The sequence below is a fragment of the Leisingera sp. ANG49 genome (assembly GCF_059694505.1).
The window spans coordinates 332,602-560,358 of the sequence record NZ_JCATZN010000002.1 but is presented as its reverse complement, the minus strand read 5'-3'; the positions used below and the strand labels follow the sequence as shown (position 1 = coordinate 560,358).

The following is a 227,757-nucleotide window of genomic DNA, read 5'->3' as shown; positions in this document are numbered from 1 at the left end:
CGCGTCCAGATCCACATACCCGCCGCGGGCGCGCCGCTTGCGGTCGATGCACAGGTTCATCGCCACCCGGTACAGCCAGGTCGACACCTGCGCCTCGCCCGGCCGCCAGTCCGGCGCCATCTTCCACAGGCGAAGCATCGCCTCCTGGGTCACATCCTCGGCCTCGGCACGGATCCCCATCACCCGCATCGCAACGCCAAAGACCCGCGGCCCCAGCCGCGCGGTCAGCTCTGCCGCGGCCCGCCCGTCTCCATTCGCATAGAGCACGAGCAAGGCATCGTCGGAGGCCTCCTCCGCCGATGCGCTCATGGCCGCCGGACCCGCAGCAGGGGCCCGGCGCCGCGATATTTCCGCGTTATGCAGCACGCTTCAGCGATCAGTTCTGCTCCGTTTCTTCCCCGTGCCAGCCTTTGCCGCCGTGCCGCGACCGGGCCTCTTCAAACTCTTCCTTCGAGATCCCGCCGCTGCCATCGGCATCCATGCGGTCGAACATCCTGCCCGCGCGGCGCGGCTGCGGCATCTCGTCCTTACTCAACGCGCCATCGCCGTCCCTGTCAAAGCGTTCCAGCATCCGGGCGGCCCGGTCATTGGCATGCTCCTGCGCCCGCGCCTGCATTTCCTCCAGCGTCAGCTTGCCGTCGCCATTGGTATCCGCCTTGGCAAAATGCGCGTCCTTCATCGCCTGGATCTCAGCCTTGGTGACCTCGCCGTTGCCGTCCGCGTCGATCTCCTCAAAGGACATCTTCGGCCCGTGATGCCCGAACCCTTTGGCCAATGCCGCGCTGCCTGCCGTCATGCCTGCTGCGGCCACGATCAGGGCGATGAACTTGACGTGTTTCATATCGTCTTTCCTTTGTCCTGCGGCAGCCTCTTGCTGCCCGATGCACAGGAAAAACGCGCCGCCCCCGCGCTTCCGTCGCAGAAATCCAAATAAATTTTTCACCCGGCACGTTGCGGCAAACCGGCACAGAAACCGGGCTTTCCCCTTCCCCCCCCTCCTGAAGCGCGCAAAGATGTGCCCAGCACACAGGAAATTGCCATGACCGAGTCCCCCGCCGCGACGGCCCCCGGAACCGAGCCCGACCGCCCCACCATGCCCGCCCTGGCCAAGGGCTGGCGCTGCAGATGCCCGGAATGCGGGGAAGGAAAGCTGCTGCATTCCTATCTCAAGGTGAACGACCGCTGCAGCCACTGCGGCCTCGACCTGACCCATGCCCGCGCCGATGACGGGCCCGCTTACCTGACGATTCTGATCGTCGGCCACATCATGGCGCCCATGATGCATGTGGTCTATTTCTCCTGGCGGCCGGAGCCCTTGGTGATGTTCACGGTTTTCACGATTGGCTGCCTCGCCTCTTCCCTCTATCTTCTGCCGCGGATGAAGGGGATCGTCATCGCCTACCAGTGGGCGCGGCGGATGCACGGCTTCGGCAAGGCCACCCCGGCAGGACAAGGGCAGTAACACCATGAGCGAGACGTATCTCAGCGGCGAGACCACCACCGACAAGACCGCGATCCGCAATGCGGCAACGGTGATCGCGATGCGCGGCCGGATGTCGGCAGACCCGCAGGTGCTGATGGGCCAGCGCGGCGCCAAGGCGGCATTTATGCCCAACAAGTTCGTCTTTCCCGGAGGCGCAGTGGATTTGGCGGATGCAGACATTCCGCTGGCTTCGCCGATTTCCCCGGTCTGCCAGGACCGCCTCGCCGACAAAGCTCCGGATGGCCTTCACCACGCCCTCGCCGTCGCCGCGGTGCGCGAGCTGTGGGAGGAAACCGGTCTGATCCTGGGCGAGCCGGGCAATTGGCAAGGGGATGTCCCCGAAGACTGGCAGAGCTTTGCTGCCACCGGCCATGTCCCCTCTGCCCGCGCCATGCAGTTCGTGTTCCGCGCGCTGACCCCGCCGGGCCGCCCGCGCCGGTTCGATGCGCGCTTCTTCCTGGTGGATGCAGATCAGATCACCGGCAATCTGGATGATTTCTCCCGCGCCGCGGATGAGCTGTCGCATCTGCAATGGATCCCGCTCAGCCAGGTGCGCAGCTTTGATCTGCCCTTCATCACCGAGGTGGTGCTGGCCGAAGTCACCGCCCGCGTCCGCGATGCCGAGCCGCCGCAAAGCGTGCCCTATTTCCATAACAACGACGAGGCCAGCCTGTTCCTGCGCCTCAAGGGCTACCCGATGCCCGCCGACGGGTAACGTTTCCCGGCGCGGCAATTCCGGCCGCCCAGCCGCAGGCGTCGCGCTTTAAAGGGCCAGAACCAGCACCAGAATCGACACCACCAGCAGGCCCATGCCTGCCAGCTCGCGCGCCGTGACTTTCTCCTTGAAGAACAGCACCGAGGCCAGCAGCGACAACAGCAGCTCCACCTGCCCCACTGCCTTCACATAGGCCGCGTTCTGCAGGGTGAAGGCCCAGAACCAGCAGAACGAGCCGCCCATACTCGTGAGCCCCACCCAGACTGCCACTTTGCGCGCCTGCCAGACCCGGGCGATCTCGCCCGTGTCGCGCAGGCCGAGCCAGACCAGCATGAACAGGGTTTGCAGGCTCACCACCGCCGCCAGCGTCACCGCAGCGCGGAATGCGGGCTCCAGCTCGCTGAGCTGCAGCGAGGCACCGCGGTAGCTGACCGCCGAGAAGGCAAACAGCACCCCCGACCCCAGCCCCAGCTGCGAGGCCCGGTTGGTCAGATGCCGCCACCAGGCACCCGTCGCGTCCGGCGTCTTGGACAGGACCAGCACCGCCGTCAGCCCGATCAGGATCGCCGCCCAGCCGCCAAGGCTGACCGGATCGCCCAGCACCGCCAGCCCGACGATGGCGGTCTGGATCACTTCGGTCTTCTTGAAGGTGATCCCGACCGCAAAATTGCGCTGCTTGAACAGGGCGACCACGCAGACGGTGGCCAGAATCTGCGCCGTGCCGCCAATCGCAGCGAACATCCAGAATTTCGGCCCCAGTTCCGGCAGGCTCCGCCCGGACACCGCCAGATAGGCCGCAAGCCCGGCTAGGATGAACGGTGCGGAATAGAAAAACCGGGCGAAGGTGGCTCCGCCCGGCGACAGCGTCACGCTGCTCAGGACCTTCTGCAGCATGAAGCGCACGGTCTGAAAGCTGGCAGCGGCTATGGAAACGGGGATCCAGGCAAACATGCCCCTGCTTATGCGGGTTTATTCCCCCTGCTGCCAGAGCGGATGCGGCACCGGGTCCTTGGCGCGCAGCAGGTAGTTGCGGAAAATCTGCAGGTAGTTGCGGTAGAAATACCCGTCATTGGCGGCCAGGAACTCCGCCCGGCGCGTCTGGTACAGCCGCGGCAGCGCATACCAGGGCACGCCCGGATGCATGTGATGCACGATATGCAGGTTGTTGTTGAGGAACAGGAAGGCCAGCGGCCCCTTGTCCTCGATCACCACGGTGCGGCCGCGGGCGGTCTCATGCGCGCGGTGCTCCAGGAAGGTGCGGATCTTCAACAGGCCAAGCCCCAGGTAGGCCCCGGCAACCGCCGCCCACAGCGGCGCCGGCGACTGCAGCACCACCCAGATCACAACCGCCAGGCCAACGGCATGCAGCGCCCAGTCGCGGACAATCCCCGGCTCGCCCCGGCGCGCCAGCCGCCAGTCGCCTGCCATGAAGCAGAGCTGCCCCATTAGCGGCCCCAGCACCACCCGGCCCAGCAGCGTGTTGTTGACCCGCAAGAGCATCTTGCGCCAGCCGGGCAGCCGGGCCCAGACCGCCGGATCCTGGAAATTGCTCTCCGGATCGTCATAGGGGTCGGTCAGCGCCTCATCCTCGTGATGCGCCAGATGGGTGTCGCGGAACCGGCCATAGGGAATCGCCAGGCTGAGCGGAAAGAACATCAGCGCCTCATTGAGCCAGCGGCTGCGGAACGGGTGCCCGTGCAGCGCCTCGTGGGTCAGCGAGGAATGCAGCGCCGCCATCAGGCCCAGCGCCAGAACCGTCAGAAACAGGCTGGCCTGCGGCAGCAGCCACAGCGCCGCCAGCCAGCCGCCGTGGCAGGCAATGATCAGCGCCAGGGTGCCCCATTCGACGCCGCGCGGCAGGTAGTCCCGGCCCCCCTCAGACATGGCTGCGCCCCCAGCTGATTTTTGCCCAGACGCGCTCGTAGAACAGATACACGGTGAACCCGATGCCGGTGTTGACCAGCGCCATCATGCCGCCCGCCTTGACCGAACCGGTGGCGATCAGCCCCACCAGCGTCATCGAGACCAGTCCGAGAACGTTCCAAATCACCGCCTTTACAATGGAGCGCCTGCGCGTTTCCATCTTACCTCCTGAAATTCTTCGATAAGTGCTTGTTTCCAAACTACCGCGGCAGGCACCTGTGCAGAATTCCGAATGCAGTTAACAAAATCCATCAATCATGATAATTCTAAACGCATGATGGAAAATATCGACAAACGGGTGCGGGCAGAGCAGTTCCGGCAAAGATTGAACCGGGCGCTGCGCGACAGCGGCCTCAGCCAAAGCGCCCTGGCCCGCGCTGTCGGCGTCGACCGCTCCACCATCTCGCAGCTCTTGACGGATGAGGGCGCCCGGCTGCCGAACGCCCATGTGGTCGGCGCCTGCGCCGGCGCCCTGGGGGTGTCCGCCGACTGGCTCCTCAGCCTCTCCGACCGGCCCGAAAGCGCCGCCGAACTGCTGGCCTCCAGCCTCTCCCTCACGGAGGCCCCCCGCGCGCTGGTCGATGAACGGATCTTCGACTGGCACCAGGAGGCCGAGGGCTACAAGATCCGTCACGTGCCCGCCGCGCTGCCCGACATGCTGAAAACCCGCGCGCTGCTGGAGTGGGAGTACTCCCCTCATCTGGGCCGCACTGCCGGCCAGGCCATCGGCGCGTCGGAGGACCGCCTGACCTGGATGCGCCAGTCGCCGTCCGATTACGAAATCGCCCTGCCGCTTTATGAGCTCGACAGCTTTGCCCATGCGGTTGGCTATTACGAAGGCCTGCCGCTGGAGATCCGGCTGGAACAGCTTCAGCAGTTCGAACGCCTCTGCGAGCAGCTCTACCCCCGCCTGCGCATCTATCTGTTCGATGCCAAGCGGCTCTACTCCTCACCGATCACCATTTTCGGCCCGCTTCTGTGCGTGTTCTACGCCGGCACCCATTACCTCGCCTTCCGCGACAAGGAGCGGATCGCCACCTTCACCAATCATTTCGACAATCTGGTGCGCGAGGCCGACATCACCGCGCGGCAATTGCCGGGACGGCTGCGGGCTCTGCGGGCAGCGATTTCCTGATACGCCCGGCCAGTAGGCAGATTGTCCACCCGACGCAGCACTTTCACTAAGGGCAGCGCCCGGCCCGGCGGGGTGGGAAGCGAAGCGCCCGCCCCGAGGGGGGCGGGACGGGCGCTGCCCGGCCTATCGGCCAGGCGGAACACTTAACCGTAGGGTGGGCGATTCCGCCCACCACCCAGACCTCACACCTTGGGGTCCGGATTCACCGTATGGCCGTCGACGGCAATCACCTGCCCCGACACCAGCCTTGCCGCGTCCGAGCCCAGGAACACCGCCATATTGGCAATGTCACGGGCCTCGACAAAGCTGCCCATCGAGGTGCCAGCAGCATATCCCGCATAGACCTCGTCCCGGGTCATGCCCTTGGCTGCCGCCTCGCGCTCCAGCACGCCTTCCATCCGCGGGCCTTCGACCGCACCGGGGCAGATCGCATTGGCACGGATGCCAAAGGGGCCAAGCTCCATCGCCAGCGTCTTCATCAGCCCGATGACGGCCCATTTCGCCGACGCATAGGGCGCCCGGTTCGGATAGCCGTACTGCCCCGCGGTCGAGGACGTCACGATGATTGACCCGGCCTTCGCTGCCTTCATCATCGGCGCTGCGTATTTGGCGGCCAGAAAGCAGCCCTCCAGGTTGACGCTCACGCATTTGCGCCAGTCCTCCAGCGCAATGTCCTCGATCAGCGCGGTCGGCCCGGCACTGCCAGCATTGGCGCAGAGCACGTCCAGCCCGCCCCAGACCTCGGCGATCTCAGCAAACAGCGCTTTCATGCCCGCCTCGTCGGTGACGTCCACCGCCGTGGCCCGCCAGCCCTCCGGCACGTCTGCCAGCGCCACCGCGCTCACATCCGTGACCCAGACCTGATGGCCGGCGGCGGCAAAGCCCTCGGCCATCGCCCGTCCGATGCCGGAACCGCCGGCGGTGATCAGAACCCGGCTCATCGCGGCGCTCCAATCGCACGGCCCAGCCCATCCGGCGCCTTCAGCGCCGCATGGGCCTCAGCGAGCTTGACCAGATTGGCCTCGATATGCGGTGCCGGCGGCGCCGAACGGCGGGTCGCAAGGTCCACATGCAGCAGCATATGCTCGCCGGTCGCCAGCAGACGCTCGCCCGAATACATCTCATGCCACAGGTGCATCTTCTTGCCCGCGCCCATGATCACCCGGGTTTTCACCTGGATCGGGTCGCCCGCATGTACTTCGTCGATGTGGCGGATATGGGTCTCGGCGGTGAAGTAGCTGCCGCCATTGGCGATATAGTCCGCATCGCAGCCGATGATCATCATCAGCCGGTCAGTGGATTGCGCAAAAGCATCCAGATAGCGGCTCTCGGTCATATGGCCGTTGTAATCGGTCCAATCCAGCGGCACCACGCGGCTCTGGGTCAGCACCGGCTGGCTCAGGTCCTCCAGGTCCTCAATCGCGCGCACCAGCCCGGCCTCGCCCTCGCGCCCCTTGTCATGGGCATTCTGCAGCGCACCCGCGCCCCAGTCGTTGTTGCCCAGCGCCCGCATCATACCGACCAGGTTGTCGTCGCGGATCCGTTCCATCTCGCGGATGTCCAGATGGCCCGACTGTGCGTCCGACTGGCCTGCGATCAGGTCAACCAGATCGTCGGTGAATTCCGGCACATCCATCAGCTTGGTCCAGGGCCAGGACAGGCACGGCCCGAACTGTGCCATGAAGTGGCGCATCCCGGCCTCACCGCCCGCCACCCGGTAGGTGTCGAACAGCCCCATCTGCGCCCAGCGGATGCCAAAGCCGTAGCGGATCGCGTTGTCGATCTCCTCGGTGGTGGCGATGCCGTCCTTGACCAGCCACAGCGCCTCGCGCCAGACCGCCTCCAGGAACCGGTCGGCCACATGGGCATCGATCTCTTTCTTCAGGTGCAGGGGATACATGCCGATGGCACTGATGATCTCCTTGGCGCGGTCGATGACGCCGGCCGGGTTGGCCTCTGTCGTGACCAGCTCTGCCAGCGGCAGCAGGTAGACCGGGTTGAACGGATGCGCTACCACGATCTGACCGGGATTTTCACGTCCGTCCTGCAGCTGCGACGGTTTGAAGCCGGAGGTGGACGAGCCGATCACCGCATCCGGCGCACAATGGGCCTGCAGTTCGGCATAAACCTTCTGCTTCAGGTCCAGCCGCTCCGGCACGCTCTCCTGCACCCATTCGGCGCCGTCCACGGCCTCCGCAATGGTCTCATGGAACGTGAGCTGCCCTTCCGCAGGCAGCGCCACATTGCCCAGACCGGGCAAGCTGCGGCGCGCGTTGCCCAGCACTTCGCTGATCTTGCGTTCCGCTTCAGGGTCCGGGTCGAACACCCGCACGTTCCAGCCGTTCAGGAGGAACCGCGCGGCCCAGCCGCCGCCGATAACCCCGCCGCCGATGATTGCTGCTGTTTTCATGATCTATCCTTTGAAAATGCCAAACGGTCCTGAATGGGCCGTCCCCGTGCGCCGCCCGCTGCACAGGTGGTGTACAGGGGGTGCACGCATGTCACCCCCCGCATTTCCGCTTACTTCGCCACCGGCGCGCGTTTGGTCAGGCCCAGCTTTTCGCGCACTTCCTGCGGCCCGATCACCCGCGCGCCCATGTTCGACACGATGGTATTGGCCCGCTCGACCAGCTGCCAGTTTTCCGCCAGCACGCCCTTGTCGAGCCACAGGTTGTCTTCCAGCCCGACCCGGACGTTGCCGCCCGCCAGCACCGAGGCCGAGGCATAGGCCATCTGGTTGCGGCCCAGCGAGAACGCCGAGAAGGTCCAGTCGTCCGGCACGTTGTTGACCATCGCCATGAAGGTATTGAGGTCATCCGGCGCACCCCACGGCACCCCCATGCAGAGCTGCACCAGCGCGTTCGGCTCCAGAATCCCCTCTTTTACCAGTTGCTTGGCGAACCACAGATGGCCGGTATCAAAGGCCTCGATCTCCGGCTTCACGCCCAGATTGGTCATCATCTGCCCCATCGCCCGCAGCATGCCGGGCGTGTTGGTCATGACGTAATCGGCCTCGGCAAAGTTCATGGTGCCGCAATCGAGGGTGCAGATCTCGGGCAGGCATTCCGCCACATGCGCCACCCGCTCGGTAGCGCCCACCATGTCGGTGCCGGCTTCCTTCAGCGGCAGCGGGTTTTCGGTGTCGCCGAACACCATATCGCCGCCCATGCCCGCGGTCAGGTTCAGCACCACATCCACCTCCGCGTCGCGGATCCGGTCGGTGACCTCGCGGTAAAGATCCAGCCGGCGCGACGGCACGCCGGTCTCCGGATCGCGCACATGGCAATGCACGACAGCCGCGCCGGCCTTGGCCGCGGCGATGGCGCTGTCGGCGATTTGCTTCGGCGAGCGCGGCACATGCGGGCTGCGGTCCTGGGTGCCGCCGGAGCCGGTCACGGCACAGGTGATGAAGACTTCCCGGTTCATTTCCAGAGGCATTTTTGTTTTCCCTTCGATGTACAGGGTTTTGCCTGCGGTTATCCCCAGGCTCCTCCCCAGATTCTGATTTGCGCTGACAGCGACTCTGCCGCAGCCTTTTACGGCACAGTTTACACCAGGCGAATCGAAGTTGATGAAATCCGCAAAAAACATCCTGCAGCCCGAAAACCGGCCGCTGAAAACGGCGGTGCTGGTTCTGGACGAATGCAACACGCTGTCCTTTGCGGCCGCGGTTGACCCGATGCGCGCCGCCAACCGGCTGGCCGGGCGGGCGGCGTTCGACTGGGACTACGTCAGTGCGACGGCAGAGCCGCCGATGCTGACCAGCGGCCTCACCGTGCCCAGTTTCCCGCTGGCCCGGCTGCAGGGCTGCGAGCTGCTGATCGTCGTCGCAGGCTTCCAGCTTGCGCGCCATGCCACCCCCAGCCTGCTGGCAGGCCTGCGCCGCATCGCGGCCACCGGCGCCACGATTGCCGGCATCGACGGCGGCCCCTGGCTGATGGCCGAGGCCGGGCTTCTGGACGGCCATCCCGCCACCACCCATTGGGAAGACCTGGAGAACTTCTCTGCCCGTTTCCCGGAGGTGGATGCCCGCAATGACCGCTTCACCGTGTCCGACGCCCGCCTCACCTCCGGCGGCGCCACCCCGGCGATCGAAATGATGCTGCACATCATCGGCGCCCGCCACGGCGCGGGCTTCGCCTCCCGCGTGGCCGGGCTGTTCCTGTTCGACGGGCCTGCCGCCCTGCCGCGCCCGCAAAGCCGCCTTGGCGGCCGCGCCCACAGTGCGCTCACGGCCAAGGCCAATGCGCTGATGGAGGCCTCGCTGGATGAGCCGCTGCCGCTGGCACAGATTGCCGAGACCCTCGGCACCAGCCCGCGCAGCCTGCAGCAGCAGTTCCGGCTCAAGCTCAACACCACGCCGCAGGACCACTACTTGCAGCTGCGCCTGGCCGAGGCCCGCCGCCTGGTCACCGATACCGCGATGCCGCTGATGGAGGTGGCACTGGCCACCGGCTTCACCTCGCAGTCGAGCTTTGCCCGCGCCTTCCGCACCGCGCACGGCACCTCTGCCCGCGACCTGCGCCAGGAGCAGGCCCGCCCGACCGCGCATTGACCGGCAGCCCGGCCCCGCGGGTCAAGGGCCGCGCAGCGGCGGTGCGCAGCACCGTTCACCCTTGACGCGCAATCCTTGAATACACTCGCGAAGGCGCTTCAGGGCAAACCTGCCCCTGAAGCGCCTCTCAGCCAAATCTTCCGCGCTGCGCCAGCAGCGCCCGGCCCAACTGGCACAGGGCATGTCTATGCCCGCAGGCCGGGCGGGAGCACTTCCGCCCTTAGGCACAGGACGTCAGTTCAATACGGCATCGGATGCGCCCGGTGCGCAGCATTGATCTCATCCAGCACCTGCTGGCTCAGCTCCAGCTCCACCGACTTGAGCAGATGGTCCAGCTGCGGCAGATGGGTGGCGCCAAAGATCGCTGTAGCCATGAACGGCCGGGTCCGGCACCAGGCCAGCGCCATATGCACCGGGTCCAGTCCGTGCCGCTTGGCAATCTCCAGATAAGCCGCCACCGCATCATAGACCCGCGGGCTGTGGCGCCCGCCCAGTTCCGGATTGATGGCCTTGCGCGAGCCTTCCGGCACTGCCCCGTCCTGGTATTTGCCGGTCAGAAGCCCGGTGCCCAGCGGCGAAAACGCCATCAGCCCCACGTCCTCATTCACACTCAGTTCCGCCAGGTCGGTGTCATACATCCGGCAGACCAGCGAGTACTCATTCTGGATGGAGGCCACCCGCGGCCAGCCTTTCTCCTCCGCCAGCCGCAGCCATTGCGCCGTTCCCCAGGCGCTTTCGTTCGACAGGCCAAAGGCCCGGATGGTGCCGCGCTCCACCTCGCGCTGCAGCGCCTCCAGGCAATCCTCCATATTGGCCAATGTCTCCTCGCGGTTCTGGCGGGAGGGGTCATAGGTCCAGTTCTGCCGGAACATGTAGCTGCCCCGGTTCGGCCAGTGAAACTGGTAGAGGTCGATGTAATCCGTCTTCAGCCGCTTCAGCGACGCCTCGATGGTGGGCGCGATGGTCTTCGACGAGATCGGCGCCCCGTCCCGCACATGGCGCATCCCCTCGCCGGAATGCTTGGTCGCCAGGATGTAGTCGCCGCGCCGCCCGGTCCTTGCGTTCCAGCCGCCGATGATGCGCTCGCTGTTGCCCAGGGTCTCTGCACTGACCGGATTCACCGGGTACATCTCGGCGGTATCGACAAAGTTCACGCCCGCCGCCAGCGCCATGTCGATCTGCGCATGCGCCTCGTCCTCCGGCGTCTGGGTGCCAAAGGTCATCGTGCCCAGGCACAGTTCGGACACCATCATGCCGGTGCGGCCCAACGGGTTCATTTTCATCTCGCGCTCCCCTGTTCCGGATTTGCCCGCGACCCTAGCCGGCAGCACGGCAAGTGCAAGCCGCTGCGGCCTGCCGGCAGGCAGGCGTTAACCATTCGGAAACAACCTGAAAATGATTCGTCTCAAATGTGATACACTCAAATTTGCCGCAAATTGAAAAACAAGGGGTGGCCGATGACGATTACGATGTTTGAAAACGGCGGTGGTTCCGCCATTGAAGCTGAAGCGCCTCTGCCGCGGTTGTCACCCGCAGAAGCACGCAGGGTCCATGCCCGCGGCGGCGCTGTCTTTGTTGACCTGCGCATGACATGGGAAATGAAAAGAACGGGTCTCATTCCCGGGGCTTTTCCCTGCCCCCATGGGCTCATGGATCTTTGGATCGATCCCGATAGCCCCATCAGCGGCACCGCCCCTGCCAATAGGAAGGTTTTTGTTTTCTGCTGCGGCAATGGCTTGCACGCATCTCAGGCTGCCCAAAGCGCAAAGCATATGGGGTTGCGGCAGGTTTTCTTTCTGGATGGCGGAATGGATGCCTGGCTCGCCGGCGGCGGCAGTGTCGCAGCGTTTGATCAGCACCAGGTTCATTGAGCCCCGCCCGGCCGCTTGCACCCGGGCGTAAAACTCTGCAGCCTGTCTCCCGTATTACTCCGGGAGAGCACAGAATGCCGCAACAGATCACCAAAGGCGTCAAGGCGCTGCTGGCAGAGGCAAACAGCCTTGTCGAAACCATGTCCGTCGAGGAAGCCAAGCAGAAAGTGCTGGACGACAGTTACGTCTTCATCGACCTGCGCGACATCCGCGAGCTGCAGCGCAGCGGCATGATCCCCGGCGCGTTTTCCTGTCCGCGCGGGATGCTGGAATTCTGGATCGACCCGGACAGCCCCTATCACAAGCCGGTGTTCAACCAGGACAAGACCTATGTGTTCTACTGCGCCAGCGCCTGGCGCTCGGCGCTCAGCGCCAGGGCGGCGATGGAGATGGGGCTGAAGCCGGTTGTGCATCTGGAGGGCGGCTTCACCGAATGGGCCAAGCAGGGCGGCCCGGTGGTGCCGCGCGAGGGCTGAGGCCCGCCGCGCAGCGCGGGGACAAAGGGCAGTACCAGCGGCTTTACCCGATTGAGAACAAATAGGTAACATGCTAGCTTGACGGCATGCCGACTCACCTGCTCGCCCGCCGCAGCCACAAGCCCCGTCCGGCGCTGCCCCTGACAGAGGGGGTCGCGCTGGAGCTGGCCCGCGTGCATGAGGCCTGCGGCCCCGCCCGCCACAGTTTTGCGCTGTGGCTGGCAGCCGCCGCCCAGGGCCCCGTGCTGTGGCTGTCCCCGCCCCAGGCCGGCAAGCCGCTGAACCCGGACGGGATGGCGGGATACGCCAGCCCTGCCCGGTTCCTGTTTGTGCGCACCGCCCGGACGGAGGATCTGCTCTGGGCGATGGAGGAGGCCCTGCGCAGCGGCGCGGCGCCGCTGGTGGTGGCGGAACTGGCAGAGCCGCCCGCCATGACCCCGGTGCGGCGGCTGCATCTGGCGGCAGAGGGGGGCGGCCGCTTCGGCCCGGCGCCGCTGGGCCTGCTGCTGACCCCCGGCACCGGCGGCGCCCAAGGCATCGAAAGCCGCTGGCACCTGGCCCATGCGCCCCGCCCCGCCAGCAGCCTGCCCGACAGCAGTCCGGCCGGCCGCGCCCCCGCGGGCAGAGGCTGCTGGACATTGCAGCGCCTGCGCGCCCGCACCCTGCCGCCCCGCAGCTGGCAGGTCACCCGGGCCTGCGCAGGGGGGCCGCTGCGGGCCGCCCCGGCCGCTGACAGCGCCCTTCCTGCCGCGGCCGCTGCTGCCCCCGCTGCCGGAAGGCTCCCGCTGCCGCAGGCTCCCCTGCCGGCGCCGGCGCTGCCCTAGCGGTTTTGGGGCCGGCACCGGGCCCAACAGGCAGAAAATTTGCCAGGAGCCGGCGCCTGGCGGGGGTCCTCCGCGGTCTCACAGGCGCGCAAGCAAAAGTGAGCGCCCGCTGCGGCAAATCCGGTTAAACTCGTCCGGCAGCACAGAAAACACGGGCCAGCAAACACAGAAGGAAACGCACGCATGGGCAAATCCCGGATGCCGCGCCGCCCCCTGCTGGCCGGTCTCGGTGCCGCCCTGCTGGCGCCGCAGGCACTGCTGGCCGCCCCCCTGCCCTACCGCCTGATCCCCGAAGCCACCGAGGTGCGCTTCACCTTCCTGCTCAGCGGCCAGCCGCAGCACGGCCGGGTTCCCGTCTCTGCCGCCCGTATCCGCATCGACCCGCAGAACCTGGCCCGCAGCCAGGCCGATATCACCCTGGACGCGCGCCGCGCCCGCACCGGGCTGATCTTTGCCACCGACGCGCTGAAAGGCCCCGGTGTTCTGGACACCGCGCGCTTCCCGCAGATCCGCTTCCGCTCCACCCGCGTCCGCCTCGGACCGGACGGGCGGCTCTCAGGCGGCGCCGAAATCACCGGCAATCTGACCCTGCGCGGCACCACCCGGCCGATCACCCTGCAGGCCGCGCTCTACCGCCGCCCCGGCACCGCTCCGGACGACCTGCACGAACTGGACGTGCATCTCTCCGGCCAGCTCAGCCGCGCCGCCTTCGGCGCCACCGGATACACGGACCTCGTCGCCGACCGCATCGCCCTCGCCGTCAAGGCCCGCATCCGTCGCAGCATCTGAGCCTCCCGCCGGCCCCGGTGCGGAAAAGCACCGCCCCGCAGAAATACGACACGCCGGTGGCGGAAACCGGCTGGCAATGAAGCGCCAGCCTGTCATGGTCGGACCGTTATGCGCCTGATCGTCTCCTTTGCCGCCCTGTTCCTCTCCGTCATTCTGCTGCAGCTGTCCACGGGGGGCGTCGGCCCGCTCGATGCCATCTCCGGCCTGACGCTCAACTTCACCAAGGAACAGATCGGCCTCCTCGGCTCGGCCCACTTCTTCGGCTTCTTCATCGGTTGCTGGTGGGCGCCGCGGCTGATGGGCAATGTCGGCCATTCCCGCGCCTTTGCGGTCTGCACCGCACTGGGGGCAATGGGCCTGCTGGGCCACACGCTGACCGAGAACCCCTATGCCTGGGCGGCGATGCGGATCGCCTCTGGCCTCTGCGTGGCCGGTGCCTATACGGTGATCGAGGCCTGGCTGAACGCCAAGGTCACCAATGAAAACCGCGGCCGTGCCATGGGCACCTACCGGATTGCTGACATGAGCGCTTCGCTGGCGGCGCAGCTGATCATCGCGGTGCTGCCGCCTGCGGTCTATATCTCGTATAACCTGCTCGCCGTGGTGTGCTGTGCGGCACTGCTGCCGCTGACCCTGACCAGGGCAAGCCAGCCCGAAACCCCCGACGCCCCCCGGCTTCGCCCCAAGCTGGCGTGGCGCTGTTCGCCGCTGGCAGTGGCGGGCGTGATCGTCTCGGCGCTCAGCTCCGCCTCCTTCCGGATGGTCGGGCCGGTCTATGGCCAGGAAGTAGGGCTGGAGATCGGCCAGATTGCCTTCTTCCTTGCCTCCTTCGTATTGGGCGGCGCGCTGGCGCAGTATCCGATGGGCTGGCTGGCCGACAAATACGACCGCCGCTGGGTGCTGATCTGGCTGTCCGGTATCGCCATCCTCAGCTGCGGCATCACCATGGCAGCCAGCGGCACCGGCACTCTCGGCGTGATGCTGGCCGCCGGGTTCTTCGGCTTCACCACTTTCCCGATCTTCTCGGTCTCCGCCGCCCATGCCAACGACTTCGCCACCTCTGCCGAACGGGTCGAGCTGTCGGCGGCGCTGATGTTCTGGTACGCGCTTGGCGCCATCGCCTCGCCCTATGTTTCCTCCGCCCTGATCGACAGCTTCGGGCCGCCGGCGCTGTTTGCCTATGTCGCCTGCGGCCATCTGCTGCTGATCGTCTTCGGCCTCAGCCGGATGCGCGCCCGCCCGGTGCCGGAGGAACGCACGCATTATGTCTATGCACCGCGCACCTCCTTCACCATCGGCCGCCTGCTGAAGCGCTCGCGCGAAGGGCGGTAGCGCCGCCGCCGCCCAATTTTCAGCGAAATACGCACGCGGGGTTTCCGCCGCCCGCTGCATAGGCTAGACGGGCCTCTGACGCATTACCTGGATGGATGGCATGGCACGCATTCTGATTACTTCGGCGCTTCCCTACATCAACGGGATCAAGCATCTGGGCAACCTGGTGGGCAGCCAGCTGCCTGCTGATCTTTACGCCCGCTACAACCGCGGCCGCGGGCATGAAGTCATGTTCCTTTGCGCCACCGATGAACACGGCACTCCGGCGGAACTGGCTGCGGCCAAAGCCGGCAAGCCGGTTGCGGAATACTGCGCCGAAATGCACGAAGTGCAGACAGACATCGCGCGCCGCTTCGGCCTGTCGTTCGACCATTACGGCCGATCCTCCAGCCCGCAGAACCACGCGCTGACCCAGCATTTCGCCGGCAAGCTGGCCGAAGCCGGGCTGATTTCGGAAGTCAGCGAAAAGCAGGTCTACTCCAATGCTGACGGCCGCTTCCTGCCCGACCGCTATATCGAGGGCACCTGCCCCAATTGCGGTTACGAGCGGGCCCGCGGCGACCAGTGCGAAGAATGCACCAAGCAGCTGGACCCCACAGACCTGATCAATCCGCGTTCGGCCATCTCCGGCTCCACCGACCTGGAAGTGCGCGAGACCAAGCACCTGTTCCTGCGCCAGTCCGCGATGCGGGATCAGCTCGACGCCTGGATCGACACAAAGAAAGACTGGCCGGTGCTAACCACCTCCATCGCCAAGAAATGGCTGCATGACGGCGACGGCCTGCAGGACCGCGGCATCACCCGCGACCTGGACTGGGGCGTGCCGGTCAAAAATGGCACCGACGACTGGCCGGGCATGGAGGGCAAGGTCTTCTACGTCTGGTTCGACGCGCCCATCGAGTACATTGCCGCCGCCGGCGAGTGGGCCGAAAAGCATGGGCTTGCGGACGCTGACTGGCAGCGCTGGTGGCGCACCGACAAGGGCGCAGAAGATGTGAAATACGTCCAGTTCATGGGCAAGGACAACGTGCCGTTCCACACCCTGTCTTTCCCGGCCACCATCCTTGGCTCCGGCGAGCCGTGGAAGATGGTCGACCACCTCAAGTCCTTCAACTACCTGAACTATGACGGCGGCCAGTTCTCCACCTCGCAGGGGCGCGGCGTCTTCATGGACCAGGCGCTGGAAATCCTGCCCGCCGATTACTGGCGCTGGTGGCTGCTGAGCCACGCGCCGGAAAGCTCTGACTCCGAATTCACCTGGGAGAACTTCCAGCAGTCGGTGAACAAGGACCTGGCGGACGTTCTGGGCAACTTCGTCAGCCGCATCACCAAGTTCTGCCGCTCCAAGTTCGGCGAGGAGGTTCCCGCCGGCGGCGAATACGGGCCGCAGGAGCAGGCGCTGACAGACGAGCTGACTACCCGCATCCGCGCCTGTGAGGGCCATATGGAAGCAATGGAGGTCCGCAAGTCGGCGCAGGAGCTGCGGGCGATCTGGGTGGCCGGCAACGAATACCTGCAATCCGCTGCCCCCTGGTCGGTTTTCAAGGAAGACCCCGAGCGCGCCGCCGCGCAGGTGCGCCTGGGCCTGAACCTGATCCGCCTCTACGCAGTGCTGTCGGCGCCCTTCATCCCGCATGCATCGGACACGCTGATGGCGGCGCTGAACTCGGACGACCGCAGCTGGCCGGAAGACGTGGCGGCTGCCCTCTCTGCCCTGCCCGCAGGCCATGGCTTCACCGTGCCTGAGGTGCTGTTCGCCAAGATCACCGACGAGCAGCGCGAAGAGTGGCAGGAACGCTTCTCCGGGATCCGCGCCTGAAGCATCAGACATTGACTAACGTGAAGGCCGCCCCCTGGGCGGCCTTTTCTTTTGCCAATCCCTCGTCTTTGCGCAAAATTTATTTCCGACTAAAAAACTCGGATTGACATAGGTGAGTAAATAAATCAGGTATACGGCATTCCAGCCAGCCTGACTCGGATCGGGCGAGCCCGAGTGACATTCAATCAACCGAGATCGCCCCCATGCCGACCAGTGCGCGCCGCCTTAGCGGTCCTGAGATCAAGGAACCGGAGTCCGACGACATGCGCCACCTGTGGCCGCAGGTCTTCGCCCCGTCCGGCGCACTGTCCGGTTTTTGTCTGGAATGGCTTCTGGACAGGGCGGAATTCAGCAATGGGCGCAAGTCATGAACCAGATTACTTCCAAACCTGTCCCCACTGAGGCCACAACCGAGGTGTTTCCCACCTACCACGCGGAGGATCTGACCCGCGGCGGCGCACAGGCCCGCATCCTCCTGAACGGCCAGATCTACTCGCTGCGCATCACCCGCGCAGGCAAGCTGATCCTGACCAAATGAGCGGCGGCGCCTCCCATCCCCGCGGTGGCGTGACCGTCGGCACCCTGTCGGAACTGCCGCCGCTGGAGGCCGGCGCGGTGATCTACCTGCGCCACTGGTTCTCCGGCGAAGAGACCCGCGAACAGATGCGCCGTGATTTTGAGGTGAACTTCGGCCCGGAACTTGCCGATGCCGCCTTTGAGGCCTTCGGGTCCTTATGCAATTTCTGTGCCGCCCACGGCCGCCGCCCGCTGGTGCGCCACGGCATGACCTGCAAATGCCTGGGCGCAGATGAAAATTGCTTTGCCAACCTTCTAGCCTCCGCTGCTGAAGGCCAGGACGACGATGCCAACATCCTCGCCTCGCTGATCGTGACCCCGCGCAAGGCGCAGGAGTTGACACAGCTGGCCTCCGACTGCGGTCTGCTGCTGCAGCAGATCATGAACCCTCACCTGCCGCAGCAACCCGCGCGGCCTGCAACCGCCACCCTACACTGAACTCTAAAGCAATCAAGGACTTAGCTGATGAAATCTCTGTTTCTCACGGGCACTGCCCTCGCCGGTCTCGCCTTTGGCGCCACCACTGCCTTTGCCGCCGACAAGGCTGCGGTGCTGACCAACTACGCAAATATCGCCGAGGCCAAATACCAGGACAGCCTGGCCACCGCACAGGTGCTCAAGGCCGCCGTCGAAGCGCTGGTCGCAGATCCGTCCGCAGAGAACCTGGAAGCCGCCCGCGCCGCCTGGATCGCGGCCCGCGTGCCCTATCAGCAATCCGAGGTGTTCCGCTTCGGCAACGCCATCGTCGACGATTGGGAAGGCAAGGTGAACGCCTGGCCGCTGGACGAGGGCTTGATTGACTATGTCGATGCCTCCTATGGCGGCCCGACCGACGAAAACACCTTGGCGGCGCTGAACGTGATCGCCAACCCCAGCTTTGAGCTGTCAGGCAAGGCGGTCGACGCCGCCAAGATCACCCCGGAGCTGCTGGAAGGCGCCCTGCATGAAGCCGACGGGGTCGAAGCGAACGTCGCCACCGGTTACCACGCCATCGAATTTCTGCTGTGGGGCCAGGACCTGAAGGGCACCGAGCACGGCGCAGGCGACCGTCCCTGGACCGACTATGCCCAGGGCGACGCATGCACCGGCGGCAACTGCGACCGCCGCGGCGAGTACCTGCTGGCGGCGACCGATCTGCTGATCTCCGACCTGGAGTGGATCACCGCCCAGTGGGCCACCGAAGGCGAAGCCCGCACCGCGCTGCTGGCGGATGAGGATGCCGGCATCACCACCATGCTGACCGGCATGGGGTCGCTGTCTTATGGTGAGCAGGCAGGTGAGCGGATGCGCCTGGGCCTGATGCTGAACGATCCGGAAGAAGAGCACGACTGCTTCTCCGATAACACCCACAACAGCCACTATTACGACGGTCTGGGCGTGCAGAACGTCTATCTGGGCGAATACGTCCGGGTGAATGGCGAACTGGTCTCCGGCCCGTCGCTGTCGGATCTGGTGGCGGAAAAAGACGCGAACCTCGACGCCGAGATGCGCGGCAAGCTGTCGACCACCATGTTGGCGCTCGGCCGCATTAAGACTGCGGCTGAGGCAGGCCTCTCCTATGACCAGATGCTGGCGCAGGGCAACACAGCCGGCGAGGCGCTGGTGATGGGCGGCGTCAACGGGCTGATTGACCAGACCCGCTCGATCGAGCGCGTGGTCTCTGCCCTGAAGCTGGACGGCGTGGCCATCGAAGGCTCCGACAGCCTCGACAACCCCTCGGCCGTCTTCAATTAAGCCATTCCGGCGAATGGCAACACATCTGAAAAGGGCCGCTATTCCCGTGGCCCTTTTCTGCGTGCAGCGAACACCCGCCAATACCCTAGTGTTTCACTCTGGATACCCCTTGAATCCTCAGTAATTTTGTCGGATATGTTTCCCAACGGAATCACTTGGCCATTTGCGCCACCGGGCTAGGACGCGAGCAGCATGATCGTTTGCCACTGCACACAGATCTCGGACCACGACATCCGCGCAGCCATCGACTGGATGCGAAGTGCCGATCCTGAAACGATAATCACTCCCGGCAAGATCTATCACGCGCTGGGAAAATCTGCCGATTGCGGCGGCTGCATGCCCCTTTTCCTCGACACGATGCGTTCCAGCAGTAAGCTGGAAGTACCTGCGCAGCTTGCGAATTTACGCGCAGGATCAATTCGGGAGGAAAACAATGAAGGGCGACGCCAAGGTTATAGACTATCTCAACAAAGCGCTGCGCCATGAGCTGACGGCCGTCAGCCAGTATTGGCTGCACTACCGGATGCAGGAAGATTGGGGCCTGGGCAGCATGGCCAAGAAAAGCCGCGAAGAATCCATCGAGGAGATGGAGCACGCGGACAAATTGATTGAAAGGATTTTGTTCCTCGGCGGCCACCCGAACCTGCAGAAGCTTGACCCGCTGCGGATCGGCCAGACCCCGAAAGAAACCCTCGAATGCGACCTTGCCGCCGAAGTGGACGCCCGCGCGCTCTACAAGGAAGCCCGCGACGCCTGCAACAAGGCGGGCGATTACGTTTCCCAAAAGCTGTTTGAAGAGCTGATGGCGGACGAAGAAGGCCATATCGACTTCCTCGAAACGCAGCTTGAACTGCACGACCGGATCGGTGCCGAAAACTATGCCCAGCTCAACGCCACCAAAATGGCAGAGGTTGAAGACTAACATTGCCCTGGCTGCCGCGCTTGCGGCGGCCACCCCCCTTGCGGCGCTGGACCTGGCCAGCCGGTACCAGGCAGAGCCGCATCTCTCCCCCCTTCCCCGCATCGATGCAGAACGCGCCCGGATCGAGGCCGTGACAGCCCCTGCCACGGATTTCTCGGCGCCTGAACCATACGAGGATCTGCCTGCAGGCGCCGCCACCGTGCGCGCGCGGACAGATGATGAGGCGTTTTCCCAGCATTCCGCCAATCTCTCTTTCGAACAGGAGCTGGAATTCAAGCTCGGCAACGGGCTGTTCAAGAAGATCTGGGTGTTTTCACCCGCCTCAACCAAGGCCTCCGACGGGCTTGGCCCGCTTTATAACGCGCGCTCTTGCCAGCGCTGCCACCTGAAGGACGGCCGCGGCCATGTGCCGGAACAGCCGGATTATGCCTCCGCCTCCATGTTCCTGCGGGTCTCCGTTCCCGGCCCGGTGCCGCCACAGATGCAAGCAGTCAGCGATTACATCGGCACCGCGCCCGATCCGAACTATGGCAGCCAATTGCAGGATTTCTCTGCCCCCGGCATCGCACCGGAATACAAGCTTCAGGTCGAGTACGAGGAATTCGAAGTCGCCCTGAACGGCGGCGGGACCGCCTCTCTGCGCCGCCCCCGCTACACCGCCGCGAACCTCGGCTACGGCCCACTGGCAGACGGCGCCATGCTGTCCCCCCGCGCCGCGCCGCCGATGATTGGCCTTGGACTGCTGGAGGCGATCCCTGCCGCCGACATTCTTGCCCGCGTGGATGAGGGTGACGCTGACGGCGACGGCATTTCCGGCCGCGCCAATCTGGTCTGGTCGCGGGAGTTCAACCAAATCATGCTGGGCCGTTTCGGGCTGAAGGCCGGCTCCCCGACGGTGCATGAGCAATCCGCAGGCGCCTTTGCCGGCGACATCGGCATCTCCACCCCGCTGTTCCCGGCCCATGCCGGCGAATGCACGGATCTGCAATCAGCGTGCCACGCCGCGCCGCACGGCGGCGGTGATTCCCGTGAAACCGAAGTCGACCAGCCCAACATGGATCTGGTCACCTTCTACAGCCGCAACCTCGGCGTGCCCGCGCGCCGGGGCAGTGGCGACAGCCAAGTGCTGCGCGGCAAGCAGGTGTTCTACGACAGCGGCTGCGCCTCCTGCCATGTGCCGAAATATGTGACACACCGGCTGGCAGACCGTCCGGAGCAGAGCTTCCAGCTGATCTGGCCCTACAGCGACCTCCTGCTGCACGACATGGGCGAGGGCCTGGCAGACCACCGCCCCGAGGGCCGCGCCACGGGCCGTGAATGGCGCACTGCGCCGCTCTGGGGCATTGGCCTGACGCAGCAGGTCTCGCCACGCGCCACTTTCCTGCACGACGGCCGCGCCCGCACCCTGCTGGAGGCCATCCTGTGGCACGGCGGCGAGGCAGAGACCGCGAAGAACCGCGTCGTGAAGCTGCCTCCGAAGGACCGCGCCGCCCTGATTTCTTTCCTGGAGAGCCTCTGATGCGCGCCCTTGCCCTGACCCTCACTCTTGCTGCGGCGCCTGCCGCGGCGTCGGATCTGTCCAGCGCCATCACCGATCAGTTGATTCTCCCGGCGTTTGAGGAACTGGCAGCAGAAGCATCAGGGCTGGCCGCTGCAGCGCAAGCCGATTGCACACTGCAGTCCGAAGCCCTTCGGTCCGCTTACGGCGAGGCCTTTGACGCCTGGATTGCCGCCAGCCACTACCGCTTCGGACCGACGGAAACCGGCAGCCGTGCCTTTGCGCTGGCTTTCTGGCCCGACAGCCGCGGCAAGACGCCCAAGGCGCTTGGCAATCTGATCCGCAGTGAGGATGCTGGCGTCAGCGATCCGGCCGAATTCGCCAGCTATTCCATCGCCGCCCGCGGGTTCTACGCGCTGGAATACCTCCTGTATGACCCCGAACTCTCCTCCGCTGGCAGCGCGGACTACCGCTGCACCCTGACCCGCGCCATCAGCGCGGATATTGCCGCCACATCGCAGGTCATCGCCGCGGATTGGGAGGAAAACTACGCCGCCGAAATGCGCGCGCCCGCCGCCCGCTACCGCAGTGAAGAAGAAATCACCCAGGAACTGCTGAAGGCGCTGACCACCGGGCTGCAAGTGCTGGACGACATGCGGCTGGGCCGCCCTCTTGGCACATTTGACAAGCCCCGCCCCAACCGCGCCGAGGCCCGCCGCTCAGGGCGCAGCCTGCGCCATGTGCTGGTGTCGCTGAACGCGATGGAACCGCTGGCGCTGGCCCTGGCGCAGGATGAGGCCGGGTTGAAGGCAGACCTTGCACAGGGTTTCGGCAAGGTCCTCAGCCGCGCCGAAGCCCTGAACGATCCGGTCTTTGCCGGGGTTGCCGACCCCGCTGCCCGCATCCGGATCGAGGCGCTGCGCCAGCAGGTGAAGGATTTGCGCGCGCTTGTTTCTGAACGCCTTGGCCCGGCCCTCGGCGTGGCGGCAGGTTTCAATTCGCTCGACGGCGACTGACGGAAAGGATCCCGCATGACCTCCCGCCGCGGATTTCTGGCCGGGCTGATAGCCACTGCTCTCGCCCCGCAAGCCACCTGGGCCAGCGCTGGCAGCCCGGCTTTCCTGTCGGCGGGCAAAGATGCTGGCGGCGGCTTCTTCCTTGCGGGCCTCAAAAGTGAAGGCGAAATCCTCTTCCGCCACCCGCTGCCCGGCCGCGGCCATGCTGCTGCCGCGCACCCGGTCCGGCCTGAGGCAGTTGCCTTTGCCCGCCGCCCAGGCCGCTTTGCCGATGTAATCGACTGCCGCAGCGGTGCCGCCATCGCGCGGTTGCAGCCGCCCGCTGGCCATCACTTCTATGGCCATGGCATCTTTTCCCCGGACGGCAGCCGCCTTTTCACCACTGAAAACGACTATGAGAACGCCCGCGGCGTGATCGGTGTGTGGGATGCTGCAGACGGCTACCGCCGCATTGCCGCGTTCTCCGCCGGCGGCATTGGCCCGCATGACATGGCTTTGCGCCGCGATGCGCCCGGACTGGTCGTGGCCAACGGCGGCATCGAGACTCACCCCGACAGCGGCCGCTCCAAGCTGAACCTGCCTGATATGCGCCCCAACCTCAGCTACCTGAGTTTTGACGGCGTGCTGCAGGAGCAGTTGGAACTGCCGCAGGAGCTCCACCTGAATTCGATCCGCCACATTGCCATGCGCGGCGACGGCACCGTTGGCTTCGCCATGCAATGGCAGGGCGATCTGGGCGAACAAGTCCCCACAGCAGGCCTGCACCGTCCCGGCAAAGCGCCCCGGCTGATGGCCGAGGATGATGCGCGGGTGCTGAACATGCAGGGCTACGGCGGCTCGACCGCCTTCTGCACCGATGGCAGCCGGCTCGGTGTCACTTCCCCGCGAGGCGGGATGCTGCAGGTTATGGACACGGTCAGCGGCGTCTTGCTGCAGGAACACAGGATGGGCGACGTCTGCGGCCTGGCGCCCTCTGCTGACGGCTTCACCGCCAGCACCGGCACCGGCCAGTTCTATGCGGTTTCGGACACCGCCCAGCATCTTCTGCACCACGCGAATCTGGCCTGGGACAATCACCTGATCCCGCTCTTCTGAAGCAAAACAGCCGGGCTTTTCACAAGGCGCGCCCGCCACGGCGCGCCTTTTCGTTTTCAAGCACCGCGAAAGCAATACGAAAACGAATAGTGACTCTTCACGCGCGATACGCTACAGAATCGCAGCGAAAGGAAAGCAAATGGATGCCACAAGCCGTCAGAACGAAATCATATCCCTCCTGAACCGTCAGGACCGGGTCGAGGTTGAGGATCTCTCACAGCGCTTTGGCGTGTCCTTGCAGACCGTGCGCGCAGACCTGCGCGACCTGTCGGCGCGGGGCGCGCTGTCTCGCGTGCACGGCGGTGCCGTCCGCGTGAGCTCCGCCGCCAGCCAGGGTTACGTGGACCGGCGCAAGCTGAACGCCGGCAACAAGCTGGCGATGGCCTCTCTCGCCGCGGAACTGATCCCCGACAACTGCTCGCTCAGCCTCAACATCGGCACATCAACAGAACAGGTTGCCCGGGCGCTGTCCGGCCACAGCGGCCTGACCGTGATGTCCAACAACATCAACATTATCAACATGATGATGGGCGGACAGGCCAAGGAACTGGTCCTGGCCGGCGGCACTGTGCGGCAAAGCGACGGCGCCATCGTTGGCGAGGACGCGGTGGAGTTCTTCTCCCGCTACAAGGTGGACTTTGCCGTCATCGGCGCCTCTGCGCTGGATGCCGACGGCGCAGTGATGGACCACGACGCCCGCGAGGTTTCGGTCGCCCGCGCGATCCTGAAGAACGCCCGGCAGAGGGTACTGGTCTGCGACGGCAGCAAGTTCGACCGCTCCGCTCCGGTTCGGATCTGCGATGTCTCCGACCTGGACGTGGTGATCACCGACCGCCCGGCTCCCGCAGAATTCGCCGAGGCCGCGCTGGCCGCCGGCACCCGCATCCTGACCGCAGGACAAAACGAAAGCAGCGAAAATGATTGACACGCCTGTAACGGACCTTTTCATCATCGGCGGCGGCATCAACGGCTGCGGCATCGCCCGCGACGCCGCCGGCCGCGGATTGTCGGTGACGCTGGCAGAGATGAACGATCTCGCCTCGGCCACCTCCTCCGCATCCACCAAGCTGTTCCACGGCGGCTTGCGCTATCTCGAATATTTTGAGTTCCGCCTGGTGCGCGAGGCGCTGATCGAGCGCGAAGTGCTGCTGAAAGCGATGCCGCATATCTCCTGGCCGATGCGCTTTGTGCTGCCGTTTCACAAGGACATGCGGTTCGACAGCGAGACGCCCACGTCGAAACTGCTCACCACCTTCATGCCCTGGATGAAGGGCCGCCGACCGGCCTGGCTGATCCGGCTGGGGCTGTTCCTGTACGACTCGCTTGGAAAGCGCGGCATTCTGCCCGGCACGGCGAAACTGGATCTGGAGGCCGACCCGGCGGGCAGGCCCCTGAAGGACAAGTTCAAGACCGCCTTTGAATATTCCGACTGCTGGATCGAGGACGCCCGCCTGGTCGTCCTGAACGCCCGCGACGCACAGGCCCGCGGCGCCGAGATCCTGACCCGGACCAAGGTGCTGTCAGCCGAGCGCCATGCGGACCACTGGGTGATCACCCTGCAGGACCAGGCCACCGGCGACACCCATCAGCGCCGCGCGAAAATGCTCGTCAACGCGGGCGGGCCATGGGTCGCAGACGTGCTGCACCAAAAGCTGGGCCAGAACAGCCGCGAAAACATCCGCCTGGTGCGCGGCAGCCATATCGTGGTGCCGAAGCTGTTCGATCACGGGCGCTGCTACTTCTTCCAGGGAACCGACGGGCGGATCATCTTTGCCATTCCCTATGAGGAAGATTTCACCCTGATCGGCACAACGGACAGCGACCACTCCGATCCGGACACCGCGCCGGAATGCACCGCAGAGGAGCAGGACTATCTGATTGATTTTGCATCAGGATATTTCAATCAGCCGCTCAAGCGCGAGGATATCGTCTGGACCTATTCCGGCGTGCGCCCGCTTTTTGACGACGGCGCCAGCTCTGCCACCGCGGCGACCCGCGAATATGTGCTGACACTGGATCAGGCACAGGCGCCGCTCTTGAATGTCTTCGGCGGCAAGATCACCACCTACCGCAAGCTGGCAGAGGCGGCGCTGGCAAAGATCGGCGAGGTTTTCCCGCAGCTGCCCGCGGACTGGACCGCAGGCGTGGCCCTGCCCGGAGGCGATTTCGCGGTGGCGCATGTGGAAAAGCTGCAAAGTAAACTCGCAGCGGACTATCCGTTCCTTTCGCCCTACGGGACCCGCCGCCTGATCCGCGCCTATGGCACCGAGGCCTGGGAGCTTCTGGGCGAGGCCAAATCCGCGGCTGATATGGGGCAGGACTTCGGGGCGACGATCACCGCGCAGGAACTGGACTGGGCAATTGCCCGCGAATGGGTACGAACTGGAGACGACTACCTGTGGCGGCGCACCAAGCTGGGGCTGCGGCTGGATGAAGCCCAGCGCGCCGCGGTGAATGACTACATCCAAGGCAAAGCGGCGCAGTTGGCGGCATAACTCAAAGGGCGGTGCTCGGCCCGGCAGGGTGGAAGCGAAGCGCCCGCCCCGTGGGGGGGGACGGGCGCTGCCCGGCCTGGCGGCCGGGCGGGACATTCTGAAAGGGTCTTAAAACTCCACGCCCTTCTGTGCCTTCACGCCGGCGCGGAACGGGTGTTTGATCTGGCCCATCTCGCTCACCAGATCGGCGATCTCGATCAGCTCCTCCTTGGCGTTGCGGCCCGTCAGCACCACATGGGTCATCGGCGGCTTCTGCTCGACCAGGAATTCCAGCACCTCCTCCAGATCCAGATACTCATAGCGCAGCGCAATGTTGATCTCATCCAAGAGCACCATGGTATTGCGCTCATCCAAGATCATCTCCTTGGCCTTTTCCCAGCCCTTTTGCGCGGCGGCAATGTCGCGCGCCTTGTCCTGGGTTTCCCAGGTAAAGCCCTCGCCCATCGCATAGAATTGGCAGAGATCGCTGAAGTTCTCCTCGATCAGGGTGCGCTCGCCGGTCTGCCAGGCGCCCTTGATGAACTGCACCACGGCGGACGGCATCCCATGGGCAATGCAGCGCATGATCATGCCGAAGCCGGAGGAGGATTTGCCCTTGCCCGGCCCGGTGTGGACGATGATTAGGCCCTTCTCGCCTTCCTTGGTCTTCATCATCCGGTCGCGCGCGGCCTTCTTCTTGGCCATCTTGGAGGCGTGACGGGCGGCTTCTTCTTCTGAGATGCCGGTTTCAGACTTTTCGCTCATGGGGGCTCTCCAGCTGTTTGACCCCATGTCTTGACAAAGAAGCCCGCCATAGCGCAAGGGGGTTCCGCTGGTTCCTGTGAAAACAGGCGAAGAGGGAATGTGAAGGCCGTTCGAGGCCGAAGCACAGCCGCCCCCGCGACCGTGACCGGATGAGGCCGCCATGCCACTGGGGAAAACTCCCGGGAAGGCAGGATGGCCGGCAAGGCAAGCGCCTTGGCATCCGCAAGCCGGGAGACCTGCCAGCGAGAGAGAGATCAACGGGCAGACGGGGTGTTCTGCGACCGGGCGAGGGACTGGCACGACACAGTTCCTTTCTGGCCATCCCGCACGCCCTGCCGCGACAGGAGACGCGCTGATGGCTGACGAAATGGCAGGCAAAACTGCCAGCACCCAGGGACCGGTCACGCTGACCGTTTGCCTCACCTGCCGTCGCGAGGGCGCCGACCCCGAGGCCGCCCGCCCCGGCGCCATCCTTCACGCAGCCCTGGAAGAAGCCGGGATGCCCGAAGGCGTCCGCCTGCGCGGTGTCGAATGCCTGTCCTCCTGCAAGCGCGGCTGCGCTGTTGCCTTGGTCGGCGGCGCGGAGCGCTGGACCTATGTCTACGGCGACCTTGACCCGGACCAGCACGTTCCCGAGATCCTGGAAGGCGCCGCCGCCTATGCCGCCACCGCCGACGGCGTCGTGCCCTGGCGCGAGCGCCCGCAGACCTTCCGCAAGCAATCCATTGCCCGCATCCCGCCGGCCAAGTTCTTCTCCGAGGAGTAATCATGAGCGACCTCAACAAGATCCCCGTCACCGTCATCACCGGCTTCCTCGGTGCGGGCAAGACCACCCTGATCCGCCACCTGATGCAGAACCCGCAGGGCAAGCGCCTGGCGGTTGTGGTGAACGAATTCGGCACCGCCGGTGTGGACGGCGACATCCTGAAGTCCTGCGCCGATGAAAACTGCCCGGCGGAGAACATCATGGAACTGGCCAACGGCTGCATCTGCTGCACCGTAGCCGATGACTTCATCCCCACTATCGAGCAGCTGATGAACCTGCCGGAAAAACCCGATCACATCGTGATCGAAACCTCCGGCCTGGCGCTGCCCAAGCCGCTGCTCAAGGCCTTCGACTGGCCCGCGATACGCTCCCGCATCACCGTTGACGGCGTGATTGCGCTGGCCGATGCCGAGGCCGTTGCCAAGGGCCAGTTCGCCCCCGACCTGGACGCCGTGCAGGCCCAGCGCGAGGCGGACGACAGCATCGACCACGAAACCCCGCTCAGCGAAGTGTTCGAGGACCAGATCTCCTGTGCCGACATCGTGCTTCTGTCCAAGGCCGACCTGGCCGGCGACGCAGGTGTCGAGAAGGCCCGCGCGGTGATCGAGGCCGAGGCGCCCCGCAAGCTGCCGATCCTGCCGATGAGCGAAGGCGTCATCGACCCGCGCATCATCCTGGGTCTGGGCGCGGCTGCCGAGGATGATCTGGACGCCCGCCCCAGCCACCACGACGGCCACCACGACCACGAGCATGACGATTTTGAAAGCATCGTTGTCGAAATGGGCGAAGTCTCCGACCCCGAAGCGCTGCAGAATGCCATCGTGAAACTCGCCCGCGAGCGCAACATCCTGCGCGTCAAAGGCTATGTCGCGGTGGAGGGAAAACCGATGCGGATGCTGGTGCAGGCCGTGGGCGAGCGCCTGCGCGCCCAGTATGATCAGCCCTGGGGCGCGCAGCCGCGCAAGACCGCCCTGGTGGTCATCGCCGAGCATGACGACATCGACGAACAGGCCATCCGCGCCGAGCTGGGGGCCTGAAGCTGATGCCCCAAGGCGAAACTTCAAACGTTTCGCCCGGCGGCAACGCCGGGCAGCGCCCGACCTCCCCGTTTTGCCGGAGGCAAACCTTTGGTTTGACGGGAGGGCGCTTCGCTTCCTCCCGAGGCCGGACACTGCCCTCTGCTCTTCTTTCCGAAAGGGCCTGACCCATGCACGTCGTCTTCCGCGAAAGCCACGGCCTTGACGAGACCGATACCCCGCAGGACCTCGGGCAGACGCCCGCGGACCTGGTGGTGCTGTCGTTTTCCGACAGCGACCTCGGCGCCTTCGCCGCGGGCTGGCACCGGGCAGACGGCAAGCTGCCCAGCCTAAGGGTTGCCAACCTGGTGGCGCTGAAACACCCGCTCTCGGTCGACGTCTACGCGGAACAAACACTCGAGGGCGCCAAGGGCGTCCTGGTCCGCCTGATCGGCGGCGAAAGCTACTGGTCTTACGGCCTTGCCACCCTGCAGGACCTTGCCCGCCGCAAGGGCATCGCGCTGGCAATCCTGCCGGCCGACGGGCGCGAGGATGCGCGGCTGGATGAGCTCTCCACCCTGCCCGTCTCCACCCTGCGCCGCCTGCAATCCCTGTGCGACGCCGGCGGCGCTGTCGCAGCCCAGGCTGCGCTTGCGCAGCTGTCGCTGGCAGCAGGCCTCTATGCTGGCCCCGTCCTCGGCCTCAAGTCCATGCCCGTGCACGGCTTCTATGACCCAGCCAAGGGCGTGCTCGCGGACCTGCCGCCGCAGGACCTGCCGCTGGTGCTGGTGAGCTTCTACCGCTCCTACCTTACCGCCGCCGACACCGCGCCGGTGGATGCACTGATCGAAGAGCTGCGCGCCCGCGGCTACGCGGCCTTTGGCGTCTTTGCCGCCAGCCTCAAGGCGCCTGCCGCCGCGGATTGGCTGCGCGAAAAGCTGCCCGGGCTGAACCCTGCCGCGATCATCAACGCCACCGCCTTCTCCGCGCAAGGCACCGACGGCAGCGCCTCGCCGCTTAGCACAACCGGCTGCCCGGTGTTCCAGGTCGCCCTCTCGACAGCCCGCAAGAAAGACTGGCGTGAGGCCGACCGCGGGCTGTCGCCCGCCGACCTCGCCATGCACGTCGTCCTGCCGGAGGTTGACGGCCGCATCTTCGCCGGTGTCGTCAGCTTCAAATCGCCAGGCAAGAAAGACCCGGATCTGCAGTACTCCCGCTTTGCCCACCGCGCCGATGCGGACCGCATCAAGGCTGCTGTGGACCGCGTGGAGGGCTGGCTGCGCCTCGCCAAACTGCCGAATGCAGACAAGCGCCTTGCCCTGATCCTCTCCACCTACCCCGGCCGCGACCACAACCTGGCCCATGCCGTCGGCCTCGACGCGCTGGTCTCCTGCGACGAGATCCTGTGCGAACTCTCCGCCCAAGGCTACGCCGTCGAAGCGCTCGAAAACACCGGCCTGCGGCTGATGGAAGAGACCCTCAGCGCCCCGCTGGAGGACTACCGCCAGACCCTCGCCACCCTGCCGCAAAACCTGCAGGACACCCTGGCCGAGGCCTGGGGCAGCCCGGAAGAAGACGCAGACTGCCGCGACGGCGCCTTTCATTTCAAGGCTTTGCGTGCTGGCAACGCCCTGGTCGCGCTGCAGCCCGAACGCGGCGAAGTGAAAACCCGCGTCGATGACTACCACGATCTCGACCGCACGCCGCGCCACGCCTATGTGGCCTTTTACCTGTGGCTGCGCAGCCAAACCGACGCCCTCATCCACATCGGCGCCCACGGCACCCTGGAATGGCTGCCGGGCAAGGCGGTGGCGCTCTCCGGCACCTGCTGGCCCGAGGTGCTGACCGGCCCGCTGCCGGTCGCCTATCCGTTCATCGTCAACGACCCCGGCGAGGCCGCCCAGGCCAAGCGCCGTATCGGTGCCGTCACCATCGGCCACCTGCCACCGCCGCTGGCGCAGACAAACCTGCCCGAGGGCATGGCCCGGCTCGAAAGCCTGCTGGACGAATACTCCACTGCGGATGGTCTGGATCCCGCCCGCCGCGACCGGCTGATCGGCGACATCCGCGCCGAAGCGCAGGGAACCGGGGTAGAGGCCGACCTGGGCCTCACTCCCGACACCTCCCCCGCCGAGGCCATCACCCGCATCGACGCCTTTGTCTGCGACATCAAGGAAAGCCAGTACGGCGAGGGTCTGCATATCTTCGGCTCCGGCCAATGCGGGGCAGAGGAACGCGCCGGGCTGATTGCCGCGCTGGACGGCAAGATCGTCACCCCCGGCCCCTCTGGCTCGCCGTTCCGCGGCCGCGCCGATGTGATCCCGACGGGCCGCAATCTCTTTACCACCGACCCGCGGGCGGTGCCGTCGCGGGCGGCGCATGCGCAAGGGGTCAAGCTGGCGGAAGAGTTGCTGCGCCGCCACCTTCAGGACCACGGCGACTGGCCCAAGGGGCTGGTGATCGACCTCTGGGGTTCCGCCACCATGCGCACCGCGGGCGAGGAATTTGCCATGGCGCTGCATCTGGCAGGGCTGGCACCCAAGTGGGACGAAGGCTCTGAGCGCGTCTCTGGTTTCGAGGTGCTGCCGCTCTCGATGCTGAACCGCCCGCGCATCGACGTGACCCTGCGGGTGTCCGGCCTGTTCCGCGATGTTTTCCCCGGCCTTGCCCAGATGTTCGAAACCGCCGCCGCCGCGCTGGCTGCACGCGAAGAAACCCAGGCAGACAACCCCTATCTCACCGAGACCCCGCGCGTCTTCGGTCCCAAGCCGGGCCAGTACGGGTTGTCGATGAACCCGCATCTGGACGACTACACCGACGCCGCACGCCAGGCGGCCGGAGAGGCCTGGCTGAATGCCTCCTCCTACGCCATCGACGCCAAGGGCGCGATCACCGACGCCCGCGAGGCGCTGGAAACCCGCCTGCAGGGCGCTGACAGCTTCGTGCACCTGCAGGACCTGCCGGAAACCGACCTGCTGATCGCGTCTGATTACGCCGCGCATGAGGCCGGCTTTGCCGCTGCCATGGCTCGCATCGGCCAGACGGCGCCGGCGCTCTACCACCTCGACGCGACCCGCCCCGACAAGCCGCAGGCGCGCAGCTTGGGCGAGGAAATCGCCCGCGTCACCCGCGCCCGCGCCGCCAACCCGGACTGGGCCACCTCGATGATGTCCCACGGCTTCCGCGGCGCGGCTGAGATCGCCGCCACGCTCGATCACATGGCCGCCTTTGCGCATCTGGCGCAGGTGGTGCAGCCGCATCTCTTCGACCTCTATTTTGAGGCCACCCTGGGCCGCGACGATCTGGTGGAGTTCATGGAGCGCGAAAACCCGGAGGCGCTCGCCGCCATGCGCGACCGCTTCCGCGCCCTGTTCGATGCAGGTCTCTGGAGCACGCGGCGCAACTCGATCATGGCAGAGCTGGAGGGCGCGGCATGAGCAGCGCCGCTGAACCCAAAGTCTATGGCTGGTGCCCCGGTGCCTTGCGTCCGATGATGTCCGGTGACGGGCTGGTGGTGCGGGTGCGCGCGCCTTTGGGTAAACTGTCCGCTGCCCAGGCGCACGGTGTTGCAAGACTTTCTGAAGAGCTTGGCAATGGCCTGCTGGATATCTCCGCCCGCGCCAACCTGCAGATGCGCGGTATCCGCGAAGAGGCGCATGGAGAGCTGATCGAAGCCTTGCGCGGCATTGGCCTGATCGACAAGGACGCCAGCGCCGAAGCCCGCCGCAATGTCTTGCTCGCCCCGTTCTGGGCCGAGGGCGACGATACCCACGCCATAGCCACCGGTCTCAGCGCTGCTCTGACAGCCGCAGCGGACCTCCCACTGCCCGGGAAGTTCGGCTTTGCCGTCGACTGCGGCGAAACGCCGGTGCTGCAGGGCACCGCCGCCGACATCCGCATCGAACGCGCCGGCGAAACCCTAATCCTGCGCGCCGACGGCGCCGAAACCGGCCAAACCGTCACACGTGAATCCGCCGTTTCCGAAGCCCTCGCCCTGGCCCGCTGGTTCCTCGACCAGGGCGGCGCGCCCGAAGGCCGTGGCAGGATGCACCGCCTCATCGCGCGCCGCGGCCCGCCTGCAGCGCATGCCGCCCCGGTGGAAACGGCCGGTTTCACCGCAAAACCGGGCACTGTGCCCGCAGGGACGCTTGCTGCTCTGGAGTTCGGCCAGATGCCTGCCGCAACCCTTGCGCAGCTGGCAGATCACGGCAGAATCCGCCTAACACCCTGGCGGATGCTGCTGGTGGAAGGCGCCGGAACCCTCCCGCCACTGCCCGGCCTGATCCTGGACGCCACGGATCCGCGCCTGCAGGTGGTTGCGTGCACTGGAGCACCCGGCTGCCTGCAGGCGCTTTCCTCCACCCGCGATCTGGCGCGGGACTTGGCGGCCCATGTCCCGGCGGGGACAAAGCTGCATATCTCCGGCTGCGCCAAGGGCTGCGCCTGCCCGGGTCCCGCGCCGTTGACACTGACCGCGACCGGCGAAAACGAATTCTCCCTGATCCGCCATGGCACTGCCGCGGATCAGCCGCTAAAGACCAACCTGAGTGCCGCCGACCTGCGCGCCGCTCCCGAACTTCTGACAGAGGGCAGCTGACATGCTCCACACCTATGAAACCAACGGCGCCGCTATCTACGCCGAAAGCTTTGCCACCATCCGCCGCGAAGCCGATCTGGCGCGCTTCAACAAGGACGAGGAGAGCGTCGTCGTCCGCATGATCCACGCCGCCGGCATGGTGGGGCTGGAAGAGCACGTGTGCTTCTCCGAGGGCATGGCCGAGACCGCCCGCGCAGCACTTGCAAACGGTGCGCCGATCCTGTGCGACGCCTATATGGTCTCCGAGGGCATCACCCGCCCGCGCCTGCCTGCGGACAACGAAGTGATCTGCACCCTGCGCGACCCCAAGGTGCCGGAGCTGGCCAAGGAAATGTCCAACACCCGCTCCGCCGCCGCGCTGGAGCTGTGGCGCCCGAAACTGGAAGGCGCCGTGGTTGCCATCGGCAATGCGCCCACTGCGCTGTTCCACCTGCTGAACATGCTGAAGGACCCGTCCTGCCCGCGCCCCGCCACCATCATCGGCTGCCCTGTGGGTTTTGTCGGCGCGATGGAGTCCAAAGACGCGCTAATGGAAGACCTGCCGGTGCCGTCGATGATCGTGAAGGGCCGTCTGGGCGGCTCCGCCATCACCGTCGCCGCGGTTAACGCGCTGGCGAGCTGGAAAGAGTAAGACCCATGGGAAAAGTCATCTGCGCAGGGCTTGGCCCCGGAGATCCCGACCTGATGAGCGTCCGCTCGCACCAGCTGATCTCTGGTGCGCGCCACATCGCCTATTTCCGCAAGGCCGGCCGCCAGGGCCAGGCCCGCGCCATTGTCGAGGGGATGCTCGCCGAGGGCGTCACCGAACACGCAATGGAATATCCGGTGACGACCGAGATCCATTTCTCGGATCCCGAATACAACCGGGTGCTGGCGGAATTCTACGACCAGTGGGCCGACACCCTTGCCGAGATTGCCAAGGGTGAGGACGTGGTGGTGCTGTGCGAGGGCGACCCGTTCCTCTATGGCTCCTACATGCACCTCTACACCCGCCTGCAAGGCCGCGCCGAGCAGGAGATCGTGCCCGGCATCACCGGCATGTCCGGCTGCTGGACCGCCTCCGGCCAGCCGATTACCTGGGGGGACGATGTGCTGACCGTGGCGATGGCCACCCTCAGCGAGGATGAGCTGGCCAAGCGTGCGGCGGAAACGGATGCGCTGGTGGTGATGAAGATCGGCCGCAATCTGCCCAAGCTGCGCCGCGCGCTGGAACGTGCAGGCCGCGCGGATGACGCTTGGCTGGTCGAGCGTGGCACCATGCCGGAGCAGACCGTGCAGAAGCTCTCGGAGATCGACGGCGAGGTGCCCTATTTCTCCATCGTATTGGTTCACGGACAGGGGCGTCGGCCATGAAACTATCGCAAAACGGCTGGGTGGTGATTGCCGGGCTAGGCCCGGGCAACGAAGCGCTGGTGACACAGGAAGTCCGCGAGGCAATCGGGGAAGCCACTGATATCGTTGGCTATATCCCTTACGTCAAACGCATCGATCCGCGCGAGGGGCTGACCCTGCATGCCACCGACAACCGCGTCGAGGTCGACCGCGCCACCCATGCGCTGGAGATGGCCGCAGAGGGCAAGCGCGTGGTCGTGGTCTCCTCCGGTGATCCGGGTGTCTTTGCCATGGCCTCCGCCGTGTTCGAGGCGCTGGAGAACAACGCGGAAAGCCGCCCGGACTGGCTGGACCTGGACATCAAGGTGCTGCCCGGCATCACCGCCATGCTGGCCGCTGCTGCCGCCATCGGCGCGCCGTTGGGGCATGATTTCGCGGCCATCAACCTCAGCGACAACCTGAAGCCCTGGAGCCTGATCGAAAAGCGCCTGCAGCTGGTCGGCGAGGCCGGTCTGGCGATGGCGTTTTACAATCCGCGTTCAAAATCGCGGCCGCATCAGTTTGCCCGGGCGCTGGACATCCTGCGGGAGGCCTGCGGGCAGGACACGCTGATCACCTTTGCCCGCGATGTGACCAAACCCGGGCAGGAACTGCTGACCGTGCCGCTGAAGGAGGCCACGCCCGAAATGGCCGACATGCGCACCGTGGTGATTGTCGGCAACCGCGACACGCGCCGGGTCGGCAACTACGTCTACACGCCCCGCTACGCAGCCGAGGCCTAAGCCGGGGAATGGGACAGCCAGGCCATAACCTCTGCCACGCTGCCCAGGACGGGCCGTTCGGGCACCTGCGGCCTGCCGATCATGATGACCGGCAGGCTCAGCTCACGTGCGGCAGAGAGTTTGGCCGCGGCACCCGCGCCGCCTGCGTTCTTGGCCACCACATGGGTAATGCCATGGCGCTGCATCAGCGCGTTGTCGCCCGCGGCGTCAAACGGGCCCCGGGCGATCTCGACCGTGGTGTGCGGCAGCGGCAAGTCCGCCTCCGGCGCGTCCACCAGCCGCAGCAGGTAATGGTGCTGGGGTTTGGCCGCAAACTGTGCAAGGTTCTGCTTGCCGATCGCCAGGAACACCCGTGCGGGAGTTTCGGGCAGAGCGCTTACCGCGCCCTCGATACTGTCCGCGTAAACCCATTGGTCGCCCTCCCCCTCCTGCCAGGCCGGGCGTTCAAAGGCGCAAAGCTTCACGCCCGCCGCTTCGCAGGCATACACCGCGTTGGTGCTCATCTGGGCGGCAAACGGGTGAGTGGCATCGACCACATGGGTGATGCCTTCGGTGCTCAGGTAAGCCGCCAGCCCTTCCGCGCCGCCAAAACCGCCAACACGGGTGGTCAGCGGCTGGCTGACGGGCTTGGCCGTGCGGCCCGCGTAGGAAAACACCGCATCCGCTCCCGTCTCGGCCAGGGTCTTGGCCAGCGACGAGGCTTCGGTGGTGCCGCCCAGGAGAAGGATGCGTGTCATGTCTGATCCGTGGCTTACGATAATCGGTCTGGGCGAAAATGGACTGGATTCCTTAAGCGATGCAAGCCGGAAGGCGCTGGCGGAGGCCGAGGTCGTATTCGGCGGCCCGCGGCATCTGGAGTTGACCGGCGCAGGCAGCAAGGGCCATCCTTGGCCGGTGCCGTTCTCCATCGAGCCGGTGCTGGCAGCGCGCGGGCGCAAGGTCGCCGTTCTGGCCTCCGGTGATCCCTTCTGGCATGGCGCCGGAGGCTCGCTGGCGCGCCATCTGGAGACGGGCGAGTGGGTGTCGCATCCGGTGCCGTCCACCTTTGCGCTGGCGGCCAACCATCTGGCCTGGAAGCTGGAAGAGGTTCTGTGCCTTGGCCTGCACGCGGCGCCTTATGCGCGGCTGCGGCCCTTGCTCGGGGGCGGGACGCGCGTGATTTGCACCATGCGGGACGGAGCCGCACCTGCGGAGCTGGCGGAATGGCTGGCCGCGGATGGCTTTGGCGCTTCCGCTTTGACCGTGATGGAATGCCTGGGCGGGCCGCGCCAGAAAGTGCGTTCTGCCACTGCCGAAGGGTTTGATCTGCAGGACATTCAGGCGCCTGTTGCCGTGGCCGTTGAGGCCGCGGGCAGCAAAGGCCTGCCGCAGGCGGCCGGGCTGGCGGATGATCTTTTTGCCAGCGACGGGCAGATCACAAAGCGTCCGATCCGGGCGCTGACCTTGTCTGCTTTGGCACCGCGCGCAAGCGAGCTGCTGTGGGACATCGGCGGCGGCTCCGGCTCGGTCTCGGTGGAGTGGTGCCTGGCCGCCCCCGGCGCGCGGGCGATCACGTTCGAGCCGCGCGAGACCCGGCTGGAGAACATCCGCGACAACGCGGCAGCATTCGGGCTGGATCACCGGATGACGCCGGTTCTGGGCAAGGCACCGCAAGTGCTGGAGGGCCAGCCCTTGCCCGACTGTGTCTTCATCGGCGGCGGCGGCTCGCAAGAGCTGCTGGACCACTTGTGGGAGATCCTGCCCGAGGGCACCCGGCTGGTGGCCAATGGTGTCACGCTGGAGACCGAAACCCTGCTGATGCAGGCTCATGCCGCGCGCGGCGGGCACCTGTTGAAAGCCGAGATTGCCGAGGCTGGGCCCTTGGGCTCCATGCGTGACTGGCGCCGGGCCCGACCCGTTATCCAGTGGAGCGTAACGCGATGAAGGTGGCGGGCATCGGATTTCGCAGCGCTGCAACGGCGGCAGATTTGCAAGCCGCGCTGACGCTGACAGGCGAGCATGTGGACGCGCTGGCGTCTATCGCCGAAAAGGCCGCAGCCTCTGCCATGCAGGAATTTGCGCGCGCCGCCGGGCTGCCGGTGATTGCACTGCAGGAACAGGATATTGCCGGGGAGCAGACCCTCACTTGCTCGCCCCGGATCAAGGCGCGGTTCGGCACCGGGTCGCTGGCGGAAGCCGCGGCGCTGGCCGGGGCGCGCCATGGGGTTGCGGGTGTGCGTGCGCGCCTTCTCACCCCCAGAGTTGTCACCGCGGATGGGCTTGCCACCGCGGCCATAGCAGAAAGACTTGAGCCATGACCGTTCACTTCATTGGCGCCGGACCGGGCGCTGCCGATCTTCTGACCCTGCGCGGGCGCGACATCATCGCGTCCTGCCCGGTGTGCCTCTATGCAGGCTCGCTGGTGCCAGAGGAAATCCTGAGCCACTGCCCGGCAGACGCGAAGATCGTGAACACTGCGGCGATGGACCTGGACGCCATCGTGGCAGAGATCAAGGCCGCGCATGAGGCGGGCCAGGACGTGGCGCGTCTGCATTCGGGCGACCTGTCGGTGTGGTCCGCGATTGGTGAACAGATCCGCCGCCTGAAGGCAGAAGGCATCCCGGTCAGCGTCACCCCGGGTGTGCCCTCCTTCGCTGCCGCCGCCGCCGCGCTTGGCACTGAGCTGACACTGCCGGGCCTTGGCCAGTCGGTGGTGCTGACGCGGACCCCGGGCCGCGCGTCCTCGATGCCTGCAGGCGAGTCGCTGGAGAATTTCGCCCGTACCGGCACCACGCTGGCGATCCACCTGTCGATTGGCAATCTGGACCACGTGGTGGACAGCCTGACGCCGCATTACGGCGGCGATTGCCCGGTGGCCGTGGTCTACCGCGCCAGCTGGCCGGACCAGCAAATCATCCGCGCGACGCTGGAGACCCTGAAGGACTCGCTGGATGAGAAGATCTCCCGCACCGCGCTGATCCTGGTGGGTCCGGTGCTGAAGGGCGAAGGCTTTGACGAAAGCTGCCTCTATTCCACCGACTACGACCGCCGCTACCGGCCGCAAAGCGCGGACAGCCCGTGGTCGAGCTGGAGCCATGGGGACGACTAAGGCCATGACAGACATGAACCCTCCCGGACTGATGATTTCGGCGCCCTCCTCGGGCACCGGCAAGACCACCGTGATGCTGGGCCTTTTGCGGGCGCTGGCCGAGGACGGGTTGACCGTTCAGCCCTACAAGAGCGGGCCGGACTATATCGACCCGGCCTTCCACCTGGCAGCGGCCAAGCGGCCCAGCTTCAACCTCGACACCTGGGCGATGGACGGCGGGCTGCTGGATGCTGTCACAAGCCAGTCCGCAGGCGCAGAAATCTGCGTCGGCGAAGGCTCGATGGGCCTGTACGATGGTGTGGCGACACGCGGCCAGTCTGGCTTCGGCTCCTCCGCCGAAACCGCCAAGCGGATGGGCTGGCCGGTGGTGCTGGTTGTCGATGTGGGCGGCCAGGCGCAATCGGCGGCGGCCACCGCACTGGGGTTCAAGAATTACGATCCGGAGCTGCCCTTTGCCGGGGTGATCCTGAACCGCGTCGCCAGCCCGCGGCATGAACGGCTGACCCGGCTGGGGATGGAGAAGGCAGGCATCAAGGTGCTGGGCTCTCTGCCCCGGCGCGGCGACCTGACCCTGCCGGAACGGCACCTGGGCCTCATTCAAGCGGTGGAGCATCCCGACCTGGAAGCCGCCATTGCGGGTTATGCAGCGTTTCTGCGCGAGCATGTGGACCTGAAAGCAATCAAGACGGCAGCGCTGGCCGGTCAGGCGCCGGCAGCAGCAAGCCTGCCCAAACCGCCCGCGCAGCGGATTGCGCTGGCCCGGGATGCGGCGTTTTCCTTTACCTACCCGCATCTGCTGACCGGCTGGCGCGCAGCGGGCGCAGAAATCCTGCCGTTCTCGCCGCTGGCCGATGAAGCCCCGGCGGCTGATGCCAATCTGGTCTGGCTGCCCGGCGGCTACCCGGAGCTGCATGGCGGGACGCTGGCAGCGGCGGAGACCTTCCGCGCCGGTGTCCGCAAGCACGCCGAGACCAAACCGGTGCATGGCGAATGCGGCGGCTACATGGCCCTGGGTGAGGCGCTGATCGACAAGGAAGGCAACCGCCACCAGATGCTGGGCCTTCTGGGCCTTGTGACCTCCTACGAGAAGCGCAAGTTCCACCTCGGCTACCGCCGCGCCATTCTGCAGGCCGGGATGCCCGGTTTTGAGGCTGGCACCGCTCTGCGCGGGCATGAGTTCCACTACTCCACCATTCTGGAAGAGCCCGACGCGCCGCTGGCCAATGTGATGGATGCCGACGGCAACCCGGTGCCGGAGACCGGCTCCATCAAGAGCAACGTCACAGGCACCTTCTTCCACCTGATCACGGGAGAACAAGCATGAGCGGTTTTGTGAGCTTTGTCTCCTCCGGACCGGGCGACCCGGAGCTGCTGACCGTCAAGGCGGTAAAGCGGCTGGAGGCGGCGGATGCGATCCTGTTCGACGACCTCTCGTCCGGACCGATCCTGAGCCACGCCCGCGCCGATGCTGATCTGGTGGGCGTCGGCAAACGCGCTGGCCGCCCCTCCCCCAAGCAGGACCATGTCAGCCAGTTGCTGGTCGACTACGCGTCCTCCGGCCTCAATGTGGTGCGGCTGAAGTCCGGCGATTCCGGCGTCTTCGGACGGCTGGAGGAAGAGATGACCGCCCTGCGCGAAGCGGGCATCGGGTTCGAGATCGTGCCGGGTGTCACCGCGGCCTCGGCGGCGGCGGCGGCAGCAAATATTCCGCTGACCCGCCGGCTGACCGCGCGTCGGCTGCAGTTCATCACCGGCCATGACGTGACCGGCGGGCTGCCGGATGACCTGAACATGGCGGCGCTGGCAGACCCACATGCCACCACCGTGGTCTATATGGGCAAGAGCACCTTTGCCGCGCTGGCGGAAAAGCTGATGGAGGCTGGGCTGCCTGCGGACACCCATGCGCTGGTGGCACTGGGTGTTTCAACGCCCGAACAGAAACTGTTCTGCCATAACGTGGGCGAGCTGCCATCAGTGCTGCGTGCGATGGAGACCAAGGCCCCGGTGCTGATTCTGTACGGACCGCTGGCGGACCAGGGCTTGCCGGGCAGTTTAGCCGGCAATTGAGAAAGACACTGTCATGATTGAGCTTTCCCTGATCGGCATCGGTACCGGCAACCCTCAGCACATGACGCTGCAGGCGATCGACGCGCTGAACGCGCAGGACCTGATTCTGATCCCCAACAAGGGGGCGGGCAAGGACGACCTGGCGGGGCTGCGGCGTGAGATTTGCAACCGGGCCATCAAGGGCGATGGCCCGAAAGTTGTCGAGTTTTCCCTGCCGGTGCGGGATGAGGCTACCAAGAGCTATCGCAAGCGTGTGGACGACTGGCACGATGCCATCGCGGAGATCTGGTGGCAGAACATCATCACCAACCTGCCCGGGGGCGGCAAGGCCGGGTTCCTGGTCTGGGGTGATCCGTCGCTTTACGACAGCACCATGCGGATTGCCGAACGGCTGAAGATCCTGGCAGAGATCAAGCTGACGGTCATTCCCGGCATCACTTCGATCCAGGCGCTGACCGCAGCCCATGCCATCCCGGTCAATGAAATCGGCGCGCCCTTCACCATCACCACCGGCCGCCAGCTGCGTGAAAACGGCTGGCCGGACAGTGCCGACACGCTGGTGATCATGCTGGACGGAGAGTGTTCCTTCCAGTCCATCGAGCCGCGAGGAGTGGAGATCTTCTGGACCGCCTATGCCGGGATGGAAAATCAGATTTCCATTGCCGGGCCTTTGCCAGAGGTCACGGAAGAAATCATCGCAACCCGTGCCAAGGCGCGCGCAGAGCATGGCTGGATCATGGATATCTATCTGCTGCGCAAGGGCTGAGGGTATAGCCTCCCTGCGAGGCCGCCGGGCCCCGTAGGCTGCGGGAGGTTCGAGTGGCGGTCGAGTGGGAAAAGTGAGAACTACTTTACCCCTGAGATAAAATCATTTTCCTGTGGAGCCGTTCGATCACCGAAACTTTGGCTGCAGAGAGTTGAGGCTGAGAGGCCGACCGGCATGTAAGGGGGCGAAAGAGTATTCGCCACCAGGAAGAACGTAGAAACAGCAGTTTAAAGAATGCGGCCAGCGTAATCAGAACGCAGGCAAGGAAGCCTGTAGGTAAAACAGTTCGAAGCAAAAGCAATCCGCATTCGGATGACCGGTTTCAATCATGCCGGCTTTTCCTTGCCGCGCGTGACTATACCTCTGCTGCGGCCGGAGGCGGCCCCCTTCGGCAGGACTGGCTTTCCAACTTTAATCATTACGCCAGCAATGAAGTGCTTCTGCAATACAGCGCCCTGAAAGCGCTCGGACAGTCTCCCCCTTAGTGCTTCCAGATGATGATAATTTTGTGGGAATGATTTTCAAACATGTTCTTGAGTGGTTGAACACACCATGCCGGCCGGCGCTATGGCACATAAGTGCCGACAGCGGGTGGTCTCATCATTAAAGCCGATTTCCGGATAACTGGCAGGTTCTCCATTTTATTAACCCTTGACGGTTATGAAGTGTCCAGCTCAACCGGGAGACAAGTACCGTGCGGGATTCCAAAGAATTCAATGCAAATAGCTCAGAAACCAGCCCGGAACGCCTTTATGCTCCCCAAGAGCACCAAACCTCAGATGCCGACCGGCGGCAGGAAGACACAGCCGCCGATACACCTCTTCTGACAGGAGGCGAAGCAGCAGCTTCGGCCTTTTCTTCAAAACTTTCGGCACTTGGAATGTATTTCCAGGATCTGGCGGGCTCGGGCTGGCAGGCACTCCGTTCTGCATCCGGCCCGTTTCAAAAAAACCATGTGGAGACCTCTCCGGAGTCGACCGGAGCCACAGGCTCCTTCCCGCAGCGCACCGCCGCTCCCGTGCAAGACGGCAACACCTCTCCGGTAGCCTCTGATACCGTGCCGGCAAACGAGGCGGCCAGCCTCGGCGCGGGACGCGACCCGGCCCCGACACCCGAGCCAGTGCAAGAGGAAGTCTCCAGCACCGGGACCGAACGTCCTTCAGAACCAGAGGCCAGACCGGCACCGGCGGACGGCGCAGGTACAGATCCGGAGACGGTAGATGGCCCGGCACCCGTTGGCGTGTCCGGGACAGATCCGGAAACCGATCCGGCACCGGAAGAGGACCCGGCACCCGGAGACGAACCCGACACAGATCCGGAAACCGACCCGGAGACGGCAGAGGACCCGGCACCCGGTGGCGAACCCGGTACAGATCCGGAAACCGACCCGGAGACGGAAGAGGACCCGGCATCCGGTGACGGACCTGACACAGATCCGGAAACCGACCCGGAGACGGAAGAGGACCCGGCGCCCGGAGAAGAACCCGGTACAGATCCGGAAACCGACCCGGAGACGGAAGAGGACCCGGCGCCCGGAGACGAACCCGACACAGATCCGGAAACCGACCCGGAGACGGCAGAGGACCCGGCACCCGGTGGCGAACCCGGTACAGATCCGGAAACCGACCCGGAGACGGAAGAGGACCCGGCATCCGGTGACGGACCTGACACAGATCCGGAAACCGACCCGGAGACGGAAGAGGACCCGGCGCCCGGAGAAGAACCCGGTACAGATCCGGAAACCGACCCGGAGACGGAAGAGGACCCGGCGCCCGGAGACGAACCCGACACAGATCCGGAAACCGACCCGGTGCCGGAAGAGGGCCCGGCGCCCGGTGACGAACCCGGTACAGATCCGGAAACCGACCCGGAGACGGCAGAGGACCCGGCGCCCGGTGACGAACCCGACACAGATCCGGAAACCGATCCGGAGACGGAAGAGGACCCGGCATCCGGTGACGAACCCGATACAGATCCGGAAACCGACCCGGAGACGGAAGAGGACCCGGCGCCCGGAGACGAACCCGACACAGATCCGGAAACCGACCCGGAGACGGCAGAGGACCCGGCACCCGGTGGCGAACCCGGTACAGATCCGGAAACCGACCCGGAGACGGAAGAGGACCCGGCATCCGGTGACGGACCTGACACAGATCCGGAAACCGACCCGGAGACGGAAGAGGACCCGGCGCCCGGAGAAGAACCCGGTACAGATCCGGGATCCAATACGGAGCCGGAGGTCGAAGTCGAGCCCGAACCCGAGCCTGATGGCATGTATCTAAGGGGCACTGATGAAGCAGATCACTTGGTCGGCAGCGGCGGAGCCGACACCATCGAAGGCAACCGCGGCGACGACCACCTTTCGGGCGGCGCGGGCGACGATACCTTCCTGGTCCACGGCTCCTCCGCGGGCACCGACCAGGTCGACGGCGGCGCGGGCCATGACGCGCTGCAGGGCAGCCGCTACGGCGACACCTTCCGGGTGACCGACAACCTCGGCAACCTCACCTCCATCGAGGAGATCCGCGGCGGCGAGGGCTATGACGTCATCGCGGGCACCGCCGGGGGTGAGACGCTGGACTTCTCCAGCGGCATCCAGCTCACCGGGATCGAGGAGATCGACGCGGGCTACGGCGACGACACCGTCACCGGTACTGATCAGGCCGACACCATCGAAGGCAACCGCGGCGACGACCACCTCGCGGGCGGCGCGGGCGATGATACCTTCCTGGTCCACGGCTCCTCCGCGGGCACCGACCAGGTCGACGGCGGCGCGGGCCATGACGCGCTGCAGGGCAGCCGCTACGGCGACACCTTCCGGGTGACCGACAACCTCGGCAACCTCACCTCCATCGAGGAGATCCGCGGCGGCGAGGGCTATGACGTCATCGCGGGCACCGCCGGGGATGAGACGCTGGACTTCTCCAGCGGCATCCAGCTCACCGGGGTCGAGGAGATCGACGCGGGCTACGGCGACGACACCGTCACCGGCACCGGCCAGGCCGACACCATCGAAGGCAACCGCGGCGACGACCACCTCTCGGGCGGCGCGGGCGACGACACCTTCCTGGTCCACGGCTCCTCCGCGGGCACCGACCAGGTCGACGGCGGCGCGGGCCATGACGCGCTGCAGGGCAGCCGCTACGGCGACACCTTCCGGGTGACCGACAACCTCGGCAACCTCACCTCCATCGAGGAGATCCGCGGCGGCGAGGGCTATGACGTCATCGCGGGCACCGCCGGGGGTGAGACGCTGGACTTCTCCAGCGGCATCCAGCTCACCGGGATCGAGGAGATCGACGCGGGCTACGGCGACGACACCGTCACCGGTACTGATCAGGCCGACACCATCGAAGGCAACCGCGGCGACGACCACCTCGCGGGCGGCGCGGGCGATGATACCTTCCTGGTCCACGGCTCCTCCGCGGGCACCGACCAGGTCGACGGCGGCGCGGGCCATGACGCGCTGCAGGGCAGCCGCTACGGCGACACCTTCCGGGTGACCGACAACCTCGGCAACCTCACCTCCATCGAGGAGATCCGCGGCGGCGAGGGCTATGACGTCATCGCGGGCACCGCCGGGGATGAGACGCTGGACTTCTCCAGCGGCATCCAGCTCACCGGGATCGAGGAGATCGACGCGGGCTACGGCGACGACACCGTCACCGGCACCGGCCAGGCCGACACCATCGAAGGCAACCGCGGCGACGACCACCTCTCGGGCGGCGCGGGCGACGACACCTTCCTGGTCCACGGCTCCTCCGCGGGCACCGACCAGGTCGACGGCGGCGCGGGCCATGACGCGCTGCAGGGCAGCCGCTACGGCGACACCTTCCGGGTGACCGACAACCTCGGCAACCTCACCTCCATCGAGGAGATCCGCGGCGGCGAGGGCTATGACGTCATCGCGGGCACCGCCGGGGATGAGACGCTGGACTTCTCCAGCGGCATCCAGCTCACCGGGATCGAGGAGATCGACGCGGGCTACGGCGACGACACCGTCACCGGCACCGGCCAGGCCGACACCATCGAAGGCAACCGCGGCGACGACCACCTCTCGGGCGGCGCGGGCGACGACACCTTCCTGGTCCACGGCTCCTCCGCGGGCACCGACCAGGTCGACGGCGGCGCGGGCCATGACGCGCTGCAGGGCAGCCGCTACGGCGACACCTTCCGGGTGACCGACAACCTCGGCAACCTCACCTCCATCGAGGAGATCCGCGGCGGCGAGGGCTATGACGTCATCGCGGGCACCGCCGGGGATGAGACGCTGGACTTCTCCAGCGGCATCCAGCTCACCGGGATCGAGGAGATCGACGCGGGCTACGGCGACGACACCGTCACCGGCACCGGCCAGGCCGACACCATCGAAGGCAACCGCGGCGACGACCACCTCTCGGGCGGCGCGGGCGACGACACCTTCCTGGTCCACGGCTCCTCCGCGGGCACCGACCAGGTCGACGGCGGCGCGGGCCATGACGCGCTGCAGGGCAGCCGCTACGGCGACACCTTCCGGGTGACCGACAACCTCGGCAACCTCACCTCCATCGAGGAGATCCGCGGCGGCGAGGGCTATGACGTCATCGCGGGCACCGCCGGGGATGAGACGCTGGACTTCTCCAGCGGCATCCAGCTCACCGGGATCGAGGAGATCGACGCGGGCTACGGCGACGACACCGTCACCGGCACCGGCCAGGCCGATCGGATTGATGGCAACCACGGTGACGACCTGCTCTCCGGCGGCGGCGGCGATGACACCCTGACCGGTGGCGCGGGAGACGATCTGTTCCTGTACGCGACAGGGGACGGGTCTGACCACATCGACGGCGGCAGCGGCTGGGACGATACAATCCGCTTGGAGACGGGGGACGGCGGCGTTGCGGCTGATGGCAACACAGTGGAAGGCCAGGGTTGGGTGCTTCAGGTTGAATCCGGTTCTGTTGAGAACGTAGGCGATGAAAGCCTGAACCTGTCGGAGGGAGCTTCAGGGAGGATCACATTCGATGACGGTGAGGAAATAGACTTCGACGGCATCGAGAGCATCACTTGGTAGCGTCTGCACTGAACCTGACTTCTCAATTTTTCCATATAGTTAACCTCTCACTGCTATGTTTCTTCGGAAACTTGGAGAAGGGCTGTGCCTTGGCCGGAAAGATTAGAAAGTTGTTTCGACAACACCAGGTGCAGACCACTGCGTCAGCGGAACTGGGGGCGGCGCTGGCAAACACGCTTGGGCTGGTCCTGCCGCTGATCACCATTCAGGTTTTTGACCGGGTGATCCCCAACAACGCGATCGAAACGCTGGTTGTGCTGGCCGTGATCCTTATTGGCGCAGTCCTGGCGGAAGCAGCGGTCCGGATCGCACTTGCCGGTCTCCATTCGGCGTTCGGGATGCGGTATGAGCTTAAGACCAAGCTCCGGCTATACGAAAACGTGCTCTACCAGCCCGCAGAAGCCAGGCAACCGGGAACCGTACAGGCCGGGCAGGAGGCGCTGGAAACCATCGGCAAAGTACAGCAGCTGAATGCCGGCAGCCAGAGGCTGTCGCTGGTCGACCTGCCTTTTGCAGCCGTGTTTCTGGCCGTTTTCTGGGTGATCGAGCCCTGGCTGGCCGTTGCGATTCTGGGCATCCTGGCCGCGGTTCTGTTTCTGCGAACGCATGGCCGCAAGGCAATGCAGGACCTGAACGAGAACCGCCGTGACATCTCCGCGCGTTCCGGCAGTTTTGTGTTCGAGGTGCTTTCCGGCATCGAGCATCTCAAAGGGCTGGGCGCGGAGGAGTTCATGATGCGCCGGCACGAAAGGCTGGTGGCCCGGGGGGCGGAGGGAACCCAAGCACTGGTATTTCACCAAACCTCCAGCCGTGCCACTGCAGAAGCAATCTCGCAAGCGGCACCAATGCTCATTGCCATGTTCGGTGCGCCCTTTGTGATCAACAGGACGCTGACCCCCGGGGAACTGGCTGCAACCATCCTGCTGTCCGGCCGCGTCATCGCCCCCTTCGTGAAACTGCAGTCGGCGTTTGCCGGAAACCTGGCTATCCGTCCGGCACTCGACAACCTGGACAGCGCCCTGGCGGCGCCGACCGCTGTCGGGACGCTGTGTCCGGCGGCCCCGGTCGAGACCCTCGAACTCGTGGACCTGGAGGTGCATTCGGCCGCTGGAAACCTGGTGTGCGAGGGGCTGAACCTGACGCTGCAGCGGGGAGAGACGATTTCAATCAGCGGCGCCAGCGGGACCGGCAAGTCGACCCTCCTGAAAACAATGCTGGGACAGCACCGCCCGAGTTCCGGCAAGGTGCTGGTCAACGGCTGTGAAATTTCACTCTACGACCCGGACCATATCGCAAGCCGCTTTGCATTCATGCAATCCGCGCCGGTGCATTCCTCGGGCAGCGTGATGGATGCCCTGACCGGGATGCGCGGGCCGGAACTTCTGCCCGAAGCGCTTGAAACCGCCCGGGAACTGGGACTGGCTGATTATTTCGCCCGCCAGCCTGACGATTTCGTGTTCAAACCCTTGAACACAGCCGGCGCCGGCATCCCCGCGGCCGTGCGGTCGCAGTTGGCGATGGTGGCGGCCTTGGTGAAATCCCCGCAGGTCATTCTGTTTGACGAGGCCAATGCCCTGCTGGATCTGCGCTCCGACCGGCTGCTGCTGGAAGCGCTGAAACGGCGCCGGCAGCACGCGATGACGGTCCTTGTGACCCAGCGGCCGTCGTTTGCCGCCATTGCAGACCGTCAATTCCATCTTGAGGACGGCAGACTGAAAGACCCCCACAAATTGCCACCCGCTCCGCTCCATGCCACTGCGGCTGCCCTTGGCGCATCAGGTGCAGCATGAACGCCCATATCCCCGCCGCCGTTGAAGACGGCTCCACGCTCAGTTCCTTCGGGCTGGATGCGATTGCCGACAGCATTGACACAAGCCAGTGCTGGGGCGTGACATCCAAGGACCCGGTGCTTGCTGCAACCTTCCGGATACTTGGCACGTTCGGCTGGACAGGCTCACGCGACAGCTTCGTGCGCGCGCTTCCGCATTTGCCAAACCGGCTTACGGCCGCGGACCTGAGGTCGATCCTGTCGCGGCTCGGTATCTCCAGCACGGAAAGCTGCCTCGGCAGACGCCGGATTGAAGATCTCGCACCAGGTACAGCACTGGTCACCGGCACTGGCCACATTCTCGTTGTTCAGGCATGCCCGGATGGCGGTTCCTGCCTTCTCGACCCGGTAACGGGTGAACGCTGCAGTGAAGGAGTGAACTCCCGGACTCTAACGCTCAGTTTCAACAAACCATCGCAAACTGAGCAAAGCGGTTTTGTAAGACAGCTCATCACTCGCTTTCATCAGAACTGGATGCAGGCCCTTGCCGCTAAAACCGCCAGCAACCTCGCGGCGCTGGCCACCGCCTTTGGGGTGATTGCCGTCTATGACGCGGTAATCCCGGCAAGAGCCCATGACACGCTCGCCTGGCTTGGAGTTGGCCTGGCCATGCTCCTGCTGCTCGAAATGGGGATCCGAAGGCTCAAAGCCCGAAGCCTGGCCCGCATTGCGGCGCGGATGGAGTTTCTCGTCTCGACCACAGTGCTGCGCAAGATAATCTCCCTGCCCCTGCAGCACATAATTGCAAGCCCCGTCAGCACACAGGTTGTTCGGATCCAGCAGTTCAGCCGCATGGCCACCTTGCTTGTCGGCAATGTGGCTGATGCTGCGGCCGACCTGCCGTTTGCCTTGCTCACGATTGCGGCAATCTTTGCGATTGCGGGTCCGCTTGGCTTCGTTCCCGTTGTTCTGATGCTGTGCTTCGGATTGTTTGCGGCCTTCTTGGTGCCGCGTCTTCGCCGTGCGGAAAGCGCTGCCAGGACTGCGGCAGAGGAGGAAAACCGGATTACCGCCGACTTGTTCCGGAATGCCGTCGCAATCCGCTGCGCAGGTGAGCAGCGGGCATGGAGAGAGCGTCTGGAGACCGTCTCTCGCCGCAAGGCGATCGCGGGGCGGCGTGCGGAGATGGCGCAAAGCGCAATTGACGCAGTGTGCAAATCGGCGACACCGGTGTCCGGAGGTCTAACTGCTCTGTTCGGCGCCTTTCTGGTCATGCAAGGCACCCTGTCCTCTGGCGCATTGCTGGGAGCGGTGATGCTGACATGGCGCGCCATTGCCCCTGTGCAATCCGCTTTGCTGCTGGCAACAAAATGGACTGAGATTGCTGGCGTGGCATCGCAGCTCGACCGGCTTGCAACCTTGCGCCAGGAACACGATCCCAAGCGCCTGCACCACAGCTATTCCGCCAAAGGGGACGTTGTTCTGAACGCCGTCGGTTTTCGCTACAACAACAAGAGCGCCCCTGCCCTGCGCGGGCTCAGCGCGCGGATCCCGGAAGGGGCGCTGGTTGCCGTCACCGGACCTTCAGCGGCAGGGAAATCGACGTTTCTGCGGCTGGTCGCGGGCATGCTGCAGCCTCAGACCGGCGTGCTGACAATAAACGGGGTCAACGTCAGCCAAATCCCGGTGTCACAGTTGCGGCAGTTCATAAGTTATGTGCCTGCACGGCCGGTGCTTGTGCACGGTTCTGTGGCTCAGAACCTGCGTCTTGCATGTCCCTTTGCCACAGAACAGCAGATGTTCGAAATACTCGATGAACTCTGCTTGAGCGACGCTGTCGGGCAACTGCCGGAGGGCATTCACACGGTACTGACGGACCAGGTCCAGGCCACGCTGCCCAGCGGCTTCCGCCAGTCCCTCGCGGTCGCGCAGGCGCTGCTGCGCAACCCGCAGGTCCTGCTGCTTGACGACCCGGCCCAGTCACTGGACCGGACCCTTGAAGCAGCAATGATCAAAGCAATCCTGCACCGCAAAGGCCGTGTCACCACGCTGATGGTGACACACCGCCCAAGTCACATCCGCCTCGCGGATCTCGAACTGCCCCTGCTTGACGGCATGCCCAGGCCGGCCAAGCGCAAGAAGGAAAAAGCCGCATGACAGTTCACAGCAATCCAGCGGCTCCGGCCGCCACCGGAACACCGGCCGGCAATGGGGTTCAGAGGCGCGCGCTGTTGCTGGAAGCTGACCTCTCCGAACCGGCCGACACCAAGGGCTATACCCGGCTGATCTGGCTGATCGCAATCGCCGCTGCAGGTCTTATAGCATGGGCTGCGCTGACACCGGTCTATGAGACGGTGACAGGAGAGGGCCGCCTTATGCCCCTGGATGGCGTGCGCACCTTGCAGAGCGAGCACGGAGGCCGCGTGACGGCGGTCCATGTCCGGCAAGGCTCGGAGGTGAAGGCCGGAGATCCGCTGGTGACCTTTGACCGTTCGCGCGACCTGCTGCAGCTGGAGCAGCTCAGGGTGCGGGAAGCGGCCCTTAGACTGGAACTGGACCTGCAGTCCGCGGTCTTGAACGGCACGGAGTTCACCCCCTCCAGTGGCTGGAAGACTGTCCTGAGCCAAAGCCAGCAGGTTTCTTTCCTGGCCGAGGCTGCTGCGGTCCGGTCCAAGCTCGACCTGATCTCGGCGGATCTGGAACTTGCAAGTGCCCGCAAGGCCGAAGCTTCCGCGCGTCTGGTGGAGCTGGAACAGCGGCGGGTGATTCTGGCAGAGCGCCTCGCCTCGTTTGACCGCTCCTTCCGGGACGGCGGCTTCATCAGCCGCCGGGACAGAGACCAGGCTGAACTGAACCTGATTGAAGTCCGGGAACGGATTGCTGTTGTGACCGCCGAAAAGGTGACTGCGGAGATAAGCTTGCAAAAGGCCCGGCGCGAGAAGGACGAATATCTTGCCAACCGCACCAGTTCAGCAGCCCGCGCCGTGGTCGAAACAGAAGCCAAGCTGGCCGAACTCACCGAGGAAATCGCCCGCCACCAGCTGCGCGCCGGCAGCGGTGTAGTGGTCGGCCCGTTTGACGGCGTGGTCCAGACTGTCGAAGTCGACACCGAAGGACAGGTCGTCAACCCGGGCGGACTTGTGGCTGAAATTGTGCCTGAGGGGGCGGAATTGTTTGCTGAAGTCCAGATACCTGCCAGCCGGATCGGCGAAATCGAACCCGGTTTTGAAGGCGCATTGACTCTGCTGACTTTCGACGCCGCTCAGTTCGGGACCCTTGCAGGTAAAGTTGTATCTGTTTCGCCCAGTTCGGACACTCTGGAGAGCAGCGAAGCTGTGTATCTGGTGCGGCTGCGCATCGGGCCGGAACTGGGCACCAGACAGCAAGAACTGAAACTGCGTCCCGGATTGTCGGTCTCCGCAGACATCCGCCTCGGCAGCAAGACGGTGCTCGAGTACTTTCTCAAACCTTTGCGAGCGATACGAAACGCAGCCTTCTCGGAACAATGAACCGGCACGGCCCTCCAAACGAGGGGGCAGCAGCGGTGCTGAAACAAACCTTGCGGCGGCTATTTCCGCAATCTGGATGAGGCCCCCATCAAGCCGTGCTTTGAGGAGTGCAGCCTCCGAAGCGCCTGTGACTGTCGCGCAAGGGCTGGTCGATCTGAGCGAAGAAGGCTTCAGGAAACGTTTCTTGAAGGCGAAGGAGGATCATCGGCGTGCACCACGGGGACGTGACCAGGCGGCCGCCGGATTTACTACTGGAGCACGGGTCAGTCACCAAAAAGTGGAGAAGTTCTTTTGCGGTGTGAGTGCCGGATTAGAGCAGCCGGCGAATGCCGCAAAACGGGCCTTCCTTCGCGTGATCACAGTCGAAACCAAGGCGGGTGAAGATCAGCTGGCCACAGTTGGACGCAGCTCTTTGCTGGAGTAAAAACTCCTGAATGGCGATGCTATCGCTTCACCAGTTCCATCTATGGTTCGTGAATGGCGGGGAGACAGGGATTCGAACCCTGGGAACGCTCTCACGTTCAACGGTTTTCAAGACCGCCGCATTCGACCACTCTGCCACCTCCCCGGTCCGTCTGCGGTTTAGGGTGCAACGCCGGGCGAGGCAAGGGGAAATCCTTGGCCAGCGGACAGCGCGCAAGGGAAATTTCCGAACCGCGCCGGCGCGCGCGGATTCATGCCGCCGCCGCGGCTTTCCCTTGTGCCGCGGCCCGGCAGGGTTTTCATGGCCGGACGCGCAGGCTATCATGCCGCCAAATCAAGAAGACCGGGCATTCCGGCAGGGGCGCAGAAGCGCCGCGGGCACAGGCAAGGATGAGAGCATGACAGACACCGTGTCGAGAGCAAAACACGCCCCGCGGATTGCCGCGGCGGCCTTGGGCCTCTTGGTCCTCGCAGCCTGCGAAGACGGGCCAAAGCTGGGGTTCCTGGAACCCAAACCCAAGACAGAAGGCGAAGTCCGCGCCTCCAGCAGCACCAAGCTGGTGGAACGCGACGTGGAAGCGCCGGACGTGTTCCAGGTGACCGAAGCGGGCTTGTGGGACGGCCGCCCCTCGATCGGCGGCGTCTGGGTGGCGCATCCGGATACCAAGGACCCGGAACGGGTGATCATCCGCAACAATGCCAACGGCCAGTTCGTAATCGGCGCCCTGTTCCGGCGCGAGCGCGAAATCCCGGGCCCGCGGCTGCAAGTGTCCTCTGACGCGGCCGCTGCGCTCGGACTGCTGGCAGGCGCCCCGGCGGAGCTGAACGTGACCGCCCTGCGGCGCGAGGAAGTTGACCCCGATCCGCTGCCGGAAGACGCTGCAAACGAAGATGCTGCCCTGCCGGAAGGTGCGGCAGTGACCGAGGCTGCGCTGACCGGCAGCGAAATCTCTGAAACCCCGCTGGATCCGATTGCCGGTGCCGCCGCGGCGATTGAGGCCTCGGCGCCGGCTGCGCCTGCCGCCGCTGCCACACCGGCCAAAGCGGAACCAGCCGCGGCATCGGCGCCCAAGCCGCAGAAATCCTCGCTGGGCAAGCCCTTCATCCAGATCGGCATCTTCAGCGTAAAGGCCAATGCGGAACGCACCGCCAACATGATGCGCAGCGCCGGCATGGTGCCGGAAGTGCGCGAGCAGTCCGCCAGCGGCAAGACCTTCTGGCGGGTGCTGGTCGGCCCGGCACAGAACAAATCCGAACGCAGCCAGCTGCTGCAAAGCGTGAAGGAAACCGGATTCGCGGATGCCTATGCAGTCTCAAACTGACCCCCGAACCGCGCGCCTGGCGCGTGTCCTGAAAACCTCGCTGCGCATGGGCCTGGCCGCCGGGCTGGCGGTCAGCCTGTCGGCCCTGTCCGCCGCCGCCTTTGATACCAAGGCGCGCGCGGCCTATGTGCTGGATTCGGGCACCGACACCGTGCTGTTGTCCAAGAACGCCGATGTGCCGCTGCCGCCGGCCTCGATGTCCAAGCTGATGACGCTGTATGTGGCCTTTGAGGCCCTGCGCGACGGGCGGCTGACGCTGGACGAGGAACTGCCGGTCAGCGAGCACGCGATGAGCTACAAGGGCTCGACCATGTTCCTGGACACGCTGGACCGGGTCCGGGTCGAGGATCTCTTGCGCGGCATCATCGTGCTGTCCGGCAACGACGCCTGCGTGGTGATCGCCGAGGCGCTGAGCCCGGACGGGACCGAGGCAGGCTTCGCCCGCTACATGACCAAGCGCGGCCAGGAGCTGGGCATGACCGCCTCGACATTTGCAAACTCCAACGGCTGGCCCGCCGCCGGTCACCGAATGTCTGTGCATGACCTGGCGGTCCTGGCCGAACGGCTGATCGAGGATTTCCCGGAATACTACCCGCTGTTTGCCGAGACCACATTCGAGTTCGACGGCCGCGCGCCGTCCAATGTCCGCAACCGCAACCCGCTGCTGAAGCTGGGCATCGGTGCCGACGGGCTGAAGACCGGCCACACCGAGGAAGCAGGCTATGGCCTGGTCGGCTCTGCCAAGCAGGGCGACCGGCGGGTGATCTTCGTGGTTTCCGGGCTCGATACCGAGCGCGGGCGCGCAGAGGAGGCAGAAGCCCTCGTTAACTGGTCGTTTCGCCAATTTGCCAAGAAAACCGTTGCCAAGGAGGGCGTCGCCATCGCCGAAGCCGAGATCTGGCGGGGGGCCGAGCGATCGGTAGGGCTGGTGGCTGCGCAGGATCTGGAAATCCTGCTGCCGTCGCTGGCGGGCGGCACCATCGAGGGCGAAGTAGTCTACAGCGGCCCGATCGAGGCGCCGGTGGCCAAGGGCCAGCGCCTGGCCGAGCTGGTATTGCAGCCGGAAGAGCTGCCCGAGGTGCGGCTGCCGCTGGTGGCGGAAAGCGATGTGCCCGCAGGCGGCTTTGTGGTGCGCGTGAAAACCGCCGCGCAGGTGCTCATCAAGCAATTTCTGACCGGTCCCGAGGGGGCACTGTGACAGCTGGCACGAGGCGCGGCCTGTTCATCACCTTTGAAGGCATTGACGGGTCCGGCAAGTCCACCCAATGCCGCCTGCTGGCCGAGGCGCTTCAGGCAGAGGGCCGCGATGTGGTGCTGACGCGGGAGCCGGGCGGCTCCCCCGGTGCAGAGGAGATCCGCCGGCTGGTGCTGGAGGGCGATCCCGACCGCTGGTCGGCAGAGACCGAGCTGCTGCTGTTCATGGCGGCGCGGCGCGACCACCTGGAACGCACCATCGAGCCCGCCCTTGCCGCAGGCAAGGTGGTGATTTGCGACCGTTTTGCCGACAGCACGCGGATGTACCAGGGGCTGTCGCGCGGCGATCTGCGCGCAGCCGTCGACCAGATGCACAAGCTGATGATCGGGCGCGAGCCGGATCTGACCCTGCTCATCGACATGGACCCGGGGGAAGGGCTGGCGCGTGCCAAGGGGCGGCAGGGCAAGGAAGAACGGTTCGAGGATTTCGGGGTAGAGCTGCAGGAGAAGATGCGCGCGGGCTTCCTGGCGCTGGCGCAGGAGTTTGCGGACCGCTTCCGGGTGGTCGATGGCGCCCGCCCGGTGGAAGAGGTCGCTGCCGATGTGCGCAAGCTGGCGGATAAAGCGCTGCAAGGAACCGGCGCATGAGTTCTGACGACGAGCTTCCCCGCGCCGACCAGGCCGAGGGCGCGCCGCATCCGCGCGAGACCCTGCGCCTCATTGGACAGGAAGCGGCAGAGCAGGATTTCCTGACCGCCTACAACTCCGACCGGCTGCACCACGGCTGGCTGCTGACGGGCCCGCAGGGTGTGGGCAAGGCAACGCTGGCCTGGCGGATCGCCCGCTTCCTGCTGGCCACGCCCCCGGCTGAGGACGGCCTGTTCGGCGCCCCGCCCCCTCCGCAGACGCTGGACATTGATCCGGAGCACCCGGTTTCGCACCGCATTCAGGCGCTGGCAGAACCCGGCCTGGCGCCGATCACCCGCTCCTATGACGACAAGGGCAAGCTGCGCAGCCAGATCGTGGTTGACGACATCCGCAAGCTCAACCGTTTCTTTGGCCTGTCGGCCACCGACGGCGGGCGGCGGGTGGTGATCGTAGACGCAGCCGACGACATGAATGTGAGCGCCGCCAATGCGCTGCTGAAGATGCTGGAGGAACCGCCGGCACGCACCACGATCCTGCTGATTTCGCACCAGCCGTCGCGGCTGCTGCCAACGATCCGGTCGCGCTGCCGTACCCTGCGGCTGGGGCCGCTGTCTGCCCCGGACATGGAGGCGGCGCTGGCGCAATCGGGTGTCGAGCTGCCCCAGAACATGGACAATCTCGCCGCCCTCGCGGGTGGGTCCGTCGGGGCGGCGTTGCGGCTGATCAATCTGGGCGGGCTCAAGATCTACGCCGAGCTGGTGCAGATCCTCGATTCCCTGCCGCGGCTGGACCGGCAGCGGGCGATGGCGCTGGCCGAAGCCGCCGCCCAGCGCGGTGCGGCTGAGAAATTCGAGCTGCTCTTGTCGCTGACCGAAATGGCGCTGGCCCGGCTGGCGCGCACCGGCGCAGCCGGCGCTCCGCCAGCGCCGGAGGCGGCACCGCAGGAGGCGGCGATGCTCAGCCGCCTGTCGCCCGATCCGCGCAAGGCGCGCGCCTGGGCCGACCTTGCCGCAGAAGTGACAGCGCGTGCCCGCCACGGGCAGGCGGTGAACCTTGACCCCGCGGCGCTTGTCCTAGATACGGTTTTCAAGATGCAGGAAACCGCGTCGCGCTAGGGTTTTGGCGCGGCGCAAGCGGCACCAGAGGATTCATGACCGAAACGCCCCCCCAGATTACGGACAGCCATTGCCACCTGGACTTTCCGGACTTCGAAGGCCGCCTGGATGAGGTGATTGCCAGCGCGGCGGAGGCCGGCGTGACCCGGATGGTGACGATCTGCACCAAGATGAAAAACGAGCCTGCCGTGCGCGCCATTGCAGAAGCCCATGCGCCGGTATTCTACGCCGCGGGCACCCACCCGATGAGCGCCGCGGACGAGCCTCTGGTCACGGTGGACGAACTGGTGGCGCTAGCGAAACACCCGAAGTTTGTCGGCATCGGCGAGACCGGGCTGGACTACCACTACACCGCCGACAGTGCCGCCGTGCAGCAGGAGTCGCTGCGCATCCACATCGCTGCCGCCCGCGAGACCGGCCTGCCGCTGATCATTCACGCCCGCGCTGCCGACGGCGACATGGCGCGCATCCTGGGCGAAGAGATGAAGAATGGCGCATACTCCTGCGTGATGCACTGTTTCTCCTCTTCCGCTGAGCTGGCCAAGGCAGCGCTGGACCTGGGGTTCTACCTGTCAATGTCTGGCATCGCCGCCTTCCCCAAGAGCCAGGAACTGCGCGATATCTTTGCCGCGGCGCCTGTGGAGCGCATCCTGGTCGAGACCGACGCCCCCTACCTGGCGCCGCCGCCCTACCGCGGCAAGCGCAACGAGCCCGCTTACACTGCTTTTACCGCCAAGGTCGGCGCGGAGGTGTTCGGCATGGACTACGCCGGTTTTGCGGCCCAGACCCAGGCAAATTTCGACCGGCTGTTCTGGAAAGCCGCACAGTATGAGGCTGCCGCCTGATGGCTGAAATGCGCTTTACCATTCTCGGCTCGGGCTCGTCCGGCGGGGTGCCGCGGATCGGCGGCCATTGGGGCGACTGCGACCCGGCAAACCCGAAGAACCGCCGCGGCCGCTGCTCCATGCTGGTGGAGCGCGACGGGCCGGATGGAACAACCTCGGTGCTGATCGACACCCCGCCGGACATGCGCAACCAGCTGCTGGACGCCGAAGTTGAGCGGCTGGACGCAGTGGTCTACACCCATTCCCACGCCGATCACCTGCACGGGATCGACGATCTGCGCATGGTCTATTTCAACATGCGCCAGCGCATCCAGGTCTTTGCCGACGGGCCGACGCAGGATGCCCTCCTGAACCGGTTCGGCTATGCCTTTGCACAGCCTGAGGGATCTCCCTATCCGCCCATTCTGGACCTGAAGACTATCGGCGGCCCGTTTTCCATTGATGGCCCTGGCGGCGCGATCCCTTTCCGCCCGTTCGAGGTGAACCACGGCTCTATCGACGCCTTGGGTTTCCGCATCGGCGGGCTGGTCTATCTGCCGGATGTGAAAGAAATTCCGGAGGCCGCCCTGCCGGAGCTGGAAAACCTGGATATCTGGATTCTGGATGCCCTGCGCCGCACCCCGCATCCGACCCATTTCAGCTACAGCGACGCGCTGGAGTGGTTTGCAAAGATGGCGCCCAGGCGCGGTATTCTTACCAACATGCATATCGACATGGACTATGCCACGGTGGAGGCTGAGACGCCGGACCATATCACCCCCGCCTTTGACGGGATGGTGATCCGGATGGAAATCTGAGGGGCGCACAGTAGCGCCCTTTTTCATTTGCGCGGTTTGAGGACGTAAATTGTTTCAAAGCCTGATTGACGTCATCCTGCCGGTGTTTCTGGTTGTCGGCGCGGGCTATGCCGCCACGGCGCGCGGCGTGCTGGGCCAGGACCATATCGAAGGCGTGATGAAATTCGCACAGGGATTCGCCATTCCCTGCCTGCTGTTCAAGGCGATGGCTGAACTTGACCTGTCCGCCAGTTTCGATCCCCGCTTGCTGGCAAGTTTCTATACCGGCGCTTTCACCTGCTTCCTGATCGGTGTCTTCGGGGCCCGGATCCTGTTCAAGCGGGACTGGGAAGATTGTATTGCAATCGGCTTCTGCTGCCTGTTCTCAAACTCTGTCCTGCTGGGCCTTCCCATCACCGAGCGCGCCTTCGGACCTGAAAATCTGACCGGAAATTATGCGATCATCGCGTTCCATTCACCCTTCTGCTATGGTGTCGGGATCACCGCGATGGAGATCGTGCGCAACCGCGGCGCGGGCGGGATCAAGACCGTGGTTTCGGTTCTGAACGCGATGTTCCGGAATGTTCTGATCCTGGGCATTGCGCTGGGATTCGCGGTGAACCTCTCCGGCTTTTCCATTCCTCTGGTGGTGGATGAAGCACTGTCCCTGCTGATCCGCGCGGCCCTGCCAGGCGCCCTGTTTGCGTTGGGTGGCGTACTGGTGAAGTACCGCCCCGAGGGCGACATGCGGGCAATCCTGTTCGTCTGCATCACCTCGCTGATGATCCACCCCGCGATCGTCTGGACCCTGGGGTCGGCACTGGCGCTGCCGCAGGACCTGTTCCGCTCCGGTGTCTTGAACGCGGCAATGGCGACCGGGTTCAACGGCTATATCTTCGCCAATATGTACGGGCGGGCCAAGCGGGTGGCGGCGTCCTCGGTGCTGATTGCCACCGGGGCGAGCATCCTGACTGTGTGGTTCTGGCTGCTGGTTTTGAGCTGAAGAAAAAGGTCAGTAGTTCTGCCCGAATGTTTCGCGCGCGAAACATTTAGACAACATGACTGACCTTATCCTTCAGGTTTCATTAACAAATTTCCTCCAAGGGGTTACCGCCGTCAAAGCCGGGGGTCGTCCAGTTCCAGCGGAAATCCCTTGGGCAGCAGTCCGGCCTGAAACCAGTTGATGAAGGAGTGGATCGAGAACACCGGAAGCCCAGTCGCTTTGCGCACATCGCGGGCGTAAGGGACCATATTGGTGCACTCCAGCACGATGGCGCCGAGGTCCGGGATATCCGCCACCATCGCGCGGGCGGCGTCGATCATGTCCAGGCGGCAAGCCTCGAAGTCGATCGAAGGTGCGTCACCCAGAATGTCGCGGGTAAAGGCGCGCAGGCCGTCGGTGCCGGCAATGGGCGTATCCGGCGCAACACCTGCGGCAACAAGGTGGGCGGGCGTCAGCGTCGCCTTGGAGATGGTCAGAATGCCGCAACGCTTGCCCGCGGGCAGCAGATTCTGCACCATCGGCACCTGCATCAGCGAAGACGTCGCCACCGGCACGCCCAGCGCCTGTTTCACCTCGTCCTGGATCAGCGCCAGGAAACCGCAGTTGGTGGTGATGCCATCCGCCCCCATGGCAACCAGATCGCGGCCGGCCTCTACAAACAGGTCGATCAACTCCTTGGGATTGCCGCGCACCACGTTTTCCGGATTGGCACCGCGCACCACTTTGTAGTGAACGGGGAAGTCCCAGGTCATCGCGTTGCCCATGTCGCCATAAATGCGGGGAAAGCGGGTTTCCAGCATCAGGATGCCAACCGCCGCGCCAAAAACAGTCTTGCCGCCGTGTTCCATGTGACTCCCCTACTCGTCCGGGACATAAAGCTGGGAAAAGGCGATGCGGACAGCCTCCGTCGCCTCCTCCCGGCGTTTCTCGATATGGCTGCGCATGGCCGCTACCGCGGCCTCCGTGTTGCGGACAGCGAGGCCTTCGACGATCTGGCGGTGGGCCGAGATATCACCAGGAGCCTTGCCCCCTGCCCGGTCACGCATGCGTTTGAGGTCAATGAGGCGGATATAACGGATCCGGCCATTGAGGTTGTTCAGGATGCGCTGCAGTTCGCTGTTCCCGGAGAGCTGCGCCAGCCGGGCATGGAAGCTTTCGTCCATTGCCAGCAGCGCCTCCGGGTCGGTGGCGCTTTCGTATTCCGGCTCCATCCGGTTCAGGTAATCCGCCAGTGCCGCGATATCCTCATCCGAGGCGCGGGTGCAGGCCAGCCGCGTGGCCTCGCATTCCACCGCCACCCGGGCCTCGTACAGGTCCATGATGTAGCTTGGCGTCAGCGGGCGGCAGAAGAATCCGCGATTGTTCTGGAAGGTCAGGAACCCCTCGGCCACCAGCCGGTTCAGCGCCTCGCGCAGCGGGGTTCGGCTGGCGCCCAGCACTTCGGACAAGGCGCTTTCGTTGATCCGCTGGTCGGGCTTGAAGGCAAAATCCGCCGCCATCCGGCGCAGCGCCTCATAGACCCGGTCCACATTGCTTTCGCGTTTGGCCATGTTCCCGCCGCTTGTTCAATCCGCGGAGCAAGGTACGGCGGCGCCCGGCCCTTGGCAAGATTGAATTCGAAGTTGCATACAATTTCAGAAGGAGATCAGGAATCGCTTGCCGAATAAGGGGCCAGCTCATGTTTCAGCAGCGCGAGAAACTCCTGCCCTACCGCTGACAGCGGCCGCGACTTGGACGTGATCACCGCCATATCCATCATGATGCGTGGCCGGAACGGGCGGGAAACAAACCCGCCGCCGCTCTCGAAACCCAGTACGAAGGGGTCGAGGAGCGAAACCCCCATCCCCTCCTGCACAAAACTCAGGAGGTTCTTGAACATATGCGAATGAACGCGGGTTTTCAGCGGGATCCCTGCCTGCTGAAAGACTTCGCGAGTGCGGCGGTGGGTCATGTGGTCCGGCCCCATGACAATGAAGGGCACACCCTCCAGCAGCTCCGGTGTCAGCACCTCGTGATCTGCCAGCGGGCTGTCCGCAGGCATCGCCAGCCGGGTTTCAACGCTGACCGGGTGCACCTCCAGCCCGTCGTGGACCAGCGGCATCTCGCAGACGCCGATCTCAAACAGGCCAGCGATCACCCACTCCTGGATCTTCAGCGAATACTGCGCCTGGAAGGAGATCGACATATCCGGGCGGGTGCGGGCAAAGCGGGCGATCAGCGCGGGCATGAAGCCAAAGGACATGGAGTGCTGAGACGCAACTTGCAACTGGCCCGCCTGCTTGTTCTGCAGGTCGGTGACCGCCTGCGCCACATGGTCCAGCCCGCGCACCACTGTGTCGACCTCCTGAAACAGCACGCCCGCCTCCGGCGTAGGGATCAGCCGGCCCTTGCTGCGTTCGAACAATTTCAGGCGGGTCTGGCGTTCCAGCTGGTACAGCAGATTGGAAATGCCGGGCTGGGAGATCCCCAGCTGCTCCGCCGCGCCGGTGACGGTGCCGGTTTCGACAATGGCGTGGAAGGCCTGCAGCTGGCGGAAACGGAGAGACATGTCAGCTCATCACTTTTCATGATACCTTGTCCAATTCTTTGTATTGGTAATGATGCTCCCGTCAAGGCAGGCTTTTCCCGCACCTGGGAGGAAGATCGAAGTGCTGGAACAAAAGATTGCCGGGATGGACCTGTGGCATCTCGCGCTGCCCGTGATGTCGCGCCGCGACCACGGGATCGGGTCTGTTGAGGGCTCCTGCGAAGTTGTGATTGTCCGGCTGCGCAGCGAAGGCGGCGCCGAAGGGTTTGGCGAAGCCTCGACCTGGTCGGTGTTCACCGGCACACCGGAAGCAAGCCTTGCGGCATTGGACCGCTACATCCGCCCGCTGGTGGAGGGCCGCCGGGTGGCCGACCGCGCAGCAATCATGGAGGATGCGGCCAAGGCGGTGGCCCATTGCACCGAGGCCAAGGCAGCGCTGGAAACCGCATTGCTGGATCTGACCGGCCGGATCACCGGAGTTCCTGTCTGGGCGCTGCTGGGCGGCAAGTGCCGCGATACCATTCCGCTCAGCTGTTCGATTGCCGATCCGGATTTCGGGAAGGACGTGGATCTTCTGCACCGGCTGCGGGCCGACAAGGTGGGGCTGATCAAGCTGAAGACCGGGTTCAAGGATCACGCCTTTGACATCATGCGGCTGGAGCGGATCGCGCAGGACTTCCCCGAATTCCGGGTGCGGGTGGACTATAACCAGGGCCTCAGCATCGAGGACGCGCCTACGCAGGTTCGCGACGCGGCCGAGTTCAAACCGGACTTTATCGAGCAGCCCGTGCGGTTCCATCACTTCGGCATGATGGCCAAGCTGCGCGGGATGATCGATGTGCCGCTGCTGGCCGACGAAAGCGTCTTTGGCCCGGAGGACATGGTGCGGGCCGCGCGCGAAGGCATCTGCGACGGCGTTTCGGTCAAGATCATGAAATCAGGCGGCCTCAGCCGCGGGCAGACGGTGGCGCGCATTGCCGCTGCGAACGGGCTGTCGGCCTATGGCGGCGACATGTTCGAGGCTGGACTGGCGCATCTGGCGGGCACCCACATGATTGCGGCAACGCCCGAGATCCGGCTGGGCTGCGAGTTCTATCAAGCAAGCTACTTCCTGAAGGAGGACATTCTGGAGACGCCGTTCCAGGTCAGAGAAGGCCAGGTGGTGGTGCCGGACGGGCCGGGGCTGGGCCTCAGGCCGGATGTGGAAAAGCTGGACCGTTATGCGGTCTCCAAGAAGGTCGCGGCATGAGCCAGCCTAAGAAAACCGTTGCCATCATCGGCGCCGGCATTGTCGGCGTCTCGGCAGCGATTGAGCTGCAGCGCGACGGGCATCAGGTGATCCTGATCGACGGCAAGGGGCCGGGCGAAGGCACCAGCCACGGCAATGGCGGCATTCTGGCCTCCTGCTCTATCGTGCCGGTCACCGGGCCGGGGCTGTGGAAGAAGGCGCCGAAGATGCTGCTGGATGCGAACCAGCCCTTGTTCATGCGCTGGGGCTACCTGCCCAAGCTGGCGCCCTGGCTGATGAAATACATGAGCCATGCCAATGCCGTGGACACCGCGCGCATCGCCGCGGCCCTGGCGCCGGTGGTCGGGGATTCGCTGGCGGATCACCAGGCGTTGGCGGCGGGCACCGCGGCGGAGCGGCATCTGAAACCCTCGGACTATCTGTTCATCTACAACGACCGGGCGCATTTCGGCGATGACGCCTTTGGCTGGGGGCTGCGCAAGAAGCACGGCTTCCGCTGGGATGAGCTGGAGGGGGCCGATTTCCGCGATTATGACGGGATCTACGCCGAAGAATTCGGCTTTGCCGCCCGGCTGAAGGATCACGGGATCATTTCCGACCCGGGCCAGTATGTGAAGGATCTGGCGGCCCATGTCACTGCAAACGGCGGCCAGATGATCCAGGCCTTTGTGACCGATGTTGCGCGCGAGAACGGCAAGGTAACCGGCGTACGGGCGGGCGGCGAGACCATCGCTTGCGACGCGGTGGTGGTGGCCACGGGTGTCTGGTCTAAACCGCTGGCCGATAAACTGGGAATTTCCGTACCACTGGAAGCAGAACGCGGCTATCATCTTGAATTGTGGGAGCCTTCGGCAATGCCCAAGGCCCCCGTCATGGTGGCAGCAGCCAAATGCGTGGTGACCCCGATGGAGGGACGGATCCGGATTGCGGGCATTGTGGAATTCGGCGGGCTGGAGGCCGGGCCGTCGAAGGGGCCGCTAGAGCTGTTGCGCAGGAACGCGCGGCGAATCCTGCCCGGTGTCACCTGGAAGCACGAAGAGGAATGGCTGGGGTTCCGCCCCGCGCCTGCGGACTCGATCCCGGTTATCGGCGAGGTGCCGGGGCTGTCAGGTGCCTTTGTCGGATTTGGCCACCACCACATCGGCCTCACCGGCGGGCCGAAGACCGGGCGCCTGCTGGCGCAGATGATTTCGGGCCGCACCCCGAACATGGATATGAGCGCCTATGACCCGGCGCGCTATGCGATTTGAACTTGAACCAGTGCCTCATAAGGGGCCGTGACTAAACACAGGGAGAAGACCATGAAGAAACTGACCAAACTGCTGGCCGCCACCGCGCTGACCGCGGCTGCCGCCCTGCCCGCCGCGGCCGAGGTCTGGGACATGCCGATGGCCTATTCGGCCTCCAACTTCCACTCGGCCACCGGCGCCGAGTTTGCCGAATGCGTGACCACCGGCACCGGCGGCGAGATCGAAATCAAGACCCATCCGTCGGGTTCACTGTTCAAGGGCGCCGACATCAAGCGCGCCATCCAGACCGGCCAGGCGCCGATCGGCGAGCGGCTGCTGTCCGGCCACCAGAACGAGAACGCACTGTTCGGATTTGACTCGATCCCGTTTCTGGCAACCTCCTTTGATGACAGCGACAAGCTGTGGAAAGCCGCCAAGCCGGCGCTGGAAAAACTGCTGGCTGAGCAGAACCTGACCCTGCTTTATGCCGTGCCGTGGCCGCCGCAGGGCCTCTATTTCAAAAATGAAGTGAACTCTGTCGCCGAGATGAAGGGCATCAAGTTCCGCTCCTACAACAATGCCACCTCGCGCCTGGCCGAGCTGACCGGCATGCTGCCGGTGACCATCGAGGCGGCAGAGATCAGCCAGGCCTTTGCCACCGGCGTGGCGGACTCGATGGTGTCGTCCGGCTCCACCGGCTATGACCGCAAGGTCTGGGAAAGCCTGAACTATTTCTACGAAGTGGACGCCTGGCTGCCGCGCAACTACGTGATGGTGAACTCCGACGTCTGGAGCGGCACCTCGGACGCCAACAAGAACGTGATCCAGGGCTGCGCCAAGCTGGCGGAATATGCGGGCAACTGGCGTGCCAAGGAATACACCGGCTTTACCCTGCAGGGCCTGCGTGACGGCGGCATGACCGTGGGGCCGGCATCTGAACAGATGACAAATGAGCTGAAGGAAATCGGCGTCACCATGACCAATGAATGGCTGGAAGCGGCCGGTGACGAGGGCAAGGCCATCGTCGAAGCCTTCCACGCCGATTGATCACTCTCAAATGATGCGGGCGGTGCGGCAGGTGCCGCCCGTATTCTCATAAAAATATGCCGATGGGGATGCTATGACTGTGCTCAGGGGGCTGCGCTCCGGACTGGATTTTCTCTACCTTGCGGCGGGGGTGCTGGCCGCCCTCTGCCTGATTGCCATTCTGGGGCTGATCGTGGTCCAGATGCTGGCCCGCTGGACCGGAGAGGTCTTTCCCGGCGCGCCGGATTACGCAGGTTACGCGATGGCGGCGGCCTCGTTCCTGGCCTTTGCCAATGCGCTGAACCGCGGCAGCCATATCCGGGTGTCGATCCTGCTGAATGCGGTGCCTGAGCGCTTTCGCCGGGTGCTGGAGATCTGGTGCTTTGGAATCGGCACCGCGGTGATGTGGTACTTCTGCTTCTACGCCTACCGCTTTGTCTACTGGAGCTGGAAGTTCAACGACGTGAGCCAGGGGCAGGACCGCACGCCGCTGTGGATCCCGCAAAGCGCCATGCTGATTGGAGCGGTCATCCTGGCCATCGCCCTCACCGACCACCTGATCCACGTGATTTTCCGCGGCGACCACCGCATCAACCGGGATCTCGAAGATCAGAGCCACGCGGAGTAAGGGCCTATGGAAAACATCTCAGTCATCATCCTCTTCCTCTTCGTGCTGTTCACCCTTCTGGGCACCGGCGTCTGGGTCGGTCTGGCGCTGATGGGCGTGGCCTGGGTCGGCATGGAGCTGTTCACCACCCGCCCCGTCGGCGACGTCATGCTGACCACGGTTTGGTCGGCCTCCTCCAGCTGGACCCTGACGGCACTGCCGATGTTCATCTGGATGGGCGAAATCCTCTACCGGACGCGATTATCGGAGGACATGTTCAAGGGCCTCTCCCCTTGGATGGCGCCCCTGCCCGGCGGGCTGGTGCATACTAACATCGTCGGCTGCACAGTGTTTGCCGCGGTCTCCGGCTCCTCTGCCGCGACGCTGACCACGGTTGGCAAGATGTCGATCCCGGAACTGCGCAAGCGCAACTACCCGGAGCGCATGGTGATCGGCACCCTGACCGGCGCGGCCACCCTGGGCCTGATGATCCCGCCGTCGCTGACACTGATCGTCTATGGCGTCACCATCAATGAATCGATCACCAAGCTGTTCTTTGCGGGCATCCTGCCGGGCCTGGTGCTGGCGGCAATGTTCATGGGCTACGTGGCGATCTACTCCAAGGTGGGCAAGGACTGGAACCCGGACCAGGAAAGCAAGCTGAGCTTTGCCGAGAAGGTGAAGAACTCCCGCTTTCTGGCGCCGGTAATTGCGCTGATTATGGTGGTAATCGGGTCGATGTACCTGGGCTTTGCCACAGCGACCGAAGCCGCCGCCTTCGGGGTCATCGGCTCGCTGCTGCTGGCGCTGTCGCAGGGCTCGCTGAACTGGAAGACCTTTACCGAAAGCCTGATGGGCGCCACCCGCACCAGCGCGATGATTGCGCTGATCCTGGCGGGCGCAGCCTTCCTGTCGCTGTCGATGGGCTTCACCGGCCTGCCGCGCGGGCTGGCCGATCTGATCGCGGGCTGGGAGCTGACCCGGTTCGAGCTCCTGATGGTGCTGCTGGTGTTCTACATCGTGCTGGGCTGCTTCCTGGACGGCATCTCCTCGGTGGTGCTGACAATGGCGGTGGTGGAGCCGATGATCCGCCAGGCTGGCATCGACCTGATCTGGTTCGGCATCTTCATCGTGGTGGTGGTCGAGATGGCGCAGATCACCCCGCCGATCGGCTTCAACCTGTTTGTGATGCAGGGCATGACCCACCACGAGATGAGCTATATCGCCCGCGCTGCAATCCCGATGTTCCTGATCATGGTGCTGATGGTGTTTGTTCTGATCGCCTTCCCGGAACTGGCGACCTACCTGCCCAACAACCTCAGGCCTGGACCGGTCTAGACCTATGATGAAAGCGCTCGCCTTTGCCGCCCGGCACGGGCGGGCCGCTCTGGTCCTGGGGCTTTTGGCCGGGCTGCTGCTGCCAGGCCTCGCCGCGGCCCTCCAGCCCTGGCTGCCGGAGATGGTGGCCGGGCTTTTGTTCCTGAACGCCTACCGGATCGGGTTGCGCAGGGCAGCAGGCGGGCTGGCGGACGGCATCGGCACGCTCAAGGCCATTGCCCTGCTGCAGATGGGCCTGCCGCTGCTGGCACTGGGAGCGGCCTCTCTGCTCGGCGTCGCGCAAACCCCCGCCGCCGTGGCGCTGATCCTGATGCTGAGCGCGCCTTCGGTGACCGGCAGCCCCAATATCACCGTACTGATGGGGCATGCGCCGGAGCCGGCCTTCCGCCTGCTGATCACCGGGACGGCGTTGATGCCGCTGACCGTAATCCCGGTGTTCCTGCTGGCGCCCGGCCTTGGCGATCTGGGCGAGGTGATGCACGCTGCCGGTCGGCTGATAGGAGCAATTGGCCTGACGGTAACGGCGGCCTTCTTGCTGCGCCGCCTGACGCTGCCGCAGATGCGCCAGGACCAGGCCAGAGCCATCGACGGTTTGACCGTGATTGCGCTGGCGGTGATTGTGGTGGGGCTGATGGCTGCGCTGGGACCGGCGCTGCGGACGGACCCGCTGCTGGTTTTGCAATGGCTGGGCTTTGCCCTGGCTGCCAACCTGGGCCTGCAGGTACTGGTGTTTGCCGTCTTGCGCCGCCGTGCGGGCAGTGGCGCGGTGCCAGTTTCCGTCGTCGCCGGCAACCGGAACTTCGCCCTTTTTCTGATCGCCCTGCCCGCAGCCACCACCGATCCTTTGCTGATCTTCCTCGGCTGTTACCAGATCCCGATGTATCTGACCGCCATCCTGATGAAGCCGCTTTACGGCCGGGCGGCGCTCAGGACAGGAAAGTGACCCCCGGCATCTGCCGGATCAGCTCAGCATCCGCCGTGTATGTCTCGCTCATGTCGTCCACCAGCGCCTGCGACCAGCCGGGAAGGTCGATTTCTTCCTCAATCTCCGCCTCGTCGTGGAAGTAACTCAGAAACAGGGCGCGCACCCGCTCCCGCTGGTCTTCTGACAGCCCGGGGCGGCTCGCCAGATAGGTCTCCAGCCGCTCATATCCCGTCTCTGAGATGATGCCGCGGGTGATGTCCAGCTCGCCGCTGAAGCGGAAGTCCTCCCCCAGGCCGGTTACATGGCCCAGAATGCTGGGCCAGATCACGGGGGTTTCCTCGTTGCACCAGACAGTGACGCGGCAGCCCGGGTTGCGGTCCTGAATATCCTCTACCACCTCCGACCAGCGCAGGCTCAGGAAATCCGTGCCGGCCGCGAACTGTTGCCAGGTTCTGCCGGATTGGGATTTGAACACCGGGCCGATCAAGGTGGCCGGGTTGCGCAGGCCCAGGAAGAATTCGCACGGGTTGCCGGGAAACAGGCTGCGCAAGGCCGCGGTGTTCTTGCCCGCATTGCGGTACAGCCGCCCGCCGTTCAGCATCCAGCCCGGCACGCCCAGAAAGCCGGAATTGATCAGGATGATCCGGGAGACATCCTGGCCCTTGACCAGCCCTGCCAGCAGCGCCTCCCGTTCCTGTTCGGTGACAAACTCATGATCCTGCTTCCGCAGCAGCTTGTTCAGCGCCGCCATATAGGTGCCCGGGCGGCGGATCATGACGCCGCGCTCCAGCAGCGGCTGCGCATCCTTGCGCAGCGACCAGATCAGCTGACCGTTATCGGTGTTAGGCGCCCCGACATGGAAGGCGAGGGAAATGTCGCGCATTTCGGTTTCTGCCTGGCTCATCGCTCCGTCCAGCCTCTGCCCGTTTTGTGCTCAGCAGCGCAACGGCGGCTTGCCGCAGGGCCATATGCGCAGGTCATAGCCGCTCCTTCATCCGGCGGAAGAACCGGTCGTCCCGCTGGCGCAAAATATACGCGCAGACCTGTTTCGCAAGGTCTGGATGACCGCGATCCAGCGCCAGGTTGGCCAGCTCCCGCTGGAACCGGGGAAAGCTATGCCGCTTGCGCAGCAGGCTGTGGAACCGGTGCGGGGTCAGCTCCCCGGAAATGGCGCCGCGGGCAACTTCCTGCAAAACGCCCATCTGCTGCAGCGACGAGCCCAGCCGGTGCCCCAGCAGCGGGCAGCGCCAGAACGTGACATTGGCACCGGTGAACCGGGCCGCATGGGCGGCATCCGGCGCCACATAGGGATCGAACATGATATGCACATCGCCTGCGTCCTGGCTGGCCAGCGCCGCATCGCCGAAGGGGCCGGAGAAATCGCGGCCCCACACTTTCTTGTAGCGCATTTCCCAAGGGACAACTGCCTTGTCGAGCGTGGATTGCGGGCTGATTGCAAACACCGTGGAGCCCGGCGCCGCCGCGGCAAACGCCGCCGCCGCATAGCCGCCCATCGAGGCGCCGTAGAACACCACGCGGGAAAACTGCGCAAAGAACCCGCTGTCCCGCAGCTCCTCGAACCTGCGGGTTACCTCCTGATGGCGGAACCAGGTCCAGCCGTTGGCCATCACCCCCAGCATCGACCAGCCCTGCGCCTCGATGAAGCTGAAGCCCCAGGGCCGCCGGTCGTCCCGCTTGGTCATCGCAATGTCGAGATTATCAAAAGTGACAACCAGCGTGCTGCCGCGCGGCATGAACAGGAAGGAATGCTCCTCCATCTCATCAAAAAAGCCCTCTTTGCCTGCCAGTTGGCGGGCCACATTGGACCATTCCCCTGAGGGTGGAAGCACCTCCTGCGGTTCAGCCGACAGGACTGCTAAGCCGTTGCGGTCCGCCTCCGGCGGCAGCAGCGTATTGCAGCTGCCGTAGGCCTTGAGGAACGGATAGCTGCCGGACCCTTTGCGGATTTCGATCACCAACCGGCTCAGCGGATGCAGCCCGCTGTCCAGCATCGGCTTGATGTTCTGGATCTTGTGGCGGACACCGAAACTGTTCAGCGCAAGGATCACGTCATACTGCCGGTTTTCACCTGTGCCTTCTGCGATCCGGATCGCGTCCCTATCCACCCCGCCCTGTTCGAGCCGGGTCAGCCAGACCTGCAGTTGCGCCTCATCCACTGGCTTGGGACGCCCCTTGCGGTCGAGGCTGACCAGATCGACGCTGCAGCCGTAGCGCTGGTGCAGCAGGATGCACAGCTCCGGCGCCTGGCCGTTGATATCGGCAACCGTAACGACTTCGTCCGCATCCAGCGCAGGCAACACGGTTCCGAAGTCGAGAATGTCACTCAGCATTGGTATTCAACTGCCTTTCAGAGGCCGGACGGCCCGCAGGCCCCGCAAGCTGGAATTGGCAAGCGCTTAACCTCAGAGGCGCTGCTCCGCCATACAATACATGCAAAAGGTTAATAGCCCGGTTAACTGTCAATGCACCGGCCCGTTGCGGGTCAGCACGGTGGAGTATTTGCCATGCTTGGCCAGCACGTCGACGGTACCGAAGCTTTTCAATTCGGCAATACCGCCGGAGCCCTTGCGAATGTCCAGCACAATGCCGCCGCCGCTGCTGACCTGATTGCGGAACAAGTCTTCGTAGGTTGACACGGGATAATGAAACCCGCAGGACGCCAGGCTGATTACCAGGTCAAACGTGCCAAGCGCGGCAGTGTCCCCGGTTTTTGGATTGCAGGCCGCGATCTTCGCCGGCGGCACACCGTTCTTTTCCAGAAATGCCCGGGCGGTTTCCAGACTTGCGTAACCCGCGGCGTCCCCCTGGAAGCCGAAGTGCCGGCCGCTGCTTTCTTCGATTTCAACCAGTGCAATGCTGCAGCCGTAGCGGCGGTGCATCAGCAGGCTGGAAAACGCATAGCCGCAGCCGATGTCGGCAACCCGCTTGGGTGCGATGCCATCGGCGGCTTGCCGGAAATGAGCGCATTCACGCTCGGCAATACGCAGCGCGCCATGCAGGATGTGCTTCCGGTGCTCCCGGGCTTCGTCCAGCAGCAGTTGCTCACCGCCCGCCAGCCAGTCCCTGATTGTCTGGCCTGATCTTGCCAGCTCGGTGCGTTGCAACAGGATATTTGCAACGTCCCTGTCGCTGAACATCGAAAAATCAAGCGTGGCCGGATCAATCGGCTCTGCCTTTGGCGGTTCCGCTCCGGGGGCGGGCAGCAGCAGGTGGCGGGTTTCCTCTGCGCTGATGCCGTGCTTGGCCAGCAGCTCGTGCACATAGCAGCCCTCGGCGGGGGCACCGCCGTATTTTGCCGCGATATTGCGGAACCGGCGCCCCCAGAAATGAATCGAAAGCGTATCGCTGCGGATATGCTTGCTGGCCTGGTTGCGGCGGTTCGGGTTCAGCACCACCCCGGCCTGTTTGAACGGCACCGGATAGATCACATGGCCGGGGCGAGAATGCGAAATCTCGCCTGTTTCCTGCAGGAACCAGGTCAGCGCGTCCGGTCCCCAGACGCCCCATGGCAGAAGCGAGACATGCACCCCCTTCCCGGCATCCTTCAGCGCCTGCAGTTCCGCCTGTTTCTCCGCGCTGTACCAGGGCGGGACAGGGTATTCGTCGCTGGTGAACCGCAGCATCGCCTTCAGCGTCTTGGAGGTTTTCGGCAGCCGCAGCACGCCATTGTTGACCATCGGCTTCTTGTCGGAGATCCAGCCGTGGAAATGCTTGCCGCTGATGTCCCACGGCTGGCAGCAGTAGGCATCGGTGTCCGCCCAGACATATTCAGTCTGGCGCAGCATGTGCAGGCGGAAGACGTCTGCGTGATAGGCCGGACTGCCGGTCTTGGCATGGCGGATGATGCGGTCCGCGGGAAGAATGCTGTTGGCGTCAGCAATCTGCACCCCATCCGGCACGCCCCTGACCTCATCATATGTGAACAGGATCACCTCATGACCGTTGTCGAGAAAGGACTTCAGGCAAAGCTGTTCCAGCCAGCTGAGCTCAGGGCCGACCCATAATGACGCAATGGCCGGAAGTGCCATGATAGCTGCCCCTTTTCTACCCGATACATTGGCTGCCTAACCGCGCCTTTTTGTTAACGAAAATTACCCTGCCGCTGGAAGGCCTGTCAATCTGCCGGGCGCCAGAAAACTCAATGTGTGGTTTCGCCGCGCTCAACCGTGAACCAGAAATCGCTGCCCGGTTCCTTTTCGGCAATTTCATCCGGAATCACGCCGGGGCCGCTGAGGAAAACATTGGCGCCGAAATGCGCGTGCATCCGGGACAGCTTGCACAGCTTGCCGCTGGTCAGCTCGCGGAAAAGTTCCAGCATGTCGTCCCGGGTCTTCAGTTCCTCGATCTTATCGCGGTGTTTGCGGCAGGAATATTCATGCGCGGCAGCGATATCCGGGTCCGCCAAGAGCCGCGCCATCTCCACCTCCAGCGCCGGGATCATCCGCTGGATCGAGCGCTCCTCCTCCGCGTTGTTGTTCATGCGGAACCAGTAAGACAGCCCCTGGTCGCGGTCGACGTGGTTCACCCGCCCCCGGTCGCGCTTGACCAGGAAGCTCTCAGCACTGCGCACCGCGTAATGGTTGAGCTGCACCAGATCGTAGCCATAGGTGCTCATCGAGGAGCGCCAGCCGTTGCGGAACATCTCGCGCGGCATCTCCTGCCCGGACCCGTTGACCCAGCGGATATCCTCCCACAGCTGCGGCTTCAGCCCCTTGGGCCGGTGCACGCCCAGTTTCTTGAAGATGCCGGTGTTCCGGAACAGCGTTTTGAAACCCCAGGCCTGATGCGGCTTGCGGGTAACCTCGAAGGCGCAGCGGGTGAACTCCCGCGTGATCAGACCGCCGGTGAAATCGCGCACGTCGTTGTTGCCGAACAGCCGCCAAGTCATCGAGATCATGTTGGCATCGCCAGCCGCCTCGAACAGATCCGCCAGCCGCCCCTCACCGCATTTGATGTTGATGAATTCATCCACATCCATGCAGACCAGCCAGTCGGCGTTCCGGATGACCGGTTCCTCGTCCGCCGCCTGCAGCGCTGCGTGCTGCGGCTTCAGATCAGTGCCCCGGAACGGGTTTTCACGGTGCTGCACAATGCCCTTTTCCTGCAGCATCTGCAGCATGGTGTCAGTGCCGTCAGTGCAGTCATTAGTGTAGACGAGGAAGTCATCCACACCGATCATCCGATGATAAGCCAGCCACTCCAGGATGAACGGCCCCTCGTTCTTCATAGTGGTAACGATGGTTGTCTTGGGTTTGCCGCCAGAGCGCTTGATCGCATGCTCCTCAGGAATGCGGACAGGTTTGGCGTTGAAATACCCGGTGGCCAGCTCCAGCAGTTCCGGGGTTTCGACCAGGCTGGTTTTCGGAACGATCTTCGAGACGGTGTCTGCAGGGTGGCGGAGGGCCATACAGCGGTAAAACCGTGCTTCCTGTTCAGGATCGGGATCCGCCCCCACCACACGGATCAGCCGCCAGATGCAGTTTTTCCCCGCCTTGGCCGGCGCCAGGCACCAGCGCGGCCGCAGCCCGGAGGCGTCGAACTGGGTGCAGATGTGATCGGCAAAGGCGGGTTCATCCCCCTTGCGCACTCGCCAGGGATAGGCCTGCACCCCGCCCAGCCGCAGGCAGCCCGTGGGCGCGGCCTCCGCGCGGTCAAACACGCTCGGCCCATCGCCGGGGGGCAGCAGATCGAACAGGTCGATGTTGGCCACCGCACGGGCCCGCGCCAGGAAACGCGCACGCAGGATCTCATAAATTAGGAACTCCCCCAGCGGTGCTTGCCAGGGATCCGCGGGCGGAACTTCCATCCGGTCCTTGCCCGGTGCGCCCGGCACATTGAAGGGGTGCGCTTCTGGCGGCAGCCCTGCCTTGCCCAAGGGCAGTTTGGAATGCACAACCACAACCTGGTCCAGCCCCGGAATGCTGCTGGCAAGCTCCTGCAGTTCCCGGACAAAGCACTGGCTGTCCTTTGGCTGCGCCCGGTCGAAAATGACGGCCCCTTGCATTCCATGCTGTGAAACATGGAACCGCAGCCATGCCGCTGCCGTTGCAGCGGTTTCACCGTTTCGGACCGCAGCCAGAACGTTTTGCCCGGCAAACAAGCCGGTCTCGTCAGGGTGCAGCGGGATCTGCTGCTGACCGCCGCCAGCCGGAACACTTGCGATACTTCGGATGCTGCCAGTCGGGAGATCCAAAACCGGTGCGCCGCCGAAGTTGTGCAGGACCGTTTCCCCCTGCGAGAACATGGCAGCGGCAGTGTCGCGCGGTGTTCCCGATCTGAAGAACAACCTGGCGAACCGGCCTGCCGGACCAGCCATTTCCACCGCATCCAGCAGATCCGCCCCGGCAAGCGTCAGCGCGCTGAGTTCACGTTCAAGGACTTTGCCGCCGCATTTTCCGGCATCTGGACTGGACATACTGCTGCATCACGTTGTGGCATTCTTGGCCCCGCGCACTGAGGCTTGGGGCGGCTTTCTTATAGCCGGCAGTCAGAAGTGCAGGAACCGGTAAACGCCGCAGGCCGCCCGCCAGAGGTCAAGCCGTTGATATAAGGGCAACAGGCATTCCGGCGTCCGCGGGATACCGGTGCTTACAGCTATACTGTTCAGGAAGATGATGGTGCGGTCGAGAAGACTCGAACTTCCACTCCGGTTAAGGAACAGCGACCTCAACGCTGCGCGTCTACCAATTCCGCCACGACCGCACTGTCTTAGGCTTGGTGTAGCGGCGTATAGACCAGCGCGGATGCGATGTGAAGCCGAAAATCATCTTTTTTGAGCAGAATATCCCAGCTGCCGCCCGCCCTCTCCTAAGCGCAGGAAAACAGCGGGGTATTCGGGCTGGAGCAGCTGCGTGACGGCTTGGACCAGCGACAGAATTCGGATTGAAAAGCGGCCGGCAAAACTGCCGGCCGCTGGTTTCCTGCTGGTTCAGCGAATGCCTTACTCAGAGCCGAAGGTCGGCAGCGAAGCCCCGCCGCCGGAAGCCTGCACCGGCTGCACCCGACCGCCTGCCAGCTCGCTCGAAGCCGCCTTGATCAGCTCCGCGCGTCCGGACTGGCCTGGCGCGAACACCGGCTCGGCGCCGCTTTCAAGCGCAATCACCGCCATGCTGTACCATTCCTGCGCCTTTTTCACCGCATTCGGAGCGCCAAAGCCCAGCGCCAGATGATGGCCGATGAGCTCCGCATAGGGACGCTGGCCGGTGCCTGTGAGGATCAGCGCCGCACCCAGCGCCACATCCATGTCGTCGCGCCGGTAGCCGGAGAACAGGCAGATCCCTGCAGTGTTGGACAGCTGCTCCAGCGACATGCCGGATTGCAGCACGAACTTCTGCACCTCCCCCATCACTTCGCCGCTGCCGGAGGTGCCCAGTTTGGCCAGATAGGGTTGCAGCGCAGGGCCGAAGGCATCGCACTGGCTGTCGATCTGCGCCTGCGAGGCGCTTGCGACCTTGCTCGCCCGGGCTTCGCCCGCGTTGATGGCATAGGTGCGGGCCAGGCAGAACTGCTCTCCCAGCGCCAGCTCCGGGTCGTTCATGCTGTCAGCTGTCATGAAGCCGCCGTTGGAACTGGTCAGCAGGCTCACCTTGCTGCAGTAGCTGGTGAGCGAGGCGCTTTGCTCCGGCTGATCGAACAGGGTGATGCCGCCAAGGGCCGCATTTTCCTGCCCCGAGAAAGCCATCACTGTGCTGCGGGTCTGCGCGGCCTGAACCGGCGCGTCCGAGCCGGTATCCGCCATCCGGCAAGTGCCCTGATGGCAGGCGAAGCTGGCCGGGGTCACCCCACGGGCCAGGAAATCGTTGCGCTGATACCCTTGCGGGGTCGAGGCAAAGACCATCACCGAACAATTCGACGCGCCGCACCAGAAGGAACTGCCGGAAACAGAGGTATCCAGCACGTAGTCGTTGCGGCCGTCGCCATTCAGGTCTGCCAGTTGCATGAAGCCGGTACGCTGCAACAGCTGCTCGCCGGTCGGTTCGGAGCTGGCAGCGATTTCGTCCACCGCGTGGCTGACCTCTGGCGGCAATCCGCCATAGCCGCCGCCGGCATAGCTGCTGCCGGCAGTACGGATTCCTGCGGCCTCATCCCGCCAGGTGTGCAGCACGCCGCGCACGCCCTGCGGGCCTTGCATCGCCTTGATGACCTGCGGCCCGCCGATCTGTGCCCGGTTATAGGAACTGACCAGGAAATTGCGCTCATAAGGCGCCAGATTGCCAGTGGCCGGATATCCCATGTGGACCTGGTACTGGGTGATCGCAGCGCGGGAGCGCCGCCCCAGCACTCCGTCCGGTGAGCCTGCATTGAAGCCGAAATAGTTAAGCGCGACCTGGGTTTCGCGGTTTTCGGCCCGGGTCGCGGAATAGGCCGGTGCCCGCCGGTAGGTGGTGGCGGCACGCTGGCGCTGCTTGTTCTTATGGACTTCGTTGACAATGACGCCGCCGATCACGGCGCCGGCAATGGCGGCCCCCAATTCGTCCGCAGCTGCGGGTCCGGTTACGGACGCCGCCAGGAATGCGGCTGTCAGGGCCGGTTTGAGCGGCTTGGAAAACATGATACTCGCCCTCTATGGATACTCGCTACGGAATCAGGATACTGCACAGGCAGCGCTGGCACCTAAGGGTTTTCCGGCCAATTTTACCTGCACCGCTCAGAAGCGATGGAATAGGACGGAAAAGGGCATGGTTGAGTGGATCACTTCGGACGGTTTAGTCGATTATGATCAAGCGGTTGCCTTCATGGAAGAACGAGCCGCAGCAATCGCTGCCGGATCGGCGGAAGAATGCATCTGGCTGGTCGAGCATCCGCCGCTTTACACCGCTGGCACGTCTGCCAAGCGTGAAGACCTGACCGATCCGGAGCGTTTCCCGGTCTATGAGAGCAAGCGCGGCGGCCAGTATACCTATCACGGGCCTGGCCAGCGGGTCGTCTACGTAATGCTGAACGTGGGCCAGCGCGGCCATGACGTGCGCCGCTTCGTGCAGCAGCTGGAAACCTGGGTGATCGCGGCCTTGGACGAATTCAACATCAAGGGCCATATCCGCGAAGGCCGCGTCGGTGTCTGGGTTGAACGCCCGGAAAAGCCCCGCACCATCTCGGGCGGCATCGCCGAGGACAAGATCGCAGCCATCGGCATCCGCCTTCGCAAATGGGTGAGCTTTCACGGCATCTCGATCAACGTCGAGCCGGAGCTGGAGCATTTCACAGGTATTGTGCCTTGCGGGATCACCGATCACGGCGTGACCAGCCTGGTCGACCTGGGCCTGCCTGTGACCATGGCAGATGTGGATGTCGCCCTGCAGCGCAGCTTCGCCCAAGTCTTCGGGAGCTGACCTCAGCCGTCTGAAACAGACGTGAGGTCCTGAAGCGCTGTCAGCACCAGCTCCGGGAAACAGTAAAACAGGAGCGCACCTGCATCCTGGCTGATGCAAAGCCGGGCATCCGGCAGCCCGCCCAGCATCTCGCGAACAGCAGAGAGCGGCGCAACATGGTCTTCTCCGCCATGCACAAACACCGACCGGGTATTCCTGGCTGGCACCACAGCCTGAACCCCTTGCCGCAGGATCTGCACATCCGCCAGGAATCCCGCGCCGCCCTGCTCCCGGAACAGCAGCTGGCTCTGCTGCAGCAGCCGCAGAATATCCAGCTGCGCAAGCATCGCGCGCTCCTTGCTGCCGCGGCGGGTTTGTATCCGCAGCAGCATCTTGTGCCCGTACCAGTGCAGCGCTGCCGCCCAGCCTTTCATCAGCGCGGGCAGCATCCAATTGGCCCGCGCAGCGCCAAGGGCAACCAGCCATGCATAGCCGCTGAGGCCAGAGAACTGCCTCGGCGAACTGATGGTGCAATTCGACGCCACTGCCACCAGTCCGGCAACCCGTTTGTGCAGACGGCCCGCCGCCAGGCAGCCGTAAAGCGCTCCGCCGCGGTGACTGAGCAGCACTGGCCGCTGCAGGTTCTCGCAGGTGATCAGCGCATCCAGCTGTTTGACAAAAGCGTCCGACGGGTCCTCGCCGCGACGAAGCGGTGCCGACCCTCCGTAACCCCGGCGCATCGGCGCGTATACCCTGAACCCCAGTGTCCTCAGCTGCGGCTGCAGGCGCTGCAAAGGGGCAATCCCATCCAGCATGCCATGCACGAAAATCACCGGCTGGCCGGTTTCCGCACCAAGACGGAAAAACTGCGAACGCTGGCCGGTATTGTCTTCAAAGGTTCCTGACGGCGGCAGTTGCTCTCCCCTGGAGATAGCCAGGTCCCGGCTGTGTTCATTCATCAGAAAAGCCGCCAGCCGGATCAGCTCTGCCGGACCCGGCGCTCCTGCCTTTTCCGCGGCCAGCTCCATCCTGCAATCAACTTTGCTGCCGGCACCTCTTACTGCGTCCATCAACGGCTCGAAATCCGCCTCCTGCAGGCCCAATGCTGCTGCAACCGGCCCCGCAGCCTCCGAGGTCCAATCCCCCTCCAGCCGCTCTGCCATGACCGCAACGGCGGTTCCGCCGCCTCCACTCAGACGCACCGGGCGGCACAGGAACTGTTCTCCGGGGCCACGAGCGGCCAGCAGCAGAATATCCTGCCAGGAAAAGCTGCCGCGGCGCACGCCCTCAAGGTAATCCTGCCAGAAATCCGCCGCTGCCTGCGTCAACCCCAGCGCCTCAGGCAGTGCAAAGCCGCCGGTCAGCTGGCGCGCTGCCCGCTGCGAGGCATTCAGAACGCCGCCATCCGCAGTTGCATCAACAAGCAGCCAGAAACGGCTGCAATTGCCGGAATACGCTCCCGGCTGCGGCCGCCCCGCACGCTGCCATTGCTGTTCCTGGATCTCCGCCGCCCGCGCAAAATGCGCCTGAAGCAGTGGTGCCGGTCTGAGCCGCCCCTGCCGCCGCCGCCCTCCGGGCGCTGCAGCTCCGTCCGGACCGCCCTGCGGGCCGGGTGCGAACCGGTCGAATTGTTCCGGCCGGATCATCGTCTCGTAAATTGCGGCGACAACCTGGTCCTGCGACAAGGTCGGCGCGCGGCACAAGAGAGTCACCCCTGCCCCTCCAATACTGCATTTACGTCAAAGAGACCCCGCGCCCGGCAAGCATGCAGCACACACACGGGCAGATGCAGACCTTCTGGCCCGCATGTTTCAGGCAGTCTGCCTGTAAACTGAAAATGCCCGGCTGATGCCGCCTGCTTCCGGGCTGGCATGCTGTGCCGGTCTCCCCCAATTCTTGGGTTCCCATACGCTTGGGCGCGCGCGCCCTCTCTGACTTACAACCAATTTGCGAAACAGCTATGATCAAATTCAACTAAAATTCAACATTTATTTCAGATGCACAAATTCGCATTGAAAAACACCGCAGACTGCAGCTGCGGTGTTTTCAGATTCCAAAAGCTAGAAACCAGCCTGGCAGATCAGCTCTCTGCGAGCACCGCACGGATCTTATCTGCCTGCGCCTGGATCAGTTCCATGTCGCCCATGGTCCCCGGCGGGCGCAGCCGGTCGCCCTCATGGCGGGGCAGCACATGCATGTGCAGGTGAAACACTTCCTGCCCTCCGGCCGCTTCGTTGAACTGCTGCACGGTGACGCCATCAGCGCCAAAAGCCTTGAGCACCGCCTGCGACAGTTTCTGCACCGTCTGCATCACCGCCGCCAGCTGTGCCGGGCTGGCATCCATGATATTGCGGCAGGGGGTCTTGGGGATCACCAGCAAATGCCCGTCGGCGCGCGGCATGATATCCATGAAGGCCAGCGTATCGTCATCCTCGTAGACGCGGGTGGAGGGGATTTCGCCGCGCAGGAGCTTGGCAAAAATGTTGTCGGGGTCATAAGCGGGCATGCGTCCGGCCTCCTTGTTCTGGCTGTCACCCGGTTGTGCGCCCGCCCCGCAGTCAGGTCAAGCGGTCTGGACCGGGCATTTCCTTGGGCATTCAAGTCCCTGCGGCAATAAATCTTGATCCAGATCAAACTCCGCCATTGAAGGCCCCGGCAGCCCACACTAAAACTCGCAAGGAATCCAGGCCGCCCGGCGTCCGTCTCCGGGGGCCTTTCGTTATGCAGCAGGAGGCACCTAAATGGCAGACGCAGCCATTCATGGTCACGGCCACGAGGACGAGCGGAGCTTTTTCACCCGCTGGTTCATGAGCACGAACCATAAGGATATCGGCATTCTTTACCTGATCGTCTCGGCGATTGCAGGTCTCATCTCCGTCATCTTCACCGTCTATATGCGGCTGGAGCTGATGGATCCCGGCGTTCAGTACATGTGCCTGGAGGGTGCGCGCATGTTCGCAGACGCCTCTGCGGAATGTACCCCGAACGGCCACCTCTGGAACGTGATGATCACCGCCCACGGCATCCTGATGATGTTCTTCGTGGTGATTCCGGCCCTGTTCGGCGGTTTCGGCAACTACTTCATGCCGCTGCAGATCGGCGCGCCGGACATGGCGTTCCCGCGGATGAACAACCTGTCGTTCTGGATGTATGTCGCAGGCACCTCGCTGGCGGTCCTCTCGGTTGTCTCCCCGGGCGGCAATGACCAGCTGGGCTCCGGCGTGGGCTGGGTTCTGTACCCGCCGCTGTCCGTGAACGAAGGCGGCTACTCGATGGACCTGGCGATCTTCGCCGTGCACGTCTCCGGCGCTTCCTCGATCCTGGGTGCGATCAACATGATCACCACCTTCCTGAACATGCGCGCCCCGGGCATGACACTGTTCAAGGTGCCGCTGTTCTCCTGGTCGATCTTCGTCACCTCCTGGCTGATCCTGCTGTCGCTGCCGGTTCTGGCCGGCGCCATCACCATGCTGCTGATGGACCGCAACTTCGGCTTCACCTTCTTTGACGCGGCAGGCGGCGGCGACCCGATCCTCTACCAGCACATCCTGTGGTTCTTTGGCCACCCGGAAGTGTACATCGTGATCCTGCCCGGCTTCGGCATCATCTCCCACGTCATCGCCACCTTCGCGCGCAAGCCGGTCTTCGGCTACCTGCCGATGGTCTGGGCGATCATCGCCATCGGCGTGCTGGGCTTTGTCGTCTGGGCGCACCACATGTACACCGTCGGCATGTCGCTGAACCAGCAGGCCTACTTCATGCTGGCCACCATGGTGATCGCGGTTCCGACTGGGGTGAAGGTATTCTCCTGGATCGCCACCATGTGGGGCGGCTCCATCGAGTTCAAAGCACCGATGATGTTCGCCTTCGGCTTCCTGTTCCTGTTCACCGTCGGCGGTGTGACCGGCGTGGTGCTGTCGCAGGCTTCCGTGGACCGCGCCTATCACGACACCTACTACGTGGTTGCGCACTTCCACTATGTGATGTCGCTGGGTGCCGTGTTCGCGATCTTTGCAGGCATCTACTTCTACTTCGGTAAGATGACCGGCCGCCAGTACAACGAGCTGGGCGCCCAGATCCACTTCTGGCTGTTCTTCATCGGTGCCAACCTGACCTTCTTCCCGCAGCACTTCCTGGGCCGCCAGGGCATGCCGCGCCGGTACATCGACTACCCGGAAGGTTTCGCCTACTGGAACAAGATCTCGTCCTACGGCGCGTTCCTGTCCTTCGCTTCGTTCATCCTGTTCTTCGGCGTGGTGATCTATTCGCTGCTGCGCGGCGCCCGCGTCACCCAGAACAACTACTGGAACGAATACGCGGACACCCTGGAGTGGACCCTGCCCTCCCCGCCGCCGGAGCACACCTTCGAAATCCTGCCCAAGCAGGAGGAATGGGACCGCTCGCATTCGCACTAAGCGGCTGAGACCCTGACATTCGAAAGGCTCTGGAGCTTATGCTCCGGGGCCTTTTTCTTGGCGCCCGGCCGCGGTAGAAACCCGCAGTGGAAATTCCGCCTTTCAGGCACATCATTTAAAGAGATCTCTCCTCCCCGGCAGGCCCGAACCGATGCCTTACAACTGGACCCGACCGCACGCTGACGCCGAGCGCGAGTTGCACCTCTGGCCGCATCAATCGCTGCCGCCCAAGGGCTACGCGCGCTTCATCGGCCTCACCGCGGTGCTGATCTGCGTGCCGCTGATCCCGGTGCTGGGCTCCGTCCTGCTGTGGGGGCTGCTGCCATTCCTGCTGATTACGTTGTTCGGCATGAAATGGGCGCTGGACCGCAGCCGCCGCGACCACCAGATTCTCGAGGTGCTGACCATCACCCCGGACGAAGCCCGGCTTGAGCGGACCAATCCGGACGGCGGCCGCCAAAGCTGGCACTGCAACCGCTACTGGACCAGGGTCGAGATGCACGACGATAATGGCCCGGTGCCCCACTACGTCACCCTGCAGGGCTGCGGCCGCGAGGTAGAGATCGGCGCCTTCCTGTCGGAAGAGGAACGGGTGGCCTTATACGGCGACCTTAAAACTGCCCTGTCCCGCTGAGCAGAAAGGACAAAGGCCCGCAACGCGGGCCTTTCAACTACTTCTTTGCAAAATTCTCGCGCCGCGGGCACCGCGTGCCTGCGTGGTATCAGCCCCGGCAGCGGAAAATCAGCAGTCGCCCTTGCTGCAGAGCTGCTCCTTGACCATCGGCCCGGCTTTGCCGAAATCCATCTGGCCGGTGTATTTCGCCTTCAGCGCGGCCATCACCTTGCCCATGTCCCGAATCGATTCGGCGCCGGTTTCAGCGACTGCGGCCTTCACCGCCTCTGCAGCCTCATCATCGCTCAGCTGCTGCGGGAGGAATTCCTCGATGACAGCGATTTCACCCAGTTCCCGCTCCGCCAGGTCCAGCCGCCCGCCTTCCTCATAGGCGCGGGCGCTTTCCTTGCGCTGCTTGGTCATCTTGCCCAGGATGGCAAGGATTTCGCCGTCGCCGATGCTGCTTTCCTCACCATCTGCGCGGGCTGCAATCTCGCGGTCCTTGATGGCGGCATTGATCAGCCGCAGCGTGGCCAGCCGGTCGGCGGCCTTGTCTTTCATCGCCTGCTTCAGGGCCTGATTGACCCGTGTGCGCGTATCCATATTCAAAAGCATCCCCATGGTTGCCGGACACCGATGGTTATCCATTCTTATGCAGCTGTGCAAGTTTACAGTAAACTTTCCATTCCGGCCCCGACGTCAGCTTCAGCGCCCCGTGCAGGCTTGACCCGCATTGGCGCTCCCCTTACAAGCCCATGAATTTCACCCGCATGGAGACTCGCGCAATGGCCGCTTCCGCCCCGACCAAGCCCACCGCATGCCTGGCGCTCGCTGATGGCACCGTCTTTTACGGCACCGGTTTCGGCGCCACCGGCGAAACCGTGGCCGAGCTCTGCTTCAACACCGCGATGACCGGCTACCAGGAGATCATGACCGACCCCTCCTATGCCGGGCAGATCGTCACCTTCACCTTCCCCCACATCGGCAACACCGGCGTCACACCGGAAGACGACGAAACCGGTGATCCGGTTGCCGCCGGCATGGTGGTGAAATGGGACCCGACGCTGGCGTCGAACTGGCGCGCGACGGAAGAACTGAAGGACTGGCTCACCCGCACCGGCCGCATCGCCATCGGCGGCGTCGACACCCGCCGTCTGACCCGTGCGATCCGCCAGCAAGGCGCGCCGCACGTCGCGCTGGCCCACGACCCGGACGGCAACTTCGACATTGAGGCGCTGGTCGCCAAGGCACGCGAATGGTCGGGCCTGGTCGGCCTTGACCTCGCCAAGGACGTCACCTGCGCGCAGAGCTACCGCTGGGACGAAATGCGCTGGGCCTGGCCCGACGGCTATGCCCGCCAGGAAGCCCCCAAGCACAAGGTTGTGGCTGTCGACTATGGCGCCAAACGCAATATCCTGCGCTGCCTGGCCTCTGCCGGCTGCGACGTGACCGTGCTGCCCGCCACCGCCTCGGCTGAGGAAGTGCTGGCACACAACCCCGATGGCGTGTTCCTGTCCAACGGCCCCGGCGACCCGGCCGCCACCGGCGAATATGCCGTTCCGATGATTCAGGAAGTGCTGAAGGCCGACTTGCCGGTGTTCGGCATCTGCCTGGGCCACCAGATGCTGGCGCTGGCTCTGGGCGCCCAGACTGTCAAGATGAACCACGGCCACCATGGCGCGAACCACCCGGTCAAGGAGCATTCCACCGGCAAGGTGGAGATCACCTCCATGAACCACGGCTTCGCGGTGGATGCGCAGACCCTGCCGGAAGGCGTCGAAGAGACTCATGTGTCGCTGTTTGACGGCTCCAACTGCGGCATCCGGATATCCGGCCGCCCGGTCTATTCGGTGCAGCACCACCCCGAGGCCAGCCCCGGCCCGCAGGACAGCTTTTACCTGTTCGAACGCTTCGCCGAGGCGATGGCCGAACGTAAATCCGCGTAAAAAAACCGATTACCATGGCGCCCGGGCGCCATGGTTAATAACGTGTTTACCAATTTTAAACCTGCCCCGCCAGCCTGAAGACCTCTGGTTCTCAGTGTTGCGGACAAGTGATGGGTATTGTTTCACAACCGCTGCGGCAGCTCAGGCCGCCGCCCGTATCGCCCCCTCAGCGCGGCCGGCCCGAAGATACGCAGCCGCCGCTGGACAACGGCAGCATGATGAAGGCGCTGGTGCTGCGCCAGCATCAGAAAGCGGCGCTTGGACGGGTGCTGGTGGCCGAAGGTCTGGCCAGCGAAGACCAGGTTCAGGACACCTTGGCGCGGCAATACCGGATGCCCCGCGCCGACCTGTCCGGACAGGTGGCCAATTCCCGGCTGCTGGCGTGCAAACCTGCCCGGTTCTGGCTGCGCCATTGCGCCATGCCCTGGATGCAATTGGGGCAGACCGTCACCATCGCCCTTGCCCACCCTGACCGTTTCGAGGCCCTGCAACAGGAGCTGCAAGGCAACTACGAAAACACCGTCCCTGTGCTTGCCAGCGAAGCGCAGATCACTGCATTGCTGACCACCCATTTCCGCACGGAACTAGCACAACAGGCCAGTTGCAGCGTTGTCCCGCGGCTGAGCTGCCGCACCCTGCAGCCCGCCCGCGGCCGGGCCCTGCTAGCGGCCTCCGCTTTCCCCCTGCTCTACCTGTTCTGGCGCGCGCCCGCGGCGGTTTTCACCGCCCTCAGCACCCTGGCGCTGCTTTCTGTGCTGATGTTCACGGCTCTCAAGCTCTGCAGCCTTGCCTCCTTCTGGCACACACGCGCACGCCGCGCGCGTTTGGCGCCCGCAGCCGCCCCACCCGTTCCAGCTGTTCAGCCCGTCATTTCCGTCCTGGTGCCGCTCTACAAGGAAGCTGAAATCAGCCGTGCGCTGCTCGCTCGCATCCGTAAACTCAGCTACCCCAAGGCGCTCACCGATGTTCTCCTGGTGCTGGAGGAGCATGACTGCGTCACCCGTGCCGCTGTTGCCAGGACCCGTCTGCCGCCTTGGATCCGGGTGGTGGAGGTTCCTGCCTTCGGCGGGCTGACGACCAAGCCGCGGGCGATGAATTATGCGCTGAACCTATGCCGCGGAGACATCATCGGTGTCTGGGACGCAGAGGATGCCCCTCAGCCGGACCAGCTGAATCAGGTGGCGCATGCCTTTGCTTGTGCCGGTGACCGCACCGCCTGCTTTCAGGGGGTGCTCGACTACTACAACCCCGGCACCAACTGGATTTCACGGTGCTTCACTCTGGAATATGCCAGCTGGTTCCGCATCGTCCTGCACGGGATCGCCCGGCTTGGCCTGGTGGTGCCTCTCGGCGGAACCACCATGTTTGTCCGCCGGAAAGTGCTGGAGGAACTAGGCGGATGGGATGCCCATAATGTCACTGAGGACGCTGATCTGGGCGTCCGGCTGTACCGGGCAGGCTACCGCACCGAAATGCTGCCCAGCACCACTTACGAGGAGGCCAATTGGCGCCCCTGGCCCTGGATCAAGCAGCGTTCCCGCTGGCTCAAAGGGTTCATGGTGACCTACCTGGTGCACATGCGCCAGCCGCTGCAGTTGCTGGCAGATCTGGGCTGGAAACGTTTCCTGGGCCTTCAGGCGTTCTTTCTGGGCACCATCGGGCAATTCCTGTTTGCCCCGGTTCTCTGGTCGTTCTGGCTGTTCACCCTGGGCGTGCCGCATCCCAGCGCCGGTAGTCTGCCGCCGCTTCTGCTGACCCTGGCCGCCGCAGCGCTGGTGTTCTTTGAAGGGCTGGGGCTGGTGATCAGCATCACTGCTGCATTTGCCATGGGGCGGCCCTGGCTGGCAGCCTGGGCGCCTGCAATGATCTTCTACTTTCCGATGGGCGCCATCGCAGTCGTCAAAGCCGTGCACGAACTGCTCGTGCGGCCGTTTTTCTGGGACAAGACGGCCCATGGCATCAAGCCCGCCGCCAAGCGCCGGTGCTGGCGGATCATCCCCGCCCGCTGGCGTCCTGCTTCAGCCGGGTCATGAAGGCAATGGAGATGTGCTCCTTCAGCGCCTCGCCCGCTGCCGCCTCGTCGCGGCGGCTGATGGCGTCGACAATGCCCTTGTGCTCTGACTGGGCAATCTCGCTGCGCCCTTCGGCCGCCAGCGACGTGGTTGCCATCAGCGCCATCGTCCGGTGCACCAGGTCCAGCTGCTGCACCAGATAGCGGTTGTGCGAGGCGAGGTGGATCTGCTCATGAAAACGGCGGTTGGCTTTGGAGAGCGCAGCCGGATCGCCGACCAGCTTGTCGTCGGCTTCGACCATCTCCTTCAGAACCTTGATTTCTTCCTCGGTGGCATGACGCGCTGCCAGCTGTGCCGCCAGCCCCTCCAGTTCGCGCCGCACAACGTACAGCTCCGCCATCTGGTTGTGATCCAGCGACGCCACGATCAGCGACCGGCCGTCGCGCTCCAGCAGCGACTGCGTTTCCAGCCGTTGCAGCGCTTCGCGGATCGGGGTGCGCGACACGCCAAAGCGTTCTGCCAGGTCACTTTCCACCAGCCGGTCGCCCGGTTTGTAGATCCCGGAGTCGATCGCCTCGAGGATCAGCGCATAGGCATCTTTCTGGTTGCTGCGGCTCTGGCTCATGGTCGTTCCTGTCTGTTCCGATCCGACAATCTCTACAGCGCATCGGTCAGCAATCAACCCTGATGGCGCTAATGTGCTGAAAACCCGCAGGCAAAATGCGCTTTTGATTGCAAATCCGGCCAAGGCCGCCTACTTCAGCGTCATGCCCAAACAAGCCTTCTCCCATGTCAGCCAATGGGTGTTCGATCTGGACAACACCCTCTACCACCCGTCCGCGCGCCTGTTCGACCAGATCGAGGTCAAGATGACGGCTTATGTCATGGACGCGCTCAAGGTGGATAAGGCAGAGGCCGACCGCCTGCGCAGCCATTACTGGCGCGAGCATGGCACCACCCTGGCCGGTCTGATGCGCGAGCATGATCTGGACCCGGAGCCCTACCTGGTGGCGGTTCATGACATCTCGATGGACCATCTGGAGGAGGACGCGCCGCTGGCCGCTGCGATCCGCAACCTGCCGGGAAAGAAGATCGTCTACACCAACGGCTCCGCCCCCTATGCAGAACGGGTTCTGGCTGCGCGCGGGCTTTCGGGCCTGTTCGATGATGTCTACGGCGTCGAGCATGCCGACTACCACCCCAAGCCGGAACGGCGCGCCTTTGACCGGGTGTTTGCCCGCGCCGGCGTGATCCCCGCCCAGGCCGCAATGTTCGAGGATGACGCGCGCAACCTGGCGGCCCCGCATGAGATGGGGATGCGCACCGTGCATGTGGCGCCGGAACAGGTTCAGGCCTCGCACATCCATCATCACTCTGATGATCTGGCCGGTTTTCTGGCCAAGCTGATCTGATTTTACTCCGCAGCCGGCGGCGCATTCGGGCGTCATTTGCCGCATTGCAGAATGTGTACAACGGCACTCCGGCAAATCTTTGCAACTGCGGCAAAATATACCTGTTTGCCGCATCTTTTACTGCCTATATGCGCCGCGACACGAACCTGACGGAGCCTGACCGATGAGCGCATATGCCCTTCCCGCCCAACTGACCCTGTGGCAGCGAATCCTGTTTGCCGTGCCGCTGCTGGGACGGATGATCAAGGAGGTCGCCTACGGCCCGGAAGAGAACATCTGGTACGCCCTTGCCACCTTTGTCAGCCTCTGGGGCTGCTCGATCATGCTGTTTGGCATTCCGGGCCTCTACATCCCTGCGCTGTGCATGGTGCCGGTGATGTTCCTGGTTCTGCTCTCCATCACCCGCGGCTAATTCCCCGCGCAGCAGGTTGCCGCTTGTCTTCCCCCTCCGTCAGGGCCTATTTCAGGGCAACAACGGAGGGCTGAGACCATGGCCGAGACCTGCGACATCCTGATTTCCGGCGGCGGCATTGCGGGACTGACCGCAGCCGCCGCTTTTGCGTCCAGCGGTTTTTCCGTCATCTGCGCCGACCCGGCCCCGCCGGTGACCGAACGCGACGCCGAAGGCGCTGACCTGCGCACCACCGCTTTCCTGCAGCCCGCGCAGGGACTGCTGGCACAATGCGGGATCTGGGCGCGGCTGGAAGAGCACGCTGCGCCGTTGCAGATCATGCGCATCGTCGACGCCGGCGGCGCCCGGCCGGAACCGCGGGTGGTCAAGGACTTCAACGCCGCCGATATCTCAGACCAGCCGTTCGGCTGGAACCTGCCCAACTGGCTCCTGCGGCGTGAAATGATTGCCCGGCTTGCGGAGCTGCCGAACGTGGATCTGCGCTTTGGCACCGGCACCACGGGCCTGTTCACCCGCACGGATGAGGCGCGAGTCAGCCTCAGTGACAGCAGTCAAGTGACCGCAAAACTGGTGGTGGCCTGTGACGGCCGCAATTCTCCGATGCGGGAGGCCGCGAATATTCCGGTCAAAACCACCCGCTACGGGCAAAAGGCGCTGGCATTTGCCGTCACCCACCCGGTGCCGCATGAAAACGTCTCCACCGAGATCCACCGCTCCGGCGGCCCGTTCACGCTGGTGCCGTTGCCCGACTACCAGGGTCAGCCGTCCTCCGCGATTGTCTGGATGGAACGCGGCCCCAAGGCGCAGGAACTGCTGAACCTCGAACCCGCCGCCTTTGAGGCCGCGATGACCAAACGCAGCTGCGGATTGTTCGGCGATCTGAAACTGGCGTCCCGCCGCACCATCTGGCCGATCATCAGCCAGTCGGCAGAGCGGCTGAACGGCGAGCGTCTGGCGCTGATGGCCGAAGCCGCCCATGTGGTGCCGCCGATCGGCGCGCAGGGATTGAACATGTCGCTCGGCGACCTGCGCAGCCTCCTGGAGCTGGCCCAGGCCCGCCCCGAAGGTCTGGGAGACGCCCCGATGCTGGCCGCCTACCACAAGGCCCGCCACAGTGAGATCCTGCTGCGGGTGAAGGGCATTGACCTCCTTAACCGCACCTCCATGCTGGCACCGCGCCCGCTGCGCGACCTGCGCGCCTTCGGCCTCAACGCGCTCTATTCCCTGGCCCCGGTGCGCAAGACGCTGATGCAGATGGGGCTGGGCGTCAAATAGCATGCAGGCTGCCGGACGCTTTATGAAAGGCCACTGGCAGCTCCTCTGCCTGACCCTAGCCATTGCCGCCCTCTGGCAAAACCCGGCACTGCTGCCTCTGCGCATCCTGACCGTGTTCCTGCATGAGGTCTCCCATGCGGCCATGACATTGCTGACCGGCGGCGATGTGGTCAGCCTGACCATCGACCCCTACGAGGGCGGCATGGTGGTTTCCCGCGGCGGCAGCCGTTTCCTGGGGCTGTCCGCAGGCTACACCGGATCACTGCTGATCGGTTCTGCCCTGTTCGTGATTGCCCTGCGCACCGATTGGGACCGCAGGGTTCTGGCCGCCTTCGGCGCAATCACCCTCGCTGTTGCCGCCTTCTATATCCGCGACCTCTTTGCGCTTTGCTTCACCCTTGCCACCGGCGCGCTGATGCTCGCCGCATCGCGCTACCTCAGCCTGAACATCAACGACATGATCCTTCGGGTGATCGGGGTCAGCAGCATGATCTACGCCCCGCTCGACATCTGGGACGACACCATTGCCCGTTCCCACCTGCGCTCGGACGCGCGGATGATGGCCGAGGAGTTCGGCGGTGCAACCATGCTGTGGGGAGGGATCTGGCTGGCGATCAGCCTCGGGGTGATCTGGCTCACCCTGCGCCACGGGCTGGGCCGCACAAGCAATATCCCCTTGCGCAGCCCAATCCGGATTTTGCGTTAAAGCACCTGATCCACGACGGTTTTCAGCCGCGCAATGGTGGCATCCACGTCATACAGCTTGTCGAGGCCGAAGAGGCCCAGGCGGAAGGTGCGGAAATCGGCGGGCTCATCGCACTGCAGCGGCACGCCTGCCGCGATCTGGGTGCCCAGCGCCAGGAACTTCTTGCCGTTCTGCACGTCCGGATCAGAGGTATAGCTCACCACCACACCCGGCGCGCCAAAACCATCGGCGGCCACCGAGGTGATGCCCTTTTCCTTCAGCAGTGCCCGCACGCCGTTGCCCAGCGCCCATTGCGCATCGCGCAGCTTATCGAAGCCGTATTCCTTGGTCTCCAGCATGGTGTCGCGGAACGCCTTCAGCGCATCTGTAGGCATGGTCGCGTGATAGGCGTGGCCGCCGTCCTCATAGGCCTTCATGATGGTGCGCCATTGCTTCAGATTGATGGCAAAGCTGTCCGAGGCGGTCTCTTCCAGCCGCGCCAGCGCGCGGTCCGAGAACATAACCAGACCGGCGGACGGAGACGCGCTCCAGCCTTTCTGCGGCGCGGAGATCAGCACATCGACACCGGTCGCCTTCATGTCGATCCAGGCGCAGCCCGACGCGATGCAGTCCAGCACCATCAGCGCGCCCACTTCATGCGCAGCTGCGGCCATGGCGGTCACATAATCGTCCGGCAGGATCACACCGGCAGCGGTTTCCACATGCGGGGCAAAGACGATATCCGGCTTCTGTTCCTTGATCCCAGCGACCACATCCGCAATCGGCGCGGGCTCAAACGGCGACGCGCTTTCGTTGCCGGTGCGGCGCGCCTTCATCACGGTCGAGGACGCGGTGAAGCCGCCCGCCTCAAAAATCTGGCTCCAGCGGTAGGAGAACCAGCCATTGCGCACGACCAGCGCATTGGCGCCGCGGGCAAACTGGCGCGCCACCGCCTCCATCGCATAGGTGCCGCCGCCCGGCACCAGCGCCACGGCCTCGGCGTTATAAACCTCTTTCAGCATCGCGTTGATGTCCAGCATCACCTGCTGGAAGGTCTTGGACATGTGATTGAGCGAGCGGTCGGTGAAAACCACCGAGAATTCATCCAGACCCTGCGGGTCCACGGTATCGAGCAATGCCATTGCGGCCTCCCTGAAATGTCTCACAAAACGGCTAGCCGGTGCTTCGGGTTTTGGCAAACCCTGACTTGGCATACATCGGAACTGCCGTTCTCCGAAGGCTGATATTGACGCCGGCCCGGCAAAAGGACAGCCCAGTCGCGACAGAAACCACCTGCATTTGCGCCAAGCCGGTTTCACATCGGCAACAAAAGTGCAGCTTCAGCCCAGCGGTCCCGGCCGCCGCTCCTCGCTCAGCAGCACATTGGCCTCGACATTGCCCACCCCCGGCAGGGTCATCACCCGGCGCCGCAGCACGCGCTCAAAATCTGAGATATCGCGCGCCGTCACCCGCAGGCGGTAATCATACATGCCCAGCACATGCTCCACCGTCTGCACCTCGGGGATTGCAGACACCGCGCGTTCAAAGTCCTCCAAGGACACCCGCCCCTTGGTCGCCAGTTTCACCCCCAGAAAGACGGTAACCCCGAACCCCAGCTTCTCCTTGTCCAGATCCAGCCTGCGGCCTGCGATGATCCCCGCCTCCTGCAGCCGCTTGATCCGCCGCCATGTGGCAGGCTGGCTGAGACCCAATTGCCGCCCCAGCGCCCCTGCCGACAAGGTCGCATCTTCGGACAGCGCCCGCAGGATAGCAAAATCCAGATCATCCAGCGCACTCATACCGGCAGCACCTCATCCGACTTGATCCGCGCCACATGCATCAGCGCCTCGATGTCCGTAATATGCGGCAGGTTCAGAATGGCGGCGCGGTAGATCTGCTGGTAGTGCGGCATGTCCCTCGCAATCACTGAAAGCCGCACATCCACCTGGCCCAGGAAGGTCTGGATCTCGATCACCTCGGCAATGCCGCGGGCGGCCTCGATGAACTCGTCAAAAGCCCGCGGATTGGTCTTGTCGAGCGTCACCCGCAGCGAGACCTCGACCTCATACCCCAAGGCCCGCCAGTCGATCACCGCGCGCTCGCCGAGTATGACGCGCGCCTCGCGCAGCTTCTCCAGCCGCCGCGACAGGCGCGAGGCCGTAAGCCCCAGCCGTTCGGCCAGATCCGGAATCGACTGCTCCGGGTCGCTTTGCATATAGCGCAGAATGCGCCGGTCGAGGTCATCAAGCATGATTTTATCACTATCAGTCAAAATGACGAATGACTACCGCAAAAAAACTGCGAAAATCATGCACAACAGCAATCGCCTTCCCCGCCCGCATGCCTATGATGCCCTCAAACACCAAACGAAAGGACGTGGATCATGCGCGTTTATTACGACCGCGATTGCGATGTGAACCTGATCAAGGACAAGAAAGTGGCCATCCTGGGCTATGGCTCCCAGGGCCACGCCCACGCGTTGAACCTGCGCGACTCCGGCGCCAAGAACCTTGTCGTTGCCCTGCGCGAAGGCTCCCCCTCCGCCAAGAAAGCCGAAGGCGAAGGCCTGAAGGTCATGGGCATCGCAGAAGCGGCGGCCTGGTGCGACGTGATCATGTTCACCATGCCCGACGAATTGCAGGCAGAGACCTACAAGAAATACGTCCACGACAACATCCGTCCGGGCGCAGCCATTGCATTCGCGCACGGCCTGAACGTGCACTTCGGCCTGATTGAGCCGAAAGAAGGCGTCGACGTCATCATGATGGCGCCCAAGGGCCCGGGCCACACCGTGCGCGGCGAATACACCAAAGGCGGCGGCGTGCCCTGCCTGGTTGCGGTCCACACCGACGCCACCGGCAAAGCGCTGGAAACCGGCCTGTCCTACTGCTCCGCCATCGGCGGCGGCCGCTCCGGCATCATCGAAACCAACTTCCGCGAAGAATGCGAAACCGACCTGTTCGGCGAGCAGGCAGTTCTCTGCGGCGGCCTGGTTGAGCTGATCCGCTGCGGTTTTGAGACCCTGGTCGAAGCCGGCTATGCACCGGAAATGGCCTACTTCGAGTGCCTGCACGAAGTGAAGCTGATCGTTGACCTGATCTATGAAGGCGGCATCGCCAACATGGATTACTCGATCTCCAACACCGCCGAGTACGGCCAGTACGTGACCGGCCCGCGCATCCTGAAGTACGACGAAACCAAAGCCCGCATGAAAGCGGTTCTGGAAGACATCCAGCAGGGCAAATTCGTCCGCGACTTCATGCTGGAAAACCAGGTTGGCCAGCCGACCCTGAAAGCCTCCCGCCGTGCCAACGACGAGCACCTGATCGAAGAGACCGGCGCCAAGCTGCGCGGCATGATGCCGTGGATCTCGGCCGGCAAGATGGTCGACAAAGAGAAGAACTAAGGCGCCCGCGGAACCCTCCGCTGACCTTACCTCTGCAGGGCGCTCCATTTTGGGGCGCCCTTTTTCATTTATTTCATTGAGGTTATCCGATGCCAGACTCCCCCGGCGCCGCCAATTGGGCCAAGCTTCTGTTCCTCGGCGTGATTTGGGGCGCCTCCTTCATGGCGGTGTCGCTGGCGCTGCGGGGCTTTCCGCCGATGACCATCGCCGCGCTCAGAATTTCGATCGGCGCGGTTTGCCTGCTGGCCGTCGTCTACGCGATGGGCATCGGCCTGCCCTCCCTCCGCACGCGTGACGGCCGCGTCATCTGGGCCTGCGCCATTGGCATGGGGTTCTTTACCAACGCCCTGCCCTTCACTCTTCTCAGCTGGGGTCAGACTTACGTGGCCAGCGGCTTTGCCGGGGTCTGCATGGCGGTGGTGCCGCTGTTTGTGCTGCCGCTGGCGCATGTGCTGGTCCCGGGCGAGCATATGACCCTGCGCCGCACCATCAGCTTCCTCATTGGCTTTGCGGGCGTTGTGGTGCTGATCGGGCTCGACGCCTTCCGCTCCGCCGGAACTGACTTTGAATCGCTTGCCCGCCTTGCCTGCCTCGGCGCCTCGCTTTGCTACGCCATCGGCTCGATCATCACCCGGCTCTGCCCGCAGGTGAACATGCTGTCGCTCTCCGCCGCGGCCCTTCTGTGCGGCGCTGCCATGATGACCCCCGCCGCGCTCTGGGCCGAAGGGGTGCCGGACCTGCCCGCCGCCCTGCCGCTTGGCGCCGTGATCTACCTCGGCCTGCTGCCAACGGCGCTGGCCCAAGTGCTGCTGGTGCAGGTTGCCCGCAGCGCCGGCCCTGCGTTCCTCTCCACGGTGAACTACCAGGTGCCGGTCTGGTCGGTGATCTTCGGCGCCGCACTTCTGGGAGAGACCCTGCCGCCGCAGCTGTTTGCCGCCCTGGCGCTGATCCTCGGCGGCCTCCTCCTCAGCCGCAGCCGACGCCCGCGCGCGGCGTGAAGCGCAAACTGTTCGATAGATAACAAAGCAATTGCCATTGACCCCGCCCGCCCGGCGGGGTCTTGTCGCGCGGTGAACGGCAAGAGGGACCCATGCCCGATATCGCACCGCGCTACTGGCTGATGATCGCCACCCTGGGCTTTGTCTGGGGCGCGACCTTTCTGCTGATCAAGCTGGCGCTGGACGGGATCACCCCGTTCTGGCTGGCGGCCGGGCGGATCGGCTTTGCCGCGCTGCTGCTGTGCGCGGTGTGGGGCTGGCGCGGGTTCAAGCTGTTCCGGGGCGAGGCCAACTGGCCCTCGCTGGTGATCATCGGCATCCTCAGCACCGCCCTGCCCTTCATGCTGATCTCCTGGGGCCAGCAGCATGTGTCCTCCGGCTTTACCGGCGTCAGCATGGCGGCGATCCCGTTGATGGTGCTGCCTCTGGCGCATTTCTTTGTGCCGGGCGAGCAGATGACCCTGCGCCGCCTGATCGGCTTTGCGATCGGCTTTGCCGGCGTCGCGCTGCTGATCGGCGGCAAGGCATTCAAAAGCAGCGGCGCGGAACTGGAGGCCTATGGCCGCGCCGCCTGCCTGTCGGCCGCGGCCTGCTACTCGGTCAGTTCGATCCTGACCCGCCGCCTGCCGCCGGTGGACCCGGTGGGGCTGGCCGCCGTCCTGCTGGTGATCGGCTGCTTCATCATCTTTCCGGCAGCCTGGGCCACCGAAGGCCCGCCGGTGATGCCGGATACCCGCACCCTGCTGATTGCCGCCATCCTCGGGCTGATCCCCACCGCCGCCGCCAACTTGCTGCGGGTGATCGTGGTGCGCGAAGCAGGCCCCACATTCATGACCCTCACCAATTACCAGGTGCCGGTCTGGGCGGTGGTGCTGGGCGCGGCGTTCCTGGGCGAGGAGCTGCCGCCCTCGATGCTGCTGGCTATGGTGATGATCCTGGGCGGCCTTGGCCTCAGCCAGTTCGGCAGGCTGAGCCGCCTGTTCCGCAAAGGGGGCTGACCGCCCTCTTGCCGGATCACTCCGCGACGGCAGCCTCCACTGCGGCGACCACGCTGTCCACCGCCAGCGTCATAAGTTCGGCGTCCTCGCTTTCCGCCATCACCCGCACCAGCGGCTCGGTGCCGGACTTGCGGATCAGCAGCCGGCCCTGACCATTCAGCATCTTCTCTGCCGCTGCAATGGCTTCCTGCACCCGGGCTTCCTCCAGCGGCATCTGTCCAGCCTGGAAGCGCACATTACGCAGCCGCTGCGGCACCGTTTCGAACTGATGCGCCAGCGCGGAGGCCTTCTTGTCCGTTTGCACCATCTCGGCCAGGAAATGCAGCCCCGCCATCAGCCCGTCGCCGGTGGTCGCATAATCGGTCATCACGATGTGGCCCGACTGCTCGCCGCCCAGGTTGAAGCCGCCCTCGCGCATACGCTCCACCACATAGCGGTCGCCGACGGCGGTGCGTTCCAGGCCCAGGCCCTTGCCGTTCAGATAGCGCTCGAGCCCCAGGTTCGACATCACAGTTGCCACCAGCGCGCCGCCTGCCAGCTGGTCCTGCTCGGCCCAGCGGGTCGCCAGCAGCGCCATCAGCTGGTCGCCATCGGCGACCGTGCCGGTCTCGTCGATCAGGATCACACGGTCGGCGTCCCCGTCCAGGCAGATGCCGACATGGGCGCCATGCGCCACCACTGCCTCTGCTGCGGTCTGCGGATGGGTGGACCCGCAGCCGCGGTTGATGTTCAGGCCATCCGGGGACACGCCCACCGGGATCACCTCAGCGCCCAGTTCCCACAGAACCTCAGGCGCGGTCCGGTGCGCTGCGCCATTGGCGCAGTCAATCACTACTTTCAGACCGTTCAGGCCCAGATTGCGCGGCAGGGAGCTTTTGACCCGCTCGCCATAGCGGAAGCGGGCGTCGTCGATCCGCTTGGCGCGGCCGATGTTGGCCGCCTGGGCCGGCTCGACGCCGGCCTCGACCAGCGCCTCGATTTCAATCTCGGCGCTGTCCGACAGCTTGAAGCCGTCAGGGCCAAAGAACTTGATGCCGTTGTCCTCGGACGGGTTGTGGCTGGCAGAGATCATCACCCCCAGATCCGCCCGCATCGAGCGTGTCATCAGCCCCACCGCGGGCGTCGGCACCGGCCCCAGCAGCAGCACATTCATGCCGGTCGAGGTCAGCCCCGCCGTCAGCGCATTTTCAAACATGTAGCCGGACAGCCGGGTATCCTTACCGATCACCACCCGGTGCACCCCGGTGCCATCGCGCCGGAAATAACGCCCGACGGCGGCGCCGATGCGCAGCGCCATCTCGGCAGTCATGGGATGGGTGTTGGCAGTGCCGCGCACGCCATCGGTACCAAAGAGTTTCCGCATTATGCTTTCCTGCCTAAAAGGCCTTACCGGACTGCCTGCCAAAGCCGCAGCGCCTGAACCGTCTCGGCCACGTCATGCACCCGCAGGAATTGCACGCCTTGCGCCAGGGCCGCAAGCCCCACGGCAATCGAGCCCGGGGCGCGGGCATCAGCGCGCGGCTCCCCGCCGATGGTGCCGATGAGTTTTTTACGGGACACGCCCAGCAAGATCGGACAGCCCAGCCCGTGGAACAGGCTGAGATTGCGCAAGAGAATAAGATTATGCTCCTGCGTCTTGCCGAAACCGATACCTGGATCGATCACGATCTGCTCACGCACCACACCGATGGCCTCCAGCCGGTCGATCTGCGCGCTCAGGAAGTCATAGACATCCAGCAGTACGTTTGCGTATTGCGGATTCTCCTGCATGGTGGCGGGGTCGCCCTGGGCATGCATGATGCAGACCGGAACGCTGGCCTGCGCCGCCAGGGGCGCCAGCGCCGGATCAAAGGTGAAGCCGGAGACATCGTTCAGCAGGTTTGCGCCCGCCTCCAGTGCTTCCATGCCCACCGTGGCCTTGCGGGTGTCGATGGAGACAGGCACCGGGCTTTCGGCGCGGATCGCGGCGATCACAGGGGCGGTGCGTTCGATTTCCTCGGCTTCGTCGACCTCTTCGGCGCCAGGACGCGTGGATTCGCCACCGACGTCGATAATGGTGGCTCCGTCAGCGGCCATCTGCAGCGCCGCGGCCTTGCCGGCTTCAACTCCGGCATGCTTGCCGCCATCCGAGAAACTGTCCGGCGTCACGTTCAGGATGCCCATGATCTGCGGCTGGGTCATGTCCAGCCCCGCGATCGACGCGCGCCGCGCGCTCAGGCGGCGGCGCTCAGCCTCGGGCACCAGGCCGGCAGGCACGATCCGCGGCGGCGCCTCGCGGCTGAGAATCTCAACCTCGGTGAACCACAGGGCACTGCCCGCCAGCGGGACCGCGCCTTCGGGGCGCGCCTCGCCGTGCTGAACCAACGGCCGGTAATATGTCACAGTTGTGCTTGCTCCACGCTGACGGCCCGCAAGGGGACGCCGGGATTATCAGGCAAATCCCCGCCAAGCACAATCATTTCACCTGCCTCGAAGGTGGCAGCGAACCAGGCCGCCAGCGCCACCGAGTTCGAGGGCGGTGCCGAGGGCCCTTCCACCGCGTCCAGCACGATCTTGGAGGGGGCCCAGACGCAGATCTGGCCGTTCTTCATTGCCCAGTCCAGCTCTGTCCGGGTCGAGACCACCACGCAGCGGTCATCCTTGGCCGCCAGCCGCCAGGCGTTCTGTTCGATCGCCAAGAGATCGATCCGCCGCTGCGTCCATTTGTGGCCGGTCGTGGGAACCGCCAGCGGATGGGTGCCGACACAAAGGATCAGCGGCCGCTTGCGGCATTCCATCTGGTCGATCCAACCGGTCAGGTTTTCGCTGTCTATGGCATCGTTGGACAGGTACATCAGCCGCGGATGCGGGCGGTCCAGTTCGCCGGCCAGATGGCTGATCTGATCCTTGGAGCGCACCACCTCGACGCCCAGCGCACCGGGGCCGCGGTCCAGCTTCTCGATCCGCACGAATGCGCGCACCGCCTGATGCTCCAGCAGGATCCGTTCGGCCACGCGTTCCGCCAGTGTCTCCAGCAGGTTCAGCCGCTCCGCCGCCAGCTCATGGGCGATTGCCTCCGTCACCTTGTCATAGGACAGGATCCGGTCGACGTCGTCATCCAGATCCTTGGGCAGCGGCGATACTTCCACCACCACATTGAAGCAGATCCGCTGGGTGGTGCCCCTCTCGGCCTGAAACGCGCCGATCTCCACCTCGACGGTATGATCGCGCAGCGAAATCCGGTCCAAAGGCCCGGGAGCAGCAGTGGCCATGGAACGCTCGGACGGATGCGCAAAGGCAAGGCGGATTTCAGAGGGCATGGCAGAACGGGCCTTTGGCTGGCTGTGTCGGGTGATGGGTCCCAACAATAGACTTTCGGCGCCTTCTTAACAGTCCCGCATACGCCATGCCAGTAGCAGAAAGCGGCACATGCATGCCGCCTTCAAGCCATCAGTTGCTCATCGCGGTCTGATAGCGATCGTCGCGGTAGAACACATGCACGCCGATGCGCGTGGTGTTTGTGAAGACCCGGCTCCAGCGCGGCCGCACTGCGGTGGTGTGATAGTAGGTTGCACCTTCCGTCAGCTCGGACTTTAGCCCGTCCAGCGCCACGCGCGCCACCTTGGCAACCCGCTGGTACGCCTTCTTCTCGCGGATCACTTCCTTGTGGCCGTCGCAGGTATAGGTGAACTGGCACTGGTACTTGCGCCCGGTCCCCTGATTGATCACTGCACAAGGCGTGTCCGGGAACTGCTCGCTCTTGACCCGGTTCAGGATCACCTCGGCCACCGCGAACTGGCCCTTTACGGACTCGCCGCGCGCCTCGAAGTACAGCGCCTCGGTCAGGCAGGCGAACTGTTCGCCGCCTGTCGCTTTCGGCTGGTCGTCCAGCCACGCCTTGGAGTACTCCACCTGTTGCGTGCCGGTCTTGCGGCTCTTGAACGGATTGGAGCGAAATCCGAAAAATCCGCTGAACTTCCGCGCAGGCACCGCGTTCAGACTGGCCTGCTCACGCTCGATCAGCGTATCCAGGCCGGTTTCGGCAGCAACACTCTTACCCATCGCGATGGTGGCAGCCATCACGGCAATCATAGTCAACAATTTCATTCAGGGTTCCCCCGTCCTAGCAGCTTGCAGCCGGTTGCCCCGGCCACATGCGGTCGCATCCCTTAATGGAAATGGCCCGAAACGTCCAGCTTGCCAGCCAAGGCTGCGACAGCATGGTTAACGCATACGCTGAGCCACCCCCCGTTCCGGAGGCTGGATGACCTGATTTTTCTTAATATTTAGTGTAAGTTGGCGCGACCTGCCCGGTTTTGCTGCCGATCGCCAGCTGGGCGGCGGCTAACCGCGCAACCGGCACACGAAAAGGCGAACACGAAACGTAGTCAAAGCCCGCGTCACGGCAAAATGCAATCGATTCGGGGTTGCCGCCATGCTCGCCGCAGATCGACAGCGTGATGCCGCCGTTCTCCGCCCGGCCGCGCTGAACCCCCAGTTTCAGCAGCTCGCCGACCCCGTCGGTGTCCAGAACATGGAACGGATCCTCCGGAAACACCCCCTGATTCACATACTCCGACATGAACCGCCCGGCGTCATCGCGCGACAGGCCATAGGCCATCTGCGTGAGGTCATTGGTGCCGAAGCTGAGGAAGGCCGTATGCGGCGAAATCTCCCCTGCCCGGAGAGCGGCCCGCGGCGTTTCCACCATCACCCCCAGCCGGTAGGTGAAATCCTCACCGCGCTCCAATTTGACCGCCGAGGCCACCGCGTCGATGCGGGCCTTGACCAGCTCCACCTCGCGTTTGGCCGAAACCAGCGGGATCATGATCTCCGGCACCACCGGCTCGCCCCATTTCGAGGCCTCCAGGGTGGCTTCGAAGATGGCGCGCGCCTGCATGTCATAGATTTCCGGCACCGTGACCCCCAGCCGCACCCCGCGCAGGCCCAGCATCGGGTTGTATTCGTCCATCTCCTCAACCCGGCGGGTCACATCGCTGACCGGAATGCCCAAGGCCTCCGACAGCTCGCGCTGGCCGGTCTTGGTGGCAGGCAGGAACTCGTGCAGCGGCGGGTCGAACAGGCGGATGCAGACCGGCATTCCCTCCATGATCCGGAACAGCTCGCGGAAATCGTCGCGCTGCATCGGCAGCAGACGCTCCAGCACCGCCTCCCGGCCCGAAGGCGTCTCGGCAAAAATCATCTCCCGCATCACGGTCAGCCGCCCGGGTTCAAAGAACATGTGCTCCGTCCGGCAGAGGCCAATGCCCTGCGCGTTGAATTTACGTGCCATTTCAGCATCTTCCGGCGTATCCGCATTGGCCCGGATACCGATATCCCGGGCCTCGTCCGCCCAGGTCAGCAGGGTCAGCAGCGCGCCGTCTTCTGCGGCCTCCAGCATCCGCGGCTGCCCGGCCAGCACCTGGCCGGTGCTGCCATCAATGGTTATGGTATCGCCCGGCTTGAACACCCGGCCGTCCGCAGCCTCCAGCATCTTGCGCTTGCTGTGGAATTTCATGTTGGAGGCGCCGACGATGCACGGCAGCCCCAGGCCGCGGCCGATCACCGCCGCGTGGCTGGTCATGCCGCCCTTCTCGGTCAGCACGCCGGCAGCGGCATGCATGCCGCGCACGTCCTCCGGCGAGGTCTCCCGCCGCACCAGAATGCAAGGCTCACCGCGGGCCGCGCTGGCCTGCGCGCCGGCCGCGGTAAACACAAGCTTGCCGGTTGCCGCACCGGGGCTTGCGGCAATGCCGCGGCCGATCACATCGCGCTCGGCATCCGGTGCCACCTGGCGGTGCAAAAGCTCGTTCAGGATGTGCGCGTCGACCCGCATCAGGGCTTCTTCCTTGGGGATCACCCCATCCTCGGCCAGCGCCACCGCAATCCGCACCGCCGCCTGCGCCGTGCGCGTCACCCGCACCCCGTCCAGGATATGCACCCGGCCATTTTCGACGACAAACTCCAGCTGCATCTCCTCGCGCAGCTTCTCCCGCATCAGCGCCGCATGGGCTTTCAGATCGGCAAAGGCCTCCGGCGCCAGTTCCTCCAGCGACAGCCCGCGGGCATCCTTGGCCAGATACAGCGCCTTGGCTCCGGCGCCCAGCGCGTCGCGCCCCTGGCTCTGGCTCAGGTATCGGCCGGTCAGCAGCGGCATGCCGGTGGTGGAATTCACCAGCTGCAGCACGCCCGATCCGCATTCGCCCTGGCCCACGCCCGGAATCATTTCCTGCACCACCAAGCCCAGGCCCGCATCGGCCGGCGCGCCCTTGGCCTGGCGCAGCAGCCGCGCCGAGGTGCCCTCCCAGGCCCGCGCCATCGAGCGCAGGACAGCCGCCAGCTGCTCGCCCGGGTCCTGCGGGAACGGCTCGTCGGTCTCCGCCTCGTAGGCATGCAGAATCTCGCTCAGCGCATCCGGGCCGCCATCCTCGACATCGTCGAACACATCCGGGTCCAGCCGCGCCACATGCACCGCATAAGACTGCACAAACCGCAGATACAACGCCGCCGCAGCCCCCCGCCCCAGGGTGTCGCACAGGTCGACATAGCGCGCATCGTTCATGCCGATGTTCAGGATCGCCCCCGGTCCGCCCCAATCGGGGTCTTCCGAGGACGGGCGCACGCACAGCAGCGCCTCCGGATCGAATTCAGCCAGCACCAGGTTCAGGTCCGGCATCTGCCCTTCGGCAATAGCGTGCACCGCATCAAAGGACAGCGCCACCGTGCGCGGCACCGGCAGGTCCAGCCGCACCAGCCGCTGCAGGCATTTCGCCCGGCCGCCATGGGTGGCCGTGGCCACCGGCGCGGTGGCGGTGATGAGGCAGGCCGGCGGGGTCTGTTCGAAATCTTTCTGCACTGCAGCACGTCTCCTTTGCAAGTCACCATAAGGCGATGACGCGACGGCGCAAGAGTCTTGTAACAGGGCAGCGACGGATAAAGCCGGCGCGGATACGGAAAACCGGCCTTCCCTTGCGGAAAGGCCGGTCCCTGCGGGGCAAGTATTTTTGGGAAGATGAAAGAGCGGGCGGCTCTCTCAGCCTTCAACTTTGGTAAGGTCGGCAACCTGGCCGCAGACCTGGCGGATCTGGCCCAGCAGGTTCAGGCGGTTGCGGCGGATAATGTCATTCTCCGCATTCACCTGCACCGCTTCAAAGAACGCATCGACCGGTGCGCGCAGGGCGGCCATGCCCCGCATGGCAGCCGCGAAATCTTCGGCCTCGATGGCCGGAGAGATCGCCGCCCCGCCTGCCTCCAGCGCATCGAACAGCGCGGTTTCGGTTTCGTCCTCGGCAAATTTGCGGTCGGCGCCGAACGAGTACTCAACCCCGTCCTTTTCCTCGGCCTGGCTGAGGATGTTGTTGGCGCGCTTGAAGCCCTGCAGCAGGTTGGTGCCGTCCTCGGTCTTCAGGAAATCCTCCAGCGCCCGGGCCCGTTTCACCAGCAGGGTCAGATCGTCATTGCCGTCCATTGCAATGCAGGCGTCGATCACATCATGGCGGATGCCCTGGTCGCGCAGGAACACCTTGAGGCGGTCATGGAAGAACGAGAGGAGGTCGTCCGAAGTGTCCGGAACTTTCCTCTCCAGGTTCAGGAAGGCTTCCGCAGGGGAGGCGCCAAGGCTGTCTTTCACGGCCTCGAAGGCCGAACCGAATACCCCATGTTCTGCAATTTCGTTCAGCAGGTCATTCACATTCTCCTCAGGCAGCGCACCGTTGGCGGCACTTTCGGCCCGCAGAAGCTGACTGTCGAAGAACCGGTCCAGCGGCATCCGCACATCATTCTCCAGCACCAGCCGGATCACCCCCAGCGCGGCGCGGCGCAGGGCAAAGGGGTCTTTCGAGCCGGTGGGCTTTTCATCAATCGCCCAGAAGCCGGTCAGCGTGTCCAGCTTGTCGGCCAGCGCCACGGCAACCGAAACCGGCTCCGACGGCACATCATCGCCCGGCCCCAGCGGCGAGTAATGCTGCTGGCAGGCGTTTGCCACGTCCTGCGGCAGCCCCGCAGCCTCGGCATAGTAGCGGCCCATCAGGCCCTGAAGCTCGGGGAACTCATAGACCATCTCAGACGACAGGTCGGCCTTGGCCACCCGCGCCGCCTGCCTTGCCAGATCCGCATCGGCGCCCACCACCGGCGCGATCTCCCGCGCCAGCGCGGCGATGCGGTCGATGCGCGCCGCCTGGGTCCCGAGCTTGTTGTGGAAGGTCACGTTGCCCAGGTTTTCCACCCAGGCGCTCATGCCTGCCTCGGATTTCGCGGTGCGCAGGTCGTTCTCCCAGAAGAACTTGGCATCCGCCAGACGCGCCGACAGCACCTTCTGGTTGCCCGCCAGGATGGTCGCGCCATTGTCCGCGGTCTCGCGGTTGGCGACGGTGATGAACTTCTCGATCCGCCCGGTCTTGGGGTTCTTCACCGAGAAGAACTTCTGATGCTCCTTCATCGAGGTCTGCAGCACCTCCGGCGGCAGCGCCAGGAACTCTTCGTCGATGGCGCCCATCAGCACCACCGGCCATTCGACCAGCCCGGCAACCTCAGCCAGCAGACCGTTGTCTTCGACCACATCCAAACCGTTGGCAAAGGCCTGATTGGTGGCTTCCTGCCAGATCGCCTCGGCGCGCTCGCGGGCATCCAGCACCACATGGGCGCGCTTCAGCTTGGCGGCGTAGTCGTCAAAGCCGGTAACGCTGATCTCCTCCGGCGCCATGAAGCGGTGGCCGCAGGTGGTGCTGCCGGACTTGATGCCGTCAATGTCCAGATCCACGACGGAGGCGCCTGCCTCATCCGACAGGATGCACAGGATCGAATGCAATGGCCGCACCCAGCGCAACGCACCTGCGCCCCAGCGCATCGACTTCGGCCAGGGGAAGTTGCGGATGGTGTCTTCCAGCACTTCGGCAATGATCTCCGCCGCCGGGCGGCCCGGCTTTTCGATCATCGCGAAATAGACCGCACCCTTGGGGGTCTCGCGTTCCTCCAGCTGATCACGGGTCAGCCCCGCGCCGCGCAGGAAGCCCTCGATCGCCTTTTCCGGCGCGCCGACCTTGGGGCCCTTGCGCTCTTCCCGAACCGTGGGGCTTTCGGCCAGCAGGCCATCGACCGCCAGGGTCAGGCGGCGCGGCGTCGACAGCGCTGCGGCACCGGCATAGGTGAGGCCCGCCTCGACCAGGCCATCGGTCACGCGCTTCTTCAGGTCCTCGGCCGCACGCGTCTGCATGCGGGCCGGGATTTCCTCGGAAAAGAGTTCAATGAGCAGGTCGGGCATCTGGATGTCCTCAGAAGTTCACAATCGCCTGGATGACGATCGCATTGGCGATATCAACAAAGAAGGCGGATACAAGGGGGAGCACGACGAAGGCAATAGGCGAAGGCCCATACCGTTTCGTGACAGCGGTCATATTGGCAATAGCGGTCGGGGTGGCGCCCAGCGCAAAGCCGCCAAAGCCGGCGGCCAGCACCGCAGCGCGGTAGTTGCTTCCCATGACCGGGAACAGAACCCAGATCACGAAGGCCACAGTCAGCAGCGTTTGGGCGGCCATGATCACGGCAATCACGATCCCCAGCTCAGCAATCGTCCACAGCTGCAGGCTCATCAGCGACATCGCCAGGAACGCGCCCAGGGCAAACTCCGAAATCAGCGCCAGCGACCGCGTGCGCGAGACCGGCTGCGCGGCAGGCACCAGAGTGCTGCGCAGGTTCGAAATCACAATGCCCATGATCAGGCACGGCACGAACAGCGGCAGCTTCAATCCGGCCGCTGCAATTGCGCCATGCAGGAAAAAGCCCAAGATGATCGCAAGGTTCAGATACAGCAGAACCCGCATCACGGTCTGGTGATCAATCCGGGAGACCGCCGCCCCGCCCTCGTCGGGCAGTCCGACCGTGTGCTGCTCATCCGGGCGGTCAGGGGCAAGGCTGCGGCCCTCGACCAGCAGCCGCGCAATCGGCCCGCCGATCAGGGCAGCCAGCACCAGCCCCAGGGTGGCAACCGCCACCCCCAGCTCGGCTGCCCCCTCAATTCCCGCAGCCTGTGCGACTTCGGGGGCCCAGGCGATGGCAGTGCCATGCCCGCCGATCAGCGCCGCCGAGCCGAACAAAACCCCCGTCTGTAACGGGTAGCCGAACAGCACCGCCCCGGCGGCACCAATCACATTCTGTGCAACAATGGTCACCAGCGTCAGGACGAGCAGCAGCAGCAGCGGCCGCCCGCCTGCAATCAGGTCCGAAAGCCGCGCATTGAGGCCGATGCAGGCAAAGAACAGAACCAGCAGAAAGTCGCGCGGCGCCAAGTCAAAGGACAGCTCAAGACCGAACAGCAAGAACATGCCCAGAACCGCCAGCGAGCCCAGCAGCCCGCCCGTCACCGGTTCGGGAATGTTGAAACGCCGCAGCGCATCAACGCGCGCGTTGATCTCCGCCCCTAGCAGATAGATGGCAAATCCCAGCGTAAGCGTGAGAAATCCGGGTATCTGGTAGGTTTCACCCACAGGAACCCCTGTCAGTTCTCAGGCCGCGGCGGGCATTCCTCGCCCACCACGGTGCCGTCATAGGCTTTCTGGCCGCAGTCATTTAGCTCATGCCAGACATAGCCGCGGCCCTCATTGGTGACAGCAACAATCCGGTCGACGCCATAAGAGATGTTCTTGACCGACAGGAACGACTTGGCAGAGCCATCGGCCAGCTTGGCGCCGATGGCAGCGGCATCGAAGCACTCGAACCAGTCCGGCGCGTTGCGCGGCTCGGTCTTGTCCGACAGGGTAAAGACCTGCGCCAGTTCATCCGGCGACACCTTGGTGGTGAAACAGGCCCGGTAACGGATGGGGGAGCTGTCGGCGTCAATCGCCTCGAAATCCGCATAGGCAATCGGCTGCCCCTCGCCGCCGTCCAGCGGCACCAGCACCACGTCGCGGCCCGGCTGCAGCGCGACCTCGTCATAGAAGCCATAGACCTGCAGGTAATACATCGCCCCCCCGGCGGCGAGGCCGGAGACGATCAGGATCAGGGCCAGAAGTTTCCCCATAACGTGCTGCCTCCTGCTCAGGCCGCGCTCTCAGCCGAATACCCGCCGGCTTCGGTCTGCACAAAGGCATCGGCGCATTGCTTGGCCAGCGCCCGGACGCGGCCGATATAGGCTTGGCGTTCGGTGACGGAAATCACCCCGCGGGCATCCAGCAGGTTGAAGATGTGCGAGGCCTTGATGCACTGGTCATAGGCCGGATGCGCCATGACGATCCGCTTGCCGGTCTTGGGATCCTCGTGCTCCTGCGCCAGGATCGTGGCGCATTCGGCCTCGGCCTCCTCAAACTGGCGCAGCAGAACCTCGGTGTTGGCCACGTCAAAGTTCCAGCGCGCGTATTCTTCCTCGGTCTGCTTGAACACGTCGCCATAGGTCAGCGGGATCATCGCATCCGGGTCGTTGAAGGGCATGTCCATCACGTGATCGACACCCAGCACATACATCGCCAGACGCTCCAGGCCATAGGTCAGCTCACCCGACACCGGGTGGCAGTCATGGCCGCCGACCTGCTGGAAATAGGTGAACTGGCTGACTTCCATACCGTCGCACCAGACTTCCCAGCCCAGGCCCCAGGCGCCCAGCGTCGGGCTTTCCCAGTCATCCTCGACAAAGCGGATATCGTGCATCGCCATATCGACGCCGATCGCCTCAAGGCTGCCCAGGTACAGCTCCTGCAGATCCGGCGGGCTCGGTTTGATCAGCACCTGATACTGGTAATAATGCTGCAGCCGGTTCGGGTTCTCGCCGTAGCGCCCGTCGGTCGGGCGGCGCGAGGGCTGCACATAGGCCGCGGCCCAGGCCTTGGTCCCCAGCGAGCGCAGCGTGGTCGCCGGGTGGAAGGTGCCGGCGCCGACTTCCATGTCATAAGGCTGCATCACCGCGCAGCCTTTGGCGGCCCAGTAATTCTGGAGCCTCAGGATAATCTCTTGGAAGGAGCGCGGCGCGCCGTTGGTCTGGGTCATCTCTCATCCCTTTGGGGGCAGCTAAGGCAGCAATTGCGGGGATCTTCCTATGCAAGGCTTATGGCAGGGTCAACGCCCTCCGGGTGCATAGACCGCAGCTGCGCCCCCAAGCCCGCAGCGCATCGGCAACAAAAGTGCGGGAATGCGGCAACGGGCCGGGAATTCCCCCTGCCGTGAGGAGTTCCCTTTGCCGCCGCAAAATGCTTAATCTCCGCGGCAAGAATAAGAGCACTTCCGGGATACGAGGCCCACACATGAAAAAACTGTTTGCCGCTCTGGCCCTGCCGCTGATTGCGCTGGCCATTGCGTTCACGGCGCCGGTTTCGGCGCAAAGCAGCCGCGATGCGGTCTGGATCCAGATCGCCGCCCGCCCTTCCTTGCGCGAGGCTGAAAACGAGGCCCGCAGCTATGCCGCCCGTCTGCCCGATGTTTCCGGCTATGCGCTAGGCGGCGGCTGGTACGGCGTGGTCCTGGGCCCCTATGCCCGCGAGGACGCAGAGCGCGTGCTGCAGGTCTACCGCGCCGAAGGCCAGATTCCGCGCGACAGCTTCATCGCGTTCCAGCGCAACCTGCGCAGCCAGTTCTACCCGGTGGCCGCGGATGCCACCCTGCCTGCGGAACCGGCGCCTGCTCCGGCACCGGCTCAACCTGCGGTGCAGGAACCCCAGCAGCAGGCTGCCCTGCCTTCCACCCTGCCCGATGAAACTCCGGCCCAGGCGCGCCGCAGCGAAAGCGCGCTCAGCCGCGAACAGCGGATGGACTTGCAGGTCGCGCTGAAAGCAGCAGGGTTCTACAATTCCGGCATCGACGGCGCCTTCGGCCGCGGCACCCGCGCCTCGATGAGCGACTGGCAGGCCGCCCGCGGCTTTGAGCCGACCGGCGTGCTGACCACCGCCCAGCGCCAGGTGCTGATGGACGAATACAATGCGCCGCTGATCTCCGTCGGCATGGCCCGTGTTGAAGACGCCAAGGCAGGCATCGCGCTGCAGATTCCGGCGGATGAGGTTGCCTTTGATCGCTATGAATCGCCCTTTGCCCATTACACCAGCAAAGGGGATCTGGGCGCCCAGGTTCTGCTGATCAGCCAGCCCGGCGACAAGCGCACCCTGTTCGGCCTCTATGACATCCTGCAGACGCTGGAAATCGTGCCGCTGGAAGGCCCGCGCCAGCGCAGCTCTGACAGCTTCACCATCGAAGGCCGCAACGGCAAGATCGTCTCCTTCACCCAGGCCAGCCTGAAGAACGGCGAGATCAAGGGCTTCACCCTGATCTGGCCGGCCGGCGACGAAGAGCACCGCGCCCGCGTGCTGGCGGCGATGCAGCAAAGCTTCACCCGCCTCGACGGGGTGCTGGACCCGGCGGCCGGCGGCGACGCGGTGCAGAGCATCGACCTGGTCTCCGGCCTGGAAGTCCGCAAGCCGAAACTGTCGCGCACCGGTTTCTTCGTGGACGAGGGCGGCAGCGTACTGACCACCTCCGATGTGGTGGCGGGTTGCACCCGGATCACTCTGGATCACGGCTACAAGGCTGAGGTGGCGGCCAATAACACCGCCGACGGCATTGCGATCCTGAAGCCCGCGCAGGCGCTGGCACCTGCCGCCGTGGCCGGCCTCAGCACCGCCTCGCCGCGGCTGCAGTCCGAGGTCGCGGTCTCCGGCTTCTCCTACGAAGGCGTGCTTGGCGCTCCCAGCCTCACCTGGGGCAAGATCGCCGATGTGAAAAGCCTCGACGGCAACACCAATGTCGCCCGTCTGGATCTGACCGCACAGCCCGGCGATGCCGGCGGCCCGGTTCTGGATGCAACCGGCGCGGTGCTGGGGATGCTGCTGCCGCAGCGGACCGGCAGCCAGCAGCTGCCCGAAGGTGTGAGCTTTGCGGTCAACGCCGAGGCGATCCGCAGCGCCTTGAACGCCGCCGGCGTGACCCCCGCCGCACAGCCCGCTTCCGGCGGCAGCCTGCCCAATGCGGCAATGACCCGGCTCGCCTCCGGCATGACCGTTCTGGTCAGCTGCTGGGAGTAGCGGCGCAAGCCTCTGCTACGGGCCTGTATGTCCAAAACAACAAAGCCGGCGCGGATTTCGCGCCGGCTTTTCAGTTTCAGACGCTCCCGGCGGCTTGCCGTCTTCGGAAAATCAGTCCCGCGCGGCGCCCGGCCCAAGGCCGCCAGCAAGGCTGGTGCAGCCAGGCCCCTGCGGGCGCGGGAGAGGACCCCGCGGCCTGCCGGCGGCGGCTCAGTAAGGGTGGATGCGGCCGTCCCAGGTGTGAAAGCAGCCGGAGGTCTCCAGGGTCAGGACATCGAACTCATTGATCAGCCCCGCCACCGACTCCTGCACCGTGATTTCTCCGTCATACCCGCCCATGTCGGTCTGCACCCAGCCCGGGTGGTAGATGCCCACGGCAATCCCCTCCGGTTTCAGATCGGTGGCCAGGTTGCGCCCGATGTTGAGCGCGGCCGCCTTCGACGCGCGATAGGCATAGCTGCCGCCCGGCGCCCGGCTGTGGCTCGCCATCTGCGACGACAGAATGGCGATCTTGGGGCTGTCCGCCAGCCGCAGGTTGGGCAGCATCGCCTGCACCGTCAGGAACACGCCGGTCACATTGGCGGCCAGGGTCTTGGTCCAGACCTCGGCCGAGTAATCCTCCAGCCCCATCGCCTTGTCGATATAGACCCCGGCATTGCAGACCAGCAAATCCACCGGGCGCCCCTTGATCTGGGCGGCAAAGCGCGCCTGCTGGCCCGGGTCGGAGACATCCAGTTTGACACCCGAGGAATGGTCCCGCGAGGTGCCCGTCACCTCATGGCCCGCGTCCCGCAGCTGCTTCACCAGCTCCTTGCCGATCCCGCGGCTGGTTCCCGTTACAACTGCATGCATTCTGCCCTGCCCTTCAGCTTGATATTCGTCAGTTTGATTTCCGGCCCGGGCGGAACGGCAGCGGCATCACCGGCACCCCTTCCTCGATCAGCTCCCGCGCATCTTCCAGCTTGGCCTCGCCGTGGATCGCCCGCTCCGGCGCCTCGCCCAGGTGCATCGCCCGCGCCTCGCGCACGAAATTGCCGCCGACATAGTCGGAGTTTTCCTCAACCTTCTTGCGCAGCTCTGCCAGCGCCTTTTCCACCTCGCCTGAGGGGCGGCTCAGCATGCCCGGTCTTGACGGAGCAGGCGCAGGCGCAGGGACTGGCGCAGCTGCCGGCGCGGCCTGCGGTTCCGGCTCGCCGACACCGGACACGGCCTTGCGGCCCGGGCGCACCCGCGGCGCCATGATGGCCTTCTGCACCTGAGTGCCGCCGCAGACCGCACAGGACACCATCCCGGCTGCCGCCAGCTTGTCAAAAGCCGCCGCCGACTGGAACCAGCTGTCGAACGCATGCCCGTCCGCACATTTGAGGCTGTATTGAATCATGCTTTCTCTCTTAGCAGGAAAGGCTGATTAAATCTGCCTTTCCGGCAAGCGCAAGAGGTCTCTGTGTCCGCCGCGCAGCTACCGCGCGCCATTCTGGTTCTGCAGCCGCTGCCGCAGCCGTCCCGTCAGCTCCTCCGGCGCCACATCCGCCTCCACCGCCAGCCTTCTCAGGCCAAAGTGCACATGCGCCATCTCCCGGTAATAGCCGGAAAACACATAGTTCACCGCCGCCCCCGCCACGGCGCCGGCAACCGGCACCGCCTGTGCCGCCAGTTTCTGCCCCAGCACCGCACCCAGCTTGGGCGCCACCTGCGCAATCAGCTTGTGCAAGGCCCCGGGCAGCCCTAGCCGGACAGACACAAACCCCAGGTCGGCCCCGTCATCCTCCGCCAGCGGTCCCGCCGCGGCAAACACCTGGATACAGTCAAAGGTCACGCTTTCGGCCTCGGGATCAAACCCTTCCTCCGCCGCCGCGCTCTGGATGGTGCGCAGCAGAAAGGCGGTGGTGGCCGGCAGCTCCACCAGAGCGCCCGGCAGCCCCGCAGCGCCGCCCGCGGCCCCCATCGCCGCGCTCACCATCCGGTCAACGCCGGGCTTCTGGTCCGGCACCAGGCGGCGCGACTGGCTGGCCCCCTTCATGGCCACCCGCAACGCGGTCTCCGTTGCGCCGGTCAGCCCTGCCCGCACCGGTTCCGGCAGCCGCTCCAGCAGGCTCTCGCCGCTGCCGCCCAGCCGGTTCAAAAGGTCGACGCCAAAGCCGCCCGCCGCCCGGTAACGCTGTGCCAGCGCGTCCAGCTCGGCCTCGATTTCCTGCGGGGTATAGGCCCGCGCGTTTGTCAGAACATCTGCCACATGTGCCTCCTCTGCCCTCCTAAAGATCGGCAGCTGAAGGCACAATTTCAAGCCTGCCAGCGGGTCACCAGCCCCTGCACGCCGCCCCAGGCACCCTCCTGCAGCGCCAGTCCCAGAACCCGTTCCGGGTTGGTCGGCGGCGGCATCTCGACACCGGTCAGCTTGGTAAAACCAAACCGCTGGTAATAGGGCGCATCCCCCACCAGCATCACCCTGGCCCAGCCGGTTTCCTCCGCCTTTGCCAGACTGTCGCGAATCAACGACCCGCCCAGGCCTTCGCCCTGCCGCGTCGGATGCACCGCCACCGGCCCCAGCAGCAGCGCTGAGGCACCGCCGATCAGAACCGGCCAGTACCGGATTGCTGCGGCCAGAATGCCATCGCTGTCGCGCGCCACTTCGCTCAGGCCCTCAACCGGCGGCACCCCGTCGCGCAGGCGGTAAGACGACAGCGCCTCGCGCCCGGGCGCAAAGCACAAGTCGTACAGCGCCTCGACCTCCCACCGGTCGTCCGGCTGCTCTGCCCTCAATTCGATCACGCCGCCCCTGCCTCCGCATTCTTCCCTGCAGGCTGGCGTTTGGCCTAGCATGAGCGTAAGCCTTGGGCAAACATCTATGACCAGAGCAGGAAACAGAAATGTTCTACCGGCCCGAGGACGGCCACGGCCTCCCTCACAATCCGTTCAACGCCATTGTCACGCCGCGCCCGATCGGCTGGATCTCCAGCCGTTCCGCCGACGGCGTCAACAACCTGGCCCCCTATTCCTTCTTCAACGCGGTGGCCTATACCCCGCCGCAGGTGATGTTTGCCTCCACCAGCAGCAAGCCGGACCAGCAGGGCACCAAGGATTCTGTGGCCAATATCGAGGCCACCGGCGTCTTTTGCGTCAACGTGGTGTCCTACGCGCTGCGCGAGGCAATGAACGCCAGCTCCGGCGCGCTGCCCAAGGACGTGGACGAATTCGACCATGCCGGTCTTGAGGCCGCGGAGTGCGAAACCATCGCCTGTTCCCGTGTCGCCGCAGCCCCGGCAGCGCTGGAGTGCAAGCTCACCCAAATCGTCACCCTGCCGGGCGAGGCCAACAAGGTGGTGTTCGGCGAAGTGACCGGCGTGCACATGCGCGACGACTGCCTGCGCGACGGCGCCTTCGACGTCACCGCGTTCCAGCCACTGGCCCGCCTCGGCTACCGTGACTATTCGGTGGTTCGCGACCTGTTTTCCCTGTCCCGCCCCGGAGAATAAGGCCTGCCATGCCCCTGCCCGATCCCAGAAAACGCAACCCGATCATCCTGCCGGACGGCACGCCCCACGCGGGCACGGTGATGCTGAGCCGGGTGCTGGAGCATCCGAACATCAAGGCAGGAGATTACTCCTATGCCTCGGATTTCGACCCGCCGCAGGACTGGGCGCAGCATCTGGCGCCCTACCTGTTCCCCGGCGCCCGTGAGCGGCTGGTGATCGGCCGTTTCTGCCAGATCGCCCACGGCGCGCGTTTCATCACCGCCTCTGCCAACCACGCCCAGGACGGCCTTAGCTGCTACCCCTTCCCGGTGTTCGACCCGGATCAGATGCCAGGCTTCCAGCCCGACACCCGCGACACCATCGTGGGCAATGACGTCTGGATCGGCTACGGCGCGCTGATCCTGCCCGGCGCCCGCATCGGTGACGGCGCCATCATCGGCGCCGGCGCCGTGGTGCGCGGCACGGTGCCGCCTTATGCCATCGTCACCGGCAACCCCGGCGCGGTGCACAGCTTCCGCTTCTCCAAACCGCAGATCGCCCGGCTGCTGGCGCTCAAATGGTGGGACTGGCCCGCGGAGCTCATCACCCGCGCCGAACCGGCGCTGCTGTCCGGCGATCTCGACATGCTGGAATCCCTCGCCCCGGATTAACGCCCCTGCCCCTGCACTTGCTGGTCCGGAGCCGCCGTCGACTGAGGCCGGACGGGCATCGCCCGCAGCGGCGGGCCAGCAGAATTGCCGAGGCTCCGCGCCGCCAGGCGTGGATACGGCCATTGTGCTGGCGCGGCGCGAGGACCGGTGGCAGGCACGGATCAGGGGATGGAGGATGCGGACCAGCCTTTGCTGGTATGGTGAGCCAGAAGCCCCTCTTCAAATCAGAAAACCCGCGGTTCACCAGAACCGCGAGCCTCATTGTTCAATATGACAAAGCTCAGTGGCCGCCCAGGATCCCGGTCCTGACCGAGTAATCCACCGCGACCTCGTATTCCGGGTCATCGTCGCTATCGACCATCAGGTGGCCCGCCTTGGTCAGCAGCTGGTGGCAGTCCCGGCTCAGGTGCCGCAGCACCAGCTTCTTGCCTTCCGCCTCATACTTGCCGGCCACCGCCTCGATCGCCTGCAGCGCAGACTGGTCCACCACCCGGCTGCGGGCAAAGTCCACGATCACATGGTCCGGGTCGCCCGCCACGTCAAACAGCTCAATGAACCCGTCGGTGGAGCCGAAGAACAGCGGCCCTTCGATCTCATAGACCTTGGCACCCTTGTCGCTTTCGGACTCGCGGGTGTAGGCGTGGATGCGGCGCGCGTTGTTCCAGGCATAGGCCAGCGCCGAGACGATAACGCCCACAACCACCGCAACTGCCAGGTCCGACATCACCGTGACAACCGTCACCAGCACAATCACAAAGGCATCCATCAGCGGCACCTTTGTCATGATCTTGAGGCTGTTCCAGGCGAAGGTGCCGATCACCACCATGAACATCACACCCACAAGGGCTGCCAACGGGATCTGCTCGATCAGCGGCGAGGCGGCGACGATGAACAAGAGCAGGAACAGCGCCGCTGCAATGCCCGCAATCCGCGTCCGCCCGCCCGATTTCACGTTGATCATCGACTGGCCGATCATCGCGCAGCCGCCCATGCCGCCGAAGAAGCCGGTCACCACGTTGGACGCGCCCTGCGCAATACACTCCTGCGAAGCTCCGCCGCGCTTGCCCGTGATCTCCCCCACCAGGTTCAGCGTCAGCAGGCTCTCGATCAACCCGATCGCAGCCAGGATCACCGCATAGGGCAGGATGATCCACAGCGTCTCCAGCGTGAACGGTGCCAGCGCGGTCCCGTACAGCCCCTCGCCAGTTCCGAACGGATTGTGGAACGCCGGGAAGCCGCCTTCGATTGAGGCCATGTCACCAACCCGCGGCACATCCAGGCCCATTGCGATCACCAGAACCGCGACGATGCCGATCCCCGCCAGCGGCGCCGGGATGATGCTGGTGATCTTAGGCATCCCCCAGATGATCACCATGGTCAGCGCCACCAGCCCCAGCATCATGTAAAGCGAGGCACCGCTCAGCCATTCCGCACCATCGGTGCCCGGCACTTTGAACTGTGTGAGCTGCGCCAGGAAGATCACGATCGCCAGCCCGTTCACAAAGCCCAGCATCACCGGATGCGGCACCAGGCGGATGAACTTGCCCCAGTGCATCACCCCGGCAATGATCTGCAAAATCCCCATCAGCACCACGGTGGCAAACAGGTACTCTACCCCGTGCTGCGCCACCAGAGCCACCATCACCACCGCCAGCGCGCCCGTGGCACCCGAGATCATCCCCGGCCGGCCGCCGAACACCGCAGTGATCAGCCCGACCATGAAGGCCGCATAGAGACCCACCAGCGGGTGCACCCCGGCGACAAAGGCAAAGGCAACGGCCTCCGGCACCAGCGCCAGCGCCACTGTCAGGCCCGACAAAAGCTCAGTGCGCACGCGGCCCACGGTAAAGCCCTCGTCCTGCATGATGGAGAGGTTGGGCGGGGATATCTGCTTGGCCAGCAAAGCCATGGCTGCGCGTCTCATGTCAGGTACCTGTGCTCGGGAGGAGGAGTGTTCGCTGCCCGCCCCTAGCGGAAAACCGCCAACGGGGCAAGGGCGGCATCCCCCGGCGCACTGGCGCAATGCGCAGACCGCAGCGGATCCGAAGGCGCAGGCCCGGCGCCGGCTGGCTCGCGGAAATCTGCGCGCAGAATCCAACTTCCCGGGAACCGAACCCCGCGCAGGGCGTTTGTTCGGTGAGTACTCACGCACAAGCCACCACCAAACCGAGGAGTGAACGCTATGAAAAAGCTGCTACTTTCCACGGCGCTTGCTGCTGTGACCGCCTTCCCCGCCTATGCCACCGACACCACCGTCGAGGAAGCTGCAGAGGCAACCGCCGAACAGGGCGCTGAACTGGCGTCTGACGCCGCAAACGCGGCTGAACAAGCCGGCGAGACAATTGCCGAAGAAACCAGCGAAGCAGCGGCTGAGGCTGAAGCTGCGGCTGAAGAAGTGACGGAAGAAGCCGCAGCCGAAGCAGAAGCTGCCGAAACCGAAACCATGAGCGACAGCGAAACCACCGCCGCCATGCAGCCCCGCGCCCCGGTTGAGCGCGACGGCTACATGACCGCGGAGGAAACCGACCTGACCGCCAAAAAACTGACCGGCGCCGCCGCCTATGACGCCAACGACGAATGGATCGGCGAGGTCTCCGAACTGCTGCTGACCGAAGAAGGCAAGGTCAAAGCCGCTGTCATCGACGTCGGCGGTTTCCTGGGCCTTGGCGAAAAGCCGGTTGAGCTGGAACTCTCCAAGCTCGACATCCTGCGCGCCGACGACGGCTCCGACCTGCGCGTCTACATCCCGATGACCGAGGAGGAGCTGAAGGCGATGCCCGACTACGAGGGTTGAGCCCGCACAGTGCGCAACCAAAGAACCCGCCGCTTGGCGGGTTCTTCATTTTCGCCCAGGGTCTGTCAGGCAGTGCTGCCCGGGTTCATCCGGCGCGAATAGCCCCGCTCTTTCATCTTGCCCCAAATACTCGCGCCGCAGGCAAACCCCGCTTCCGGCACCCATCCGCTGTACAGGGGGTGCACAGGGGGTGCACGCATGTCACCCCCTGTTTACCGCCGCGCTCTTGCCAAATCCGCCCCCGCTTGCGCATATCCAAATCAGCAGCAACAGGAGGGCAGGATTTGACACAGGAAACCATGATCGCCGTGATCGGCGGCTCCGGCATTTATGAGATCGACGGGCTGGAAGACGCCCAGTGGACCTCGGTCGAAACGCCCTGGGGGGCGCCGTCGGACCAGATCCTCACCGGCACGCTGGACGGCGTGAAAATGGCCTTCCTGCCCCGCCACGGCCGCGGCCATGTGCATTCCCCCACCGAGGTGCCCTACCGCGCCAATATCGACGCGCTGAAGCGGCTGGGGGTGACCGACGTGTTCTCCGTCTCTGCCTGCGGCTCCTTCCGCGAGGAAATGGCGCCGGGCGATTTTGTTGTTGTATATCAGTTCATTGACCGTACTTTCGCGCGCGAGAAAAGCTTTTTCGGCACCGGCTGCGTCGCCCATGTCAGCGTCGCGCATCCGACCTGCGAACGGCTCTCGGACGCGGCAGAGGCGGCGGCGCGCGATGCCGGCGTCAAGGTCCACCGCGGCGGCACCTACCTGTGCATGGAGGGGCCGCAATTCTCCTCCATGGCCGAAAGCAAGATGTACCGGGAGCACTGGGGCTGCGACGTCATCGGTATGACCAACATGCCCGAAGCCAAGCTCGCCCGCGAAGCGGAACTGTGCTACGCCTCGGTGGCCATGGTCACCGATTACGACAGCTGGCACCCGGAGCACGGCGCGGTGAAAATCACTGATATCATTGCCACTTTGCAGGGCAACTCCGCCAATGCCCGCGAACTGGTGCGCCGCCTGCCGGGGCTGCTGGGGAAAGAACGGCAGGACTGCCCGCACGGCTGCGACAAGGCGCTGGAATACGCCATCATGACCGCGCCGGACAAGCGCGACCCGGCGCTGCTGGCGAAGCTTGGCGCCGTGGCGGGCCGGGTTCTGAGCTGACCCGCAGCTGAGGTATCCAAACGCTGCCGGGGCGGTCTTTTCGGGCCGCCCCTTTTCTTTGCCGCCAGCAGTGCCTTTATTCTAGCGGGACAAGGTCTTTTCACTTGCCTGATTTCAAGAGGCTTTCATGCGTCTGCACGGATTGGACATTGCCCGTTTCCTGGCCTTTTGCGGCATGGTGCTGGTGAACTTCCGTATTGCCGCCCAGGTGACGCCGGGCACTGACACCGCATCGCTGCTCACCAACGCGCTGGAAGGGCGGGCCGCGGCGCTGTTTGTGGTGCTGGCGGGCATCGGCCTGTCGCTGGGCAGGCCGGACCGGGCAACGACATTCCGCCGTGCGGTGTTCCTGTTCGTTATCGGGCTGCTGAACCTGACCATCTTCGAGGCCGACATCCTGCATTTCTATGCGCTCTACTTCCTGGTGGCGCTGCCATTCCTGACTGCCTCCAGCAGGGCGCTCCTGCAAGCCGCGGCGGGCACCCTGCTGATCGGGCTGATCAGTCTGCTGGCCCTGGATTACGAGGCGCATTGGAACTGGGAAACCCTTGTATATGCGGATTTCTGGACCCTTGAGGGCTTCCTGCGGCATTCCTTCTTCAATGGCTGGCACCCGGTGTTTCCCTGGGCCGCCTTCCTGCTTTTTGGCATGTGGGCGGGCCGCCTTCAGCTCTCCAGCCGCCGCGTGCAGGCGCATCTGGTCCTTTGGGGAACTGCCGCGGCTGTTCTGGGCGCCGTTCCCGGCAATCTGCTCCAGGACCCGGAGCTGGCGGAGGTGTTTGGAACCAGCGCCATCCCGCCCGGCCCCTTTTACATCCTGTCGGCCTCCGGCAGCGCGCTGGCGGTCACCGGTCTGGTGCTGGCCGTCACCCCGGCGCTCGACAAGGCCGGGCTGGCAGAATGGCTGGCCGCGCCAGGGCGGCAGGCGCTCAGCCTTTATGCGGCGCATATCCTCTTGGGCATGGGCACGCTTGAGGCAATGGGACAGCTGGACGGATCGCTCGGCCCTACGCAGATCTTCGGCTACTCCTTTGGGTTCTGCGCGCTGTCCATGGTGCTGGTGTGGTTCTGGAACCTCTTTGCCAAACGCGGGCCCTTGGAAGCCCTGATGCGCTGGAGCACAAACCTGGCACGGTAGTCAGGACCAGGCCGGGGGCAGCCGCCTGCTTTCCCTTGCAACAGGGCCTTGGATCGTCCAAACCGCTGCTGGCCCGGCCGGTTGCCGGGCCGCAACACCGATTTTTCTCAGGGGAGCCAAGCCGATGCCCAAGAAGCCCGCCGTCAAGGATTACATCCGCACCATCGTCGACTTCCCGCATGAAGGGATCATGTTCCGCGACGTGACCACGCTGTTTGCCGACCCGCGCGGCTTCCGCATGGCGATCGACCAGATGCTGCACCCCTACGCGGGCGAACAGATCGACAAGGTGGTCGGGCTGGAGGCGCGCGGCTTCATCCTGGGCGGCGCGATTGCGCATCAGCTGAGCGTCGGCTTCGTGCCGATCCGCAAGAAGGGCAAGCTGCCCGGCACCACCATCAGCCAAGAGTACAAGCTGGAATACGGCGAGGCGATCGTGGAAATCCACGATGATGCGATCAAGCCGGGCGAGAAGATCCTGATGGTCGATGACCTGCTGGCCACCGGCGGCACCGCGGGCGCCGGCATCAAGCTGATCGAGCGGCTGGGCGGCGAGATCGTGTCCTGCTCCTTCATCGTCGACCTGCCGGAACTGGGCGGCCGCAAATCGCTGGAGAGCATGGGCATGGATGTGCATGTGCTTTGCGAATTCGAAGGGCTCTGAAACCGGGCCTGCGGCAAGGTTCACCGTTTTAGGCGCTGGCGGCGCGGCGCACCCGCCCGCCCTGCGCCATTTTCTGCTAAAACGGCTCGTCCGGTTTGGCATGGCCTTTCAGGCGCCCTGAAAGGGCGCCTGAAAGGCGCGCCGCGCATTTGTGCGGCGCCGGACCCAAGGCCGCCAGGCGGTCCGGCGCAGCCGGGCAGCCGCGGGTGCGGGAGCCTTCCCGTTTCCAGAGTGATCAAACGGATTTGAGCACCGCGCCCGGGTTCATGATGCCATTGGGATCCAGCGCCTGCTTGATGGCCCGCATCGCCGCCAGCTTGGCAGGGTCGCCGTAGCGCTCCAGATCGCCGGTCTTCATCCGCCCCACCCCGTGCTCGGCGCTGAAGGAGCCGCCGAAGGCGTGGACCAGATCATGCACCGCTTCTTTCACGATATTGCGCAGGGAGTCATACTCCTCCCGCCTGCGGCCTTTCGCCGGAAACACGTTGTAGTGCAGGTTGCCGTCGCCCAGATGGCCGAAGCAGTTGATGCGGAAGTCGCCGAGTTTTGCGATGGCCGCCCTGCACCGCCCGATGAAGGCCGGGATCTCCGATATGGGCACCGAGATGTCGTGGCTGGACACCGAGCCGATGGCCTTGTTGGCCAGCGGGATATGCTCGCGCACCGACCACAGCGCCTGCCGCTGGCTTTCCGACTGGGCAATCACGCCATCGGCGGCCAGGCCCGCCGCTTCGGCGGCTTCAAACAGCTCTGCCAGCGTTTCCTCCGCCTTCAGACCGCGCGGCAGGCCCAGTTCGATCAGCACGCACCATTCCGGTGCTTTCGCAAAGGGCTGGCGGACTTGCGGCAGCGTTTCCGCCAGGAATTCCAGCCCCTGCCGGTGGATCAGTTCAAAGGCGCTGACACCCTCGCCCGCGTGCTCGCGGGCCAGTGCCAGCAGGGCGATGGCGGCCTGCGGGTCCTTCACGGTGAAAATGGCGGTGCCTTGCGACGCCGGAACCGCCGAGAGTTTCAGCGCCGCAGCGGTGATCACCCCCAAGGTGCCCTCGGCCCCGATCAGCAGGTTCCTGAGGTCATAGCCGGTGTTGTCTTTCCTGAGGCGTGACAGCCCGTGCCAGATCTCGCCTGAGGGCAGCACCGCTTCCAGCCCCAAGCAGAGGTCGCGGGCGTTGCCGTAGCGCAGCACGTTGACGCCGCCGGCATTGGTCGAGAGGTTGCCGCCGATCCGCGCCGAGCCTTCCGCCGCCAGCGACAGCGGGAACAGGCGGTCCGCGCCCTGAGCAGCCGCCTGCACATCTGCCAAAATGGCGCCGGCCTCTGCGATCAGCACATTCTCCTGGCTGTGAACCGCCCGGATGGCTGCCATCCGCTCCAGCGAGATCACCAAGGGCGCCGGCCCGTCCGGCATCACCTGGCCGCCGACCAGCCCGGTGCCGCCGCCGTAGGGCACAACCGGCACCCGGGCGGCGTTGGCCTCGCGGATCAGGGTTGAGACTTGTTCCACGTTCTGCGGCACTGCCAGAAGCCCCGCCTGCCCGTGATAGCGGCCGCGCGGCTCTTCCAGATAGCGCGGTTCGGCATCCCGCAAAACGCCCTCGGGCAGCAGCGGGGACAGACGGGCAGCAAAGGCAGGATCGGCGGGGTTCAGCGTCATGCCCTATCCATGCCGCAAGGCCCTGCGGCTGGCAAGGCGCTCACTCCTCTTCCAGCAGGTACTTGGGCCGCAGCACATGGATGGTCGGGCGCCCGGGCAGGCTGCGCAGGGAGACCGACAGCGCGCTGTTGCCCTCATCCACCACATCAAATTCCGGGCCGATCCGGGACAGGAAACTCTGCAGCGAATAGTCGCTGAACCAGTGCATCGGGATGATCACCGAGGACCGCAGCCGCCCAAGCACCTCCAGCATCTGATCCAGCGGCAGGGTGATGCCGCCATCCACCGCGGCCATCACCACATCTAGCCGCCCCAGAGCCGCATACTGCTCCGGCGTCGGCACATGGTGCAGGTGACCGAGGTGGCCGATGCACAGGCCCGCAGCCTCGAACACAAAGATCGAATTGCCCCGTTCCTCCACCCCGCCGAACATGTTGCGGATGTCGGTCGGGACATTGCGTATCAGCATCTCGCCGAGGTCGAGGTGATGCTCGATGCCTGCGCCGAACGGCCCCCAGCCCTCCAGCACATGCGGGATTGCCGGATCAGGGTGCGCAGTCCAATGGGTCTCATGGGCGTGGTTCATGGTGACGACATCCGGGATCAGCGGCGCGGCGCCTGTGAAGCCGGTGAAATCGGTGACCACGTTCAGCCCGCCCGCGGTGCGCAGCAGGAAAGAGGCATGGGCGATATAGCGGATCTGCACGCTGTCCTGCGCGACCGGGTCCTGCCAGCTGGCCTGATGCAGATACGCCATCCCCGGCGCGGCCTCTGCCAGGGCAATGCAATGGCTCTGCCGCCGTTCCTGTGCATGGAGAACACTGGAACACAGGATGAGGCAAAGGAGACTGACAAACGCGCGCATGAGGCAGGTTCTAGGGCGCAAACCGGCGTTGTCAGCCCTGGCGGCAGAAAATACGGCGCGCAAGGGCTCCCGCCTGCTCCGGCAGAATTGAAATTCTGCGTCACAGTTGGGTGTGGCGCCAGCCCCAGGGAATCCGCGCCGCACCGCAGGGGCGGCGCCCGGCCAAACGGGAGCGGCGCGTTTACAATGCGCGCGTGACGGGCGGGAGCAGTCCGGTTGTGCCGGCGGGGGCTTCTAAGCCTGCCCTGCCAGCGTCTTGCCGCGGCGGTCGTGGCGCAGGGACGCATAAAGCACATGGGTGCGCCAGCGGCCGTTGATCTGCAGGTAGGACTGGGCGACGCCTTCGTACTTGAAGCCTGATTTCTCCAGCAGCCCGCGGGAGGCCTGGTTTTCCGGCAGACAGGCGGCTTCGATACGGCTGAGGTCCAGCTTGGTGAAGGCGTGATGCACCACCGCTCCGATCGCCTCGCGCATGTAGCCCTGGCGGGCAAAGGGCAGCCCGGTCCAATAGCCGAGCGTGCCGGCCTGCGCCGGGCCGCGGCGGATGTTGTCGAGCGTGATCGCACCCACCAGCACCTGGTCGGACCGCCGGATCAGGAACAGCGGCAGCGCGGTGCCGCCGGAAACCGACCGGCGCGCCCAGTAGACCCGGTTGGTGAAGCTCTTGCGGCTGAGGTGATCCGCCGCCCAGCTGGGCTCCCACGGTGTCAGGTAGGGCTGGCTTTGCAGCCTCAGTGCCGCCCAGCCGTGAAAATCCGCGTGCACCGGCGGCCTGAGGGTCAGGCGCTCGGTTTCGATGCGGACCTTGCGGCGGGTGAGCAGCATCAGGCGGCGCGCCTCTCCTGCAGCCTCTCCAGCGCCGGGGCATCCGTCACCGGGCCATAAAGCGCCAATGCTGCAGGCGCTGTCACAGCCATGGTCTCCGCCAGCTCACGCACGTCCTTGGTGGTCACCGCATTGATCCGCTCGACCGTGCGCTCCAGAGACGGCACCTTGTCCCAGATCTGCACCAGACGGGCCAGGCGTTCCGCCCGGTTTGACGGGCTTTCCAGCCCCATCAGCATCCCCGCCTTCATCTGGGCGCGGGCGCGTTCGACCTCGGCATCGCTCATGTCGTCAGCGGCACGTTTCATCTCGTCGATGGTGATGCCCGCCAGCTCTGCCAGCTGCTCGCCCGAGGTGCCCGCATAGACGGTCATCGAGCCGGTATCGGCATAGGACCCCGCTTGCGAGAAGATGGTGTAGCAGAGGCCGCGCTTCTCGCGCACTTCCTGGAACAGCCGCGAGGACATGCCGCCGCCTAGGGCGCTGGCATAGATCTGCGCGGTGTACATCGACTGGTCACGGTAGCCCGGGCCTTCGAACGCCAGCGCGAAATGCGCTTGCTCCAGATCCTTCACCTGCCGCGCCTCGCCGCCGGTGAAGGTCGCGCTTTCGGCGGTGAAATCCGGCTTGGCCTCCATGTGGCCGAACATCCGCTCAGCCAGCTTGACCAGCGCATCGTGATCCACACCACCAGCCGCTGCCAGGATCATCTGACCCGGGCCGTAGTGTTCGGCGACAAAGCCCTGCAAATCCTCGCGGGAGAAGCTGCGCACACGTTCTGCAGGGCCCAGAATGGTCCGGCCCAGCGGCTGGCCGCGGTAGCTTTCCTCCTGCAGCCAGTCAAAGATCACGTCGTCCGGCGTGTCCAGCGACTGGCCGATCTCCTGCAGGATCACCCCGCGCTCAACCTCAATCTCGCGCTGGTCGAACACCGGGTTCAGCAGGATGTCCCCGATCACATCCACCGCCAGCGGCACGTCACCCTTCAGCACCCGGGCGTAATAGGCCGTCACCTCGCGCGAGGTATAGGCGTTGATATAACCGCCCACATCCTCGATCTCCTCGGCGATCTGCATGGCCGTGCGGGTTTTGGTGCCCTTGAAGGCCATGTGCTCCAGGAAATGGGCAATGCCGTTCTGCTCCAGCCGCTCGTGGCGGCCGCCGGCGCTCACCCAGATCCCGACCGCCGCGGATTCCAGACCCGGCATATGCTCGGAGACGATGCGGAACCCGTTGGCGAGTGTGTGCTGCTGAACTGTCAATTCGCGATGTTCTTTCTGATGTGATCCTCGAGGGCAGCCAGATCGTTGGCGATCCGGGTGACCCGTTCCGGCCTCTCATACAGGTCTGCCATGCGCGCAGGCAAGGGCGGATGAATGCCGCTGGCGTCTTCGACTGCCGCCGGGAATTTCGCCGGGTGCGCGGTGGCCAGGGTGATCATCGGAACCTCCGCTTTGCGGTGCTCGTTTGCCACTTTCACACCGACAGCGCCATGCGGGCAGATCAGCTCTCCTGAGGCGGCCAGCTCGGATTTGATGGTGACGAGGGTTTCTTCCTCGGAAGTGCGGCCCGAAGCATAAGTCTCCGACAGCGCCTGCATGGCGCCCTGGGAGACGTCAAAGCCGCCGTTCTTCAGCTCATCCATCAGCTGGGCGATGGCCTTGCTGTCCTGGCCGTAGGCATAGAACAGGGCGCGCTCGAAGTTCGACGACACCTGAATGTCCATCGACGGTGAGATCGAGGGCTGGGTGTCGCCCTTGTAATAGCCCTGCCCGGACAGGCAGCGGTGCAGGATGTCGTTCTGGTTGGTGGCCACCACCAGCTGGTCGATCGGCAGGCCCATCTGTTTGGCAATGTAGCCCGCGAAGATATCGCCGAAGTTGCCGGTGGGCACAGTGAAGCTCACCTTGCGCTGCGGCGCGCCAAGGCTGACGGCCGAGGAGAAGTAATAGACCACCTGCGCCAGGACGCGGGCGATATTGATCGAGTTCACACCGGCCAGTTTCACCCCGTCCCGGAAATCGAAGTCGTTGAACATGTCTTTGACGCGGGCCTGGCAATCGTCGAAGTCGCCATCGACGGCCAGCGCATGCACATTGGCGTCCTGCGGGGTGGTCATCTGGCGGCGCTGCACTTCGGACACCCGCCCATGCGGGAAAAGAATGAAGACATCCACATTGTTCAGACCGCGGAAGGCCTCCATCGCGGCGGAGCCGGTGTCGCCTGACGTGGCGCCCGCGATGGTCACCCGGTCGCCGCGGCGCTCAAGCGCGGCCTGGAACAGCTGGCCGATCAGCTGCATCGCGAAGTCCTTGAACGCCAGCGTCGGGCCGTGGAACAGCTCCAGCAGGAAATGGTTCGGCGCCAGCTGCTTCAGCGGCGCGCGGGCGGCATGGCCGAAACCCTCATAGGCGCGGGCGATGATGCCGCGGAACTCCTCATCGGTGAAGCAGTCGCCGAGAAAGGGGCGCATGACGCGGAAGGCGGTTTCCTCATAGGACAGGCCTGCCAGCGCCGCGATGTCGTCATGGGACATCTGCGGGATTTCCGCGGGCACATAGAGGCCGCCGTCGCGCGCGAGGCCGGTCAGCATTGCGTCTTCAAAGGTCAGCTCGGGCGCTTGGCCCCGGGTCGAGATATATTTCATCGCCTTCAGCTCTTTCGGGTTCAGGGGCGGCTGCGCCGCAGGAAGTAGATGGTCATCGCCGCCCAGATAAAGGCCAGCGAAAACCAGGTGATCGCATATTGCAAGTGGTCATTCGGGATGCCGGAGATGGAGACCGGAACCGGCCGCACAGCGGCCTCCCCTTCGGGACTGGCCCGCAGGACAATCATCACCGGCTCTGTGCCAAGGTGATCCGCCATGCGCTCGGTGTTGCGGGCGTACCAGATGTTGCCTGCCAGGTCCGGTGCGGGGGTGTAGCTGTCGGTTTCCTGCGGCCAGTGGATGTTGCCTTCGATGGTGGCGGGGCCAGAGAAGCGTGCCGCCTGCTTTTCCTTAACCGGGATAAATCCGCGGTCGATCAGAACCCGGCGGCCATCCTCCAGCGTGAAGGGGGAGATCACCCGGTAGCCGGGGCCGATGTCCTTGATCGAGGTAAGAACGTGCAGTTCCTCTGCACCGATGTCTCCGGACAGGCGGACCGGGCGGTATTTGTCCGCGTCCCTGTCCAGCGCCTGCGGCAGGTGGTCAGCAGAGCCGCCGGCGATGCGCGCCTCGATGGTGGCGAGGATGCCTTCCTTCCAGGCCTTGCGCTGCAGCTGCCAGGTGCCAAGGCCGATCAGAATGGCCAGGCCCGCGCCGCTGATGATCAACAGGAAGATGACACGCCGCATCATCGCTGCTCCGCTTCAAAGTACAGGGCGCGCAAGGTGTCCCTTGCGCGCCCCGTGTGTGACTTCATGGATGCGGATAATCAACCGCAAACATGTAACCGTTACAAACCGCCCGTTACAGGCCGCCCCTTACAGGCCGGAGGTGCCCCAGATGTAGACGGCGAAGAACAGGAACAGCCAGACGACGTCCACGAAGTGCCAGTACCAGGCAGCGGCCTCGAAACCGACGTGCTGTTCCGGGGTGAAGTCGCCCTTCATCGCGCGGACCAGGCAGACGGTCAGGAAAATGGTGCCGATGATCACGTGGAAGCCGTGAAAGCCGGTTGCCATGAAGAAGTTCGAGTAGAACTCGTCGCCGCCGAACTGCCAGCCTTCGTGCAGCAGGTGGGCATATTCGTAGCCCTGCAGGAACGTGAAGGCGACGCCAAGCGCGATACCGATGGCCAGGCCCTGCACCAGCGCCTTGCGGTCGTTATTGTGGACCAGCGCGTGGTGGGCCCAGGTCACGGCGCAGCCGGACAGCAGCAGGATCAGGGTGTTGATCAGCGGCAGGTGGAAGGGGTCAACCGCATAGATTTCCGGCGCCACGTATTCGGTGCCGACATAGGTCTCCATCGGGTACATGGCGTGTTTGAAGAACGACCAGAACCAGGCGAAGAAGAACATCACCTCGGACATCACGAACAGGATGAAGCCATAGCGCAGGCCGATGCGGACAACCGGGGTGTGGTCGCCGACCTTGCTTTCGGCAACAACTTCCGCCCACCAGGCATAAGCCGAGTAGAGAACCGCGACGAAACCGATCCAGAAGGGCCATGCAGTGATGCCCTTCATCCAGAACACTGCGCCAACCAGCATGACGAAGGTGCCCACAGCGGAGGCCAGCGGCCAGATCGACGGCGGCAGAATGTGATAATCGTGATTTTTAGCGTGCGCCATTTAAGTGTCCCTCACCTAGCGGCCTAGTTCGTGGTTGTGCCTGCCCCGGTGTTATCCCCGGTGTCGAGGGCTGCGTAACCCTCGGGCAGATCGATTTCATGGAACGTGTACGAAAGCGTGATCGTATGCACGTATTTTGCGTCCCGGTCGTCAATGATTTCCGGGTCGACATAGAAGGTCACGGGCATCTGCACCCGCTCCCCTGGCTGAAGCACCTGCTCGGTAAAGCAGAAGCAGTCGATTTTCGAAAAGAACCCGCCGGCCTGATACGGCGTCACGTTGTAAGACGCCTGCCCTGCCACCGGGCGGTCGGTCGGGTTGTAGGCCTCGTAAAAGGCCAGGCCGGTTTCGCCCAGCCGGATCTCCATCTCGCGCTGGACCGGCTTGAACTCCCACGGCATGCCGCGCTGCTTGGAGCCATCGAAGCGCACCGTGATGGTCTGGTCCAGAACCGTGTCGGAGCCTGCGCTGGCCACGCCGGTGACGCCGCCAAATCCGGTGACACGGCAGAACCAGTCGTAGAACGGCACCGAGGCCCAGGACAACCCGCCCATCAGGACGACAACACCGACCAGCTGGACAACAGTCTTATTGGGTCCCTGCAGCGCCATCAGTTCTGCTCTCCCTGTGCGTCCGGGAACTTGAAGCTGTTGGAGGTCACCTTGACCATGGTCAGCGCCATGATCAGCACCACAAAGGCCGCCAGCGAAATGCCAACCCCCTTGTTGAGGCCGGAGCGGCGCTTGTGCACCTCGTGTTCCTTGCGCAGGGCCATCTTACCAGCCTCCCAGCCCGTAGGGCTTCAGCAGGGCCTCGGCCAGGACGGCGCCGAAATGCAGGAACAGATAGAGCAGCGACAGTTTGAAGAAGCTGCGCTCCACCTTGAAGTTGTCCGCCTCTGAATCGTCCTCGTCGCGGCGAGTGATCTTCCAGGCGCCATGCAGGAACAGCGCGTTCATCACCAGCGCCGCGGCCAGGTAGATCGGGCCGCCGATGCCGGAGAAGGCTGTGCCAACGGCCAGCAGCGCCAGCAGCACGGTGTAGGCCAGAATATGCACGCGGGTGGCGCGGCGGCCATGGGTCACGGTCAGCATCGGCACGCCTGCGTCGTCGTAATCCGAGCGCATGAACAGCGCCAGCGCCCAGAAATGCGGCGGCGTCCACATGAAGGTCAGCAGGAACATCAGCCACGGCTCAACCGACATGGTGCCGGTGGCGGCAATCCAGCCGATCACCGGCGGGAAGGCCCCCGCGGCACCGCCGATCACGATGTTCTGCGGCGTCGCGCGCTTGAGCCACATGGTGTAGATCACCACGTAGAAGAAGATGGTGAAGGCCAGGAAGGCGCCGGCAAAGACATTGGCTGCCAGCGCCAGCATGATCACCGACAGGCCCGACAGCGCCAGGCCCAGCGCCAGCGCCTCGCCCGGCTCAACCTTGCCGGCCGGGATCGGGCGGCCCTTGGTGCGCTTCATCACCTTGTCGATATCGGCGTCCCACCACATGTTCAGCGCACCGGAGGCACCGCCGCCAATGGCGATGAACAGGATGGCGCAAAAGCCGACAACCGGATGCACGGAAACAGGGGCAGCCAGCAGACCGACCAGAGCGGTGAACACCACCAGCGACATGACACGGGGTTTCAGCAGGGCGAAGTAATCGCCAAAGCTGGCCTCGTCCTCATATGCCCGGCTTGCGTTGATGCTTGCGTCGCTCATCTTGGGTCCTTTGGCGGCAACAGGTGCGCATTCCTGCGCACCCTGGTCTTGGTTCTGATCCATATGGAGCTCCCTCAAGCTCCATATAGCCAGCTATCAGTTGGAGGCGACCTGGTAGGCCTGCGGGATGCCCGCGTATTCTTCCTTGGCGCCTTCCAGCCAGGCGTCATACTCTTCCTGGGTCACGACCTTGACGGTGATCGGCATATAGGCGTGGTCCTTGCCGCACAGCTCGGAGCACTGGCCGAAGTAGATGCCTTCCTTGCCCTCGTCGACCTTGAACCACAGCTGCGCCAGGCGGCCCGGAACGCCGTCCTGCTTCACCCCGAAGGCCGGGATGGTCCAGGAGTGGATCACGTCCGCCGCGGTGACGTTCATCACGATAGTCTTGCCCGAGGGCACGACAACGGCGGTGTCGGTGGCCAGCAGGTACTCGTCCTCGGCGTAGCCGTTGGCGGCCAGCTGGTCCTTGGGCAGCAGGAAGCTTTCGAACCCGAACTCATGGTCGGTGTACTCATAGCCCCAGTACCACTGGTAGCCGGTCACCTTGATGTTGATGTCGCCTTCGGGGATTTCCTGCTGTGCGAACAGCTGCGGCAGCGAGAAGGAGCCGATGAACACCAGCACCAGGATCGGGATCACGGTCCAGGCGATTTCAATCGGGGTATGGTGGGTGAACTTAGCCGGGGTCGGGTTGGCGCGGCGGTTGAAACGGACAATCGCCCACAGCAGCAGGGCCGCGACGAACAGGCAGATCACCGTGATGATCACAAGGATCATGTAGTCCAGTTTCTGGATACCTTCCATCAGCGACGTGGCGGCCGGCTGGAAGTTCAGGCCGCCGTCAACCGGCTTGCCAATGGTTTCCAGGCCTTCTTGCGCCATGGCTGGAAGGCTCGAAAGGCCGGCGAAAAGGCCCGAAAGCATCAAAGCGTTTTTCATGTTCTGTCCTGATCGGTTGATCGCAATGTTCCTGCGGCAGCACGAATGCGGGGAATCAACGATTCCACAAAACGCACCTGCCCCGTTGTCTTTGATGCCGCTTAAAATCATATTCGAGCGTGCAGATAAAGAGGCAGGCGAGCGTCAAACCGTCGCTTTCTTGATTTAGATCAAAAAAATCTGAGGACCGTGCCATGGAAAACCCAGCCTTCCGTCCCTTTGAAACCGCGCTTCCGGAGGATGAGGCGCTGGCCACCCTGCGCGATGCGCTGAGCGGAGCAGAGGACGGCGAGATCTTTGCCGAACGGCGCAAATCCGAGGCGCTGTCCTTTGATGACGGGCGCCTGCGCAGCGCCAGCTATGATGCCTCGGAGGGCTTTGGTTTGCGGGCTGTTAACGGTGATGTCGCGGGCTACGCGCATTCCACCGACGTCTCCATCGCCTCGCTGCAGCGGGCTGCGGAGACTGCGAAGCTGGCGGTTGGCGGCGGCGGCGGCACCTATGCGGACGCGCCCTTGGCCACCAACAAGAAGCTCTACACCGATGCCGACCCGATCAGCGCCATGCCGTTCCCGGTCAAGGTGGAGACGCTGCGCGAAATAGATGCCTATGCGCGTGATCTGGATCAACGCGTGGTTCAGGTTTCCGCGTCATTGGCCGCCTCGCTGCAGGAGGTGGATATTCTGCGCGCCGACGGGGTGCGGGTGCGCGATACCCGTCCGATGGCGCGGCTCAACGTGTCGGTGATCGTCGAGAAGGACGGCCGCCGCGAAAGCGGTTCCGCCGGCGGCGGCGGGCGGCTGGGCCTCGACGGGCTGGTCGACCCAAAGCACTGGCAGGCCCAGGTGCAGGAGGCGCTGCGCATTGCCCTGGTCAACTTGGACGCGGTCCCTGCTCCGGCCGGCGAGATGGACGTGGTGCTGGGTCCCGGCTGGCCCGGCATCCTGCTGCACGAAGCGATCGGCCACGGGCTGGAGGGCGATTTCAACCGCAAGGGATCCTCTGCCTTTGCCGGGCTGATGGGCCAGCAGATCGCGGCCAAGGGGGTCACGGTGCTGGATGACGGCACCATCCCGGACCGGCGCGGCTCCATCACCGTGGATGACGAGGGCACGCCCAGCCAGAAAACCACGCTGATCGAGGACGGCGTGCTGGTCGGCTTCATGCAGGACCGCCAGAACGCGCGGCTGATGGGCGTAGCCCCCACCGGCAACGGGCGGCGGCAGAGCTATGCCCATGCGCCGATGCCACGGATGACCAACACCTACATGCTGGGCGGCGAAGCCGATCCCGGCGATCTGGTGGCGGGCATCAAGGACGGCATCTGGGCGGTGGGTTTCGGCGGCGGCCAGGTGGACATCACCAATGGCAAATTCGTGTTCTCCTGCACCGAGGCTTACCGTGTGAAGGACGGCAAGGTCGGCACCCCGGTCAAGGGCGCCACGCTGATCGGCGACGGCGCTACTGCGCTCAAGCAGATTCGCGGGCTTGGCAACGACATGGCACTGGACCCCGGCATGGGCAACTGCGGCAAGGCCGGCCAATGGGTTCCTGTCGGTGTCGGCCAGCCCTCGGTGCTGATGGGCGGTCTGACGGTGGGCGGCTCTGCGGCCTAGTCCAGAAAGCCGCAAGCGTTCCAGGGAATGCCCGCAAAAAGTGGTAAACCCAGGAACGCTCTGCGCGCGGCCCGTCCGCCGCTAGCGATATACACCGGCAAAAGAATAATCATTTTCCCGCAATAAGTTATGTGAATTATCGAAAAATTCCCAGAACCAGCCGTTTTGTTCACCACCTGTTAACCCCCACAAGGTTAATTCTTGTCCTGCAAACAGGCGGAGCTGCGGATGTCCGAAGAAGCACATTCTTCCACTCACCCCCCACTCCCACCCACCACGGAAGATACCCGGTATTCCTGGCTTCGCCTTTTGCGCTCCAAACGGGTCGGCCCGGTGACATTTCACCGGCTGCTCGCAGAATATGGTTCAGCGCAGAACGCGCTGGATGCGTTGCCCGAAGTGGCACGCTCCGCAGGCATCAAAGGGTATGAAACATGCCCCGCCAAGGCGGTGGACAACGAACTCAAGACCGCAAAGGCCGCCAAAGCGCGGCTTTTGTGCATTTCGGACCCTGAATACCCCGACTTGCTGAAGGGACTGAAGGATGCGCCTCCCCTGCTCTGGGCCATCGGCGATCTTTCGGTACTGGACCGCCCGATGATCTCGATGGTGGGCGCACGCAATGCTTCCTCACTGGGAGTGCGGATGGCGCGGTCTCTGGCACATTCCCTGGGAGAGGCTGGATATGCGGTGGTATCCGGAATGGCCCGCGGCATTGACACCGCGGCCCATCAGGCAGCTTTGAAAACCGGCACCATCGCAGTGCTCGCGGGCGGAGCAGACGTGATCTACCCGGCGGAAAACGCCAAGCTGGCAGCCGGCATCAGCGAAACCGGGCTGAGGCTGTCGGAACAGCCGATGGGGCTGACACCGCAGGCCCGCGATTTCCCCAAACGCAACCGGATCATCGCCGCCATCTCCCGCGCCGTGGTGGTGGTGGAGGCCGCCGCCAAGTCGGGCAGCCTGATCACCGCCAGGGATGCGCTGGATTACGGCCGCGAGGTGCTGGCGGTACCCGGCCATCCGTTTGATGCCCGCAGTTCCGGCTGCAACCGGCTGATCCGCGACGGCGCCACCCTGGTCCGGGACGCAAACGACGTGATGGAGGCATTGCCGCCGCTGGAGGCCGCGCAGGCGGTGACACAGGACGATCCGCAACAGGCTCTTGCTGCATTGCCGCCGCAGCCGCCGCAACGGCGCAGCCTGGCGGAGACCCACGCCCTGCACCAGCAGATCCTCGGCAGGCTGGGCCCCTCCCCCACCTCTGAGACACAGCTGATCCGCGACCTGTCCCTGCCGCCGCAGGACCTCGCGCCTGCATTGACGGATCTGGAGCTAGACGGGGCGATCCGCCGCGAACCGGGCGGCCTGCTGTCCCGGGCCTACCCTGAGGACGACGATTGACCCCTGCTTTGATGCAGGCAAACCGCTGCAGCCAGCGCGTATCCGATAGCTCCGCAACAGGTGCTTGCTGGCAGGAATTGCGCCGCGTCCATTGCACCCGGATTGACAATCTCCCCTTGCGCCCCACATCTTGCCCCGCCATAGAACCCGGCAAAGCGGTCCGAAGAGGTATCAGAATTTATGCCAGTAGTAGTTGTCGAATCCCCGGCCAAAGCAAAAACAATCAATAAATATCTTGGCTCCGACTATACGGTTCTGGCGTCTTACGGGCATGTGCGCGACCTGCCGGCCAAGGACGGCTCGGTCGATCCCGACGATGATTTCGGCATGACCTGGGAGGTCGCAAACGATTCCCGCAAGCATGTGAAGGCGATTGCCGATGCGCTGAAGGACGACAATGCGCTGATTCTTGCCACCGACCCCGACCGCGAAGGAGAGGCAATCAGCTGGCACCTGCAGGAGGCCCTGACCAAGCGCCGCTCGATCAAGAAGGACACCGCCGTCAGCCGGGTGACCTTCAACGCGATCACCAAGGAGGCGGTGACCGAGGCGATGCAGAACCCGCGCCAGGTCGACATGCCGCTGGTCGAGGCCTATCTGGCCCGCCGCGCGCTGGACTACCTCGTGGGCTTCAACCTGTCGCCGGTCCTGTGGCGCAAGCTGCCGGGCGCGCGCTCTGCCGGCCGTGTGCAATCCGTCTGCCTGCGCCTGATCGTCGAGCGCGAGATGGAGATCGAGGCCTTCAACGCGCAGGAATACTGGTCCGTGCGCGCCCAGCTGGCCACCCCCCGCGGCCAGGAGTTCGAGGCGCGCCTCACCGTCATGGGCGGCGACAAGCTCGACAAATACAGCCTGAAGAACTCGACAGCTGCCGAAATGGCGGTGCAGGCCGTGGCCTCGCGCCAGCTGTCGGTGCTGTCGGTCGAGGCCAAGCCCGCGGCCCGCAACCCCTCTGCCCCCTTCATGACCTCGACCCTGCAGCAGGAAGCCAGCCGCAAGTTCGGCATGGGCGCGCGCCAGACCATGAACGCAGCGCAGCGGCTCTATGAGGCGGGCCTGATCACCTATATGCGGACCGATGGCATCGACATGGCGCCCGAAGCGGTGCAGGAAGCCCGCGCCGAGATTGAAAAGCGCTATGGCGCCGAATACGTGCCGTCCTCGCCGAGGATCTACAAGAACAAGGCCAAGAACGCGCAGGAAGCGCACGAGTGTATCCGCCCAACCGACATGAGCCGCGATGCCGCCAGCCTGAAGGTGTCGGACGACGACCAGCGCAAGCTCTATGACCTGATCTGGAAGCGGACCCTGTCCTGCCAGATGGAAGGCGCCCGTCTGGAGCGCACCACCGTCGATATCGGCTCCAGCGACCAGCAGGTCGTGCTGCGCGCCACCGGCCAGGTGGTGCTGTTCGACGGCTTCATGCGCGTTTACGAGGAAGGCCGCGACGATGTGGCGGATGAGGACGACAAGCGCCTGCCGCAGATCATGCAAGGCGAGGCGCTGAAATTCGCGTCCTCGCTGGCGGCGCAGGCCGAAAAGGCGGGCAAGGATGCCTCTGTCCTATCCGAGGACGGCGCCGTGCTGGCGCTGCAGCACCACACCCAACCGCCGCCGCGCTATACCGAGGCAACGCTGGTCAAGCGGATGGAAGAGCTGGGCATCGGCCGCCCCTCGACCTATGCGTCCGTGATCACCACGATCCAGGACCGCGAATACGTCCGCAAGGAAAAGAACCGCCTGTTCCCCGAGGACAAGGGCCGGATCGTCACCATCTTCCTTCTGAACTTCTTCCGTAAATACGTCGGTTACGAGTTCACCGCCAATCTGGAAGAAGAACTGGACGACGTGAGTGCGGGCGACGGCGACTATAAGGAGCTTCTGGGCAAGTTCTGGCGGGATTTCTCGGCAGCCATTGCTGAAACCTCCGAGTTGCGCATCACCGAGGTGCTGGATGTGCTGGACGACGCGCTGGCGCCGCAGCTCTATCCGCCGCGCGAGGATGGCACCGACCCGCGCACCTGCCCGAAATGCGGTGCAGGCCAGCTGCACCTCAAGACCTCGCGCACCGGCGGCTTTGTCGGCTGCGGCAACTACCCGGAATGCAACTACACCCGCCCGATTTCCGGAGAAGGCGCTGAAGGATACGAACGCATCCTGGGCGAGGACGACGGGGATGAAATCCACCTGAAATCCGGCCGCTTCGGCCCCTACGTTCAGCGCGGTGAGGCCACGCCCGAGAACAAGAAGCCGCCGCGCTCCTCGCTGCCCAAACAGGGCAAGGACTTCCTGCCCGGCTGGGGACCAAATGAGATCACCCTGGAGCAGGCACTGACCCTGCTGACGCTGCCGCGTGAGATCGGCCAGCATCCGGATGGCGGTGTAATTCAGTCCAACCTGGGCCGCTTCGGACCGTATATCGCGCATCAGCTGCCGGATGAGGAAAAGCCGGTTTACGTGAACCTCAAGGAGACGCTGGACGTCTTTGAGATCGGCATGAACCGCGCGGTCGAGATGCTGGCGGAGAAGCGCGCCAACCCGGGCCGCCGCGGCAGCCGGGCCGCCGCCAAGCCGCTGAAGGAGCTGGGCGAACACCCCGAAAGCGGCGGCGCCATCAATATCATGGACGGGCGCTACGGGCCGTATGTCAAATGGGAGAAGGTGAACGCCACCCTGCCCAAGGACGTGGAGCCCAAGGACGTGACCATGGAGATGGCAGTGCAGCTGATCGCCGAGAAATCATCGAAGGGCGGCAAGAAAAAGGCAGCGGCAAAAAAGCCCACCGCCAAAAAGAAGCCTGCCGCCAAGAAAGCCTCGACCTAAGTCTCCGGTCCGATGGCGGCGCGCATCAAAGCTGCCATCGCCGCCTCATAGGGCGCAGCCTCAGCGCCTTCGGCAATGGCAAGCGCCGCCCTGTCGAAGGCAGCCGACATCACCACCGCAATGGCATCAAGCCCGGCCTCGTCCAGGCCGGTGCCCGCAGCCGCCAGCCCCGCGCGCAGCGCCCCGCGCCCTCCGCCGGCATCTATTTCGTCCATCGCAGCGGCTCCAAGCACGGCGGGCCCGTCCACCAGCAGTATGCGGGCGCGGCCCGGCACCGCCATTGCGGCAAAGAACGCCCGGCTGCCAGCCTCCAGCCCCTCCCCGCCCGGCATCTTGGCCGCAGCCTCAATCGCTTGGGTAACTGCCTGGGCCTCGGCCTCGGCAACAGCGCGGAACAGCGCCTCCTTTCCATCAAAGTGATGATAGAGCGCGCCGCGCGTGACTTCCGCGGCCTTGACGACTTCCGGCGTCGATGTCTCGGCGTAGCCTTTCTCCGAAAACAGATTACGGGCGGCGGCAATCAGCCGCCCGCGCATGGCGGCCCGGCGTTCGGCGTTCGGGACGGGGGTATTTCTTCCTTGCATACATGCAGCCTGTATGTTTATCTCCACATACATACAGACTGTATGTTTTCCAGAAGAGGTGCAACATGAAAGTGACTCAATACTACCCGGTGCTTCAGACCAGCGATGTCGCTGGCACCGCCGCATTTTACCAAACCCACTTTGGCTTCCGGCCGGCATTTGTATCGGACTGGTACGTCCATCTTCAGTCGAGCACCGATCCCGCCGTGAACCTCGCCGTTCTGGACGGCACCCACGCCACCATTCCCGAAGCCGGGCGCGGCAACAGTGCCGGTGTCATCCTGAACTTCGAGGTCGAGGACGCCGCCGCCGAATACACCCGGCTGACCGGCGCGGGCCTGCCGGTCCTGAAACCGCTCACCGACGAAGCCTTTGGCCAGCGCCACTTTATCATTGCGGACCCGAACGGCGTGCTGATCGACGTGATCACCCCGATCCCGCCCAGCGCGGAGTTCGCGGCGCAATATGCCGAAGACGCCCTGCCCGCGTGACCCGGCCTGGCCCAGGCGGGCCGCCGGATCGTTCCGGCCGCCCGCCGCTCAGTAGAAATACGCAAACTTCTCCGTATCGTTGACTTGTGCCCGCCCCGGCGTCAGAACCACTGTCAAACGGTAGTTGTTGGGAGAACTCCATGAAAAAGGTTTACGCCAACGCCGCCGAAGCGCTCGACGGGCTGCTTCACGACGGCATGCTGATCGCCGCGGGGGGCTTCGGCCTCTGCGGCATCCCCGAACTTCTTCTGCAGGCGATCAAGGACGCCGGCACCAAGGACCTGACGTTTGCCTCCAACAACGCAGGCGTCGACGATTTCGGCATCGGTATCCTGCTGCAGACCAAGCAGGTGAAGAAGATGATCTCCTCCTACGTGGGCGAGAACGCGGAATTCATGCGCCAGTACCTGTCGGGCGAGCTGGAGCTGGAATTCAACCCCCAGGGCACCCTGGCCGAGCGCATGCGCGCCGGCGGCTGCGGCATCCCGGGCTTCTACACCAAGACAGGCGTCGGTACCGTGATCGCCGAGGGCAAGGAGCACAAGGACTTCAACGGCGAGACCTACATCCTGGAGGAAGGCATCTTTGCCGATCTCTCCATCGTGAAGGCCTGGAAAGCGGATGACACCGGCAACCTGATCTTCCGCAAGACCGCCCGCAACTTCAACCCGCCCGCCGCCATGTGCGGCAAGATCTGCGTGGCGGAAGTGGAGGAAATCGTGCCGCGCGGCGAGCTCGACCCCGACCAGATCCACCTGCCGGGCATCTACGTGCACCGGATCATCCAGGGCGAGCACGAGAAACGCATTGAGCAGCGCACCACCCGCAAGCGTGAGGAGGCTTGAACCATGGCTTGGGACCGCAACCAAATGGCCGAGCGCGCCGCGCAGGAGCTGGAAGACGGCATGTATGTGAACCTCGGCATCGGCATTCCGACGCTGGTGGCGAACTACGTTGGCGACAAGGACATCACCCTGCAGTCCGAGAACGGCATGCTGGGCATGGGCCCCTTCCCTTTTGAGGGCGAAGAGGATCCGGACCTGATCAACGCGGGCAAGCAGACCATCACCGAGCTGGCGCGCACTTCCTACTTCGACAGCGCGACCTCCTTCGGGATGATCCGCGGCGGCAAGATCGCGGCGGCGATCCTGGGCGCGATGGAAGTGGCCGAGAACGGCGACCTGGCGAACTGGATGATCCCGGGCAAGCTGGTCAAGGGCATGGGCGGCGCCATGGACCTGGTCGCAGGTGTTGGCCGCGTGATCGTAGTGATGGACCACACCAACAAGCACGGCGACAGCAAGGTGCTGAAGGAATGCACTCTGCCGCTGACCGGCAAGTCGGTGGTGGACCGGATCATCACCAACCTGGGCGTTCTGGACGTCGTGGACGGCGGCCTGAAGATCGTCGAGACGGCCGATGGTGTCAGCGAGGACGAACTGCGCGCAGCAACCCAGGCAACCATCGTGAACTGAGGTTCGTATTCCTGTCAATGAAACGGCCCGCCTGTGACAGGCGGGCCGTTTTGCTTTCCGGGTCAAACTCCGGCGGCCAGGCCAGGCCGCCGGCGCGGCCGCAGCGTGTGCCAGACGGCCCCCTCGGGCGGGTTGACGATTTCGTACATATAGACCCGCTTGTTGTACCAATTGACGATCTTCTCGTTCCCGTCTTCAAACACCACCACGCAATAGCTGCCTTCGGCCGGATCGCAGCTGTCGCGGCCCAGCCAGGTCACGATAACCGGGTCAACCAGATGCCGTTTGAACAGCACGGTGGCCTTGGTCGTCTTGCCGGAGGCATACAGCCCGCCTGCAAACAATGCCGCCGCCAGCAGAATGAAGCCGCCGCCTGAGAAGTTCTTGAACGGATTGGACTTTGCAATGCCGGGGCCAAAGGCAACAAAAATCATCCTGCCGAAGAAGCCAACAAACGCGATAGTTCCGAACATGGCAAATGTGCTGGTCAGCTCTTGCGAGCCGGCGGCCACCGCCGACGGATCAATACCTAAATCCAAAATCTGTCTCCAATGACTTGAGCGTCTGAAAATACCGGTCAGAAATCAGTCAACTGGGGCAGCAACAAGGCCAGCAGCCAGGGACACCAGCAATTTTTCGAAAAAACGCAGCGTCAGCCTCATCAAAGGCTCAGCGCACTTAGGGTCAGGACCACATAGCCATCGGGCAGGGCCAGCGGCGGCGTCATGCACAGGCCCCCAGATACGCAGCAGATTTGGCCGCCGGAGGCATTTTCCCCTTGGCGATTTTTCCTTGCGGGTCTTTGCGGGTCCCAGTTTTTCGTTCGTTCCGTTCGGTTGTGCCTCAGGTCCCAATTAAGGGGGCGGCGCCGCCGGGGTGGAGTTGGACAGACCCCACGGGGGACCTGCTCGGACAAGCTTGCTTGGACGACCCCCTTTTTATCAGGGCCGGTCTCCGGGGTGTTGCCCATTCAGCCGCACAGATGCCTGGGCCTCGTATCATGGTCCCGCGCGCGGGATCCATGGCTGGGGGATCGCGATCTTTCGGGAGTATGGCAGGAGCCGGTGAGGATTACGTGAAGGGTGCGTACGCTGGGAATGCAACACCCTGCGAATGAGTGCCTTCCCGCCCGGAGCAAGGTGCGCAACGCCGCCGGGCTGGCGCTCGCCCCCCTCTCTGTCCCTGCCACTGGCCGTTTGAGCCAACGCACGGCTGCGGTTTCAGTTCTGCATCCGGAAGACACAGCCGTCAGACAGGAACAGCGGCGGTGTCATGCACAGGCCCCGCGCCACCTGGTAGGCAGCCAGCACCTTGGGCACGTAGTCGCGTGTCTCGGCAAAGGGTGGCACGCCCTGATGCGCGCGCACCGCGCCCTCACCCGCGTTATATCCGGCCAGCACCAGCATCGGATCGCCGCCGAACTCTTTCATCAGCCAATCCAGATACCGGACCCCGCCAGAGATATTCTGCTTGGCCTCCAAGGCATCGCTGACCCCAAAGCGCGCCGCGGTATCAGGCATCAGCTGCATCAGCCCCTGCGCACCGGCGGAACTGACCGCATCGGGCTTGCCGGCGGATTCGACGGCGATCACCGCCAGCACCAGCGCCGGCGACACCTCCGTGCCGACGCTTTCGGTCAGAATCTGCACCCCGCGCGCCTGGACGATGTCCTGCATCAGCTGCAGCCGCGGCGCCGCCAGCCCCTTGGCGCTGTTCAAAGCCTGCAAGGCATCGTCCAGCCGTCCCGGCCCGGCCCCCTCGAGCCCTGACGCCACCTTGTCCCAGAACCAGCCGTACCGCCCGGCAGGCGGCGCAGCAGCCGTGTCCCCGCCGGCCGGCGCGGCCGGTGCCGCAATCTCCGCCTCGGGTACGGGCTCGATCTGCACAGTGATGCGCTTGCCCGTTCCCGGCGCCGGCGGTTTGACCCGTTTTGCCTCGAACTCGGGAAAGGCTTTCGGCGCCTCCTGCCCCAGCGCAGCCAGGGGCAAGGCGAATAGTGCCACCGCCAAAACTGCGTCACGCACTGACATTGCTCTGCCTGCCTTTGGTTTCTTTTGCCCCGAGACTCGGGAAACCGGGCCGCAAATTCCAGCATTTCCGCACCAGAATCTGGCGTATTCGCCATATTTGCCCCCAACTGGCGCGAAAATACCACGGGGCACCCGCCGGTAACGGTTTTTTAACGGAGCAAAAACAGAGCGTTACAGCATTTCTTTTCGAAAAGTTAAATTTGGGCAGTAATTTCCGGCTTTCAGCCCAAATCCTGCCACGCTGCACTGGCTATATGTACTCATCCAAGCCGGACAGGAGCCAAGCAGGTGAGAGAGCAGGTTCCAGAGCGACGGCGGGATGTAGCAAATTCAGAGATCCTTTGGAGGGACCATACCATGATCAAGTTCATCAAAAACTTCCGCAAAGACGAAGACGGCGCCGTGACTGTTGACTGGGTCGTGCTGACCGCAGCTGTCGCCGCTCTGGCGGGCGTTGCCTACACCAGCGTTGCAAGCGGCGTGGACAGCGTTGCCGACGCAACCGGCACCGCCCTGACCAACTCCGTGCCGACCACCTACAGCCTGGGCGACAACCCGACCTAAGGTCCGGCTAACGTCTAAGAGAGTTATGGAAGCCGCCTGCCCTCCAGCGGGCGGCTTTCATCTTGGGTTCTGCCGATCACGGCAGCTGCGGAGAACCTGCCGCACATCAAGATGACCGGAACCTCAGCAGAGTCATTGTTCAGCCCCGGGCGGGCCATATGACCGAAGGAGCGTCATGCGTACAGTATTCGGACTTGTTCTCATCCTGGGTGTCGCTTTGGCCGGCGGCGCCGTGATGATGGCGAAAAAATATATCAGCTCATACCAGCAGGCTCTGGCTCAGGAACGCGCGTCCAGGGTGGAAGCGGTGCCCACCGTCGACATCTTTGTCGCGACAGACACATTGAAATACGGCCACAGGCTGACCAAGGAAAACGTCCGCCAGGTCCGCTGGCCGCAGGAAAGCCTCCCCGAAGGGGTTTTCACCAGCCTGGAAGCGCTGTTCCCGCCGGGCGCAGACGATACCCCCCGCGTCATTCTGCGCACGATGGAAAAGAATGAAGCGATCATGGCCAGCAAGGTAACCCTGCCCGGAGAAGATGCCGGCATCACCTCGCGCCTTGAGCGCGGCATGCGCGCCTTTGCAATCCGGGTGGACGTGTCTTCCGGCGTCTCCGGCTTCTTGCGTCCAGGCGACAAGGTTGACATCTATTGGACCGGACAGGTGAGCCAGGCGGGTGCCACTCAGGGTGAATTCACCCGGCTTATCGAAACCAACGTCGAACTGATCGCGGTCGATCAGAAGGCCAGCAACGACATCGATGGTGCGATCATTGCACGCACGGTCACAGTTGCGGCGCGGCCGGAACAGGTCGCGGCCCTGGCACAGGCGCAAAGCACCGGCAAACTGACCCTGGCGCTGGTCGGCGCAGGCGATGACACGGTCGCCTCGGTGATTGAAGTTGACCAGCGCAAGCTGCTGGGCCTTGGCGCGATCGAGGCACCGCAGGAGGTCGAAAGGGAAAAAGTCTGCACCATCCGCACCCGCCGCGGCGCCGAGGTCGTGGAAATTCCGATCCCTTGCACCAACTAGGATTTCCATTCTTGCTCAGAGTGTTAACAGGTTCAGCCGCCTTCCCCAGAGAAGCGCGGCTGAATTGCCTGTTGCCAAGGCCCCACATTGCTTGCCGCTTAGGAAAGGCCCCGAAGCCATTGATTCTTGCAATAATTCGGGAACTGCACCACAGTGCAGGAAAGAGCGGGCAAAAAGACCCGGATTTTGAGGCGTGATCGGAAAGGCAGGTCACATGGCAATTCGACGGTTCGTGGCGGCGGCCCTGATGGGGCTTTCGCTTTTTGGCATACCGAATGCTGATGGGGCATCGGCACAATCTATTCGCGTGGTGAAGAAGGGCACATCGGCAACGCTTGATGTGCCTATGAACCGCGCCGTGGTGGTGGAAAGCGAAACTCCTTTTGCAGAGCTCAGCATCGCCAACCCCAGCATTGCTGACATCTCCTCCCTCTCCGACCGCACCATCTATGTGCTGGGCAAGTCCCCGGGCCTGACCACGCTGACGCTGCTCGACGGCTCCGGCCGGCTTATCACCAACGTCGATGTCCGGGTCGCTGCGGATGTCACGGAATTCAAGCAGCGCTTGCGCCAGATCCTGCCGAACGAGAAAATCGAGGTGCGCACCGCCAATGACGGCATTGTGCTCTCGGGCACAGTGTCCAGCTCCGCCCGGCTGCAACGGGCGCTGGACCTGGCAGAGCGCTATGCGCCGGAGCGGGTCAGCAACCTGATGTCAGTCGGCGGCGTGCAGCAGGTGATGCTCAAGGTCCGCTTTGCCGAAATGCAGCGCTCGGTCTCCAAATCGCTCAGCGCCTCGCTCGGCTTCAACGGCGGCTCCGGCAACGGCCGCACCGGCGGTGTCAACACGCTGAACACCTCGGGCGCGCTGGCTAACTCGCTGGCCGGCAACATCCCCGCCGCCAATGATAACACCGGCGCCTTCCTGTTCGGCTTTAACGCAGGCTCCGTCCAGGTCAGCCTGCTGCTGGAAGCCCTGGAGCAGAAGGGCGTTGTCCGCACCCTGGCCGAACCCAACCTCTCCGCCCTGTCGGGACAGGAGGCCAAGTTCCTGGCCGGCGGCGAATACCCGGTTCCGGTCGCCCAGGAAGACGGTGTTATCACCATTGAATTCAAGCCCTTCGGCATTGAGCTGAACTTCATTCCGCGGGTGGTGGACGGCGATCTGATCAATCTGGAACTGAATGCGGCTGTCTCTGCCATCGACCCCACCAACTCGCTGGAACTGAGCGGCCTGACCATCGACGCCTTCTCGCGCCGCGAGACCTCGACGACGGTGGAGATGCGCGACGGTGAAAGCTTCGCCATTGCGGGCCTGATCCGCGACGAATTCCTCGACAACTCCTCGCAGCTGCCCTGGCTGGGCGACGTGCCGGTACTGGGCGCGCTGTTCCGCAGCGCCGACTACCAGCGCGAGCAGACCGAATTGGTCATCATCATCAGCGCCCATCTGGTGACCCCGACCCGCGGCGAAGCACTGACGCTGCCGACCGACCGGGTTGCGCCGCCCAGCGAAAAGGACCTGTTCCTGTTCGGGCGCACCGCCCGCACCAAGAACGGCCCTGCTGCGGAAGTGGCCAAGCAGGATTTCAACGGCTCTTACGGCTACGTGCTGGACTGATAAGGAGTGGCACAGATGATCAGAACCGCTGCAATTCTCGGCCTTCTCCTGACTGCCGCCGCCTGTGAGCGCGAGGCCGGGCTGGAGCTGAACCGCAAGGCGACCTTCGGCGAAGCCACTCTCAACAATTCGGCGGTGATGAGCGGCGAGCGCAACTATGCGATCCAGCTGGCCAGCCGGTTCGCCAAGGAAGTCCCGAACACCATCAACTTCGACTTCGACAGCTCCCGTCTGGACCAGACCGCCCGTTCGGTGCTGGACCGCCAGGCGCATTGGATCAAGCAGTTCCCCGAGGTGCGTTTCCGGGTCTTCGGCCACACCGACGCGGTGGGCAGCAACGCCTACAACAAAGCGCTCGGCCTGCGCCGGGCCCGCGCCGCGGTGAATTACCTGGTCTCGCGCGGGATCAGCCGCAACCGGCTGGAGGCCGTGGTGTCCTTCGGTGAAACCCAGCCGCTGATACCGACGCCTGAGCGCGAACGCCGCAACCGCCGGACCGTCACCGAGGTGAGCGGCTTCCTGAAGCGCCACCCGTCGGTGCTGGACGGCAAATACGCCCAGATCATCTACCGCGAGTACCTGGAAAGCGCGGTGCCTGAGACGACCTTGAGCGTACAGCAGTCGCTGTCGCGGTCGCTGCAGTAGGCATTCAGCACCTTCCAGCGGTTACCAACTAGTAACAATTCCCCATATTTGGGGATTTTTGGCCCCAATATCGCCTAGATTGCCGCCGACATTGTTTCCAAGAGGCGGACTGTGCCCAAAGCCCGGTCCGCCCAAGTGAACAAGGATGATGGCGATGAGCAGCGGTATGCCGCAAACAGAAACACCCGCGATTGTTGCCTGCACGGTCAGCCGCGACGTGCAGAATTTCGACCTCCTGATCGAAGATATGGAAGCCGCGCTGGGCGAGGCCTGGGGCGATCTCGGCTTTACCGAAGCGCTGGCCTTTTTCGGCCAGTCAGAAGCGGAACCCCTGCAATTCATCGCTCTGGCCATCGACAGCGACGACGAAGGCGACCTGCCGCTGATGGGTGAAATCATCAGCCAGGCCAAATCCCGCGGCATCAAGGTGATTCTGATCGCCGAAGATGTGACCCCGGCCGCGCTGCATACGCTGCTGCGCCAGGGAGCTGACGAATTTGTCCCCTATCCGCTGCCGGAGCAGGAGCTGCAGGCGGCCATCGAGCGGCTTCAGGCTCCGCCGCCCCCGGTGGCGCAGAACCCGCACCAGCTGCAATCCGGCAGCCAGCGCGAAGGCGCGGTCATTGTCTGCCACGGGCTGGCCGGCGGCACTGGATCCACCACCATGGCCGTCAACCTCGCCTGGGAACTTGCCGCGCTCAGCGAGCGGGAAGAGCCCAGCGTTTGCCTTCTTGACCTGGACCTGCAGGCCGGTTCGGTCTCCACCTACCTCGATCTGCCCCGCCGCGAGGCGGTCATGGAAATGCTCAGCGAATCCGAAAGCATGGACGAGGATCTGTTCGGCCAGGCGCTGCTGCCGTTCCAGGAAAAGCTGCAGGTTCTGACCGCGCCGTCTGAAATGGTGCCGCTGGACCTCTTGTCGCCCGAGGACATCACCCGCGTCATCGGGCTGGCGCGCAGCCATTTTGACTTTGTCGTGATCGACATGCCGCACACGCTGGTGCAGTGGTCCGAAACGGTGCTGAACATGGCGCATGTCTATTTCGCGCTGATTGAGCTGGACATGCGCTCCGCTCAGAACGCGCTGCGGCTGAAGCGGGCATTGCAGGCCGAGGACCTGCCGTTTGAAAAACTGCGCTTTGCCCTGAACCGGGCACCGAAGTTCACCGATCTCACCGGCAAAAGCCGGGTCAAACGGATGGCCGAATCCCTGGGCATCTCGATCGATCTGCAGCTGCCCGACGGCGGCAAGCAGATCCTGCAGAGCTGCGACCACGGGCTGCCGCTGGCCGTCTCCGCCGCAAAGAACCCGTTGCGCAAGGAAATTGCCAAGCTCGCAGCCTCGCTGCATGAGCTGGGCCGCAGCGAAGCAGAGGCCGCCTGAACGGCTTGAATTGGGGGTGAGTTGATGTTTTCCAAGTACAAGAAACAGGCCGCGAAACCTGTGGCACCGGCTCCGGAGCCGGTTGCCGCGCCCGCGGCCTCAGCCAAACCAGCCGTCAGCTTGCGGCGTCCGGTGCAGCGCAAAGCCGCCGAAGCGCAGCCGATGGACAAGGAGCGCAAGCGCAAGGAGCGCCTGAGCGAAATCAAGATCCAGCTGCACCGCGAGCTTCTGGAGAACCTGAACCTGTCGGCTCTGGAACGCGCCGGCGAAGCGGAGCTGCGCACCGAGATATCCACCATCGCAACCGAGATCCTGGCCGAAAGGAGCATCGTGCTGAACCGCGAGGACCGGCAGCAGCTGAACAAGGAGCTCTATGACGAGGTCACCGGCCTTGGCCCGCTGGAAGCCCTGCTGCAGGACGAAACGGTCAGCGATATCCTGGTGAACGGCCCGCATCAGATCTTTGTCGAGCGCAGCGGCAAGCTGGAGCTGTCCGACATTGCCTTCAAGGATGAAAAGCACCTGATGCGGATCATCGACAAGATCGTCTCCGCCGTGGGGCGCCGTGTCGATGAATCCAATCCCTATGTGGACGCCCGCCTGGCCGACGGCTCCCGCTTCAACGCCATGGTGCCGCCGATTGCGGTGGACGGCTCGCTGGTGTCGATCCGGAAGTTCAAAAAAGACAAGCTGGGCATCGACGATCTGGTGAATTTCGGCGCCTTCACCGAGGAAATGGCAGCATATCTGCAAGCCGCGGTATCGACCCGGCTGAACGTCATCGTCTCCGGCGGTACCGGTTCCGGTAAAACCACCACGCTGAACGCGCTGTCGTCCTTCATCGACAACGCCGAACGCATCCTGACGATCGAGGATACCGCGGAACTTCAGCTGCAGCAGACCCATGTGGGCCGGATGGAAAGCCGCCCGCCCAATGTGGAAGGCAAAGGCGAGGTCAGCCCGCGCGACTGTCTGAAGAACGCGCTCCGGATGCGCCCCGACCGCATCATCGTGGGCGAGACCCGCGGCGAGGAAGTGATCGACATGCTGCAGGCCATGAACACCGGCCACGACGGCTCGATGACCACGATCCACGCCAACTCCGCCCGCGACGGCATCTCGCGCCTGGAAAACATGATCGCCATGGCCGGCATCGAAATGCCGATCAAAGCTGTGCGCAGTCAGATTGCATCGGCTGTGAACCTGATCGTGCAGGCCTCGCGCCTGCAGGACGGCTCGCGCCGGATGACCTCGATCACCGAAGTCACCGGCATGGAAGGCGACGTGATCTCGATGCAGGAAATCTTCCGGTTCCAGCGGGTCGGCCTGACGCCGGACAACAAGATCATCGGCCATTTCACCGCCACTGGCGTGCGCAGCCACTACTCCGAACGCTTCCGCCTTTGGGGGTATGACCTGCCGCCGTCGATTTATGAACCCACAGTGATGGAGCCGCGCTGATGGAGCTGAGTTCAGAACCGCTTATCTATGGCGCGATCTTCTTTGGCGTCCTGGCACTGGTCGAAGGCCTGTATCTGTTTGTCTTCGGCAAATCGATCAGCCTCAACAGCAAGGTGAACCGCCGGCTGGAGATGATGGAAAAAGGCGGCAACCGCGAGCAAGTGCTGGAGCAGCTGCGCAAGGAGCTGGGCCAGCACGCCAGGTCGCAGTCGATCCCGCTTTACTCGCTGCTGTCAGAACGGGCGCAGAAGGCAGCTATCGCCTTCTCCCCAAAGCAGCTGATCCTGATCATGGCCGGCCTGGCAGGCATCGCCTTTGTCGGCCTCGGCATCGGCACCAGCGCGCCGTTGCCGGTGCGCGTGCTGGGCTCCGTCATCATCGGTGTCGGCGCGGTGTTCTTCTGGGTAAACAAGAAGGCCGCCAAACGGATGGCACTGATCGAGGAGCAGCTGCCCGACGCGGTTGAGCTGATGGTGCGTTCGCTGCGGGTCGGCCATCCGTTCACCTCTGCCGTGCAGATCGTCGCCAATGAGGTCGAGGACCCGCTGGCCACCGAATTCGGCATCATCTCCGACGAATGCGCCTATGGCCGCGATGTCGGCGAGGCGCTGAAGGAAATGGCAGAGCGGCTCGATATGCAGGACATGCGCTTCCTGGCGGTTGCGGTGACCATCCAGCAGCAATCGGGCGGTAACCTGGCCGAAGTCCTTGCAGGGCTGGCCAAGGTGATCCGTGCCCGCTTCCGCCTGTTCCGCCGCGTGAAGGCGATCACCGCCGAGGCGCAGTGGTCCGGCAAGTTCCTGTCCGGCTTCCCGCTGCTGTGCCTGATCGGGATTCTGGTCAAGGACCCGGGCTACTACGACGAAGTGATCGATCACCCCTGGTTCATCCCCGCCTGTTTTGCAGTGGGCGTGATGCTGACGGCCAACCTGATTGTCATGCGCGTGCTGACAAACATTAAAGTGTAAGGAGCGGATCGTGGATATTTTGACCGGCATTGACGGTTTCCTCACTTCGCAGCTCGGCGAGTTCGGACCGCTGCTGGCGCTTGGCATTGCAGGCATGTTCATGATCCTGCTCGCCATTCCGCTGCTGCTGAACCAGCCGGAAGACCCGCTGAAGAAGCTGCAGAAGAACCTCAAGCCCGAAACCCGGCAGCCCCCGCAGAAACAGCGGCTGCGGCAAACCAGCCGCAACGAGCAGCTGCAGAAGTTTGCCAATTTCCTTGAACCTCAGAACGCGGACGAGCTGTCGGCGATGGAACTTAAGCTGCGCCAGGCAGGCTACCATTCCAAGGATTCCGTGCGCCTGTTCCATTTCGCGCAATTTGCCCTCGGCCTCTTGGGGCTGATCGGCGGGCTGTTCTTTGTCTATGTGATCAAGGCGGACATCGACTACGACAGCCAGCAGATGGCCCTGCGCATCATCGCGCCCGGCGCCGCGGGCTACATGCTGCCGAAATACTGGATCACCCGCCGCATCGGCGAGCGCCAGCAGAAGATCACCGAAGGCTTTCCCGATGCGCTCGACATGATGCTGGTCTGCGTCGAGGCCGGCCAGTCCCTGGACCAGGCCATCGTACGCGTGTCCCAGGAACTGCACACCTCCTTCCCGGAGCTGGCCTCGGAGTTTGAAGTCGTCGCCTACGAGTTGAAGGCGGGCAAGGAAAAAGACAAGGTGCTGCGCGACATGGGCACCCGCTGCGGGGTGCAGGACGTGTCCTCTTTCGTGACGGTGATGATCCAATCCGCCAGCTTCGGCACCTCGATCGCCGATGCCCTGCGGGTATATGCCGGCGAAATGCGCGACAAGCGCGTGATGCGCGCTGAAGAGGCCGCAAACAAGTTGCCCGTGAAGATGACACTTGCCACAATGGGCCTGACGGTCCCGCCCTTGCTGATCATTCTTGTTGGTCCATCGGTGCAGGGCATCATGAACATGGGCAATATGGGACCCCAGTAATGAAAACGGCACTACGGGCAGCTTCTGCCCGTCTGCTCAAGGTAACGGCTGCCGCCAGCGCCCTCGCGCTGGCGGCAGCATGTTCGACCAGCGGGCTGAAACAGGACAAGGGCAGCCCCTGGGCGCCCGGTGATGACCACCGCCAGCAGGCAGAGGACGGGTTGGTTGTCGGCCACCGGCTGATGGCCGCAGGCGAACACGAGCTGGCACTGGAAGCTTTCACCCGCGCCGCACTGGATCACGGCCTGACGGCAGAGGTGCTCTCGGGCATGGGCAGCGCCAAGCTGGGTCTCAGGCGTCTGGGCCAGGCCGAGGACCTGCTGCGCCAGGCCGTGGACGCTGATCCGGCCTGGCCGGAACCGATGAACAACCTCGGCGTCGCGCTGATGGAACGCGGCAAAACGGCCGAGGCGGTGCAGGTGTTCCAGCGCGCCTATGCGCTCGACAATGGCGAAAGTGACGCAATCCGCGATAATTTACGCCTGGCACTCGCAAAACTTGAAAATCCCGCGCATAGTGAGCCTCAAAAAGAAGACTACAAATTGGTGCGGCAGGGCGGCGGCAGCTACCTGATTCGCGAAGCACCATAACAGAGGCAGAGCAGTAAAAAGGACGCACCAAATGCGCCAGCAGATTTTCCTATCCGCTTCTCTGGCAGGGGCGCTGGTCCTGTCGGCCTGCGCGGAGAAAGCCGATGAAACCGTGGAACGGGCCTTTCAGGAAGTGAACGTCATTGACGAGAGCAATCTCAACGACGTCATGCTGTCAGTGGCTGATCCGAACGAGGCGGTGGCCCACTTCCAGCGCACGCTCAAGACCAGCCCGAACCGGATCGACCTGCAGCGCGGCCTGGCCCATTCGCTGATCCGCGCCAAGCGAGTCACTGAGGGCACCGCCGCCTGGCGGAAAGTGGTGTCGATGAAAGGCGCCACCAGCGAGGATCATGTGCAGCTGGCCGGCGCATTGGTGCGCAGCGGCGAATGGGATGCCGCCAAGGCGGAGCTGGACCAGGTGCCGCCGACCCATGAGACCTATGAACGCTACCGGCTCGAAGCGGTTGTGGCCGATGCCAACAAGGACTGGAAGCGCGCTGACAGCTTCTATGAAATCGCCGTCGGGCTGACCACCACGCCCGCCAAGGTGATGAACAACTGGGGTTACTCCAAATTGACCCGCGGCGATTTTGCCGGCGCCGAACGTCTGTTCGGCGAGGCGATCCGCCAAGACCAGCGCCTGTTCACCGCCAAGAACAACCTGGTGCTGGCCCGCGGCGCGCAGCGCAATTACACCCTGCCGGTGATCCCGCTGGAGCAGACCGAACGCGCGCTGCTGCTGCACACGCTGGCCCTGTCCGCGATCAAGCAAGGCGACGTCAAGGTTGGCGAAAACCTGCTGCGCGAAGCGATTGACACCCACCCGCAGCATTTCGAAGAAGCCGCACGCTCGCTGGCGGCGCTGGAGAACGGCTGAGCCATGCAGTTTCCGGCCCACGCAGCCCTGTGGTTCCTGCCTTTCGTTCTGCCGATCTGCTACACGGTGGCACTGACAGATCTGCGCGGCATGCGTATTCCCAACTGGGCCGTTGACCTGCTGGCGGTGATCTATGTCACCATTGGCGCGCTGGTGATGCCCAGCTGGGCGGACTACGGCTGGCACCTGCTGCACCTGCCGGTCGGCATCGCCCTGGGATTCCTGTTCTACGCCGCCGGCGCTGTCGGCGCCGGGGATGCCAAGTTTGCAGGCGCCGCTGCGCCCTTCATCGCGCTTGGCGACCTGCGGCTTCTGATGGTTGTCTTTGCCGCCACCCTGCTGGCTGGTTTCACCGCCCACCGGATTGCCAAGCACACCCGCCTGCGGCAGCTGGCCCCGCAATGGCAAAGCTGGGAAACCGGCAAGAGCTTCCCGATGGGCCTGTGCCTGGGCGCCACACTCGCCCTCTACCTGGGCCTTGCCGCGCAGTTCGGCAGCTGATGCCGTCAGGCACCGCATGACCTGCGGTGCCTGCCAGCGCCGAAAACTTCGGCGGATTTCGCAGCCGCTTCGCGGAAATGCTGCAGCTCTGCCCCGCTGTTGCCACAGTCCTGAATAGTCTGTTTCCAGTACCGCCCTGCGCGCCGGGGCCAGATATGGATTTCAGGGACAGGCACCGCCATGAACATGCAGAACCTCACCGTTGTCGCCCCTCCCGCCCCCAAGGGGCTGGAACAGATGCAGCTGCCGGTGGTGATGATGCGGGATATCCTGCTCAAGACCATCTTCCGCAAGAACGTGGAAAATGTGACTGAGATCGCCAAGGCCATCTGCCTGCCCTCCTCCGTCACCCAGGAGCTGGTGGACATGGCCCGCGAGCAGAAGCTGCTGGAGGCCACCGGCACGCTGAACGCCAACAATGGCAACGAGATGGGCTATCAGCTGACCGATGCCGGCAAGTCCCGCGCCCAGGATGCGCTCAGCCAGTCGGAATACTTCGGTGCCATGCCGGTTCCGCTGGCGGTCTACCGCGAGCAGGTCAAACGGCAGTCGATCCGCAACATCCAGGTGACCCGGGACCAGCTGACCAATGCCATGGGGCATCTGGTGCTGCCCAACAGCCTGCTGGACCACCTCGGCCCCGCCGTCAGCGCCGGCCGCTCGATCCTGATGTACGGCCCGCCGGGCAACGGTAAATCCTCGATCTCTAACGGCATCCGGGATGCGCTGGGGGATCACGTATTTGTGCCGCGCGCCATCGAATACTCCGGCCAGGTGATCACCGTGTTCGACCCGATCGTCCACACCGAGGTGGAGCAGGAGCCGGAAGACCCCAACGCCCTGCGCCACCGCCGCCGCTTTGACGAGCGCTACGTGATGTGCGAGCGCCCCACCGTGATCACCGGCGGCGAGCTGTCGCTGGACATGCTGGACCTGGTCTACAATCCCACTGCACGCACCTATCAGGCGCCGCTGCAGCTGAAATCCACCGGCGGCATCTTCATCGTCGACGACCTTGGCCGTCAGGCAGAACCGCCGCAGTCCCTGGTCAACCGCTGGATCGTGCCGCTGGAAGAAAGCAAGGACATCCTGGCGCTGCAATCGGGCGAGAAGTTCGAGGTGCCTTTCGATACGCTGGTGATCTTCTCCACCAACTTCCACCCGAATGAGATTTTCGACCAGGCCGCACTGCGCCGGATTTTCTTCAAGATCAAGATCGACGGGCCGAACCAGGAAAACTTCCTCAAGATCTTTGCCATGGTGGCCCGCAAGAAGGGCATGCCGCTGGACGAGGCGGCGCTGGTGCATCTGCTGAAGAAGAAATACCCGACGATCAACAACATCTACGCCAACTATCAGCCAGTGTTCCTGATCGACCAGATGATCTCCATCTGCGAGTTTGAGGGCATCCCCTACCAGATGTCGCCGGAACTGATCGACCGCGCCTGGGCGAACATGTTCGTCAAGGACGAGCACATCGTGAAGTGATGAATTAAGGGCGGGATCATCCCCGCCCTTTTCGCTGACCGCTGTCAGAATTTGCCGTTGTCGTGCGCCATCTCTGCCGGGATCGGGCTGACGGTATCCCAGTGCTCGACAATCTTGCCGTCCTCGACCCGGAACAGGTCAAAGAACGCCATCGGCGTATCGCCCAGGCTGCCCTCGGAGGCGGTAAAGACAAAGTTCCCCTCAGCCACCACAATCGGCGTGCTGGTGTAGACCAGCGCCTGGCCGGTTTCCGCCAGATGCTGCAGCATGCCGCCAAGGGCCTCCAGACCGTCGCCGATATTCGGGTTGTGCTGCAGGTAGGTCTCTGTCGAGACATAGCTGGTGATCTTCTCCGGCGCCTTGCCGTGCAAAACATCTGTGACAAACCCCTGCACCAGCGCCTTGTTTTCCGCGGTCTTGTCCAGATCCGTGACCTCGGCCGGGCCGTCGGTTAAGGTGCGGCCCGAGGCGTTCGGCGCGGCGGGTGGCTGCAGGTTGTCCCAATGCTCGGCCACCTTCCCGTCCTCGACCCGGAACACGTCAAAGGCCACCAGCGTTTCGGCGCCAAAGGCCTGCGCATTGCCGTAGGTGTTGTGCAGCACCACCATGTCGCCCTCGGCAATCACCCGGTGCACATCCACCGTGATGCCGCTGTCCTTCAGCGCCGGAATGAACCCGAGAATGGGGGCTGCGCCGGTTGGAACCATCGGGTTGTGCTGGATGTAACCCGGTGCCAGCAGCTGCTCTGCCGCCTCAGGGTCAAACGAGGTGAAGATCGCCGCTACGGCATTCAGAACGATTTCTTTCGCACTCATCGGATGTCCTTTCGAATCGCATTGTCGTGACACCCCAATGTGGTATTCTTTCTGCACCAGATATCAATTACGCACTAAATAGGAACCAGGTATGCTTCCAGTAACCGCCCTCTCCAAGGACCAAGCCGAGGACTGCCCGGTCCGGCAGGTTCTGTCGCAGGTGACAGGCAAATGGCAGATGCTGATCGTGCTGGTGCTGGAGGACGGCGCGCTGCGGTTCGGCGCGCTGCGGCGCACCATCGGCGATGTGACCCAGCGGGTTTTGACCGAGAACCTGCGCAAGCTGGAGCGCGACGGCTATATCACCCGCAGCGTCGATCCCGGCCCGCCGGTGGCGGTCTCCTATGCGCTGACGCCCTTGGGACAGGAGCTGCTGGAGCATATGAAATCCCTGACCATCTGGGCCGCCGGGCGGCATCAGCAGGTTCTGGATTCCCGCAGCGCCTATGACAGCAAATGACATTGCAATGAGGTGCAAAGCCTCCCAGATTTCACAGGATGAGTGACACCGCCCCTGCCCTGCCTGCAGCGATTGAGAACTGGTTTGCCGCCCGCGGCTGGACCATCCACCCGCATCAGCACGCCATGCTGGAGCGGGCGGGGGCGCCTTGCACCCTGCTGATCGCCCCGACCGGCGGCGGCAAGACCATGGCGGGGTTTCTGCCCACCTTGGCGGAACTGGCCGATGGGACCCATGACGGGCTGCACACGCTCTACATCTCACCGCTCAAGGCGCTGGCCGCGGATATCAAGCGCAACCTGCGCACGCCGGTTGAGGAAATCGGCCTGCCGATCCGCATTGATGACCGCACCGGCGACACGCCTGCCTCCCGCAAGAAGCGGCAGCGCGCCGACCCGCCGCATATCCTGCTGACCACGCCGGAGAGTCTGGCGCTGCTCACCTCCTACGAGGACGCTGCCCGCACCTTCAAGGGGCTGAAACGGGTTGTGGTGGATGAGATCCACGCGCTGGCCGAGAGCAAGCGCGGCGACCAGCTGATGCTGGCGCTGGCGCGGCTGCAGACGCTCTGCCCGGACCTGCGCCGGGTGGGCCTGTCGGCCACGGTGGATGACCCGCAGGCCATCGCCAGCTACCTCGCCCGCCACCCGGACCCCTGCGATATCGTGCTGGCCGATCCCGGCCCTGCGCCGGACATCCGCATGCTGGAAACCGAAGAGGCCCCGCCCTGGGCCGGCGGCGGCGCGGCCTATGCGATCCCGGCGGTGATGACGCAGATCAAGGCGCACAAGACCACGCTGATCTTCCACAACACCCGTGCCCAGGCGGAAATCTTCTTTCACAATCTCTGGCTTGCCAATGACGATGCCCTGCCGATCGGCATCCACCACGGCTCGCTCGACCGGGTCCAGCGGGAGCGGGTGGAGGCCGCGATGGTCCGCGGCGAGCTGCGCGCCATCGTCTGCACCGGTTCTCTGGACCTTGGCATCGACTGGGGCGACGTGGATCTGGTGATCCAGATCGGCGCGCCCAAGAACGTGAAACGCCTGGTCCAGCGCATCGGCCGCGCCAACCACCGCTACAATGCCCCCTCCAAGGCACTGCTGGTGCCCGCCAACCGGTTTGAGGTGGTCGAATGCCGCGCGGCACTAGAGGCCGTGCGCGAAAATGATCTGGACGGGGACCCGCGCGGAGCCGGCCCCCGTGATGTGCTCTGCCAGCACATCCTGATCGCCGCCTGCGCCGGACCGTTTGATGCGGGTGAACTCTATGCCGAGATGACCCAAGCCGGCGCCTACGCCGGCCTGACCCGCGCTGCGTTCGATGCCTGCCTCACCTTCTGCGCCACCGGCGGCTACGCGCTGAAAGCTTACGACCAATGGCAGCGCCTGCTGCAGCGGCCGGACGGCAAGTGGCAGCTCCGCGACCCGCGCGCAGCGCAGCGCATCCGCATGAACCTCGGCACCATCCAGGACGCCGACCTGATCAAGGTCCGCCTGAAACGCAGCCGCGGCGGTAAACCGCTGGGCGAGGTGGAGGAAGCCTTTGCCGCCACCCTCACCCCCGGCGACACCTTCCTGATCGGCGGCCAGACCGTGCGTTACGAAGGCTTGCGCGAAATGACCGTCGAAGTGACCCGCAATCCCGGACGAAAGCCCAAGATCGCGGTGTTCTCCGGCAGTAAATTCGCCACCTCCACCCAGCTCAGCGCCCGTATTCTGGCGATGTTCAAGCAGGACAGCTGGCCCGCCCTGCCCGGCCATACAGCGGACTGGCTGGAACTGCAGCGCGCGGTCTCCGAACTGCCCCGCGCCGGGCGGCTGCTGATCGAAAGCTTTCCGCACGACAGCCGCGAGCACATCTGCGTCTATGGCTTTGCCGGCCGCAACGCCCAGCAGACCCTGGGCCTGCTGCTGACCAAGCGGATGGAGGAACTGGGCCTCGACCCCCTAGGCTTTGTTGCCACCGACTACGCCACCCTGATCTGGGGCCTGCAAGAGGTCACCGGCCCCGCCCCGCTGTTTGACCCGGATGCGCTTCGCGACGGGCTGGAGGGCTGGCTGGCCGGCAATGCGGTGATGAAACGCTCCTTCCGTGGTGCGGCCACTATCGCGGGCCTCATTGAACGCAACACGCCGGGGGCGCGCAAGAACGGGCGGCAAGCGACGTTCTCCTCCGACATCCTCTATGACACGCTGCGCAAGTACGATCCGGATCACCTGCTGATGGACATCACCCGCGAAGAAGCCCTGCGCGGGCTGGTGGATTTCGGCCGCATAGAGGAGATGCTGGCGCGGACCCGGGGTCGCATCACGCTGCGGCGGCTGGAGCGGATCTCCCCCCTCGCCGCGCCCTTGCTGCTGGAGGTTGGCAAGGTCCCGGTCAAGGGCGCGGCAGAGGAGAAACTGCTGCAGCAGGAGGCCGCGGCTCTGATGCGGCAATCCGGGCTGGACAAGCTGCCGCAATAAGCCTTGCTTGCCCGGCTGTGACAGATAAACCGGCAGTATGACCGGATACGACTTCCCCCTCGCAGGCGCCCGCCTCACCGCCCTGGGCAGCGGCGCCCTGTGGTGGGCAGAGCACCGCCTGCTCTGCGTCTCCGACCTGCATCTGGGCAAATCCGAGCGCCACATCCGGCGCGGCGGCAGCGCCCTGCCGCCTTACGAGACCCGGGACACGCTCGCCCGGCTGCAGGATCTTCTGCAGCAGACCAATGCCGGGACCCTGATCTGCCTCGGCGACAGCTTCGACGATGACGCCGCTTCCCGCGCTCTCACCGACACCGAACGCGGTCTGCTGTCCCTAGCGATGCAGAACCGCCGCTGGATCTGGATCGCCGGCAACCACGACCCTGCCCCGGCAGACCTTGGCGGTGAACAGTTGGCAGAGCTGCAGCTCGGTCCCCTCACCTTCCGCCACATCGCCGATCCTGCGGCCCGAGCCGAGGTCTCCGGCCACTACCACCCCAAGGCACGGGTGCGCAGCACCTCCCGCCCCTGTTTCCTGCTGGACCGGTCCCGTCTGATTCTGCCCGCCTTCGGCACCTATACCGGCGGCCTGCGCAGCACCGACCCCGCGCTTACCTCGCTGATGGCGCCGGGTGCTCTGGCGATCCTCACCGGCCCGCAGGTGCTGCCGGTACCGATGCCACGCTAAGTGGCGCAGCGTCACAGCCCCGTGGCGCTCCCTCAGCTTCTATGCTGGCCCCAGCAGCAGAAGGACACCAAAGATGGACCACCGCATCCGCAGCAGTTTCGCGAAGCAAAGCATGATGCAAACCCTGGGCGCAGAGGTCGCAAGCGTCGCGCCGGGCGAAGTGGTGATCACCGCCCCGATCCTGCCCGGCAGCCGCCAGCAGCACGATGTGGCCCATGCCGCGCTCAGCTTTGCCATCGGCGACACGGCCGCGGGTTATGCGGCGCTTACCTTGATGCCGGAGGACAGCGAAGTGATGACCGCAGAGATGAAGATCAACTTGCTTGCCCCGGGCGCAGGAGATTTCCTGCGCGCCGCCGGCAAGGTCATCAAACCGGGCCGCAGGCTTGTCATCGTCACTGCAGAGGTCCACGCGGTTACAGGCGAACACGAAAAGCTGGTCGCCCTCCTCCAAGGCACAATGGTGCCTGTCTCTTCCTGACGCCCCGCCGCCTCTTTTTCACCTTTGCAAAAAATACTCCCGCCGGAGGCGTCCGGCGGGAGCAATCTTGTTCCAATCTCAGCGGTCTGCGCTTCAGGCGGTGAGGCCTTCGGGCTCTGCCAGGTTGTGGGCGCGGCAGCAGGCGGTCACCGTGTTCGCCAGCAGGCAGGCGATGGTCATCGGGCCGACGCCGCCCGGCACCGGGGTGATGGCGCCGGCGCGCTCCGCGGCGGAGGCGAAGTCGACGTCGCCCACCAGCACGTTCTTGCCGTCGCGCTCGATCCGGTTGATGCCGACGTCGATGACGGTGGCGCCTTCCTTGATCCAGTCGCCCGGCACCATTTCCGGGCGGCCGACGGCGGCCACCACGATGTCGGCGCGGCGCACCACGTCCGGAAGGTCCTTGGTACGGCTGTGCGCGATGGTCACGGTGCAGCTGTCGCCCAGCAGCAGCTGCGCCATCGGCTTGCCGACGATGTTGGAGCGGCCGATCACCACCGCATCCATGCCCGAGAGGCTGCCGTGGTGGTCGCGCAGCATCATCAGGCAGCCCAGCGGCGTGCAGGGCACCATCGATTTCTGGCCGGTGCCCAGAAGGCCGACGTTGGAGATGTGGAAGCCGTCCACGTCCTTCTCCGGCGCGATCGAGTTGATCACCAGCTCCTCGTTCATGTGCTTCGGCAGCGGCAGCTGCACCAGGATGCCGTTGACCGCCGGGTCGTTGTTCAGCTGATCGATCAGCGCCAGCAGATCCGCCTCCGGGGTGTCCGCGTCCAGCTTGTGCTCATAGGAGTTCATGCCCACTTCGACGGTCTGCTTGCCCTTGGAGCGCACATAGACCTGGGAGGCCGGGTCCTCGCCCACCAGCACCACCGCCAGGCCGGGGGTGATGCCGTGCTCTTCCTTCAGCCGCGCCACATGCTCGGCCACCTGGCCGCGCACCTTGGCCGCAAAGGCCTTGCCGTCAATCAGAGTTGCTGCCATTGCTCTCTTCCTTTCCTGCGCAGGCGCTCGGCCTGCCTACTCTTCCCGGATCACCCGCGCCTCGCGGGCAATCGACCACTCCACCAGCTGCCGCCATAAGCGCTCGATCAGATCGGGGTCCAGCCCCTCCCCTTCCGCCGCGGCGCGGGCATTCATGACCACTTCCTCGACCCGGTCCGGGATCCGCGCGGGCCAGCCGTTCTGCTGCTTGAGCTGGACCGCCCGGTCGATATAGCCCGCCCGGACGGCCAGAAGTTGCACCAGCTCACTATCGAGCCTGTCAATTTCCGCGCGCAGCGCCTCCATCGAGGAACAGTCTTCCGGCGGTGTCAGCTTGGTCATGTCTTAAAACTCTTGCGGCCCGAGAAGGTCTCGGGCCGCAGAAAGCGCATATTGCGTCTTAGAACAAGCCTTCGATCTGGCCGTCCTCGTTCAGGCGGATGGTTTCCGCCGCCGGTTTGCGCGGCAGGCCCGGCATCGTCATGATCTCGCCGCAGACCGCCACGATGAAGCCGGCACCGGCCGACAGGCGCACTTCGCGCACCGGCACCGAGTGGCCCACCGGCGCACCGCGCAGGGACGGGTCGGTCGAGAAGGAGTACTGGGTCTTCGCCATGCAGACCGGCAGATTGCCGTAGCCGGCTTCTTCCCATTCCTTCAGCTGGTTGCGGATCTTGTTGTCCGCCAGCACCTCGTCGGCGCGGTAGATGCGCTTGGCGATGGTCTCGATCTTCTCGAACAGCGGCATGTCGTCCGGGTAGATCGGCGAGAAGTTGGCGGAACCGGCGTCGACGATCTCGACAACCTTCTCGGCCAGCGGCGCGGAGCCCTCCGAGCCCAGCTCCCAGTGGCGCGACAGCACCGCCTCGACGCCGTGGCTGGCGCAGTAGGCTTTGACCGCGTCAACTTCCGCGTCGGTGTCGGTCACGAAGTGGTTGATCGCAACCACAACCGGCACGCCGAAGGATTTGACGTTCTCGATGTGGCGGCCGAGGTTGGCGCAGCCGTTGTTGACCGCCTCGACGTTTTCCGCACCGAGGTCCGCCTTGGCAACGCCGCCGTTCATCTTCATCGCGCGCACGGTGGCCACCAGCACCACTGCGGAGGGTGCGATGCCTGCCTTGCGGCACTTGATGTTCATGAACTTCTCGGCACCCAGGTCGGCGCCGAAGCCGGCTTCGGTGACGACATAGTCGGCAACCTTCAGCGCGGTCTTGGTGGCGATCACCGAGTTGCAGCCGTGCGCGATGTTGGCGAACGGGCCGCCGTGCACGAAGGCCGGGTTGTTTTCCAGGGTCTGCACCAGGTTCGGCTGCATCGCGTCCTTCAGCAGCACGGTCATCGCGCCTTCGGCCTTGATGTCGCGGCAGTAGACCGGGGTCTTGTCGCGGCGGTAGGCCACGATGATGTCGCCGAGGCGCTTTTCCAGGTCCTTGAGGTCGTTGGCGAGGCAGAGGATCGCCATCACTTCCGAGGCCACGGTGATGTCAAAGCCGGCTTCGCGCGGGAAGCCGTTGGAGACGCCGCCCAGCGAGGCGGTGATGGTGCGCAGGGCGCGGTCGTTCATGTCGACCACCCGGCGCCAGGCGACGCGGCGGGTGTCGATGTCGCACTCGTTGCCCCAGTAGATGTGGTTGTCGATCATCGCCGACAGCAGCGAGTGCGCCGAGGTGATGGCATGGAAGTCGCCGGTGAAGTGGAGGTTCATCTCCTCCATCGGCACCACCTGGGCATAGCCGCCGCCTGCCGCGCCGCCCTTCATGCCGAAGTTCGGGCCCAGCGAGGCTTCGCGGATACAGATCATCGCGTTCTTGCCGATCCGGTTCAGGCCGTCGCCCAGGCCCACGGTGGTGGTGGTCTTGCCTTCGCCCGCCGGGGTCGGGTTGATCGCGGTCACCAGGATCAGCTTGCCGTCTTCCTTGTCCTGAACGGAGTTGATGAAGCTCTGCGACACCTTCGCCTTGTCGTGGCCGTAGGGCAGCAGATCGTCATTGGAAATCCCGATCTTCGCGCCAATCTCCTGGATCGGCTTCTTCTGCGCTTCACGCGCAATCTCGATGTCACTCTTGTAGCTCATGGCGAGGTTCCTGCTGAGTTTGCATACAATCGCCGGCACGGGAATGCCGGTTTGGCCGTAGACTTAGCCAAAATGCGGCAAAAAACGCGCGTGATTTCCGACATTATCACGCCTTGATGCGGCGTGGCTTCCTGCGCAGCCCCCTCCAGAGTTCCTTAAAGGAAACGCAATTCTCTGAAAGTGGGCGCTTAAGGCGCCCAGACGCGCTGATCGGGCACAAAGAGCGCGAATTCATCGCCCAGCGACAGGGTTCCGGGCCGTTCCACCCAAGCGGTGATTCCCCGGCGATTCTGTGCGGCCGGCTTGAATCGGGCGCCGAAGCCCGCGTGATCCTTCTCGATCTCCCGGCCCGGCAGCACGCAGGGGCGGTTTTCCATGTCCACTGTCAGAGTCACCCCGTCCGGCCCCTGCAGCCGCGAGGACGGCGGCACGAAGGTGAAATCCGGGATGCCGCGCACCACGATTGTGGCGCCAAGATGCGCTGGGTCGACGCTGTCCATCCCCATGCCCGCGGCGATCAGCGCCAGTTCCTCTTCCGACAGGATGGTCAGCTGGCGCACATTGCGGATTTCGGTGCCTTCGGGATGGAGGTTGCGCACCCGCACGCAGGAGGCACGGTTTTCGCCCTCATGGCGCTCGCCGGCAATCCCGGCAAATCCCAGGTCCAACTGGTCCGATGGCACCGCCTGCAGGCCGCTGCCGGCCGGCACGTGGCCGAGCCAGGTAATTTTGCCCGTATAGTCCGTTTTCCGCAGCACCGGCATGCCAGCTCTCCCTCGCGTATCCCTTTGACGTTCCGGCGAGCATACAGGCGGTGCGGGCCGGCACCAGTGGTGCCGCGATGCTTTTTTGTAATTTCGCAGTTCAGTGCTGGAAATGAAAACCCCCGGAGGCCAGCGGCATCCGGGGGTCAAAGCCTTGGGGTATCAGGCGGAAGGCTCAGGCTCCATGCCGCCTTCCGGCGGGGATTTCTTGGGCTTTGCCTTGGGGATCGCGGTGACCGAGGCATTGCCCTGATCCTCGCTGTCATCCTCGTCGTCGCCGGCCTGCGGCGGCTCGCCGTTCATCACCCGCTTGATCTCGTCACCGGTCAGGGTTTCGTATTCCAGAAGGCCCTGCGCCAGCCGCTCCCATTCCTCGTTCTTCGCCTTGAGGATCTCCAGCGCCTTTTCATAGCCCTGCTGGATGAAGCGTTTCACTTCTTCCTCGATCAGCTCCTTGGTATGGGCCGACACCGAGAAGCCGGCGGTATTGCCAGAGTAGCCTTCGTGGGCCTCTGCATAGTCGATGTTGCCGACCTTGTCCGACATGCCCCAGCGCAGCACCATGGCGCGCGCCAGCTGGCTGGCTTGCTGGATGTCGCCGGCCGGGCCGTTGGAGACGTGGTCCTCGCCGTATTTGATGACTTCCGCTGCCTTGCCCGCCATGGTCATCGCCAGTTTCTGCTGGCACTCATCGCGGTGGTAGTTCAGGCGGTCCATTTCCGGCAGGCTGACCACCATGCCCAGGGCGCCGCCGCGCGGGATGATCGTGGCCTTGTAAACCGGATCGCACAGCGGCAATTCCAGGCCGACGACAGCATGGCCGGCCTCGTGATAAGCGGTCTTTTCCTTCTGGTCCTGGGTCAGCACCATTGAACGGCGCTCAGCCCCCATCATCACCTTGTCCTTGGCCGATTCGAAATCCTCCATGGTGACAAAGCGGCGGCCGACACGGGCAGCCATCAAGGCGGCCTCATTGACCAGATTGGCCAGATCCGCACCGGAGAAGCCAGGTGTGCCGCGGGCGATGATGCGCAGGTCCACATCCGGGCCCAGCGGGGTTTTACGGGCGTGCACGGCCAGGATCTTCTCGCGGCCCTTGATGTCGGGGTTGCCGACGGTCACGTTGCGGTCAAAGCGGCCGGGGCGCAGCAGCGCCGGGTCCAGCACGTCCTTGCGGTTGGTGGCGGCCAGGATGATGACGCCTTCGTTGGCCTCAAAACCGTCCATCTCCACCAGCAGCTGGTTCAGGGTCTGCTCGCGCTCGTCATTGCCGCCGCCGTAACCGGCGCCGCGGTGGCGGCCGACAGCATCGATCTCGTCGATGAAGACGATGCAGGGCGCGTTTTTCTTGGCCTGCTCGAACATGTCGCGCACGCGGGAGGCGCCGACACCGACGAACATCTCAACGAAGTCCGAACCGGAGATGGTGAAGAACGGCACCCCAGCCTCGCCCGCGATGGCGCGCGCCAGCAGCGTCTTACCGGTGCCCGGAGGGCCAACCAGCAGAGCGCCCTTGGGGATCTTACCGCCCAAGCGCGAGAATTTCTGCGGGTTGCGCAGGAATTCGACGATCTCTTCCAGCTCTTCCTTGGCCTCATCGATACCCGCCACGTCGTCAAAGGTGACGCGGCCATGCTTTTCGGTCAGCATCTTGGCCTTGGATTTGCCGAATCCCATGGCGCCGCCTTTGCCGCCGCCCTGCATCCGGTTCATGAAATAGATCCAGACGCCGATCAGGAGCAGGAATGGCAACAGAGTGATCAGGAAGGACTGGAACCCCGACTGCTGCTGCTTTTCAGCCTGCACCGGGATGTTCTTCTCGATCAGAAGAGCGGTGACTTCGGCATCGGCCGGTTTGATGGTCACATAGTTTTGCCCGTCCGAGGTCGTGTAGCGTACCTGCTCCCCGTCCAGGACGACACGGCTGACCTTGCCGGTCTCCACCGAGCTGACGAAGTCCGAGAAAGTGCGTTCACGGCTCTGCATCGTGCTGCCGGAACCGCTGAACAGATTGAACAGCGCCAGAATCAGCAGAAACAGAACAACCCAAAAGGCGATATTGCGAGCGTTGCCCAAGGAAAGTTCTCCCTATCAGTTAGGCGCACCACTCAGGCCGCCTGCGTTGTGCTTAAAATAAGGATCATTCGGGCAGGTTCAATGCGATAAAAGGGATGCAAAGAACTCTTCTTCGTTTGCCACTGGTTCCGCCGTCCATCCATTGCCCAGTCCGGCAACCGGTGCAGCCGCCAGTTCGGCGCCGCGCCACACCGCCGGGGTGGACTCCAGAACGGTGCCGGGCACGCCAGTAGCCCGCCAGGACGGGCAATGAAACAACCCGTCGCGCCCCAGCGCGCGCACTTCGCAACCCTTTGCGTCGCCGCCGAAAACCTTCCACCTGCCATCCCAGACCTGGCCGGGAAGCGCCGTGACGCCCGCGACCGCCTTGGCTTCGCGGCAGATCCAGATCTGTTTCGAGGTCGTCAGCAGATGGCAGCCCGACACAGTCGCTGCGCCGCCGCTGCGCGCCGCCAGGACCGCGATTTCCATCGGCACCCGGCGCGGCGGGTAAGGGATGCCGGCCACCCATTGAATCGCCTTCACCAGCAGGCGGTAGCCGATCTCGCTGGGCAAGGTGCGGAACTTGCGCTGGCACAGGACCACGGCGCCGGCCTGCACATGGGCCAGGTCGCGGGCGGCCAGGAACACATACCAGTCCAGCGCCTCGCGTGCCTTGTTCATGTTGCCGGCCACCCGGGACAGCACCGTCGGCGTCAGCCCCAGCGGTGCCAGTTCCGCCAGCGCGCGCCGCGCCCGCACCCGTTCGTACCGCAAATCGCTGTTACTAGGGTCTTCGCACCACTCGATCCCGCGTTCCTGCAGATACTGGCGCAGCTCGCTGCGGGTCACCTCCAGCAGCGGCCGCAGCAGGGTGACGCCCTTGTGCACGCGGCGCGGCGGCATACCTGACAGGCCGGAGACACCAGCCGCGCGTGCCATCCGCATCAGCAGCGTTTCCGCCTGATCATCCGCGGTATGCGCAACACAAAGTGTGGAGATGCCGTTGCGCTTGGCCCAGCTGCACAGCAGATCATAGCGCGCCTTGCGGGCTTGGCCTTGCAAGTTCCCTTTGCCGGGGCCTTCCTCCCAGCGGATCACCTCATGGGGGATGCCGAGCGCGGCAGCAGCCTGGCCGGCCCATTCGGCCTCTGCCGCCGATTCCGGCCGCAGCCCGTGGTCCACCGTCGCCGCCAAGAGCTCAACCGGCTCGTCTTCGAAGGCTTCCTGCATCAGATGCATCAGCGCCATCGAATCGCTGCCGCCTGAGACGGCAATGCCGAGTTTGCCGGACATTGCAGGCTGGAACTGCCCGCGCAGCAGCCCCAGGATATCCCGCCGGAGCCCCGTCAAGAACAGCCCAGCTTGGCCATTTCCGCAGTGGCCTCGGCCTCCTGCGCAATGCCGGGGAAACGCACCCCGACCTCAGACAGCGTGACACAGGCCTGATCGGTCTGGCCCAGCCGGCCCAGGGCCGCGCCAAGCTCAAAGAGCGCCTTGGGTGCCACCGGCCCCGCGGAATTGCCGGTGAAAGCCGCCAGATAGGCACGCGCCGCTTCGCGGGTATCGCCCAGCCCGTCCAGCGCCTTGCCGCGGCTGAATTCGGCGGCCGGGGCCAGCGGGCTGCCCGGATAGGCCTGATTGAAAGCGGCGAATTTCTCCGCCGCGTCCTGATACAGACCCTCGGCCAGCAGTTTTTCAGCGGCATCGAAATCCGCCTGCTCGCCGATGGCCAGCTCACCGCCTGCGGTTTCGCCGCCTGCGGCCGCGGCGCCGGTCCCGTCCGCAGCGGGCAAAGCCCCGGTGCCGACGGCAGAGGGCAGCTCGCCTCCGCCCAGCGTGGTTGTTTCCTTCAGCGCGCCGACATCGCCGCCTTCCAGTTCCACCAGGCGGAACTCCAGGTCGCCGATCCGGTTGGTGCCATCTGTGACAATCCGGTCGATCCGGTGGTTCATCTCTTCGGTCTGCAGCGTCAGCCGCTGCAGTTCGCTCTCAATCGCGGCGACCCGGTCCAGAACCGTGTCCTCCGACACATCCGCCGAGGGCGCACCTGTCGTCGACATCTCCCGCTTCAGCCGCTGGATTTCCACATGCAGAACGGTCAGCTCCTGACGGATGTCCGCCAGCGTCTGCTGGTCCTGCGCCGCCAGCGGCAGCGGCAGCAGCATCACGGAGGCCAGAAGAACGGTGCGCAGGCGTTTCATGACCTTACCCCGTCAGCCCGCCGGCCAGCACGGTGACCGCGCGGCGATTCTTGGCGTAGCAGGCTTCTTCCGAGCAGATCTCCAGCGGGCGCTCCTTGCCAAAGCTGACGACTTTCAGGCGGTGGCCTGCAACGCCTTGCGAGATCAGGTATTCCCGCGCGGCATTGGCGCGGCGGGCGCCCAGGGCCAGGTTGTATTCGCGGGTGCCCTGCTCATCGGCATGGCCTTCGATGGTAACGACGTAATCGGCGTTCTGGGTCAGCCAGCGCGCCTGGCCCTGCAGGATGCCCTGCGCTTCGGGCGACAGGTTGGACTGGTCCACTGCAAACAGCACCCGGTCGCCGACGGTCTGCTGGAAATAGGCCGGGCTTGCCGGCTCCAAGGCCCCTGCCCCCGCGCCGCCGCCTGCGCCGGCACCGCCGTTGGCCGTGTCATCCCACCGGTTGTTGCTGCAGGCCGCAAGGCCCAGGACGGCAACAGCCGCAATTGCCATTTTCAAACCGCTCATGTCGTCTGCCTATTCCTTTTGCGTTTCTTGCCCGGAAGTTAACATATGCCCGGATCAGGTTCCATGCGGGTATCCCCGCCTTATCGATTCAATTAATTCTGCAATGGAGACCAGGCCGGGTCCGAGGCCCCGTCCGGTGTTTTCACAGGTTTCAGGTTCCGCCCGGTGATGTCCACCGAATACAGCAGTGCCCGCCCGGCGCTGCCTTGGCTCTCGCGGGTGAACATGATCACCCTTCCGTTGGGCGCCCAGGTCGGGCCCTCATCCAGGAAGGAGGCGGTCAGCAGCCGCTCCTCGCTGCCGTCGGTGCGCATGACGCCGATGTGGAAGCGGCCCTTGTTCTGCTTGGTAAAGGCAACCATGTCACCGCGCGGCGACCACACGGGGGTGCCATAGCGCCCCTGCCCGAAACTGATCCGCCGCGCCTCGCCGCCGCCTGCCGGCATCACATAGAGCTGCTGGCTGCCGGAGCGGTCGCTTTCGAACACGATCTGGCTGCCGTCCGGCGAGAAGGACGGCGCGGTTTCGATCGAGGGGGCCGAAGTCAGCCGGGTCTTGGCGCCGGTGTTGATATCCATCGAGAACAGGTCGGTGTTGCCGCCCTGGGTCTGCGAGTAGACAATCGTGCGCCCGTCCGGCGCAAACCGCGGCGCAAAGCTCATGGTGCCGTCACCGCTGGACAGCACCTTGCGCTGCACCTGGCCCACGTCCAGCACATGGATCTGCGGAAAGCCGCTCTCATAGCTGGTGTAAAGCACCCGGTCGCCGGTGGGCGAGAACCGCGGCGCCAGAACGATGGAGGCGCTGTTGGTCAGGTACTGCACATTGGCGCCGTCGTAATCCATCACCGCCAGCCGCTTGCGGCGGTCGTTCTTGGGGCCGCTTTCGGAGACATAGACCACCCGGCTGTCGAAATAGCCGCTTTCGCCGGTGATCCGGCTGTAGATCGCATCCGCCACCTTATGCGCCATCCGGCGCCAGCCGTCGGTGGTGCCGTTAAACTGCAGCCCGGTGCCCAGCTCCTTTTCGGCAAACACGTCATGGCCGCGGAAGCGCACCGTCAGCTGGTTGCCGTTGACGCTGACCGCGCCGGTGATCAGCGCTTGGGCATTCACCGCCTTCCAGTCGGCATATTTCACCGGGTTGTCGAACCCCGTGATCTTGGAAATATGGGCGCTGGCCGGCACTTCCCGGAACAGGCCGGTGCCGCTCAGATCCGCCGCAATCACCCGCGCGATCTGTGCGGCATATTCCGCCGCTGCCGGAGTTTCCGGCACGAAATCCGGCACCGCATAGGGCAAGGGCTCGATCACGCCCTGGTCGATCTCGATGCGAAGCGGGCCATCCTGAGCCATGGCCGCGCCCGCGCCTGCCGCTGCTGCGGCACCGATCAGAAGGGCTGCCAGTATTTTCCTCATTTGATCCGCATCCTTTCGGGATTGAATGTCATCTCAATATCGCGCCATTGCGAATATTTTTCAGGGGGAAGCTGAAAGCCTGAGGACCCGCAGCGGATAATCGCCCGCCGGGCCGCCTCATAGGCCTGTTTCGCCGCCGTGGAAGAGCCGCCGGTGCTGGACAGCATCCGGATTGACCCGGTGTCCGGGGTGCCGTCCTGAGACAGCGATACGCTAACAACCACGGTGGTCTTCAACGCATCGGTGGACAGGGAGCCGACGTTCCAGCAGCGCGAGACCTCGACCCGCAGCGCGTCCTTTTCTCCCAGCGTCAGCGGCGGGCCGGAGGATTCCGGCGCCTCCACATCGGCGCCGCCTGCCAGCGCCTCGGCCAGCGCATCGGCAACCGCATCGGCAGTGTCCGCCTGCTGCGTCTCTGCCGGTTCGGCGGGCTGGGCTGCTTCGGTCACTTGCGGTTCCGGCTCCGGCTGGGGCCGGGCGGGCCGGGTCTTGGGCCGTTTCGACACGGCCGGCGCGGCAGAGGCTGCGACATCCTCGCCCTCGTTCTCCTCGGTCACGATCCGGTCGCTGGCAGCCTCGCGCGCGGTGGCTTCCTGCACCTCCTGCTCGGTCTCGGCACCTTCTTCCGGCGCGACCTCGGGCTGGACGATGTCATCGATCTTCGTGTCCGGCTCCGGCGGCGCAACCGGTTCCGGCGCCACCCGGTCGACCGGGCGCGGCGCGGTTTCGGGACGCAGCTGCGGCACCAGCGAGGCCACATCCGGCTCTTCCGCCGCAGACGGCAGCTCAATCGGCACCTCGGGTTCGGGTTGCGGCTCCGGCAGCTCGGTTACCTGCGGATCCGGCTCGGCCGGTTTAACAGGCTCAGGCCGGGTGATCTCCGGCTCCGGGTCCGGTTGCGGGGCAGGCTCCGGTGCGGGCTGCACCACGGCGGGCTCATTCAACGGCGCAGGTTCAGGCGCCACCTGCGGCGCCTCACGCTGCTGGCTCAGCTTCTCGAACTGCTCGGAGGAGATCAGCGCCACCTGCTGCACGTTGGACGGCAAGGGTTCGGACGGGAACCAGGCGCCAAAGACGACCCATCCCATCAGCAATCCGTGCCCGGCAAGTGAGATCCTGGTTCCGGTCTGCACCGTCCGCGTCCCCGCCTATTGCCCTGCGCCCTGCCGCCCGTCCAGCGCCGGGCCGCCTGTGTCGGTGACCAGCCCCACGTTGGAAAAACCGCCCGCATTCAGCGCGCCCATCACTTGCATCACGTCGGCATAGGCGATCTTGCCGTCGGCGCGCAGAAACACCCGGTCCGAACTCCGCTCTGCCGCAATCGCCCGCAGTTTGGGCACCAGCTCGTCGCGCGCCACCGGCGTGGTCTGGATCTCGACCCCGCCCTCGGCGGTCATGGTGACGGTCAGCGGCTCTTCCTCATCGCCCGGCAAGGCTCCGGCTGCGGTCTTGGGCAATTCCACCGGCACGCCCACGGTCATCAACGGCGCCGCCACCATGAAGATGATCAGAAGCACCAGCATGACGTCCACAAAGGGCGTCACGTTGATTTCCGACATCGGCCGGCCGCGGCGGCGGCGGCGGCCCCGGCGGCGGTCGCCGCCGCCCGAAGGCTGCTGGACTGCGGCACCCATGGCCTCAGGAATCCAGCTGGCGGCTGAGGATGGTGGCGAACTCATCGGCAAAGGCCTCGTAGCCGCCGATGATGCGGTCGCTGTCCGCGCTCAGCTTGTTGTAGAAAACCACCGCCGGAATTGCCGCCAGCAGGCCCAGGCCGGTCGCCATCAGCGCCTCGGCAATACCCGGCGCCACAACGGCCAGGTTGGTGTTCTGCTGCTCGGCAATCTCGATGAAGGCAGTCATGATGCCCCAGACGGTGCCGAACAGGCCCACGAAAGGCGCGGTGGAGCCAACGGTCGCCAGCACCGACAGCCCGCCCTGCAGGCCTTCGGTTTCCTTGGCAATGGCGACATCCATCGATCGGTCGATACGCGCCTGCGCGCCGGGGATCAGCCCGCCGTCGCTGCGGTGGCTGCGGCGCCACTCGCTCATACCGGCAGAGAAGATCCGCGCCGCCTGGCCCGAGGGTTCGCCTCCCAGCCGCTCGAACAGCTCATCCAGCGGATTGCCGGACCAGAACGCCCGGTCAAAGGCATCCGCTTCCTTGCGGGCAAGACGGTAGTTGATGGTTTTCTGGATGATGATCGCCCAGGACCAGATCGAGGCCCCCACCAGCATCAGCATCACCAGTTTCACGGTCACGGTGGCCCGCGCGAAAAGGCCCCACATGGAGAAATCAATCTCCTGCGCCAGCGCCAGAGTTTCTGCTTCCATTAGCCTGCTCTATAGATGTCCCGGCCGTTTATCCGGCCTTATTTGGCAAGACGCTAGCGCAGTTCAATGGCAAAGGCCAACAAAACAGGCGGTTCAGCGCCAAATGTTACCGCAATGCGCGAATCTCTGCCGGCAGCCGGGCCGGTTTGCCGCCCGTGGTGATGCAGACGATGGTGACCTGGGCGCGGAACAGCGGCACGCCATCGCGGGTGACCTCCTGAATCAGCACCATCCGGGCCGGGGTGACAGAGTGCATGGAGGTGGTGACCAGCAGCTCCTCGTCAAACTTGGCAGGCGCCAGGTAGTCCGCCTCGATCCGGCGCACCACATAGAGCAGCCCGCCCTCGCGCATGGCGTTCTGATCCACCCCGATGCCGCGCACCCAGTCGCTGCGGGCGCGCTCGATGAAGCGCAGGTAATTGGCGTGATAGACGATCCCGCCCATGTCGGTGTCCTCGTAATAGACCCGGACGGGGAATTGGTGGTTCATTTCCGTCACAATAATCCTGTCCTATTCAGTAGAAGCCCCAGCACAATCAGCCCCACGGCTTGGAGCGCGACCTTGAGCTTTTCCGCTCCAAGGCCTTCGCCTCCGTCACCCTCGCGCCACTGCCATATCTCACGGCCCGCAATCCAAAAGGATATGGAGCCCGAAACCGCACCAACACCGCAAAGAAGCTGAAACTGCCAGGCGCTGAGCGCTCGACCTGCCAGCACCCACCCGATTGCCAGGATCAGCAGACAGACCGCGACTCTGCGAAACGGGCGGGACTTTTGCACCGCTTCTTCAACAACCCTCTCACGCTTCATGCCTGCCGCCTGCCGGAACAGCGGAGCCCAGGAAAGAAAGCACCAAACCAATGCAAAAGCTAGAATGCCGCCGATCAGTTCCGGCAAAAACCCCAAAGAAATCATCTATCTTCCTAATTCGAAAATTCCTGGCGGAGCGTGTACTCCGCCAGCACATCATAGCGCGCGCCCTCTGGTGCCAGCGTGGATTGGAACAGTGCGAAACTGTCTGCTTCGCACTCCAGCTTGAAATCCGCCACTCCTGACAGAAAACGGGCAATCTTCTGCACCTGCCCCGCCTCCAGATGCCGGGGAAAACGCCCGAGGGTCACATGCGGCCGGAACCGTTCGCGGGACAGCTCAATCCCGGCCGACCGGCAGGCAGCGCGGACACGGTCGCGCAGACGGCTCAGCTCCGGCGTCTTCTGCACCTCCGCCGCCAGCACCCGCGGCAGCTTGCCGCCATAGGTATCCAGCCCGCGGAAGGTCAGCTGCACAGGCGGCGCACTGATCTCCGCCAGCACCTGGTGCAGCGCCTGCAGTACGGCCTCCGGCTGGTCATCCAGAAAGGCCAGCGTCAGGTGCATGTTCCCGGCCGGGACGTGCCGCCCTGCAGTCAGCCCCTCCTGCACATGTTCCAGCGCATCCAGGGCTGCATCGGGCAGCGGCAGGCCGACGAAGGACCGCATCAGGACTGCGGCGGTTCCGCCGGCGCCTGCAGCCGCGCGAACAGGCGCAGCGCGTGGGATTTGTCCTCGGCCGCAACCGGCATCATCCGGTCATAGGCAGCCGCAATCACCCCGGCGACTTCCGGCCGCAGGATGGTGGCGCCGGTCTCCGGCAGCACCGCCAGCGGCGAGGCCTCGGCAAAGGCTCCATCGCCCCACATCAGCGCCACCTGCACCGCTTGGGTGAGCGCCAGCGTCTCGGCCGGCATCTGCGCCATTGCGCCCTTCATCTGCAGGAACACAAAAGCCGCCTTGATGCCGCCCTGATCGTCAAAGCGGAACGCGCGGTACTGGCTGGCGTCCGCCTCCTTCAGCCGGGCGACAAGAGGCGCCAGTCCCGGGATCAGCCGGTCCAGGTCCGGCACCTCCAGCAGCTCGTCCCAGCCGCGGAAGAAGAAGAACATCAGGTTCGACCCCAGTTCCGGATCAGTCTCGGCCATCTGATGGCCCGCCAGCGTCATTACCGCCTCCAGCGCGCCCTTGATGGTTTTCAGGGTCTCATCCTGCACCCCGAACACAATCGGCGCCACCGGCCGCCCCCAGCGGGCAAAGGCATATGAACCGTCATTGCGGGTGAACAGGTCTTCGATCTGCTCCGGCGTCAGGTCTGGCAGCTGGGCGGTCATTGGCGTCTCCTTGATCCTGCCCCGTCTATGCCGCCTGCGCCGCGCGGCGGCAAGGGGGGCTCCCGCGCCTGTCCGGCCTCCTGGTTGCGCCAGGCCGCCGCAACCAGCCTTGGGCCCGGCGCCACTGAAGCAGCGTCTACCCGTCTTCCTTTTGCCTGAAATAACCCCGCCGGAGGCCACGTCGCGCAGCCGCGCAGCGCGCACATAATAGGTCAGCGAACGCCGGTTCTACCCGAACAGGTCGTTCTGGCTGCGCGGCGGTGCCATTCCCAGATGGGTCCAGGCCTTTTGCGCCAGCATCCGCCCGCGCGGCGTGCGCTGGATCAGCCCCTGCTGCAGCAGGTAAGGCTCGATCACCTCCTCCAGCGCGTCGCGGCTTTCGCTGAGGGCTGCCGAAATCGTCTCGATCCCCACCGGCCCGCCGCCGTAGTTTTCAGCGATCAGTTTCAGATAGCGGCGGTCGGCACCGTCCAGCCCCAGCTGATCCACCCCCAGCCGCGTCAAGGCACCGTCGGCCAGCTCCCGGGTGATGGTGCCATCGCCCTCCACAACCGCGAAGTCCACCACGCGGCGCAGGAGCCGCCCGGCGATCCTGGGGGTGCCGCGGGCGCGCCGCGCGATTTCGCGGGCGCCGGCGTCATCGGCGGGGGCGCCCAGTTTGCGGGCGTTGCGGCTGACGATCTCAAAGAGTTCATCAATGGTGTAGAACTGCAGCCGGGTCGGGATGCCGAAACGGTCGCGCAGCGGTGTGGTCAAGAGCCCCATGCGGGTGGTAGCTCCGACGAGGGTGAAGGGCTGCAGCTCGATCCGGACGGTGCGGGCCGCCGGGCCTTCGCCGATCACCAGATCCAGCTCGAAATCCTCCATCGCCGGATAGAGCACCTCCTCCACCGCAGGGTTCAGCCGGTGGATCTCGTCGATGAACAAGACGTCGCGGGCTTCGAGGTTGGTGAGGATTGCCGCCAGGTCACCTGCCTTGGCCAGCACCGGGCCGGAGGTCATGCGGAAGTTCACCCCCAGTTCGCGGGCAACGATCTGCGCCAGAGTGGTCTTGCCAAGGCCGGGAGGCCCGTGGAACAGCGTGTGGTCCATCGCCTCGCCGCGGCGGCGGGCGGATTCGATGAAGACGCGCAGGTTGGCGCGGGCTTCGGCCTGGCCGATGAACTCGCCAAGACCCTGCGGGCGCAAGGCGCGGTCGTTGTCTTCGGGCAGCGGCTCGGGGCGCAGGGCGGGGTCGGCGTCAATCATGTCAGTGTTTCCGCAACTAGGAGTAACGCAGTAAGGGCAGCGCCCGTCCCGGCGGGGCAGGAAGCGAAGCGCCCGCCCCGTAGGGGGCGGGACGGGCGCTGCCCGGCCTCTCGGCCGGGTGGGACATCCAATATCCGCAACAACTTAATCACCCCTTCGGCGCCAGCAGCCGCAGGGCGGCGCGGATCAGTTCCGGCTCATCCGCATCCGGGTACGTCGCTGCGGCCTCCGCCACCGCGGCGGCAGCGTCCGAAGGGCCATAGCCCAGATTCCCCAGCGCAGACAGCGCCCCGGCAGAGGCCGCAGCTGCGCCGCTGGGTTTCTTCGGCGGCGCCTTGCGGGCAGGTTTGGCCGCGGGCGCGGGATCAATCTCCTCGACCACCTCCAGCCCCGGGCCGTCCATCGCGTCCACGACGGTACCGCCCATCGCCATCACGCCGGGCGCCTTGTCCTTGAGGTCCAGCACGATGCGCTGCGCGGTCTTGGGGCCGACGCCCTTGGCGGCCTTGACCGAGGCCCAATCACCCAAGGCAATGGCCCGGCTGACCCCATCCGGCCCCAGCGCGCCAAGAATGGCCAGCGACACCTTGGCCCCCACCCCCTGCACAGAGGTCAGCAGCCGGTGCCATTCCTTCTCCACCAGCGACGTGAAGCCATAGAGCTGCATCAGATCCTCGCGCACCACCATGTCGGTATAAAGCGCGATGGCCTCCCCCACCCCCGGCAGCGCCGCCATGGTGCGGTCGGAGCAATAGACGATATAGCCGACCCCGCGCACGTCGATCAGCACGTGGTCCTGCGCCCGGTAGTCGAGGCGGCCCGTCAGTTTCCCAATCATGCCAGCAGGCCCATCATGCGCGTTTCTCCCTCAGCTGCCGCTGCTGCGTGCCGCCGTAATAGGCGTGGCAGATGGCAATCGCCAGCGCATCCGCCGCATCGGCGTTCTTGGGCAGGCAGCCCGGCAACTGCAGCTTAACCATATGCATCACCTGCTCCTTCTCGGCGTGGCCCACGCCCACCACGGTTTTCTTGACCCGGTTCGGGGCGTATTCACCCACCGCCAGCCCCGCCTTGGCCAGCGTCAGCAGCGCCACACCGCGCGCCTGGCCCAGCTTCAGCGTGCCGGCGCCGTCCTTGTTCACGAAGGTCTGTTCGATCGCCGCCTGGTCCGGTGCGAACTCTTCGATGATCTCGGAGACCTGATTGTGCAGCGACAGAAGCCGCTCGCCCAGATCGTCGCCATCAGAGGTGCAGACACCATTGGCAACATGACTCAACCGGGTGCCGCGCGATTCGATCACGCCCCATCCAAGGTTCCGCAACCCCGGATCAATTCCCAAAATCCGCATGATGTGCTCGGTCCCTGCCCGCTGGTTCAGAATTATTTTTTTCACGGTTAGCACAAAAGGCGAACATGTCCAATTGCTTTCACAGCCGCCGGCAGCTGGAACCGCCGCAATTGAGGCCTGGAAGCGACCCTTTTCAGAGGCGTGAGCGACATTTTCGCTCCGGTTCGGGCCGCGGCCGCAACCCCCTTGTTTACAAGGCAAACAGCTATGCACGCAGCGCATATGACACATGCAATTTCATGCCTTGCTGCGCCGGTTTTCCGCCACTAAATGCCGGCCATCGCAATGACGCGACGGATGCTAACAGCTAATCAGAGGACACGGATATGGCCGCATTTGATACCACCCGCACCACCTATGGTTCCACCGGCCTGTTTGGCCGTTTCGGCGATCTGTTCGCCACTGCCGCCGGCGCATTCGCCGCCTGGAGCGACGCCCGCGCAACCCGCAATGCGCTGAACGGCCTGTCCGACCGTGAGCTGGCCGACATCGGCATGTGCCGCGGTGACATCGAAGGCGTCGCCACCGGCAAAACCGTCTTCTGAGACACCCCTAAATTCCGCCCTGCCTCCTCCCTCGGGGCGAATGGGGAAACGCCGCGGACCTGAACAGGCCGCGGCGTTTTTTATTGCCCGGGCGGCATTGCCGGCAGCGGGCATGGAAAAGCCGCTGCCCCCCAGGCAGCGGCCTTTCACTGTTTCTTTCCGGACAGCGCTGCGGTCAGCGCAGCACCGGTCCGATTTTCTGAGCGATGTAAACGGAAGCAGGGTCAGCCTGCATGACGAAGGCACCTGCGCGCTCAAGAACGCTGCCCTCTGCCAGCGTCCTGACCCGCTCGTCATAGCTGCCAAACCCCAGCGCTGCCATCAGGAAGCCCTTGAACAGCAGAAACGCCGCGGCAAAGAACGCCACGGTGCGGGCCGAGATCCGGGATTGCACCCGGCGAGGCTGAATCACCAAGAGCCCGTCCGGCCTCATCTTCGCGGAAAAGCCTTCGGCCATGGCGGTATGTTTGCGGTTGATATGCTTCAAACGCGACTGGAACTGATCACGATGTTCGCCCATCACTAGTCTCCGAACTGGCCCCCACCAGCGGATGGCCCATGATTGGCTAAAAATGGGGCAAAAATGGGGCAAGCCACTCAAATTTGACATAAACTTGCTTCAATCAGCCCGCTTTACGGAGAAGTAACGTTGTCCATTCACCAATTTCGTCCCGGCGCTCCGGATTGGCGCCGTTCTGTGCATAAACGCTGACCACATCATCGGCCTGCTCGTTCAGGATTCCGGAGAGAATCGCATAGCCGCCGGGACGCAGATTCGCGGTCAGATCGGGGGCCAGGGCAACCAGCGGCCCCTTCAGAATATTGGCAAAGATCAGGTCGTAGGGCGCCTGCGCCTGCAAGTCAGGGTTGTCGAAACCGGCCGCCTCCAGGCAGGTGACCTGGCCCTCCATGCCGTTGGCCTTGAGGTTGGCCTCGGCCACTTCGACCGCCACCTCGTCGATGTCGCTGGCCAGGATGGTGCCGTCCCAGACCCGCGCCGCAGCCATTGCCAGCACCGCGGTGCCGCAACCGATGTCGGCCACCTTCTCGCCACAAAAGCCCTGGTCCAGCAGATGGTCCAGCGCCTTGAGACAGCCCAGCGTGGTGCCGTGGTGGCCGGTACCGAATGCCATTGCCGCCTCGATCAGCAGCGGGATCTTGTCCGCCGGGACCTTGTCCGCGTCATGGGAGCCGTAGACGAAGAAGCGGCCGGCCTCGACCGGGGCCAGTTCGCGGCGGACATGGGCGACCCAGTCGGTTTCCGGCACCTCGGACACAACAAAGGGCTTGGCTCCGTGCATCGCGGCCAGCAGCGCGAGGCCTGCCTGATCGGGGGCTTCGGTGAAATAGCCGCCCACTTCCCACAGGCCGGAGCCGTCTTCCATCTCGAAAACGCCGATGCCGGTCGGTTCCGGGTTCAGCCGCTCCATGGCTTCGCCCAGCGCTTCGGCCTGGGCTTTTGCGGTGAGCGTGGTGAGGGCGGTGAATGTGGGCATGGCATTGCTCCTGAAACTGTTGCCAAGCGCCTAGGCTGCCGCGCCTCCCGCGTCAAGCACCCCAGCCTGGCTGCAAGCCAGGCAGCGCCCGCGCTTAGCTCATGCGCGGGCGCTCCGCCCCTTGGCGGGGCGGAAGGGTCATTCAGCCGGCGCGGGGCGGGCGTATTTGCTGAAGATGGTTTCGTTGCCCGGCTCCGGGTGGCGCGGGATCAGCAGCGACAGGGACAGCGACACCAGCGCCATTGCGGCTGCCAGGGCAAAGACCAGACCCGGCTCGTAAACCCAGAGGAGGCCCAGAAGCACCGGCAGGAACACTGCGGCGATATGGTTGATGGTAAAGGCCACGGCAGCGGTGGGGGCGATGTCGCCCGGGTCGGCGATTTTCTGGAAATAGGTCTTGAGCGCCAGCGCCAGCGCAAACAGCACATGGTCGACGATATAAAGCACCGCGGCGATCGCGACGCCCCAGCCGAACCAGTAGATGCCACCATAGGCCGCAAAGACGATGGCCAGGCCTGCGTATTCGAAAATCAGCGTGCGGCGCTCGCCAAAGGCGGCCACGGCCTTGCCCAGCACCGGCGCCACGGTCATGTTGATCACCAGGTTGATCAGGTAAAGCCCGGTCAGTTCATGCACCTCGAAGCCGAATTTCTCGACCATCATGAAGCCTGCAAAGACCACGAAAATCTGCCGCCGGGCGCCGGCCATGAACTGCAGCGCGTAATAGAGCCAATACCGCTTACGCAGGATCAGTTTCTTGGTCTGCGGATGCGGTGCATCGAACTGCGGATAGGCCAGCAGTGCAAACAGAGCGATGGCAGCAGTCAGCCCGCCTGCGGCCAGGAACACGGTGTTATAGCTGAGGCCCAGGCTTTCCCAGGTCAGCACGATCAACCCGTAGACCACCAGCGTCGCCGCCGACCCGGCCGCCACCAGCCAGCCCAGCGTCTGCGGTGCGCGGTCCTTGGGCAGCCACTGCAGCTGCAGCGACTGGTTCACCGTTTCATAGTAGTGGAAACCGATTGAGCTGAGCAGCGTCACCATCAGCAGCCCGCCGAGAGACGGGAACCAGGCGGTGACGGCAGTGGCCACGCCCAGCAGCACCAGGGAGATCAGCCCCAGCACCTGCTCGCGCACGAACAGGATCACGGCAATCACACCAACGGCCAGGAAGCCCGGGATCTCGCGCACCGTGTGCAACAGACCGATGTCTGCGCCGTCGAAATTGGCGGCTTCGATCACGAAGTTGTTGAGCAGCGCGCTCCAGGTGTTGAAGGCAATCGGCATTGCCAGCGCCATCAGGAACAAAAGCGTTACCGGGCGGCGCCAGAACGGGAGGCCCTGGGCCTCGGAAAGGGGCATCGGTTTGAACATGAGCAAGGGTTTACGCCTGTTCCGCCGGTCTGGCGAGGGGGAAAACCCGCCTGCACATTAAGCTCCGCACCAGCGCGCAGAGGACATCATGCGAGGCTCTGCCTCGCGCTCCGGGATATTTCCGGCAAGTAGAAGGCTGCTTCTTTCTGGTCAGAAGTACCCCGGGGGAGGCCGCTGGCCGGGGGCAAAGCCCCCTGCCCAGTCTCAGAAAAATCTCTGCGGGTCGATATCGATGCTGAGGCGCAGATCGCCTTTCAGGCGCAGCGGCGCGGTCCAGCGGGCCAGCGCCTCCTGCAACGGCACGCCTTTGGGGGCCTTGACCAGCAGACGCACCCGGTGGCGGCCGCGGACGCGGGCGATGGGGGCCGGCGCCGGGCCGAACAGCTGGGCGCCGATCTGGCGCAGCGGGCCGTCGTTGCGGGCCATTGCATTGCCGAGGTCAAAGACCGCCGCCAGATCCGGCCCCGACAGGATGATCCCGGCCATTCTTCCGTAAGGCGGTACGCCTGCCGCCTGCCGCTCTGCGGCTTCGGCCTTCCAGAAGCTTTCCTCATCCCCCGACAGGATCGCGCGGATCACCGGGTGTTCGGGCTGGAAGGTCTGCATCAAGGCTTCGCCCGGGCGTTCGGCGCGGCCTGCCCGGCCTGCCACCTGGCGCATCAGCTGAAAGGTCCGCTCTGCCGCGCGCAGGTCGGAGCCTTGCAGGCCAAGGTCAGCGTCAATCACCCCCACCAGCGTTAAGAGCGGGAAGTTGTGGCCCTTGGCGACCAGTTGGGTGCCAAGGATGATATCGGCCTCGCCCGCGGCGATTTCCTCGATCCGCTGCTTCAGCGCGCGGGCGGAGCCGAACAGGTCGGAGCTGAGCACCGCAATGCGCGCCTCGGGAAACAGCGCCGTGGCTTCTTCCGCCAGCCGTTCGATGCCGGGTCCGACGGGGGCCATCTTGCCCTCCACCTCGCAGGAGGGGCAGGCCTCCGGCACCGGTTTGGTCTCGCCGCACTGGTGGCACATCAGCCGCTTCATGAAGCGGTGCTCCACCATCCGCGCGTCGCAATGGTCGCATGCCACCTGCGCGCCGCAGGCGCGGCAGATGGTGACCGGGGCAAAGCCGCGCCGGTTCAGGAACAGGAGCGACTGCTCGCCGCGCTCCAGCCGCAGCTTCATCGCCTGTTTCAGGGTTGGCGAGATCCAGGTCGAGGGCAGCAGGTCTTCGCTGCGCATATCCACCGCGCGCATGTCCGGCAGAACTGAGGCGCCGAAGCGGGAGGTGAGATCCAGCCGGTTGTACTTGCCCGCCTCGGCATTGGCCCAGGTCTCGAGGCTCGGCGTGGCGGAGGCCAGCACCACCTGCGCCGAGCACATCGCCGCCCGCAGCACCGCCATGTCGCGGGCGTTGTACAGAACCCCGTCCTCCTGCTTGTAGGAAGTGTCGTGCTCCTCATCGACGATGATCAGCCCGAGGTCGCGGAACGGCAGAAACAGCGCGGAACGGGCGCCGATCACCAGCTGCGCCGCCCCCTGCCCGACCATTTTCCAGACCCGGCGGCGTTCGGTCATGGTGGCACCGGAGTGCCACTCAGCCGGTTTGGCACCGAACCGGGCTTCGACACGGGTCAGGAATTCGGCGGTCAGGGCAATCTCGGGCAGCAGCACCAGCGCCTGCCGCCCGGCGCGCAGGGCCGCGGCGACTGCCTCCAGATAGACCTCGGTCTTGCCGGAACCGGTGACGCCCTTCAGCAGCGTGGTGCCGTAGCGCCCGCTGTGCACACCTTCGGCCAGCGCGGCGGCGGCCTTGGCCTGATCCTCCGTCAGCTGTTTAGAGGGCAGTTCCGGATCCAGATGCGGATAGGGCAGATCGCGAGGCGCCTCCTCCTCGCGCAGGGCGCCCTGTTTCACCAGCCCCTTCACCACCGATGGCGTGACATCGGCCATGTCGGCGAGCTCCTTGGGCGTGAAGGCAAGCCCCCCGTACTCCTCCAGCACCTCCAGCACACGGGTGCGGGCGTCGGTCATCCGGTCCGGCACACCGTCGCCCCGGCGCAGGATCTTGCGCATCGAAGGCGGATCGGAGAGGCCCGGCGCGCGGGTCGCAAGCCGCAGCATCGCGGACATCGGGGTCAGGGTGTAATCAGCGGCCTTGCCCAGGAACTGGCGCATCTCGGTGCGCATCGGCGCCACATCCAGCACCCGGATCACGGCGCGCAGCTTGGCCGAATCGAAATCGCCCGCGCCCGGCCCCCAGACCACGCCTAGCACCTTGCGCGGCCCCAGCGGCACCTCGACATAGGCGCCGAGGAAACAGCCGCCCTCCGGCGCACGGTAATCCAGCAGCCGGTCAAGGGGTTGCGCCGTCAGCACCCCGACCCGTTCGCCTGCCTGAAAGAACTCCTGCCCGCTCATGCCGCTGCCCATGTTGCCGCCCGTATATCCATGAGGTAAAGGCTGGGGCGACCGAGGCCAACCCATCCAAAGGACTGCCCCATGAAATTCTTCGTAGATACCGCCGAGATCGACGCGATTGCCGAGCTGAACGATCTGGGCATGGTGGACGGTGTCACCACCAACCCGTCGCTGATCAAGAAATCCGGCCGCGACATCATCGAGGTCACCAAAGAGATCTGCGATCTGGTTGACGGGCCGGTGTCGGCGGAAGTGACCGCCACGGATGCCGAGACCATGATCGCCGAAGGCCGCAAGCTGGTGGAGATCGCCGAGAACATCGCGGTGAAGGTGCCGCTGACCTGGGACGGCCTGAAGGCCTGTAAGACCCTGAGCGACGACGGCCACATGGTGAACGTGACCCTGTGCTTCTCCGCCAACCAGGCGCTGCTGGCCGCAAAGGCGGGCGCGACCTTCATCTCCCCGTTCATCGGGCGGCTGGATGACATCAACCTGGACGGCATGGAGCTGATCGAGGACATCCGCACCATCTATGACAACTACGGGTTCGAGACCCAGATCCTGGCGGCCTCGATCCGCTCGGTGAACCACGTGCTGGATTCGGCCCGTATCGGCGCCGACGTGATCACCGCACCGCCCGCAGTCATCAAGGCGATGGTGAACCACCCGCTCACCGACAAGGGCCTGGATGCCTTCCTGGCCGACATCAAGGCGGCCGAGATCAAGATCCTCTGATCCCGCGTGCCCCGGGAAAACCTCAGAAGGCGCCCCTGATCCGGGCGCCTTTTTCTTTGCGGACGCGGACTGCTGCGGACCAAGCGCTCCCGCGCTGCCGGGCACCCCGGCTGCCGCCGGGCCGCATGGAGCGGCTTGGGCCCGGCGCCCGGCCCAACGGGAGCGGGCATTTCAATGCGCCGCGACGGGCGGGAGCCTCCCCCGCGCGGCAATTTCCGCAACGCCCGCATTTTTCCGCAGCATTGCGCAAATCCCGTGTTATACACGGGACCAAACCCGTCAGAGGTCCGGAGCCGCAAGAGTTTCACGCATGAGCAGTTCAGCCAATCTGGAAGACCAGCTGCGCGAGGCGATCCTCGCCAAACCCGATGCGGTGCTGGAAGATCAGCACCTGATGAACGCCCTGGTTGCCGCCAATGAGCGCGCGATGGGCTCCAATGTCGTCGACCTGCGCGGCATAGCGATGGAGCGGATGGCGGCGCGGCTGGACCGGCTGGAGGACACCCACCGCTCGGTGATCGCCGCCGCCTATGACAACCTGGCCGGAACCAACCTGATCCACCGCGCCGTGCTGCGGCTGCTGGAGCCGCAGGACTTCACCGCCTTCCTCGCCTGCCTGGAGCAGGACATGCCGGAGATCCTGCGTGTGCATGCGCTGGCGCTGGTGCTGGAGACCTCGCAGCCCGGCGGCGCCGAGGTGGAGCGCAAGTCCGGCGCGCTGAAACTCGCAGGCCCCGGATTCACCGAAAGCTATGCCGGCCAGCCCGGCAGCGAGCGGCCCGTCACCCTGCGCCAGACCCAGGGCGGCAGCCCGCGGGTCTATGGGATGAAGGCTGAGTGGATCCGCTCCGAGGCTTGCCTGATGCTGGACCTGGGCGAAGGCCGCCTGCCCGGCATGCTGGTGATGGGCTCCGAGGACCCCCATCAGTTCTCGCCGATGCAGGGCACCGATCTTTTAACCTTCTTCGGCGGCGTCTTCGAACGTTCGATGCGCTACTGGCTGTCATGACCCTGATCTCCCCCGCCTGTCGTGATGCGCTGCAGCTGTGGCTGGAGCGCTTGGGCGGGCTGGAGGATGCCTCCGCCAACACGCTGACAGCCTACCGCGGCGACGTCACCGCCTTCCTGGCCTTCATGACGCAGCACAGCGGCGGACCGCAGGGGCTGGGCGCGCTGGCGCGGATCACCACCTCGGACATGCGGGCCTGGATGGCGTCTGAGCGCAACTCCGGCACCGGCGCCCGGTCGCTGGCGCGCAAGCTGTCGGCGGTCAAGAATTTCTACCGCTGGCTGGCGGAGCGCGAAGGGTTTGAGCCGGCTGCGGTGCTGCTGGCACGCTCCCCCAAGTTCCAGAAGAAGCTGCCGCGCCCGTTGGCGCCGGAGGCCGCCAAGGCGGTTCTGGAAACCGTCGAGCTGCAATCACAGCAGGACTGGGTGGCCGCCCGCGATGTGGCAGTGGTGACACTTCTGTATGGCTGCGGGCTCAGGATTTCCGAAGCGCTGGGGCTCACGGGCGCCGACGCGCCGCTGCCGCCGGTTCTGCGCATCCTTGGCAAGGGCAAGAAGGAGCGGGTGGTGCCGGTATTGCCAGCCGCCCGCGATGCGGTGGAACGGTATCAGTCCCTCTGCCCGCATCCGCAGGAACCGGAGGCGCCGCTGTTCCGCGGCGTCCGCGGCGGGGCGCTGAATCCGCGCCAGATCCAGGGGGTGATGGCCAAGACCCGCGCCCAGCTGGGCCTGCCGGCCACCGCCACCCCGCATGCGCTGCGCCACAGCTTCGCCACCCATCTGCTGGAGGCAGGCGGCGATCTGCGCGCCATCCAGGAGCTTTTGGGCCACGCCTCTCTGTCGACCACCCAGGCCTATACCGCAGTGGACACAACCCATCTGCTGGAGGTTTACAACAAGGCCCATCCGAAAGCGTGACTTGACCCGGGCCCCGTGCCGGCCTTTGCTGTCAGCAAGGAGGCCTGCCCATGCCTGACGAACAAACCGCGCAAGCGGTGCCGACCAGCGTCCTGACCTGCCCCGGCTGCGGCCATGAAACGGCGGAGGAGATGCCGCAGGACGCCTGCCAGTGGTTTTACGAATGCCCGGCCTGCCGCACCCTGCTGCGGCCGAAACCCGGCGATTGCTGCGTTTTCTGCTCTTACGGAACCGTCCCCTGCCCTCCGGTGCAAACGGGGGACTGCTGCTGCGGCTGAAAGGCCGGCTCTTCAGGTTGAATAAAATGCACGCTATTTTTTACGGCGGCGGGAAAGCCGCTGTTAAGGCGCTGATGGCCAGATGGCGGAAACCAATCCAGAAAGGATTCTGCCATGACCCCTGCCGGCTTTGCCGTTTTGTTTGCCGATGGCGCCCCTGCCGCCCCTGCGCCGCCGCCTGATGTGCACCCGTGGCAGCGCGACATGCCCGCGCTCCCCCCGTTTTCCTCGCCCGATATCACCGACCCGGCACCGCACGGCCGCCGCATGGCCCGCATTCAGCTGTCGGCAGGTACGGAATTCCGCCCAATTCTGCACTGAACGGTTGCGGGTCCGGGGCAAATTCGCCATCACGGTCGAATGACACCTCAGATCCGCGCTCTCTCCGTTCACCTGCTCACCGCTACCGGCGCCGTCTTTGCCATGCTGGCCATGCTGGCCGCCGCCGAAGGCAAATGGAGCCTGATGTTCCTGTGGCTGGTGGTGGCCTTTGCCGTGGACGGCATCGACGGGCCGCTGGCGCGGCACTATCACGTCAAGCGCTACTCGCCGGAATTCGACGGGGTGCTGCTGGACCTGATCATCGACTACCTGACCTATGTCTTCATTCCCGCCTTTGCCCTTTTCCAGTCGGGGCTGATGGCGGGCTGGACCGGCTGGTTTGCCATCATCGTGATCACTTTCGGCAGCGCAATGTATTACGCCGACACCCGGATGAAGACCAAGGACAACTCCTTTTCCGGCTATCCCGGGGTCTGGAACATGCCGGTGCTGGTGATCTTTGCGCTGGAGCCCAGCCATTGGACCAGCCTGGTGCTGGTGACATTGCTGTCCATCGCCATGTTCCTGCCGCTGAAATTCATCCACCCGGTGCGCACTGTGCGCTGGCGCAAGGTGTCGCTGCCGATGGCGCTGGCCTGGACCTTCTTTGCCGGCTGGGCCGCCTGGGTTGATTTCCACCCGGCCAGCTGGGCCCATTGGGGGCTGGTGGTCACCTCGGTCTACCTGCTGTTTGTCGGCATCGCGCAGCAGATAGTGCCGGAACGGCAGCGCAGATCTTCCACGGCTTGATGCCTGACGGCCCAAGGGGGCCGTCCCGCTGCCCGACTGGGGGCATACACCCCGGGATTGTTGCAGCTTAAAGAAGCTGAAGCGACAGGAGTGCCCGCCAGGGTCAGATCAGCAGGCCCGCGGCACCTTCGTGTTTCAACAAAGCCACCTTGGTCTCCACCCCGCCTTTGCCGGAGAACCCGCCAAGCCCGGAGGCGCTCAGCACCCGGTGGCACGGGATAATCACCGGAATCGGATTGCCGCCGCAGGCATTGCCGACCGGCTGCGGGGGCGCCCCCAGATCCTTTGCTATTTCGCCATAGGTGCGGGTCTCGCCAAAGGGGATTGCCAGCATTGCATCACAAACGGCGCGCTGAAAGTCCGAGCCGCCGACTTGCAGCGGCAGGTCGAACGCCGTCAGCTCCCCTGCGAAGTAGGCGCGCAGCTGTTCCAGCGCCCGCGACAGCAGCGCTGACTGCCCGCTGGCCTCAGCCGTCCAGTCCAGCCGCACGATGGCGCCATCGCGCTCCGCCACGCTCAGCGGCCCGACGGGCGTTTCAAGGCTTGCTGAAATCATCCTTCCCCTCCGGCGGTTTCCGGGCCGCATTCTCTGGCGCAACGGCGCGGGCCGCAAGCCCTGGCGGCAGATCCGGGCCGCCCGCGTTAACACCTCGTTAACCAGCCTTAAAGCTTTCCGGCCAGATTGTATCAAATTCTACTAAAGTGAAGTTCAAGAACAGAGCTAAAGGTCAGTCAGATGATTTCAGCAGTTTCCAGCACCGCCGGCTTCCACAACGTCATGAAGCAGAGCCAGGCCCTCCGCCAGCAGGCACCGGCCGCCGGAACCGCAGTCCGCGCGCTTCCTGATGCATCTCTGATCAATGGCAGCAACCAGACCCCCGGCCGGGATGCGGTGCAGACCGGCTCCTCTGCTGACGCCCTGACCACCCAGTATGTCGGCCCGGCCCGTGAAGCCGCCCGCGCTGAGGCGCTGGAGCAGCGCCCGGCAAAGGGCTTTGACATGGATGCCTACTACCAGGATCTGATGAATGGCTGCCAGGCCGGCCCCAAGCCGGTCAGCGTTCTGGCCGCGGAAGCAAACTATGCCAAAGTGCAGCGCATCATCGGCTAACCCGCGGCCGGAGCCCGGTTGCCTGCAGCCCGTCATTTTCCCCTGACGCAATGGGTTAACACGCCCTTAGGCCTGATGTGTCAAAACCACTTCAAGAACGGATCAATGCCCCCTCGCGGGACACTCTGAGATGTTTTCACCAGTTTCAGGACGTGCGGATCCTATCAAGCCGAACCGCGGTTTTCTGACCGCCAGGCCCGTTGTCCGCTCCGGCAAACCGGACAAGAGCGGATCTGCCGGAAACACCCCACACAATCCGGAGGAGCACCCCAGGATGCGCCGCAGCCGGAAGTCGGCGGCCCTGTCCGGGAGATCCCCGGACCGGCAGCTGCGACGGATGGCGAAGAGCCGTTTCATGAAAATGCGGTGCTGGCAGAACACCTGCTGATGCAGCGCGCCTTGCCGGCGGGCCGGATCCCCCCGGCGATGTAAAGGCAGGAGAAGCGAAGGCGGCTTTTCACGGTTTTTAATAGGCCAGGACGCTGACGGCCTGACCTCTCCGGCGGTTATTGCAGCTGCGCCCAGAACAATTCCAGATGGCGCGACATGATCTCCTCGAACCGGCCGCTGTCGCGCAGGTTTTGAAGCCCTGCATTGATCCGGTAGAGATGCGTGGTGCCCCGCCAGTGGCGCTTGGAAATCACCACATGCAGGCCTTCCTCCGACAGCGGTTTCTCCAGCGGCACCACGATGTCGCGCAGGTCCTCCGCCACGATGGTATTGGCACCCAGGAACAGGTTCACCGCCGCCGCGTCCACCTGCCCCTCTGCCACCATACGGAAGCAGTCCGCCGGAGTGTCCGGCTGCACCAGCGTGATCTTTTCCGCGTCCAGCCAGCGCCGATCCGGGCGGTTCAGGTCATGGGTGAAATACCCCGCCGGACGGCATAATGTCTTGCCTTCGACATCGGAATCCTCGGCGTATTCAAAGCCGCCGCCTGCCCGCACAAACAGCATGATGGGCATGATCATCACCGGCTCGGAAAAGTGAAAGTTCGCACAGCGCTCGTTGTCCGGCTCTGCCGCGCAGTCGGGTTTCAGCCAGGGGAAGCCCATATCGAACTCTTTCTTGTCGAGCATCGGGAACAGGTGCCTGGACCAGTCGTCCTCCCAGCTGACCGAGTAGCTGACCGGCGCCGGCGCCAGCTCCAGCGCCGCATTGATCAGCTCTGTCACCATGCCCTGCCCCGGCAGGCTGCGGTCGGTGAAAGGTGCGTAGCCGCTGCCGGTGAGCAGCGTCAGCTCCGCCTTCTCCTGCCTGAGCGGCGTGGCATCCGGCGCGGTGGCGCCGGTGAGGCAGGGAATGAACAATTTGCGGCCCGGCAGCACCGTGGCACCCGCCAGCAGTTTCTGGTTGCGGTAATACACCATGGTCCAACGGTTGCGGTCGCCATAGTGGGTTTCCGCGATGGAGAACAGCGTGTCGCCGGGCTGCGCCACATAGTCCACATCACAGATCGCCCAGGCCGCGGCCGGCGCCATTGTGAACAGGGCGGCCAGCTGGAAGAGACGCGAGAAAAGCCGTTTCATGCCGTCCCCTCCCTCAGAATCCGGCCCAGATCCGGGCCATGTGGTCTTCGACGATGGTCTGGTAGCTACCGTCCTCCTGGATAGACCGCAGGCCTTTGTTGATCATCGCCAGCATCTCATCCGCGCGCGGATGGGTCTTGTGCACCACCACATAGATGCCCAGCACCGACAGCGGCTGCGGCAGCACGGTGAACTGGTCGGCGATGCCCGCCTCCTTCATCACGCTCCGGCCGGTGAATTCGTTGATCGCCACCGCGTCCGCCTCGCCTGCGGCCACCATGTCAAAGCAGTCCTTCACCTTGTGCGGCTGCTTCAGGGTGATCTTCTTGTCGGCAATCCAGTTGCGGCCGCGCTCATCCAGATCGAAGGTCAGATACCCCGCCGGGCGGCACAGGGTCTTGCCCTCGATATCGCTGTCGCTGGTGAACACAAACGGCCGGTCCTTATGCGCGAACAGCAGCATCAGGGTTTCGAACATCGGTTCAGAGAAGTGGAAATTCTGGCAACGGTAGCTGTCTGGCATGGTTTCGCAGTCGGGCTTGTACCAGGGGAAGCCCAGGTCCAGAAGCGCGTTGGACAGCAGCGGGTCGAAATGAGAGGACCAGTCGTTGACCCAGTGGATCGCGTAGCCTTCGGAAGGCGCGGCCTGAGCCATCGCCGCATTCACCACCTCGGTGATCAGCCCGCCATTGTGCGCGGCCTTGGAGGTGAAGGGCGCATAGTCGTCCCCGGTCAGCAGGTTGATCTTCTGGCGCACCGCCGCGTTGCCCGGCGCCACCTTGACCGGCACCGCAACGGCGGGGGCAGCGGCAGAGATCTCCCTGCCGCCCGGCAGGCCCAGCGGCAGCCCTTCCAGGCAAGCCAGCGACAGCTTCATGCCGACACGGATGGCCTCCGGCTTGGGGCCGATCTGGTCAATGTTGCGGTTGTGGATGGCGCTCCACTTGCCCGCGTCCTTGTAAAGCTTGTCGGCAATCACCGACAGGCTGTCGCCGGATTGCACGGTATAAATGCCGCCGCAGGTTTCAGCGACGGCGGGCGTGGCGAAAAGGCCGGACAGCCCGATGGCAGCGGCAGCGAAAAAGGTCTTCATGTTCCCCCCGGAAGTGATCGGCGCCTGGTCCGCGGAATGGGCGGGCAGCGCCTGTTGTTCTGATTTGCTGTTGATTATGGTGCGCGGGCAAAACTGCTGCCCGCACGGCAGCACCTTTCACGGGCCGCCGCGGTAAAAGTGCTCAGTTACCGACGAACAACGCCAGCAGCGTGGCCGTATCCACCCGCCCGTCAGCACCGATCAGGCTGGCAGGGACCGAGATTTCCTGCCGCTCATAGGCGCCGTTCACCAGCTGGTCGATATAGGCCGCGGACTGGCCCTGTGCGGCGGCCGTCAGCACCATCTTGTAAAGCGCAGAGCCTTCGGCGGTTACCGCAGCCGGGGCCGGGGCAGCCGAGGGCTGGGTGCCCTGTTTGCTGCGCAGCGCCGCCAGCGTGCCTTCGGTTATGCGCGCCACCAGGGCATCCTCGCCGCCGGCTGCAGCGCCTTCGAGCCCCGCTGCTGCAGCGGCACCTGCCGGAACCTCTGCCGCAGGCCGGTCAGCCTGCAGCGCCGCGACCTGTACGTCCTCCGCAGGCGCGCTGCCGCCAAACTGAAAGTAGAGGAGCATCGCAGCAGCCACCGCCAGCCCGGCAGCCGCAAGACCCAGCTTCGGCAGCGCAGACCCGTTTTCGGCAGGCACCGGTGCGAATTGCTGCGGCTTTGGAGCCGCTTGCGGCTTCACCTCCGCAGGTTTAGCGGATTTGGCGGCCTTCGCCGCGGTTGCGGTTGCGCCGGCAGAGGCTTTTGCCTTGTTTGCCTTGTCTGTTCCGGAGCTGGCCGCAACAAGCCCGATTTTGATGTTCTTCGGTGCTGACACCCCGTCAATCCGGACTGCCGCGCCGCGCACCTTATCCGGCTCAGCTGCCGGCTGCGCATCCGCTTTCAGCTTCAGCATAATAAACTGTCCCCCTGCCCCATGCCATATTTTGAAATGTCGGCTTAAAATCTACATGGAATTAACGTTTTTTTAACCAGTTGTGGAAAACCGGTCAACATCTAGAGGAATCTGTTCAGGAAGAACACGAGGAATTTCCCGGGAAACGTGTGGAAAATGCCGTTAATATAGCGCAAAATGACAACGCCCGGCGTTCAGGCCGGGCGTTGCGTGCAATTCTTAGGTGAGCAGCGGCTTATCCCAGCGCGCTGTCGCAGCGGCCGCAGACCCCCTCGTGGCTGTGGCTGCCGACATCCGGCAGGATCTTCCAGCAGCGCTGGCACTTGCCGCCCTCGGCCTTTTCAAACACCACTGACACACCGTCCACTTCCGGCATGCGGAAGGCTTCGGCCGGGGCCGGGTCGCCGGTCAGCGCGATGTCCGAAGTGATGCAGACATCGGCGAAATTGACTGACTTCAGCGCCGCCAGTGCCTCCGTATCGCGCACATGCACCACCGGTGCCGCCTCCAGCGAGGCGCCGATCACCTTGTCGGTGCGCTGCACTTCCAGCGCCGCGGTCACCACCCGGCGGGCCTGGCGGATTTTGGACCACTTGGCGGCCAGCGGCTCGTTCAGCCAGTCGGCGGGGGTCTCCGGGATGTCCTGCAGGTGCACCGAGCTGCCCTCGCCCGGGTATTTCTCCAGCCAGACCTCTTCCATGGTGAAGACCAGGATCGGCGCCAGCCAGGTGGTCAGGCGGTGGAACAGGATGTCCAGCACGGTGCGCGCGGCGCGGGCGTTCAGGGTGTCGCCATCGCAGTAGAGCGCATCCTTGCGGATGTCGAAGTAGAAGGCCGACAGGTCCACGGTGGCAAAGTTGAACACCGCCGAGAACACGCCCTGGAAGTCAAACGACTGATAGCCGGTGCGCACCTTGTGATCCAGCTCCGCCAGACGGTGCAGCACCCACTGCTCCAGCTCCGGCATATCCGTCGGCTCCACCCGCTGCTCCTCCTTGAAGTCGCCCAGCGAGCCCAGCAGGAAGCGCATGGTGTTGCGCAGGCGGCGGTAGCTGTCGGCGGTGCCTTTCAGGATTTCCGGGCCGATCCGCTGGTCGGCGGTGTAGTCGGTCTGGGCCACCCACAGGCGCAGGATGTCGGCGCCGTACTGCTTGACCACCTCTTCCGGCACGATGGTGTTGCCCAGAGATTTGGACATCTTCATGCCCTTCTCGTCCAGCGTGAAGCCGTGGGTCACCACGTTGCGGTAAGGCGCGCGACCCTTGGTGCCGCAGGCCTGCAGCAGCGAGGAATGGAACCAGCCGCGATGCTGGTCGGTGCCTTCCATGTAGACGTCGGCGATACCGTCCTCGGTGCCGTCCTCGCGGTCGCGCAGCACGAAGGCATGGGTCGAACCGGAGTCGAACCACACGTCCAGCACGTCGAACACCTGGTCATAAGCGTCCGCATCGACGATGCCGTCCAGCACGCGGGCCTTGAAGCCGTCCTGATACCAGACGTCGGCGCCATGCGCTTCGAACTCGGCAACGATACGCTTGTTGACCTCTTCGTTGCGCAGCAGGAAGCCCGCGTCGGTCGGCAGCACGCCCTTTTTGGTGAAGCAGGTCAGCGGCACACCCCAGGCGCGCTGGCGCGACAGAACCCAGTCGGGGCGGCTTTCGATCATCGAGTGCAGGCGGTTGCGGCCGGTCTGCGGCCACCATTTCACCAGCTCGTCGATCGAGCGCAGCGCGCGTTCGCGGATGCTGTCGCCCATCTCGCCCATGCCGTCGTCAAGCTTGCGGTCGACGGAGGCAAACCACTGCGGCGTGTTGCGGTAGATGATCGGCGCCTTGGAGCGCCAGGAATGCGGGTAGCTGTGCTTGATCTTGCCGCGCGCCAGCAGGCCGCCGACCTCAACCAGCTTGTCGATGATGGTCTTGTTGGCATCGCCCTCGCCGCCCTTGCGGTTGAGGATGTAGGTGCCGCCAAAGAACGGCAGGTCAGCCCGGAAGCCGCCGTCGTCCATCACGTTGTAGGTGATCATCTGCTCCAGCATGTTCAGATCGCGGTAGAGTTCGAATTCATCCATACCGTGGCTCGGCGCGCAGTGAACAAAGCCGGTGCCTTCGGTGTCGGTCACAAAGGGGGCGGCGCGGAAGTCGCGGATGCCGTCCCATTCACCGTTCGAGCCTTCGGCGCCTGCCAGCGGGTGCTGCAGCGACAGGCTGGACAGTTCGTCAGCCGAGACGCCGCGCAGGCGCTTGTACTGGTCCTCGCCTAGGCGGGCGCGCTTGAACACCTCTGCCGCCAGGTTGTCGGCCAGCAGGAAGCGGTCGCCGGTATTGGCCCAGCATTCCTCCGGGGTGCCGGTCACTTCATAAAGGCCATAGGCAATGTCCGCGCCGTACACCACTGCCTTGTTCGAGGGGATGGTCCAGGGCGTGGTGGTCCAGATCACCACATGGGCGCCTTCCAGGTCCTGTGCCACGATCGCCGAGTCGGCACCGGCAAAATCGGCATCCTCGCCATCGGCGGCCACAAAACCGCCGGCCTCGGCCACCTTGAATTTCACCCAGATGGTGAAGCTTTCCTTGTCGTGGTATTCGACCTCGGCCTCGGCCAGGGCGGTCTTCTCAACCGGCGACCACATCACCGGCTTGGAGCCCTGGTACAGCGTGCCGTTCATCAGGAATTTCATGAACTCATCCGCGATCACCGCCTCGGCGTGGTAGTTCATGGTGAGATACGGATCATCCCAGTTGCCAGTGATGCCCAGCCGCTTGAACTCCTCGCGCTGGATATCGACCCAGCCGTCGGCAAAGGCGCGGCATTCCTGGCGGAATTCCACAACCGGCACCGCATCCTTGTTCTTGCCCTTCTTGCGGTACTGCTCCTCGATCTTCCATTCGATCGGCAGGCCATGGCAGTCCCAGCCCGGCACGTATCGGCTGTCAAAGCCCATCATCTGGTGCGAGCGGACGATCATGTCCTTGATGGTCTTGTTCAGCGCGTGGCCGATGTGCAGGTGGCCGTTCGCATAGGGCGGGCCGTCATGCAGGGTGAAGGGCTTGCGCTCCGCTTCGCTGCCCTTGGCCACGGCGGCCTTCTCGCGCAGTTTGTCATAGACGCCGATCTGCGCCCAGCGCTCCAGCCAGCCGGGCTCGCGCTTGGGCAGGCCCGCGCGCATCGGGAAATCGGTTTTCGGCAGGTTCAGGGTGTCTTTGTAGTCAGGCGTCTGGGGTGTGTCGGCGCACATCGGGGGCGTCCTTTGGATGATCAAGGTCGGAAATTGGGATATTCGGTTCGGCGCGATGGCTCAAGCGCCTTTGCCCGGCGGCTCAATGGTTTCAGAGCGCCGGGGATATAATTCGAATAATGATGGCCGCGAATAGGGACATGAAAGGCCTTATAGGCCGGTGCGGCGGGAGGGTAAAGCGGCAGATGCGCCGCAATTTGGTGCGGGCTGTGCAGCCTGACAATGTCGCATTGTCAGCGCACCAGCCAGACGCCCAAATCCGGACGCGCCAGCATCAGCCAGAGGATTGCCAGCACCGCGGCAAAGGCGGGAATGCCGCAGGCGAACCAGACGGCAAACAGGTGGTGATAACGTGCGGGCAGCGCCTCGCCTGCCTCGGCCGCCGCCCGCGCCAGGTCGCGCAGCCGCAGCTGGATCCACACCACTGGCAGCCAGAACGCCCCGGTCAGCACATAAAGACCCAGCGACAACGCCAGCCAGCCGGCACTCAGCGGCCAGCCCAGCCGCCAGGCCAGCAGCCCGCCGGTGACAGGCTGGGCAATCACTGCCGTGGCGGTGAACAAGAGGTCTGCCAGCACCACGATCCTGGCGGTGTGGGCAATCAGCGCCGCGTCCCGCGTGCGGTGCGCCATCAGCATGAAGAAGGCGATGCCTGCCCCGGTGCCCAGCAAAACGCAGGCACCGATCACATGCAGCCAGCGCAGGATCAGGTCCAGGTCCATATCAGCGCTCCTGCAGCAGTTGATGGGTGATCAGCGCCAGCAGCAGACCCGGCAGCACCTTGACCAGAGGCCCCAGCGGATCCGCCCACATCTGCGGGGTGACCGCAGTGGCCGCGGCCAGGTAGATCAGCGAGACCGCAGCCATCCCTGCGCAGGCACGCGCTGCCCAGGGCCGCCACAGGATTGCCAGCCCCAGGGCGATGTCAGCAAGCGACCAGAAGGCAACGCTGGCTTTCGCAGGCAGGCTGCTCCATCCTGCATCCGTCAGCACTTTCGCCGCCGCGTTCATCTGCCAGAGGCCGATCAGGCCCGAGGCCAGCCAGAACAGGCTCAGCACCGTGACGGCAACCGGCATCAGCAGAGCCATCCGCGCGTCCAGCCGCTGCGCGCGGCCCGCAGACAGCGATTGATAGATGGTGTTCAGCGGCGCCATCCCCTGGCCTGTGGCTGCCCGGTACGGGGCGGGATCGCCGCGCACGCCGCCGCGGATTTCGGCAATCGCCGTCGAGCGCAGGGGCGAGCGCCAGCCAAGGCGGCTCAGCGCATCGGCGCAGGCCCCCACCGGCGGCAGCAGCCAGGCCGGAGCCCGCAGCACCATGCGGGGCGGCGCAAACCCCAGCCACGCCCGGGTCTCTGCCAGCACCACCTCCAGCGTGTGCGGCTGTTCCTCGACCAGATCATAGGTGCCGGGCGGCAGATTTCCCGTCAGCGCCGCCGCCACTGCCGCTGCAAGATCCGCCATCCCGACGCATTGCACCGGTGCCTGCGCCAGCGCCACCGGCTGCACCAGCGGCACCGCCGCCAGCATCCGCAACAGCCTTGTGCCGCCATAGGCGCCCTGCCCGATCACCAGCCCCGGCTTCAGGATCCAGACCGCAGCGCCGGAGGAACGCAAGGCTGCATCGCCGCGTCCCTTGCTCCGCATGAATTCTGTTCCAGCCTCAGGCCCCGCGCCCGCAGCCGACACTTGCACGACCGGAATGCCCCGCTCCGCACAGGCCGCGCCCAGGGCTGCGATGGCCGTGTGGTGCACGGCCTCCAGCTCGCCCGGCGCCATGTCCTGCAGCACGCCTGCGCAGTTCACGACCGCATCGACATCCTGCAGCAGCGGCGCCCAGTTTTCGGGCCGCAACAGCTGAAGCAGATCTCCCTGCACAAACGACACCCCCGGCAGCACCCTTGCCGCCTGCTCAGCGCTACGGCCGAAGCCCGTCACAGCGAAACCCTCGGCCTGCAAGGCCTGGACCACCTCAGCGCCGATAAACCCGTAGGCGCCCAGAACCAGAACCCGCTTAGTGTTCTCCGCCATAAATCAATACCTTTGGCAAATTCCCGGCCCACCATAGCGGCAGGGGCGCCGGGCGCCAGTGGGCCGCATCGCTGCGCTGCGGCAGATGCGCCTGCCCCCTTCCGCTGGCATGGCCTTCGCCTTATCTAGCGGGTGAAAGCAGACCGGAGCATCCGATGAGCGACACAGACACCGCAAACCCGCTGGCGCGGTTCGAGATCAGTGCAGAGGAGATTTCCCGCGTTGTAGCGGTCTTCTACGCCCGCGTGCGCGCGCACGGCGTGCTGGGGCCTGTCTTTGCCGCCCATGTCAGCGACTGGCCGGAGCATGAAGAGAAGATCGCAGGCTTCTGGCGCAATGCGATCCTGCGCGAGCGGAGTTACAGCGGCAATCCGATGCGGGTGCATGTCTCGCGGCCCGACGTGAAGGCAGAGCATTTCCCGCTGTGGCTGGGTCTGTTCCACCAGGTGCTGCGGGCGGAGCTGCCGGAGCGCACGGCGCTGCAATGGGGCGCCCTGGTCGACCGCATCGGCGAGGGTTTCCGCACCGGCGTCGTGGCGATGCGCCAGCCCAAGGACCAGCCACCGAAATTGTTCTGAGCGCCGCCTATTTTTCCTTTGAAAACAGACCCGTCAGCGCCCGCTGCACCACCTTTCGGGTGCTGGGCCGGTGCTGCGGCGAGAAGGGCATCGGGCGGCAGACCTCCATCGCGGCGATGCCGACGCGTGCTGACAGCGCGCCGTTGACCAGCCCCTCGCCAAAGCGGCGGGAGAGTTTTGACAGCACGGAGCCGCCCAGCACCGGCTCAAGCAGATCATCGCCCGCGGCCACCGCGCCGGTGGCGGCCAGATGTGCCAGCACCGCGCGGGTCAGCCGCCAGGAGCTGAAGAAACCGGGGCGGCCGCCATAGATCCCGGCCACGCGGCGGATCATGCGCAGCGAAGACACCAGCGCCGTCAGTATATCCGCCAGCGCCATCGGCACCAGCGCGGTCACTGTTGCGACCTGCCGGGCGGCGGCCTCCACCTCGCGCAGGGCCAGCGCGTCCAGCGGCACCAGGAGCTCTTCCTCTGCCAGCAGCAGCAAGGCGTCGCCGTCCATGATGTCCGCCTGGCGCTCCGCCAGCCGGGCCTGGTGCCAGCTCAGATCCACGCGCCCCTTGTAAGAGGCCTCCAGCCGGGCGGTGAAAGCGCGGGCCGAGGTAAGATCCGCAACCTCTGCCGCCTGATGCCTCAGGGCATCGACGCGGCGCAGCCGCGACAGCGCAGCCAGCTCGCGCAAGCCCATCGCCAGCGCCAGCAGCAGCAGAAGGGCCAGCCCGGCGCTGACGGCCCAGCCGAGCACCGGCACCCGGGCGATCAAGCCGGCGGCAAAGTCCCAGGCCGCGACCGAGGCGATGGCGCCAACCACCGCAATCAGCAGCGCCCAGAACCAGCGCGCCAGCCGCGACGGCCTGCGGGCGGCAATGCGGGCGGCCTGCTCCATTGCAGCCGGCGGGGCCGCCAGCATAGCCGGATCAGGGACCGGCAGCGCCTCCGCGACGGAGGGCGCCTCGGCCTCCTCCTCCAGATCAAACAGGACCGGTTTGTTGCTCATGCAGCGGCCTCCCGTGCTGCGCGCCATTCATAGGCGATGTCGGGCAGGCCTTCCTCGTTGTTCGTGCCGTCGCCGCGGCCGGTCTCGGAGAATCCTTCGCGCTGGTAGAACTTTTGCGCCCGTTCATTGGCCGTGAAAGTCCGCAAGATGAGCCGCGGCGCAGCCGCCTTGGCCGCATCCAGCAGCATCCTGCCTGCGCCCTGGCCGCAGGCACCGGGAGCAAGGTAGAGCGAGCAGACCTCCTCTTCCTTGCGGGCCAGAAACCCGAGGATCTGCCCGTCCCGTTCCGCCACAGTCACCCAGCCGCGATCAATCATGACGCCGCAGAAGAAGATCACTTCGGCGGAGGAATAGAGCTTGGGCATCCAAGCGGTATCCTGTTGAAACCGGTAGAGAATATCCCCAACCGTTCCGGCATCCAAAGGCGTGGCAGGGCGCAGGGACAGGGTCACAGGGCATCTCCGATCAGGAAGTCTGCGGCGCGGTCCAGGCGGATGTGCGGCGGGCCGCTGCCGTGTTTCAGGGTAAGCGGCGCGGGCGCAAAGGCCATCGCCTGATAGTCGCCCTCCAGCCAGCGTTCAGCTCCCTGCCGCGCAGGGGTCAGCAGCTGGGCTGGGTCCTCGGGCAGCGCGCCGGGGTAAAAGGCCGCCTGTTTGCCGGTCTCCAGCAGAGTGCCGCGCACGCAGGGCAGCTCGGTCCCGTTGTGGGAACGCATCTCCTCGGTGGTGGTGCGCAGCGAAGCCATAGCCAGCGCCGCGGTCTCTGCGCCGGCAAAGCGGGCGCGGTCCTGCGCCTCGCGGGTCAGGGCCTCGATGACGGCGGTCATCTGCGGGTGCTGGGCGTGGTGCAGGTGGTCGGCCTTGGTCGCGGCAAAGAGAATCTTCTCCACCCGCTTTCCGCCCAGGAGCCGGGTCAGGAAATGGTTGCGGCCCGGTTTGAAGGCGCTGAGGATATCGGTCATCGCATGGCGCAGGTCCTCTACCGCCTGCGGGCCGGAATGGATTGCCGAGAGCGCATCCACCAGCACCACCTGGCGGTCGATGCGGGCGAAGTGGTCGCGGAAGAAGGGTTTGACGACCTTGGATTTATAGGCCTCGTAGCGCCGATCCATTTCGCGCCACAGGCTGCCCCGCGGGGCGCTGCCGTCCTGCGGCAGGGGGGCGAAGGTCAGCACCGGCGAGCCTTCCAGATCGCCGGGCAGCAGGAAGCGCCCCGGGGTGCAATCATAGAACCCCGCCGCGCGGGCGGAGGCCAAGTAGTCCGTGAAGGCGGCGGCAAGCGCTTGGGCTTGCGGTTCGTCATGTGTCCCTGCGGGGACAACCTTGGATTGTTCAGCCAAAAATCGGGCCGCCTGCGGGCGGGTGGCTATCCGGGCAAGCACATCGGCAGACCACTCGGCGTAGGTTTTGTCCAGCAAGGCCAGATCCAGCAGCCACTCGCCCGGGTAGTCGACAATATCCAGGTGCAGCGTGCGCGACCCCTGAAGGCCTGCCAGCAGGCCGGCGGGCCGCACCTTCAGGCTGAGACGCAGCTCTGACACCGCCCTTGTGCTGTCCGGCCAATGGGGTGACGGCCCAGTCAGCGCCGCGAGGTGGTTTTCATAGTCGAACCGCGGCACGGTGTCGTCGGGCTGGGGCTGCAGGAAGGCGGCCTCGATCCGTCCTTCGCGCGCGGCGTTCAGCTGCAGCATCCGGCCCCGGTCCATCAGGTTGGCGACAAGGGAGGTGATGAACACAGTCTTGCCGGAGCGTGCGAGCCCGGTGACGCCCAGCCGCAAGGGCCGGTCGAACAGCGCCGAGGAGAGTCCGCTGGCGGCGCTCTCCACCCCGCTTATCACCCCGTCTGCAAGGGAGGTTATCACCAAGGCCCTGATCCTGCTCTGTTCTTGCTGCTGACAAGATAGGCAGCATGCCGCCGGGATACCAGCCGCAGCCGCGGCAAGCGCTTGCGTTCATAACATGCTGGTGCCGGTGATCCACAACCTCGGCCGTCCGCAACGGAGCATCTCCGCACGCGGGACTTGCCCCGGCCCGGCCCTGTTGCTAGTTGCCCGGCCATGCCGCGTTTTGCTTTGAAAGTCGAATACCACGGGAAGCCTTTTGCCGGCTGGCAAAGGCAGAAGGACCTGCCGTCCGTGCAGAGTGCGATCGAGGCTGCGCTGGCGCGGCTGGAGCCGGGGGAGCACACCATTGCCGCCGCCGGGCGCACGGATACCGGTGTGCATGCGCTGGGACAGGTGGCGCATTGCGACCTGGCCAAGGAGTGGGACCCGTTCCGCCTGTCGGAGGCGCTGAACTACCACCTGAAGCCCGATCCGGTGGCCATCGTGGACTGCGCGCGGGTCGCGGACAACTGGCACGCCCGGTTCTCAGCCGTGGAGCGGCAGTATCTGTTCCGCATCCTGATCCGCCGCGCACCGGCCACCCATGACGCGGGGCAGGTCTGGCAGCTGAGCCATGATCTGGATGCAGACGCCATGCAGGAGGCCGCCAACTATCTGATCGGCAACCATGATTTCACCACCTTCCGCTCTTCGATCTGCCAGGCGGCCAGCCCGGTCAAGACGCTGGACGAGCTGACGGTGGAGCGGGTGCAGGGCTTCTCCGGACCGGAAATCCATTTCCACGTCCGCGCCCGCAGCTTCCTGCACAATCAGGTGCGCAGCTTTGTCGGCACGCTGGAGCGGGTCGGCGCCGGGGCCTGGGAACCTGCCGATGTGAAAGCCGCGCTGGAGGCCTGCGACCGGGCGGCCTGCGGTCCGGTCTGCCCGGGCCATGGCCTTTATCTGGCGCGTGTAGGCTATCCGGACGATCCGTTCGTCTGAGCCCGGAATTCAGGGGAGGGGGTTGGCATCGGTACACCCCCTGTGCACCCCCTGTGCACCGGGCGGCTGCCACACCCCTGCCATTCTATCGCCACACCCTTCCATCACACTTACGCAGGACCTGACGAACCGGCAGCTTCCCTGCGGCGGCACCGCGCGCCGCGGGCTGCCCAATAACACGAGGCAGAGACCCCGCATGCCAGCCACGACCAAACCGCCCCTTCTGGCCGTCCTGATCGACGCCGACAATATCTCCGCCAAATACGCCGAGGCGATGTTCGAGGAAATCGCCTCCCTCGGCGAGGCCAGCATCCGCCGCATTTATGGCGATTTCGCCGGCGGCGGGCCGCAGGGCTGGAACAAGGAGAAGCTGGCGGCGCTGGCGATTGTCCCGCATCAGCAGTTTGCCAATACCACCGGCAAGAACGCCTCTGATATCGCGCTGGTGATCGACGCGATGGACATCCTGCATTCGGGCCGCTTCGACGGCTTTGTGCTGATTTCCTCGGACAGCGATTTCACCCGGCTGGCCAGCCGCATCCGCGAACAGGGGGTGGATGTGTTCGGCATGGGCATGCGCAAGACGCCGGCCGCATTCGTGCAGGCCTGCAAGCGGTTCATCTATGTGGAGAACCTGCTGGAGGAGCCGGCAAAGACCAAGCCGAAACCCAAGAAGGAAGAGAGCAACGGCAATGCGCCGGCGGAGCTGGCGGACCCGACCAAACTGGTGGTGCGGGCAATGGATGCGATCGGCCAGGAGGACGAATGGTTCACCCTGGGCCAGATCGGCCAGTATATCACCGCGGCGTTTCCGGATTTCGACACCCGCAGCTATGGCAAGCGCAAGCTGAGTGAGCTGATTGCCACGCTGAAACTGTTTGAGACCAAGCGCGGCGAGGGCAACCAGATCCTGGTGCGCCGCCTGGACTGACCCTGGGCTGCAGCCAGGGCAGAAACCGGCTTCCTCTTTGGCGCAAACCGTGGCTTAGTCCGGCAAAAGGGACGCGGCGACGGGAGGAGCGCGCATGGCAATGCTGATCAGCATCGGCCACGACGGCTGGTACACCGAGGAACAGATGGCGGAACAGCTGCGGGCGATGGCGCCCGGCGCAGATATCCGGCCCGTCTCAGACCCCGGCAATCTGGAAGACATTACCGTGCTGGCGGTTTCCGCGCTGAAGGGTGATCTGCCTGAACAGCTGCCGAACCTGCAACTGGTGCAGAAACTGGGCGCCGGGGTGGATACCATCGTGGCGCACCCCAGCCTGGCACCGCATGTGCGGGTGGCCCGGCTGAGACCGCTGGAGCCTGCGCATGAGATTGCGGAGTACTGCCTGGCCTATGTGCTGCGCGGCCAGCGCAACATGGCGGCGCACGCGGCCTCGCAGTCCCGCAGCGCCTGGGAGCCGCTGGCGCCGGGACGACCGGCGGAAACCACCGTCGGCGTGCTGGGGCTGGGCCATATCGGCGGCATGACCGCGCAGCTGCTGCGGGACATGCGGTTCCGGGTGCTGGGCTGGAGCCGCTCGCCCAAGGAGATCAAAGGCGTCGACTGCCGCAACGGCGAAGCGGCGCTGCACCAGATGCTGGGCGAATGCGATTACGTCTGTTCGATTCTGCCCTCCACCCCCGCCACCCGCGGGCTGATGAATGCGGAAACGCTGGCGGCGATGAAGCCGGGCGCCACGCTGATCAATGCGGGCCGCGGCGATCTGGTGGATGAACCGGCGCTGCTGGCAGCGCTGGGCAAGGGCACGCCCGGCCATGCGGTGCTGGATGTGGTGAGCCGGGAGCCGCTGCCCGCGGACAACCCGCTGTGGGCGCACCCGCAAGTCACCATCACCCCGCATGTCTCCGGCTGGCATCTGGGCGACGCGCTGAAGGACGTGGTGGAGAACCTGCGGCGGCTGGAAGCGGACGAAGAGCTGCTGCACGAAGTGGACCGTGAGCGGGGGTATTGAGCGCCGACCGGACGGCTATGACCGGTAGTCCGGGTTTTCATAGTCGAACCGGCAGCCCGCGGACCATGCGTTGCGGTCGTTGCCCTCGTTCGGATAGCCGCCCGCATCGCGCAGCATTGCGGCCAGGTGCATCAGGTTCCAGGTCATGATCGTGGTGTTTCGCTGGGTGAACTCGTTTTCGAAACCGGCGGGCTTGCCCTCCACCTCGTCGCCATAGGACGGCCCCGGACCGGCCTCGCCGATCCAGCCGCAATCGGCCTGCGGCGGGATGGTGAAGCCCAGATGGCTGAGCGCATAGCAGATCGTCATCGCAGTGTGCTTGATGCCGTCCTCATTGCCGGTGATGACCGTGCCACCGGTCTTGCCGTAATAGATCGACTGGCCCTTGTCGTTCAGTTCACCGCTCATCCCGTACAGGCGCTCGATCAGGATGCGGCAGACTGAACTTTCCTCGCCCAGCCAAAGCGGGGTGCCGATCACCAGGATCTGTGCCGCCTTCACCTTTTCCCAGATCGCAGGCCAGTCGTCGCGGTCCCAGCCCTGTTCCGTCATGTCCGGGTAGACGCCCGGCGGCACCTGGTGGTCGAGCATATGCAGATGCTCCGCCTTGACGCCGTTCTTGTCCATGATGGCGGAGGATGCCTCCATCAGCAGGCGGGTGTGGCTTTTGCTGCCGTCCTTTTTCAGCGATGTGTTGATGAAAAGGGCCTTGAGCCCCGAAAATCCGGTCATGGCGCGCCTCCTGCTGAGCGCGGGCGTTTGGCGATGACCGGATGGTAGCCCGCACCCGGCGGGTGCATAGGGCATTGGCGGGATCGTGATCGCCGCAGTGCTGGGCCTGCCGCAAGAGCCGCGGCAGGCGGGAAATATCAGCCGATGAAGTCCTTGTAGCCGGCCTCATCCATGTAGTCGTCCATCGGCGACAGGTCCGACGGTTTGATTTTGAAGAACCAGGCGTCGCCCTCGGCGTCCTCGTTCACCTTGCCGGGGTCGTCGGCCAGCGCCTCGTTCACCTCGACGATCTCGCCGTCCAGCGGGGCCAGGATGTCAGAGGCCGCCTTGACCGATTCAATCACCACGATCTCGTCATCCTTGGAGACCTCGGTGCCCGGCTCGGGCAGTTCGACATAGACCACCTCGCCCAGCTGCTCAGCCGCGTGGGCGGTGATGCCGACGGTGATCAGGTCGCCCTCGGGCAGCAGCCACTCGTGTTCCTCAGTGTATTTCATGGGGGTGTTTTCCTTCGAAGAGGCGTCGGGTTTCAATGTCTCAGGCCGCCGGAAATGGCGCCGCGGATGGCAAGGGGCAGCCCCTCGCATACGCGGGTATACGGTATCAACGGGCGGGGCTGGCGATCAAGACGGCAATCCCGGATCGGATAGGTTTTTTTGAGCATCGCGCGGCTGCCCCGCGGGAGTTCAGAACAGGTTGAAATACTCCGCCTGCTCCCATTCGCTGACGGTATCCAGGTAGCGTTCCCATTCGAAGGTCTTGAGCTGCAGCAGGTAATCGGCGGTCTCCGCGCCCAGCGCTTCGCGGCAGAGGGCTGAGCCTGCAAAGCCCTCCAGCGCCTGGCCGAGGGAGCGCGGCAGGCGCGCGGCGTCTTCGCTGTAGGGCGACAGGGTGGGTTTCGGCGCCTCCAGCCCCTCCCTGATCCCGGCGGCGCCTGCGATGATCTGGGCGGCGAGCGCGTAATAGGGGTTGGCGGAGCTGTCGGGGGCACGGTTTTCGATCCGGCTGGCGGGGTCGCCGGGATGCATCAGCGCGCGCAGCATGGCGCCGCGGTTGTCCTCGCCCCAGCCGATGCGGTTCGGGGCCAGCTGGAACGGCAGGTAGCGTTTGTAGCTGTTCACCGTAGGCGCGATCAGCAGGGAGGTTTCGGACGCGTACTTCAAGAGGCCGGCCATCCAGGCGCTGGCAGGCGGGGTCAGCATCCCGGCGGTTTCCGGCATGAACAGGTTGCGGCCCGTCGCCAGGTCCTGCAGCGACTGATGGACGTGCCAGCCGTTGGCCATGGCGTTATCGAGCCGCGGCTTGGCCATGAAGCTGGCGTGCAGGCCGTTCCTTGCGCAGACCTCCTTGACCATGGTGCGGAACATCACCATCGCGTCGGCCTGGGCCATGGCGCCGTCGGGGGCAAAGGTGAACTCGACCTGGCTGGGGCCCATCTCGATTTCCACCGACCGCACCGGCAGGCCGAGTTTCTGGGCATTGCGGCGCAACAGGTCGAGAATGCCCTCAACCTCGCCATAGCGGGTTTCGGTGAGGTACTGGTAGCCCTGGGTCAGGTTGCGGGTCTGCACCGGGGCACCCGGCCGGGTGGCCTGGGCGTGGGCGGCGGGCTTGTCCGCCAGCTCAAACAGGTGAAACTCCACCTCCAGCCCGAAGGTGGCGGCCATGCCCTGCGCCGCCAGCATTTCCACCTGCTGCTGCAGCACAGCGCAGGGGGCAAAGGGGATGGGCCGGCCGTCCGGGTAGACCGGCGTGCAGAAGATCCAGGCGGAATGGCCGGACCAGGGCAGCGCGCGCCAGGTCTCCGGGCGCGGCACCAGCAGCACGTCGCCCGCCCCCTGCATCGGGCCGGTCAGACCCGTGCCGTCCTCCCACACCGGAAAGGCGGTGCGGTGCGAGGTGTCCTTGAGCAGCAGGGTTGCGGGCACGTTTAGGCCGCGGTCGAAGACGGAGGCAAAGGCTTCCGCCATCACCGTTTTGCCGCGCAACAGCCCATGCTGGTCCGGGAACAGCACCCGCACCGTTTCGATCCCGTCGAACTGCGCGCGGGAGGTGATCTCCGCTGCCTTGCGGCAGTCCTCGGGTGTCAGCAGCCCCAAGCGGGCTAGTTTGCCGGATGTGAAATCTTCTGCCATGGGCGGCCTCGTCGTGCGGAGTTGATTGAAATTGCACCGGAAATGCCCCGCCGTCCAGCCGGCGGAGTTTTTTGCCGCAACCCCTTGCGTATTCTGGATATTGCGGTGCCTTTGCGACTTGACAGCGTTCGCAAAGCGAACATTGTAGCCAGCATTCGCACAAAGCGGCTGCTGGCAGCGGCGTTTTCAGGATCAGGACGGGGCGGCTTCGGCATGACAACGGCAGAACAGGACAGGAATATTTCGTCGAGCTTTGCCAAGGGGCTGGCGGTTCTGGCGGTGTTTGATGCGGAAACCCCCAGCATGACCCTGGCCGAGATCGCCCGGCGCACCGGCCAGGACCGGGCCACCGCCCGCAGGGGCGCGCTCACATTGGTGCAGGCAGGCTATCTGCGTCAGGACGGGCGGATGCTGTCCTTGACCCCGCGGGTGCTGGCACTGGCGGGCGGGTTCCTGCAGGCCAACCAGTTCGGCCGCCGGGTGCAGCCGGTGCTGAACCGCCATGCCCGGCAGATGCAGATCGAGGTGACGCTGGCGATGCTGGACCAGGGCCGGGTTCTGCTGCTGGCGCAATCCACCGTCGACCACGGCCATATCACCTATGGCTTCACCGCCGGCTCCCGCATTCCGCTGGCGCACACCAGCCTGGGACGGATGCTGCTGGCCGGGCTGCCGGAGGAAAAGGCGGCAGCGGTGCTGGCAGAAGCGGAAATCCCGCACCACACCAGCCAGTCGCTGACCGATCCCGCCGCCATTCTGGAGCGCGTCACGGAGGCGCGGGAGCAGGGCTATTGCCTGACGGACAGCGAGTTCGAGGCCGGGATCACCGGCTATGCGGTGCCGGTGTCGCGGCCCGGCCAGACGCCGATCGTGGCGGGCTGCTCCGCGCCGCGGGGGTCGCAGCCGGAGGCGGATGCCGAGCGGCTGCTGCGCGGCCTGCAGCTGTGCGCGGCAGAGCTGCGCCAGGCGGAAGCGGTGGACCACCTCTGACGCACCGGGCCGGAATCCCGTCCTTGCAAAGCCCCGGCCCTGCGCTAGGCTGAGGCCAGTGATTTCCGCAGGAGCATTTCGATGATGAAACAGACTGCATTGGCGGCAGCCCTTTGCGCCGCGCTGGCCCCGGCTGCCGGGGCCAAGGGTGTGGAAGGCAAGCAAGTTACTGTGCTGGGCCGCGACTGGGTGGTGGCGCCGGTGGAGGACGCCCCGGGCCGCTACAGCGCCACCCGGATGAACCGGGAGCACCTGGCCTTCCGCCCGCCCGCGGTGCTGACGGCGCGCCAAGCGGTCCGCGCCATCCGCACGGCCACCGGCTGCAGCGTCAATCTGGACACAATGGTGCGCAATATCACCGGCACCTATTACGCGCAGGTCATCTGCCGCAAATAGGAACAGCTTTGGCGGATCCGCGGTTTTGACGCATTAATCTGAAACATCCTCTTGGAAAATGTGATCATTTTCCCGGCAGCGGCGGATTGAGCGGCACCGGCGCGCCTGCCATAGATTGCGCATGAAACTTGCTATCAACGGATTCGGCCGCATCGGCCGCGCCATCCTGCGCCAGATTCTGACCACACCGCGCGGCGACGGCATCGAGGTGGTGCGGATCAACGATATCGCGCCCTTGGACATGGCCGCCTATCTGTTCCAGTACGACAGCACCTTCGGCCCCTTCGCGCATCCGGTCGAGCATGGCAATGATGCGCTGCAGGTGATGGGGCGCAGCATTCCGGTCAGCCATGAGCCCGACCTGACCAAGGTGGACCTGTCGGGTGTCGATCTGGTGCTGGAATGCACCGGCATCGCCCGCACTTCGGATGTGGCAGAGCGCGGGCTGAAGGCGGGGGCCGCCAAGGTGCTGATCTCCGGCCCCTCCCCCGCGGCTGAGCTGACCATGGTGCTGGGCGCCAACGAGGAAGGTTTGGGGGATACCCGGATTGTCTCCAACGCCTCCTGCACCACCAATGCGCTGACGCCGCTGGTCAAGCTGCTGGACCAGATCGCCGGCATCGACACCGCGCACATGACGACGATCCATTGCTACACCAACTCGCAGCCGATGGTGGATGCGCCGCGGGGCGATTTCGCCCGCTCGCGCGGCGGCGCGCAGTCGATGGTGCCGACCACCACTTCTGCCATGCATCTGATCGACGAGGTGCTGCCGCATCTGAAGGGCCGCGTCAGCGGCGCCGCGGTGCGGGTGCCGACCGCGAGCGTTTCGGCGGTGGACCTGGTGGCGCATCTGAAAACCCCGATGAGCGAGGCGGACTTCACTGCCGCCCTGCGCGAAGGGGTGGCGGCCTCCAGGGTGATTGGCTGGACCGATATGCCGCTGGTCTCCTCCGACCTGCGCGCGCGGACGGAATCGCTGGTGATTGCCGGACCGGAAACCCGCATGGCCGGCGAGCAGCAGGTGCGGGTGTTCGGCTGGTACGACAATGAATGGGGCTTTTCCGCCCGGATGCTGGATGTGGCGCGGCTGATGGCGGGGTAAGCCCTGCAACTGACCGCTGTCCTCCCTGCAAGACCCGCCGCCGGCGGGCCCAGGGTCAGGACCCTGTCTATTCCTGCGGATGCCGCCCCTGGGCCGCCAAGCGCAGCCAGCGGAAGATCAGTGTCAGCGCCAGCATGCAGACCGCGAGGCCGATCAGGTCGCCCGCGGCATAAACCGCCATCACCGGCAGCTGATCGCCAGGAAAGATCAGGCCCGAAAACACAACCGACTGCCCCGCCGAATTGATCAGGGAGGCCAGCGCGCCGACCGCCAGCAGGCTGGTCCAGGCAACCCGCCGCGATTGGCCGGCATACAGTTTCCTGCCGAACAGCCCGGCAATTTCAAAGGCCGCAAAGGCCGAAAACGCGCCGACGGCGATGGATTCCAGCAGCACCGGCTCCATCAGTTGGCGCACATTGGCGTCGGTGAACATCAGCTCTGACAGGAAGGCGCCCGCAGCCAGCGGCAGCACCGCGCGCCAGCCCAGCAGCCAGACAGCCAGCACCCGCACCCCGTGCGGCAGATAGACAAGGCTGGCAAAGACCGTCACCTCCGGCAGGAACATCCCCTGCACAGGCGTAACCACCCAGGCGGTCAGCCCGTGGCAGATGACATAAACAGCGGTAATTACCGCAAAACTCTGGAAATCAGCCAGACGCTGCAAAACTCGTATCATGATGCCCGTTTAGACAGCATATTCAAAACCTGCAATCAGATGATTGCGCGGCCGGGCACCGTCATTTTGCCGCAGGATCGAAACTCACCACATAGTGTTTGGCTTTGCTGCCCCCGGCCCGTTTGATCAGCCCCAGTTCCAGCAGCGATTTCAGGGTGCGGTGGAAGGTGGCCTGGGCCAGCCCCTTGACCAGCCGGTGATTGCGGATCTGTTCGGACTGCACCGGCTCCCCCGGTGTTTCGGTAAGTGCGTTGGCAGCCAGCAAAACATCCCGCTCAGACCGGCTCAGCCGGTCCAGGCCAAGATCACGCTCCATCTGGTGAAGCATGTCGCGAAGTTCGAATATTGGTTTCAACCGGTCCAAAACCGCTCTCCCGGATCCTCAATACCTGCACCCCGGTCCGTCCCGGGTGAAATGATACCACGCAACTTTATCAAACTGACAATTATATGGACAGTAAAATCATGCGTGGTATCATTCCAGTCAGGCTGGCTGCTTTGTGAGTGGTGGCTGCGCCTGACGTTGCTCTTGTTCTTTGTTAAACAGTAACAGCTCCGGCGGGTTTGCCCGCTGGAGCTGAATTAATCTAGCACATATCCCCTTCAGCTTTCCAATGCTCATTGCCTGCGGGCCGGCAGGGCGGGCTCGTGCGCGGCAATCCGCCGCTGCGCCAGACCGGCGGATTGCCGCCGCTTTGCCGGTTCCATCCTGCAATTTCCCCGTGCTAGGCTCATCCCCAAGCGCCTGCGCCCTGCCGGGTTCAGGCGGATTTTTTACGCCCGCTGCCGGAGCAGACATGCATTTTCCCTTCCGCCCCCGCCACTTGGCGTGCGCCCTTGCTTTCAGCCTCATTCCCCTGCTTCCGCCTGCCGGCCTGGCGGCGGACACGACGCTGGCAGCGCCTGGTGCTGACGCCGGGCTGGCGGACCGGCTGCGCGGCGCCTCGGCCTCAATTGCGGCCAGCGGCGAGACCAACGTGCAGGAACTGCTGGCGGCGGCGCTGTCGGATTACCGGACGCTGGTGCAGGTGCTTTATGATGCAGGGCATTTCTCGCCGGTGGTGAACATCCGTCTGGACGGGCGCGAGGCGGCGCTGATCCAGCCTCTGAACCCGCCGAAAAGCGTCCAGAAAGTCGAGATTACCGTAAAAGCCGGCCCGCAGTTTGCCTTTGGCAGGGCTGAACTGGCGCCATTCCCGCAGAACAGCGATGTCGGGATCCCCGAAGGGTTTGCCCCCGGCAAACCGGCCGGCACCGGCGTGATCCGTGATGCCGCCATTGCGGGCGTCCGCGCCTGGCGCCGCAGCGGCCATGCCAAAGCCGAGGTGGCGGACCAGAACATCACCGCCAACCACCTGCAAGCGCGGCTGGACGCTGAGCTGCGCCTGGCGCCAGGGCCGAGGCTGCGGTTCGGACAGATGCGGATCACCGGCGACAGCAATGTGCGCGAGGAGGCCATCCGCCGCATCGCGGGCTTCCCGGCCGGGGAGGAGTTCCATCCCGACCTGATCGCCAAATCCGCCACCCGGCTGCGCCGCACCGGCACGTTCTCCAGCGTGGTCCTGCGCGAGGCGGAGCAGCCGAACCCGGACGGCACCCTGGATTTCGTGGCGCAGGTGGAGGACCTGCCGCCGCGCCGCCTGACCTTCGGCGCCGAGGTCAGCTCTTCCGACGGGCTGGAGCTGTCGGGCAGCTGGATGCACCGCAACCTGTTCGGCAACGCCGAGAAACTGCGGATCGAAGCGCGCATCAGCGGCATCGGCAGCAGCAACGACATCGACGGGCGCGTCGCAGTGCGGCTGGACCGGCCTGCAAAGCTGGGGCCTGACGATATGATCTTTTACCTGGCCGAGGCAGAACGGCTGGACGAAGAGCATTACGCTGCCACCCGCATGTTTGGCGCCATCGGCGCGCGGCGGACGTTTTCGGATACATTCTTTGCCGAGGCGGCCCTGGGCGTGTCCTCGATCCTGGCCGAGGACGTGTTCGGCAAGCGCCGCTTCAAATACGTGGCAGGCCGCATCCGCGCCGAATATGACGCCCGCGACAGCCGCGTGAACCCCACCACCGGCTACTTTCTGCAGGGCGCCGCCACACCGTTCATCGGCTTTGACGGCAGCAAGTCCGGCCTGCAGATGAAGGGGGACGCGCGCGCCTATTACGGGCTGGGCGCGGAGGACCGGATCGTGCTGGCGGGCCGTGTGCAGCTGGGTTCTGTGGTGGGGCCGTCTCTTAGCGAAATCTCCCCCACCCTCTTGTTCTTCTCCGGCGGCGCGGGCACCGTGCGCGGGCACGAGTATCAGTCGCTGGGGGTGCCGGCAGGCGGCGGCACCGCGGGCGGTCGCAGCTTTGCGGCGCTGTCCGCCGAGGTTAGGGGCAAGGTCACCGACAAGATTTCCCTGGTGGGCTTTTACGACCTCGGCTTTGTCGATGCGGACAGCTTTGTTTCCGGCTCCTCCGCGCGCCATTCGGGCGCCGGCCTCGGCCTGCGCTATGATGTGGCGGGCATCGGCCCGATCCGGCTCGACCTTGCCTATCCGGTGGACGGCGGCAGCGAGGACGGGCTGCAATTCTATATCGGGATAGGACAGGCGTTTTGAAACAGGTTCTTGGCTATACGCTCGCTCTGGGCCTGACGGTCCTGCCGGCCGCGGCGCAGGAGACCACCGAGGAAGACGCCGGCGGGCTGCTGGTTGATTTCCTGGAGGACACCCTGTCCGGCGACAGCCGCTATATCAGTGTGTCGGGGCTGGAGGGCGCATTCTCCTCTGAGGCCAAGATCAGGAAGATCACCGTGGCCGACGAGAATGGCATCTGGCTGACCGTCGAGGGTGCGGTGCTGGACTGGAACCGGCTGGAGCTGCTGCGCGGGCGGTTCTCGGTCAATGAGCTGTCGGCGGAACGCATAGCGGTGGAACGCGCACCCGAACCGCTGCCGCCGGACCCGGAGCTGCCGGAGGCCGAGACCACGCCTTTTGCGCTGCCCGAACTGCCGGTAGCAATCGAGCTGGGCCAGATCAAGGCCGCCCGGATCGAGCTCGGCGAAGGGCTCACGGGCGCCGCGGCCAGCCTGCGGGTCGACGGCGCGCTGAAGCTTGCGGACGGCGCGTTGGACACCAGGCTGGAGGCAGCGCGGCTGGACAAGCCCGGCGACCATCTGCGGCTGGAAGCCCGCTATGCCAATGAAACCCAGCAGATCACTCTGGATCTGTCGGCCGATGAGGCGGCGGGCGGGCTGATCTCGCGCGGGCTGGACCTGCCCGGCAACCCCGGCCTGCAGCTGACCGCCAAGGGCAGCGGCCCGGTCACGGATTTCGCCGCCGACATCACCTTCAGCACCAATGGCACCGAACGCCTTGGCGGCCAGGTGGTGCTGGCGGCCCGCCCCCTGCCCCATGATGCCGCCCCCGAGACACCGCGCGACATTGCGTTCTCCGCCGACCTGGGCGGCAATATTGATGTGCTGCTGCCACCGGTGCACCGCCCGTTCTTCGGCCCCGGCCTGCGCCTGAACGTGAAGGGGCTGCGCGAAGGCAGCGGCGCGATGACGCTGGACACGCTGGTCTTGCGCACCAATGCGCTGCGGATCACCGGCGCCGCGGCGCTGGATGCGGGCGGCAAGCTGGCCACCGCCAACCTGAAAACCGCAATCACCCCGCCAGCAGGCCAGGCAGCGGTCACCCTGCCCGTCGGCGGCGGCCAGACCACGCTCGCCAAGGCGGACCTGCAGCTGCAAAAGACCCTCGAAGGCCGATGGGTGCTGGACGGGGTTCTGAACCAGCTGAGCCACCCCGGCGCGCTGGTGGACACCGCCGAAATCACGGGCCGCGGCACGTTGGACCAGAGCAGCGGCTTTGCGCTGGAGGGCCGGCTGACGGCCGGCCTCAGCGGTTTCCAGCCCCGCGACCCGGCGCTGGCCAAGGCCACCGGCAACGAGATCCGCTTTGAAGGCACCCTCAGCACCGATGGGCCCGGCGCGCTGCACATCACGGACATGGAGCTGCGCGGCAGCGACTATCAGGCCGCGGGCGATGTGGCCTTTGACGGGCTGGAAGAGGGCCTGAAGGTCAGCGGCGATCTGACGGCTGAGGCAGAGGATCTGGGCCGCTTTTCCGGTCTGGCGGGGCGTCCGCTGGGCGGTGGCGTGCAGGCAGCAGTCAAAGGGTCCTTCACCCCGCTGACCAGCGGGTTCGACACTGATCTGTCGCTGCAGGCGCAGGACCTGTCGGCGGGCATTGCCAAGGCGGATGAGCTGCTGGCAGGCACCACCACGCTGGCGCTGAAGGCCGCGCGCGATGAAAACGGCATTGCCATTGACCAATTCAACCTGACCGGCAGCGCGCTGGAGGCCACGGCCAAGGGCACGCTGAACAACCAGGCCGGGCAGCTGGATATCACCGCCCGTCTGAACCGGCTGGAAATGCTGGTGCCGCAGGCGCCCGGCACACTGGAGCTGGCCACCACCCTCAGCCGGACAGGCGACACGTTCAGCGGCCTGGCCGAGCTGAAGGGGCCGCACACCTCCAGCGCCAAGCTGGACGGGTCGGTGACGCTTGCGGGGGACGCCGATTTCACCTTTGCCGCGGCCTGGAACGAGCTGGAACGCTTTGTGCCGCAGCTGGCCGGCAGGCTGAGCGCCGAGGGCACCGCAGAGCGGCGCAGCGGCGAATGGCAGGCCAACATCGAGGCGGCCGGGCCTGCCGGAATTGCAGTGAAGACCGAGGCCCGTTTCACGGAAAGCAACGGCAGCACCGATCTGAAGTTCGACGCAGTGATGGCGGAGCTGCAGAGGCTGGTGCCTGACCTGCCCGGTCGGCTTGCCGCGACCGGCACCGCAACCCGGCGCGACGGCACCTGGACCGTGGACAGCACCGCCAGCGGCCCGGCGGGCATCGACAGCCGCATCGAAGGCAGCTGGAACGAGGCCAAGGGCACCGCCGATGTGACCGCCAGGGGCACCCTGCGTCTGGAGGGGCTCAATCCGTTCATTTCGCCCAACCTCATGCAAGGGGCTGCGAATTTCGACATGGCCCTGCGCGGCGTTCCAGCGCTGGACGGGGTCAGCGGCACCATCTCCGTGCCAAGTGCCTCCATTGCCATCCCGGCGGCGGCGCAGCGGGTGGATGATATCAACGCGACAGTCTCCATCACCAGTTCCAGCGCACAGGTGCAGCTCTCGGCCCGCCCGCGCGACGGCGGCACGGTACGGATCAGCGGCCCGGTGGGGCTGCTGCCACCGTTCAACGGCGACCTGCAGATCGCCATCGGCGATGTGGTGGTCACCGACCACCTGTCCTATGAAACCCTGCTGAACGGCAGCCTGGCGATGTCCGGCGCGATGGCGGGCAGCAACCGGATTGCCGGCCAGATCAATGTGGGCGAGACCAATATCAACCTAAACACGGCGGGCGGTTCGGTCTCCTCAGCGCCGATCCCGCCGATCCGCCATGCGGGCGCCCCGCGCGAGGTGCGCCAAACGCTCGCCCGAGCCGGGCTGACCGGCAATGGCAGCGGCGGCGCAGGCGGCTCCGGCAGGACCGACCTCGATATCGTGATCAGCGCACCGTCGCGGATCTTTGCCCGCGGCCGCGGCCTGCGGTCCGAACTCGGCGGCCAGATCCATCTGCGCGGCACCACCGCGCGGCCCTCCCCCTCCGGCCAGATCAGCCTGATCCGCGGCACTTTTGACATCCTCGGGCGGCGGCTGGAGCTGGACGAAGGCCGGATCACCCTCTTGGGCGACCTGAAACCCTATCTGGAGTTCAAGTCCACCGCCGCCACCGAACAGGGCACCGCGACGCTGGAAATCTCCGGCCGGGTCGACGCGCCGGAGATCAAGGTGACCTCCGACCCGCCGCGCCCCAGCGAAGAGGCGCTGGCGCTTTTGCTGTTCGGCGACAATATCGGGGATATCTCGCCGCTAGCGCTGGCGCGGCTGGCCGGCTCAGCGCTGACCCTCAGCGGCCGCGGCGGCGGCGCCCAGAGCAAGCTGCGCCAGGCCACCGGTGCGGATGATGTGGATATCGGCGCCGACAACCTGGGCACCGGGCAGCTGGGGCTGGGCGGCTATGTGGCGGAAAACGTCTATACCGATTTCAACGTCAACACCCAAGGCGACAGCGAGCTGAGCATCAACCTGGACATCACCAAAAGCCTGACGGTTCAGGGCACGGTGGACAGCGAGGGAGAGACCGGCGTCGGCCTGTTTTTCAAGCGGGACTACTGACGGCACAGCAGCAAGTGTCTTCCGGCGCCTTTTGCCATTGTAAATGACGCTGAGCGGCCGGCACTTGCAGACGATGCCGGATGCCTGCAAGCTGGCCGCAGATTTCCGGGCAGGCGCAGAACGGAGGCGCAGTGGGCAGATCATTCACCCAAAGGCTGGCGAACCGCGCCAGCCGCATGGCGCATCACGCCAGGTTCCGGGCCTCACTTGGCCATCTGCACGGGCCGGCCCGCTGCTTTGCCGCGCCCGATCAGGTGGTGCTGATTGCCCTGGTGCGCGACGGCGCCTATTACCTAGATGTGTTTTTCGAGCACTACCGGCGGCTTGGCGTCTCTGCCTTCGTGTTCTTCGACAACGGCTCTGCCGACGGCACAATCGAACGGATCCGGCAGGAGCCGGACACCGCGCTGCTGCACTCCCCCCTGCCCTGGCTGGACTATGAAAACACCTTCCGCGCCTTTGCGGCAGACCGTTACGGCCGGGACCGCTGGTGCCTGTTTGCCGACATGGATGAGCTGTTCGAGTTCGAGGGCAGCGAAACGGCAGGGCTTGCCGGGCTGACCCGTTTTCTGGCGCGGCAGGGATACACCGCCCTGCAGGCAGAAATGCTGGAGATGTTTCCCAAAGGCCCGCTGGCCGGCGCACGCGGGCTTTCCTACGCAGAAGCGGTGCAGAGCTTCCGCTTCTCGGACATCAGCGCGGTGCGGGCTGTCGAATACACGTCGGAGGACACCGGGTTTGCTTATTATCTGCACCAGAACTCGCTGCCGCCCGGCGGCGCGCAGATGCTGTTCGGCGGGGTGCGCGGCAAGGTCTTCGGCGAAAACTGCTGCCTCAGCAAGCACCCCCTGGTGTTCAACGGCCCCGGCGTGCAGGCAGCAGTGCATCCGCATGCCTCAGCCGGGGTGCGGGTTGCGGATTTCGAAGGGCTGATCCGCCACTACAAATTTGCCGGCGATAACCTGGCCCGGGATCTGCAGATCCAGGCCGAAACGGTCTCCCAGCACGGAGAGGACCGCCAGCGCAGCAATGCGATGCAGGCGCAGCCGAAGCTCAGCCTGTGGTCGGCGTACGCGGCCGAGGACGCCGGGATTGCGGAGCTGCAGCGCCAAGGTTTCCTGCGCGGGTCGCCCCAGTACCGGGCCTACCTTGCCGGGGCGGCCGCATGAGCGCCGCCCCCATCGCCGCCGTGGTTATTGGCCGCAACGAAGGGGAGCGGCTGATCCGCTGCCTGCGATCCTTGCAAGGCCAGGTGCAGCAGCTGGTCTATGTCGACAGCGGCTCCACGGACGGATCGGCAGCTGCAGCACGGGAAATGGACGCCGCAGTAGTGGACCTGGACCTGAGCCAGCCGTTCACCGCCGCCCGCGCCCGCAACGCCGGGCTGGCAGCGCTGGAGCCCGGGATCGAGTTTGTGCAATTCGTGGATGGCGACTGCGAGGTGGACCCGGGCTGGATCGCCACCGCCTCGGATTTCCTGCAAGCGCACCCCAAGGCCGCGGTGGCCTGCGGACGGCGGCGGGAGCGGTTCCCTGAGGTGTCCGTCTACAACCGGCTGTGCGATGCGGAATGGGACACGCCCGTTGGCGAGGCAACAGACTGCGGCGGCGACGCGCTGATGCGGGTGGCGGCGGTCTATACCGCGGGCGGCTACCGCGAGGGGCTGATCGCCGGCGAGGAGCCGGAATTGTGCCTGCGCCTGCGCCGGGCCGGCTGGCAGGTCTGGCGGCTGGAGGCGGAGATGACCCTGCATGACGCGCAGATGCTGCGCTTCGGCCAATGGTGGAACCGCAGCCGCCGCGCAGGCCATGCCTTTGCCGAAGGTGCGGCGCTGCACGGCGCCGGGCCGGAGCGCCATTGGGTTGCGGAGACCCGCCGCGCGCTGCTGTGGGGCGCTGTCCTGCCTGCCGTCATCCTGATGGGTGGGCTGCTCAACCCCTCTCTGTCGCAGGCGGCGCTGATCTACCCGGCCCAGGTTCTGCGCCTGTCCCGCCGGATGGGGTTTGAACACGCGCTGTTCACGGTGCTGGGAAAATTCGCCGAAGCCGCCGGAGCGCTGGAGTTTTACTGGCGCCGCTGGCGCGGCAGCGCCCGCGGCATACTGGAGTACAAATAGCCTGCCGTTAGCGCGCCCGGATGCGCCAGGCCGTGCGGATCTGCCCGGGCAAAATAGCCAGGCATTTCGCGTAACGCGGCAGCAGCCGCTTGGGGCTGGACAGCGCCCGCCACAGCCACTCCATCGCAACCGCACGGACCCACGCCGGCGCGCGTTTCTGGTGGCCGCCGAGAAAATCCAGCCCGGCCCCTACCGAGGCAAAGCCGGCCGCGGGCGCCAGCTTGCGGCCGCGCTGCGCGAACCGCTCCTGCTTGGGGGCGCCCAGCGCCAGGAAACACAGGCAGGGACCGGTTTCATCCAGCCGGTGCAGGATCTGATCCGCTTCGCCGCCGTCGGGATCGAAGCTGCCGGAGGGGGCATGGGTCCAAGCGATCTCCAGCCCCGGCACCGCCGCCGTCAGAGCGGCTTCGGCATCCTGCAGCGCCGCTTCCGTGCTGCCCGCCAGCACCACCGGCACACCCGCACCGGCGGCCAGGCGGCACAGCGGCAGCACCATGTCGGAGCCCGGCATCAGCTCCACCGGGCGCCGCGCAATCCGCGACAGCCAGACGATGGGGCGGCCATCCGCCACCACCAGATCCTGTGCCTGGTAGGCGGAAAGGAACGCTGCCGACGCCTCCATCTTGACCAGGTGATCCAGGTTCACCGTGGCCAGCGCAAAGCCCTGCCCCGCCTTGAACCGGGCACGGATCTCTGCCTCCAGCTGGGTGCGCGAGGGCATGTTCACCGCAACCCTGCGGCCGTGAAATTCAAAAAACATGGCACTCCCCGGTTGCGTTCCGCTCCCTGATACCGCCGCGGCCCTGGCCAGGCCAGTCCGCCGGACACGGGACGGCGGCCAGCGTGGCAAAGCTGCACACTGTTAACCTGTTGTTGCAAATCCGCGCGACAGCGCTGCCTGCAACAGGTAAAGTTTGACACAAATACCGGGGAACTGAGGGAGCACGGGGCTTTGCCCAACGCGTTGGCCTATCTGATGCTGCTGGCCTGGCCGCTGGCCAGCCTGATCCTGTTCCGGCGCCTGCCGCTGGAGCGGGCAATTCTGTGGTGCATCATCGCGGGCTACCTGCTGCTGCCGCCGCTGGCCGAGTTCGATCTGCCTCTGGTGCCGGACATGGACAAGTTCGCGATCCCCTCGGTGATGGCCTTTGTGCTGTGCGTCTTGCTGCTGCGCAGGCCGGTGCCGCTGCTGCCGCGGCACCCTGCGGTACGGGTGCTGGTGCTGTTGTTTGTGTTCGGGGTCATCCCCACCGTGCTGACCAACGGCGAGCCGATTCTGTTCCGCAAAATCGCCAATTCCGACCCGATCATCTTTCTGACCGATCAGCTGCCCGGCCTGCGCTGGCGCGACCTTGGCTCCGTGATCATCAACCAGGTGATCGTGCTGATCCCCTTTCTGCTGGCCCGCCGGTATCTCTCCACCCCCGAAGCCCAGCGCGCGCTGCTGCTGGCGCTGATGATCGGCGGGCTGGTCTATTCCATCCCGTCGCTGATCGAGATCCGCTTCAGCCCGCAGATCAATGTCTGGGTCTACGGCTTCTTCCAGCATGACTTCAGCCAGATGATGCGCCAGGGCGGATTCCGTCCCATCGTGTTCCTGCCCCATGCGCTGTGGCTTGCCTTCTTCATGATGTCGGCGCTGCTGGCGGCCACCGCACTGGCTCGTACCGCCGCGGGCGGGGACCGCGTCCGGCTGGCACTGGCAGCGGGATACCTGTTTGCGGTGCTGGTGCTGTGCAAGAGCCTGGCTTCGCTCGCCTATGCGCTGGCCTTTGTGCCGGTGGTTGCGCTGGCGCCGCTGCGCTGGCAGCTGCGCGCGGCTCTGCTGCTGGCGCTGATCGCGGTGGTCTATCCGATGCTGCGCAACGCCGGGCTGGTGCCGACAGAGGAGCTGGTGGCCCAAGCCGGGACGATCAACGCCGAGCGGGCGCATTCGCTGAACTACCGTTTTGAGAACGAAGCCCAGATGCTGGCCCGCGCCGCCGAGAAACCCTGGTTCGGCTGGGGCGGCTGGGGCCGCAACCTGGTCCGGCATGAGGAAACCGGGCAGATCCTGTCGATCCCGGACGGGCGCTGGATCATCGTCTTCGGCACCTTCGGCTGGCTCGGCTATATCGCCGAGATGGGTCTGCTGGCGGCACCGCTGGTGCTGCTGGCCTATGCTGAAGGCCGCGCACCCGCCGGCAGTGTGTCGCCCTATGCCGCCCCGGTTGCGCTGATCCTGGCCGCCACCATGGTCGACATGCTGCTGAACGCCACTCTGATCCCGATAACCTGGATGTGCGCTGGTTCGGTTCTGGGCTACGCCGAGAGGCTGCTCTACCCCGACTTGTTCCGCGCAAAACCTGCACTATTCGGCGGTGCGCAGGCGCTGATGCCTGACACCGCCGGGCCAAACGGGCGCAGCATCCTGTGATGCCGTAATTTTTCCGCTTTTTCCGGCCGAAATTGACACAATGCGTCCACAGGACAGCCGCATGAATTGACGAAAGTAAATTTGAGTTCACCCGGCCCCGCGGAATAGATGGGGATCCATGCCGAAAGGCCGGGCCGACCGCCGGGCAGAACCCCGGTGTCAGACAATCAACCCGTCCGGCGGGCCCTGCCACCTTCGCAAAGCGGACTGGCTGCGGTGTGCCGGGCTGTTTGCAAAGGGCCAGCGGGGTCAGGTATTGACGATGCAGAAGGGGACATCCGCAGCAAGAGGCGCTGCCGGGATTAATGCAGGCGATATTGCCATTGTGGGGATGTCGGTCACTGTGCCGGGCGCCGGGTCAGCCGAAGCGTTCTGGCAGAACCTGCGCGGCGGCATCGAATCCATCGAGGTTCTGGACCGGAAGACGCTCCTGGCAAACGGCGAGCGTGCCTCTGTCCTGGCAGACCCGAATTATGTGCCTGCATCCGCCCCGTTGCAGGGGTTTGACGAATTCGACGCGGAGTTTTTCGGCTTCAGCCCGAAAGAGGCCGCCATCCTCGACCCGCAGCACCGCAAGTTTCTGGAGGTCGCCTGGAGCGCAATGGAAAATGCGGGCCATCCGCCGGAAAACATCGATGGCCCCATCGGGGTCTATGCGGGCTGCGGCATGGGCAGCTATTTCTACTTCAACATCTGCTCCAATCCAGCACTGGTCGATGACGTGGGCATGTTCCTGTTGCGTCATACCGGCAACGACAAAGACTTTCTGTCGACCCGCGTCAGCCATGTGTTCGACCTGAAGGGGCCGTCGGTCAATGTGCAGACCGCCTGCTCGACATCGCTGGTGGCGGTGCATTACGCCTGCAAGGCCCTGCGCGAGGGCGACTGCGGCATGGCACTGGCGGGCGGCGTTACCATCGAACTGCCGCAGGGCCGCGGGTACCTTTACAAGGAAAACGAGATCCTCAGCCCCGACGGCCATTGCCATGCCTTCGATCACCGGGCGCAAGGAACGGTTTTCGGCTCCGGTGCCGGGGCGGTGGCGCTCAGGCGGCTGGAGGATGCGATTGCCGACGGCGACCACATCTGGGCGGTCATCAAGGGCTCGGCGATCAACAACGACGGCGCCGACAAGGCGGGCTATCTGGCGCCCTCTGTCGGCGGCCAGTCGGCAGCGGTGCAAAAGGCGCTGGAGGCTGCGGGCACCCCTGCGGACACCATCGACTATGTGGAATGCCACGGCACCGGCACCTATCTGGGCGACCCCATCGAAGTCTCTGCCCTGACCGATGCCTACCGGGCGACCACGCAGGACACCGGCTTTTGCCGCATCGGCTCGGTCAAGACCAACATCGGCCATCTGGACACCGCGGCGGGCGTTGCCGGCCTCACCAAGACCGCGCTGGCGCTGCACCACCGGGAGCTCCCGCCCTCGCTGGGCTATGAAGCGCCGAACCCGGCCATTGATTTCGAGAGCTCGCCATTCCGCGTGAACGCTGAGCTTACCCCGTGGACACCGCACAAGGGGCCCCGGCGCGCCGGTATCAACTCGCTCGGCGTCGGCGGTACCAATGCGCATGTTATTTTGGAAGAAGCCCCGGAACGCGCTGCGTCGGAGGAAAGCGACTTCCCGTTCCAGATCCTTTGTGTTTCCGGCCAGACCAAGGCAGCCCTGGACGCCAACACTCAAGGATTGGCGGACTATCTGAAGGCCAACCCCGAGGCCGATCTGGCCGATGTGGCCTATACCCTCAGGGAAGGCCGCCGCGGCTTTGCCAAGCGGCGGGTGCTGGTGGCGGAGACCGCCGTCGAAGCCGTTACTCTGTTGCAGGAGAACGATCCGCGCAACGTCTTCACCCATGACCGGCTGGGCAATGCGCCGGAGGTGGTCTTCATGTTCCCCGGCGGCGGCGCGCAATACGCGGGCATGGCGCGCGACCTTTATGAGACCGAACCGGTCTTTGCGGAGTGGACGGACCGCGGGCTGGATCATCTGCAAAAGAGCCTGGACTATGACATCCGCGCGATCTGGCTGCCGGAAGACGGCGCGGAGGACGCCGCCAATGCCAAGCTGCAGCAGCCCTCGGTGCAGCTGCCGCTGATCATGATCGTGGAATACGCGCTGGCGCAGCTGTGGATCAGCTGGGGCGTGAAGCCTGCCGCGCTGGTCGGCCATTCGATGGGTGAGAACACTGCCGCCTGCCTGGCCGGGGTCATGTCATTCGAGGACTGCATCGACCTGGTGCTGCTGCGCGGGCGGCTGTTCGACACCGTCCCTGCGGGCGGGATGCTGTCTATTGCCCTGCCGCTGGCCGAGGTCGAGGCCATCATCGGCGATGATCTGGATATCGCCAGCGTCAATGCGCCCTCGCTCACTGCCGTTTCCGGCCCGCAGGAGGCGCTGGAAAGGCTGTCGGCAGAGCTGACCGCCCGCGAGTTGGAGCACCAGCGCATTCCGATCGACATAGCCGCTCACTCCCGGATGCTGGACGGCATCCTGAAGGAGTATGGTGAATTCCTCCGCTCCCTGACCCTTTCAGCGCCCAAGCTGCCGGTGATCTCCAACCGCACCGGCACAGCCCTGACGGCGGAGCAGGCCACCGATGCCGATTACTGGGTCGGCCAGCTGCGCAACACCGTGCATTACGCCACCTGCATCGAGTCTCTCGCCAAGACCCCGGGCCGGGTGTTCCTGGAGGTCGGTCCCGGCAAGGCGCTGAGCGCTTTGGCTCAGATGTCTCCGGCGGTGAAACAGGGCCAGGTGCTCAGCTCGCTGCGCCATCCGGATCAGCAGGTGATGGATGACAGTTACTTCTTTGGTGTCATCGGCCGGCTCTGGGCCTGCGGGGTGGAGGCCGACTGGGAACAGATCTGGGGCGAGGCGCGCCGCAACCGCCTGCCGCTGCCCGGCTACGCCTTTCAGCGCAGCCGCTATTTCATCGAGCCCGGCAAACCGGCAGTGGAGGAAGAACCCGCGCCAGCCCGGAATGATGATCTCAACAACTGGGGCTACCGCCCTGCCTGGCGTTCGCGGCTGGCCGACTGTGCCTTGGATGTTGCGCAGGAGCTGGATCAGGAGCCGCACAGCTGGCTGATCTTCGAGGATGAATGCAGTCATGCTGCCCGTGCCGCAGACCGGCTGGAGGCCGCAGGCCATACTGTCGCACGGGTGCGCGCAGGTGACACTTATGCGCAGCTTGCGCCCAACTCCTATTTCCTGCCGCCGGAACAGGGCCGCGCCGCCTATGGCGCCCTGCTGGCGGACCTGACCGAAGCCGGGCTGCTGCCGGACCGCATCGCGCATTTCTGGCTGGTGACCGAGGGGGAAACCTTCCGCCCCGGCTCCTCCTTCTTTGACCGCAATCTGGAAATGGGCTTTCATTCCCTGACCGCGCTGGCGCAGGAGCTGGGCAATGCTGATCTGCCCGGCCCAGCGCATCTGACTGTTTTCACCACCGGCGCAACACAGGTGCGGGACGAGGCCCTGCCCTACCCGGAAAAGGCCATGATCGCAGGCCCGCTGGGCGTGATCCCGCGCGAGCTGCCGGGGCTGACCTGCACCGCCGTGGATATCGAACTGCCGCAGGCGCCGCAGGGCCTGTTCGCCCGCCGGAATCCACCGCAGGCAGATATCACCGCGCGCCTGCTGGAAGAGCTGATGGCAGAGCCCTCCAATACCTCCGCCGCCTGGCGCGGGGACAAGCGGTTCGAGCTCAGCTGGCGCCCGCAGCCGCTGCCCGCGCCGGAAACGCCTCCTTTCAAACAGGGTGGCCATTACCTGATCACCGGCGGCTATGGCGGCATCGGCGTGGCCATCGCGGGCCACCTGATGCGCGGCTACGGCGCCAAGGTCTCGCTGATCTCCCGCGACGGGCTGCCGCCGCGCGAGACCTGGGAACGCTATCTTGCCAGCCACAGCCCGGCGAACCGCACCGCCCAGCGCATCCGCGCAGTGATGGCGCTGGAGGCAGATGGCAAGGGTGCAGTACTGCCGCTGGCCGCCGACGTCTGCAACAGCGGCGACCTGCGTGCAGCGCGGGAGCAGGCCGAAGCTGCCTTTGGCCCCGTCACCGGCGTGATCCACGGGGCCGGCGTTATCAGTGATGGCCCGCTGTTGGCCAAGGACGAGGACCAGATCGCCCAGGTCCTGGCCCCCAAGGTCAGTGGGCTGCGGGCGCTGGACGCCGTGTTCCCGGACGGCAGTCTGGAGCTGATGGTTCTGTTCTCCTCCTCCTCGACCGTGACCCGCCCTGCGGGCCAGGTGGATTACATCGCCGCCAACGAATACTTCAACACCTGGGCCAAGCACCGCGCGGGCGGTAAAACCCGGGTCATCGCCGTGGATTGGGGCGTCTGGGCCGACACAGGCATGGCCGCCGACGCCATGGCGGACCGCAACGCAAATGCAAGTGCCAGCGCGCCGGAGCCTTGCCCGCATCCGCTGCTGCAGCAGCAGGCATTCGACGCCGCGGGCAACCGCATCTTCACTCCCCGGTTCAGCACCGCAGACTGGCTGCTGGATGAGCACCGCACCAAGGATGGCACTGCTCTGGTGCCCGGCACCGGCTATGTCGAGATGGCCGCCGAGGCGCTGGCTGCCATCGGCGTGGAAGATCCGTTCGAGATCCGGGATCTCTACTTCCTGCGGCCGCTGATTGCGGACGCATCCTGCCCGCGTGATGCCCTGGTAAAGTTAGAAGCTAATGAAAATGGTTATGAACTGTTTGTTTACTCGAAGTTTACAAATGGTTACCGTCTGAATTGTCAGGCTATGCTGGCCTTTGCGGCGGCGGCAGAACGCCCCGCCGCACTCAACCTCCAAATGATTTTCACCCGATGCCCGGAGGAGCAGGCGCCAGAAGACGGGCGCCTGCATTCGCTGCAGGAGGCGCATCTGAACTTCGGGCCGCGCTGGCATGTGCTGGACCGCGCGGCGCTGGGTGACGGCGAAGGGATTGCCGCCCTGTCGCTGCCAGAAGCAGCGGCGCAGGACGGCTGTCTGCTGCACCCCGGCCTTCTAGACCTGGCCACCGGCTGGGCAATGAAGCTGATCCCCGGATACGAGGGCAAGGCGCTTTGGGTACCGGTGTCCTATGGGACTATCCGGGTCTTTGCACCATTGACCAAACGCATCTTCAGCCATGTGCGCCTGTCCGGCACCCCGGACAGCGCCTCTGCGGCATTCGACGTCACCCTGGCGGACCCGGATGGCACCGTGCTGGTGGAGATCGAGGGCTTCCGGATGCAACGCCTCGCAGGCGGGTTCAACGCCGCCGGGGAGCCGGGCGACGCGGACACCACAGCAGCCCAGCTGGGACTGGAACCTGCCGCCAGCCCGCAGCCCCTGTCGCGGGAGGAACGCCGTCTGCAGCTGAACATTTCGAACGGCATTAAAGCCAGCGAGGGCGGCGAGGCGCTGGTGCGCGCCGTCGCCTCTGGCCTGCCGCAGGTGGTGGTCTCCTCGCTCGACCTGCCCGCGCTACTCGCCCAGGCGGACCAAAGCACACCAGCCAAGGCAGAGGCCCAGACATTTGACCGCCCGCAGCTCGACACAGATTACGTGGCGCCGCGCAACCCGGTGGAGGAGCAGCTGGCCGCGCTGTTTGCCTCCCTCCTCGGTGTCAGCCAGGTGGGGATCGAGGACAGCTTCTTTGACCTCGGCGGCCATTCCCTGATCGCAGTCCGGCTGTTTGCCCAGGTGAAACGCGCCTTTGAGGTGGAATTCCCGCTGTCGGTGCTGTTCGAGGCCCCCAGTGTCGCTGCCCTGGCAGAACGGATCATCGAACGCACCGGCGGCGGTATCGCCGCAGAGCCCGGAGCCCCCCCGCAAGCCGCAGAAGAAAAGCCGCAATTCACCCATCTGGTGCAGCTGCACCCCGGCGACGGCACCGGGCGGCGGCCATTCTTCCTGGTCGCGGGCATGTTCGGCAATGTGCTGAACCTGCGGCATCTGGCGCTGCTGGTTGGCAAGGACCGCCCGGTCTACGGACTGCAGGCCAAGGGACTGGTGGGCAGCGATACCCCGCACAACCGGATCGAAGACGCCGCCCGCAGTTGCCTGAACGAAATCCGCCAGGTCCAGCCCGACGGCCCCTATCTGCTCGGCGGCTTCTCCGGTGGCGGCATCACCGCCTATGAGATGGCGCAGCAGCTGAAGGAGCAGGGCCAGGACAGCGCCGCGCTGATCCTGCTGGACACGCCCTTGCCGGTGCGCCCGGCCCTGAAGCGCCAGGACAAGGCGCTGATCAAGCTGGCAGAGCTGCGCAGCAAAGGTGCAGGCTACCTGGGCGAATGGGCCAGGAACCGCATCGCGTGGGAATTCGAGAAGCGCCGCGTCAAACCGGCGGAAACCGGCGCCCAGCCGGAGTTCAACAACCGCAAGATCGAACTGGCCTTCCGTGCCGCTGTCGAAGCTTATGCCCTCAAACCCTGGCACGGCCCGCTGACTCTGTTCCGCCCCCCGCTGAACCGTAAATGGCAGGTCTCGGGCGGCAATTGGGTCAGCAGCGAACGCGAGTATGTGTTTCCCGACAACGACTGGACCCGCTGGGCGCCCTCAGTGGAAGTGGCCGAGGTGCCGGGCGACCATGACAGCATGGTGCTGGTGCCGAATGTCAGCGTGCTGGCTGCAGGCGTCAAGGCAAGGCTCGTTGCCGCAGACCGTGCCGCAGCCTCCGGCCCTTCACGCGTCATCCGGGCGGCGGAGTGACCGGCATGGCCCAGCAGCGCATCCTCATCATCCTGTTGAATTTCCGCACCCCGGAGATGACCCTGCAGTCCGCCGAAGCCGCCCTGCGCGAGCTGGAGGACCTGCCGGGCGAGCTGCTGATCATCGACAACGGCTCCGGCGACGGCTCCTTTGACCAGATCCATGCCGCGGCCCAGGCGCGCGGCTGGCTGGACAGCAACCGGGTACGGGTGATCGCCTCGCCGGTGAACGGCGGCTTTGGCGCCGGCATGAACATCGGCCTCAGCACCGGTCTGGCAGACGGCAGCGCGCCGGAGTTCTACTATCTCCTGAACTCCGACGCCTTTGTGCAGGGCAGCACCATCCGCACCCTGCGCGACTTCCTGCTGGACCATCCCGGTGCCGGGCTGGCGGGATCCTATGTGCGCGGCACCGATGGCACGCCGCACCGCACCGCCTTCCACTTCCCTTCTGTCGCAGGCGAGTTCGAGGCCAGCGCGCGCACCGGCATCTTCACCCGGCTGCTGAAACCCTGGGTGGTCGCCATGGAGATGCCGCGGGCGCAGGTGCAGGTCGACTGGACTGCAGGTGCCAGCCTGATGATCCGCCGCGAAGCGGTCGAGGCCGTTGGCGGGTTTGACGAGACCTTCTTTCTCTATTTCGAGGAAACCGACCTCTGCCGCCGCGCCGCCCGCGCGGGCTGGCGCACCCACTATGTGCCGGCCAGCGAAGTGGCGCATATCGGCTCCGCCTCCACCGGCATGAAGGGCTGGCAGCGCACACCCGGGTACTGGTTCGACTCGCGTCTGCATTACTTCGTCAAGAACCACGGCCGCGCCTATGCCGCCGCGGCCACATTGGCCCGCATCAGCGGCAGCCTGATCTATGGCCTGCGCCGACTGATTCAGAACAAGCCGCAGGCTGATCCGCCGCATTTCCTGCGCGATCTCTGTCTGCACAGCCTGCGCGCGCTCTTAGCGCCGCGCCGCACAACATCTTCGGAAACGCGCCTCCCTTCTCCGCTTGCAAAGGAGCAGAAATGACCGCATTCACCTGTGCCCTGATTGGCAATGAATCCCTTCTGATCGGCTGCGCCGATGCGCTGCTGGCCCGCGGCTACCAGATCCGGGCGGTGGTTTCGCAAGACGCGGACATCCGCGCTTGGGCCGCAGTCAAGGATTTGGAAGTGCTGGATAAACCCGCAGACCTCAGCGGCGGCTTTGACTGGCTTCTGTCGATTGCCAACCTGACAGTGATCCCCGATACGGTGCTGGCACAGGCCGCCAAGGGTGCGGTCAACTTCCACGACGGGCCGCTGCCAGCCTACGCGGGCCTCAACACCCCGAACTGGGCGTTGATCAACGGTGAGGCCCAGCACGGCATCACCTGGCACCTGATCGAAGGCGGCGTCGACGAGGGCGATATCCTGGCCCAGCGGATGTTCGATGTGGCGGCGGATGAGACCGCCTTCAGCCTCAACTCCAAATGCTACGCCGCGGCGATGGACAGCTTTGGCGAGGTCATCACCCAACTGGAAACCGGGGAACTGAACGGGCAAAAGCAGGACCTGAGCCAGCGCCGCTATTTCGGGAAGTCCGACCGTCCGGCGGCAGGCGGGATGCTGGATTTCATCCGCCCCGCGGCGGAACTGGCCCGGCTGGTGCGGGCGCTGGACACCGGCGGCTACTGGAACCCGCTGTGCGCCGCCAAGCTGCGGATCGGCGGGACCGTGGTGCTGGCTGGCGCTGCGGAAGTTGCGGAGGGCAGCGGCGCGTCGGGCACCGTGATCGAGAACAGCAAAACCAGCATAAAAGTTGCAACCGGCAGCGGCGCCCTGACCCTCACTGGCCTGACCACTCCTGCAGGCCAGCCGTTGGACATGTCCAAGCTGGTCAAACCGGGAGACAAGGTTCCCTCTCTGACCGCAGCAGAGGCCGAGGCACTCACCGCCCGCCTCGCTGCGGTTCAAGGGGGCGAAAGCCATTGGCGCCAGCGGCTTGCGGCGATGCAGCCGGTGCAGGTGCCGCTGGCCTCGGATACCGGCGGCAGCGGCTTTAGCCGCCAGGACCTCGCCCTGCCTGCAAATCTCAGCGAAGAGCAGGCAGCAGCTGCCGCGCTTGTTTTTGCCCTGCTCAGCAGCGGCGGCGAGATCGGGGATGTGGCGCTGTCCGTGGAGGGGATGGAGGGCCTGCCCGGCCTGATCTCTTCCTGGGTGCCTTTGCAGGCCCGGCGGCAGGACAGCGTTGCGGCCCTCGTGGAGCACACTGCGCAAGAGATTGCCAAGGCACGGAAAACCGGCGGCTTTGCCGAAGACATTGTGGCCCGCGCGCCGGAGATTTCGGCGCAGCCCAAGCCCGGCATCGGCCTGATGCTGGGGTGCGACACCCCGGTTGCGGGCTGCACCGCCACCATCGCCCTGACCGAAGGCACCATGGTGCTGCATTGCGACGCGGCCGCTCTGACGCCCGACGCAACAGCCCTGCTGGCCGCGCGGCTGGAACTGGTTCTGAGCGCCATCGCCGAGGACGGAAACCGCCTGGTTGCAGAGCTGCCAATCCTGCCCAAAGCCGAGCGCAAGCTGCTGCTGGAGGACTGGAACCAGACCGCAACGGACTTCCCCGCTGATCTGACCATCCACGCGGCGTTTAAGGCACAGGCCACCCGGACCCCGGAGGCCATCGCGCTGGTGTTCGAGAACCAGAGCTTCACCTACGCTGAAGTCAACGCCCGCGCCAATTCAGTAGCCAGCCGCCTGCGTGAAATGAACATAAAACCTGGAAGCCACGTTGGCATCCACATCCACCGCGCGCCGGAGCTGGTGTTTGCTGCCTTGGGAGTGATGAAGGCCGGCGGCGCCTATGTTCCGCTGGATCCTGCCTACCCCGCTGACCGCATCGCGCATTACATCAGCGACAGCCGGGCGCAGGTGATCGTGACGCAAGCCGCGCTGGCCAGCAGCCTGCCTGTCTCAGACGCGCAGGTGCTGGACATTGAAACAGTCCCTGCGGGGATAACGGAGGAAAACATCTCCGGCGGAGCCACCGGCAGCGATCTGGCGTATCTGATCTACACCTCGGGCTCCACCGGCCTGCCCAAGGGGGTAATGGTCACCCACGCCAATGTCGCGAACTTCTTTGCCGGCATGGACGCCCGCATCCCGCATCAGCCCGGCGACGCTTGGCTGGCGGTCACCAGCCTCAGCTTTGACATCTCGGTGCTTGAGCTGTTCTGGACGCTGTCGAGGGGCTTCAAGCTTGTGCTGTCGAGCGACGAAAGCCGGCTGGAGCTGTCCAAGGGGCCGGTCGCGCTCAGCGACCGGAAGATGGATTTCAACCTGTTCTACTGGGGCAATGACGACGGGCCGGGGCCGCAGAAATACCATCTGCTGCTGGAGGGCGCCAAGTTCGCTGATAGCCATGGCTTCAATGCGGTCTGGACGCCGGAACGCCATTTCCACGCCTTCGGCGGTCCCTACCCGAATCCGTCGGTCACCGGCGCTGCAGTTGCCGCGGTGACGCAGAACATCGGCGTGCGCTCCGGCTCCTGCGTGGCGCCCTTGCACCACCCGGCGCGGATTGCCGAGGAATGGGCGGTTATCGACAACCTGACCGCGGGGCGCGCCGGCATCGGCTTTGCCTCCGGCTGGCAGCCGGATGACTTCATCCTGCGGCCCGAGAACACGCCGCCTGCGAACAAGCCTGCGATGTTCCAAGCCATTGAAACCGTGCGCAAGCTTTGGCGCGGCGAGGAAGTCGCCTTCCCCCGCAAGGATGGCGGCGAGCACGCCGTCGTCACCCAGCCGCGTCCGGTCTCCAAAGAGCTGCCGGTCTGGGTCACCACCGCGGGCAACCCGGAAACCTGGCGCGAGGCCGGGGCGATCGGGGCAAATGTTCTGACACACCTGCTGGGCCAGAGCATTGATGAGGTCGCGGGCAAGATCCGCATTTATCACGAGGCCCTGAGCGATGCGGGCCATGACCCCGCGAATTTCAAGGTCACGCTGATGCTGCACAGCTATCTGGCGGCAACCCGCGAG

At 64.9% G+C, this 227,757-nt stretch carries 210 protein-coding genes, 2 tRNA genes and 1 riboswitch (2 of these 213 cut by a window edge); of the genes, 115 read left to right on the top strand and 97 right to left on the bottom strand.

The annotated features are described in order from the left end of the window. Both AC58NV_RS09080 and AC58NV_RS09075 read right to left on the bottom strand, forming a co-directional pair. Positions 1-309 carry the 5' portion of an RNA polymerase sigma factor gene (locus AC58NV_RS09080; RefSeq protein WP_497226839.1) on the bottom strand. The gene continues 273 nt to the left of window position 1, outside the view, so 309 of the gene's 582 nt are visible here — the first part of the coding sequence; the start codon lies at positions 307-309; the stop codon falls past the left edge of the window. Between the two features lie 67 nt (positions 310-376). Beyond that, positions 377-841, bottom strand: coding sequence for an EF-hand domain-containing protein (locus tag AC58NV_RS09075; RefSeq protein ID WP_497226838.1), 465 nt, complete (start codon positions 839-841; stop codon positions 377-379). A gap of 198 nt (positions 842-1,039) precedes the next feature. Here AC58NV_RS09075 and AC58NV_RS09070 point away from each other — a divergent pair, with 198 nt between their 5' ends. Continuing rightward, positions 1,040-1,462 carry a DUF983 domain-containing protein gene (locus tag AC58NV_RS09070; RefSeq protein WP_497226837.1) on the top strand — a complete coding sequence of 141 codons (423 nt, stop codon included), beginning with the start codon at positions 1,040-1,042 and terminating at the stop codon, positions 1,460-1,462. Between the two features lie 4 nt (positions 1,463-1,466). Further along, positions 1,467-2,198 carry an NUDIX hydrolase gene (locus AC58NV_RS09065; RefSeq protein WP_497226836.1) on the top strand — a complete coding sequence of 244 codons (732 nt, stop codon included), beginning with the start codon at positions 1,467-1,469 and terminating at the stop codon, positions 2,196-2,198. A 48-nt stretch (positions 2,199-2,246) separates the two neighbouring features. Here AC58NV_RS09065 and AC58NV_RS09060 read toward each other — a convergent pair whose 3' ends face one another. From AC58NV_RS09060 to AC58NV_RS09050, 3 genes are read right to left on the bottom strand one after another with little or no spacing between them, the layout of a single operon-like run. Next, positions 2,247-3,149 carry an EamA family transporter gene (locus AC58NV_RS09060; RefSeq protein WP_497226835.1) on the bottom strand — a complete coding sequence of 301 codons (903 nt, stop codon included), beginning with the start codon at positions 3,147-3,149 and terminating at the stop codon, positions 2,247-2,249. An 18-nt stretch (positions 3,150-3,167) separates the two neighbouring features. Then, the gene (locus AC58NV_RS09055; RefSeq protein WP_497226834.1) at positions 3,168-4,082 is read right to left on the bottom strand and encodes a fatty acid desaturase; all 915 of its coding nucleotides are present in this window, start codon (positions 4,080-4,082) and stop codon (positions 3,168-3,170) included. Continuing rightward, complete coding sequence (locus AC58NV_RS09050) at positions 4,075-4,281, bottom strand: DUF2061 domain-containing protein (RefSeq protein WP_174148285.1); 207 nt, start codon at positions 4,279-4,281, stop codon at positions 4,075-4,077. The genes AC58NV_RS09055 and AC58NV_RS09050 overlap by 8 nt, the downstream gene beginning before the upstream one ends. A gap of 114 nt (positions 4,282-4,395) precedes the next feature. On the opposite strand from AC58NV_RS09050, the gene AC58NV_RS09045 reads away from it, so the two are divergent. Beyond that, positions 4,396-5,256 carry a helix-turn-helix domain-containing protein gene (locus tag AC58NV_RS09045; RefSeq protein WP_497226833.1) on the top strand — a complete coding sequence of 287 codons (861 nt, stop codon included), beginning with the start codon at positions 4,396-4,398 and terminating at the stop codon, positions 5,254-5,256. 182 nt (positions 5,257-5,438) lie between these two features. Here AC58NV_RS09045 and AC58NV_RS09040 read toward each other — a convergent pair whose 3' ends face one another. The 3 genes from AC58NV_RS09040 to bcoG all read right to left on the bottom strand — a co-directional run bounded on the left by AC58NV_RS09040 (position 5,439) and on the right by bcoG (position 8,694). Then, on the bottom strand, positions 5,439-6,197 hold the full coding sequence (locus AC58NV_RS09040) for an SDR family oxidoreductase (RefSeq protein WP_497226832.1): 759 nt from the start codon (positions 6,195-6,197) through the stop codon (positions 5,439-5,441). Next, positions 6,194-7,669 (bottom strand): carnitine 3-dehydrogenase, encoded by a 1,476-nt coding sequence (locus tag AC58NV_RS09035; protein ID WP_497227043.1) that lies wholly within the window; start codon positions 7,667-7,669, stop codon positions 6,194-6,196. Before AC58NV_RS09035 ends, AC58NV_RS09040 begins: the two co-directional genes overlap by 4 nt. 107 nt (positions 7,670-7,776) lie before the next feature. Beyond that, positions 7,777-8,694: a 3-dehydrocarnitine:acetyl-CoA trimethylamine transferase BcoG gene (gene bcoG, locus AC58NV_RS09030; RefSeq protein WP_497226831.1), complete on the bottom strand. Its 918-nt coding sequence runs from the start codon at positions 8,692-8,694 to the stop codon at positions 7,777-7,779. A gap of 133 nt (positions 8,695-8,827) precedes the next feature. Here bcoG and AC58NV_RS09025 point away from each other — a divergent pair, with 133 nt between their 5' ends. Next, complete coding sequence (locus tag AC58NV_RS09025) at positions 8,828-9,811, top strand: GlxA family transcriptional regulator (protein ID WP_366659414.1); 984 nt, start codon at positions 8,828-8,830, stop codon at positions 9,809-9,811. Between the two features lie 239 nt (positions 9,812-10,050). Here AC58NV_RS09025 and AC58NV_RS09020 read toward each other — a convergent pair whose 3' ends face one another. Next, positions 10,051-11,094 carry an aldo/keto reductase gene (locus AC58NV_RS09020; protein WP_497226830.1) on the bottom strand — a complete coding sequence of 348 codons (1,044 nt, stop codon included), beginning with the start codon at positions 11,092-11,094 and terminating at the stop codon, positions 10,051-10,053. Between the two features lie 174 nt (positions 11,095-11,268). Between AC58NV_RS09020 and AC58NV_RS09015 the strand changes: the two genes are divergently transcribed. The 16 genes from AC58NV_RS09015 (at position 11,269) to glpD (ending at position 26,258) form a co-directional block, all read left to right on the top strand. Further along, the gene (locus AC58NV_RS09015) at positions 11,269-11,682 is read left to right on the top strand and encodes a rhodanese-like domain-containing protein (protein ID WP_497226829.1); all 414 of its coding nucleotides are present in this window, start codon (positions 11,269-11,271) and stop codon (positions 11,680-11,682) included. A 74-nt stretch (positions 11,683-11,756) separates the two neighbouring features. Further along, positions 11,757-12,158: a rhodanese-like domain-containing protein gene (locus AC58NV_RS09010; RefSeq protein ID WP_497226828.1), complete on the top strand. Its 402-nt coding sequence runs from the start codon at positions 11,757-11,759 to the stop codon at positions 12,156-12,158. Positions 12,159-12,244: 86 nt separating this feature from the next. Further along, positions 12,245-12,982 (top strand): ImuA family protein, encoded by a 738-nt coding sequence (locus AC58NV_RS09005; RefSeq protein ID WP_497226827.1) that lies wholly within the window; start codon positions 12,245-12,247, stop codon positions 12,980-12,982. Positions 12,983-13,165: 183 nt separating this feature from the next. Continuing rightward, entirely contained in the window at positions 13,166-13,771 is a 606-nt protein-coding gene (locus AC58NV_RS09000) for a YceI family protein (RefSeq protein ID WP_497226826.1), read from the top strand. Positions 13,772-13,879: 108 nt separating this feature from the next. Next, positions 13,880-15,103, top strand: a complete 1,224-nt coding sequence (locus tag AC58NV_RS08995) for an MFS transporter (protein ID WP_366659423.1) — start codon at positions 13,880-13,882, stop codon at positions 15,101-15,103. A 100-nt stretch (positions 15,104-15,203) separates the two neighbouring features. Further along, positions 15,204-16,922: a methionine--tRNA ligase gene (gene metG, locus AC58NV_RS08990; RefSeq protein ID WP_497226825.1), complete on the top strand. Its 1,719-nt coding sequence runs from the start codon at positions 15,204-15,206 to the stop codon at positions 16,920-16,922. Positions 16,923-17,289: 367 nt separating this feature from the next. After that, entirely contained in the window at positions 17,290-17,460 is a 171-nt protein-coding gene (gene hemP / locus AC58NV_RS08985) for a hemin uptake protein HemP (RefSeq protein WP_366659425.1), read from the top strand. Further along, entirely contained in the window at positions 17,457-17,936 is a 480-nt protein-coding gene (locus tag AC58NV_RS08980) for a hypothetical protein (RefSeq protein ID WP_497226824.1), read from the top strand. The genes hemP and AC58NV_RS08980 overlap by 4 nt, the downstream gene beginning before the upstream one ends. 27 nt (positions 17,937-17,963) lie before the next feature. After that, positions 17,964-19,232 (top strand): imelysin family protein, encoded by a 1,269-nt coding sequence (locus AC58NV_RS08975; RefSeq protein WP_497226823.1) that lies wholly within the window; start codon positions 17,964-17,966, stop codon positions 19,230-19,232. Between the two features lie 192 nt (positions 19,233-19,424). Further along, a complete protein-coding gene (locus AC58NV_RS08970; protein WP_366659429.1) occupies positions 19,425-19,718 on the top strand; it encodes a (2Fe-2S)-binding protein in 294 nt (97 codons plus the stop codon). After that, positions 19,666-20,154, top strand: a complete 489-nt coding sequence (bfr, locus tag AC58NV_RS08965) for a bacterioferritin (RefSeq protein ID WP_497226822.1) — start codon at positions 19,666-19,668, stop codon at positions 20,152-20,154. The genes AC58NV_RS08970 and bfr overlap by 53 nt, the downstream gene beginning before the upstream one ends. Beyond that, on the top strand, positions 20,111-21,673 hold the full coding sequence (locus AC58NV_RS08960; RefSeq protein ID WP_497226821.1) for a di-heme oxidoreductase family protein: 1,563 nt from the start codon (positions 20,111-20,113) through the stop codon (positions 21,671-21,673). Before bfr ends, AC58NV_RS08960 begins: the two co-directional genes overlap by 44 nt. Next, complete coding sequence (locus AC58NV_RS08955) at positions 21,673-22,668, top strand: imelysin family protein (RefSeq protein WP_497226820.1); 996 nt, start codon at positions 21,673-21,675, stop codon at positions 22,666-22,668. The genes AC58NV_RS08960 and AC58NV_RS08955 overlap by 1 nt, the downstream gene beginning before the upstream one ends. 15 nt (positions 22,669-22,683) lie before the next feature. Further along, positions 22,684-23,763: a DUF1513 domain-containing protein gene (locus AC58NV_RS08950; RefSeq protein WP_497226819.1), complete on the top strand. Its 1,080-nt coding sequence runs from the start codon at positions 22,684-22,686 to the stop codon at positions 23,761-23,763. 139 nt (positions 23,764-23,902) lie between these two features. Continuing rightward, a complete protein-coding gene (locus tag AC58NV_RS08945; RefSeq protein WP_497226818.1) occupies positions 23,903-24,688 on the top strand; it encodes a DeoR/GlpR family DNA-binding transcription regulator in 786 nt (261 codons plus the stop codon). Further along, positions 24,681-26,258, top strand: coding sequence for a glycerol-3-phosphate dehydrogenase (gene glpD / locus AC58NV_RS08940; protein WP_497226817.1), 1,578 nt, complete (start codon positions 24,681-24,683; stop codon positions 26,256-26,258). Before AC58NV_RS08945 ends, glpD begins: the two co-directional genes overlap by 8 nt. Before the next feature lie 108 nt (positions 26,259-26,366). On the opposite strand, the gene cobO is transcribed toward glpD, so the two are convergent. Further along, positions 26,367-27,002: a cob(I)yrinic acid a,c-diamide adenosyltransferase gene (gene cobO / locus AC58NV_RS08935; RefSeq protein ID WP_497226816.1), complete on the bottom strand. Its 636-nt coding sequence runs from the start codon at positions 27,000-27,002 to the stop codon at positions 26,367-26,369. 51 nt (positions 27,003-27,053) lie between these two features. Then, a riboswitch (cobalamin riboswitch) is annotated at positions 27,054-27,260 on the top strand. Between the two features lie 97 nt (positions 27,261-27,357). On the opposite strand from cobO, the gene AC58NV_RS08930 reads away from it, so the two are divergent. From AC58NV_RS08930 to cobJ, 7 genes are all read left to right on the top strand, one after another. After that, positions 27,358-27,768 (top strand): DUF1636 family protein, encoded by a 411-nt coding sequence (locus AC58NV_RS08930; RefSeq protein ID WP_497226815.1) that lies wholly within the window; start codon positions 27,358-27,360, stop codon positions 27,766-27,768. Between the two features lie 2 nt (positions 27,769-27,770). Continuing rightward, on the top strand, positions 27,771-28,805 hold the full coding sequence (gene cobW / locus AC58NV_RS08925) for a cobalamin biosynthesis protein CobW (protein WP_497226814.1): 1,035 nt from the start codon (positions 27,771-27,773) through the stop codon (positions 28,803-28,805). Positions 28,806-28,975: 170 nt separating this feature from the next. Next, on the top strand, positions 28,976-32,221 hold the full coding sequence (gene cobN, locus AC58NV_RS08920) for a cobaltochelatase subunit CobN (RefSeq protein WP_497226813.1): 3,246 nt from the start codon (positions 28,976-28,978) through the stop codon (positions 32,219-32,221). Next, the gene (cobG, locus tag AC58NV_RS08915) at positions 32,218-33,381 is read left to right on the top strand and encodes a precorrin-3B synthase (RefSeq protein WP_497226812.1); all 1,164 of its coding nucleotides are present in this window, start codon (positions 32,218-32,220) and stop codon (positions 33,379-33,381) included. Before cobN ends, cobG begins: the two co-directional genes overlap by 4 nt. 1 nt (position 33,382) lies before the next feature. Then, positions 33,383-34,012 carry a precorrin-8X methylmutase gene (locus AC58NV_RS08910; RefSeq protein WP_497226811.1) on the top strand — a complete coding sequence of 210 codons (630 nt, stop codon included), beginning with the start codon at positions 33,383-33,385 and terminating at the stop codon, positions 34,010-34,012. Positions 34,013-34,017: 5 nt separating this feature from the next. Beyond that, entirely contained in the window at positions 34,018-34,734 is a 717-nt protein-coding gene (locus AC58NV_RS08905; RefSeq protein ID WP_497226810.1) for a precorrin-2 C(20)-methyltransferase, read from the top strand. Next, entirely contained in the window at positions 34,731-35,495 is a 765-nt protein-coding gene (gene cobJ / locus AC58NV_RS08900) for a precorrin-3B C(17)-methyltransferase (protein ID WP_497226809.1), read from the top strand. The genes AC58NV_RS08905 and cobJ overlap by 4 nt, the downstream gene beginning before the upstream one ends. On the opposite strand, the gene AC58NV_RS08895 is transcribed toward cobJ, so the two are convergent. Next, complete coding sequence (locus AC58NV_RS08895) at positions 35,492-36,232, bottom strand: cobalt-precorrin-6A reductase (RefSeq protein WP_497226808.1); 741 nt, start codon at positions 36,230-36,232, stop codon at positions 35,492-35,494. The genes cobJ and AC58NV_RS08895 overlap by 4 nt on opposite strands. On the opposite strand from AC58NV_RS08895, the gene cbiE reads away from it, so the two are divergent. From cbiE to AC58NV_RS08840, 11 genes are all read left to right on the top strand, one after another. After that, positions 36,231-37,418, top strand: coding sequence for a precorrin-6y C5,15-methyltransferase (decarboxylating) subunit CbiE (gene cbiE / locus AC58NV_RS08890; protein ID WP_497226807.1), 1,188 nt, complete (start codon positions 36,231-36,233; stop codon positions 37,416-37,418). The genes AC58NV_RS08895 and cbiE overlap by 2 nt on opposite strands. Continuing rightward, positions 37,415-37,792 carry a cobalamin biosynthesis protein gene (locus AC58NV_RS08885; protein WP_497226806.1) on the top strand — a complete coding sequence of 126 codons (378 nt, stop codon included), beginning with the start codon at positions 37,415-37,417 and terminating at the stop codon, positions 37,790-37,792. Before cbiE ends, AC58NV_RS08885 begins: the two co-directional genes overlap by 4 nt. Continuing rightward, the gene (cobM, locus tag AC58NV_RS08880; RefSeq protein WP_497226805.1) at positions 37,789-38,583 is read left to right on the top strand and encodes a precorrin-4 C(11)-methyltransferase; all 795 of its coding nucleotides are present in this window, start codon (positions 37,789-37,791) and stop codon (positions 38,581-38,583) included. The genes AC58NV_RS08885 and cobM overlap by 4 nt, the downstream gene beginning before the upstream one ends. A gap of 4 nt (positions 38,584-38,587) precedes the next feature. Beyond that, positions 38,588-39,907 carry a cobyrinic acid a,c-diamide synthase CobB gene (locus AC58NV_RS08875; RefSeq protein ID WP_497226804.1) on the top strand — a complete coding sequence of 440 codons (1,320 nt, stop codon included), beginning with the start codon at positions 38,588-38,590 and terminating at the stop codon, positions 39,905-39,907. Beyond that, positions 39,904-40,650, top strand: coding sequence for a uroporphyrinogen-III C-methyltransferase (gene cobA / locus AC58NV_RS08870; protein WP_497226803.1), 747 nt, complete (start codon positions 39,904-39,906; stop codon positions 40,648-40,650). The genes AC58NV_RS08875 and cobA overlap by 4 nt, the downstream gene beginning before the upstream one ends. A gap of 13 nt (positions 40,651-40,663) precedes the next feature. Continuing rightward, positions 40,664-41,416 carry a precorrin-6A synthase (deacetylating) gene (gene cobF / locus AC58NV_RS08865; protein WP_497226802.1) on the top strand — a complete coding sequence of 251 codons (753 nt, stop codon included), beginning with the start codon at positions 40,664-40,666 and terminating at the stop codon, positions 41,414-41,416. A gap of 880 nt (positions 41,417-42,296) precedes the next feature. After that, a complete protein-coding gene (locus AC58NV_RS08860; RefSeq protein WP_497226801.1) occupies positions 42,297-46,469 on the top strand; it encodes a beta strand repeat-containing protein in 4,173 nt (1,390 codons plus the stop codon). 110 nt (positions 46,470-46,579) lie between these two features. Next, positions 46,580-48,259, top strand: coding sequence for an ABC transporter transmembrane domain-containing protein (locus AC58NV_RS08855; protein ID WP_497226800.1), 1,680 nt, complete (start codon positions 46,580-46,582; stop codon positions 48,257-48,259). After that, positions 48,256-50,394 carry a peptidase domain-containing ABC transporter gene (locus AC58NV_RS08850; protein ID WP_497226799.1) on the top strand — a complete coding sequence of 713 codons (2,139 nt, stop codon included), beginning with the start codon at positions 48,256-48,258 and terminating at the stop codon, positions 50,392-50,394. Before AC58NV_RS08855 ends, AC58NV_RS08850 begins: the two co-directional genes overlap by 4 nt. Further along, on the top strand, positions 50,391-51,746 hold the full coding sequence (locus AC58NV_RS08845) for an HlyD family type I secretion periplasmic adaptor subunit (protein ID WP_497226798.1): 1,356 nt from the start codon (positions 50,391-50,393) through the stop codon (positions 51,744-51,746). Before AC58NV_RS08850 ends, AC58NV_RS08845 begins: the two co-directional genes overlap by 4 nt. A gap of 127 nt (positions 51,747-51,873) precedes the next feature. Then, positions 51,874-52,170: a hypothetical protein gene (locus AC58NV_RS08840; protein WP_497226797.1), complete on the top strand. Its 297-nt coding sequence runs from the start codon at positions 51,874-51,876 to the stop codon at positions 52,168-52,170. A gap of 54 nt (positions 52,171-52,224) precedes the next feature. On the opposite strand, the gene AC58NV_RS08835 is transcribed toward AC58NV_RS08840, so the two are convergent. Next, a tRNA-Ser gene (locus tag AC58NV_RS08835) sits at positions 52,225-52,314 on the bottom strand. Between the two features lie 253 nt (positions 52,315-52,567). On the opposite strand from AC58NV_RS08835, the gene AC58NV_RS08830 reads away from it, so the two are divergent. From AC58NV_RS08830 to AC58NV_RS08800, 7 genes are read left to right on the top strand one after another with little or no spacing between them, the layout of a single operon-like run. Then, the gene (locus AC58NV_RS08830) at positions 52,568-53,491 is read left to right on the top strand and encodes an SPOR domain-containing protein (protein ID WP_497226796.1); all 924 of its coding nucleotides are present in this window, start codon (positions 52,568-52,570) and stop codon (positions 53,489-53,491) included. 46 nt (positions 53,492-53,537) lie between these two features. Then, a complete protein-coding gene (locus tag AC58NV_RS08825; RefSeq protein WP_497227042.1) occupies positions 53,538-54,689 on the top strand; it encodes a D-alanyl-D-alanine carboxypeptidase family protein in 1,152 nt (383 codons plus the stop codon). Next, positions 54,686-55,333 (top strand): dTMP kinase, encoded by a 648-nt coding sequence (gene tmk, locus AC58NV_RS08820; protein ID WP_497226795.1) that lies wholly within the window; start codon positions 54,686-54,688, stop codon positions 55,331-55,333. The genes AC58NV_RS08825 and tmk overlap by 4 nt, the downstream gene beginning before the upstream one ends. Next, positions 55,330-56,448 carry a DNA polymerase III subunit delta' gene (locus AC58NV_RS08815; RefSeq protein ID WP_497226794.1) on the top strand — a complete coding sequence of 373 codons (1,119 nt, stop codon included), beginning with the start codon at positions 55,330-55,332 and terminating at the stop codon, positions 56,446-56,448. The genes tmk and AC58NV_RS08815 overlap by 4 nt, the downstream gene beginning before the upstream one ends. A 35-nt stretch (positions 56,449-56,483) precedes the next feature. Continuing rightward, positions 56,484-57,293, top strand: a complete 810-nt coding sequence (locus tag AC58NV_RS08810; protein ID WP_497226793.1) for a TatD family hydrolase — start codon at positions 56,484-56,486, stop codon at positions 57,291-57,293. Next, the gene (locus tag AC58NV_RS08805; protein WP_497226792.1) at positions 57,293-58,090 is read left to right on the top strand and encodes an MBL fold metallo-hydrolase; all 798 of its coding nucleotides are present in this window, start codon (positions 57,293-57,295) and stop codon (positions 58,088-58,090) included. The genes AC58NV_RS08810 and AC58NV_RS08805 overlap by 1 nt, the downstream gene beginning before the upstream one ends. A gap of 49 nt (positions 58,091-58,139) precedes the next feature. Beyond that, on the top strand, positions 58,140-59,072 hold the full coding sequence (locus tag AC58NV_RS08800; RefSeq protein ID WP_497226791.1) for an AEC family transporter: 933 nt from the start codon (positions 58,140-58,142) through the stop codon (positions 59,070-59,072). Between the two features lie 113 nt (positions 59,073-59,185). Here AC58NV_RS08800 and AC58NV_RS08795 read toward each other — a convergent pair whose 3' ends face one another. The 3 genes from AC58NV_RS08795 to AC58NV_RS08785 form a co-directional block, all read right to left on the bottom strand. Then, positions 59,186-59,920: an aspartate/glutamate racemase family protein gene (locus AC58NV_RS08795; RefSeq protein ID WP_497226790.1), complete on the bottom strand. Its 735-nt coding sequence runs from the start codon at positions 59,918-59,920 to the stop codon at positions 59,186-59,188. 9 nt (positions 59,921-59,929) lie between these two features. Next, a complete protein-coding gene (locus AC58NV_RS08790; protein WP_497226789.1) occupies positions 59,930-60,622 on the bottom strand; it encodes a GntR family transcriptional regulator in 693 nt (230 codons plus the stop codon). 95 nt (positions 60,623-60,717) lie between these two features. Further along, positions 60,718-61,620, bottom strand: a complete 903-nt coding sequence (locus tag AC58NV_RS08785; RefSeq protein ID WP_497226788.1) for a LysR family transcriptional regulator — start codon at positions 61,618-61,620, stop codon at positions 60,718-60,720. Positions 61,621-61,720: 100 nt separating this feature from the next. On the opposite strand from AC58NV_RS08785, the gene AC58NV_RS08780 reads away from it, so the two are divergent. The 6 genes from AC58NV_RS08780 to AC58NV_RS08755 all read left to right on the top strand — a co-directional run bounded on the left by AC58NV_RS08780 (position 61,721) and on the right by AC58NV_RS08755 (position 67,991). Further along, complete coding sequence (locus AC58NV_RS08780; RefSeq protein ID WP_497226787.1) at positions 61,721-62,848, top strand: enolase C-terminal domain-like protein; 1,128 nt, start codon at positions 61,721-61,723, stop codon at positions 62,846-62,848. Then, the gene (locus tag AC58NV_RS08775) at positions 62,845-64,098 is read left to right on the top strand and encodes an NAD(P)/FAD-dependent oxidoreductase (protein WP_497226786.1); all 1,254 of its coding nucleotides are present in this window, start codon (positions 62,845-62,847) and stop codon (positions 64,096-64,098) included. The genes AC58NV_RS08780 and AC58NV_RS08775 overlap by 4 nt, the downstream gene beginning before the upstream one ends. Before the next feature lie 51 nt (positions 64,099-64,149). Next, on the top strand, positions 64,150-65,124 hold the full coding sequence (locus tag AC58NV_RS08770; protein WP_497226785.1) for a TRAP transporter substrate-binding protein: 975 nt from the start codon (positions 64,150-64,152) through the stop codon (positions 65,122-65,124). 73 nt (positions 65,125-65,197) lie between these two features. Continuing rightward, positions 65,198-65,731: a TRAP transporter small permease gene (locus AC58NV_RS08765; RefSeq protein WP_497226784.1), complete on the top strand. Its 534-nt coding sequence runs from the start codon at positions 65,198-65,200 to the stop codon at positions 65,729-65,731. Between the two features lie 6 nt (positions 65,732-65,737). Then, positions 65,738-67,048: a TRAP transporter large permease gene (locus AC58NV_RS08760; RefSeq protein ID WP_174145527.1), complete on the top strand. Its 1,311-nt coding sequence runs from the start codon at positions 65,738-65,740 to the stop codon at positions 67,046-67,048. 4 nt (positions 67,049-67,052) lie between these two features. Continuing rightward, on the top strand, positions 67,053-67,991 hold the full coding sequence (locus tag AC58NV_RS08755) for a hypothetical protein (protein WP_497226783.1): 939 nt from the start codon (positions 67,053-67,055) through the stop codon (positions 67,989-67,991). Here AC58NV_RS08755 and AC58NV_RS08750 read toward each other — a convergent pair. From AC58NV_RS08750 to AC58NV_RS08725, 6 genes are all read right to left on the bottom strand, one after another. Beyond that, positions 67,975-68,877 (bottom strand): hypothetical protein, encoded by a 903-nt coding sequence (locus AC58NV_RS08750; protein ID WP_497226782.1) that lies wholly within the window; start codon positions 68,875-68,877, stop codon positions 67,975-67,977. The genes AC58NV_RS08755 and AC58NV_RS08750 overlap by 17 nt on opposite strands. Positions 68,878-68,950: 73 nt before the next feature. Further along, on the bottom strand, positions 68,951-70,324 hold the full coding sequence (locus tag AC58NV_RS08745; RefSeq protein WP_497226781.1) for a hypothetical protein: 1,374 nt from the start codon (positions 70,322-70,324) through the stop codon (positions 68,951-68,953). A 129-nt stretch (positions 70,325-70,453) separates the two neighbouring features. Then, entirely contained in the window at positions 70,454-72,022 is a 1,569-nt protein-coding gene (locus tag AC58NV_RS08740; RefSeq protein ID WP_497226780.1) for a class I SAM-dependent methyltransferase, read from the bottom strand. A 110-nt stretch (positions 72,023-72,132) separates the two neighbouring features. After that, positions 72,133-74,409 carry a glycosyltransferase family 2 protein gene (locus tag AC58NV_RS08735; protein WP_497226779.1) on the bottom strand — a complete coding sequence of 759 codons (2,277 nt, stop codon included), beginning with the start codon at positions 74,407-74,409 and terminating at the stop codon, positions 72,133-72,135. Between the two features lie 200 nt (positions 74,410-74,609). Then, positions 74,610-74,696, bottom strand: a tRNA-Leu gene (locus AC58NV_RS08730). 238 nt (positions 74,697-74,934) lie between these two features. Beyond that, a complete protein-coding gene (locus tag AC58NV_RS08725; protein ID WP_497226778.1) occupies positions 74,935-76,545 on the bottom strand; it encodes a peptidoglycan-binding domain-containing protein in 1,611 nt (536 codons plus the stop codon). On the opposite strand from AC58NV_RS08725, the gene lipB reads away from it, so the two are divergent. After that, positions 76,451-77,323, top strand: a complete 873-nt coding sequence (lipB, locus tag AC58NV_RS08720) for a lipoyl(octanoyl) transferase LipB (protein WP_497226777.1) — start codon at positions 76,451-76,453, stop codon at positions 77,321-77,323. The two genes, AC58NV_RS08725 and lipB, sit on opposite strands and share 95 nt — an antisense overlap. Before the next feature lie 2 nt (positions 77,324-77,325). On the opposite strand, the gene AC58NV_RS08715 is transcribed toward lipB, so the two are convergent. Both AC58NV_RS08715 and AC58NV_RS08710 read right to left on the bottom strand, forming a co-directional pair. Further along, positions 77,326-79,014: an alpha/beta fold hydrolase gene (locus AC58NV_RS08715; protein ID WP_497226776.1), complete on the bottom strand. Its 1,689-nt coding sequence runs from the start codon at positions 79,012-79,014 to the stop codon at positions 77,326-77,328. Between the two features lie 368 nt (positions 79,015-79,382). Beyond that, positions 79,383-79,808: an HIT family protein gene (locus AC58NV_RS08710; protein ID WP_497226775.1), complete on the bottom strand. Its 426-nt coding sequence runs from the start codon at positions 79,806-79,808 to the stop codon at positions 79,383-79,385. A 235-nt stretch (positions 79,809-80,043) separates the two neighbouring features. On the opposite strand from AC58NV_RS08710, the gene ctaD reads away from it, so the two are divergent. Both ctaD and AC58NV_RS08700 read left to right on the top strand, forming a co-directional pair. After that, positions 80,044-81,717, top strand: a complete 1,674-nt coding sequence (gene ctaD / locus AC58NV_RS08705) for a cytochrome c oxidase subunit I (protein ID WP_222480672.1) — start codon at positions 80,044-80,046, stop codon at positions 81,715-81,717. A 151-nt stretch (positions 81,718-81,868) separates the two neighbouring features. After that, positions 81,869-82,351 carry a DUF2244 domain-containing protein gene (locus AC58NV_RS08700; RefSeq protein WP_497226774.1) on the top strand — a complete coding sequence of 161 codons (483 nt, stop codon included), beginning with the start codon at positions 81,869-81,871 and terminating at the stop codon, positions 82,349-82,351. 108 nt (positions 82,352-82,459) lie between these two features. Here AC58NV_RS08700 and AC58NV_RS08695 read toward each other — a convergent pair whose 3' ends face one another. Then, complete coding sequence (locus tag AC58NV_RS08695; RefSeq protein ID WP_497226773.1) at positions 82,460-82,933, bottom strand: GatB/YqeY domain-containing protein; 474 nt, start codon at positions 82,931-82,933, stop codon at positions 82,460-82,462. A gap of 182 nt (positions 82,934-83,115) precedes the next feature. Between AC58NV_RS08695 and carA the strand changes: the two genes are divergently transcribed. Together carA and AC58NV_RS08685 are read left to right on the top strand one after the other, a co-directional pair. Then, positions 83,116-84,276 (top strand): glutamine-hydrolyzing carbamoyl-phosphate synthase small subunit, encoded by a 1,161-nt coding sequence (gene carA / locus AC58NV_RS08690; RefSeq protein WP_497226772.1) that lies wholly within the window; start codon positions 83,116-83,118, stop codon positions 84,274-84,276. A gap of 215 nt (positions 84,277-84,491) precedes the next feature. Continuing rightward, positions 84,492-86,309, top strand: coding sequence for a glycosyltransferase (locus tag AC58NV_RS08685; protein WP_497226771.1), 1,818 nt, complete (start codon positions 84,492-84,494; stop codon positions 86,307-86,309). Here AC58NV_RS08685 and AC58NV_RS08680 read toward each other — a convergent pair. After that, entirely contained in the window at positions 86,269-86,913 is a 645-nt protein-coding gene (locus AC58NV_RS08680; RefSeq protein WP_497226770.1) for a GntR family transcriptional regulator, read from the bottom strand. The genes AC58NV_RS08685 and AC58NV_RS08680 overlap by 41 nt on opposite strands. Before the next feature lie 142 nt (positions 86,914-87,055). Here AC58NV_RS08680 and AC58NV_RS08675 point away from each other — a divergent pair, with 142 nt between their 5' ends. From AC58NV_RS08675 to AC58NV_RS08660, 4 genes are all read left to right on the top strand, one after another. Then, positions 87,056-87,700 (top strand): pyrimidine 5'-nucleotidase, encoded by a 645-nt coding sequence (locus tag AC58NV_RS08675; protein WP_497227041.1) that lies wholly within the window; start codon positions 87,056-87,058, stop codon positions 87,698-87,700. A gap of 163 nt (positions 87,701-87,863) precedes the next feature. Then, positions 87,864-88,112: a hypothetical protein gene (locus tag AC58NV_RS08670; protein ID WP_497226769.1), complete on the top strand. Its 249-nt coding sequence runs from the start codon at positions 87,864-87,866 to the stop codon at positions 88,110-88,112. Positions 88,113-88,190: 78 nt separating this feature from the next. Then, positions 88,191-89,387, top strand: a complete 1,197-nt coding sequence (locus AC58NV_RS08665; RefSeq protein ID WP_497226768.1) for a UbiH/UbiF family hydroxylase — start codon at positions 88,191-88,193, stop codon at positions 89,385-89,387. Between the two features lie 22 nt (positions 89,388-89,409). Continuing rightward, the gene (locus tag AC58NV_RS08660; protein WP_497226767.1) at positions 89,410-90,093 is read left to right on the top strand and encodes a M50 family metallopeptidase; all 684 of its coding nucleotides are present in this window, start codon (positions 89,410-89,412) and stop codon (positions 90,091-90,093) included. On the opposite strand, the gene AC58NV_RS08655 is transcribed toward AC58NV_RS08660, so the two are convergent. The 3 genes from AC58NV_RS08655 to AC58NV_RS08645 all read right to left on the bottom strand — a co-directional run bounded on the left by AC58NV_RS08655 (position 90,090) and on the right by AC58NV_RS08645 (position 92,323). Then, positions 90,090-91,214, bottom strand: coding sequence for an aminotransferase class V-fold PLP-dependent enzyme (locus AC58NV_RS08655; protein WP_497226766.1), 1,125 nt, complete (start codon positions 91,212-91,214; stop codon positions 90,090-90,092). The two genes, AC58NV_RS08660 and AC58NV_RS08655, sit on opposite strands and share 4 nt — an antisense overlap. Before the next feature lie 198 nt (positions 91,215-91,412). Further along, positions 91,413-91,871, bottom strand: coding sequence for an Lrp/AsnC family transcriptional regulator (locus AC58NV_RS08650; RefSeq protein ID WP_497226765.1), 459 nt, complete (start codon positions 91,869-91,871; stop codon positions 91,413-91,415). Then, positions 91,868-92,323, bottom strand: coding sequence for an Lrp/AsnC family transcriptional regulator (locus tag AC58NV_RS08645; RefSeq protein WP_497226764.1), 456 nt, complete (start codon positions 92,321-92,323; stop codon positions 91,868-91,870). Before AC58NV_RS08645 ends, AC58NV_RS08650 begins: the two co-directional genes overlap by 4 nt. 132 nt (positions 92,324-92,455) lie before the next feature. On the opposite strand from AC58NV_RS08645, the gene ilvC reads away from it, so the two are divergent. The 3 genes from ilvC to AC58NV_RS08630 all read left to right on the top strand — a co-directional run bounded on the left by ilvC (position 92,456) and on the right by AC58NV_RS08630 (position 95,474). Next, entirely contained in the window at positions 92,456-93,478 is a 1,023-nt protein-coding gene (gene ilvC, locus AC58NV_RS08640; protein WP_264212774.1) for a ketol-acid reductoisomerase, read from the top strand. An 89-nt stretch (positions 93,479-93,567) separates the two neighbouring features. Beyond that, positions 93,568-94,476 (top strand): DMT family transporter, encoded by a 909-nt coding sequence (locus tag AC58NV_RS08635; RefSeq protein ID WP_497226763.1) that lies wholly within the window; start codon positions 93,568-93,570, stop codon positions 94,474-94,476. Between the two features lie 92 nt (positions 94,477-94,568). Then, positions 94,569-95,474, top strand: coding sequence for a DMT family transporter (locus tag AC58NV_RS08630; RefSeq protein ID WP_497226762.1), 906 nt, complete (start codon positions 94,569-94,571; stop codon positions 95,472-95,474). 16 nt (positions 95,475-95,490) lie between these two features. On the opposite strand, the gene glmM is transcribed toward AC58NV_RS08630, so the two are convergent. The 9 genes from glmM to AC58NV_RS08585 all read right to left on the bottom strand — a co-directional run bounded on the left by glmM (position 95,491) and on the right by AC58NV_RS08585 (position 107,426). After that, positions 95,491-96,837, bottom strand: coding sequence for a phosphoglucosamine mutase (glmM, locus tag AC58NV_RS08625; protein WP_497226761.1), 1,347 nt, complete (start codon positions 96,835-96,837; stop codon positions 95,491-95,493). Between the two features lie 23 nt (positions 96,838-96,860). Beyond that, positions 96,861-97,856: a dihydropteroate synthase gene (gene folP / locus AC58NV_RS08620; protein WP_497226760.1), complete on the bottom strand. Its 996-nt coding sequence runs from the start codon at positions 97,854-97,856 to the stop codon at positions 96,861-96,863. Continuing rightward, positions 97,853-98,773: a dihydroneopterin aldolase gene (locus AC58NV_RS08615; protein ID WP_497226759.1), complete on the bottom strand. Its 921-nt coding sequence runs from the start codon at positions 98,771-98,773 to the stop codon at positions 97,853-97,855. The genes folP and AC58NV_RS08615 overlap by 4 nt, the downstream gene beginning before the upstream one ends. Positions 98,774-98,903: 130 nt before the next feature. Next, positions 98,904-99,560 (bottom strand): cell wall hydrolase, encoded by a 657-nt coding sequence (locus AC58NV_RS08610; RefSeq protein WP_497226758.1) that lies wholly within the window; start codon positions 99,558-99,560, stop codon positions 98,904-98,906. 172 nt (positions 99,561-99,732) lie between these two features. Beyond that, on the bottom strand, positions 99,733-102,309 hold the full coding sequence (locus AC58NV_RS08605; protein ID WP_497226757.1) for a putative PEP-binding protein: 2,577 nt from the start codon (positions 102,307-102,309) through the stop codon (positions 99,733-99,735). Between the two features lie 177 nt (positions 102,310-102,486). Further along, on the bottom strand, positions 102,487-104,712 hold the full coding sequence (glyS, locus tag AC58NV_RS08600) for a glycine--tRNA ligase subunit beta (protein ID WP_497226756.1): 2,226 nt from the start codon (positions 104,710-104,712) through the stop codon (positions 102,487-102,489). 10 nt (positions 104,713-104,722) lie between these two features. After that, a complete protein-coding gene (gene gltS, locus AC58NV_RS08595; protein ID WP_497226755.1) occupies positions 104,723-105,934 on the bottom strand; it encodes a sodium/glutamate symporter in 1,212 nt (403 codons plus the stop codon). A gap of 11 nt (positions 105,935-105,945) precedes the next feature. Beyond that, the gene (locus AC58NV_RS08590; RefSeq protein ID WP_497226754.1) at positions 105,946-106,467 is read right to left on the bottom strand and encodes a DUF6446 family protein; all 522 of its coding nucleotides are present in this window, start codon (positions 106,465-106,467) and stop codon (positions 105,946-105,948) included. Between the two features lie 17 nt (positions 106,468-106,484). Further along, the gene (locus AC58NV_RS08585; RefSeq protein WP_497226753.1) at positions 106,485-107,426 is read right to left on the bottom strand and encodes a glycine--tRNA ligase subunit alpha; all 942 of its coding nucleotides are present in this window, start codon (positions 107,424-107,426) and stop codon (positions 106,485-106,487) included. 254 nt (positions 107,427-107,680) lie between these two features. On the opposite strand from AC58NV_RS08585, the gene AC58NV_RS08580 reads away from it, so the two are divergent. Further along, positions 107,681-109,447, top strand: a complete 1,767-nt coding sequence (locus AC58NV_RS08580; protein WP_497226752.1) for a trypsin-like peptidase domain-containing protein — start codon at positions 107,681-107,683, stop codon at positions 109,445-109,447. 210 nt (positions 109,448-109,657) lie between these two features. Here the strand turns inward: AC58NV_RS08580 and AC58NV_RS08575 are convergent, their stop codons facing one another. From AC58NV_RS08575 to AC58NV_RS08560, 4 genes are all read right to left on the bottom strand, one after another. After that, the gene (locus AC58NV_RS08575; protein ID WP_497226751.1) at positions 109,658-110,299 is read right to left on the bottom strand and encodes an SDR family oxidoreductase; all 642 of its coding nucleotides are present in this window, start codon (positions 110,297-110,299) and stop codon (positions 109,658-109,660) included. Positions 110,300-110,327: 28 nt separating this feature from the next. Next, positions 110,328-110,828 carry a DUF1178 family protein gene (locus AC58NV_RS08570; RefSeq protein WP_497226750.1) on the bottom strand — a complete coding sequence of 167 codons (501 nt, stop codon included), beginning with the start codon at positions 110,826-110,828 and terminating at the stop codon, positions 110,328-110,330. A gap of 78 nt (positions 110,829-110,906) precedes the next feature. After that, entirely contained in the window at positions 110,907-111,680 is a 774-nt protein-coding gene (locus AC58NV_RS08565; RefSeq protein ID WP_497226749.1) for an EcsC family protein, read from the bottom strand. Positions 111,681-111,727: 47 nt separating this feature from the next. Beyond that, positions 111,728-112,216, bottom strand: a complete 489-nt coding sequence (locus AC58NV_RS08560; RefSeq protein WP_497226748.1) for a GNAT family N-acetyltransferase — start codon at positions 112,214-112,216, stop codon at positions 111,728-111,730. Positions 112,217-112,314: 98 nt separating this feature from the next. Between AC58NV_RS08560 and AC58NV_RS08555 the strand changes: the two genes are divergently transcribed. Both AC58NV_RS08555 and AC58NV_RS08550 read left to right on the top strand, forming a co-directional pair. Beyond that, positions 112,315-112,920 (top strand): flavin reductase family protein, encoded by a 606-nt coding sequence (locus AC58NV_RS08555; protein WP_497226747.1) that lies wholly within the window; start codon positions 112,315-112,317, stop codon positions 112,918-112,920. An 8-nt stretch (positions 112,921-112,928) separates the two neighbouring features. Beyond that, positions 112,929-113,570 (top strand): CatB-related O-acetyltransferase, encoded by a 642-nt coding sequence (locus tag AC58NV_RS08550; RefSeq protein ID WP_497226746.1) that lies wholly within the window; start codon positions 112,929-112,931, stop codon positions 113,568-113,570. Positions 113,571-113,850: 280 nt separating this feature from the next. Here AC58NV_RS08550 and AC58NV_RS08545 read toward each other — a convergent pair whose 3' ends face one another. Beyond that, the gene (locus tag AC58NV_RS08545) at positions 113,851-115,494 is read right to left on the bottom strand and encodes a SulP family inorganic anion transporter (RefSeq protein WP_497226745.1); all 1,644 of its coding nucleotides are present in this window, start codon (positions 115,492-115,494) and stop codon (positions 113,851-113,853) included. A 258-nt stretch (positions 115,495-115,752) separates the two neighbouring features. Between AC58NV_RS08545 and AC58NV_RS08540 the strand changes: the two genes are divergently transcribed. The 4 genes from AC58NV_RS08540 (at position 115,753) to AC58NV_RS08525 (ending at position 119,329) form a co-directional block, all read left to right on the top strand. Next, entirely contained in the window at positions 115,753-116,364 is a 612-nt protein-coding gene (locus tag AC58NV_RS08540) for a PRC-barrel domain-containing protein (protein ID WP_497226744.1), read from the top strand. 299 nt (positions 116,365-116,663) lie between these two features. Continuing rightward, positions 116,664-117,527 (top strand): S-methyl-5'-thioadenosine phosphorylase, encoded by an 864-nt coding sequence (locus AC58NV_RS08535; RefSeq protein ID WP_497227040.1) that lies wholly within the window; start codon positions 116,664-116,666, stop codon positions 117,525-117,527. 127 nt (positions 117,528-117,654) lie between these two features. After that, on the top strand, positions 117,655-118,665 hold the full coding sequence (locus AC58NV_RS08530; RefSeq protein ID WP_497226743.1) for a DUF418 domain-containing protein: 1,011 nt from the start codon (positions 117,655-117,657) through the stop codon (positions 118,663-118,665). A 124-nt stretch (positions 118,666-118,789) separates the two neighbouring features. Then, positions 118,790-119,329 (top strand): adenine phosphoribosyltransferase, encoded by a 540-nt coding sequence (locus AC58NV_RS08525; protein WP_497226742.1) that lies wholly within the window; start codon positions 118,790-118,792, stop codon positions 119,327-119,329. 235 nt (positions 119,330-119,564) lie between these two features. Here AC58NV_RS08525 and AC58NV_RS08520 read toward each other — a convergent pair whose 3' ends face one another. The 11 genes from AC58NV_RS08520 to coxB all read right to left on the bottom strand — a co-directional run bounded on the left by AC58NV_RS08520 (position 119,565) and on the right by coxB (position 129,608). Then, on the bottom strand, positions 119,565-120,983 hold the full coding sequence (locus tag AC58NV_RS08520; RefSeq protein ID WP_497226741.1) for an FAD-binding oxidoreductase: 1,419 nt from the start codon (positions 120,981-120,983) through the stop codon (positions 119,565-119,567). 40 nt (positions 120,984-121,023) lie between these two features. Further along, the gene (locus AC58NV_RS08515) at positions 121,024-121,848 is read right to left on the bottom strand and encodes an MBL fold metallo-hydrolase (protein WP_497226740.1); all 825 of its coding nucleotides are present in this window, start codon (positions 121,846-121,848) and stop codon (positions 121,024-121,026) included. A gap of 234 nt (positions 121,849-122,082) precedes the next feature. Continuing rightward, positions 122,083-122,673, bottom strand: coding sequence for a GNAT family N-acetyltransferase (locus tag AC58NV_RS08510; RefSeq protein WP_497226739.1), 591 nt, complete (start codon positions 122,671-122,673; stop codon positions 122,083-122,085). Beyond that, positions 122,673-123,935, bottom strand: a complete 1,263-nt coding sequence (locus AC58NV_RS08505) for a M16 family metallopeptidase (protein WP_497226738.1) — start codon at positions 123,933-123,935, stop codon at positions 122,673-122,675. Before AC58NV_RS08505 ends, AC58NV_RS08510 begins: the two co-directional genes overlap by 1 nt. Further along, entirely contained in the window at positions 123,932-125,320 is a 1,389-nt protein-coding gene (gene thrC, locus AC58NV_RS08500; RefSeq protein ID WP_497226737.1) for a threonine synthase, read from the bottom strand. Before thrC ends, AC58NV_RS08505 begins: the two co-directional genes overlap by 4 nt. Before the next feature lie 20 nt (positions 125,321-125,340). Further along, on the bottom strand, positions 125,341-126,009 hold the full coding sequence (locus AC58NV_RS08495) for an SURF1 family protein (RefSeq protein WP_497227039.1): 669 nt from the start codon (positions 126,007-126,009) through the stop codon (positions 125,341-125,343). Positions 126,010-126,138: 129 nt separating this feature from the next. Next, positions 126,139-126,948, bottom strand: a complete 810-nt coding sequence (locus AC58NV_RS08490; RefSeq protein ID WP_497226736.1) for a cytochrome c oxidase subunit 3 — start codon at positions 126,946-126,948, stop codon at positions 126,139-126,141. Between the two features lie 23 nt (positions 126,949-126,971). After that, positions 126,972-127,559 carry a cytochrome c oxidase assembly protein gene (locus AC58NV_RS08485; RefSeq protein WP_497226735.1) on the bottom strand — a complete coding sequence of 196 codons (588 nt, stop codon included), beginning with the start codon at positions 127,557-127,559 and terminating at the stop codon, positions 126,972-126,974. Then, a complete protein-coding gene (locus tag AC58NV_RS08480) occupies positions 127,559-127,723 on the bottom strand; it encodes a cytochrome c oxidase system small membrane protein (protein ID WP_497226734.1) in 165 nt (54 codons plus the stop codon). Before AC58NV_RS08480 ends, AC58NV_RS08485 begins: the two co-directional genes overlap by 1 nt. A gap of 1 nt (position 127,724) precedes the next feature. Next, positions 127,725-128,666: a heme o synthase gene (gene cyoE, locus AC58NV_RS08475; protein ID WP_497227038.1), complete on the bottom strand. Its 942-nt coding sequence runs from the start codon at positions 128,664-128,666 to the stop codon at positions 127,725-127,727. A 96-nt stretch (positions 128,667-128,762) separates the two neighbouring features. Continuing rightward, positions 128,763-129,608, bottom strand: coding sequence for a cytochrome c oxidase subunit II (gene coxB / locus AC58NV_RS08470; protein ID WP_497226733.1), 846 nt, complete (start codon positions 129,606-129,608; stop codon positions 128,763-128,765). A 194-nt stretch (positions 129,609-129,802) separates the two neighbouring features. Between coxB and tldD the strand changes: the two genes are divergently transcribed. Beyond that, a complete protein-coding gene (gene tldD, locus AC58NV_RS08465) occupies positions 129,803-131,224 on the top strand; it encodes a metalloprotease TldD (RefSeq protein ID WP_497226732.1) in 1,422 nt (473 codons plus the stop codon). A gap of 81 nt (positions 131,225-131,305) precedes the next feature. Here tldD and AC58NV_RS08460 read toward each other — a convergent pair whose 3' ends face one another. Continuing rightward, positions 131,306-131,482: a hypothetical protein gene (locus AC58NV_RS08460; RefSeq protein WP_497227050.1), complete on the bottom strand. Its 177-nt coding sequence runs from the start codon at positions 131,480-131,482 to the stop codon at positions 131,306-131,308. On the opposite strand from AC58NV_RS08460, the gene dprA reads away from it, so the two are divergent. Further along, on the top strand, positions 131,453-132,628 hold the full coding sequence (gene dprA / locus AC58NV_RS08455; RefSeq protein WP_497226731.1) for a DNA-processing protein DprA: 1,176 nt from the start codon (positions 131,453-131,455) through the stop codon (positions 132,626-132,628). The two genes, AC58NV_RS08460 and dprA, sit on opposite strands and share 30 nt — an antisense overlap. Positions 132,629-132,808: 180 nt before the next feature. Beyond that, a complete protein-coding gene (topA, locus tag AC58NV_RS08450; protein WP_497226730.1) occupies positions 132,809-135,451 on the top strand; it encodes a type I DNA topoisomerase in 2,643 nt (880 codons plus the stop codon). Here the strand turns inward: topA and AC58NV_RS08445 are convergent. Further along, positions 135,448-136,035, bottom strand: coding sequence for a TetR/AcrR family transcriptional regulator (locus AC58NV_RS08445; RefSeq protein ID WP_497226729.1), 588 nt, complete (start codon positions 136,033-136,035; stop codon positions 135,448-135,450). The two genes, topA and AC58NV_RS08445, sit on opposite strands and share 4 nt — an antisense overlap. 65 nt (positions 136,036-136,100) lie before the next feature. Between AC58NV_RS08445 and AC58NV_RS08440 the strand changes: the two genes are divergently transcribed. The 3 genes from AC58NV_RS08440 to AC58NV_RS08430 all read left to right on the top strand — a co-directional run bounded on the left by AC58NV_RS08440 (position 136,101) and on the right by AC58NV_RS08430 (position 138,001). After that, entirely contained in the window at positions 136,101-136,526 is a 426-nt protein-coding gene (locus tag AC58NV_RS08440) for a VOC family protein (protein ID WP_497226728.1), read from the top strand. A gap of 140 nt (positions 136,527-136,666) precedes the next feature. Next, positions 136,667-137,371: a CoA transferase subunit A gene (locus AC58NV_RS08435; protein WP_260028034.1), complete on the top strand. Its 705-nt coding sequence runs from the start codon at positions 136,667-136,669 to the stop codon at positions 137,369-137,371. Between the two features lie 3 nt (positions 137,372-137,374). After that, positions 137,375-138,001 (top strand): CoA transferase subunit B, encoded by a 627-nt coding sequence (locus AC58NV_RS08430; RefSeq protein WP_497226727.1) that lies wholly within the window; start codon positions 137,375-137,377, stop codon positions 137,999-138,001. Between the two features lie 62 nt (positions 138,002-138,063). Here the strand turns inward: AC58NV_RS08430 and AC58NV_RS08425 are convergent, their stop codons facing one another. Both AC58NV_RS08425 and AC58NV_RS08420 read right to left on the bottom strand, forming a co-directional pair. After that, positions 138,064-138,540, bottom strand: coding sequence for a hypothetical protein (locus AC58NV_RS08425; RefSeq protein ID WP_497226726.1), 477 nt, complete (start codon positions 138,538-138,540; stop codon positions 138,064-138,066). Positions 138,541-139,221: 681 nt separating this feature from the next. Next, positions 139,222-140,031, bottom strand: a complete 810-nt coding sequence (locus tag AC58NV_RS08420) for a lytic transglycosylase domain-containing protein (RefSeq protein ID WP_497226725.1) — start codon at positions 140,029-140,031, stop codon at positions 139,222-139,224. A 357-nt stretch (positions 140,032-140,388) separates the two neighbouring features. Between AC58NV_RS08420 and AC58NV_RS08415 the strand changes: the two genes are divergently transcribed. The 12 genes from AC58NV_RS08415 (at position 140,389) to AC58NV_RS08360 (ending at position 152,160) form a co-directional block, all read left to right on the top strand. Then, positions 140,389-140,595 (top strand): hypothetical protein, encoded by a 207-nt coding sequence (locus AC58NV_RS08415; protein ID WP_019298338.1) that lies wholly within the window; start codon positions 140,389-140,391, stop codon positions 140,593-140,595. A gap of 175 nt (positions 140,596-140,770) precedes the next feature. Next, entirely contained in the window at positions 140,771-141,628 is an 858-nt protein-coding gene (cpaB, locus tag AC58NV_RS08410) for a Flp pilus assembly protein CpaB (RefSeq protein WP_497226724.1), read from the top strand. 214 nt (positions 141,629-141,842) lie between these two features. After that, on the top strand, positions 141,843-143,249 hold the full coding sequence (locus AC58NV_RS08405) for a type II and III secretion system protein family protein (protein WP_497226723.1): 1,407 nt from the start codon (positions 141,843-141,845) through the stop codon (positions 143,247-143,249). A 15-nt stretch (positions 143,250-143,264) separates the two neighbouring features. Next, positions 143,265-143,894 carry an OmpA family protein gene (locus tag AC58NV_RS08400; protein ID WP_497226722.1) on the top strand — a complete coding sequence of 210 codons (630 nt, stop codon included), beginning with the start codon at positions 143,265-143,267 and terminating at the stop codon, positions 143,892-143,894. Between the two features lie 154 nt (positions 143,895-144,048). Continuing rightward, entirely contained in the window at positions 144,049-145,278 is a 1,230-nt protein-coding gene (locus AC58NV_RS08395; protein ID WP_497226721.1) for a CpaE/TadZ family protein, read from the top strand. Between the two features lie 24 nt (positions 145,279-145,302). Beyond that, a complete protein-coding gene (locus AC58NV_RS08390) occupies positions 145,303-146,739 on the top strand; it encodes a TadA family conjugal transfer-associated ATPase (protein ID WP_497226720.1) in 1,437 nt (478 codons plus the stop codon). Beyond that, entirely contained in the window at positions 146,739-147,707 is a 969-nt protein-coding gene (locus AC58NV_RS08385) for a type II secretion system F family protein (RefSeq protein ID WP_019298332.1), read from the top strand. The genes AC58NV_RS08390 and AC58NV_RS08385 overlap by 1 nt, the downstream gene beginning before the upstream one ends. Positions 147,708-147,717: 10 nt before the next feature. Then, complete coding sequence (locus AC58NV_RS08380) at positions 147,718-148,701, top strand: type II secretion system F family protein (RefSeq protein WP_497226719.1); 984 nt, start codon at positions 147,718-147,720, stop codon at positions 148,699-148,701. Beyond that, positions 148,701-149,291 (top strand): tetratricopeptide repeat protein, encoded by a 591-nt coding sequence (locus AC58NV_RS08375; RefSeq protein ID WP_497226718.1) that lies wholly within the window; start codon positions 148,701-148,703, stop codon positions 149,289-149,291. Before AC58NV_RS08380 ends, AC58NV_RS08375 begins: the two co-directional genes overlap by 1 nt. A 31-nt stretch (positions 149,292-149,322) precedes the next feature. Further along, a complete protein-coding gene (locus tag AC58NV_RS08370; protein ID WP_497226717.1) occupies positions 149,323-150,171 on the top strand; it encodes a tetratricopeptide repeat protein in 849 nt (282 codons plus the stop codon). 3 nt (positions 150,172-150,174) lie between these two features. Continuing rightward, a complete protein-coding gene (locus tag AC58NV_RS08365; protein WP_497226716.1) occupies positions 150,175-150,672 on the top strand; it encodes a prepilin peptidase in 498 nt (165 codons plus the stop codon). 180 nt (positions 150,673-150,852) lie between these two features. Next, positions 150,853-152,160, top strand: a complete 1,308-nt coding sequence (locus AC58NV_RS08360) for a DUF8689 domain-containing protein (protein WP_497226715.1) — start codon at positions 150,853-150,855, stop codon at positions 152,158-152,160. A gap of 44 nt (positions 152,161-152,204) precedes the next feature. Here AC58NV_RS08360 and AC58NV_RS08355 read toward each other — a convergent pair whose 3' ends face one another. Further along, positions 152,205-152,975, bottom strand: coding sequence for a nuclear transport factor 2 family protein (locus AC58NV_RS08355; RefSeq protein WP_497226714.1), 771 nt, complete (start codon positions 152,973-152,975; stop codon positions 152,205-152,207). Between the two features lie 91 nt (positions 152,976-153,066). On the opposite strand from AC58NV_RS08355, the gene AC58NV_RS08350 reads away from it, so the two are divergent. The 4 genes from AC58NV_RS08350 (at position 153,067) to AC58NV_RS08335 (ending at position 157,072) form a co-directional block, all read left to right on the top strand. Next, positions 153,067-153,435 carry a winged helix-turn-helix transcriptional regulator gene (locus AC58NV_RS08350; RefSeq protein WP_497226713.1) on the top strand — a complete coding sequence of 123 codons (369 nt, stop codon included), beginning with the start codon at positions 153,067-153,069 and terminating at the stop codon, positions 153,433-153,435. Positions 153,436-153,473: 38 nt separating this feature from the next. Continuing rightward, positions 153,474-155,903, top strand: coding sequence for a ligase-associated DNA damage response DEXH box helicase (locus AC58NV_RS08345; protein ID WP_497226712.1), 2,430 nt, complete (start codon positions 153,474-153,476; stop codon positions 155,901-155,903). Between the two features lie 37 nt (positions 155,904-155,940). Next, positions 155,941-156,591 (top strand): ligase-associated DNA damage response endonuclease PdeM, encoded by a 651-nt coding sequence (pdeM, locus tag AC58NV_RS08340; protein ID WP_497226711.1) that lies wholly within the window; start codon positions 155,941-155,943, stop codon positions 156,589-156,591. Between the two features lie 73 nt (positions 156,592-156,664). Beyond that, positions 156,665-157,072: a PaaI family thioesterase gene (locus tag AC58NV_RS08335; RefSeq protein ID WP_497226710.1), complete on the top strand. Its 408-nt coding sequence runs from the start codon at positions 156,665-156,667 to the stop codon at positions 157,070-157,072. A gap of 93 nt (positions 157,073-157,165) precedes the next feature. Here the strand turns inward: AC58NV_RS08335 and folD are convergent, their stop codons facing one another. The 19 genes from folD to ruvC form a co-directional block, all read right to left on the bottom strand. Then, a complete protein-coding gene (gene folD / locus AC58NV_RS08330) occupies positions 157,166-158,056 on the bottom strand; it encodes a bifunctional methylenetetrahydrofolate dehydrogenase/methenyltetrahydrofolate cyclohydrolase FolD (protein WP_366663600.1) in 891 nt (296 codons plus the stop codon). 36 nt (positions 158,057-158,092) lie between these two features. Further along, on the bottom strand, positions 158,093-158,398 hold the full coding sequence (locus AC58NV_RS08325) for a chorismate mutase (RefSeq protein WP_497226709.1): 306 nt from the start codon (positions 158,396-158,398) through the stop codon (positions 158,093-158,095). A gap of 58 nt (positions 158,399-158,456) precedes the next feature. Next, on the bottom strand, positions 158,457-160,133 hold the full coding sequence (locus AC58NV_RS08320; RefSeq protein WP_497226708.1) for a formate--tetrahydrofolate ligase: 1,677 nt from the start codon (positions 160,131-160,133) through the stop codon (positions 158,457-158,459). 188 nt (positions 160,134-160,321) lie between these two features. After that, positions 160,322-160,897 (bottom strand): MOSC domain-containing protein, encoded by a 576-nt coding sequence (locus tag AC58NV_RS08315; protein WP_497226707.1) that lies wholly within the window; start codon positions 160,895-160,897, stop codon positions 160,322-160,324. A 162-nt stretch (positions 160,898-161,059) separates the two neighbouring features. Then, a complete protein-coding gene (gene ftsH / locus AC58NV_RS08310) occupies positions 161,060-162,973 on the bottom strand; it encodes an ATP-dependent zinc metalloprotease FtsH (protein WP_366661013.1) in 1,914 nt (637 codons plus the stop codon). Between the two features lie 78 nt (positions 162,974-163,051). Then, positions 163,052-164,305: a tRNA lysidine(34) synthetase TilS gene (gene tilS, locus AC58NV_RS08305; RefSeq protein ID WP_497226706.1), complete on the bottom strand. Its 1,254-nt coding sequence runs from the start codon at positions 164,303-164,305 to the stop codon at positions 163,052-163,054. Next, the gene (gene ybgF / locus AC58NV_RS08300) at positions 164,302-165,156 is read right to left on the bottom strand and encodes a tol-pal system protein YbgF (RefSeq protein ID WP_497226705.1); all 855 of its coding nucleotides are present in this window, start codon (positions 165,154-165,156) and stop codon (positions 164,302-164,304) included. The genes tilS and ybgF overlap by 4 nt, the downstream gene beginning before the upstream one ends. 4 nt (positions 165,157-165,160) lie before the next feature. Continuing rightward, positions 165,161-165,664, bottom strand: a complete 504-nt coding sequence (pal, locus tag AC58NV_RS08295; RefSeq protein WP_497226704.1) for a peptidoglycan-associated lipoprotein Pal — start codon at positions 165,662-165,664, stop codon at positions 165,161-165,163. Between the two features lie 92 nt (positions 165,665-165,756). Continuing rightward, positions 165,757-167,082 carry a Tol-Pal system beta propeller repeat protein TolB gene (gene tolB, locus AC58NV_RS08290; protein WP_497226703.1) on the bottom strand — a complete coding sequence of 442 codons (1,326 nt, stop codon included), beginning with the start codon at positions 167,080-167,082 and terminating at the stop codon, positions 165,757-165,759. Further along, positions 167,079-168,215, bottom strand: coding sequence for a cell envelope integrity protein TolA (gene tolA, locus AC58NV_RS08285; RefSeq protein ID WP_497226702.1), 1,137 nt, complete (start codon positions 168,213-168,215; stop codon positions 167,079-167,081). Before tolA ends, tolB begins: the two co-directional genes overlap by 4 nt. Positions 168,216-168,230: 15 nt before the next feature. Continuing rightward, positions 168,231-168,716: a protein TolR gene (gene tolR / locus AC58NV_RS08280; protein ID WP_366661019.1), complete on the bottom strand. Its 486-nt coding sequence runs from the start codon at positions 168,714-168,716 to the stop codon at positions 168,231-168,233. Positions 168,717-168,720: 4 nt separating this feature from the next. Then, entirely contained in the window at positions 168,721-169,416 is a 696-nt protein-coding gene (gene tolQ, locus AC58NV_RS08275) for a protein TolQ (RefSeq protein ID WP_497226701.1), read from the bottom strand. A 106-nt stretch (positions 169,417-169,522) separates the two neighbouring features. Further along, positions 169,523-169,906, bottom strand: coding sequence for a tol-pal system-associated acyl-CoA thioesterase (ybgC, locus tag AC58NV_RS08270; RefSeq protein ID WP_497226700.1), 384 nt, complete (start codon positions 169,904-169,906; stop codon positions 169,523-169,525). A 5-nt stretch (positions 169,907-169,911) separates the two neighbouring features. After that, positions 169,912-170,331 carry a hypothetical protein gene (locus AC58NV_RS08265; protein ID WP_497226699.1) on the bottom strand — a complete coding sequence of 140 codons (420 nt, stop codon included), beginning with the start codon at positions 170,329-170,331 and terminating at the stop codon, positions 169,912-169,914. A gap of 8 nt (positions 170,332-170,339) precedes the next feature. Next, on the bottom strand, positions 170,340-170,894 hold the full coding sequence (gene thpR / locus AC58NV_RS08260) for an RNA 2',3'-cyclic phosphodiesterase (RefSeq protein ID WP_497226698.1): 555 nt from the start codon (positions 170,892-170,894) through the stop codon (positions 170,340-170,342). Beyond that, positions 170,894-171,559, bottom strand: a complete 666-nt coding sequence (locus AC58NV_RS08255; RefSeq protein WP_497226697.1) for a hypothetical protein — start codon at positions 171,557-171,559, stop codon at positions 170,894-170,896. Before AC58NV_RS08255 ends, thpR begins: the two co-directional genes overlap by 1 nt. A gap of 228 nt (positions 171,560-171,787) precedes the next feature. After that, positions 171,788-172,807, bottom strand: a complete 1,020-nt coding sequence (gene ruvB, locus AC58NV_RS08250; RefSeq protein WP_174147629.1) for a Holliday junction branch migration DNA helicase RuvB — start codon at positions 172,805-172,807, stop codon at positions 171,788-171,790. A gap of 148 nt (positions 172,808-172,955) precedes the next feature. Next, positions 172,956-173,645, bottom strand: a complete 690-nt coding sequence (gene ruvA / locus AC58NV_RS08245) for a Holliday junction branch migration protein RuvA (RefSeq protein ID WP_497226696.1) — start codon at positions 173,643-173,645, stop codon at positions 172,956-172,958. A 13-nt stretch (positions 173,646-173,658) separates the two neighbouring features. Beyond that, positions 173,659-174,156, bottom strand: a complete 498-nt coding sequence (ruvC, locus tag AC58NV_RS08240) for a crossover junction endodeoxyribonuclease RuvC (protein WP_497226695.1) — start codon at positions 174,154-174,156, stop codon at positions 173,659-173,661. 326 nt (positions 174,157-174,482) lie between these two features. On the opposite strand from ruvC, the gene AC58NV_RS08235 reads away from it, so the two are divergent. Next, positions 174,483-174,701, top strand: coding sequence for a DUF1127 domain-containing protein (locus AC58NV_RS08235; protein ID WP_366661025.1), 219 nt, complete (start codon positions 174,483-174,485; stop codon positions 174,699-174,701). Between the two features lie 175 nt (positions 174,702-174,876). On the opposite strand, the gene AC58NV_RS08230 is transcribed toward AC58NV_RS08235, so the two are convergent. From AC58NV_RS08230 to AC58NV_RS08215, 4 genes are all read right to left on the bottom strand, one after another. Next, the gene (locus AC58NV_RS08230; RefSeq protein ID WP_497226694.1) at positions 174,877-175,221 is read right to left on the bottom strand and encodes a hypothetical protein; all 345 of its coding nucleotides are present in this window, start codon (positions 175,219-175,221) and stop codon (positions 174,877-174,879) included. Positions 175,222-175,324: 103 nt separating this feature from the next. Next, a complete protein-coding gene (locus AC58NV_RS08225; RefSeq protein ID WP_497226693.1) occupies positions 175,325-176,197 on the bottom strand; it encodes a 50S ribosomal protein L11 methyltransferase in 873 nt (290 codons plus the stop codon). Between the two features lie 138 nt (positions 176,198-176,335). Next, on the bottom strand, positions 176,336-177,571 hold the full coding sequence (locus AC58NV_RS08220; RefSeq protein ID WP_366661028.1) for an MFS transporter: 1,236 nt from the start codon (positions 177,569-177,571) through the stop codon (positions 176,336-176,338). Positions 177,572-177,775: 204 nt separating this feature from the next. Further along, positions 177,776-179,971 carry a primosomal protein N' gene (locus AC58NV_RS08215; RefSeq protein ID WP_497226692.1) on the bottom strand — a complete coding sequence of 732 codons (2,196 nt, stop codon included), beginning with the start codon at positions 179,969-179,971 and terminating at the stop codon, positions 177,776-177,778. Positions 179,972-180,052: 81 nt separating this feature from the next. Here AC58NV_RS08215 and fsa point away from each other — a divergent pair, with 81 nt between their 5' ends. From fsa to AC58NV_RS08185, 6 genes are all read left to right on the top strand, one after another. Next, the gene (fsa, locus tag AC58NV_RS08210; protein WP_039183490.1) at positions 180,053-180,706 is read left to right on the top strand and encodes a fructose-6-phosphate aldolase; all 654 of its coding nucleotides are present in this window, start codon (positions 180,053-180,055) and stop codon (positions 180,704-180,706) included. A gap of 310 nt (positions 180,707-181,016) precedes the next feature. Then, positions 181,017-181,715: a DUF484 family protein gene (locus AC58NV_RS08205; RefSeq protein WP_497226691.1), complete on the top strand. Its 699-nt coding sequence runs from the start codon at positions 181,017-181,019 to the stop codon at positions 181,713-181,715. Continuing rightward, positions 181,712-182,632 carry a tyrosine recombinase XerC gene (locus AC58NV_RS08200; RefSeq protein WP_497226690.1) on the top strand — a complete coding sequence of 307 codons (921 nt, stop codon included), beginning with the start codon at positions 181,712-181,714 and terminating at the stop codon, positions 182,630-182,632. Before AC58NV_RS08205 ends, AC58NV_RS08200 begins: the two co-directional genes overlap by 4 nt. Positions 182,633-182,682: 50 nt before the next feature. Continuing rightward, the gene (locus AC58NV_RS08195) at positions 182,683-182,910 is read left to right on the top strand and encodes a GDCCVxC domain-containing (seleno)protein (RefSeq protein WP_497226689.1); all 228 of its coding nucleotides are present in this window, start codon (positions 182,683-182,685) and stop codon (positions 182,908-182,910) included. A gap of 114 nt (positions 182,911-183,024) precedes the next feature. Further along, the gene (locus AC58NV_RS08190; RefSeq protein ID WP_497226688.1) at positions 183,025-183,231 is read left to right on the top strand and encodes a hypothetical protein; all 207 of its coding nucleotides are present in this window, start codon (positions 183,025-183,027) and stop codon (positions 183,229-183,231) included. A gap of 39 nt (positions 183,232-183,270) precedes the next feature. After that, on the top strand, positions 183,271-183,981 hold the full coding sequence (locus AC58NV_RS08185; RefSeq protein ID WP_366661034.1) for a CDP-alcohol phosphatidyltransferase family protein: 711 nt from the start codon (positions 183,271-183,273) through the stop codon (positions 183,979-183,981). Between the two features lie 103 nt (positions 183,982-184,084). Here AC58NV_RS08185 and AC58NV_RS08180 read toward each other — a convergent pair whose 3' ends face one another. Then, positions 184,085-184,537, bottom strand: coding sequence for a methylated-DNA--[protein]-cysteine S-methyltransferase (locus tag AC58NV_RS08180; RefSeq protein WP_497226687.1), 453 nt, complete (start codon positions 184,535-184,537; stop codon positions 184,085-184,087). Between the two features lie 180 nt (positions 184,538-184,717). Between AC58NV_RS08180 and AC58NV_RS08175 the strand changes: the two genes are divergently transcribed. Then, positions 184,718-185,092 (top strand): hypothetical protein, encoded by a 375-nt coding sequence (locus AC58NV_RS08175; protein WP_497226686.1) that lies wholly within the window; start codon positions 184,718-184,720, stop codon positions 185,090-185,092. A gap of 506 nt (positions 185,093-185,598) precedes the next feature. On the opposite strand, the gene AC58NV_RS08170 is transcribed toward AC58NV_RS08175, so the two are convergent. The 6 genes from AC58NV_RS08170 to AC58NV_RS08145 all read right to left on the bottom strand — a co-directional run bounded on the left by AC58NV_RS08170 (position 185,599) and on the right by AC58NV_RS08145 (position 193,881). Further along, positions 185,599-186,621: an ABC transporter substrate-binding protein gene (locus tag AC58NV_RS08170; protein ID WP_497226685.1), complete on the bottom strand. Its 1,023-nt coding sequence runs from the start codon at positions 186,619-186,621 to the stop codon at positions 185,599-185,601. A gap of 13 nt (positions 186,622-186,634) precedes the next feature. Beyond that, entirely contained in the window at positions 186,635-187,714 is a 1,080-nt protein-coding gene (locus AC58NV_RS08165; RefSeq protein ID WP_497226684.1) for a peptidoglycan-binding protein LysM, read from the bottom strand. A gap of 142 nt (positions 187,715-187,856) precedes the next feature. Beyond that, positions 187,857-188,612, bottom strand: coding sequence for a hypothetical protein (locus AC58NV_RS08160; protein WP_497226683.1), 756 nt, complete (start codon positions 188,610-188,612; stop codon positions 187,857-187,859). A 235-nt stretch (positions 188,613-188,847) separates the two neighbouring features. Then, positions 188,848-191,850, bottom strand: a complete 3,003-nt coding sequence (gene ileS / locus AC58NV_RS08155; protein ID WP_497226682.1) for an isoleucine--tRNA ligase — start codon at positions 191,848-191,850, stop codon at positions 188,848-188,850. Positions 191,851-192,083: 233 nt separating this feature from the next. Further along, entirely contained in the window at positions 192,084-192,572 is a 489-nt protein-coding gene (locus AC58NV_RS08150) for a DUF2269 family protein (RefSeq protein WP_497226681.1), read from the bottom strand. A gap of 1 nt (position 192,573) precedes the next feature. Continuing rightward, complete coding sequence (locus AC58NV_RS08145; RefSeq protein WP_497226680.1) at positions 192,574-193,881, bottom strand: SDR family oxidoreductase; 1,308 nt, start codon at positions 193,879-193,881, stop codon at positions 192,574-192,576. A gap of 155 nt (positions 193,882-194,036) precedes the next feature. Here AC58NV_RS08145 and AC58NV_RS08140 point away from each other — a divergent pair, with 155 nt between their 5' ends. Further along, complete coding sequence (locus tag AC58NV_RS08140) at positions 194,037-194,459, top strand: group III truncated hemoglobin (RefSeq protein ID WP_497226679.1); 423 nt, start codon at positions 194,037-194,039, stop codon at positions 194,457-194,459. Positions 194,460-194,466: 7 nt separating this feature from the next. Here AC58NV_RS08140 and AC58NV_RS08135 read toward each other — a convergent pair whose 3' ends face one another. The 3 genes from AC58NV_RS08135 to AC58NV_RS08125 are packed head-to-tail and all read right to left on the bottom strand — an operon-like array spanning position 194,467 to position 197,320. Further along, complete coding sequence (locus AC58NV_RS08135; protein WP_497226678.1) at positions 194,467-195,456, bottom strand: YcjF family protein; 990 nt, start codon at positions 195,454-195,456, stop codon at positions 194,467-194,469. Then, on the bottom strand, positions 195,453-195,908 hold the full coding sequence (locus AC58NV_RS08130) for a GNAT family N-acetyltransferase (protein ID WP_497226677.1): 456 nt from the start codon (positions 195,906-195,908) through the stop codon (positions 195,453-195,455). The genes AC58NV_RS08135 and AC58NV_RS08130 overlap by 4 nt, the downstream gene beginning before the upstream one ends. After that, positions 195,905-197,320 carry a YcjX family GTP-binding protein gene (locus AC58NV_RS08125; RefSeq protein ID WP_497226676.1) on the bottom strand — a complete coding sequence of 472 codons (1,416 nt, stop codon included), beginning with the start codon at positions 197,318-197,320 and terminating at the stop codon, positions 195,905-195,907. The genes AC58NV_RS08130 and AC58NV_RS08125 overlap by 4 nt, the downstream gene beginning before the upstream one ends. Positions 197,321-197,512: 192 nt before the next feature. Between AC58NV_RS08125 and truA the strand changes: the two genes are divergently transcribed. The 3 genes from truA (at position 197,513) to AC58NV_RS08110 (ending at position 200,241) form a co-directional block, all read left to right on the top strand. Then, entirely contained in the window at positions 197,513-198,280 is a 768-nt protein-coding gene (gene truA, locus AC58NV_RS08120) for a tRNA pseudouridine(38-40) synthase TruA (protein WP_497226675.1), read from the top strand. A 196-nt stretch (positions 198,281-198,476) separates the two neighbouring features. Then, positions 198,477-199,211, top strand: a complete 735-nt coding sequence (locus AC58NV_RS08115; protein ID WP_497226674.1) for an NYN domain-containing protein — start codon at positions 198,477-198,479, stop codon at positions 199,209-199,211. 94 nt (positions 199,212-199,305) lie between these two features. Further along, positions 199,306-200,241, top strand: coding sequence for a 2-hydroxyacid dehydrogenase (locus AC58NV_RS08110; RefSeq protein ID WP_497226673.1), 936 nt, complete (start codon positions 199,306-199,308; stop codon positions 200,239-200,241). Positions 200,242-200,256: 15 nt separating this feature from the next. Here AC58NV_RS08110 and AC58NV_RS08105 read toward each other — a convergent pair whose 3' ends face one another. From AC58NV_RS08105 to AC58NV_RS08095, 3 genes are all read right to left on the bottom strand, one after another. After that, on the bottom strand, positions 200,257-200,973 hold the full coding sequence (locus tag AC58NV_RS08105; protein ID WP_497226672.1) for a flavodoxin family protein: 717 nt from the start codon (positions 200,971-200,973) through the stop codon (positions 200,257-200,259). 137 nt (positions 200,974-201,110) lie between these two features. Further along, positions 201,111-201,470 carry a glycine cleavage system protein GcvH gene (gcvH, locus tag AC58NV_RS08100; protein ID WP_039183528.1) on the bottom strand — a complete coding sequence of 120 codons (360 nt, stop codon included), beginning with the start codon at positions 201,468-201,470 and terminating at the stop codon, positions 201,111-201,113. A gap of 189 nt (positions 201,471-201,659) precedes the next feature. Then, complete coding sequence (locus AC58NV_RS08095; RefSeq protein WP_497226671.1) at positions 201,660-203,108, bottom strand: glutamine synthetase family protein; 1,449 nt, start codon at positions 203,106-203,108, stop codon at positions 201,660-201,662. Between the two features lie 213 nt (positions 203,109-203,321). On the opposite strand from AC58NV_RS08095, the gene AC58NV_RS08090 reads away from it, so the two are divergent. From AC58NV_RS08090 to AC58NV_RS08080, 3 genes are all read left to right on the top strand, one after another. Further along, positions 203,322-204,098 (top strand): IclR family transcriptional regulator domain-containing protein, encoded by a 777-nt coding sequence (locus AC58NV_RS08090; protein ID WP_497226670.1) that lies wholly within the window; start codon positions 203,322-203,324, stop codon positions 204,096-204,098. Between the two features lie 81 nt (positions 204,099-204,179). Beyond that, positions 204,180-204,494, top strand: coding sequence for a hypothetical protein (locus AC58NV_RS08085; protein ID WP_366661053.1), 315 nt, complete (start codon positions 204,180-204,182; stop codon positions 204,492-204,494). A 121-nt stretch (positions 204,495-204,615) separates the two neighbouring features. Further along, complete coding sequence (locus AC58NV_RS08080) at positions 204,616-205,599, top strand: type I glyceraldehyde-3-phosphate dehydrogenase (protein ID WP_497226669.1); 984 nt, start codon at positions 204,616-204,618, stop codon at positions 205,597-205,599. Between the two features lie 67 nt (positions 205,600-205,666). Here AC58NV_RS08080 and AC58NV_RS08075 read toward each other — a convergent pair whose 3' ends face one another. Both AC58NV_RS08075 and AC58NV_RS08070 read right to left on the bottom strand, forming a co-directional pair. Further along, positions 205,667-206,263 (bottom strand): hypothetical protein, encoded by a 597-nt coding sequence (locus tag AC58NV_RS08075; protein WP_497226668.1) that lies wholly within the window; start codon positions 206,261-206,263, stop codon positions 205,667-205,669. A 73-nt stretch (positions 206,264-206,336) separates the two neighbouring features. Beyond that, positions 206,337-206,639 carry a hypothetical protein gene (locus AC58NV_RS08070; protein WP_497226667.1) on the bottom strand — a complete coding sequence of 101 codons (303 nt, stop codon included), beginning with the start codon at positions 206,637-206,639 and terminating at the stop codon, positions 206,337-206,339. A 433-nt stretch (positions 206,640-207,072) separates the two neighbouring features. Between AC58NV_RS08070 and AC58NV_RS08065 the strand changes: the two genes are divergently transcribed. The 4 genes from AC58NV_RS08065 (at position 207,073) to AC58NV_RS08050 (ending at position 214,617) form a co-directional block, all read left to right on the top strand. Further along, complete coding sequence (locus AC58NV_RS08065) at positions 207,073-208,875, top strand: autotransporter assembly complex protein TamA (protein ID WP_497226666.1); 1,803 nt, start codon at positions 207,073-207,075, stop codon at positions 208,873-208,875. Then, on the top strand, positions 208,872-212,501 hold the full coding sequence (locus AC58NV_RS08060) for a translocation/assembly module TamB domain-containing protein (RefSeq protein ID WP_497226665.1): 3,630 nt from the start codon (positions 208,872-208,874) through the stop codon (positions 212,499-212,501). The genes AC58NV_RS08065 and AC58NV_RS08060 overlap by 4 nt, the downstream gene beginning before the upstream one ends. Before the next feature lie 131 nt (positions 212,502-212,632). Beyond that, positions 212,633-213,670 (top strand): glycosyltransferase family 2 protein, encoded by a 1,038-nt coding sequence (locus tag AC58NV_RS08055; protein ID WP_497226664.1) that lies wholly within the window; start codon positions 212,633-212,635, stop codon positions 213,668-213,670. Next, positions 213,667-214,617, top strand: coding sequence for a glycosyltransferase family 2 protein (locus AC58NV_RS08050; protein ID WP_497226663.1), 951 nt, complete (start codon positions 213,667-213,669; stop codon positions 214,615-214,617). The genes AC58NV_RS08055 and AC58NV_RS08050 overlap by 4 nt, the downstream gene beginning before the upstream one ends. A gap of 7 nt (positions 214,618-214,624) precedes the next feature. Here the strand turns inward: AC58NV_RS08050 and AC58NV_RS08045 are convergent, their stop codons facing one another. Beyond that, entirely contained in the window at positions 214,625-215,377 is a 753-nt protein-coding gene (locus tag AC58NV_RS08045) for a WecB/TagA/CpsF family glycosyltransferase (RefSeq protein ID WP_497226662.1), read from the bottom strand. A 192-nt stretch (positions 215,378-215,569) separates the two neighbouring features. Between AC58NV_RS08045 and AC58NV_RS08040 the strand changes: the two genes are divergently transcribed. The 4 genes from AC58NV_RS08040 to AC58NV_RS08025 all read left to right on the top strand — a co-directional run. After that, positions 215,570-217,033 (top strand): hypothetical protein, encoded by a 1,464-nt coding sequence (locus AC58NV_RS08040; protein ID WP_497226661.1) that lies wholly within the window; start codon positions 215,570-215,572, stop codon positions 217,031-217,033. A 262-nt stretch (positions 217,034-217,295) separates the two neighbouring features. Then, positions 217,296-223,742, top strand: coding sequence for a type I polyketide synthase (locus AC58NV_RS08035; RefSeq protein ID WP_497226660.1), 6,447 nt, complete (start codon positions 217,296-217,298; stop codon positions 223,740-223,742). Positions 223,743-223,747: 5 nt separating this feature from the next. Beyond that, on the top strand, positions 223,748-224,764 hold the full coding sequence (locus AC58NV_RS08030; RefSeq protein WP_497226659.1) for a glycosyltransferase family 2 protein: 1,017 nt from the start codon (positions 223,748-223,750) through the stop codon (positions 224,762-224,764). Beyond that, positions 224,761-227,757, top strand: partial view of a MupA/Atu3671 family FMN-dependent luciferase-like monooxygenase gene (locus tag AC58NV_RS08025; RefSeq protein WP_497226658.1) — the 5' portion only. It continues 1,569 nt past the right edge of the window; only the first 2,997 of its 4,566 coding nucleotides appear in the window; its start codon is at positions 224,761-224,763; its stop codon lies off the right edge, out of view. The genes AC58NV_RS08030 and AC58NV_RS08025 overlap by 4 nt, the downstream gene beginning before the upstream one ends.

Bases quoted from the DNA above. Each gene is read 5' to 3' on its own strand.
- AC58NV_RS08415 (WP_019298338.1), top strand. From the start codon at position 140,389: ATGATCAAGTTCATCAAAAACTTCCGCAAAGACGAAGACGGCGCCGTG.
- AC58NV_RS08765 (WP_497226784.1), top strand. From the start codon at position 65,198: ATGACTGTGCTCAGGGGGCTGCGCTCCGGACTGGATTTTCTCTACCTT.
- AC58NV_RS09025 (WP_366659414.1), top strand. From the start codon at position 8,828: ATGAAATCCGCAAAAAACATCCTGCAGCCCGAAAACCGGCCGCTGAAA.
- AC58NV_RS08970 (WP_366659429.1), top strand. From the start codon at position 19,425: ATGATCGTTTGCCACTGCACACAGATCTCGGACCACGACATCCGCGCA.
- AC58NV_RS08735 (WP_497226779.1), bottom strand. From the start codon at position 74,409: ATGTCCAGTCCAGATGCCGGAAAATGCGGCGGCAAAGTCCTTGAACGT.
- AC58NV_RS08830 (WP_497226796.1), top strand. From the start codon at position 52,568: ATGACAGACACCGTGTCGAGAGCAAAACACGCCCCGCGGATTGCCGCG.
- ileS (WP_497226682.1), bottom strand. From the start codon at position 191,850: ATGTGCGCCGACACACCCCAGACGCCTGACTACAAAGACACCCTGAAC.
- tolB (WP_497226703.1), bottom strand. From the start codon at position 167,082: ATGAGGAAAATACTGGCAGCCCTTCTGATCGGTGCCGCAGCAGCGGCA.
- AC58NV_RS08335 (WP_497226710.1), top strand. From the start codon at position 156,665: ATGGACCACCGCATCCGCAGCAGTTTCGCGAAGCAAAGCATGATGCAA.
- AC58NV_RS08095 (WP_497226671.1), bottom strand. From the start codon at position 203,108: ATGGCAGAAGATTTCACATCCGGCAAACTAGCCCGCTTGGGGCTGCTG.
- pdeM (WP_497226711.1), top strand. From the start codon at position 155,941: ATGACCGGATACGACTTCCCCCTCGCAGGCGCCCGCCTCACCGCCCTG.
- AC58NV_RS08265 (WP_497226699.1), bottom strand. From the start codon at position 170,331: ATGATTTCTTTGGGGTTTTTGCCGGAACTGATCGGCGGCATTCTAGCT.
- AC58NV_RS08845 (WP_497226798.1), top strand. From the start codon at position 50,391: ATGACAGTTCACAGCAATCCAGCGGCTCCGGCCGCCACCGGAACACCG.
- AC58NV_RS09075 (WP_497226838.1), bottom strand. From the start codon at position 841: ATGAAACACGTCAAGTTCATCGCCCTGATCGTGGCCGCAGCAGGCATG.
- AC58NV_RS09015 (WP_497226829.1), top strand. From the start codon at position 11,269: ATGACGATTACGATGTTTGAAAACGGCGGTGGTTCCGCCATTGAAGCT.
- AC58NV_RS08090 (WP_497226670.1), top strand. From the start codon at position 203,322: ATGACAACGGCAGAACAGGACAGGAATATTTCGTCGAGCTTTGCCAAG.
- AC58NV_RS08710 (WP_497226775.1), bottom strand. From the start codon at position 79,808: ATGCCCGCTTATGACCCCGACAACATTTTTGCCAAGCTCCTGCGCGGC.
- AC58NV_RS08065 (WP_497226666.1), top strand. From the start codon at position 207,073: ATGCATTTTCCCTTCCGCCCCCGCCACTTGGCGTGCGCCCTTGCTTTC.
- AC58NV_RS08875 (WP_497226804.1), top strand. From the start codon at position 38,588: ATGACAGACATGAACCCTCCCGGACTGATGATTTCGGCGCCCTCCTCG.
- ruvC (WP_497226695.1), bottom strand. From the start codon at position 174,156: ATGCGGATTTTGGGAATTGATCCGGGGTTGCGGAACCTTGGATGGGGC.
- AC58NV_RS08150 (WP_497226681.1), bottom strand. From the start codon at position 192,572: ATGGACCTGGACCTGATCCTGCGCTGGCTGCATGTGATCGGTGCCTGC.
- AC58NV_RS08355 (WP_497226714.1), bottom strand. From the start codon at position 152,975: ATGAGTGCGAAAGAAATCGTTCTGAATGCCGTAGCGGCGATCTTCACC.
- AC58NV_RS08655 (WP_497226766.1), bottom strand. From the start codon at position 91,214: ATGGCATTGCTCGATACCGTGGACCCGCAGGGTCTGGATGAATTCTCG.
- AC58NV_RS08760 (WP_174145527.1), top strand. From the start codon at position 65,738: ATGGAAAACATCTCAGTCATCATCCTCTTCCTCTTCGTGCTGTTCACC.
- hemP (WP_366659425.1), top strand. From the start codon at position 17,290: ATGAACCAGATTACTTCCAAACCTGTCCCCACTGAGGCCACAACCGAG.
- AC58NV_RS08850 (WP_497226799.1), top strand. From the start codon at position 48,256: ATGAACGCCCATATCCCCGCCGCCGTTGAAGACGGCTCCACGCTCAGT.
- AC58NV_RS08615 (WP_497226759.1), bottom strand. From the start codon at position 98,773: ATGCCCTCTGAAATCCGCCTTGCCTTTGCGCATCCGTCCGAGCGTTCC.
- AC58NV_RS09070 (WP_497226837.1), top strand. From the start codon at position 1,040: ATGACCGAGTCCCCCGCCGCGACGGCCCCCGGAACCGAGCCCGACCGC.
- bcoG (WP_497226831.1), bottom strand. From the start codon at position 8,694: ATGCCTCTGGAAATGAACCGGGAAGTCTTCATCACCTGTGCCGTGACC.
- AC58NV_RS08235 (WP_366661025.1), top strand. From the start codon at position 174,483: ATGGCCGCATTTGATACCACCCGCACCACCTATGGTTCCACCGGCCTG.
- AC58NV_RS08375 (WP_497226718.1), top strand. From the start codon at position 148,701: ATGAAAACGGCACTACGGGCAGCTTCTGCCCGTCTGCTCAAGGTAACG.
- AC58NV_RS08955 (WP_497226820.1), top strand. From the start codon at position 21,673: ATGCGCGCCCTTGCCCTGACCCTCACTCTTGCTGCGGCGCCTGCCGCG.
- AC58NV_RS08725 (WP_497226778.1), bottom strand. From the start codon at position 76,545: ATGTTTTCCAAGCCGCTCAAACCGGCCCTGACAGCCGCATTCCTGGCG.
- AC58NV_RS08485 (WP_497226735.1), bottom strand. From the start codon at position 127,559: ATGGCGCTGCAGGGACCCAATAAGACTGTTGTCCAGCTGGTCGGTGTT.
- AC58NV_RS08995 (WP_366659423.1), top strand. From the start codon at position 13,880: ATGCGCCTGATCGTCTCCTTTGCCGCCCTGTTCCTCTCCGTCATTCTG.
- AC58NV_RS09020 (WP_497226830.1), bottom strand. From the start codon at position 11,094: ATGAAAATGAACCCGTTGGGCCGCACCGGCATGATGGTGTCCGAACTG.
- AC58NV_RS08350 (WP_497226713.1), top strand. From the start codon at position 153,067: ATGCTTCCAGTAACCGCCCTCTCCAAGGACCAAGCCGAGGACTGCCCG.
- AC58NV_RS08365 (WP_497226716.1), top strand. From the start codon at position 150,175: ATGCAGTTTCCGGCCCACGCAGCCCTGTGGTTCCTGCCTTTCGTTCTG.
- AC58NV_RS08860 (WP_497226801.1), top strand. From the start codon at position 42,297: ATGTATTTCCAGGATCTGGCGGGCTCGGGCTGGCAGGCACTCCGTTCT.
- dprA (WP_497226731.1), top strand. From the start codon at position 131,453: ATGTCCGAAGAAGCACATTCTTCCACTCACCCCCCACTCCCACCCACC.
- lipB (WP_497226777.1), top strand. From the start codon at position 76,451: ATGGCGGCCCCCAATTCGTCCGCAGCTGCGGGTCCGGTTACGGACGCC.
- AC58NV_RS08775 (WP_497226786.1), top strand. From the start codon at position 62,845: ATGAGCCAGCCTAAGAAAACCGTTGCCATCATCGGCGCCGGCATTGTC.
- AC58NV_RS08190 (WP_497226688.1), top strand. From the start codon at position 183,025: ATGACCCCTGCCGGCTTTGCCGTTTTGTTTGCCGATGGCGCCCCTGCC.
- AC58NV_RS08815 (WP_497226794.1), top strand. From the start codon at position 55,330: ATGAGTTCTGACGACGAGCTTCCCCGCGCCGACCAGGCCGAGGGCGCG.
- ybgC (WP_497226700.1), bottom strand. From the start codon at position 169,906: ATGAACCACCAATTCCCCGTCCGGGTCTATTACGAGGACACCGACATG.
- fsa (WP_039183490.1), top strand. From the start codon at position 180,053: ATGAAATTCTTCGTAGATACCGCCGAGATCGACGCGATTGCCGAGCTG.
- AC58NV_RS08530 (WP_497226743.1), top strand. From the start codon at position 117,655: ATGCGTCTGCACGGATTGGACATTGCCCGTTTCCTGGCCTTTTGCGGC.
- glyS (WP_497226756.1), bottom strand. From the start codon at position 104,712: ATGCCCGACCTGCTCATTGAACTCTTTTCCGAGGAAATCCCGGCCCGC.
- AC58NV_RS08660 (WP_497226767.1), top strand. From the start codon at position 89,410: ATGAAAGGCCACTGGCAGCTCCTCTGCCTGACCCTAGCCATTGCCGCC.
- AC58NV_RS08045 (WP_497226662.1), bottom strand. From the start codon at position 215,377: ATGTTTTTTGAATTTCACGGCCGCAGGGTTGCGGTGAACATGCCCTCG.
- AC58NV_RS08220 (WP_366661028.1), bottom strand. From the start codon at position 177,571: ATGTTCAAACCGATGCCCCTTTCCGAGGCCCAGGGCCTCCCGTTCTGG.
- AC58NV_RS08405 (WP_497226723.1), top strand. From the start codon at position 141,843: ATGGCAATTCGACGGTTCGTGGCGGCGGCCCTGATGGGGCTTTCGCTT.
- AC58NV_RS08035 (WP_497226660.1), top strand. From the start codon at position 217,296: ATGCAGAAGGGGACATCCGCAGCAAGAGGCGCTGCCGGGATTAATGCA.
- AC58NV_RS08700 (WP_497226774.1), top strand. From the start codon at position 81,869: ATGCCTTACAACTGGACCCGACCGCACGCTGACGCCGAGCGCGAGTTG.
- glpD (WP_497226817.1), top strand. From the start codon at position 24,681: ATGATTGACACGCCTGTAACGGACCTTTTCATCATCGGCGGCGGCATC.
- AC58NV_RS08345 (WP_497226712.1), top strand. From the start codon at position 153,474: ATGAGTGACACCGCCCCTGCCCTGCCTGCAGCGATTGAGAACTGGTTT.
- cobF (WP_497226802.1), top strand. From the start codon at position 40,664: ATGATTGAGCTTTCCCTGATCGGCATCGGTACCGGCAACCCTCAGCAC.
- tldD (WP_497226732.1), top strand. From the start codon at position 129,803: ATGGAAAACCCAGCCTTCCGTCCCTTTGAAACCGCGCTTCCGGAGGAT.
- AC58NV_RS08140 (WP_497226679.1), top strand. From the start codon at position 194,037: ATGAGCGACACAGACACCGCAAACCCGCTGGCGCGGTTCGAGATCAGT.
- AC58NV_RS08635 (WP_497226763.1), top strand. From the start codon at position 93,568: ATGCCAGACTCCCCCGGCGCCGCCAATTGGGCCAAGCTTCTGTTCCTC.
- AC58NV_RS08170 (WP_497226685.1), bottom strand. From the start codon at position 186,621: ATGAAACGGCTTTTCTCGCGTCTCTTCCAGCTGGCCGCCCTGTTCACA.
- AC58NV_RS08650 (WP_497226765.1), bottom strand. From the start codon at position 91,871: ATGAGTGCGCTGGATGATCTGGATTTTGCTATCCTGCGGGCGCTGTCC.
- AC58NV_RS08810 (WP_497226793.1), top strand. From the start codon at position 56,484: ATGACCGAAACGCCCCCCCAGATTACGGACAGCCATTGCCACCTGGAC.
- AC58NV_RS08520 (WP_497226741.1), bottom strand. From the start codon at position 120,983: ATGACGCTGAACCCCGCCGATCCTGCCTTTGCTGCCCGTCTGTCCCCG.
- thpR (WP_497226698.1), bottom strand. From the start codon at position 170,894: ATGCGGTCCTTCGTCGGCCTGCCGCTGCCCGATGCAGCCCTGGATGCG.
- AC58NV_RS08570 (WP_497226750.1), bottom strand. From the start codon at position 110,828: ATGATTCAATACAGCCTCAAATGTGCGGACGGGCATGCGTTCGACAGC.
- AC58NV_RS08680 (WP_497226770.1), bottom strand. From the start codon at position 86,913: ATGAGCCAGAGCCGCAGCAACCAGAAAGATGCCTATGCGCTGATCCTC.
- AC58NV_RS08115 (WP_497226674.1), top strand. From the start codon at position 198,477: ATGCCAGCCACGACCAAACCGCCCCTTCTGGCCGTCCTGATCGACGCC.
- AC58NV_RS09055 (WP_497226834.1), bottom strand. From the start codon at position 4,082: ATGTCTGAGGGGGGCCGGGACTACCTGCCGCGCGGCGTCGAATGGGGC.
- AC58NV_RS08440 (WP_497226728.1), top strand. From the start codon at position 136,101: ATGAAAGTGACTCAATACTACCCGGTGCTTCAGACCAGCGATGTCGCT.
- AC58NV_RS08495 (WP_497227039.1), bottom strand. From the start codon at position 126,009: ATGCGGCGTGTCATCTTCCTGTTGATCATCAGCGGCGCGGGCCTGGCC.
- AC58NV_RS08145 (WP_497226680.1), bottom strand. From the start codon at position 193,881: ATGGCGGAGAACACTAAGCGGGTTCTGGTTCTGGGCGCCTACGGGTTT.
- ruvA (WP_497226696.1), bottom strand. From the start codon at position 173,645: ATGATTGGGAAACTGACGGGCCGCCTCGACTACCGGGCGCAGGACCAC.
- cobG (WP_497226812.1), top strand. From the start codon at position 32,218: ATGAGCAGCGCCGCTGAACCCAAAGTCTATGGCTGGTGCCCCGGTGCC.
- AC58NV_RS08385 (WP_019298332.1), top strand. From the start codon at position 146,739: ATGGAGCTGAGTTCAGAACCGCTTATCTATGGCGCGATCTTCTTTGGC.
- AC58NV_RS08480 (WP_497226734.1), bottom strand. From the start codon at position 127,723: ATGGCCCTGCGCAAGGAACACGAGGTGCACAAGCGCCGCTCCGGCCTC.
- AC58NV_RS08545 (WP_497226745.1), bottom strand. From the start codon at position 115,494: ATGAGACGCGCAGCCATGGCTTTGCTGGCCAAGCAGATATCCCCGCCC.
- AC58NV_RS08610 (WP_497226758.1), bottom strand. From the start codon at position 99,560: ATGAAATTGTTGACTATGATTGCCGTGATGGCTGCCACCATCGCGATG.
- topA (WP_497226730.1), top strand. From the start codon at position 132,809: ATGCCAGTAGTAGTTGTCGAATCCCCGGCCAAAGCAAAAACAATCAAT.
- folD (WP_366663600.1), bottom strand. From the start codon at position 158,056: ATGGCAGCAACTCTGATTGACGGCAAGGCCTTTGCGGCCAAGGTGCGC.
- AC58NV_RS08540 (WP_497226744.1), top strand. From the start codon at position 115,753: ATGAAAAAGCTGCTACTTTCCACGGCGCTTGCTGCTGTGACCGCCTTC.
- AC58NV_RS08785 (WP_497226788.1), bottom strand. From the start codon at position 61,620: ATGTCTCTCCGTTTCCGCCAGCTGCAGGCCTTCCACGCCATTGTCGAA.
- AC58NV_RS08755 (WP_497226783.1), top strand. From the start codon at position 67,053: ATGATGAAAGCGCTCGCCTTTGCCGCCCGGCACGGGCGGGCCGCTCTG.
- AC58NV_RS08395 (WP_497226721.1), top strand. From the start codon at position 144,049: ATGAGCAGCGGTATGCCGCAAACAGAAACACCCGCGATTGTTGCCTGC.
- AC58NV_RS08370 (WP_497226717.1), top strand. From the start codon at position 149,323: ATGCGCCAGCAGATTTTCCTATCCGCTTCTCTGGCAGGGGCGCTGGTC.
- AC58NV_RS08930 (WP_497226815.1), top strand. From the start codon at position 27,358: ATGGCTGACGAAATGGCAGGCAAAACTGCCAGCACCCAGGGACCGGTC.
- AC58NV_RS08795 (WP_497226790.1), bottom strand. From the start codon at position 59,920: ATGGAACACGGCGGCAAGACTGTTTTTGGCGCGGCGGTTGGCATCCTG.
- AC58NV_RS08200 (WP_497226690.1), top strand. From the start codon at position 181,712: ATGACCCTGATCTCCCCCGCCTGTCGTGATGCGCTGCAGCTGTGGCTG.
- AC58NV_RS08575 (WP_497226751.1), bottom strand. From the start codon at position 110,299: ATGCATGCAGTTGTAACGGGAACCAGCCGCGGGATCGGCAAGGAGCTG.
- AC58NV_RS08435 (WP_260028034.1), top strand. From the start codon at position 136,667: ATGAAAAAGGTTTACGCCAACGCCGCCGAAGCGCTCGACGGGCTGCTT.
- AC58NV_RS08165 (WP_497226684.1), bottom strand. From the start codon at position 187,714: ATGAAGACCTTTTTCGCTGCCGCTGCCATCGGGCTGTCCGGCCTTTTC.
- AC58NV_RS09065 (WP_497226836.1), top strand. From the start codon at position 1,467: ATGAGCGAGACGTATCTCAGCGGCGAGACCACCACCGACAAGACCGCG.
- AC58NV_RS08910 (WP_497226811.1), top strand. From the start codon at position 33,383: ATGCTCCACACCTATGAAACCAACGGCGCCGCTATCTACGCCGAAAGC.
- AC58NV_RS08945 (WP_497226818.1), top strand. From the start codon at position 23,903: ATGGATGCCACAAGCCGTCAGAACGAAATCATATCCCTCCTGAACCGT.
- AC58NV_RS08685 (WP_497226771.1), top strand. From the start codon at position 84,492: ATGATGAAGGCGCTGGTGCTGCGCCAGCATCAGAAAGCGGCGCTTGGA.
- ilvC (WP_264212774.1), top strand. From the start codon at position 92,456: ATGCGCGTTTATTACGACCGCGATTGCGATGTGAACCTGATCAAGGAC.
- AC58NV_RS08135 (WP_497226678.1), bottom strand. From the start codon at position 195,456: ATGAGCAACAAACCGGTCCTGTTTGATCTGGAGGAGGAGGCCGAGGCG.
- AC58NV_RS08175 (WP_497226686.1), top strand. From the start codon at position 184,718: ATGATTTCAGCAGTTTCCAGCACCGCCGGCTTCCACAACGTCATGAAG.
- AC58NV_RS08895 (WP_497226808.1), bottom strand. From the start codon at position 36,232: ATGACACGCATCCTTCTCCTGGGCGGCACCACCGAAGCCTCGTCGCTG.
- AC58NV_RS08645 (WP_497226764.1), bottom strand. From the start codon at position 92,323: ATGCTTGATGACCTCGACCGGCGCATTCTGCGCTATATGCAAAGCGAC.
- tolQ (WP_497226701.1), bottom strand. From the start codon at position 169,416: ATGGAAGCAGAAACTCTGGCGCTGGCGCAGGAGATTGATTTCTCCATG.
- glmM (WP_497226761.1), bottom strand. From the start codon at position 96,837: ATGCGGAAACTCTTTGGTACCGATGGCGTGCGCGGCACTGCCAACACC.
- AC58NV_RS08535 (WP_497227040.1), top strand. From the start codon at position 116,664: ATGATCGCCGTGATCGGCGGCTCCGGCATTTATGAGATCGACGGGCTG.
- thrC (WP_497226737.1), bottom strand. From the start codon at position 125,320: ATGAAATATATCTCGACCCGGGGCCAAGCGCCCGAGCTGACCTTTGAA.
- AC58NV_RS08420 (WP_497226725.1), bottom strand. From the start codon at position 140,031: ATGTCAGTGCGTGACGCAGTTTTGGCGGTGGCACTATTCGCCTTGCCC.
- AC58NV_RS08160 (WP_497226683.1), bottom strand. From the start codon at position 188,612: ATGCTGAAGCTGAAAGCGGATGCGCAGCCGGCAGCTGAGCCGGATAAG.
- coxB (WP_497226733.1), bottom strand. From the start codon at position 129,608: ATGAAAAACGCTTTGATGCTTTCGGGCCTTTTCGCCGGCCTTTCGAGC.
- AC58NV_RS08085 (WP_366661053.1), top strand. From the start codon at position 204,180: ATGATGAAACAGACTGCATTGGCGGCAGCCCTTTGCGCCGCGCTGGCC.
- AC58NV_RS08515 (WP_497226740.1), bottom strand. From the start codon at position 121,848: ATGCGCGCGTTTGTCAGTCTCCTTTGCCTCATCCTGTGTTCCAGTGTT.
- cyoE (WP_497227038.1), bottom strand. From the start codon at position 128,666: ATGAGCGACGCAAGCATCAACGCAAGCCGGGCATATGAGGACGAGGCC.
- bfr (WP_497226822.1), top strand. From the start codon at position 19,666: ATGAAGGGCGACGCCAAGGTTATAGACTATCTCAACAAAGCGCTGCGC.
- AC58NV_RS08740 (WP_497226780.1), bottom strand. From the start codon at position 72,022: ATGGCACTTCCGGCCATTGCGTCATTATGGGTCGGCCCTGAGCTCAGC.
- AC58NV_RS08215 (WP_497226692.1), bottom strand. From the start codon at position 179,971: ATGAGCGGGCAGGAGTTCTTTCAGGCAGGCGAACGGGTCGGGGTGCTG.
- AC58NV_RS08790 (WP_497226789.1), bottom strand. From the start codon at position 60,622: ATGGCCAAACGCGAAAGCAATGTGGACCGGGTCTATGAGGCGCTGCGC.
- AC58NV_RS09010 (WP_497226828.1), top strand. From the start codon at position 11,757: ATGCCGCAACAGATCACCAAAGGCGTCAAGGCGCTGCTGGCAGAGGCA.
- AC58NV_RS08445 (WP_497226729.1), bottom strand. From the start codon at position 136,035: ATGCAAGGAAGAAATACCCCCGTCCCGAACGCCGAACGCCGGGCCGCC.
- cobO (WP_497226816.1), bottom strand. From the start codon at position 27,002: ATGAGCGAAAAGTCTGAAACCGGCATCTCAGAAGAAGAAGCCGCCCGT.
- AC58NV_RS08550 (WP_497226746.1), top strand. From the start codon at position 112,929: ATGCCCCTGCCCGATCCCAGAAAACGCAACCCGATCATCCTGCCGGAC.
- AC58NV_RS08315 (WP_497226707.1), bottom strand. From the start codon at position 160,897: ATGCCGGTGCTGCGGAAAACGGACTATACGGGCAAAATTACCTGGCTC.
- AC58NV_RS08205 (WP_497226691.1), top strand. From the start codon at position 181,017: ATGAGCAGTTCAGCCAATCTGGAAGACCAGCTGCGCGAGGCGATCCTC.
- AC58NV_RS08770 (WP_497226785.1), top strand. From the start codon at position 64,150: ATGAAGAAACTGACCAAACTGCTGGCCGCCACCGCGCTGACCGCGGCT.
- tolR (WP_366661019.1), bottom strand. From the start codon at position 168,716: ATGGGTGCCGCAGTCCAGCAGCCTTCGGGCGGCGGCGACCGCCGCCGG.
- AC58NV_RS08805 (WP_497226792.1), top strand. From the start codon at position 57,293: ATGGCTGAAATGCGCTTTACCATTCTCGGCTCGGGCTCGTCCGGCGGG.
- AC58NV_RS08670 (WP_497226769.1), top strand. From the start codon at position 87,864: ATGAGCGCATATGCCCTTCCCGCCCAACTGACCCTGTGGCAGCGAATC.
- carA (WP_497226772.1), top strand. From the start codon at position 83,116: ATGGCCGCTTCCGCCCCGACCAAGCCCACCGCATGCCTGGCGCTCGCT.
- AC58NV_RS09005 (WP_497226827.1), top strand. From the start codon at position 12,245: ATGCCGACTCACCTGCTCGCCCGCCGCAGCCACAAGCCCCGTCCGGCG.
- AC58NV_RS09050 (WP_174148285.1), bottom strand. From the start codon at position 4,281: ATGGAAACGCGCAGGCGCTCCATTGTAAAGGCGGTGATTTGGAACGTT.
- cpaB (WP_497226724.1), top strand. From the start codon at position 140,771: ATGCGTACAGTATTCGGACTTGTTCTCATCCTGGGTGTCGCTTTGGCC.
- AC58NV_RS08975 (WP_497226823.1), top strand. From the start codon at position 17,964: ATGAAATCTCTGTTTCTCACGGGCACTGCCCTCGCCGGTCTCGCCTTT.
- AC58NV_RS08905 (WP_497226810.1), top strand. From the start codon at position 34,018: ATGGGAAAAGTCATCTGCGCAGGGCTTGGCCCCGGAGATCCCGACCTG.
- metG (WP_497226825.1), top strand. From the start codon at position 15,204: ATGGCACGCATTCTGATTACTTCGGCGCTTCCCTACATCAACGGGATC.
- ruvB (WP_174147629.1), bottom strand. From the start codon at position 172,807: ATGATTGACGCCGACCCCGCCCTGCGCCCCGAGCCGCTGCCCGAAGAC.
- pal (WP_497226704.1), bottom strand. From the start codon at position 165,664: ATGAGCGGTTTGAAAATGGCAATTGCGGCTGTTGCCGTCCTGGGCCTT.
- AC58NV_RS08980 (WP_497226824.1), top strand. From the start codon at position 17,457: ATGAGCGGCGGCGCCTCCCATCCCCGCGGTGGCGTGACCGTCGGCACC.
- AC58NV_RS08320 (WP_497226708.1), bottom strand. From the start codon at position 160,133: ATGAGCTACAAGAGTGACATCGAGATTGCGCGTGAAGCGCAGAAGAAG.
- AC58NV_RS08695 (WP_497226773.1), bottom strand. From the start codon at position 82,933: ATGGATACGCGCACACGGGTCAATCAGGCCCTGAAGCAGGCGATGAAA.
- cobN (WP_497226813.1), top strand. From the start codon at position 28,976: ATGCACGTCGTCTTCCGCGAAAGCCACGGCCTTGACGAGACCGATACC.
- AC58NV_RS08180 (WP_497226687.1), bottom strand. From the start codon at position 184,537: ATGATTTCAGCAAGCCTTGAAACGCCCGTCGGGCCGCTGAGCGTGGCG.
- AC58NV_RS08630 (WP_497226762.1), top strand. From the start codon at position 94,569: ATGCCCGATATCGCACCGCGCTACTGGCTGATGATCGCCACCCTGGGC.
- AC58NV_RS08225 (WP_497226693.1), bottom strand. From the start codon at position 176,197: ATGCCCACATTCACCGCCCTCACCACGCTCACCGCAAAAGCCCAGGCC.
- AC58NV_RS08390 (WP_497226720.1), top strand. From the start codon at position 145,303: ATGTTTTCCAAGTACAAGAAACAGGCCGCGAAACCTGTGGCACCGGCT.
- gcvH (WP_039183528.1), bottom strand. From the start codon at position 201,470: ATGAAATACACTGAGGAACACGAGTGGCTGCTGCCCGAGGGCGACCTG.
- cbiE (WP_497226807.1), top strand. From the start codon at position 36,231: ATGTCTGATCCGTGGCTTACGATAATCGGTCTGGGCGAAAATGGACTG.
- AC58NV_RS08950 (WP_497226819.1), top strand. From the start codon at position 22,684: ATGACCTCCCGCCGCGGATTTCTGGCCGGGCTGATAGCCACTGCTCTC.
- AC58NV_RS08195 (WP_497226689.1), top strand. From the start codon at position 182,683: ATGCCTGACGAACAAACCGCGCAAGCGGTGCCGACCAGCGTCCTGACC.
- ctaD (WP_222480672.1), top strand. From the start codon at position 80,044: ATGGCAGACGCAGCCATTCATGGTCACGGCCACGAGGACGAGCGGAGC.
- AC58NV_RS08825 (WP_497227042.1), top strand. From the start codon at position 53,538: ATGGGCCTGGCCGCCGGGCTGGCGGTCAGCCTGTCGGCCCTGTCCGCC.
- AC58NV_RS08490 (WP_497226736.1), bottom strand. From the start codon at position 126,948: ATGGCGCACGCTAAAAATCACGATTATCACATTCTGCCGCCGTCGATC.
- AC58NV_RS08325 (WP_497226709.1), bottom strand. From the start codon at position 158,398: ATGACCAAGCTGACACCGCCGGAAGACTGTTCCTCGATGGAGGCGCTG.
- AC58NV_RS08665 (WP_497226768.1), top strand. From the start codon at position 88,191: ATGGCCGAGACCTGCGACATCCTGATTTCCGGCGGCGGCATTGCGGGA.
- AC58NV_RS08185 (WP_366661034.1), top strand. From the start codon at position 183,271: ATGACACCTCAGATCCGCGCTCTCTCCGTTCACCTGCTCACCGCTACC.
- AC58NV_RS08580 (WP_497226752.1), top strand. From the start codon at position 107,681: ATGAAAAAACTGTTTGCCGCTCTGGCCCTGCCGCTGATTGCGCTGGCC.
- AC58NV_RS09040 (WP_497226832.1), bottom strand. From the start codon at position 6,197: ATGAGCCGGGTTCTGATCACCGCCGGCGGTTCCGGCATCGGACGGGCG.
- cobA (WP_497226803.1), top strand. From the start codon at position 39,904: ATGAGCGGTTTTGTGAGCTTTGTCTCCTCCGGACCGGGCGACCCGGAG.
- AC58NV_RS09045 (WP_497226833.1), top strand. From the start codon at position 4,396: ATGATGGAAAATATCGACAAACGGGTGCGGGCAGAGCAGTTCCGGCAA.
- AC58NV_RS08255 (WP_497226697.1), bottom strand. From the start codon at position 171,559: ATGACCGCCCAGCTGCCAGACCTGACGCCGGAGCAGATCGAAGACCTG.
- AC58NV_RS08430 (WP_497226727.1), top strand. From the start codon at position 137,375: ATGGCTTGGGACCGCAACCAAATGGCCGAGCGCGCCGCGCAGGAGCTG.
- AC58NV_RS08585 (WP_497226753.1), bottom strand. From the start codon at position 107,426: ATGACCCAGACCAACGGCGCGCCGCGCTCCTTCCAAGAGATTATCCTG.
- AC58NV_RS08745 (WP_497226781.1), bottom strand. From the start codon at position 70,324: ATGCTGAGTGACATTCTCGACTTCGGAACCGTGTTGCCTGCGCTGGAT.
- AC58NV_RS08960 (WP_497226821.1), top strand. From the start codon at position 20,111: ATGCCCAGCTCAACGCCACCAAAATGGCAGAGGTTGAAGACTAACATT.
- AC58NV_RS08360 (WP_497226715.1), top strand. From the start codon at position 150,853: ATGAACATGCAGAACCTCACCGTTGTCGCCCCTCCCGCCCCCAAGGGG.
- AC58NV_RS08555 (WP_497226747.1), top strand. From the start codon at position 112,315: ATGTTCTACCGGCCCGAGGACGGCCACGGCCTCCCTCACAATCCGTTC.
- AC58NV_RS08885 (WP_497226806.1), top strand. From the start codon at position 37,415: ATGAAGGTGGCGGGCATCGGATTTCGCAGCGCTGCAACGGCGGCAGAT.
- AC58NV_RS08590 (WP_497226754.1), bottom strand. From the start codon at position 106,467: ATGGGGAAACTTCTGGCCCTGATCCTGATCGTCTCCGGCCTCGCCGCC.
- truA (WP_497226675.1), top strand. From the start codon at position 197,513: ATGCCGCGTTTTGCTTTGAAAGTCGAATACCACGGGAAGCCTTTTGCC.
- AC58NV_RS08110 (WP_497226673.1), top strand. From the start codon at position 199,306: ATGGCAATGCTGATCAGCATCGGCCACGACGGCTGGTACACCGAGGAA.
- AC58NV_RS09000 (WP_497226826.1), top strand. From the start codon at position 13,166: ATGGGCAAATCCCGGATGCCGCGCCGCCCCCTGCTGGCCGGTCTCGGT.
- AC58NV_RS08525 (WP_497226742.1), top strand. From the start codon at position 118,790: ATGCCCAAGAAGCCCGCCGTCAAGGATTACATCCGCACCATCGTCGAC.
- AC58NV_RS08105 (WP_497226672.1), bottom strand. From the start codon at position 200,973: ATGACCGGATTTTCGGGGCTCAAGGCCCTTTTCATCAACACATCGCTG.
- ybgF (WP_497226705.1), bottom strand. From the start codon at position 165,156: ATGAAACGCCTGCGCACCGTTCTTCTGGCCTCCGTGATGCTGCTGCCG.
- cobJ (WP_497226809.1), top strand. From the start codon at position 34,731: ATGAAACTATCGCAAAACGGCTGGGTGGTGATTGCCGGGCTAGGCCCG.
- AC58NV_RS08750 (WP_497226782.1), bottom strand. From the start codon at position 68,877: ATGAGCCAGGCAGAAACCGAAATGCGCGACATTTCCCTCGCCTTCCAT.
- AC58NV_RS08050 (WP_497226663.1), top strand. From the start codon at position 213,667: ATGAGCGCCGCCCCCATCGCCGCCGTGGTTATTGGCCGCAACGAAGGG.
- AC58NV_RS08230 (WP_497226694.1), bottom strand. From the start codon at position 175,221: ATGGGCGAACATCGTGATCAGTTCCAGTCGCGTTTGAAGCATATCAAC.
- AC58NV_RS09060 (WP_497226835.1), bottom strand. From the start codon at position 3,149: ATGTTTGCCTGGATCCCCGTTTCCATAGCCGCTGCCAGCTTTCAGACC.
- AC58NV_RS08030 (WP_497226659.1), top strand. From the start codon at position 223,748: ATGGCCCAGCAGCGCATCCTCATCATCCTGTTGAATTTCCGCACCCCG.
- cobM (WP_497226805.1), top strand. From the start codon at position 37,789: ATGACCGTTCACTTCATTGGCGCCGGACCGGGCGCTGCCGATCTTCTG.
- AC58NV_RS08400 (WP_497226722.1), top strand. From the start codon at position 143,265: ATGATCAGAACCGCTGCAATTCTCGGCCTTCTCCTGACTGCCGCCGCC.
- AC58NV_RS08675 (WP_497227041.1), top strand. From the start codon at position 87,056: ATGCCCAAACAAGCCTTCTCCCATGTCAGCCAATGGGTGTTCGATCTG.
- AC58NV_RS08510 (WP_497226739.1), bottom strand. From the start codon at position 122,673: ATGCTGCTCACCCGCCGCAAGGTCCGCATCGAAACCGAGCGCCTGACC.
- AC58NV_RS08080 (WP_497226669.1), top strand. From the start codon at position 204,616: ATGAAACTTGCTATCAACGGATTCGGCCGCATCGGCCGCGCCATCCTG.
- cobW (WP_497226814.1), top strand. From the start codon at position 27,771: ATGAGCGACCTCAACAAGATCCCCGTCACCGTCATCACCGGCTTCCTC.